We start from the raw sequence: 230,686 nt of genomic DNA on the forward strand, positions 1-230,686 counted from the left end.
GCCGGCGCGGGCCTGGTCCCGGCGGACAAGAAGCTCTACGCACTGCGCGACGTCACCGGAACGGTGGAAGCCATCCCGCTGATTGCCTCCTCCATCATGAGCAAGAAGATCGCCGAGGGAACCGGCTCGCTCATCCTGGACGTGAAGGTGGGCTCCGGAGCGTTCATGAAGGACGAGGAGAACGCCCGCGAGCTGGCCGAGACAATGGTGGCGCTGGGCAAGGACGCCGGCGTCAACACGGTGGCACTGCTGACAAACATGGCCACGCCGCTGGGCCTCACCGCCGGAAACGCCATTGAGGTGCAGGAATCCGTGGACGTCCTGGCCGGCGGCGGCCCGGAAGACGTCGTGGAACTGACCGTGCGGCTGGCGGAGGAAATGCTGGCCGCCGCCGGCCTGCCCGACGCCGATCCGGCAGCCGCCCTGAAGGACGGCCGTGCCATGGACGTGTGGAAGCGCATGATTTCCGCTCAGGGCGGCGACCCCGACGCCGCACTGCCGCAGGCACGTGAATCCGAGACCATCTATGCACCCGCTGACGGTGTGCTGCTGGAACTGGATGCCCTGTCCGTGGGTGTCGCCGCATGGCGGCTCGGAGCAGGACGGGCGCGGAAGGAAGACGCGGTCCAGGCAGGCGCCGGTGTCCGGATGCATGCCAAGCCGGGCGCCCAGGTCCGGGCCGGCCAGCCGCTCATGACCCTGCTGACGGATACGCCGGAGAAATTCGAGCGTGCCAAGGAAGCCTTGGAAAACGCCGTCGTCATCGGTCCCGAAGGGTCCCGTCCCGCGCAGAAGCTGATCATCGACCGCATCAGCTGACTGTCCCGGATACTTAACCGCCCGCCACCCCGCCGCCGGCGGGTTGGCGGGCACCAATGCGTTGGTGGCATCGTTGTAGGTACCAGAGACCGATTCCGAGGAGAGACGCCTGCACGTGCTGAGCGCCGCAATGGACAGTATTAACAACTTCATCCTGACGTCCGCCGACGCTTGGTGGGTCTACTTGGTGCTGTTTACCTTCTGCCTGATTGACGGATTCTTTCCGCCCGTGCCGAGCGAATCCATCGTGGTGGGACTGGCCGCGCTGGTGGCCACCGGCGCCGGCCCCAACCCTTGGCTGCTGATGGCGGCAGCCGCTGGCGGCGCTTTCCTGGGCGACAATCTCGCCTATCTGATGGGGCGGGGAATCGGTATTGAACGCTTCCGCTGGATGCGGGGACCACGGATGCAGCGCGGATTCGTCTGGGCCCGCAGGGAGCTGGACAAGCGTGCTGTCTCCCTCATTCTGGTGGCCCGTTTCATTCCCATCGGCCGTGTGGTCGTTAACCTCACCGCCGGAGCGACCGGTTTCCCGCGGCGGCTCTTTGTGGGCCTGACCGCGATGTCGGCGGTGCTGTGGGCGGCTTACAGTGTTGCCGTTGGAGCAGTGGCCGGCACCTGGTTCAAGGACAATCACCTGCTGGGTGTTGTGGTTGCCATTGCGGTTGCCATGGTGCTGGGCCTGATCATCGACCGGGTCATCACCAAGCTCCGCGGCCCCACACCGCTGCAGACCAACCGGGACGCGGCTCGTTTGCGTGTCCAAGCGGCTCGGGCAGCCCAGTCATCAACCGCATCCCAGTCTTCAACCACCCGCCGGACCGATGGCGGCACCGAGGGTGCCCGGCATGCCGATGACACCAAGCAGGACACTGAAAACCGGGCCGAAACACCCTGAACGCGGCCCGCCCCGAACAGTGCCGCAGCTCACGTAGAGTTGGAACCGTGACTGAGCCTATTCTTCTTCCTGCCTCTGACCAGACCCTCGACATCCGCAACCTGCCCAAGGTTTCACTGCACGACCATCTTGACGGCGGGCTGCGTCCCGCAACGATCATCGAGCTGGCCGCACAGGCCGGACACGATTTGCCCTCCACAGATCCGGTGGAGCTGGGGGAGTGGTTCCGCGAGTCCGCGGATTCGGGCTCCCTGGTCCGGTATCTGGAAACGTTTGACCACACGATTGCCGTAATGCAGACCCGTGAGGGCCTGGCGCGGGTGGCCCGTGAATTCGTTGAGGACCTCGCCGACGACGGCGTGGTCTACGCCGAAATCCGCTGGGCACCGGAGCAGCACCTCAAGGGCGGACTGAGCCTGGACGAGGCCGTGGAAGCGGTCCAGGACGGCCTGGACGCTGGAGTGGATGTCGTGGAAGCGCAGGGGCGCCTGATCCAGGTGGGCCAGCTCCTCACCGCCATGCGCCATGGCGACCGCGGCATGGAAATTGCAGAACTGGCCGTCCGGCACCGCCACAACGGAACCGTGGGCTTTGATATTGCCGGCGCAGAGGACGGCTTCCCGTCCTCCCGCTTCGCGGACGCTTTCACCTATCTGGCGGAGAACCAGTTCCCCGTTACTGTGCATGCCGGCGAGGCTGCCGGGGTGGACAGCATCAAGGATGCCCTGGTGCACGGGCGCGCACTGCGCCTGGGACACGGCGTGCGGATCGCCGAGGACATCGAGGTGGACTTCGACGACGATGCCGACGACGCCGGCAGCGCTTCAGAAGGCCTTGGAGATGACACCGCGGTGGGCATGGTGACCATTGGACAGGTGGCCGGCTGGGTCCGGGACCGCGGGATTCCGCTGGAAATCTGCCCCTCCTCGAACCTGCAGACCGGTGCCATCACCTCCTTCGGCGCGGATATCGAATCCCACCCGATCGACCTGCTGTACCAGACGGGTTTCCAGGTCACGGTGAACACCGACAACCGCCTGATGAGCGGTGTCACGCTGACCGGCGAATTCGAGCTGCTGGCCGAAGCCTTCGACTATGACCTGGATGACATTCTGGAACTCACCATGAACGCCGTGGACGCCGCGTTCCTTCCGCTGGAAGAACGCGACGCGCTGGCTGCCTATGTGACGGAAGGCTTCAACCAGGCCCGTGGCTGATTCAGCGCCCAACAGCGACAGCGATGACCTGGGCCGGCGGTTCACCCGCCTGGCCAGAATCATCGCCGTCCTGCGTGAACGCTGCCCGTGGACGGCCGCGCTGACGCACGAGTCCCTGCTGGAGTACCTCGTCGAGGAAGCCTACGAGGTTGTCGAGGCGGTGGAAGCAGGTCACACCGGTCCGCAGGATGCCGATGAGCTCTCCGGAGAGCTGGGCGACGTCCTGTTCCAGGTTCTGCTGCACGCCCGCCTGCAGGAAGAATCCGGTCATTTTGGCATCGGGGACGTGGTGGATGCCCTGACCGCCAAGATGATCCGCCGCAATCCCCATGTCTTTGCCCCGGACGGCTCCGTCAGAACGGAAACCACTGACGATCCCGAGGAAATTGAACGCGCCTGGGATGAGGTCAAGAAGAGGGAAAAACCCGGTCGGACCTCGCCGTTCGACGGTATCCCGGCAGGACTGCCGGCGCTTTTGCTGGCGGCTAAAACCCTGGACCGGGCCCGGCGCGCCGGGCGAGAGGTTCCGCCGGCCGCACCGGACCCAGCTCCGGAGCGTATGTGGCGGGGTTCCGACGAGCTGGGAGACCACCTGTTCGACGTCGTGCGCCAGGCGCAGGCGCAGGGTCTGGACGCGGAAGCCGCGCTGCGTGCCGCAGTGCGCCGCTTTACGGCCGGGCAATAGGGTGTTCAGCGTTTCAGTGCAACCGGGTATAAGTCGGATTGGCGCCCAAGGGCCTTACTAAGGCGCCGGTTTCAACTAGGCTGGAAGCAGACAGCGTGGCCCGTTTCATAGGCCGGGCTCAAGTTACCCCTAGCGTTCCAACGAACAGGAGCATTCCCATGGCAATCATTGATGCCATTCACGCCCGCGAAATCCTGGATTCCCGCGGAAACCCCACCGTTGAGGTAGAGGTTCTGCTCGATGATGACACGTTCGGCCGCGCGGCGGTCCCCTCCGGCGCTTCCACCGGTGCCTTCGAAGCCAATGAGCGCCGCGACGGCGAAAAGACCCGTTACCAGGGCAAGGGTGTCCTGCAGGCCGTTGAAGCGGTCATCGAGCAGATCCAGCCCGCACTGCTGGGCTTCGACGCCGCCGACCAGCGCGCCATCGACCAGGCCATGATCGACCTGGACGGAACCGAGAACAAGTCCAGCCTGGGCGCCAACGCCATCCTCGGCGTGTCCCTGGCCGTGGCCCGCGCCGCCGCCGAATCCGCAGCCCTGCCGCTGTACCGCTACCTCGGCGGCCCGAACGCGCACATCCTGCCCGTGCCGCTGATGAACATCCTCAACGGCGGCTCGCACGCGGACTCCGACGTCGACATCCAGGAATTCATGATTGTGCCCCTGGGCGCACAGACCTACTCCGAGGGCCTGCGCTGGGGCGTTGAGGTCTACCACAACCTCAAGTCCGTGCTGAAGGAAAAGAACCTCTCCACCGGCCTTGGTGACGAAGGTGGTTTTGCTCCGAACCTGCCCTCCAACCGTGCAGCCCTGGACCTGATCCTCGAGGCCATCACCCGCGCCGGCTACACTCCCGGAACGGACATCGCCCTGGCCCTGGACGTTGCCTCCTCGGAATTCTTCAAGGACGGCGCCTATGTCTTCGAAGGACAGAACCGCACCGCCGAAGAAATGTCCGCGTACTACGAGGAACTGGTCCGCGACTACCCGCTGGTTTCCATCGAAGATCCGCTGGATGAAAACGACTGGGACGGCTGGGCTGCTCTGACGGCACGCCTGGGTGACAAGGTCCAGCTGGTGGGAGATGACCTCTTCGTCACCAACCCCGCCCGCCTGGAGACCGGCATCAAGATGAACGCCGCCAACTCCCTGCTGGTCAAGGTGAACCAGATCGGCACCCTTTCCGAAACCCTGGACGCCATCACCATGGCCCAGCGTGCCGGTTACACCACCATCACCTCGCACCGCTCCGGCGAGACCGAGGACACCACGATCGCTGACATCTGCGTGGCCACCAACGCCGGCCAGATTAAGACGGGTGCCCCTGCCCGCTCCGAGCGCGTAGCCAAGTACAACCAGCTGCTGCGCATCGAAGAAGAGCTCGACGACGCCGCACGTTACGCAGGACGCAGCGCGTTCCCGCGTTTCACGGCAGAGTAAGCCTGCTGCTGGTGGGTACCCTCGTTAACGAGGGTGCCCGCCAGTTGTGTTTAAATGCCGTTGTTCACCGCCGCCGGGCAGCCCACGCCAGTTTCGCTTATCAAGGAGTTTCATGCCCACCCGACGTCCGAAAGTTCCCAAGGCAGGATCCGGCGCGGACGGCTCCAACGCCGGTGGGCGCACCGGCCGCACTGCGGATAAGCCGGCCCGGCGACGGAACGCCGCCGCGGATCCGGACACCATCAGTGCAGTGAAACCGGTGGACAGCACGTCGGGCTCACCCAAGACGGACCCGCCCGGGACCGGCTCAGCCAGGACGGCCAAGCCGCGTGCAGCGAACACCGCAGCGCAGGCTGCCAAGCCCCGGGCGAAGACCGCCAAGCAGCCGTCCGCACCGGGAACCGGCGAGGACCCGGTGCAGGGCAAAGCTGCTGCCGCTGCCGGAAGGCTCCGCCGCCGGTCCCGGATTTTGTCCGAAGGCTCCGCCGCCGGACCGTCCGCGGAGGAAACCTCCGATGACCTGCGCCCCGTTCCGGCGAAGGCTTTCTCCGGGCGGTTGCTGGTCCTGGCCATGGTGACACTGGTGGTTACGGTGCTGTTGGCTCCCTCGGTGAACACCTACCTGCACCAGCGCTCGGACATTGCGGCCCTGGAAGCTGAGATTGCCGAACAGAAGGAAACCGCCCAGGCGCTGGAGGCCCGGCTGGAGCGGTGGGAGGATCCCAACTACATCAAGCAGCAGGCACGGGAGAGAATTTTCCTGGTGATGCCGGGGGAGAGCCGGTACCTGGTCAAGGGTGAGCACGGGGTGGAGGACGTGGAGCAGGAGGCACAGGAGCAGGAAGATGACCTGCAGTGGGTTGACGCGCTGTGGGACTCCGTCAAGAGGTCCGCCAACGCTCCCTAGGGTGCCTCCGTGCCGCCGGAACCGGACCCTGCGGCGCCGGCGGCGTTCTGCGCACAGTAATCTTAGAAGCGCAGTTATCAATCGCCCGGGCCTCGTCCAGGCCCCCAGGAAGGAACCTCCGGCATGACCCAGGAGCAGCTCACCCCCACCTCCGCAGACTTGGAGACCCTGAGCCGGCAGCTCGGCAGGCCGGCCCGCGACGTCGTCGAAATCGGTGCCCGCTGTGTCTGCGGCAACCCCCTTGTTGCCACCACGGCTCCGCGTCTGAGCAACGGCATTCCCTTCCCCACGACGTACTACTTGGCGCACCCGGTCATCACGGCCGCCGTATCCCGCCTCGAAGCCTCCGGCCTCATGGCCGAAATGACCGAGCGGCTGGAACAGGATCCCGAGCTCGCTGCCCGTTACAGGTTGGCGCACGAGGCCTACCTTCAGGTGCGCGATGAGATTGGTGCCCGCACCGGCGTCGGCCCGGTTCCCGAAATCGACGGCGTCTCCGCCGGCGGCATGCCCACCCGCGTTAAGTGCCTGCATGTGCTGGTGGGCCACTCCCTGGCCGCAGGTCCCGGCGTGAACCCGCTGGGCGACGAGGCGCTGGATCGCATCTCCGAATGGTGGACCCGGGATCGCTGCTATTGTGAGGGCGCGTGGGACACCACGGGTCCGGCGCCCAGCCGTGACCTGAGCCGGCACACCAAGACCCAGGGGCTTTCTCCCGAGGAACTGGATGCCAAGCGTGCCGCCCGCCGCGAGGCCACGGAGGCCGCCAACGCCGAACATCAGGGGGATGCCGTGCAGGACGAAGCCAGCGCACCACAGCAGCCGGACGCTGAACACAGTGGCCGGCCTGCCGCCCGCCCGACAACCCGGGTTGCGGCCGTTGACTGCGGAACAAACTCCATCCGCCTGCTCATCGCCGACGTGACGCAGGACGGCGGCGTGCCCAAACTGACCGACGTCGTCCGCCTGATGCGGGTCAACCGGCTGGGACAGGGCGTGGACGCCACCGGCCGGCTGGCACCCGAGGCCTTGGAGCGCACCTTCGAAGCAGCGGACGAGTATGCTGCCCTGATCCGCGAGCACGGTGCCGAGCGCACCCGGTTCGTGGCCACCTCAGCCAGCCGCGACGCGGAAAACCGTGAAGAGTTCGTGGCGGGAATCCGCCAGCGCCTGGGCGTGGAGCCCGAAGTCATCACCGGAGACGAAGAAGCGGCACTCTCCTTCGCCGGAGCCACCAGCGTGCTGGGTGCCGGCAACGGCTCCAAGACCCTGGTCGTGGACCTCGGCGGCGGCAGCACGGAATTTGTCCTGGGCACCTCGGACGGTGTGTTGGCCGCGAAAAGCACCAACATGGGCTGCGTACGTTTCACCGAACGCCACCTCATCTCCAACCCGCCCACCGAAGCGCAGATCGCGGCGGCGCGCGGAGAGGTCCTGGACATGATTGCCCAGGTGCTTCCTACGGTCCCCCTTGCAGACGCCGACCGTCTGGTGGGAGTCGCCGGCACCATCACCACAGTCACGGCCCACGCACTGCACCTGCCGGAGTATTCCGCCGAGGCGATCCACGGCACTGAGCTGGACGTAGCCCGGATTGACCAGTCAGCCCGCGAGCTGCTGCACATGGACAGGAACGCACGCGAGGCGTTGCCGTACATGCATCCGGGCCGCGTGGACGTGATCGGCGCCGGCGCCCTGATCTGGCAGACCATTGTGGACCGGGTCTCGGAACTGACGGACGGAAGGGTTACCTCCGCGGTCACCAGCGAGCACGACATCTTGGACGGCATAGCACTGAGCGCTGCGCGGTGACCCGGGCGTCGGCGGTTTCCGGACCGCGGCAGCGAAGGGGACGGGGCGGGATGCTGGTGGCTGCGCTGCTGGCGCTGACCTTCGTTCCGGCCGCCCCCGCTTCCGCTGACGAATGGCGGGACAAGCAGTACTGGCTCGCGGACTACGGGTTTGACGAGGCCTGGGCCGTGAGCCAGGGTGAGGGCGTGAAGGTGGCGGTCATCGACACCGGCATCGACCCCACCCACCCGGATTTGACCGGTGCGGTCACCGGAGGCACCGACGTTTCCGGTGCCGGAAACCCCGCCGGCAGCACTGGACTGGGCAACAACCCAGCGCACGGAACGCTGGTGGCAACGCTCCTGGCGGGGCGGGGGCATGCCCCCGCCGAGCCGGAGCCCACCGCTGCGCCGGAGAAGGATGCGGGGAAGGACACTGAGAAGACCCCGGCACCCGCCAAGAAAAAGAAGAACTCCGAGGGGATCATTGGCGTGGCACCCAAGGCCGAGCTGCTGGCGGTTTCGGCTTGGATTGGTCCGGACAATCCGGCGGGCATTCCGATCGAGGACCAGATCCCGGCTGCCATCAGGTGGTCCGTGGACAACGGCGCCAAGGTCATCAACATGTCCCTGGGCAGCAGTTCCCCCTCGTGGCCGGAAAGCTGGGACGACGCCTTCCTGTATGCCGAGCAGCAGGATGTGGTGGTGGTGGTCGCCGCCGGCAACCGCGGCGTCGGCATGGTCCAGGTGGGGGCCCCGGCCACCATTCCCGGTGTGCTGACCGTGGCAGGCGTGGATCGCAACGGCGAAGCAAGCCAGGATTCCTCCTCCGAAGGGATCAGCATTGGCGTTGCCGCTCCGGCTGAAGACCTGGTGGGCGGCCTGCCGGGCGGACCGGCCCGGTATGCGGGCTGGAGCGGAACCTCCGGAGCAGCTCCGCTGGTGGCGGGCACCGCAGCCCTGATCCGTTCCGCCTATCCGGAGATGAGCGCAGCGGATGTCATCAACCGCATCATCACCACGTCCCGCGACGCCGGCGCACCCGGGCAGGACACCCTCTACGGTTACGGGATCCTCGACGCGGGGGCGGCACTGACCGCCGACGTTCCGTCAGTGACTGCCAATCCGCTGGGCAACATTGCGGACTGGATTCGCATCCACCGCCGGGACACGTCCACCGCTCCGGCGGCGGACGCTCCGGTGGCTGTTGAACCGACGTCGCCGAACCTGCCCGAACCCACCGTGCCGGTGGCGCTGGTGCCCGGGGACAAGCCCGATCTGTTGCCGGGAACCCTTGTCCTGGGCTTCGGCGGATTGACCCTGGCGGTCGCTGCCGCAGGAGCGGTTGCCGTCGTCCGGGCACGCCGCCGGGACGCGGAAATCCCGCCCCCGGAGGACACGGACACAGGCGAGTTTGAGTCTTCCAAGGTCTCGTGAAGGTTTTCACAAACTAGGGGTAGCATGGGGGTATGGCATCTAAGACTCAGTTTTCAGACCGTCCCCGCGTCCTGGTGGTTGGTGGTGGTTACGTTGGGCTCTACGTAGCGAAGAACCTCCAGAACAAGGTCAAGGCTGAGGGTGGCATCGTCACCGTTGTGGACCCGCTGCCCTACATGACCTACCAGCCGTTCCTCCCCGAGGTTGCCGCAGGCACGATCGAAGCGCGTGACGCCGTCGTGTCCCACCGCATGCACCTGAAGAACACCGAACTGATCACCGGCAAGGTTGTTTCCATCAACCACGCCGCCCGCACAGCCGTGGTTGAACCGGCTGACGGCGGCGAAGCCTTCGAGCTCCCTTACGAGGACGTCGTCCTCGCGGCCGGCTCGATCACCCGCACCTTCCCGATCCCGGGTCTCGCCGAGGCCGGCATTGGCATGAAGACCATTGAAGAAGCAGTGGCCACCCGCAACCACGTGCTGGAGCGGATCGAAACCGCATCCCTGATGCCCGCCGGCCCGGAGCGCGAGCGCGCCCTGACCTTCGTCGTCGTCGGCGGCGGCTTTGCCGGCATTGAAACCCTCACCGAAATTGAGGACATGGCGCGCGACGCCGCACGGCTCAACGACCGCCTGAAGCGTGAAGACCTCCGCTTTGTGCTGATCGAAGCCATGGGCCGCGTCATGCCCGAGGTCAAGCCCGACCAGGCTGAGTGGGTTGTCTCCAGCATGCGCGAGCGCGGCATCGAGGTTCTGCTGAACACCTCGCTGGCATCGGCTGAGGGCGGCGTCCTGAAGCTCATCAACATGGCGGACAAGTCCCCGGCCGGCGAGTTCGGCACCGACACCCTGATCTGGACCGCCGGCGTGCAGGCCAACCCGATGGTCCGCGCCACCGACTTCCCGATCGACGACCGCGGCCGCGTGCGTGCCAACGCTGAACTGCGCATCACCGGCGACGACGGCCCCCTCGAAGGTGCCTGGGCTGCCGGCGACGTCTCGGCCGTTCCGGATCTCTCCGGCGGCGGCGTGGGCGGTTTCTGCGTTCCGAACGCCCAGCACGCCGTGCGTCAGGCCAAGCTTCTTGCCAAGAACATCGTGGCCGCCCGCTACGGCGAGGGCAGCGTCGAAGAGTACAACCACAAGAGCCTTGGTGCCGTTGCAGGCCTGGGCCAGTACAAGGGCGTCGCCAACATCATGGGCTTCGGCATGAAGGGCTTCCCGGCCTGGCTGGCACACCGCGGCTACCACGGCATGGCCATGCCCATGTTCGAGCGCAAGTTCCGCGTGGTCTCCGGCTGGCTGCTGAACGTGACCTTCCGCCGCGACCTGACCGACCTGCGCAACCTGAAGACCCCGCGTGCAGCCTTCCAGGCGGCTGCCACACCAGCCAAGAAGAAGGAAACGGTCAGCAAGTAGGTCTGGCCCTCCAACAGCGCGTACGACGGCGGTTCCTCCTTCGGGAGGGGCCGCCGTCGTTTTTTCCGAGGTGTTGCGTCCATCCAGTAGGCTTGACCAGAAGCTTTTGCTTCAGCCCCAGTAGCCCAATGGCAGAGGCAACAGACTTAAAATCTGCGTGTTGTCGGTTCGAGTCCGACCTGGGGTACCGCTGCGCCTAGGCAGTTTCCTGCGTGCGGCCGGGAGGATTCACCACTCCCGCCTCATCTGGATGTGCAACCCGCAGATGCGCCGTGACCATGCGCACCCCCTCTTCCTCCGTGTCAACGTCATGTTCCCAGCTGCACGAGCAGCACCTGGCATGCGGAGTGCCGTCCGCTGCCACGGACACGCCCCAGGCGTCGTCCGGCAGCAGGTAGAAGCCGCCGTAGGTGCCGGACCACTCCCGAAGCGGGGGTTCCCTCTGACTGGTGCTGCGCTGCTCGATCATGCAGGTAATTCGGAGTTGCGCGGTGTAAGGATGGCCCGAGCTTGCTCCCGCGGGGGAGTGCCCCGCCGAAGGACCTCTGTGTCCGTTGGGACGGCGCCACGGGCTGGGGTGTTATCCCCGTCTGACCTGCTTCTTTGCCGGGAGCCGTCCCTCCGGTCTTCCTGCCCGTGATCCGGACTGCCGGCTGTTGCCGGAGTTGTCCGTGATGCCCGCCACCGCCGTGTGTTTGACGCGACACGTGATCTGCCCTCATACTTGGAATCGATTCCATGGAATCGATTCCACAACGGTGTAGGGAGCAGTGTGCGGTCAACGACGATCAAAGACGTGGCAGAAAGAGCCGGCGTCTCCGCGGCAACCGCCTCCCGCGTTCTCTCGGGTCATTCCGCGACCTCCGAGGACGCCCGCCTGGCCGTCCGCACGGCAGCCGAAGAACTGGGCTTCCGTCCCAACGCCCAGGCCCGGTCCCTGCGCAAGACCAGCACCCAGACCATCGGCCTGCTGCTGCCCGACATCCGCAATCCTTTCTTCGCTGACCTGGCCCACGCCGTCGAGCAGCGGGCCCGCGAGTTTGGCTACCTCACGCTGTTCGGCAACGCCAACGAGAGCCAGGAGCAGCAGGACAGCTACGTGGACGTCATGCTCTCGCAGCGCGTCGACGGCCTGATCGCCGCTCCGCAGGGCGAGGCCCGGGACCTGTCCGGCCTTCTCGCCGGAGAGGTGCCCACGGTGTTCGTGGACCGCGTGGTCGACGGCGCGGAGGTCCCCACCGTCACCGCGGACAATGCCGGCGGCATCACCGACGCCGTCCGCCACCTCGCAGCGCTGGGCCACACCCGGATCGGTTACATCGCCGGACCCCAGGCCACCTCCACCGGACGCGAACGGCTGGAGGCCTTCCGGGCCGCCGTCGTCGAAACCGGAAGCGACCAGGACGCCGATCTCGTGTACTTCGGTGATTTCCAGTCCGCCAGCGGTGCGGCAGGAGCACGCTTCCTCCTGGACCTGGAGGTTCCGCCCGCTGCCCTGCTCGCCGCGGACAGCCTGATGAGCATCGGTGCGGTGGGTGTCTGCAACGAGCGCATGCTCTCCATCGGCAGTGACCTGGCCTTTGTGGCCTACGACGACATTGAAGCCTTCACGCTGGTCAACCCGGCGCTGACGGTTATCGCCCACGACGTCCACGCCATGGGGCGTCTGGCCGTTGACCTGCTGATCGCGGAAATAGCCGGGGAATCACCCCCGTCCGTGGTGCTCCCCAGCAGGCTCATCATCCGCGGCTCGACACCGAGCCTTTCAGAAGGAAACCCAGTATGAGCGAGAAGTCCATCCTGACGCTGGAGGGCGTCACCAAGTCCTTTGGGCCGGTGACGGTGATCGACGGCGTCACGGTCCATGTGCGCCCGGGCAAGGTCCAGGTGCTCCTGGGTGAAAACGGCGCCGGAAAATCCACCCTGATCAAAATGATGTCCGGGGTGTACCAGCCCGACGGCGGCCGGATCCTCGTGGACGGCCAGCCGGTTTCGCTGCCGGATACCAAGGCGGCCGAAGCCCTGGGCATTGCCACCATTCACCAGGAACTCAACCTCGTGGGCTCCATGTCGGTGGCGGAGAACATCTGCCTGGGCCGGATGCCGCGAAAATACGGACTCGTGGACCGCCGTGCCATGAAGTCCCGTGCGCGTGCCGCCCTGGACCTGATTGGCCTGGACGTTGATCTGGACCAGCCGGTGGGGGAGCTGGGCATCGCCCGCCAGCAGCTGGTGGAAATCGCCAAGGCGTTGAGCCTGAACGCCCGGATGCTCATCCTTGACGAGCCGACGGCGGCACTGACCACCCGCGAAATCGCCTCCCTCTTCGCCGTGGTCGAAGACCTGCGGCGGAAGGGCGTGGGCATGGTGTTCATTTCCCACCACCTGGACGAAATTGCCACCATCGGAGACTCCGTTTCGGTGCTGCGTGACGGCAAGTTCGTTGCGGAAGTTCCGGCCGACACGCACGAAGACGAGCTGGTGCGCCTGATGGTGGGCCGCGAAATCAGCCAGCAGTTCCCCCGCCGCCGTGAGTACGACGGACCGGACCGGACCCTGCTCGAGGTGCAGGGACTCTCCACGAAGGGGCTGATCCACGACGTTTCCTTCTCGGTCCGTGCCGGCGAGGTCGTTTCGCTGGCAGGCCTGATGGGAGCGGGACGCACTGAGGTGGTGCGTGCCATTGCCGGGGCCGACTCCTATGCCTCCGGGACCGTGAAGGTCCGCGGCACCGTGCTGCCCAAGGGCGACATCGGCGCCGCGATCCGTGCCGGCATCGGACACGTGCCCGAGGACCGCAAGGTCCAAGGCCTGGTGCTCGGCGCAGCCGTCAACGACAACATCGGCTACGCCACTCTGGCCTCCACCTCCAAGGCGGGCGTAGTGGACTTCGCCGGCCAGCGCCGCCGCGCCCAGGAGGTGGCAGACCGGCTGCAGATCCGCATGCACAACTTGGATCAGGCAGTGGGCTCGCTGTCGGGCGGCAACCAGCAGAAAGCGGTGTTTGGCCGCTGGATCGTCGCGGAGTCAACCGTGCTGCTGCTGGACGAACCCACCCGCGGCGTTGATGTGGGCGCCAAGGTGGAGATCTACGAACTGATCAACGCCATCACCGCAGCCGGCGGCGCCGTCGTCATGGTGTCCAGCGAACTTCCCGAGGTTTTGGGAATGAGCGACCGGATCCTCGTGATGAGCGGCGGACACATTGCCGGTGAACTCGATGCCGACGGCGCCACGCAGGACGCCGTGATGTCACTGGCGGTGCGGGATATACAGCGTGACCTGGAAGACGAACTGATGAAGGACGGATCATGAACAAGGCAGCGGTGCAGACACCGGAAACGGGTGTGCGGAAGCAGGCACCGACAACGGGTGCACGAATCAAGAAGCTCCTCGCGGACAACGGAGCCCTGGTGGGACTCGTGGTCCTGGGGCTGGCGCTCTTCATTGCCACCCCGGACTTCCTGACGGGTCCGAACCTCCTGAACATCGGCATCCAGGCCTCCGTGATCGCGGTGCTGGCCTTCGGTATGACTTTCGTGATCGTGGCTGCCGGGATCGACCTCTCAGTGGGGTCGGTGGCGGCACTGTCCGCCATGGGATCGGCCTGGATGTTCACACAGGGCAACCTGCCCGGCTGGATGGCGCTGGTGGGCGGCCTGCTGATCGGTGCCCTGAGCGGTGCCGTGAGCGGCTTCGCCGTCGCCTATGGCCGGCTGCCCTCGTTCATCGCCACCCTGGCCATGCTGAGCGTCGCCCGCGGATTGACCCTGGTCCTGTCCGACGGACGGCCGATCGCCACTGCGGATGAGGTTTCCTTCCTCGGCAGCAATGTGGGACCGATTCCCATGCCCATTGTGGTTCTGATCATTGCCGGCGTTGTCGCCGCCCTGATCCTGAACTACACCGTGATTGGCCGCTACATGTACGCCGTCGGCGGCAACACCGAAGCCGCACGGCTTTCGGGCATCCCCGTGCGCCGCGTCCTGGTGACCGTCTTCGCCCTGTCCGGGCTCTTTGCAGCGCTGGCCGGGCTCCTCCTCTCCGGACGCCTGGACTCGGCGCAGCCGCAGGCCGCATCCGGCTATGAGCTGGACGCCATTGCCGCCGTCGTCATCGGCGGAGCCTCCCTGGCCGGCGGCATCGGACGGATCAGCGGCACCCTAATCGGTGCCCTTGTCCTGGTGGTGATCCGCAACGGCCTGAACCTCTTGAACGTCTCCTCGTTCTGGCAGCAGGTCGTGATCGGCCTGGTCATTGCCGTGGCCGTGGGCGCGGACGCACTGAGGCGCAAAAACTCCACCCATTGACCCTTTTTCTTACCTCCCCACCGTCCGGTGCTGAACCCTGCTCCGGACCGCTTTCCCTTCCCATTCAAAGGAAATAACAATGAAGTTCTCCTCCGCCCGCAAGACTGCGGCACTGACCGTATCCCTGGGCCTGCTGCTGACCGCCACCGCCTGCAACCGAGGTGACGACACTTCCGCCGAGGGCGGCAACATCACCCTCGCCGTCTCCACCCTGAACAATCCGTTCTTCGTCGAACTGCGCGACGGCGCCCAGTCCGCAGCCGAAGCCGCAGGCCTCGACCTCGATGTCCTGGATGCCCAGAACGACTCCGCGACCCAGACCAACCAGCTGGCCACGGCGGCCACTTCCGGAACCGACGGCGTGATCATCAACCCGGTGGACTCCGATGCAGCCGCCGCGTCCATCAGCCCGCTGCTGGCCGATGAAACCCCCATTGTTGCCGCGGACCGCACGGTCAACGGTGCCGAGGTGCGGTCCCTGGTCTCCAGCGACAATGTGGCTGGCGGACGCCAGGCAGCGGAAGAGCTGGCCAAGGCCATGGGCGGCGAAGGTGAAATCATCATCCTGCAGGGCGTGGCGGGAACCTCGGCCAGCCGCGACCGCGGAGCGGGCTTCGCCGAAGGACTCAAGGCATACCCGGGCATCAAGGTGGCAGCGCAGCAGACGGCCAACTTTGACCGCGCCGAAGCCCTGAACGTTGCCACCAACCTGCTGCAGGCACACCCCGGTGTCACCGGCGTCTTCGCCGAAAACGACGAAATGGCCCTGGGTGCCATTCAGGCGCTGGGCGACCGCGCAGGCACCGATGTCTCCGTGGTGGGCTTCGACGGCACCGAGGGCGGCTTCGCAGCCATCCAGGACGGCACGCTCACGGCCACCATCGCCCAGCAGCCTGCCGAACTGGGCAAGCGCTCAGTGGAGGTCCTCGCCCAGCTGCTCAACGGTGAGACCGTGGAAGCCACCATCCCCGTTCCCGTCACCACCGTGAACACCGAGAACGTGGCTGACTTCGCCTCATGAAAAAAACCGGCATCCTCAATGCGCCCCTGAACGCCGCAATCGCCGGACTCGGCCACGGCCACCTCGTGGTGGTGGCCGACTGCGGCCTGCCCATCCCGGACGGTGTGCCCGCAGTCGACCTGGCCCTGGTGAAGGGAATTCCGTCCTTTGCACAGGTGCTGGCTGCACTGCTCCAGGACATCGAGGTTGAGGGGGCGCTCATGGCAGAGGAGGCCGGCGGGACCGGCATCGAGCAGCTGCTCGTGTCGGCGGGGCTGACGCCCGAAACAGTGAGCCATGAGGAGTTCAAGGCTCTCCTCCCGTCCGTACGCTTGATCGTACGGACGGGGGAGGCCACTCCATTCGCCAACGTCATACTCCGTAGCGGGGTCACGTTCTAACCGGCTGACCCCCGGGAAGCAAGTGGTTCGGAGTGCTCCTGTGACGAGTGTTACAAGGACGTAACCCTAAACTCTTATTTTCGACTCATTATTCAACTAGCTTTTCTCCTAGATCAGGAACACCTGACAAGAGCATCAAAGGCCTCGCCTTTCGATCTGGGAGATTATCTATGACTGCACTACGCACCACGGGCCGCCCGGGCCTTCACGGTTACAGCCGGGCGGCCAAGATCGCGGCGCTGGGGCTCGGTTTCGCGCTGTTCGCTTCCGGCTGCGGCGGGGGAGACACTCCCGCTGACGAGTCCACCGCCTCCGAAGGGGCGACAGCAACAGGTGCCGCCGCCGCTTCCATCAGCTGCCCGGCCAACGAGGGCGGCAAGGGCACCGACCCCGGGGCCAAGGGCGACGTCACGGCGGTGCCCGCTTCGACCGGTACCACGGACAGTGCCTTGAAGATCGGTTCGCTGCTTCCCGCCACGGGAGCGCTTGCATTCCTCGGCCCGCCAGAGATTGCCGGCGTTGACCTGGCCATTCAGGAAATCAACGAGGCAGGGGGCGTTCTGGGCCAGCCGGTGGAGGTTGTTCACCGCGATTCCGGCGACACCACCACCGACATCGCCACCCAGTCGGTCACCGACCTGCTGAGCCAGGGCGTCAGCGCCATTGTTGGTGCCGCCTCCTCTGGTGTGTCCAAGACCGTCATCGGGCAGATCACCGGCGCAGGTGTCATCCAGTTCTCGCCCGCCAACACGTCCCCGGACTTTACCGACTGGGATGACAACGGGCTCTACTGGCGGACCGCCCCCTCGGACGTTCTGCAGGGACGGACCCTCGGCAACTACATCATGGGTTGCGGAGCTCAGACCGTGGGCATGATTGTCCTGAACGACGCATACGGAACGGGCCTGCAGAGCAACATCAAGAGCTCGGTGGAGGCAGCCGGCGGCCAGGTTGTTGCCGAAGAAATGTTCAACGAGGGTGAGTCCCAGTTCAGCAGCCAGGTGGACAAGGTGGCCGCCGCCAAGCCGGACGCCATCGTGGTCATCAGCTTTGAACAGGCCAAGAGCATTGTTCCGCTCCTGACTGCCAAGGGCATTGATCCCAGCCAGCTGTTCTTCGTGGACGGCAACACTTCCGATTACAGTGCAGACCTGGCAGCCGGAACGCTCGAAGGCGCACAGGGAACCATCCCGGGCCCGTTCGCCTCGGACAACTTCAAGGAGTCGCTGCTGGCAATCGACCCGGCCCTGAAGGACTGGGCCTACGCCGGTGAAAGCTACGACGCCGTGACCATGCTTGCTTTGGCAGCAGAGGCCGCCGGCAGCACCGACGGCAAGGCCATGGCCGCCGAGCTGCAGGGCGTTTCTGCGGAGGGCGAGAAGTGCTTCGACTTCGCCGGCTGCGTGACGATCATGCGCAACGGCGGGGATGTGGACTACGACGGTTACTCCGGACCGGTGACCTTCGATGAGAAGGGCGACCCGACCGAGGCCTACATCGGCATCTACCAGTTCGACGCCGACAACAAGCCCGTGCCGAGCCGCTCTGAAGAGGGCAAGCTCTAACGAATCACAGCTCCACAAAGCAGCCCCCGCCGGTAACCGGCGGGGGCTGCTTTCACTATTGGCTGAGTATGGCCCTCAGGCCGTGTCAGCCAGCGTTCCGAGATAGAGCTGGATGACTTTCGGGTCCTTCATCAGGTCACGCCCGGTGCCGGTGTAGGCATCGCGGCCCTGGTCCAGGACATAGGCGCGGTCGCAGATCTGCAGGCACCGGCGTGCGTTCTGTTCCACCATGATCACCGAGACACCGGCCCGGTTGATTTCATGCACCCGCAGGAAGGCCTCATCCTGCTTCACCGGGGACAGGCCGGCAGAGGGCTCGTCCAGGAGCAGCACCGCCGGCTCCATCATGAGTGCCCGTCCCATGGCAACCATCTGCCGCTCGCCGCCGGACAATGATCCCGCCCGCTGTGCGCGGCGCTTGCGCAGCTCCGGGAACAGGTCCGCCACGAAGTCGAACCGCTCCTTGAACCTCTTGGGAGCCTGGAACAGGCCCATCTGCAGGTTCTCTTCAATGGTCAGCGAAGGGAAGACATTGTTGTTCTGCGGGACGAACCCCACACCGCGGCTGACGAGCTTGTTGGCCTTCAGCCCGGTGATGTCCTGCCCGCGGACCACAACGGTTCCGGAGTGCACTTTCACGAGTCCGAACATTGCCTTGAGCAGGGTGGACTTGCCGGCTCCGTTGGGGCCGATGATTCCGATCAGCTCTCCGCGGCGGGCTTCGATGCTGCAGCCGTTAAGGATGTTTACGCCCGGAAGATAGCCGGCCACCAGGTCGGTTACCTTTACGACGGAATCGCCGTCGAATGCCTCCGCTGTCATGACTTTTCCTTCTGTTCATCAATTCGGCTGCCGACGATGCCGTCAGCTTCGGTGCCCACCGAGGACTCGGGGTCGTGCTCCAGTTCGGCCTCGAGCTTCTCGAAGCCCTCGGAGTCTGCGAGGTCCACATCGTGGTGCGCGCCCAGATAGGCGTCGATCACGGCCTGGTCCTTCATGACCACATCAGGCGGCCCCTCGGCCACCACTTTCCCCTCGGCCATGACGATGACCCAGTCGGCGATGTGGCGGACCATATGCATGTCGTGTTCAACGAACAGGACGGTCATGCCTTCGGCCTTGAGGTTCTTGATGTGATCCAGCAGGGACTGCGTCAGCGCCGGGTTAACCCCGGCCATCGGTTCATCCAGCATCACGAGCTTGGGCCGGACCATCAGGGCCCGGGCCATCTCCAGCAGCTTGCGCTGCCCGCCCGAGAGGGATGCCGCATAGTCGGTGCGCTTGGCATCCAGTTTGAACTTGGCCAGCAGCACATCGGCCTGCTTCGTGATTTCGCGTTCCCGGCCCCGCCACAGCGGCGGCAGGAACGCCTTCCACAGCGACTCGCCGGGCTGTGCCGTGGCGCCGAGCCGCATGTTTTCGATGACGGTGAGCTTGCCCATGACCTTGGTCAGCTGGAACGTGCGGACCATGCCCATCCGCGCCACTTTGTAGGCGGATACCCCGGCCAGATCACGGCCTTCAAACTGCCAGTCACCGGTCTGCGGGGTGTCGAACCCCGTGAGCAGATTGAACAGTGTCGTTTTGCCGGCACCGTTGGGGCCGATGAGGGCCGTGATCTTATTCCGCGGGATTTCCACATGGTCCACGTCGACGGCGTTGATTCCGCCGTAGGTGCGCGTCACGTTCCGGGCCACCAGTATGGGATCACGCTTGCGGCAGCCGGGTTCCGCGGGACCCTCGGCAATGGGGCGGGAGTCAGTCATGTACTCGGACGAGGCCGGATCCGCTGTTCCGACATCGACTGCTGCTGCATCTGTTGCTGCCGGATCTGTTGCTGCCGGGGGTTCGGCGGCGTGGGCGCCTCTGGGCCGGGTGCCGTTGTCCGGTTCATTTGCCTGGGAACTCATGCGAACGCCAGCTCCTTCTTATTGCCCAGGATGCCCTGGGGCCTGAAGATCATCAGCAGCATCAGTGCCACACCAACAAGGATGTAGCGGATCTGCGCCGCTTGGGAAGTGCTGATGAAAGTGATGATGTCGTTTTCAATCGCGCCGTAGAGCAGGCCCTGGGTTACGGAGAGCAGGACCCAGAAGATCATGGCGCCGATGACCGGACCCAGGACCGTGGACATGCCGCCAAGGAGCAGGGCGGTGTACAGGTAGAAGGTCAGCTCGGTGCCGTAGTTGGCCGGCTGCACAGCATCCCGGGGAAGGGTGAAGATGATGCCTGCGAGGGAGCCGAGGATGCCACCGATGACCAGCGACTGCATTTTGTAGGCGTAAACATTCTTGCCCAGGGCGCGGACGGCGTTTTCATCCTCGCGGATGCCCTTGACGACGCGGCCCCACGGGCTGCGGATCAGCATCCACACCAGCAGGCAGGCGACGATGACCAGGGTCCAGGCAACAATCCGAACCCAGACATCCCGCTCGTTCATGGCGAAGGGGCCGAGGTTGTAGTTGCCCGGCGGCACCGGGTTGATGCCGTAGAAGTCGCCGGTGAAGGCGGCCAGTCCGTTGGCCGAACCGGTCACGGACGTCATCCCGTTGGTGGTCACGATGTAGCGGATGATTTCCGCGGCCGCGATGGTCACGATGGCGAGGTAGTCAGCCCGCAGGCGCAGCGTCGGGATACCCAGGATGACGGCGAAGACCGCGGATGCCGCAAGCGCGATCAGCAGTGCCACCGGCAGGGGAGCGTTGAAGGACAGAATGGGGATGGCGAAACCGTAGGCACCCACGGCCATGAAGCCGGCCTGCCCAAAGTTCAGCAGCCCGGTGTAGCCGAAGTGCACGGCCAGGCCCAGGGCCGCCAGGGCATAGGCCGCCGTGGTGGGGCTGATGATCTCGTTGAGTGCACCGAGAAAGATATTTGCGAAGTCCATGTGAGCGAAGCCCCTAACCTATGCGCTCGCTGCGGCCGAGGATTCCCTGCGGCCGGACGAGGAGGACAAGAATCATGATGACCAGTGCGCCTACGTATTTGAGGTCCGCTTCCAGCCACAGGGTGGAGATCTCCACGAAGAGCCCCACGAGCACCGATCCGATCAGCGCCCCGAACACGGTGCCGAGGCCGCCGAGGGTGACGCCGGCGAAAATCAGCAGCAGGATCTGCTGGCCCATGTTGAAGGACACTCCGGGGCGGTAATAGGCCCACAGGATGCCGCCCATGGCGGCAAGAGCGCCGCCGAGAACCCAGACAATCCGGATCACGCGGTCCACATCGATGCCGGAGGCAGCCGCCAGTGACGGGTTGTCCGCAACGGCGCGGGTGGCCTTTCCAATGCGGGTCCTCAGCAGCAGCATGGCGACGAGCAGGATGACGGCCAGGCTCACCCCCAGGGAAATCAGGGTGTTCCGGGGGATGGAAACCGGTCCAAGTTCCAGGAGCGGGCTTTGCGAACCCGGCAGCTGCTGCGTGCCGCCGCCAAAGAAGAAGAGGACCGTGTAGCGCACCGCAACGGCCAACCCGATGCTGACGATCATCATGGGCACCAGGCCGGTGCCGCGGCGGCGGAGCGGTTTCCAGAGTCCGGCGTCCTGAACGTACCCGAAGGCTCCGCCGCCGATCACCGCCAGAGGCAGGGCGATCCAGGCGGGCATCCCCATCGCAGCGAATCCGAAGGCCAGGACGGCGCCCAGGGTGACCATCTCGCCGTGGGCGAAGTTTGTCAGGCCGGTGGTGCCGAAGATCAGGGAGAGCCCCACTGCGCTCAGCGCCAGCAGCAGGCCGAAACTCAGTCCGGCGACGGCGCGTTCAGTGAGGATGGAGGCGAAGCTGTCCTGCTGCAGGACAATGCCTTCGCCGAGCAGGAACAGCGTGGTGATGTTGGAGGTGCCGGCAAACGTAACGGTGCGCGGGTTCTGCTGGTTCTCCGCCAGCGCCACACCCTCCGGAAGCGTGGACTCGTCCAGTTCCACTTCAAACGCACCTTGTTCGGGGACGCCGATGGACCAGGACCCGTTGGCCGCGGTGAGTGTTTCGCCCTCGTATCCGTTTCCGGAAGCGGTGACTCGCACTCCTTCGAGCGGAACGCCCGCGTTGCGGATCACTCCGCTGATCCGGTCGCTGTATTCAGAACCGTCTGTGGCGGCGTCGGCATCTTGGCCTTCAGCGGGTGCGGACGTGCTCTCCGACGGCGACGGCGCCGGTGTGGCTGTTGTTGCGTGAACGGCAGGAGCAGAGAGCAGCAGGGCGGCGAACATCGCCGCCACCGCCGCCAGCATCCCCAGATACCTGGTCAGCGCCGATGTTCTTAGCAAATTCGAAAACCTCCACGCCAAGGCCGTGTGCACCGAGGAAATCGGCACTTAGGCGGATCTAATAGTGACGTCTGTCACGGACTGGGGATCATGCTACCTACAGAATGTTTCAGGGAGTGACGTATGACTCGGGTCGAATGTCGCGATCGGGTAACGACTTACGCCGCAGGGCCGAAAAAGCCAGTGCCATGGCCCCAGACCCGGCCGTGGATGCGCAACTGTTATCGCAGCTCACCCTGCAGCGGGGAATCTTCAATCCTCCGGGCCCGTTGACATTGGTAGGCTCTAGGTAAACAGCCCCCCAGATGGAGGACATTTCATGGCACTTGGCGGTAATCCGGTTTTTAACGGAAAGAATTTTAATTCCACGGTTCGCGGAGGCGGGATGAACCAGGGTTCCCTGGCCACCCAGCCCCAGGGGCAGATGACCCCGCAGCAGCTGCAGGAGCTCTACACCGCTCCGTCCGCTGGTCCCTCCCAGACGGGACGGATGACCTACGACGACGTCATCATGAAGACCCTCGCCTGCCTGGCCGTGGTGCTGGTTGGCGCTGCCATTCCCATGCTCATCATTCCCGGAGCAGCCGCGCCGCTGATGATCGTTGGCGCACTGGGCGGGTTCGTCCTGGGCCTGGTGAACTCGTTCAAGCGCGAACCCGCACCGGCCCTGATCCTGGCCTATGCCGCACTCGAGGGTCTGTTCCTTGGCGGCCTGACCCTGGTGCTGGACAACATGTTCCCCGGCATCGGCCTGCAGGCCGTCCTCGGCACGCTCTCCGTCTTTGCCGTGACCCTGGTGCTGTTCAAGAGCGGCAAGGTCCGCGCCACCCCCAAGGCCATGCGATTCTTCATGATCGCGATGATCGGCTACGCCGTGTTCTCTCTGGTCAACATGGGCCTCATGATGTTCGGCGCCGTGGATGACCCCTGGGGCGTGCGCGGCTTCGACATCGCCGGCATCCCGCTGGGCATTATCATTGGCCTGTTCGCCGTCGGCCTGGCCGCGTTCTCCCTGATCATGGACTTCACCTCCATCGAGCAGGGCGTGCAGGCCGGCGCGCCCCAGCGCTACTCCTGGACCGCTGCGTTTGGCCTGACCGTGACGCTGGTCTGGCTCTACGTGGAGATCATCCGCATCCTCGCCATTCTCCGCGGCGACGACTAACCCCTGAATGCTCCGGGTCCGCCCGGAGCATCGAACCGAAAGGCCAGCAGGCACATGTGCCTGCTGGCCTTTCGTCGTTTTTCGTCGGACGAAATCCGTGTCGATTGATAAAAAGCAGCGGGCACTCTGTGTTCCCCCGGCACCGGCCCGTATGCTCATCGGCCAGAGGGGCGGGAGTGCGCAGGAGCGGAAGGGGACAGGGTGACGGAGCGAACAGGTACCGAACTGTCCCCGGTGCGGCTCCAGGAGCTGCTGCTCGAGTACCCCGCACTCGACGATTTCCTGGCCGGGCTGGCGAATGAACTCTCCGATCAGCTCGCGGATCTGGACGTTACGGGGGCTTCCTTTACCGTGGTGCGGCCGCGCCGTCAGATGCTGCACGCGGGCAGCCATCCGGGATTCCCATCCGCCGGGACGGGACAGCACGGTGCCGGCCCCGCGTCCGGTGTGCTGGCCACCGGGCTGCCGGTGGTGGTGCGCCACCTGGACGGGGAAAGCCGTCGTCCGGAAACGCTGACCGTCCCGCCGGGGGAGGACGTGGCAGCCTTCGCCTCCGTTCCGGTCCCGGTTCAGGTTCCGTTCGCGGGACCGTGCGGAGCGGTGTTCACCGTGTATTCGGACCGCCCCGGAGCCTTCGGCCCGGAGGCCGTGCGGTCCGTCGAGCGTGCTGCGGCGGAGTCGGCAACCATGCTTGCCCTGGCCCTGCGCCTGGATGCCCAGACGCACCGCGCAGACAACCTCCAGGCGGCGTTGGAATCCAGGACCGTGGTGGATCTTGCGGCCGGAATCATCATGGCTCAGAACAATTGCAGCCAGCAAAGCGCCGTGGACATCCTGCGCAGCGTGTCCAACAGTCGCAACGTGAAGGTCCGGGACGTGGCTGCCGGCGTCGTAGCCGTGGTCTCGGACCGGGTAAGCACCCACTTCGAGGAGTGAGCGGTTGTACGCTGGAACAATGAGCGTTCCAGCCACGGCACCCGCAGTTATCCCGGCCACCGGCACCCAGTACGGCATTGTCCGAGAGACCCCGGCCGGACGCGCTGAAGCCCGCATCGCGGCACTGGCCGGTGCCCTGCGCAGCTATGCCGTCGCCGGCACAGACTACGTGGAGACGTATCCCGACAACTCGCTGCCGCCGTCGGCCTGCGGAATCCTCCTGGCACCCTGGCCCAACCGCGTGGCCGGCGGACAATGGACACTCCACGGCGAACCGCAGCAGCTGGACATCACTGAACCCTCCCGCGGCAACGCCAGCCACGGACTGCTCCGCAACACCGGCTACCAGCCCGTGGACGCCCCGGCCGGGCAGGACAGCAGCATCACCCTTTCGGCCGAAATTTTCCCGCAGCACGGATATCCGTTCCACCTCGTTCACGAGGGGACCTACAGCTTGGACGACGACGGCGGACTCCGCGTGCGCCAGGGCCTCACCAACGTGGGGGAGGACCCGGCCCCGTTCGCCCTGGGAGCGCATCCGTTCCTGCGGATCGGTTCGGTTCCGGTGGAAGACCTGACACTGACACTGTCCGCGGAGACCCGGCTGACCGCCAACGAGAACCTGATCCCCGAAGGCAGCGAACCGGCAGCAGGGAACTATGACTTCAGGGCCGGCCTTCGGATAGGGGACCGGGCGCTGGACAGTGCCTACACCGGGCTGGACCTGACGGACGGGGAGCACCGGCACCGCCTTGCCGCACCTGACGGCAGAAACGTCACGCTGTGGAGCGCTCCTGAGTTCGGTTACGTCCATGTGTTCCTCACCGACAAGTTTCCCGGCCGCTCCCGGGCGGTGGCTCTGGAACCCATGACTGCCCCGGCCAACGCCTTCAACTCCGGTGTTGGACTGCGCTGGCTGGAGCCCGGAAACACTTTTGCCGCAGAGTGGGGAATCCGACCCGGCCAGGGTGGCTGAAGGCCGGACGTAAAGGAGGGTATTACAACCCTTGAGTGTGGAAAGATGACCCCATGAGACCTCACGCACGCAGCATCGCCGCGCCCAAAGCGGTGCAGGCTGCGGCAGTCCGCTCCGGCCGGGGCAACGACGATGTTCCCTATGCGCTGCGCGTCAGCGCTGCCTGGTCCTGGCGCCTGGGCGTGGTGCTCATTGTCGCCGCAGGCCTCATTTGGGTCCTGCGGTCTTTCTCCCTGCTGATCATTCCCCTGATGGTCGCCGGCCTGCTGGCCGGCCTGCTCTCCCCGGTCAGCGGATGGCTGCGACGGAACAAGGTGCCCGGCGGCCTGGCCGTGGCGGTCACCATCGTCGCCTTCCTGGGCGTGATCGTGGCCGCGCTGACCCTGGTGGGGCGGCAGCTGGCCAGGGGCTTCCGGGACTTGTGGGACGAGACCCTGGCAGGGGTGTCACAGGTCCAGGAGTGGCTCGCCTCGGGACCTTTTCAGATCACCACCACCCAGATGGACACACTCCTGCAGGAAGCCACCAACGCCCTGCAATCGAACTCCGCCAACATTGTCTCCGGAGCCCTCTCCGTGGGCACGGGGGCCGGGCACTTCGCCGCGGGCGTGCTGCTAACACTGTTTGCCCTCGTCTTCTTCCTCCTCGACGGCCGCCGCATCTGGCGCTTCGTGACCGGGATGCTGCCGCGCCGCGCCCGCCCGGCGGGCTACGGGGCCGGCATCCACGGCTGGGATTCAATGGTCAACTACGTCCGGGTGCAGCTGCTCGTGGCCTTCATCGACGCCGTCGGAATCGGCGCCGGTGCCGCCATTATCGGAGTGCCGCTGGCGCTTCCACTCGCCGTCCTGGTGTTCCTTGGCTCCTTCGTTCCCCTGATCGGCGCCGTCCTCACCGGATTCGTGGCAGTGCTGCTCGCCCTTGTTGCCAACGGCTGGGTCAACGCCCTCATCATGCTGGGCATTGTGCTGCTGGTTCAACAGCTCGAATCCCATATCCTCCAGCCCTTGATCATGGGCCGCGCCGTCGCCCTGCATCCCCTTGCGGTGATCCTCGCCGTCACCGGCGGCACCCTGGCGGCAGGAATCCCCGGCGCCCTGTTCTCCGTTCCACTGCTGGCCATCCTGAACACCGTGGTGCGTTACATCGCCTCCCGCGGATGGGAACGGGACGCGGCGCTGGCACGGGACCCCGTTTTTGGCCCCGCCGGCGGACCGCCGCCGCGACCCGAAGAATCCGATGAGGCGTTGGCTGACGACGCGGAAGAAGAGAAACAGCTGTGACCGATTTGTCCCAACTGGCCGTGACACTGGATGACATCGAGGCGGCCGCCAAACTGCTGGACGGCGTCATTGCCCGGACGCCCATCGAGGTTTCCCGGGCCTTGGGGCGCCAGACCGGCTCCGACGTCTACTTCAAGTGTGAAAACCTGCAGCGTGCCGGATCGTTCAAGGTCCGCGGTGCCTATGTCCGGATGGCCAAACTGTCACCGTCCGAACGCGACAGAGGCGTGGTGGCTGCCTCTGCCGGCAACCACGCGCAGGGCGTGGCGGTTGCTGCCGCACGGCTGGGCATCAAGGCCCGGATTTTCATGCCCCTGGGCGTGGCCCTGCCGAAGCTGGCCGCCACACAAAGCCACGGGGCGGAGGTTGTGCTGCACGGCCACAACGTGGACGAAGCACTCGCGGAGGCGAAGCGGTATTCGGACGAGACCGGTGCGGTTTTCGTGCACCCCTTCGACAACGTGGACGTCGTCGCCGGCCAGGGGACCATCGGACTGGAGCTGCTTGAGCAGATTCCGGATCTGGACACGGTCCTGATGGGCGTGGGGGGCGGCGGGCTGCTGGCCGGCGTTGCCGTCGCCATCAAGGCACGGGCCAAGGAACTGGGCCGGGAGGTGCGCATCATCGGCGTCCAGGCCGAGAACGCCGCAGCGTACCCTCCCTCGCTGGCGGCTGATGCTTTGGTCCCGCTGACCAAGGTGTCCACGATTGCCGACGGCATCGCCGTCGGGCGTCCCGGACAGCTGCCCTTCTCCATCATCAAGGAACTGGTGGATGACGTGGTGACCGTCAGCGAGGACTCGCTGGCGCGGGCGCTGATCTTCCTGCTGGAACGGGCCAAGATGGTCGTGGAACCGGCCGGTGCGGTGGGCGTGGCCGCCCTGATGGACGGCAAGATCGAAAATCCCGGGAAGACCGCCGTCATCCTGTCAGGCGGCAACATTGATCCCATGCTGATGCTCAAGGTGATCCAGCGCGGGCTTGCCGCCGCCGGCCGGTACCTGGTGGTGCGGATCCTGCTGGATGACAGGCCCGGTTCGCTGGCCACCATTTCCCGGATCATCGCTGAATCCGATGCCAATGTCACCGGCGTCGACCACACCCGGGTGGGCGGCTCCATCTCCATGGGTGACGTAGCCATCACCATCAACATGGAGACCAAAGGGCATGAGCACTGCGAGCTGGTATTGAACAACCTGCGGGCCGAAGGCTTCCAGCCCATAGTGCTGCACGGGTAGGCGATGCTAGCCAAGCGGGCCAGGACGGCCCTGTACGTGTCGCTGGGCCTGGCTGCACTGATCTGGGCGTGCTATTTCATCGCCCTGCTCATTGGCCCGTCATCCCTGCGGGAGTTCGGGATCCTGCCGCGGCGGCTCGACGGGCTGGACGGTATCCTATTCGGCCCCCTGCTGCATGCGGGCGTGAACCACCTGCTGGGAAACACGCTGCCGCTGGTCGTCTTTTCCTTCCTGACGCTGCTGGAGGGCGCCCGGCGGTACGCCGTGGTGCTGGCGACGTCCTGGCTGGCGTCGGGGGTGGGCGTCTGGCTCTTCGGCGGCGGGCTGACCGTGGGGATTTCGGGCGTCGTCTTCGGATTGTTTGCCTACCTGATGGTCCGCGGAATCTACAACCGGGACATCGTGCAGCTGCTGCTGGCGGGAGTCCTGTTCCTGATTTACGGGTCCCTGCTCTGGGGCGTGCTGCCGGTGAACATCGGCGTCTCCTGGCAGGCGCACCTCTTTGGAGCCGTCGGAGGCGTGCTGGCGGCCGTGCTGCTCAGCCGGCACCGGCAGAACAGGCGCACAAGCAAAAGCGGGCCCTCCCGATGGGAAGGCCCGCAGTAATGCGGAAAAGCCTGGCAGTGCAGAAAAACTAGCCGGCGTAAGGCTTGGCCGAGATGATCTCCACCGAGATGTCCCTGCCGTTCGGGGCCGTGTAGGTGGCGGTGTCGCCGGCCTTCATGCCCTGGATCGCCGCGCCCAGGGGCGACTTCTCGCTGTATACGTTGATGTCTGAGTCACCGGCAATTTCGCGGCTTCCCAGCAGGAAGGTCTCCACGTCGCCGGCAACCTTGGCTTCCACCAGCATGCCGGGCTCAACGACGCCGTCATCCGCCGGGGCTTCGCCCACGTGCGCGGTTTCCAGGAGCTGTGTCAGCTGGCGGATGCGGGCCTCAGCCTTGCCCTGCTCTTCCTTGGCTGCGTGGTACCCGCCGTTTTCCTTCAAATCGCCCTCGGAACGCGCCTGCTCAATACGGGCAACGATTTCCGTGCGGCCGGGGCCGGACAGGTGATCCAGTTCCGCCTTCAGGCGGTCATAAGACTCCTGAGTGAGCCAAGCGGCGGGTGCGCTGTTGGTAGACACGGGTCTCTCCTTTAAGTGACGACCGGACCAAGACATCTGGTCCGGCAGGCTGATATTGCTCTGGGGCCGGAATGGCCTGACAAGCAAAGACCCCGCCGGGCGGTGACCGGTCACTGGGATGATCACCTGGCGGGGCATAACGTAGGGTCCATACTAGTCAGCCAAAGCGAATTACCCAAGAACCCCGCGGACGGAGTCCGGCGAAGCGGTTCCGCTCCTAGTCATCGAGGAGCCAGCAGGCGTTCACTCCGCCGGTTACGCCCAGGGAATCCGTGCGGACATCCACCCGGTGGCCGGTGGTGGCTTCTTCGCCCGGACCGATGGTGACCTGCTTCCATCCCACCACGGCGTAGCTCTGGCTCAGGACCTGGACGGCGCAGGACGCGCTGTCTTCAGGATCCTTGGTGACTTGGAAGTCGACTGTGGCATGGGTGGCGTCGGTAATGCTGAAGCCAACGTCCTTGAAGCTCACTTCGCCGTTGGGAGAAGGCATCGCCATGAGGGCGGCGGCGCCGCACGCCAGCAGGACGGCCGCGCTGCCGGCAATGATCTTGGTCCGCCGGGACAAGCCCGGCTTGGGTGCGCCGTAACGATTGGCTAATCTTGTTGCGGACGGAAAATCATCCGGGGTCTGCTCGGGGGCGGGCTGCTTGACAGGACCTTCCTCAGTGCTCACCGCTTCATTTTATCCGAGTTTCCCCGTCCGATTTTCGCCAACCTTCCCAGGAGCTGCTTCGTGCCGACCGCCCCGCTTGATAATTCCAGCCGCGAGGAACCGCTGCGGCTCCTCGCCGTGCATGCTCATCCCGACGACGAGGCCAGCAAAGGCGCGGCCATGATGGCCTTCTACGCCGCTCAGGGTGTGGATGTCATGGTTGCCACCTGCACGGGCGGTGAGCGCGGCAGCGTGCTCAATCCCGCAATGGATTCCAATGCGGCCGCGAAGCGGGACCTTGCCGGGCTGCGCCGGACCGAAATGGCCAATGCCCAGCGGGAGCTCAATGTGCAGCACCGCTGGCTGGGATTCATGGACTCCGGCCTTCCGGAAGGGGATCCGCTGCCTGACCTGCCCTTTGGCTGCTTCGCCCTGGAGCCGCTCGAGCAGGCCGCCGCACCCCTGGTCAAGCTCGTGCGCGAATTCCGCCCGCACGTCATCATCAGCTACGACGAGAACGGCGGCTACCCGCACCCGGACCACATCATGGCCCACAAAGTTGCCGTGGAAGCCTTCAACGCCGCCGGGGATCCGGACCGGTATCCGGGCACGGGTGAGCCGTGGGAACCGCTGAAGCTGTACTACGACCGCGCTTTCAATCCCGAACGTTTCACCGCGCTGCATCATGCGCTGGTGGAAGCGGGCGTGGACTCGCCCTACGCCGAGCGCATTGCCGCCTGGCAGGAAGCCGACGCCGAGGGGCACCAGCTGCCGGCGCCCACCCACCCGACCACCACCCAGATCCCGTGCGGAGACTTTTTCGAAGCCCGGGACCGGGCACTGAAAAGCCACCGCACCCAGGTGGACCCGGACGGCTTTTTCTTCGCCGTCGATGCGCCGACCCAGCGAAAGATCTGGCCCTGGGAGGATTATTCGCTGATCATGTCAAGAGTGGACACTGAGCTGCCTGAAACGGACCTGTTCGCTGGCCTACGATAGAGGGCAGGGACGGCGGAACGCCGCCTGCTGCCAAGAGAGAGAAACACCGTGAACTTCCTGTACAGCCTGCCCCTTACCGTTCCCCCCGGCTCCGAGGACGGCGAGCTGAAAACCGGCCTGAGCATCGCGGATGTCACTCCCGGCCTGTTCGGATTCCTGGCCACCCTTTTCCTTGCGCTGGCTGTGATTTTCCTCATTCGCGACATGGTGAAGCGTATCCGCCGGGTCCGCTACCGTGAACAGGCCCTCACCGGGGAAGGCACCGACGTGTTCATCCCCAGCACCGAGGACGTCCGGGCCCAAGAGGCACGCGCTTCCGGAGCCGTGTCCTCTGAAACCGGTGCTTCGAGGACCGAAGCTGACGGGGAAGGCAGCACCCCGGGTTACTACAAGCGCGGCTAGGAGGTCACCATGGCCGGCAGACTGCAGGGTGAGGCTTCGGCCTATCTGCGCCAGCATGCCGGCAACCCGGTGGACTGGTGGCCGTTTGGTGATGAAGCCTTCGCCGAGGCGAGGCGCCGGAACGTTCCCGTCTTCATTTCGGTGGGTTATGCGGCCTGCCACTGGTGCCATGTCATGGCCCACGAATCCTTCGAAGACCCCGCCACCGCGGCCTTTCTGAAGGAGAACTTCGTCTCCATTAAGGTGGACCGCGAGGAACGCCCGGACGTGGACGCCGTGTACATGGCGGCCACCCAGGCCATGACGGGCCAGGGCGGCTGGCCGATGAGCGTCTTCACCCTTCCGGACGGCCGGACGTTCTATGCCGGAACGTATTTCCCGCCGCGTCCGGTCCAGGGAATGCCGTCCTTCCGGGACGTCCTGGAGGCGGTTGCCTCCGCGTGGAAAGACCGTCCGGATGAGGTCCGGGAGAGTGCCGGGCAACTGGCGGCACACCTCGCCTCAGCCCAGCAGGGAAACCGGCGGTTGCTGGGCGCGGTCCTGGACACCGGCCTGGAATCGGATACCGGCGATGACGCGGCCGCGGCCGCGGAGGCGTCGCACCGTGTCCTGTCCGGCGCCGTCGAGACACTCGCCGGTCTTGAGGACCGGCAGTTCGGCGGGTTCGGGGGTGCGCCGAAGTTTCCGCCGTCCACGGTGCTGCGGTTCCTGCTGGCACACGCCGGCACCGGAGCATCCAGGGAAGCCTCCGCCGGGCCAGCCACTGCATCCGAAGCTGCGGAACTGGCGGACCGGACCCTGGGCGCGATGGCCCGCAGCGCCCTGTATGACCAGCTTGAGGGCGGCTTTGCCCGGTATACGGTGGACCGCCGCTGGGCCGTCCCGCATTTTGAAAAGATGCTTTATGACAACGTCCAGCTGCTGTCGCTCTACGCGCAGTGGGCGCGGACGGCCGGTGATCCCGGAGACCGGAGGCTTGCCCTGCGGGTGACCCGTGAGACGGCGGACTGGATGATCGGCCGGCTGCGGGTGGAGGGAGGCGGATTCGCTTCGTCCCTGGACGCTGACACTGTCATTGAGGGACACCGCGTGGAGGGCGGCACCTACACCTGGACGCCCGGGCAGCTGCGGGAGGCCCTGGATCCCGGGCACGCGCAGGAAGTGCTGGATTTGCTGGACCTGGAATCCGGGAACATGGCCGCCCACGGCGGAACGCCGGGTCCCGACGGCAGCATCGGCAGCACCCTGCACTTCGGCCGGGCGCTGAGTGCCTCCGAGGAAGAACTCTGGCTGCGGCACCGGCCGTCCCTGCTGGCCGCGCGAAACCGCCGACCGCAGCCGGAACGCGATGACAAAGTGGTGGCCGGGTGGAACGGGCTGGCCGTTGGTGCGCTGGCCTCCGCCGCCGTTGTCCTCGCTGATATGGGGGAGGGCACGGCGGAGAAGGAGGAGGCCGCCCGCGTTCTCCGCGCCGCCGAGGACGCTGCCTCCTACCTTCTGCACGTACACCGCGCCGGGCCCACGCTGCGCCGGGTGTCACACGACGGGCGGGCGCAGGGCATTGAAGGGCTGCTGGAGGACTATGCGGCTGTAGCGGAAGGCTTGTTCACGCTCTACGCCGCCACCGGGAACGAGCAGTGGTACACCGAGGCCGAAGCGCTGGTTCACGCCGCGGAACAGCGTTTCCTTGTTGCCGGGGTGCTGCAGGACACCGCTGTGCGGCCCAACCAGCTGGCCAATGCCCAGGGCGCGCAGGCCGCCGCCGATCCTCTGGACGGGCCAACCCCCAGCGGGGCAGCCCTGTTCGCCGGCGTGCTGCTGACCTACTCCGCGTATTCGGGATCGCTGCGGCACCGGGCGCTGGCGCAGGCGCTCCTGCGGCACGTGGAAGTGGTGGGCGCCCAGGCACCGCAGGCGGCCGGGTGGGCCATGTCGGTGCTGCAGTTCCTGCTGGACGGGCCGAGGGAACTGGCGGTGGCCGGTACGGATGCCGCGGCCGTTGCCGACCTGCTCCGGGCAGCGCGCGACGCCGGCGGGCCGGGCCTGGTGATTGCCTCGCGGATCGCGGCGCCCGCCGCTGGGGCCGGCACCGCCTTTGAAACACGCGTGCCGCTGATGGAAGGGCGGGATCCGGGTTCCGCAGCTGCGGTGGCCTACCTGTGCCGGGGGATGGTCTGCCGTCGGCCGGTCAGCTCAGCTGCCGAACTGAACGCGCTGATCACCGGGGAGTAAAGCTGATGCACCGGCGGCCCGGGATCAGGAAGCGCCCACCGACAGCACTGCCATCAGGATGGCTGCGTAGTGGCACGCGAATCCAAGCAGCGTGAAGGCGTGAAAAATCTCGTGGAAACCGAACCAGTCCAGTGAGGGGTTGGGTTTCTTCATCGCGTAGATGACGGCTCCGGCGATGTACAGCGCCCCGCCCACCAGAACCAGCACCGCTGCCGCGGGGTTGACCCTGAAGAAATCCGGGATGTAGAACAATGCCGCCAGGCCCAGGACAATGTAGGCCGGCGTATAGACCCAGCGCGGTGCGTGCAGCCAGAGCAGCCGGAACAGCACCCCTGCCGCGGCTCCGCACCAGATGAACCACAGCAGGACCTTGGCCTTTTCCGGCGGCAGCAGGGACCAGGCCAGGGGAGTGTAGGACCCGGCGATGACCAGCATGATGTTGGTGTGGTCCAGCCGCTTGAGGATGGTCTTGACCCTGGGCGACCAGTTGCCCCGGTGGTAGACGGCCGAAACGCCGAACAGCAGCACACCCGTGACTGCGTACACCGCGGAGGCTATCCGGGTTCCCGTGGTGGGGGCCAGGGAGATCAGGATGATCCCGGCGGCCAGGACAAACGGTGTTGCTCCGGCGTGGAGCCAGCCCCGGAATCGAGGTTTGATCTCCAGGATGTCCGCGGCACGTTCCACAGCGGATTCAACCGGTCCGGGAGCTTTCCGAGAGCTGGGATTGTGCTCCGGCGGAGCGGACGACGATGAAGATGTCATGCAGAAAATCCTAACCTACGAGTGGGTAGGTTTCGGTGTGTCCGGTGCTCAACCGGTGCCTCGAAGCTGCGGGTGCCGGCGGTGCCCCGCAAGCGGACGTGCAGGGGATGCGCGGGCGGGGAGCGCTCCCGGAGGTGTTTGGAGCTTTTTGGGAATACACTTTTTAAGCGCCTCCCACTTCCGCGGAGACGTTTTTCCCGCAGGACAGGACAGGCAGGTGCAGCTCCGCATGAGGTTCCCGGGCGTCGCGTATGCCTTCTACGAACGCAAGCTGCGCCGCAGCCTCAGCCCGGACCGCATTCCCGAGCACATAGGCGTCATGGTGGACGGCAACCGGCGGTGGGCAAAACTGGCCGGCGCCCCCACGAGTGACGGCCATCAGGCAGGCGCGGACAAGATTCTGGAATTCCTGGGCTGGTGCCAGGAACTGGGTGTGCACCGGGTGACGCTGTACATGCTCTCCACCGACAACTTGAACCGGGACCCGGATGAACTGGATCCGCTCCTGGACATCATCGGCAACACCTTGGACCGGCTGGGGGAGAGGGGAGACCTGAGGGTCAACGCCGTCGGCGCCCTGGACATCCTGCCCGCCAACCTCGCGGCCAAGCTCAATGCCCTCAAAGCCAGCACCAGCGGGGCCAGCGGACTGCACGTCAACGTTGCCATCGGCTACGGCGGCCGCCGGGAGATCGTGGACGCCGTCAAGGAACTGCTGAATGACGCCGCCGCGCACGGCAAAACGATCGAGGAGATCACCGAGGAACTGTGCGATACGCAGATCTCCGAGTATCTCTACACGCGCGGCCAGCCGGATCCGGAGCTGGTCATCCGCACCTCCGGCGAACAGCGGCTCTCCGGATTCCTGATGTGGCAAAGCGCTTACAGCGAGTTCTATTTCTGCGAAGCCCTCTGGCCGGACTTCCGCCGGGTGGACTTCCTGCGTGCCCTGCGTGACTACGCCGATCGGCAGCGCCGCTTCGGTTCCTGAGCCTGCCTCCGGCTTGGTTGCCGCGGGTTTCCTGTTCCCCGTGTGAACAGCAGGTTAACTCCGGTCCCGCGGACAAAAACCGGGCCGTGTCCTGCTGCGACACCGGGCACGTGCGGCGTACCTTGGTGCTATTGATCAGCGACCCGCTGATGGAACCGGAGACCGGATGCTCGCCGAGCGCGTGGTGCAGGAAGGCCGCAGTGCGGCCTTTCCCGGTCTGCGGCCCTCCCCGCCCAGCTATTCGGGGCCCTGCCCCTGACTGGAGTCTCCGTGGCTATTTCTTCCTCTCCGCGAACCTCTCCCGATGCCGAAGGCTATGTGCTGGACACCTCGGTCCTGCTCTCGGACCCCAAGGCGATCCTGCGCTTCGCTGAACATGAGGTGATTGTTCCGCTGGTCGTCATTACCGAACTGGAGAAAAAACGCCATGATCCGGAACTCGGATACTTTGCCCGGACTGCCCTGCGCCTGCTGGATGACCTGCGGATTGAACACGGCGGGCTGAGCGAACCCATCCCGCTGGGCGACTCCGGGGGCACCCTGCGGGTGGAACTGAACCATGTGTCGGTGGACGTCCTTCCGGCCGGTATCCGCGGAACCGACAATGACAGCCGCATCCTCGCCGTCGCCCGGAATCTCGCGGATGAGGGACGGAACATCACCGTGGTGTCCAAGGATCTGCCCATGCGGGTCAAGGCTTCGGCCGTGGGACTCAAAACCGACGAGTACCGCAGCGACCTGGTCCGGGACTCGGGCTGGACCGGCGTCGTCGAACTGGATGTTGCCGAAGCCGATGTTGACGGCCTGTATGAACACCGCCCCGTGTTTATTCCGGCAGCGGCGGAACTGCCGGTGAACACCGGGGTGGTCCTGCTCTCCGGCCGGGGCTCTGCGCTGGGGCGGGTCGGTGCGGACAAGCAGGTGCGGCTGGTCCGCGGGGACCGCGATGTGTTTGGCCTGCACGGGCGATCGGCGGAACAGCGGCTGGCGATCGATCTGCTGATGGATTCGGAGGTGGGGATCGTGTCCCTGGGCGGCCGGGCCGGCACCGGCAAGTCAGCCCTCGCGCTCTGCGCCGGGCTGGAAGCCGTGCTGGAGCGGCGGGAGCACCGCAAGGTGGTGGTTTTCCGGCCGCTGTATGCCGTCGGAGGCCAGGAACTGGGTTACCTGCCCGGCACGGAGGCCGAGAAAATGGGGCCGTGGGGCCAGGCAGTCTTCGACACGCTTGAGGCCCTGGTGTCCAAGGAGGTGCTGGAGGAGGTCCTGGACCGGGGCATGCTGGAGGTCCTTCCGCTGACGCATATCCGCGGACGGTCCCTGCATGACTCGTTCGTGATCGTGGATGAGGCGCAGTCGCTGGAGAAGAACGTGCTCCTGACGGTTTTGTCCAGGATTGGCCAGAACTCGCGCGTGGTCCTGACCCACGACGTCGCGCAGCGCGACAACCTGCGGGTGGGACGCCATGACGGGGTGGCCGCCGTCGTCGAGACGCTGAAGGGCCATCCGCTGTTTGGACACATCACCCTGACCCGATCGGAGCGCTCGCCGATCGCGGCCCTGGTGACGGAGCTGCTGGAGGAGGGGCAGATCGGCTGAGGACAGGCGGCCTTTTCCACAGACCGCGGCTGTTCCGAGCCTGGGGCAGCAGTGATGGCGTACGGTGAGGCCCATGGTGGGGATTCTGGGGGAATACCGGTCGCTGGGCGGCGCTGCGTTCTGGGTGCTGTGCGCGGCTGCTGTCTATTTTGTGGTCCTGGCGGTGCGGCTGGCCGCCATTGATGCGGCGACGCACCGCCTGCCGAACCGGATCGTGCTGCCGGCCTATCCGGCGTCGGCCGTCCTGCTGGGCGCGGCCGCACTTGCCGCCGGAGAGGCGTCCCGGATCCCCGGGATGGTGCTGGCCGGCGCCGTGCTGTGGAGCGCCTACTTCCTGCTGCGGTTCGGCAACCCCTCGGGCCTGGGCTTCGGCGATGTAAAACTGGCCGGCGTCCTGGGGCTCTGGTTGGGGTTTGTGGGGTGGGGGCACGTGCTGGCCGGCACCTTCGCCGCCTTCCTGCTGGGCGGGCTGTGGGGGTTGTGGCTGATCGTTTCCAAGCGTGGAACGGCCAAGACGTCGATCGCGTTCGGGCCGTTCATGCTGGCCGGAGCCGCGTTGGCCCTGGCTGTGCCTGGCCTACAGTAGAACAATGCCTACGCCAGATTTTGTCCTGTCCCTGCGCGAAAAAATCGGTCACGAACTGCTGTGGCTGCCCGGGATCACCGGGGTTGTCCTGAACGGGGACCAACAGGTGCTGCTGGTCCGGCGGGCCGACAACGGCCGCTGGACCCTGATCACCGGGATGCTGGAGCCGGGCGAGGAACCCGCCGCCGGAACCCTCCGCGAGGTCCAGGAGGAAACAGGGGTTACCGCTGAAATTGAGCACCTCATCCACGTCGGTTCCCACGGTCCCATCACCTTTCCCAACGGGGACCGGTGCACTTTCCTGAACGTGGGGTTCCGCTGCCGCTATGTCAGCGGCCAGGCGAGGGTCAATGACGACGAATCCACCGACGTCGGCTGGTTTGACCTGGATAATCTGCCGGAGCTGAGCGAACGGCACCTTATGTTGCTGGACCTGGCGTTGGAGGCCGACGGCGTCCCCGCCTTTGAGCGCTAGGCCGTAAACGCCATTGGCCCCTTCCGCCCGTCAGGGGCGGAAAGGGCCAACGCAGGGTACCGGCGATACAGCGGGGCTATCCGGCGTCAGGGTTCCGGGGTTCGGTGTCCTTCAGTCCGGCATCTGACCGTCCGGAGCGGCCCGGGCCTGAGTCCGACGGCGCGGTGGCCGCAGACTTTCCCTGCAGGGCGGCCAGGCGTTCGGCTTCGAGGCGGTTCGCCTCGTCGCCGCCCACGGCTTCGCCGCGGGCCACCATGCCGGCCACGTCGGAGAGCGGAATCTGCTTCAGGAACAGAGCCAGGACAAGCGCGAGGGCCAGGAACGGAATCAGGTACCAGAAGACCGGGGCCAGGGAATCGGCGTAGGCGGTGACAATGCCCTCGCGCAGCGGTTCGGGCAGCGTCTCGAGCACCGCGGGCTGCAGGGTGGCTGTGGCTTCTCCTGCCGCACTTGGGTCCAGTCCGGCAGCGGTGAAGACCTCATGCAGGTTCTCCGCCAGCCGGGAGGTGAACATGGCGCCGAAGATTGCCACACCCAGCGAGGCGCCCACCTCGCGGAAGTAATTGTTGCTGGACGTTGCCGTACCGATCTGGTCCACGGGCACGGAGTTCTGCACCACCAGGACCACCACCTGCATGATGTAACCCAGGCCGGCGCCAAAAACGAACAGCTGTGCGCAAATGACCCAGACCGGGGTGTCTGCGGACAACGAGGTCATCCACAGCATCGCAACGATGACGAGCGCGGCGCCCATGATGGGGTACTTCTTGTACTTGCCGGTCTTGGTGATGGCCAGCCCCGAGTAGATGGAGGTGCCCATCAGGCCCACCATCATGGGAAGCATCAGCAGGCCGGATACTGCGGCGGAGGTACCGGTGGACATTTGCAGGAACGTCGGCACGAAGGCCAGGGCGGCAAACATGCCCATGCCCAGGGTGAAACCAATGGCAGTGGCGTTCACGAAGATCGGGTTCTTGAACAGGCTCAGCGGAATGATCGGATCCTCGACCCGGCGCTCAATCATCACGAAGATGAAAGCGGCGGCCAGCATGCCGGCGCCGAAGGCGACGGTCAGCGGATCCGTCCAGCCGTGATCGTCGCGGCCGCCGAAGTCAGTGAAGAAAATCAGGCACGTGGTGGCGATGGACAGGAACACGACGCCGCCGATGTCGATGCGCTTGGTGGCCTTTTTGTTCGGCAGGGTGAGGGTGAAGAAGGCAACCAGGAAGGCGATGATGCCGATGGGGATGTTGATGTAGAACGCCCATTCCCAGGTCATGTGGTCCACGAAGAACCCGCCGAGCAGGGGACCGGCGACGGCGGAGAGACCAAAGATGCCGCCGAGCGGGCCGAGGTACTTGCCGCGCTGGTTGGCCGGCACGATGTCCGCGATGATGGCTTGGGACAGGATCATCAAACCGCCGCCGCCCAGGCCCTGGATGGCGCGGAAGATCACGAAGCCCCAGAAATCAGTGGCAAAGGCACAGCCGACGGACGCCGCCGTAAACAGGGCAATGGCGAAAAGGAAGAGATTGCGCCGCCCCAGCACGTCACCGAATTTGCCGTAGATCGGCATCACGATGGTGGTTGCCAGCAGGTAGGCGGTGGTGATCCAGGTCTGGTGCTCGACGCCGCCCAGTTCACCCACGATGGTGGGCATGGCGGTGGACACGATGGTCTGGTCGAGGCTGGAAAGCAGCATGCCTGCGATCAGGGCGGAGAAAATGATCCAGATGCGTTTCTGGGTCAACAGCAGCGGCGCTGAGCCCTGCGTGTCGGTGGCGGTCATGAAGGGTCCTTGGATGAGGGATCGGTCAGGGGAGTGGAAGAGGCAACCACTTCGTGCATGGCGTTGACGGCCTCGGTGAGGATCTGACGGTAGGGGCGGGTGTTTCCGGGATCGAAAAACGCCGCTCCGGCGCGCTGCGTCAAAGCGGTGAAAACCGCCAGGATGGCTTGGATCCTCGGGTCGGCGACTGCCAGGCCTTCACGTGCGGACAGGATGACCGCGAAGGCGGCCTCGGCTTCCCGGGACCCGTACAGGACTCGTTCCAGGAGCCGCGGCTCGGCGGCGACAGCCAGCTTGAGCGAGGCCATCTGGTCCCGGGACATAACCATCCGGTCCATCACTGCCGCGGCAAAGTCCACGAAGTCGGCCAGCAGCGAGGAAGATACCGCTCCCGGATTGGAACCGGCTCCCCGGGCAATAAACTCCTCGGCCAGGTCAGCGGGAATCTCGTCTGCCGGTGAGCCGAGGACGGCGTCTTCCTTGGCCGGGAAGTAATTGAAGAACGTACGCCGGGAAATGCCGACTTCCTCGCAGAGTTCCTCCACCGTGTACCCCGAAAAGCCGCGCTCTGCCGTCAGGATGCGGGCCGCGGTAATGATGGCGAGCTTGGTCGCGATGCGTTTGCGTTCGCGGAGGCCGTACCCGTCAGTCGATGCACTATCAGTCACAAAGTAAAGTTTTGCACCCTGTATCTAAAAGTGCAATTCCGTCCTGAGGGCCCGTACAACACAGCAGGGCACCCGGCCAACCGGCCGGATGCCCTTTTGTCGCCGTCGGCCGCCTGAGGGCGGCCGACCTGCGGTGTTACTGGCGGAAAGCTCCCGGACTAAGCCTGCGGCGGCTTCGTCATGGAGAGGACGTCGAGGGCAGCATCAAGCTGGTCCTCAGTAACCTCGCCGCGCTCGACAAAACCGAGTTCGACGACGGCCTGGCGGATGGTCTTGCCTTCCTTGACCGCGTACTTGGCGATCTTGGCGGCGTTCTCGTAGCCGATGTACTTGTTCAGCGGGGTGACGATGGACGGGGAAGCCTCGGCCAGGTAGCGGGCGCGCTCCACGTTGGCTTCGATCCCGTCAATCATCTTGTCCGCCATGATCCGCGAGGAGTTGGCGAGCAGGCGGATGGATTCGAGCAGGTTCGAGGCAATGACGGGGATGCCGACGTTGAGCTCGAAGTAACCGAAGGTGCCTGCCCAGGCGATGGCGGCGTCGTTGCCCACAACCTGGGCGGCAACCTGCATGACGGCCTCGGAAATGACGGGGTTGACCTTGCCCGGCATGATCGAGGAACCCGGCTGCAGATCGGGGATGGCGATTTCGCCCAGGCCGGTGTTGGGGCCGGAGCCCATCCAGCGCAGGTCGTTGGCGATCTTGGAGAAGGACACTGCGATGGTGCGCAGCATGCCGGAGACCTCAACCAGGGCGTCGCGGTTGGCCTGCGCCTCAAAGTGGTCGCGCGCTTCGGTCAGGGGCAGCCCGGTGTCCTCGGCAAGGAGGGCGATGACGCGCTGCGGGAAGCCGGCCGGGGTGTTGATGCCGGTGCCGACGGCGGTGCCGCCCAGCGGAACTTCGGCGACGCGGGGGAGGGAGGCCTGCACGCGCTCGATGCCGTAACGGACCTGGGCGGCGTAACCGCCGAATTCCTGGCCCATGGTCACCGGAGTGGCGTCCATGAGGTGGGTGCGGCCGGACTTCACGACGTCCTTGAATTCCTCGGCCTTGCGCTCCAGGGAAGCGGCCAGGTAATCCAATGCCGGCACCAGATCGTTGATCAGGGCCGAGGTGGCGGCAACGTGCACGGAGGTCGGGAAAACGTCATTGGAGGACTGCGAGGCGTTGACGTGGTCGTTGGGGTGAACCGTTGTCTCGCTGCCGGCGTCCTTCAGGGCGCGGGTTGCGAGCTCGGCCAGGACCTCATTGGTGTTCATGTTCGAGGACGTGCCGGAACCGGTCTGGAACACGTCGATCGGGAAGTGGCTGTCCAGGGTGCCGCCGGCCACCAGATCTGCTGCCTGTTCGATCGCCCGGGCGCGCTCGGCGTCGAGCACTCCCAACTCGGCGTTGGCCGTGGCGGCGGCCTTCTTGATCCGGGCCAGGGCGGCGATGTGGGCGCTGTCCAAGGGCTTGCCCGAGATGGGGAAGTTCTCGACGGCGCGCTGGGTCTGTGCGCGGTACAGGGCGTTGACCGGGACCCGGACCTCGCCCATGGTGTCATGTTCGATGCGGTATTCAGGAGTGTCAGAAGTCATGGTCCCAAGCCTAGTATCCGCAGCGCCGGGGCAGAAACGCGCGGTCGTCCGGTGACGCCGCCGTTCCGTCCCCGGCGCCGCGGGCCGGGACGCGCGGACGCTAGGACAGGGGTGAACGCACGACGGCGGGGTGGGAGAGGGCGCCGTACCCGGAGACCAGGTCCGCAGCACCTTCGGCCAGCCGGTAGGAAACACCGATGACCGCGGTCCGGCCTTCCTCGACGGCTGCGGAAATCATTGAGGAACTCTCCACCAGGCGTTCAGCCGTCTGCTTGGTGTGCTCCACGACCATGTCGTTGACCTCGGTAAGTCCGTTGCGCTGGGCCGCCAGGACTGACGGGGTGATCCGCTCCACCAGGTTGCGGATGTGGCCGCCGGGCATTTCACCGGTGTCCACGGTGCGTTTGGCTGCGGTCACCGCGCCGCAGCTGTCATGGCCCAGCACTACGATCAGCGGGACACCGAGCACCGCGACGCTGTATTCGAGGGAGCCGAGGACGGCGTCGTCAATGACCTGGCCGGCCGTGCGGATCACGAACGCGTCGCCGAGACCGAGGTCGAAGATGATTTCAGCCGCGAGCCGGGAGTCGGAACAGCCGAAGATAACGGCGAAAGGGTTCTGCTCGTGGACGAGGGAGCTGCGCCTGTTGGCGTCTTGGTTGGGATGCGAGGATTCTCCGGCGACGAAGCGGGCATTGCCTTCATGCAGCGTCTGCCATGCCTGGGCCGGGGTTATTGCTGATGCGCTGGGTTCATTCACAGGTCTTAGCTTAACCCCGGCGCCTTTCCGGGCAGTTATTCGTTACTAAGGTCGCTGACTACTGCTTCTGCGAGCACATCAAACTCGGCAAGATCTGCCTCGCCGGTCAGGACCACGGTCAAGCCGTTCAGCTCGAGCACCATGCTGGCCTTGCCGTCCGCTGAGTCCCTCAGCTCCCAGGTCTGTCCGCCGGCACTTCGTTCTCCGGCAACCACTGCGTCGCCGGAGGTCTGGGCAACCCACGTGGGGTTGCCGGCGTCGGTCTCGGAAAGGCGGATAAATTCCATGCCCGGGGTGACGTAACCCACTTCCCAAACGGGGACTCCGGCGCTGCCGGCCGCTTCCCAGCGGGCGTAATTGGCAGTCCAGCCCTCGGGCAGGTCCGGGGCGAGGGGCGCATAGCCGGCATCCCCGGCCGCCTGCGACGCGGTTGCCTGAACGTCAACATTGCGGGGAGGCATTTTGGGGGAAGGGTTCAGCAGCACCGGAACCAGGACCAGCAGCAGCGTAACGCCGGTGGCGATCAGCATGCCGATCACCGTGGCATTGGCACGCTTGGCCTGCTTCTGGGTCAGTACCGGGGTTACGGGCGTCTCTTGGTCCTGCTGCTGCTCACTCACCCTTCCATGATCGCTTATTGGGCCGTCCAACTCCTAGTCGGGCCGGAAAGCGCAAAAGGCTGAATATGGCGCAGTTGGCGGTGGTGCAGGCCACACAGACTATGATCGGAGCAAGGATCATCCGTTTTTGGTTATTCGCCAAGCGGTTCGCATCGAAATTTCGAAGATGAGGTTAGACGTGTCCAAAGGCGCTCAGTACTCCACACTTTCCCCCGCCCTGGCAGTAGGCGACGACGAGCCGGACCGGAACCTGGCCCTGGAACTTGTCCGGGTCACCGAGGCAGCCGCCATCGCCGGCGGCCACTGGGTGGGCTTCGGCGACAAGAACGCGGCGGACGGCGCCGCCGTCGACGCCATGCGTTCACTGATTTCCACCGTCCACTTCAACGGTGTCGTGGTCATCGGCGAGGGCGAAAAAGACGAAGCCCCCATGCTCTACAACGGTGAATACGTCGGCGACGGCACCGGCGCCCTGTGCGACGTCGCCGTGGACCCGATTGACGGCACCCGGCTGACCGCGTTGGGCCTCAACAACGCCGTGGCCGTGCTGGCCGTGGCCGAACGCGGCACCATGTTCGATCCCTCCGCCGTGTTCTACATGGAGAAGCTGATCACCGGCCCCGAGGCCGCCGACATGGTGGACCTGCGCCTGCCGGTCAAGCAGAACCTGCACCTGATCGCCAAGGCCAAGGGCAAGAAGATCAACCAGCTCAACGTGATGATCCTGGACCGGGACCGCCACAAGCCCCTGGTGCAGGAAATCCGCGACGCCGGTGCCCGCACCCGCATGCTGATGGACGGCGACGTTGCCGGCGGCATCGCTGCCGCCCGCGAGGGAACCGACGTCGACGCCCTGATGGGCATCGGCGGCACGCCGGAAGGCATCATCACCGCCTGCGCCATCAAGACCCTCGGCGGCGTCATCCAGGGCCGGCTGTGGCCGACCTCGGACGAGGAGAAGCAGAAGGCGATCGACGCCGGCCACGACCTGGACCGCGTGATGTCCACCAACGACCTGGTCACCAGCGACAACTGCTACTTCGCTGCCACCGGCATCACCGACGGCGACCTGGTCCGCGGCGTGCGTTACTCCAAAGACCGCGTGCTCACGCAGTCCATCGTGATGCGCTCCAAGTCCGGCACCATCCGCGTGGTGGACGGCGAGCACCAGTCGCACAAGTGGGAGTCCTACGCCCGCCTGAAGTAGGCGCAGCGTCCCAGCGAAACAAGGCCCCGGAATCTATCCGGGGCTTTTTGCTGCCCGGCGGGAGGCAGGAGGCGGGAGGCGGGAGCTAGGAGCTCGGTGGCTGGTTGGCTGCTGGGCGGCTGGTTACCGGTCTGCGGCGGACGCCGCCGCTGCTGCGGGAATCCGGTTGCGGCCGATGACCCGGTACACCACGGCGGCCAGGGCGACGACGGCGGCCGCGGCAATGGCAGCGACGGCGGTTCCGGTGGAGAGCAGTTCACCGTTGAGGCGGGACACGGCAATCCAGGAAAGACCCCACGACAGGGCGGCGGCGGGGGCCAGGCGTCCCCGGCCGTAGGCCGCCAGTGCCACGCCCAGGGCGGCGACGACGGCAAGAATGGCAACGGACCAAACCTCCGGAGCGAGTCCGAAGCCGTCGAAACCGGCGTCGGTGAGGGCTGCGGCAGTATTGGCGCAGGTGGCAACCGCCACCCAGCCCAGGTACAGGCCCAGGGTGCCGTCCACGGCGATGGCCTCGATCCAGTTGGCCGCCGGGGTGCGGGAGTACCGGGCGAAGCAGACGGCGAGGACCACGAGCAGTGCCACGATGACCAGGACGCTCACGGCCACCCAGCCGGCCTGGACGGTCAGGATCCACGCGGCGTTCAGGACCAGTGACGCCGCGACCAGCCAGCCCAGGGCACGCTGGCGTTCGGAGGACCGCTGGGACGGCAGCCACTGCCAGACGGTGTAGGCGCCAAGCCCGGTGTAAATCACCGACCAGATGGAGAAGGCGCCGCTGGCCGGGGCCAGGTAGGTGGCGTCGGCGTTGAGCGCGCCGCCGGCGGCTTCGGCGATGGGGGTGCCGCCAAACACGCCCACGCCGATGACGGAACCGACAATGCAGATGACGTAGCAGACGGTGACAGTCAGTTGCCGGGCCAGATCATTTCCCGGCGAGGCGGAGGCCGGGGAACGGGTGCCGGGAGTTGAAGTAGTCATAGTCGAGCGTAACAAGTGGCCGGGACCACAGGGGAGCCGCGCCGGCAGCCCCTTCCGACCCCGGTAGGCTGGAAAGCATGACACTGCGCGTTACATCCTGTTCCGATTCCGTCCGCTGGAACGAAGCCGTCAACGGCTTCAACGGACATCCGCAGCAATTGTGGGGCTGGGGCAAGACCAAGGCAGAGCACAACTGGAACGTGGACCGCCTGCTGGTTGAGGACGACGGCGGCAAGGTGGTGGGCGCCGCCCAGGTGCTGCTGCGCCGGCTGCCGTTCCCGTTCAAGGCGCTCGCCTACATTCCCCGCGGCCCGCAGTCCGTTCCCGGCCGCGAGCTGGAAATCCTAGGAGCCGTCAGCGACTACGTCTCGGGCGCCCACAGCCCCGTGGCACTGAGCATCGAACCGGACTGGGACGCCGACGGCGAGATCGCCGCAGGCCTGCCGGCCGCCGGCTTCCGCCCTTCGGCCAACACCATCCTGATCGGCCGCACCCTGATCCTGGATTTGTCCCGGACCGAAGACGAGCTGCTCGCGGACATGTCCAAGAAGAACCGCCAGTACATCCGCAAGTCAGGCCGCGAGGCGCTGGACTACCGCCGCGTCACCCGGGATGAAATCCCCAAGTGCCTGGCCGTGTACAAGCAGACCGCAGAGCGGGCCGGTTTCGGCATTCACGAAGACGGCTATTACCTGGACATCTTCGACAACCTGGGCGAGGATTCGCCGGTGTACGCGGCGTTCAGCGGGAACGACGTCGTCGCCTTCCTGTGGCTGTCCACCAGCGGCTACACCTCCTTTGAGCTCTACGGCGGCATGACCGAGGAGGGCGAGCATCTGCGCGCCAACTATGCGCTGAAGTGGCACGCCATTCAGGACATGAAGGAACGCGGGATCATCCGCTACGACTTCAACGGCCTGCTCAATGACGGCGTGTCCAAGTTCAAGATGGGCTGGGCCAAACACGAGGACCAGCTGGCCGGAACCTGGGACAAGCCGCTCTCTCCGCTGTATCCGGTTTTCACCACGGCGCTCCCGCTGGCCAAGAACGGCCTGCGGAAGCTGCGCGGACTGGCCGGAGCCGCCAAGGCCAGGATCCGCCGCTAGGGTTTCCCCGGCCCGCGGAATGTTGCCGACGCGAGGCTAGAGGTCCAGGCGGGGTGCCGCGGGGTCGGGAACGTCAGCCTCCGTGGAACCCACGGTCACCGCGAAGGCGAGGGCGCCGTCGTCGTGCTGCGCTGAATGGGCCGAGAGCTTCGCAATAACCGGTGCTTCCGCGGCCGGAATGAAGGCGCTTTGCCCGGTCTCCAGCACGAGGTCGCCCTTGGGGGAGTCCAAGACGACGGTGCCCCGCACCACGATCACCACCGTCGGCCCGTTCTGCAGCACCGACACATCGGATCCGGACATGGACGCGGCGGGGGAGTAGCCCTCTCCAGGGTCGGAGACGCGCTGTTCGAGCTCGATCCGCTGCAGCGCGAACTCGGCAAACGGCGGCCGGTAAAGCTCCTGGCCCATCTGCGTGAAGACCGGTTCCAGCGAGGGGATGCCCCGGGGACGGAAATCCACCGTCTTGAGCAGCTCCGGGACATCGACGTGCTTGGGCGTCAGTCCGCCGCGCAGCACGTTGTCCGAGGAGGCCATGACCTCAATGCCCAGGCCGCTGAGGTACGCGTGCACATTGCCTGCGGGCAGGTAGACCGCCTCGCCGGGCTGCAGGGATGCGCGGTTCAGCAGCAGGGACAGCAGCACCCCCGGGTCGCCGGGGTAGTAGGCGTTCAGCTCCACGGCCGTCGCCAGCTCCTTCGCGTACGGCGCTGCCCCTGATTTCCCGGCGTCGGCAGTGGCACCGCCGACGTCCCGGCCGGCAGCGAGGGCAGCGGCCGTCACCTGGACGGCGTCACGCACCTCATCGCCGCCCTCGATCAGGGCGCGGAAGACGCGTTGCAGCCGGTCCGGTGCGGGGTGGCCGCTGGAGAGTTCGGCGACCGCCCAGGTCAGCAGCTCCGGAACCTCCCGGCCCTGCCGGTCAACCGCACGGACGACAGCCCGGAAGATGTCCGCCGCTTCATCCGGTTCCCGAAAGCCGCACAGTGCCTCGAACGGAGTCAGCGCGAAAATCATTTCCGGCTTGTGATTCTGGTCCTTGTAGTTACGGTTCGCGGCACCGCGGTCCAGTCCGGCGGCCTCCTCGGCGGCAAAGCCTGCACGGGCCTGTTCCTGGGTGGGATGGACCTGCAGGGACAGCGGAGACCCGGCCGCCAGAACCTTGGCGAGGAAGGGCAGGACCCCGCCGTAGGCCCGCGCCGTCTCCCGGCCAAGCATTTGCTGCGGGTCGGCAGCGATCAGTTCATCCAGCGTCTGCGCGTCAGGCACCGGCGGCACCAGGGCCGACGGCGCACCCGGATGGGCGCCGATCCACAGTTCAGCCTCGGGCTCACCTGTTGGTTCCCGGCCAAAAAGTTCAGCCATGGCGGTAACCGAACCCCACGCATAGGGCCGAATGGTGTTGTTCAGCAGGTACATGGCTCTCTTCTCGGCGGTAGTCAGGTGCGGGCGGCCGGCTATCCGGGGCTGCAGTTTCCGTTGTTGTTGAGCAGGGCTCCCAGCGTTGCATCGTCCTGGATTTCAGCCAGGTACTGAAGATACTCCTGCGTGATCTCCGGCTCCTCGGCTGCCCCGGCGCCCGGGTCCGCAACTTCACCGGTCTCCGTGCCAATGTCGGTGCTGGTGTCCGTTCCGCCCTCGGGTTCGGCGGCCGCGCCCTCATCGGCGGGAGCTTCCTCGGCCGGCGCGGCAGGCTCCACGTCCTGGCCGGAGATCTTCTCGGCCACGCGGGCATGAATCTCGTCAAAGTCCGGGTACGTGACAAAGTTGTCCGCTGCGGTGCCGAAGTCCGGCGGGCCGATGGTGAGGCGCTCCATCGGCTGGCCCTTGGCCTTGAGCGCCAGGTCCAGGAAACTGCCGAGCTGGTCCTGCGGAAGGTCCGTCTCGACGATCTGCTCCCCGGCCGAGGCAATGGCCTGGAAGCGGGTCAGCAGTGTGGCCGGGTCCAACTGGGACACCATTGCCTGCTGCACACACTGCTGCCGGGCGATCCGGTGGTAGTCGGTGACAAACTCCCGTGACCGGGCATACCAGAGCGCCGTGTAGCCGTCCATCTTCTGGGTGCCCGGAGCAATCCAGCCGTCCGGCGGATAGTGCCGGTTGGTTCCGGGGATTTCCCCGGCGGTGATGGGAACCCAGCCGCCGACGTTGATGGTGATGCCGCCCATGGCATCGATCAGCTTGGAAAAACCCTCCATGTCCACAATGACGTAGGCCTGGACCTCCAGATCCAGGATGCCGGACGCGGCGTCCATCATGGCTTCGGCACCCGGATCGGCGGAGCCCGGGTACAGATCCGGATAGTTCTCCATCACTGTCTGGTAGAGGCTGTTGAGGATGCACTCGTCGCCGCAGTTGTAACCGTCCGGATAGACCTCCGCCAGCGGGGAGTCCGCCGGGAAGGGGGCGTTCTGGAAATTGCGGGGAAGGCTGAAAGTGATCGACTTGCCGGTTTTGGCATCAACGCTGATCACGGACATGCTGTCCGGGCGCAGACCCGTCCGGTCCTCACCGGCGTCGCCGCCCATCAGCATAAAGTTGTAGCGGCCGTCCACCGGATCAAGGGAGGGCCCGGAAGCGAAGATGCTGCCAACTGCATGGCGGCTGATGTTCAGCATGTAGGCGCCGTACGCCAGGCCGCCGCTGGTGCCGACCACGAGGACGGTGAGCAGCCCGGCGATCAAAGGGCGCATGCGGCGTTCCAACAGGGGCGGCCGGATGATGCGCAGCGTGTTCAGGAAAAGAAGCGCCCATCCCACCGCCAGCAGGATCAGGGCCACCATGAGGATAAAGGAGGTCCAACCGTTGGTGACAAGGTTCACCAGCATAATCCGGTTGGTAAGGGCCAGCACCAGCGCTGCGAGGACCAGCGCCCAGACGGTGAAGGTCACCTGCAGGGCGCGCCGGCCGAGCCGGCGGTTTCCGGCCACCACTTGAGCGGACCCGGGCAGCAGCAGCGTGAGCAGCAGCAGGATGAATGCCCGTTTGGTGCGGATATGCGGCGGTGCCGACTGTGGATTGCGGACGGGATCCGTCAGCAGGCCGGCGCCGTCGTTCTCTTTGTTCCTCGGGTCCATGCGCAGAAGTCCTAGTCGCTGCCGGTGACGGAGGTGCGCAGCTTGGCGCCCTTGGCCAGGGCTGTCTGGCGAAGTCCGGACGCGAACTCCAGCAGCTGCTGCTGCAGCTTGGAGGCCAGCGGGTCGGTGCCCGCAGCGAGCATCCGCACGGCCAGGAGGCCGGCGTTCCGGGCACCGCCGATGGAGACGGTTGCCACCGGCACACCGGCAGGCATCTGCACGATCGAGAGCAGGGAATCCATGCCGTCGAGATACTTCAGCGGCACCGGGACGCCGATCACCGGAAGCGGAGTGACGGCAGCCAGCATGCCGGGCAGGTGCGCGGCACCGCCGGCGCCGGCGATGATGATCCGCAGCCCGCGGCGGTGTGCCTGCTGGCCGTACTCGATCATTTCCGTGGGCATCCGGTGGGCGGAGACGACGTCGGCCTCGTACGGAATGCCGAACTCGGCCAGGGCGGCGGCCGCCGCGTCCATGACGGGCCAGTCGGAGTCCGAACCCATCACGAGTCCTACCAGTGGGGTGTCGCGGCTGCTCATGAGTTCTCCTTCGAAGAGTCGCGGCCGTCACGCAGGATGGCGGCCGCGTGTTCCGCGCTGCGCCGCACCCGGGGCAGATCCGCAGCACTGCGGCCCACCACGTTGACATGCCCGATCTTACGGCCGGGACGGACCGATTTGCCGTAGTTGTGAATTTTGGCTGCCGGCTCGGCGGCCAGTGCCTGAGCATAGCCGCTGAACAGATCCAAGTTGGCACCGCCAAGGTAGTTCTTCATGACAACGACGCCGCCAAGGACATCCGTGGCGCCCAGCGGGAGGTCCAGGACGGCCCGCAGATGCTGTTCAAACTGGCCGGTAACGGATCCGTCCATGGTCCAGTGACCGGAATTGTGCGGGCGCATCGCCAGTTCGTTGATCAGGAATCCGGCTCCGCGTCCGGGGGTTTCGAACAGCTCCACAGCCATCACGCCCGTGACGCCCAGCTCAGCGGCGATCCGCAGCGCGGCGTCCTGGGCGGCGGCTGCGACCTGGGGATCCAGGTCCTGGGCAGGGGCGATGACTTCGTCGCACACACCGTCCACCTGGATGGAGTGCACTACGGGCCAGGGCAGTGCACTGCCCCGCGGGGTCCGTGCCACCAAAGCAGAGAGTTCACGGCTGAACGGCACCATCTCTTCGGCGAGGAGCGGTTCGCCGGTGAACCAGTCCGCGGCGGCGGCTGCTGCATCGGCGTCGACAATGATCCGCACGCCCTTGCCGTCATAGCCTCCGCGCGGTGTCTTGAGCACAACGGGCCATCCGGCCGCTTTGCCGAAGTCCACCAGATCCAAGACGCCTGACACGGGAGCCCACCGCGGGTTGGGGAGGCCCAACCGGTCAATGGCAGCGCGCATGACCAATTTGTCCTGGGCATGGATGAGGGCTTCAGGGGAGGGCTGCACGTTGACGCCCGCTGCGGCGAGAGTGGTCAGATGCGCTCCCGGAACGTGTTCGTGATCGAAGGTCAGGACATCCACCCCGGAGGCAAACGCGGCCAGCGTGTCCAGATCGGTGTAATCTCCGACCGTGGTTCGGACGACGGCCGGCACGGCCGAAACATCGGGCCCTTCAGCCAGAACACGGAGTTCGAAACCAAGGGCAACTGCTGCCGGGGCCATCATCCGGGCCAGCTGGCCACCGCCGACGACGCCAATTATAGGAAAGCTCACGACATTAGGTTACCGAAAAGAGACCGTAATCCACTTTTGCCGGACGGCCTGGTGACCTCACCTTCAGGGAACTCCCACACTACGGGGGTAATATTGTGTCTTACCGTCTGCCTTTCCACGTGCGGCGGGTTACTGTGTCCAGCTTCGGCAATCCCGGCCGGCGGCGCACCAACGGCCTCGGAGGATCATGTTTTCATCACTGTCTGCGCGCATCAGAGGCCTGGCCTCGTTGTTTTGGCGCGAAGTAGCGAAGTTTGGAACAGTGGGCGCTTTCGCCTTCATTGTGGACAACGGGCTGTGGTGGCTGCTCTACCACGGCGTCCTGGAGGGCAGCGCCACCAAGGCACGGCTCATCAGCGCATCCGCGGCAACCCTGTTTTCCTGGGTGGCCAACCGTTTCTGGACCTTCCGCAGGCGCCGCCAAAACAACGTGACCCGTGAACTGGTGCTGTTTCTCATCATCAACGGCGTCGGCATTGTCATCTCCAGTGGATTTACCTGGGTTGCCCAGTATCCAATGGGCATCACCGACGCCAAGTGGCTCGGATTTGCCGGCATCGTAGGCATTGGCGTGGCCACCATTCTCCGGTTCTTCGCCTACCGGTTCTGGGTCTTCAATGCGGTACTGGATGAAGAGCCAGGCTTCCAGGACGATTACGAACTGCTCGACGACGGCACCAAGGGCCCCGCCCGCAAAACCGGCGACGGCACCGGAAACGGCTCCACCCCGGCGGGGGAGAGCGGCGGGTCCGGCACCTCCAGCCTCGAAGCGAAGCCTACGCCTCCAGCTGCGCCGTAATCTTTTCGGCGGCAATCAGCCGTTCGGTAATTTCCACCTCTGCAGCCGCGAGCACCACGCTTCCGCCGGCAGCCCAGGTGCGAAGCGAGGCCGCGAGGACTGCGGGTAGATCCTCGGACGCCGGAATGAGCAGCGTCTGCGCAGCACCGCCGTCAGTTGCTTCCGCCAGCTGCCCGTAGGTGAGGTTCGTGCCGGCGCCCAGTGAACTGTGCAGTGCGGTGTAGCCCTCTTCGGCAACATCCCCGCCCGTGTAGGTGTCCGCATAGCTGCGGACCTCTGCCGCGTAATCCACTGCGGCCGCAGGCAGGTCCCCGGACCACCGCAGCGCCAGTGCTCCAAGGTCCACCGCCACAACCATTCCGTCAGCCGCGTCCAGCGCCGCCTGCGATGCCGTGACGGCAATATCCGGGGCGGCGGTGGCCTCGGAAGGGTTTCCCAGGATCACCGTGCAGCCGGTCTGCCATGCCGCCAGCGCCCACACCAGAGTTTTCCAGTGCACCGGAAGGTCGAGCAGGAGACGGATTCCGGGTTCGGCGTCGAGCTCGTCCACCAAGAGGTTTGACGTCTTCGCAACCCAGTTGTCCAGCACCTTGCCCGAGAGCTCAATCCGTTCGGAGTTCGGCCCGTACCATGTCAGCGCCGGAGAGGTCGCCTGACGGGTGCGCAGGGTGGACAGTAGGGTGGGAACGGAAATCCTGGCTGGCATGTGGAACTCTTTCCTAAGGCGGGCAGCGCAAACGCGACGCGCCGATGATGAGGCCGAAAATCCGGGCGTGGCGTGCACGGGTTCTGAGGAGTCGACTCTATAGGATGCCGAAACAGCTTGACGTCTTCGTATTACACGCGTGTAATTAGGTATCGGATTTGTTCCAGCAATCCACCACCAAGATGCATTCCAAGCAGGCTGATTGTGCCGCGCAGGGCTCAGAGATCCGCTGCAGGGACAATAACACCGGGAGGACTTCCATGGGGCAGGCAGAATACACGCACGACCAGTCCATTGCCGCGCAGGCATCCGCTAGCTACGGCTCTCGGGGTGTGCCAGTGGACTGGTACGTGGACCCCGCGGACCCGGGAGCGGCTGAACGCTACCGCCAGGACGCCGCCGGGCTGGAGGACCAGGCCACAGCGTTCCTGGCGGCCCATGAAGCCCTCGCTCCGGACACCCGGGAAGCAGACCTCCTGGATCCTCCCGTCGCTCTGTTTTCGCCGCCCGCGGAGAAAGACACCCGGCCGGTCTGGATTGGCCTGCCCGGCCTCGGCGACTACGACGACGGTGAACTGGGCTGGCAGTCCGACGCCCTCTGTGCGCAGACTGACCCGGAAGCGTTTTTTCCGGAAAAGGGCGGTTCAACGCGCGACGCCAAGAAGGTGTGTGCCGCCTGCAACGTGAGGTCACAGTGCCTGGAGTACGCATTGGCCAACGATGAGCGGTTCGGTATCTGGGGCGGTCTGTCCGAGCGCGAACGCCGCCGGCTTCGGAAGCAGGCAGTCTAATTCCTTCGCATGTTCGCGTTTGTGCCGTTGTTGTTTCGCATAACGGCGCACAATACCTTCCCCAAACGCTCACCGCGCTGGCCGGTCAAACCCGGCCGGCTGATCTATATGTCGGCGTAGACACAGGCTCCACCGATAATTCCCTTTCTCTTTTGCGCAGTGGACTGCCCGCCGGAGCCGTGATTGCCGCTGTGCCGGCAAAATCCGGGTTTGGCGCTGCAGTGCAGGCCGGGCTGAACGAGCTTGCCGCACCGGTTTCTCCCGGCGGCACCGTGGACTGGCTGTGGCTGCTCCACGATGATTCGGCACCCGCGCCGGAAGCCCTCGAGGAGCTTCTCCTGGCTGTCGAGCGGGCGCCGTCGGTCACCATTGCCGGCGCCAAGCAGGTCGACTGGGACAACCAGCGGCTGCTGGTGGACGTTGGTGTCTCGATCAGCCGGTGGGCTGAACGCCTCACACTGATCGATGCCGACGAGCTGGACCAGGGTCAGTACAACGCGCGCAGCGACGTTTTCGCCGTGAACTCAGCCGGCATGCTGGTGCGGCGCGATGTCTGGGACGCCCTGGGCGGATTTGACCCCGCGCTTCCCGGCACCGGTGACGACGTTGACCTGTGCTGGCGCAACCGCCTGGCCGGACACCGCGTCGTCGTCGTTCCGGCCGCCAAGGTGCGCCACGCGGGACGCCGGCCCAACACCGCCGCGTCCGCCGGCGCCTCCCGGCGTGCGGAAATCTTCCTGAGACTCAAACACGCGCCGCTGTGGCAGGTTCCCTTCCTTGCATTGGGCGCGGTCCTGGGCGGATTCGGCCGGCTAATTCTGGGGATGCTCGCCAAAGACCCCGGTTATGCCTTTGGCTCCCTTGTCGCCAGCATCGGCGCCGTGCTGCGCCCCCTGGACCTTTACCGTTCCCGCCGTGCCGCTGCGGCCACCCGGACGCGGCCGCGCAGCGCGGTCCGCGCCCTTCGCACCCGCCGCCGCGAGGTGCGTGAACACCGCCGGTCACTCTTCGAAGCGGACCCGGCTCACGTCGACGCCGAGGATCCCCTCTCCCCGGCTCAGGCCGCCGGCACTGCAACACGTCCCGGAATGTCCCGGGACAGCGGCTCCCTGGAGCCCAGCGGTGATTCCAACAACGATTTTGCCGCTCTGGCTGCCCCCTCCCGCGCCTGGGTGGGCGCCGGCGCCGTCGCGGCAATGCTGGTGCTGCTCGCTGCGTCGCTGATCGGGCTGCACCGCTTCATCGGAGCACCCGCGCTGGCAGGCGGGTCACTGCTGCCGCTCTCCGGGAACCTTGGTGAAATCTGGGACAACGCCTCGTCCTGGTGGATTGACCTGGGCTCCGGCTACCCGGGTCACGGTGATCCCTTCGATTACGTGCTGTGGCTGCTCGGTGCGGCAGGTTTGGGCAACACCAACACCGCCGTTGTCACGCTGGTGCTCACTGCCATGCCGCTGGCCGGCCTCAGTGCATGGTTCGCTGCCGGTGCGCTGACCCGGCACCGCGGCCTGCGCTTCTGGGCCGCGGTCTTCTGGGGAGGCGCACCCGCACTGCAGGTGGCGCTGGGCGAAGGCCGTCTCGGGGCGCTGATTGCGCACATCCTGCTGCCGCTGCTGGTGCTTGCCATGCTGAGGGCTGTGGGCACCGCGCCGCGCAGCCTCAATGACCAACCGCTCCGCTCCGGAACGCCGGTTCAGCGTACGGGACAGGAATCCAGCTGGGCCGCAGCCGGCGCAGCCGGACTGCTGCTGGCCATCGTTACCGCCTCCGCGCCGATACTTTTTGTCCTGGCTGCGCTTGCCGTGCTGGTGGTTTCACTGCGGGTGGGACGCCGCGCCCGCACTCTGTGGTGGTCCCTGGTTCCGGCAGCAGCACTGCTGCTGCCCATGGTTGTTTCCACTCTGGAGCGTCCGCGGGCCCTGGCTGCAGACCCGGGAGTTCCCCTCGGCTTCGATCCGGCCGCCCTGTGGCAGCAGTTGCTGGGCTTCCCGCTGGCTTTTGATCTCTCCGGGGGACTGCCCCTGCTGGGCTTCCTGCCGGCCGGGCCCTGGCCGCTGGTACTGGCGCTGGTCATCGGCGGTCCCGTGCTGCTGCTGTCCGTCGCCGCACTCTTTGCCGGGCCCCGGACCGGCCTGGCCCGCTTGGCCTGGATCCTGAGCCTCAGCGCACTTGTCCTGAGCTGGCTCTCGGCGTTCATCGCTACGGGCGCCGCTCCGGACTCACTGGTGACGCCGTTCCCCGGCCCCCTGGTTTCAGCAGCGGTATTCCTGCAGCTGTGTGCCGCCCTGCTGGCTGGCAACACCCTGCTCAACGGAAGGGCAACCCCGGAGCGCGCAGCAGCAGGACGTTCCCTGCGGGCCGGGCGTCCGGTCGCCGTTCTGCTGGGAGTCCTCCTGGCGCTGGGACCGGCGGCCGGCCTGGCCCTGTGGAGCGTTCCGCTTGCCACCGATTCCACCACGGCCGAGGGAACCAATGGCGTGCACGGAGCGCAGCCGCTGGTTGCACCGGCTGCCGAACGCACCCTGCCCGCCACCGCCGCCGACAGGGGCGCCAGCGACGAGCGCACCCGTACCCTGCTGCTGCGCACCGACGCCAACGACGACGTCACGGCGGCGCTGATGCGCGGCGGCGGCACCACCATGGACAGCATGTCCGCCATCTATGCAGCCCGCACGATCACGGGGGCAGTCAACGCCGAGGAAATCGCGGCTGATGACGACGCCACGGCAGACGTGCGGCGTGCCGTCGCCATCATCACTGCCGGGACCGGCGTTGATCCCCGCGCGGAGCTGGCCCGTCTGGGCGTCGGCTACGTTGTCCTTCAGCAGTCCGACACCTCTGCCGAATTGCTGGCCGGGAAGATGGACTCCGTGCCGGGCCTTGCGCCGGTGGGACAGACCGGATCGGGCTGGCTGTGGCGGGTTGTCGGCCAGCTCGATGAACAGGGGACCGAGATGCTGTCCGAGGACACCGCCCGGGTCCGCATCATGGCGGAGGACGGCTCCGTGGAATCCGTGGTCCAGTCCGGGCACACCGGCGTCCTGGCCTCCATTCCGGCCGGTGCCGAAGGCCGCACGCTTGTCCTGGCCGAACGTGCCGATCCGGGCTGGCAGGCAACCCTGAACGGAGTGACGCTGGCAGCGACGGCCGACGGCTGGGCTCAGGCCTGGACACTTCCGGCCGACGGCGGAAACCTGGAAATCGGCTATGACACTGTTTGGGAACCCTGGCTGGGCGCGCTTCAGGTGCTGGTCATCGCCCTGACGGTGCTCCTTGCCCTGCCGACCCGTTCACGCAGCGGTGCGGTTCGGCTGCCGGGCCGTCAGCTTCCGCGGCGAAGCGAACCCGTCGGTGTTGCAGACGGCGGAAGCGCAGACGCCGGCAGCGCCTCTGCAGCCGCCGGTGCCGCAACTGCGCCGGGGGAACCGTCGAAGACGGCAGCAGTCCCCGGCGCGGCAGGCTCCGAGTCGGACGGCGAAGCCGGGGCCCGAACAGACAGAGTCAACGCCTCGGGGAAATCCGGCGCAACGGAAGGACAGCGCCGATGAGCCGCAAAGAGGAACCCCGGAACGGTCGGGCCGGAACAGACAACAACGGGACGGACAACGCCGGGAAGCCTCCGGCTGGCCGGGCTGAGGCCCGGGTCCGCCGCCAGCGTCGCCGCCGCCAGGCCGTCACGGCGGTGTCTGCCGTGCTCATTCTTGCTGCCGGCACGGCCGTGGTGGCCGGATCCGCTGTCATTGATTCCGGCAACGCGGGAAAAACCGTCGACAGCGCCGCGGCCGATGTGCCGGCGGGACCGCTCACCGCAGTCTGCCCCGAGCCGCTGCGGTTGCTGTCCGGTGCCGTTGCGGGGACCGATCCCCAGTTCAGTCCCGTGTCGGAATCCGCCAAAACGTCGCTCAGCGCGGCCGTGCTGAGCGGAGCCGGAAACCCGGTTCCGGCGTCGTCGCTGCTCAAAATCGACGGAAGTGTCCTGAAAACCATCGCCGATGAAGCCGTGGACGTGCAGCCGCTGGCCGGCGTAAGAAGCGCCGGTGTCCTGGTTGACGAGAACGTCACCGAGGCTACCGTCCTCAGCGCCGAGCCCTCCGGCACACTGCAGGCGACGGCAAACGCCGTGGTTGGCTTCTCCGCCGAGGACGGCGACCTCGCCGGTCTCGCTGCGGCGAACTGCCAGGCCCCGGGCAATGACATGTGGCTTCTCGGTGCACGCACCACGGTGGGGGCCACCGCGGTGCTGCGCCTCACCAATCCCTCGGAAAGTGCAGCCACGGTCGACCTTGAGCTGTACGGCTCCAAGGGACGTTTGGAGGGAACCGGCACCCGGGGGATCCTGGTGCCGCCGGGCGAAACCAAATCAATTGTCCTGGCCGGCGTGGCGGCGAACGAACCCGGATTGGCGGTCCGCGTACGCAGTTCCGGGGCACCGATTACCGCGATGGTGCAGCAGAGCATCCTGCGTGGGCTGACACCGGGCGGTGTGGAGTTCATCCAACCGTCTGCAGCCGCCTCGCCGCAGCAGATCATCAGCGGTGTCCGCATCCAGAGTGCTGGCGCGGCCAAGGAACTGGCCGGCGAGCGCGGTTACGAATCTGCGGCCCCGGCGGTACAGGTGGCCGTTCCCGGCAGCACCAATGGAGTGGTCTCCGTGCGGATCCTGGGCAAGGACGGCGACGTTTCCGTTCCCGGCGGGGGAGTCTTCACCGTTCCTGCCGGCAGCGTGGGCCAGCTTCCCCTGGACTCGCTGCCCGAGGGCACCTACTCAGTGGAGGTCACCGCCGATGTGTCGGTGGTTGCCGGCACCGTGTCCAGCCGAGGCAGCAAAGCCGATGCGCCCGTGGATCTGGCGGTTGCGCCGTCGGGTGAGCGCCTGGGCAACGAGCATTTGGCAGTGCTGCCCGGCGACGCCGCCTCGGTGCTGAGTTTTGCGGCTCCCGCCGGCGAGGCCGAAGTGCGCCTGACCGGTGTTGCGCGGGACGGCAAACTTGCGGATGAGCAGATTGTCACGGTGCCGGCGGGATCAACGATCAACGTTGCGGCAACCAGTGTCGGGTCCGATCTTGCGGCAGTGCTGATCAGCACCACCGGCGAACCCGTCTACGGTGCCCAGGTGCTCACGGCGGCAAAGGGCGACGGCGTTTCGGTGCTGCCGCTGCCCAAGGGGAACATTGGCGGCACCACTGTTCCGGTGAGCCTGGGTTACTGAGCCGGTACTGCCCCGCTGCTAGAGCGGCCGGAAACGGCCGTAGGTGGGGTCCACCGTTTCGGGATCCATGCCCATCAGGGTGGCCAGCTGTTCCACAACAACGTCGTGGATCAGTTCGCTCACCGGCACCAGCCCCCGGGCAGCGGATTCCACCGGATGCCGGTACACCGTGATCACGGCCGGCCTGGGCCCCGCCGCGGGAGCGCCTGCCCCGAACGGGATGTTCCCCGAGGTTGCCGCGAGTTCCTCGAGTCCGGGCGGAATGTCCTGCACCACAAACTGATAGGACTGGATGCTCTCGCCCCAGAGCCGTTCCAGCCGCTGGGCCGATTCCAGCACCCAGGCGTCGAAGCGCTCCGAACGGGAGCGGAAGCCTGCCAGATGAGCCGGAATGAGTTCACCGCGGAGCCCGCGTCCATGCCGGTTCCGGCGGCGCCGCCGGAACGGCCGTTGACCGGGCATCCGGTCACGGCCGGAGGGAGCCGGCTGGCCGTCGAGCCAGTCCTGCTCCTGCGCGTCCCCGAAAGGAACGGCATCTTCCGGCCCGTTGTCGGACGGCTCTTCGCCGGGGCCGAGATACACCCTGAGAGTTGGTCCGGTGGACATATAAGAACTGTAACCGCTGGACCCGTCCGCGGGCACTGCTTTTAGGTGGCCTGTCTTCCGGCGAGCCTGCCGACCGTGAATGCCGGCTGCAGGTAAAGTGATCCTCCGTGGAATCCTTACGACTGTGCTCAAGATCAGCGTGCCGAGAGGCAGCTGTAGCCACCCTGACGTATGTGTACGCAGATTCCACTGCGGTGCTGGGACCGCTGGCAACCTACGCCGAACCCCATTGTTACGATTTGTGCAACGCCCACGCTGCCCGGCTGACCGTGCCGCTGGGATGGGAAGTGGTCCGGCTGGATCTCGCCGGTCAGCCGCGGACCCCCAGCCGCGACGATCTGTCCGCACTCGTGGATGCCGTGCGGGAAGCGGCAGAACGGCCCGCTCCCGAGGCGCCCAAGCGCTCCGGCAAGCACGCCCTGGAGCCCCCGGCAGAGAATCCCGGCGCCCGCCGCTCCCACCTGCGTGTCCTGCGCGAAGAAGTCTGACTGCCGCACCACCGGTGTCAGAAAGGGATAGTCTGGGGGCCAGCGCCATGTTCTCCACGAGCACGGCATCGACGTATCCAAGGAAGTGCTGCAATCGATGGTTAGACTCACTGCCGACCTGATGGCGGTTTTGCGCTGTCCCGTGACCGGTTCCCCGTTGGAACAGGGCGACGCAGGGCTGGTCTCCACCGCACCTGATGCCAGCGGGCATCTGGTCCGCTATGTCCTGGACGAAGGCATTCCCGTTTTGTTGGCATCCTCTGCTGTGTCAGGCGAGTCCGCTTCCGACACATAACGCCTCCGCTTCCGACACCCAGAGTGAGGATTTCCCGCGTGAGCATTGATTTCAAAGTCGCTGACCTGTCCCTCGCCGAAGCCGGCCGCCACCAGATCCGCCTGGCCGAACATGAAATGCCCGGACTGATGGCACTGCGCCGCGAATACGGGCCCAGCCAGCCGCTCGCGGGAGCACGCATTGCAGGCTCCCTGCACATGACCGTGCAGACTGCTGTGCTGATCGAAACCCTCACCGCACTGGGTGCCGAGGTTCGCTGGGCCTCCTGCAACATTTTCTCCACCCAAGATGAAGCCGCTGCGGCCGTGGTGGTGGGAAACGGCAGCCCGGAGAACCCTGCAGGCGTTCCCGTCTTCGCATGGAAGAACGAGTCCCTGGAGGACTACTGGTGGACCGCCCAGCAGATCCTCACCTGGCCCGAGGGCTCCGGGGGACCGAACATGATCCTGGACGACGGCGGCGATGCCACCATGCTCCTGCACAAGGGCGTGGAGTTCGAAGCCGCAGGTGAGGTGCCGGAGAATCCGCAGGAGGGCGACGACGGCTACTCCTACGAATACACGGTCATCCTCGACGTGCTGCGCCGGTCCCTGGCTGAGACACCCGGCAAATGGACTGAGATTGCCAAGGGCGTCCGCGGAGTGACCGAGGAAACCACCACCGGTGTGCTCCGCCTGTACCAGCTGGCGGCCGAGGGCCGGCTCCTGTTCCCGGCCATCAACGTCAACGACTCGGTCACCAAGTCCAAGTTCGACAACAAGTACGGCATCCGGCACTCGCTGCCCGACGGCCTGAACCGGGCCACCGACACTCTGATCGGCGGCAAGGTTGCGGTGGTCTGCGGCTACGGCGACGTCGGCAAGGGTGCGGCGGAGGCGCTGCGCGGACAGGGCGCGCGCGTCATCGTGACGGAAATCGACCCCATCTGCGCACTGCAGGCGGCCATGGACGGCTACCAGGTGGCGAAGCTGGAATCCGTCCTCGGCCAGGGCGACCTTTTCATCACCGCCACGGGCAACAAGGACATCATCATGGCCGATCACATGGCCAAGATGAAGCATCAGGCGATTGTCGGAAACGTGGGCCACTTCGACAACGAAATCGACATGGCGGGTCTGGCCAGGGTTCCCGGGATCCGCAAGGTGGAAATCAAGCCGCAGGTGCACGAATGGGTGTTTGACGAGGGCACGGATTCACAGCGCAGCATCATCGTGCTGTCCGAGGGCCGCCTGTTGAACCTGGGCAACGCCACCGGCCACCCCTCCTTTGTCATGAGCAACTCCTTCGCAAACCAGACCATTGCCCAGATTGAGCTCTTCACCAAGCACGGCACTCCGGTGGAGGACGGCGGCTACGCCAACCAGGTGTACGTGCTGCCCAAGGTCCTGGACGAGAAGGTGGCGCGCCTGCACTTGGATGCCCTCGGGGTTGAGCTCACGGAACTGACCAAGAGCCAGGCAGAATACCTGGGCGTGGACGCGGCGGGGCCGTTCAAGCCCGAGCACTACCGCTACTAGCCCTCTTTCCGCACCAGCCATGGCGGCAACGATGTGGCATCTTTTGCGGCCGCCGTACCGTAAAATGACGCAGGGGGAGCTAGGGTCGCTCCATCATCTGTCGAGAGCACCAGGAAGCATTGGTTAGCAGTTATGGCACAGGACATAAGAAGGCGCAAGAGCAGGATCGCAGGTTCCGTGCTTGCAGGGGTGCTTCTTCTGGGCGGCGGCGGTGCGCTCACTGCGTGCTCCTTCGTCGCCGAAGAGGGATCAAACGCCGGATCGACCGCGTCTGCGCCGAACTCCAAGCCTTCAAAACCCGCCGTGCCCAAGCCGGTGGCCGTTGTCACCCCGGAAGCGGACGCCGTTGAGGTGAACCCCATCTCCGTACCGGCCATCACGGTGCAGCAGGGGACACTGGAATCGGCAAAGCTGGCCCCGGTGTCCGGCGGCGATCCCGTTCCCGGCGAACTCAGCGCCGACGGCACCACCTGGACGGCCACGGGAACCCTGGCGTTCAACACTCCGTATGCCCTCACCTTTTCCCTTGCCGACGCCAACGGCGACACCCGCACGGAAACCCGGAAGTTCACCACCGTCTCCACCGCCAATGAAGCCAATGCCGTGATGTATCCGCAGTCGGGGTCCGTAGTGGGCACCGGGCAGCCGCTGGAGCTGAGCTTCAGCGAACCGGTGCTGAACAAGCAGGCCGTGGAAGAGGCCATCACCGTCACCTCCACATCCGGCCAGGTGGGAGCCTTCTACTGGATCAGTGACACCAAGGTCCGGTACCGGGCCGAAGAGTTCTGGGCGCCGCAAAGCACCATCACGGTGGATATGAAGCTGCTTGGTGTGGACTTCGGCAACGGCATGATCGGCAACTTCAATGAGACGGCGAGCTTCAGCACCCACAACAACCGGCTGGCAGTGGTGGACAACGCCGACAAGATGATGCGCGTCTACATTGACGGGCAGCTCACCCGAACGTTCCCGGTCACGCTGGGAACGCAGGACTGGCCGTCCACCATCGGCTACCACGTGATCATGGACCAGCATGAGTCCATCCCGTTCCGTGCCGAATCCATCGGGCTGAAGCGCGGAGACGAGCACTACTATGAGCCCGTCACTGCACACAATGCCTCCCGCATCTCCAACGGCGGCGCCTTCATCCACGAAGCCCTGCCGTCGGCGCAACCCGTGCTGGGGGTATCCAACGTTTCACACGGCTGCATCGGTATGAGCCCCGAGGGCGCCAAATACATCTACGACAACTTCGACGCCGGAGACGTGGTCCAGGTGCTGAACACCGGTTACGGTCCCATGTATGTGTGGGATGGTTTCGGGGACTGGAACCTGCCCTGGGCGGAGTGGATCAGCCAGCCCAAGCAGTAGCGGGCAACCGGCCGCAGGAAAGTTGTTGCCCGAGCGGCTACTGCTCGAACGGCAGCCGGTGCAGGCGCCGGCCCACGCGTTCGGTCTGCTCCCGCTGTCTGGTCATCCTCGCGTAGTCGCGGTCCCGGCGTTCGGCCATGACCGCGCTCAGGAAGTCCTCTGCCGGAGTGCCGGCCGGCGGCTGGGGGGACACGAAGGCAGAGACTTCGGCGGCCAGTTCGGCGGCACGGGCCGCACGGGCCTGCGGCGAGAGCCGCGGCGCCTGTCCGAGGAAGCGGGAGACCCGGCGGGACAGTGAATCGGGGAACCGCCCCATGTCCGCCAGCTGCGCCCAGCCGTGCAGCCACGGAGGCATCTGGACCAAGTTCGGCGGGGGAGCGGTGACCCGTTCCCGCAGCGCATACGTTCCGGCCATCATGTCTCCGAGCCGCTTGGACTTCTCATTGAACATGGCCGCGATGAATGCCACTGATCCCGCGGACATGTAAATCTCAAGGACCGCCGCCATGCCGCGGATGAAGCAATGGCGGAATCGGACGGCCCCGCCGTCGTCGCGCACTATCCGCAGCCCCATGGCCAGGCGGCCCAGGGACTTGCCGCGGGTCAGGGTTTCCACCGCCACCGGCGCACCGATCATCACGAGGACCACGAGGGTCAGGATCAGGGCCTGGCCCAGCGCGGGATCGACGGACTCGCCCAGGGTTTGGGCGAAGAGCAGCAACAGCCCAATGAGGACCACAAGCTGGGCGCTGACGTCGATGATCGAGCTGAGGGCGCGCGCGGCGAAGGACGCCGGGCGCAGTTCCAGGACAACGGCTTCTCCGGTGACGATGGAACTCACGGGTGGTCCTCCTGGCCGGCAATTCGTGGTGGGAACTCCACTGTACCCAGCGCTAGGGTGTAACCGTGGATATGGATGCGTTCAGTGCAGTGCATGCCCCGGACTGGAAGCGGCTGGATGAACTCGCCGCCCGCCGCCGGCTCAGCGGGGAGGAAGCCGATGAATTGCTGCGCCTCTATCAGCGAGCCTCGGCCCACCTGTCCATGGTCCGTTCGGTGGCCCCGGAAGGGGCGCTCTCCGCTGCATTGTCCATGCGGCTGTCCCGCGCCCGGACCCGCTTTACCGGTGCCCGGTCCAACTTTGCCGAAGACCTGGTGCACTTTTTCGTCTTTGCGCTGCCTGCCGGCTTCTACCGTGTCCGCTGGCTTACGGTTGCCGTGGGTGCGGCCTTCATCGTGGCAGCATGGCTTTTTGGCCTGTGGGCAGCGAACACCCCCGGAGTCATCGCTGCGGCCCTTGGCTCCGATGCGGAAGTCCGGCAGTACGTTGAAGAGGATTTTGCCGCCTACTACTCGGAAAACCCCGCTGCCTCCTTTGCAGGCCAGGTCTGGACCAACAATGCCTGGATTGCTCTTCAGGCAGTTGCTTTTGGCATCACCGGCATCTGGGGGCCTTTTGTCCTGTACCAGAATGCCCTGAACGTTGGGGTAGCCGGGGGCACCATGGCCGCCTACGGCAAGCTGGACGTCTTTTTCAGCTACATCCTGCCCCACGGCCTCATGGAGTTGACGGCCGTGTTCATTGCCGTGGCAGCCGGTCTGAGGATCTTCTGGGCCTGGGTGGCTCCGGGCCGGCGCACGCGCGCGGTGTCCCTCGCCGCGGAAGGACGGTCGCTGTTCACCGTGGCGCTGGGGCTGGTGATCGTGCTGTTCCTTTCCGGCCTGGTGGAGGGATTTGTGACCGCGTCCCCGTTGCCCACCTGGCTGCGGATCGGCATCGGAGCCACCCTGTTCTGCGCCTATTGGGCCTACACGCTGATTCTGGGCGGCAGGGCGTACCGCGCCGGGCACCGCGGGGATTTGTCACGCCGCGACAGCGGCGACGTGCTGCGCACCGCTTAGAGCATCAGCGGGCTCAGAGGTAACAGTCCGTGCAGTCTTTTTCCGTCCGGGGTGGCGGCGCGGTTCCTGCCGTGTTCGCCCGGTAGGGTCGAAGGAGATTGGAACCGCAAAAGCCCATCGGTATCCGCAAACAGGCCAGGACCATCAGGCCAGGGAAGTGAAAGAGGAAGTAGTGGCAAGCCAGGACGATACCCCCCAGCAACACCCCGCGCCCGGAGGCCCCGCTGAACCCGAGAAGCGCCGCGCTGAGCAGGGCGCCGAAGAAAACGCACAGCTCAGTGACGCAAGCGAGACGATTGTGAGCGGCGACCACGCGGCCGGAACCGATAAGGCTGCTGCGGCCGACGCCGCCGCCGACCCTGCCGAATCTGCCGGGTCTGCACCTTCCGAGCCCGACCGGACCGACGACGGCCTCGACCACGATGATTGGGAGGCTGCCTTCGCCGAGGCTTCAGGTACTGCAAACGCCAACGTCGTCCCGGGCGGCCATCCTTCCCTTGCCCAGCGGAGCACGTTGCCGATGCGTCGTGCCAGCACCATGCCCAACGTCAGCCGCTACCAGGACCTCACCGCTGATGAGCGGGAGCAGGCCGGACACATTGACGCCGAAGTGCCGGCGTCCACCAGCGCAGCAAAGGCGCCGGAGCCTTCCGAAACAGCGGCGGACTCAGGATCCGGCTCCACGCCGACGGCTGCCGCAGCCGTTCTGACGGGTGCCGGCGCTACGGCAGTTGCTGTACCTTCTCATACCGCCGGCTCGGATGACTCCCCGAAAACCACACCCGTCAGCACCGGTGCAGCATCGACCCAGCACCGCGGTGCGGAGAATGAATCCGCGGAAACGGCAATTCCCGCGGAGACGGCATCCCTGGAACGCGTTTCCGGCAGCCACAGTGCCGCAGCGGACACTGCTGCGGCAGCGGACACTGCCGCGGCTGACACAGCAGCCGGCACCGGTCCTGAAATAAACGGTGCTGACGAATCTGCAGGACGCCCTGCCGATGACGACATCTCCGACGAGGAAATCCGCCGCCGGGCCCAGGAGCGCGAACGGGCTGGGGAAGCCAAGCCCGTGCTGGCCCGCATCCTGCAGGTCATGATTGCGGTGTTCTTCCCGGTCATGCTGCTGGCGGCAGCCATCCGGGCGGTGGCCACCCCGCTGTTCCTCTGGGTCGAGTACCACCGGCCGGGGTTCCCTGCCGATAGCTACGGTTTCTCCACGGATGACCGCATGACATATGGCTCCTATGCCGTGGATTATCTGCTGAACTTCTCCGGCGCCCGCTTTCTGGGTGACCTGGTGATGGCCAGCGGCGAACCGCTGTATCTGGAAAGCGAAGTCAGCCATATGGCGGACGTCAAAACCGTGCTGACCGTTGCCTTCGTGACGGCCCTCGCCATGGCGGTGCTGAGTCTTTTGGCCTGCATCTATTTGGCGAAGCGCAGCCCCGGCGGGATCCGGCGTGCACTGTTCTCCGGTTCAGTGGTGACGCTGGTCCTGGTCGGCGCGCTGATTGTGACGGCCGTGCTGGGCTGGGAAAGCTTCTTCACCCAGGTGCACACCATCTTCTTTGCCAACGGCAACTGGACGTTCCGCATGGACGACACACTGATTCGCCTCTTCCCCGCCCAGTTCTGGATGGACGCCGGCATCGCCATTGCCGGACTGGTGCTGCTGACCTGCATCGTGGTGCTGATCGCGGCCTGGCCCACCAAGGCCCGCCGGGAGCGCTCCCGCCGCAAGCAGGAGGAAGCGCGCCGCCGCTACCTTGATTCCCTGGAAGCGGTCTAGCCTGCGGGTTCCCGGACCCTGAATCCACAACAAAAAGCTGCACGCCCCCTGAACCGGGGGCGTGCAGCTTTTTTGTTAGCGGCGTGCAGGCTTACTTCTGGTAAAGCTTCTCCACCTCGGCGGAGTAATCCGCAATCACTGCGTTGCGCCGCAGTTTCAGGGTTGCCGTCAGGTGACCGGACTCAAGCGAGAAGTCCTGCGGCAAAACGGTGAACTTGCGGATCTGCTCGGCCTGGGACACCGTTGCATTGGCCGCATCCACGGCTTCCTGCAGCGAGGCACGGACCCGGGGGTTATCGGCAGCCGTAGCGGCAACCGCCGACACGCCGTTCTCGCGCCCCCAGGCTGCCAGCGCCTCGTCGTCCAGGGTCAGCAGCGCTGACACAAACGGCCGGCCTTCGCCCACCACGATTGCCTGTGACACCAAACGGTGCTCACGGATTTTCTCCTCCATCGGTCCGGGGGCAATGTTCTTGCCGCCGGCGGTTACGAGGATGTCCTTTTTCCGGCCGGTGATGGTCAGGAAACCGTCGTCGTCCAGGGAACCCGTGTCCCCGGAATGGAACCATTCGCCGCTGAAGGCGGCAGCGTTGGCCTCGGGGTTGTTGTGGTAGCCCTTGAAGACGCCGGCCCCGGCGATCAGGACCTCGCCGTCGTCCGCAATCCGGATCCTGCTGCCCGGCAGCGCCAGGCCCACCGAGCCGACCCGGGCCAGCGGGACGGTGTTCACGGTGGCCGGAGCCGTTGTTTCCGTCAGGCCGTAGCCCTCGAGGACCATGACCCCGGCGCCGCGGAAGAAGTGAGCCAGCTGCGGGCTCAGCGCGGACGCACCGCTGATGGCGTGGGTCAGCTTGCCGCCGAAGACGTTGCGGACCTTCGGGTAGAGGGTCTTGTCGAAGAACTTGTGGCGTGCCTTCAGTGCAAGGGAGGGTCCCTTGCCGCCGCGGGCTGCGGCATCCAGGGCGGTGGAATAGGCGACGGCGGTGTCCGCTGCGGCGGTGAACAGCTTGCCCTTGCCGGCGGCCTCCGCGGACTGCTGCGCTCCGGCATAGATCTTTTCGAAGATCCGGGGCACGGCGAGCAGGAAGGTCGGCTGGAAGGACTTCAAATCGCCCATGAGGTCCGCGGCGCTGCCGGAGTGGCCTACGCGCACCCCGGCGGCAAGGCAGCCCACCTGCACGGCGCGTGCCAGTACATGGGCCAGCGGCAGGAACATCAGCGTGCTGACGTCCTTGTGCTTGAGCATTTCCGGCAGGAACTCCACAATGTTGACGCCGAAAAGCGCAAAGTTGCCGTGCGTGATTTCGCAGCCCTTGGGACGGCCGGTGGTGCCGGAGGTGTAAACCATGGAGGCCACGGATTCCAGGTTTGCGGTGGTCCGGGCGGTTTCCAGCCGGTCATCGTCCACCGAAGCGCCCGCGGCGATGAGCTCCTCAAACGTTCCCTCGCCGCCGTCGGCCTTCATCTGCCACAGCGCAATATCGAGGTCTCCCGAGGCCACTGCGGCGGATACCACCGCTGCTTTCCGCGCATCTTCGACGAAGACGTGCGTGGCACCGGAATCCTGGATGATCCACTCCACCTGGGAGGGGGAGGACGTTTCGTAGATGGGCACCGTGACCGCGCCGGCAAACCACACAGCGAGGTCAACCAGGGTCCACTCGTAGCAGGTCTTGGACATGACGGCCACGCTGTCGCCGGGGCGCACGCCGAGACCGATCAGCCCCTTGGCCAGTCCGCTCACAGCTGTCAGGAATTCGTCGGCAGTGACGTCCTTCCAGCCGCCGTCACTCTTCAGCGAGAACAGGGGGTGGTTGGGGGTCTTCGCATGGAGTCCCACCAGGATGTCGGTGATGTTCGACTTCTCGGGGAGATGGACCAGTAAATCAGTGGCGGATTCGCGCACCGTTGGCCTCTCTTTCTGTGCTGTGCACATGGGTAAATGAGACTAAATCCAGCTGGGCATCCACATACGCAGCCGCCAGTCAGAATACGGGATAGTTTCGGCCGTCCAGACCGGCAGGAAGAATGCGGACGCCAGAACGGCGGCGAGGATGAAGACGGCAACCACCGCTGCCCCTATCTGCCTGCGTGCCGGCGGATCCGAACTCCGGCCCAGGATCAGCCCCAGCACGTAAACCAGTGCCAGGATCAGGAACGGTTCGAAGGACACCGAATAGAAGAAGAACGTGGTGCGTTCCGGATAGGCGAACCAGGGCAGGTAACCCGCCGCGATCCCGGCCAGGATGGCGCCGGCGCGCCAATCGCGGCGGCCCAGCCAGCAGAAAAGCAGGACCAGCAGGGACAGCGCCGCGGACCACCAGATCAGCGGGTTGCCGACGGAGGAGACGGCTGTGGAGCAGCTGTCGGCGGCACACCCGTCGACACCGAGGGTTGAGGATTCGTAGAAGAACGACGTTGGGCGTCCCATGAACAGCCAGGTCCAGGGACTGGATTCGTAGCCGTGTTCCGAGCTGAGATTGTTATGGAATGCGTACGCGCTGCGGTGATATTCCGCCAGCGACCGCAGCCAGTCCGGCAGCCAGCCCCAGGTTTCGGAGGGGTTGTCCTGTGCCCAGTTGCGGCCGTACGCATCGGTGGAGCGCAGCCAGCCCGTCCAGGAGGCCAAATAGGCCAGGGCCGCGGCCGGGATGACGGTGAAGAACGCCGGCACGCCGTCCTTGAGCAGTCCCGCCGCTGGCCAGGCCCGGATGCCGGCGACACGGCGTGCATTGACGTCCCAGAGCACGGTCATCAGGCCAAAGACGGCAACAAAGGCCAGCCCCGACCACTTGGTGCCCACAGCCAAACCCAGGCAGACCCCGGCTGCCAGCCGCCAGGGCCGCCAGAGCACCCAGGGGCCGTACAGCAGGGCCGCCGCGCCCGGGGAAGCCGCGCCGCCGGACGAGGCGGACAGGCGGGTGGCCAGCCGCTTCCGCCCGTCGTCACGGTCCAGCAGCAGGGCACCGAAGGCAGCCACCACCCAAAACGCCAGGAAAACGTCCAGGAGAGAGGTGCGGGAGAGCACCAGATGATGACCGTCAACGGCCAACAGGAGTCCGGCAACGCCTCCCAGCAGCGGCGAACGGAACAACCGGACGGCGATCAGACCCACCAGCAGCACCGTCAGCGTGCCGGTCAGGGCGGCGCCGAACCGCCAGCCAAAGCTGCTGTCCGCGCCGAAAAGCGCCATTCCCGCAGCGATCATCCATTTCCCGACCGGGGGATGCACCACGTATTCCGGTTCGGCGAGCAGGATTTCGGGAAGGCCGGCGTTGAAGGACTCGTTCGCGTTTTCGGGCCACTGCCGCTCGTACCCCGCCACGAGGTACGAATAGGCGTCCTTGACGTAGTACGTTTCGTCGAACACCAGCGAGTGCGGTTCTCCCAGCCGGACTAAGCGCAGCACCGCGCCGATGACGGCGGAGATCAGCGGCAGGACCCAGCCCCACACGCCCAGCGTGAAGGTGGTGTCCGGCGCCCAGCCCAGCAAGCGGTTCCGCAGCTGGGTGACGCTAAAGGCCGTGCGGGGATCCTGCACCAGCGGTGCTGTTCCGGGGGCTTTGGTCTTGCTCACAGTCGGGCTCACCCGCACCACTCTATAGGTGCACCGGGGCCGCGCCGGCGCCAACTCGCGTAGGGTTAGAAGGTGAATTCCAGCAAGCAGACCACCGGCCCCGGCACCTCCCAAAACACCCGGCACGACGGCGGTGCCGACGGCGCTGCCGCCCGCACCGGCGGCGGGCAGATTGTTTTGGCAGCCACCCCCATCGGCAACATGGGAGATGCCACCAACCGCCTGATCGGCCTCTTGGAGACTGCCGACGTCATCGCCGCCGAAGACACCCGCCGCCTGCACCGGCTGGTGTCCGCCCTGAAGATCACCACGAGCGGGCGGATCATCAGCTACCACGAGCACAACGAGGCCACCCGCACCGCGGACCTGCTGGAGATGGTGCGCGGAGGCGCCACGCTGCTGATGGTGACCGATGCCGGCATGCCTGCGGTCTCCGACCCGGGTTTCCGGCTGGTTGAGGCCGCGGCCAAGGAAGGCCTCACCGTAACCGCGGCCCCCGGCCCGTCGGCGGTCCTGACCGCGCTGGCGCTGTCCGGCCTGCCGACCGACCGGTTCTGCTTTGAAGGATTCCTTCCGCGCAAGGCCGGTGAACGCAGCGCACGCCTGTCCGAGCTGGCGGGGGAGCAGCGCACCATGGTGTTCTTCGAAGCGCCGCACCGGCTGGAACCGATGCTCCGCGCCCTGGACGCAGCCTTCGGCGGAGACCGGCGGGCCGCCGTCGCGCGCGAACTGACCAAGCTGCACGAGCAGGTGCTCCGCGCCCCGCTGCGCGAACTGCTGGAATGGGCTGAAACGTCCGAGATCCGCGGGGAAATCGCCGTCGTCGTCGCTGGAGCCGGCGTTGCTGCCCCCGAACAGCCTGAAGACCATGTTGCTGCGGTGAACGGGCTGGTGGCTCAGGGCGCCCGCCTCAAGGATGCCGTGGCCACCGTCGCGGAGGACGCACGGATCAGCAAGCGGGAGCTGTATTCGGCCGTGCTGGCTGCCCGCGCCTAACCCTTCGGCCCAAGCCTTTGGGCAAGTGCACAGCGTCACGATAGGCGCATGGTGCACTTCCGCATTTACAGTCGGAATGGCACCGGCATACGGTGAACACAGATGACGGGCTTTCCGGCCCGGGCAACGACGTCGAATTTTGGAGGCATTCCATGGGTATTACCGCTGACCGCGAAGCCGAACTGCTGGCTCAGGTCCCCACCGGCCTGTTGATCAACGGCGAGTGGAGGGATGCCGAGGGCGGCAAGACCTTCGACGTCGAGGATCCGGCCACCGGGAAGGTGCTGCTGAGCATCGCCGATGCCAGCGCCGGGGACGGCGCCCTCGCCATGGATGCGGCTGCGGCGGCGCAGGATGCCTGGGCCCGGACGGCACCGCGCGAGCGCGGAGAAATCCTGCGGCGTGCCTTTGAACTGGTGACGGAGCGGGCTGAGGATTTTGCCCTGCTGATGACCCTGGAAATGGGCAAGCCGCTGGCTGAAGCCCGCGGCGAGGTCACCTACGGCGCCGAGTTCCTGCGCTGGTTCTCCGAGGAGGCTGTCCGCATCTCGGGCCGCTACGGCACCTCGCCGGACGGCAAGTCCCGCCTGATGGTGAACAAGAAGCCGGTGGGCCCGTGCCTGCTGATCACCCCGTGGAACTTCCCGCTGGCGATGGCGACCCGCAAGATCGCCCCCGCGGTGGCCGCAGGCTGCACCATGGTACTCAAGCCCGCCAAGCTCACGCCGCTGACCTCCCAGCTCTTTGCCGCGGTGATGATGGAGGCCGGCCTGCCCGCCGGCGTCCTGAACGTCGTGTCCACGACCTCCGCCGGCGACGTCACCGGCCCGATCATGAAGGACGAGCGCCTGCGCAAGGTTTCCTTCACCGGCTCCACCCCCGTGGGCCAGGGCCTGATCCGCGACGCCGCTGAGCGGGTGCTGCGCACTTCCATGGAACTCGGCGGCAACGCTCCGTTTGTGGTCTTCGAGGACGCGGACATGGACAAGGCCGTGGCCGGTGCCATGGCCGCCAAGCTGCGCAACATGGGTGAGGCCTGCACTGCGGCGAACCGCTTCATTGTGCACGAGTCCGTTGCCGAAGAGTTCGCGGAGAAGTTTGCCGCCAAGGTGGGTGCCCTGACCCCCGGACGCGGCACCGAGGACGAGTCCAAGATTGGCCCGCTGATCGATGCCAAGTCCCGCGACAAGGTGCACTCTCTGGTGTCCGAAGCGGTCGACGGCGGCGCTGAGGCTGTTGTTGGCGGCGCACCCGTGGACGGTCCCGGTTACTTCTACCAGCCGACAGTGCTGAAGAACGTGGCTGCCGGCGCGCGCATTCTCCAGGAGGAAATCTTCGGTCCGGTGGCCCCCATCGTCACGTTCTCCACTGAGGATGAAGCCGTGGCGCTCGCGAACAACACGGAATACGGGCTGGTGGCCTACGTCTTCACCGAGGACCTGAACCGCGGGCTGCGGATCGGGGAGAAGCTGGAAACCGGCATGCTCGGCCTCAACGCGGGTGTGGTCTCCAACGCCGCGGCTCCCTTTGGCGGCGTCAAGCAGTCCGGGCTGGGCCGTGAAGGTGGTGCCGAGGGCATTGAGGAGTACCTCTACACGCAGTACATCGGCATCGCGGATCCCACCGCGGACTAACTGAAGGTGCGTGCCGGGCCGGCCTCCGGGCCAGCCCGGTCTCCGCGGACCCTGCCCGGTCAGTGGCGGAACCGGGAGGCCAGCGAGGCGGGGAAGAAGCGGGCCCGCAGCCTGGTGGCCCAGGTGGCGGAAGCCTCGAGTCCCTCCTGAACCGCGGTGGCATCGGACCAGAGTCCGGTGAAGGGATCCGGCGTCGGCCGGGAGCCGGCGCGTCCGCTGCCTCCGGCAAGCCCCGTGCCTCCGGCCGGTTCCTGCGTTCCTGCACCCGGTGCTGCATAGACTTCGCGTTCATACGCTGAGCGGAGCCGTTCCAGGGCGGCCGCGGAGTTTTCCGGCAGCCGTGCGTCGTGCGCAAGGCGCAGGGCGTAGGTGCGCGGGGATTCCGCCTTCTGCGGGACGTAGCCGTAGTCCACGCCGGTGTCCGAGGCTTCGTCCCAGGCCAAGGCGGCGGGTCCGCCCTGGCGGTGCCGGGACGATGCGGTGCCGGAAGGCCCTCCGGACCGCGGATCGCCCGCGCCGGCACTACCCGTGCGCCCTGATCCGAGCAGGTTCCGGCGGATGCTGCGCCTGCGCCGGCGCAGCGCCCAGGGGCTGAGGAGGGCGGCCGCGGCAGCCGCCACACCGAGTCCGACGCCGGCAAACCTCCCTGCCTGGGTTTCCGCCGGCTGCGCCGGCGCCGCAGCCGGCGGAGCCGGCGCACTGGGTGAGGCCGAAGGGGCGGGCTGCGGAGGCGTGGGGTTTCCTGCCTCCAGGTCCCGCTCATCGTCGCGGATTTGGCTAAGATCCGAGCGGGGCGCCACCGCGTAGGCCGGGACGGAACCGCGGGACGGGGTGGGCTCAAACCGAATCCAGCCCAGGCCGTCGAAATACAGTTCAGGCCACGCATGCGCATCGCGGGAGTCGACTTCGAACTCCCGCAGGTCCTGGCCGTTGTCTCCGGTCAGGGAATTTCCGGTGGACCTGCCCGGAGCGAAACCCAGGGCCATGCGGCTGGGAATCCCGGATTCCCGGGCCATGACGGCCATGGCAGCCGCAAAATGGATGCAGTAGCCGGACTTTTCCTGCAGGAAGAGGTCCAGGACCTCAATGCCGTTTCCGTCGTATCCGCCCTCCACCGGAGCATCCAGGGAGTAGGCGAACTGGGGGCTGCGCAGGTAGGCCTGGATGGCCATGGCCTGTTCGTAGGGGCCGTTGGCTCCCTCGGTGGCTGTCCGTGCAGCGTCCCGGATGCTTGCCGGCAGATCCTCGGGCAACGAGGTGAAAATGGGATCCACCGCGTCCTTCGGGGCAGGCCCCAGGTTCTGCAGATCGGCTTGGGTCAGATTGGGGGCAAGGCTTTGGACCTCGTAGTCCAGTTCCCCGGCAGCCGTATCGTCCCCGGAAATGATGGTCATGGTTTTCGGATCCCAGCTGTACGGGCCGAGGGCCCCGGACACGCGCACCGGCGCGTACGGTGCCAGCAGCCAGGGACTGGCGTAGGTTTCCGACATGACGCGGGTGGTGACCGGCTGCACGCTGGGCGCCTGCTGGTTGGACTCGCTCACCGACATCCCCTGCAGGCCGGCCCGGCGGCTGTCCTCCCTCAGATCCGGTGACCAGCGCCTGCCCGAGAAGTCTTCCAGGGTGGTCGATCGCAGATACAGCGACTGCGGGGAGTCCGTGGCATAGCGGATCCGGCCGGAGGCCGAAGGCTGCCGCAGGTCATTGCCGAGCGCCACCACCGGGTTCAGGCCGGACTGGCCGGTCCAGATGTTTAGCCGGGAGCCCTGCGGAAAGGTGCCCTGGGTGAATCCCGGCAGCGCCGCGGGCAGGCTCAGGGCGAGAACCAGGGCTGCGGCGCCGATTCCGGCCGCGGCGCCCACCTGGCTGCGCGGCGGCCGCCGCACTGTGTCGGCAACGCTGTGCGGCCGCTCCTGCCAGGACCCGGTGGCCAGGATGAGCAGGTATCCGGCACCGGCAAGGATGAAAGGAAACGCACCGATGCTCTCCGGTTTCAGGACAGCAGGAACGATCAGCAGAGAGAGCAATCCCAAGCCGCTGGCCGCCGGCATCCGCAGCGTGGTGGCAAGTGTGTCCACCAGCAATGCGATCAGCCCGGTGCCCAGACAGGCGATGAAGACGATGCCGGGATCGGCGAGCACCGGCGGAACCTGGTTCATGATCGTCGCCTGGGCTTCGGCCAGCAGTTGGCTGCCCCGCTCCAGGGTTGCTCCGCTGGGCACCAGCCCAAGCAGCGCCGTCGGGGCGGCAAACAACCAGGTCAGGGCGACGGCGAGGGCCGCCAGACCGGCCGCCGGCACCAGCGCGGTGGGGAAACGGAACCTGCGTGCCGCAGCCATGGCCGCGACCACAGCAGCGGTCGTCAAGGTCAGCGGCCGCAACCAGCTCCAGCCGTCCAGGACTCCGTGCAGGCTGAGGCTGCAGAGCAGGACGGCGACGGTGCTCGCTCCGGCGGCGGTCCAGTCCCACGGAGGGCGGGGCGTTGCCCGCGGCGGCGGGGGAGGACCTGCCGGGGTGTTTGCTGCGGGGCGGGACAGCACGTCAGTCATGAAGGGTTCTCCCGGCCGGCGGATGAAGTCAATGAAGTCATTGGCTGGGCGGCGGAAGCGAAAGCCGCCCAAGTGCGTGCAAGGTCGGATTCGGGGGTGGCAGCGACGGCCTGCCATCCGCCGGAGTGCAGGACGGCAAGTGCCGGGCCTGCCTCCTGCAGCCGGTCCGTGACCAGGATGGCACAGGCCCGGGTGGCATAGTCGGCCGCCGGAGCGAGCCTGGCGGCGTCGTCTGCGGAGAGCCGTCCCAGAACGGCAACCAGGGGGCCGCGGCGGCGTTGGGCCAAGGAGTCCAGCAGCGCGGACCCGATGGGGCTCCGGTTTTCCGGCGTTGTCAGGTCCGTGCCGGGAGGGCGGGCCGCACCGGCCTCTGCCAGCCGCTCATCTGCGCGGGTCTCCAGTTCCAGTGCCGCCAGGCCCTCGGCAATGTCCTGCAATCCTGCCGTGCCGCTGAAATCCTGCTGCTGGGGATTGGGTGCGGAAGGGGAGCGGGCAAGACCCGGCCGTGCGTAGACATCCAGCAGGTGCAGCGAGTATCCGTTCTCCACGAGGTGCGCGGCCGCGGAAACTGCAGCCGTTACCGCCCACTCAAAGGACTCGGACGTGGACAACCCGTTTCCGCCGGCAGGGTCCGTCCACAGCGGAGCTCCCATGCCGCCCGAAAAACAGGACTGCCGGGCGTCAAGCAGCAGCGTGGCGCCGGGTGAGGTGACAGGTTCCTCCTGCCGGACCATCAACTCCCCGTGCCGTGCGGTTGCGGCCCAGTGGACCCGCCGCATGGGGTCGCCGGCGCGGTACTCACGAGTGGAAACATCGTCTTCGCTGGGGCCGCCGCGGCGAGGGCTGTGGACGGATCCTTCAGTTCCCCGCGGCCCGCCCAATGCTGTGGCGGGGAGCTCCTGCGGCGCCGGGGCCACCACCAGCGGATCGGTGGCGCCGAGGACGTGCAACCGCCTGGCGAGGCCAAACAGATCGGAAAACTCGGCTGTCACCGGTCCGATGGGAAACATGCCCCGCCGGGCGGACCGCAGCTGGTACTCGTAGGTGCTGGCGCCGTCGGCATCCGGGAAACGCGCCGGAAAGCGGAACACTGGACTCTGTCCGAAGCGAAGCGGCAGTCCCTCCCGCATCGCAGCGCTCTGCCGGACCGGGCGGGGAGTGCGCAGCGAGAGCGCAACCCGTGCGGGGACGCCGGTCTCCACGGTGGCCGGGCTGAAGCTGCGTTCAACGACGAACACCGGCTTGATCAGCCGCAGCGCCAGGGCCGACAGCAGCGGCAGGGACACCAGGAACAGGCCAAGGATCAGCGCATCGCGGCGGCCCATGATTTGGGCGGTCAGGAGCGCGGCAATTCCGGCTGCAATCAGTCCCCAGCCGCGCGGTGTCAGCAGCCTGGCTGCGCTTGCGAATTCCATGGAGCCTTCCCGAGTGGTGGTGCCGGGTGGTTCTGCTGATCCGTGCCGGGGGGATTACCGGCGCAGGCGCTCGCCCGCGGGGCTGCGGGGAACGGGCACACGGGAGAGGATGTGTGCCAGCAGGCCGGACGGCGTTTCGCCGGAGGTGGTTGCCTTGCGGTCCAGGATAAGGCGGTGGGCCAGGACGGGGTCCGCAAGGTGGGAAATGTCGTCCGGCAGGACAAAGTCCCGTCCCGCCAGCGCTGCGTGCGCCTTGGCTGCCCGGAGCAGCTGCAGCAGGGCACGGGGGCTGGCTCCGAGGCGGAGATGCGGGTGTTCCCGGGTCGCCTGGCCAATGGCCACCGTGTATTCCTTCACCGCGGCGGAGACAAAAGTGTCCCGCACGCGCGCCGTCATGGCAGCAACTTCACCGACGTCGACGACGGCGGAGACAGCGTCCAGTGGAGAGGTGGACTGATGGCTTTCAAGCATTTCGATTTCGGAGCGGGTATCCGGGTAGCCCATGGAAATGCGGGCCATGAACCGGTCACGCTGCGCCTCGGGCAGGGGATAGGTCCCCTCCATTTCGATCGGGTTTTGGGTGGCCACCACCATGAAGGGCTCGGCCAGCCGGTAGGTCCCGCCGTCGACCGTTACCTGTCGTTCCTCCATGCATTCCAGGAGGGCGGACTGGGTTTTCGCCGAGGCGCGGTTGATTTCGTCCCCGATCACGATGTTCGCGAAAATGGGTCCCTGGCGGAACTCGAAACGGTGGGCGTCCTGGTTATAGATGGACACGCCCGTGACATCGGAAGGCAGCAGATCGGGAGTGAACTGGATCCGGGTGACGGAACAGTCGATGGTGCGTGCCAGCGTCTTGGCAAGGAGGGTTTTTCCGACCCCCGGGACGTCCTCCAGCAGGACGTGGCCCTGGGCGAGCAGCACGGTCAGGACCAGAGAGGCTGCTTCCTTTTTCCCGTCTATTACGGTGTTGACCGCGGCAAGGATGCTTGAGGCGGCTTCGGCGAATGCTTCGGCACTGTAGGGCGATCCTGGGGCGCGATTCCATGCAGCCGGTTGCGCGGGAACTGCCGTGCCCGGTGAATCACCGGCAAAGCGTGCGGCGGCTGCAGCTGGATTTCGAGCGTCCATGGATACCTTCCAAGCGTCGGGAATCGCAGTCGGAGCCCGAGGGGAAGGTTCCGGTGCTACAGGCCTTCCGCCGGTTCGGCGGCGGCCTCATGTGAATACAGGTTACAAGCTCACTTAAGGTTAAAGACATGTGCAATGACAGTGGTTATGTTCCGGGCGAAATCCCTGCGGCCTATCTGGACTTCGCGTCCGGCACGGGAAAATCGTATCCTCCCGCCCCGGAGCCCCTTCCGGTGCCCGTGATCGACAACCATACACATTTGGACTTTGCCCCGGGCAAGGCCGGCACCGCGGGAGTTCGGGCGGCCATGGATGCTGCCGGGGCGGCGGGGGTCCGGGCAGCGGTGCAGGTGGGCACGGATCTGGAATCCTCCCGTTTCACCGTCCGGGTGCTGGACGAGGAACCGCGGCTGCTGGGAGCGGTGGCAATCCATCCCAACGACGCTCCGGTGCTGGCTGCAGAAGGAACCCTGGACGCGGCGCTGGAAGAGATTGAAACGCTGGCCGGTCATCCGCGGGTCCGCGGCATCGGCGAAACCGGGCTGGATTACTTCCGCACCGGTGCCGACGGCGTGGAACGGCAGCAGTATTCCTTCCGCCGGCATATCGACATCGCCAAACGGCTCGGACTCGCACTGCAGATCCACGACCGGGACGCTCATGAGGACGTTGTCCGTGTCCTGCTGGAGGAAGGGGCCCCGGAGAACGTGGTCTTCCACTGTTTCTCCGGTGATGCCGAGCTGGCCAGGATCTGCAACGAGCACGGCTGGAACATGTCTTTTGCGGGAACCGTCACCTTCAAGAATGCCGGGAATCTGCGTGAGGCGCTGGCGGTGGCCGACCGCCGCCTGCTGCTGGTCGAAACCGATTCACCCTTCCTGACTCCGCATCCGTTCCGGGGCAGGCCCAATGCAAGTTATATGGTGCCCTACACGGTCCGGTTCATGGCCGCGGAGCTCGGAGCGGACGTCGCTGAACTGGGAACGGAGCTGGTGGAAAACACCGTCCGTGTTTACGGTTCATGGGATTAGCGGAGCTGTGATCGATTCCACAACCGGTGCGGGGACCACTTGGATCAGCCAAAACCCGGCTTGCCCTCAGATCACGGTTCGGTTACGGTGGGGACCTATTAGCCGGGGTCGGGGAAGGCGCCGGAACTGATATCGAACCACACACCGTCCTGTGAACGGGTGTGCGCCCGCTTCGTCTGAAGCAGTGCGCCACACCTGTGCCCTGGTGCGGCAGAGGTTCCTTGCCTGCGCACAAAGTCGCCCCGTGAGATCCGGGGACAACGGCTGAAACGCGCCCTGATCCCCGTGCCCGGAAACTATGAACGTTTGGGATTCCGTGGCACATGCACTCGTGAGGCGTGGGGTAAAACTCACCGGGCAGGCCGTTGTGATGGTCGCCCTGATTCTGGGACTGGTGGCGTTCGTCGGCACCAACAAATCTGTTGTATTAAGCGTCGACGGCCAGAGCAGTGACGTCAAGACGTTCGGTGGAACCGTCGCCGAAGTACTTTCCAAGGCAGACGTTCAGGTCACTACAGCAGACCGGGTGAGTCCGGACCTGGCCACCGAAGTCACCGATGGAACCCGGATTGAAGTCTTCAAGGCCAAGACCGTGGACGTGACGCTGGATGGCGAAGGCCACACCGTGAGCACCACCGGCCGGACCGTTGCGGACCTGGTCTCGGAACTGAGGGTCGCTTCCAATTCGGCCGTGTCGGCCTCGCTGGACACAGCGCTCGCCGGGCTGGAAGATCCGCTGTCGATCTCCACCCCGAAGACGGTCACCATGGTGATCGACGGCAAGTCCTACAACCGTCCCACCACGGCGGAGACCGTGGACGAGCTGCTCGATGAAGCGGGCATCACGCTCGCAGCTACGGACCGCCTCTCGGCTCCCGGAACCGCCGCACTGGTGGACGGCATGGCGCTGAAGATCACCCGCGTCACGGCCGGCGAAAAGGTTACCGTCACCGAACCCGTGCCGTTTGAGACCGCTGAAGTGCCGGACCCGAACCTCTACGAGGGCGAGGAGAAAGTGACGGTCAAGGGAACACCCGGCGAGAAGGCCACGGTGTTCGAGACCAAGCTTGTTGACGGCCGCGAGGTCAGCCGTACCCTGGTGAGCGAAACCGTCTCCGTGCAGCCGGTTGAAGCGAAGATTGCCGTAGGCACCAAAAAGAAGGAAGCCAAGCCTGCCCCCGCACCCGCTGCGTCTGCCTCGCCGGGCGGCTCCGCTCCTGCCGGCGGCGCCTGGGCCGCTTTGGCCCAGTGCGAGTCCGGGGGAAACTGGCACATCAACACCGGCAACGGGTATTCCGGCGGCCTGCAGTTCAGCGTCTCCAGCTGGCTCGGCGCCGGCGGCGGCCAGTACGCCCCCATCGCAGCCGGGGCCACCCCGGAGCAGCAGATTGCTGTGGCCGAGAAACTTCGGGCCAACGGCGGCTGGGGCCACTGGCCGGCCTGCGCATCCAAGCTGGGGCTGCTCTAGCCCCGGGCACAGTCATCATTCGTTCTTAGCTGGGTTGGCACGCGCTGACCAACGCAAGCAGCGGAACGAGAGGACCGGAACCTGTCATCAGGTTCCGGTCCTCTGCGATTAACGGGTCCTTCCTGCGCGCTTATCCGGTCCTGGCGCTTAACCCGACGGGCGTTCCCGCCCGTGCCTGATTGGCCAGCCGGGCGGCATGTCCGGCCCGGTCCAGGGCACCGGCCGCTGAAAACGCTCCGGCGCTGTCATCCAGCAACTGCACCGCCGTCCCCATGTCTCCCAACGCGGCGCGGCTCAAACCCAGGTGCAGCGCCACTTCTGCGGCACCCTGGGGGGACAGGGCGGTCCGGCGGCCGTACACGTCAGTGAGGACCTGTATGGCGGATTGGTGGTTGCCGGACAGCTGCAGCCACCTGCCCCTGCTGTGGAGGTTCTCCAACACGTCTTCTTCGGTGCCGCCCAGCACGGACAAGGCTGTTTCGGCGTGGTCCATGCACTGGCTCGTGGCGGCGTCGTGCAGTCCTTCGGCCAGGCGTACGGCAGCCGAAGCGCGGTTGAAGGCGGCCCAGGTCTCCAGATCCGCGTCGGGCGTCAGCAGGGACGCGGCTTTGGCATGATGCCTGAGTCCGGCAGCTGTGTCACCCCGGCGAAAGGCGACGTTGCCCACCGCCCAATATCCCTTTCCAGCCGTCTGCGGATCCGATGCTGCATCCAGCAGCGGAAGCAGCAGGGTCCGGCAATGCCCCCAGGCTTCGTCCTGCAGGCCGCTTTCCGAGAGTGCCGCGACCAATGCCTGGTACACCTCGATGAGTTGATCGATGTTCAATCTCTGGATCAACCCCAGTTCCAGGGCACGCCTGGCGTGGGTGACGGCGTCGGCCAGTCGTCCGGCCCCTTGGCATGCCGCGGCGAGCAGCGTCTCAACCTGCGGACGCAGCGGCTGCCCTCCGGCTGCCAGCGGGTGGTGTGCCAGCAACTCCGCTTCGGCCAGGCATGCCGTGTAGTCATGCAGCCGCCGCAGGCAGGCAGCGGCAAGAAGGGACATTTCCCACCACCCGGTGGGATCCCCTTCCGCCAGCGCCGCGTCCGCCGCCAACTGGGCTTGCCTGCGTGCCCCGGTGTAGTTCCGCTCGTCCCAGGCCTGAGCGGCGGAAAGTTCCAGGAACAGGCGGCTGTCCGAGCCCGCGGAAGGTTGAGGATACCCGGGCACCACGGTCAGCCGTTCCGCCAGGAAGCGGATGGCCCCGCCGCCGGGCTCCCGCCGTCCTTTTTCCAGCGTCGAAATCTCACGTGCCCGAAACACATTTCCGCCAAGCTCTTCTTGGGTCAGGAATCGTTCCGTGCGCACTGCTTGCAGTCGGTTTCCGAAGAATTTGCCCATTGCGATTACCACCGTTCCCGGCCTGAGGGAGACTTGAAGAGTGCCTCGGCAGGAATGCTACCGAGCGCCATTAAGGGGCGGCAGGGTGGTTGCCCATTCTGGAAGGGAAACACCATGAAGAGGAACATATGTGGTCTGAACTGGGCATTCCCCGTTGGCAACTGGCCTGACTGACGGCCCATCCTGTGCGCAGGTACGGCGACCCAAAGTCGTTCAAGCCCGCTAGAGCTGCGCACTCAGCCGGCGGGTCGCGGACGAACCCTCCAGAGCTGCGCACTCAAGTGGCAATTCCCGGACAAGTCCGCCAGAGCTGCACACTTAGCCGGCAATCCGCCTGAGTGTGCACCTATGGTGACATTGAACCGGTGCCAGCCCATCCTGTGCGCAGGTACGGCGACCTAAAGTCGTTCAAGCCCGCCAGAGCTGCGCACTCAGCCGGCGGTTCCCGGACGAACCCGCCACACCTGCGCACTCGTTGCCGGGTGCGCCGCCAAAGGGTGCATTTTTGCGCAGACCCGGGAACCGCCCGCTGAGCAGTCACCGCCTTCGCAGGCCCCCGGTTCGAAGCCTCCGCTCGGCTAGTATTGCTAAGTGACTGAATCCGCCTCCGCTTCCCGTCCTCCGGTCAAACCGCTGCTGGGTGCTACTGACATCCGCGCCCTGGCCGACGAGCTGGGAGTGCGCCCCACCAAGACCCTGGGCCAGAACTTCGTGATCGACGGCAACACCATCCGGCGCATCGTCGCCGCAGCCGCAGTCGGCCCCGAAGAAACCGTGCTGGAAGTCGGGCCCGGACTGGGATCGCTCACGCTGGGACTGCTGGACGCTGCCAAGTCCGTGGTCGCCGTCGAAATTGATCCCGTGCTGGCCAAGCGTCTGCCGGCAACCGTGGCGTCTTGGCGGCCCGAGAAGGCGGACCAGCTGCACGTGGTCCTCGGCGATGCCATGCGGATCACCGAGCTTCCCGTTGAGCCCACGGCCCTGGTGGCGAACCTGCCGTACAACGTGGCGGTGCCCGTGGTGCTGCACCTGCTGGAACGCTTCCCCTCCCTGCAGCACGGCCTGGTCATGGTCCAGGACGAAGTTGCCGACCGGCTGGCAGCGGTCCCCGGTTCCAAGGTCTACGGCGTTCCGTCCGTGAAGGCCGCCTGGTACACCACCATGCGCAAAGCCGGCGTGATCGGCATGAACGTTTTCTGGCCCGCGCCCAAAATCGCTTCCGGGCTGGTCGGCTTCACCCGCCACGACCCTCTGCCCACCACTGCCACCCGCGAAGAGGTCTTCGCCGTCATCGACGCCGCGTTTGCCCAGCGCCGCAAGACCCTGCGGGCAGCGCTGTCCGGCTGGGCCGGCAGCCCGGCCCAGGCGGAAAACGCGCTGGTTGCGGCCGGGGTTGACCCGCGCGCCCGCGGCGAAGTCATCGACATCCATGCCTTTGCCCGGATTGCAGAGGCCAAGGGTACGCCGGCGCCGGCGCACGCCGAGAATCCGTCCGGTCCGGAGACCGAAGCACTGCCCGACGGCGAAGCGTCCTAACGCTGGCTCCGGCGGCCGCATTAACGACGCGGCCCGCCCTTCCTCTAAGTTGGAAGATATGAGCGCAGCGAAGTTTTCATCCGCACAGCCCCCCACGGCAGCCCCTGCTTCCGTGTGCGTCCGCGCCCCGGGGAAGATCAACGTTTCCCTGCGCGTCGGCCCGCTCCGGCCCGACGGCTACCACGGCGTTGCCAGCGTTTACCTGGCGGTCTCGCTGTTCGAAGAGGTGCGGGCCACAGTCACTGAAGGTCCGGACATCACCGTGACGGTGGACAGTGACGGCGCCCTGCAGGTGCCGGTGAAGGACATTCCCCTCGGGCCGGACAACCTGGCTGTGCGCGCGGCCCGGGCACTGGCCGGGTACGCGAAGAATCCCACCGGAGTGCACCTGCACATCACCAAGCGGGTTCCGGTGGCCGGCGGCATGGGCGGCGGCTCGGCCGACGCCGCCGCGGCACTGGTTGCCTGCGACGCTCTGTGGAACACGCATCTTTCCCGTGAAGAGCTGGCCGGCATCGCCGCCGGACTCGGCGCCGACGTTCCCTTTTCGCTGCTCGGCGGCACCGCCGTCGGCCTGGGCGTGGGGGACCGGCTCACCCCGGCCATTTCCAAGACGCCCCTGCACTGGGTGCTCGTCGCCTCGGACGTCGGACTTTCCACTCCGGGTGTCTACGGCGCCCTTGACGCCCTCCGCGAGGAGGAACAGCTGCAGGCCGAGGAACCCGCGGAAGTGGATCCCGCGATCCTCGCCGCCATGCGTTCCGGGAACGCACGGGACCTCGCAGCCGTTATGACCAATGACCTGCAGGCCGCCGCGCTCCGGCTGGCTCCGGACCTGGCGGACCTGCTGGGCACCGGCAAACGCCTCGGGGCGCTGGCGGGCATGGTCTCCGGTTCCGGCCCCACCGTTGCGTTCCTGGCCGAGGACGCGCCCGCGGCAGCGGAGCTCGAAGCGGCACTGCGCGCCGAAGGGCACCGTGCCCTCGCCGTCGAGGGACCGGTGCACGGAGCCCGGCTGGCGACCGCCGCCGGCTGACTTTTCCATCTTCGAACCATTTTTGAACATCAGTTTTTTGAACATCAGAAGAAAGTAGTACCGATTGGCACACCTGCTTGGTGCTGAGAACCTCAGCATTTCCTTTGGCACCCGCACGATCCTGGACGGGGTTTCCCTGGGCCTGGAAGAAGGGGACCGGATTGGCGTTGTCGGCCGCAACGGGGACGGCAAGTCCACCCTGATGCGCCTGCTGGCCGAGCGGCAGACGCCCGACGACGGCCGGGTCACCCGCCGCCGCGACGTCACCGTGGGCTATCTGGACCAGTCCGACGTCCTCGACGGCGACCTCACCGTGGGCCAGGCCATCGTGGGCGACGCGGCGGACTACGAGTGGGCGTCCAACGCCCGCATCCGCGACGTGATGAGCGGCCTGATCCAGGAAGTGGACTGGAACGCCGCAGTTTCCTCGCTGTCCGGCGGGCAGAAGCGCCGCGTGGCACTGGCCAAGCTCCTGACCGGGGACGACGACGTCGTCATGCTGGATGAGCCCACCAACCACCTGGACGTGGAGGGTGTGGCCTGGCTGGCCCAGCACTTGAAGAACCGTTGGCGCGCCGACGCCGGCGGCCTGCTCGTGGTGACCCACGACCGGTGGTTCCTGGACGAAATCTGCACGCGTACCTGGGAAGTCCACGACGCCGTCATCGACCCGTTCGACGGCGGTTACGCCGCCTACGTGCTGGCCCGCGCCGAGCGTGACCGCATGGCCAACGTGGTGGAGGGCAAGCGCCAGCAGCTGGTCAAGAAGGAACTGGCCTGGCTGCGCCGCGGCGCCCCGGCCCGCACCGCCAAGCCCAAGTTCCGCATCGAAGCGGCCAACAACCTCATTGCCGACGTGCCCGAGCCCCGGGACACCCTGTCGCTGAACAAGATGGCCACCGCCCGCCTGGGCAAGGACGTGCTGGACCTCGAGGAAGTGTCCCTGACCCTGGGCGACACGGAGCTGTTCAAGAACATCACCCTGCGCCTGGCCCCGGGGGAGCGCCTGGGCCTGGTGGGTGTCAACGGCGCCGGCAAGACCACGCTGCTGCGCCTGCTCAACGGCGAAATTGAGCCGACCAAGGGCCGGCTGAAGCGCGGCACCACCGTGCAGACGGCGGTGCTGACGCAGGAAGTCAAGGAACTCGACGAGGTGGCGGACATGCGCGTCATCGAGGTCATCGAGAACGAGAAGCGGGTCTTCAGCGTGGGCGGCCGCGAACTCTCCGCCGGCCAGCTCGTGGAGCAGCTGGGCTTCAACGCCCAGCGCCAGTGGACTCCCGTGAAGGAACTGTCCGGCGGTGAGCGCCGCCGGCTGCAGCTGCTGCGCCTGCTGGTGGGAGAACCGAACGTGCTGATGCTCGATGAGCCCACCAATGACCTGGACACCGACACCCTGGCTGCCGTGGAAGACGTCCTTGACGGCTGGCCCGGCACGCTTGTTGTGGTGTCGCACGACAGGTACCTGCTGGAGCGCGTCACCGACCATCAGATGGCGCTGCTCGGCGACGGCAAGCTTCGGGGCCTGCCCGGCGGCGTGGACCAGTACCTGGAGCTGCGCAACGCGGCCCTGATGGCCAACTCTTCGGCATCCACGGCGGCCCGCGGATCCTCGCAGGCTGCCCGTGCCGCCGCGGCCGGGTCCTCACGCCCCGGTTCCGGCGGCGGAGTTGCGACGGCGGCGGCCTCCGGTTCCTCCGAGGCTGAGAAGCGGATCGCGAAGAAGGACCTGACCCGCATCGACCGTCAGATGACCAAGCTGAAACAGCAGGTGGAGAAGGTCAACGCCCAAATGACGGCCGCCACGGAGAAATCCGGCGGCGCCGACTTTGAGCAGCTGGCGGAGCTGAACAAGAAGCTGCAGTCACTGGCGGCGGACCAGGAGGACCTGGAAATGCAGTGGCTCGAGGCCTCGGAAAAGCTCGACTAGGGCTCGTCGTCGTTGTTGCCGTTGCGCTTACTGTGGTGCCGGGCCTAGATGCAGCTCGGCCAAGTGGTTGTTTTGGTATGAGATGAAAAGCCGCCCGCCGGACATCACGCCTATCTGGGTGCCGAAACCGGTTTTCCCCAGAACGGACCGGGTTCGCTCTTTGACATCGATGAGCAGGACGATGTCGCCGGAGCTGTGAACAATCTTGCTGGTGCCCGGAATGCGCAGGGCACGGGCACTCTGGTATCCGGGACGGGCAGTGCGGTTGCGCACCGCCAGGGTCTCCTGCAGCTTGCCCTTGGCTGGCTCCAGAGCCAGGAGCCCGTTGATGGTGGCGACGTAGAGAACGCCGGCAATCAGGATGGGGGAGTACAGGTCCCGGTGGCCTTTGATATACGAGGTCCAGACTGTTCGGCCGGTGCGGGCGTTGTAAGCGAAGACGCACGCATCGCCCGGATGGTCATCGACGCCGTAGCCGCCGCGGCCGGACGTGGTGCCGTAGGCGATGTCCCCGTAGCCGGTGAGGCCGACTATTGACTGCTCGGGGATGAATTTGTTCAGCACCGTTTCAAGCTCGTTTTTTACGGGATCAATGATGACCAGTGCTCCTCCGCGAAGTCCATACTCCGGAACTGTCCCGGCCAGCACTTTCCCTGCGGCCGCCGTCCACGCAAAGGGGCGGGATTGCATGTAGGGGTCCCGCAGGGTGGTGATGTGGTCAAACGCGGCATCGCCCTCGTTGATTTGGCGGCGGTCAAAGGAGTAAAGCTTCGCGGAGCCGTAGGAACCTGCATAGAGGCGGTTCCGGTCATACTGCATGAGGTGTTCAATCTGGGATATGCCCTCGGTGCCCGGGGACTGCCAGCGGGTGTCCGTGCCGGGATCGAGGGAAGCGAGTCCCTTGCCCTGGTAGCCGCCGAAATACAGCAGGCCATGGTCGGAGCCGATCAGGGATTGGATGGCGAAGGACCCCCTGCTGACCTTGGGACTGACGCGGCGGGTTTCTTTGGCGCTCTTCACGGAATATGCAGCGGTCACAGGTTTTCCGGCGTGGTTCCCGGCCACCATGATCCTGTCTCCCAGCACCAGGACAGAGCGTGTGAGGCCCATATCGACGGGGCAGAGGACCTGATCCTTCATGGTGGCGGTGTCCGTGAGTACCAGGGATGACTTCGCGATCCGCCAGGTTGTGGTGCCGGTGCCTTCCGCGAATGCGTAGGAAGCGGACCGCTGTTCCGTTCCCCATCGGCGTGTGACCGGGTCGTAAACGAAGCAGCGGGTCTCATTGTCGGTGTCCTCGGCGAAGACGAAGAGTTTGTCCCCCCGCACGATGATCCGATGGACAAAGCCGGTCCGTCCGGCACTGGGAAGCGGGATGACGGTCCGCTTCTGGGGGGTTGCCTGGGCGAAGGACACAATGTGGGGATTGCGTGACCCGGTGCCGGCGAAGACAGTGCCTTTCCAGATTCCGATGGCACGCACGTAGTCCGTCACCTCGTCAAAAGCAGTGAACGAAGTGAACCTTCGGGCGCCCGGATCCCACGTCCAGGTGATTCCGTTTGGGTAGGACCCTCCCCAGATCTTTCCTGCCGGGCCAAGGGCGAGGCCTGAAACGAAGGTGGCTTTCGGGGCAACCTGGCCGAGCGAGACCAACTTGCGGCCCGCAAACGTCCACCTGAGAAGTTCACCGCCGCACCCCGCATAGATGGCCCCCTTAGCCGGATCCCAGAGGAGCCTGGAGGAGATTTTCTCCCCCGCAGGTGTGTTGGCTACGAATTCCTGTTTGCCGGTGGCCGCGTCGCATACCTGGAACTGGTTGGTGTCACCGGCGGTTGCAGTGATCAGTTTGGGCACTCCGGCGGGATCCGTCACCAGGAGCATATCCAGGAAGGACAACGCCGTGAAGACGTCCTTGTACACCCGTTTGATCCCGGCGCCCGGAGCAATACTCCGCAGTCCAGAAAGAGCGGAATCCACTGTCGCCGGCATGGAAACCGGTCGTCCCGCGGCCGAAGCGGCTACCGGCGGTCCGGCTGCCGCCAGGAAACCGGCTGTGGCCGCCAGCGATAACGCTGAGCGTCGGGTGAGGCTGGCTGAGTTGCGCATGTCGTCCTTCGGGAAGGGTGTTCACGTTTAGTGTTCCTCCGAGTTGTCGAAGGCATATCAGACGCGCCGGGGGGACGAAAACAGAAAGGGGCCGGAACGGCATGGCCGGGGTGGCAATTCGATGTGGAAGCTGCCGGCCCTCCCGCAGCCGGCTCAGGTCCCCGCAAGCATTTGCGGCAGAATGTGATCGCGCAGCAGCGGTGAAATGTCGTCCCGGTCCAGCGCCTGCGCCGGATCCATCCAGAGCAGTTCCTCGATTTCGGCCGCGGCCGCCGGCTCGTTCGCCGAATCTCCGCTGAACACCGGCAGGGTATAGGCAAACAACCCTGCATCGATGAAGGTGTTCTCCTCATTGGCGGCCGGGCCGTACCAATCACCGAGGACTTCCAGATCCGTCTCCGAAATCTGCAGGCCGAGTTCTTCGCGCATCTCCCGGACCGCCGCGGCGCTGTAGGATTCCCCGGGCTCGAGCTTGCCGCCGGGCTGCATGAACTTGCTCGTTCCGCGTTTGCGGACCAGGAGGATCCGGCCCTCCGGGTCGCGCACCAGAACGGCGGACAACGTCAGGACCACCGGAGCTTCGGTGCGCATATGGCGGAGTTCGGGATCCTTCTGCAGCCCGGTCAGGCCGTTCCAGGACAGGTTGATCAGGTGAGCCGCCACCGTTGCCTTGTCCGGCGTGCGGGCGTCCAGCCACCACTGGCCGGTCATGGCGACCATGCCCACCAGCATCTGGGCGTACATGCCGCCCACCTCGGCGCTGAGCCCGCGGTTGCCGAACTCCTTGGAAAGGATGTGCTCCACATGGCTGGTGACGCGGGACAGCAGGGTGGCAAAGGTGCCTTCAGGCTGCGACGGCGGGGCGTCCCGGACCAGGATGCGGAAACCGTCGCTGTGAGATTCGATATAGTCCAGCATCGCGTAGGCAGCGCGTTCAATCAGGATGCGGGGACCGGCGTCGGCGCCGAGTGCGTCGGTAATGACGGCGAGCAGCCGGTTGAACTCGGCATCAACCACTTCGGTGTAAAGCGCCTCCTTTGACCCGAAGTGCTCATAGACCACCGGTTTGGAGACGCCCGCAGCGGCGGCGATGTCTTCGATGGTTGCTCCGTCGAGCCCGCGCTGGGCAAACAGGCCACGGGCAACCTCGATAAGCTGTGCGCGCCGTTGCACGCCTGTCATGCGCAGGCGTGCTCCGCCAGCCGGGTTTCTTGCCACCCCCACAGTCTAAGGCCTGTCCCCGGAACGGGTTTTGTGTGTCCCGGGGCGGGCGCGGCATGACACCCTCAGTGGCCCAAGTCGCGCCGACATCGGCAGGCATGGCAAACTAAACTCTTGTGTGCGGGGGAACCTGCGCATTTTCCGCCCTGGTGTAATGGCAGCACCCCGGCCTTTGGAGCCGTGGAGTATAGGTTCGAATCCTATGGGCGGAACGGCAGGAGCACCGGTGTTATCCGCTCGCCAGCCCCTCCCAAACCAGCGGCCGTACCACCCCAGGAGCGCTACTTCGTGACCACGCAGGATTCCAAATCCACCGAAAGCGCCCTGAGCGGCGGACCCGCAGCTGTCATAGTGCTTGCTGCCGGAGCCGGCACGCGGATGAAGTCCCGGACACCGAAAATCCTGCACCCGGTCGGGGGAACCTCCATGGTCGGCCACGCCCTGGCCGCGGCCCAGGCGCTGGCGCCCCGCGCCCTGGCCGTGGTGGTCCGGCACGAGCGGGACCGGGTGGCGGAGCACGTTGCCGCCGCCGCCCCCCAAGCCGTGATCGTGGACCAGGACGAGATTCCCGGCACCGGCCGCGCCGTCCAGGTGGCACTCGAGGCCCTGGACGCCTTTGCACAGCTGGAGGGCACCGTCGTCGTGACCTACGGGGACGTGCCGCTGCTGGAAGCGGACACTCTGCGGGAGCTCGTGGCCGTGCACCAAATTGACGCCAACGCCGTCACCGTGCTCACCGCCCGGCTCGATGATCCCACCGGCTACGGCCGGATCCTGCGCGCCGAAGACGGCACCGTCACCGCCATCGTGGAGCACAAGGACGCCGACGACGCCCAGCGCGCCATCACCGAAATCAACTCCGGCATCTACGCGTTCGACGCCGCCGTGCTGCGCACTGCGCTGGCCGAGGTCACGTCGGACAACTCCCAGGGCGAGATGTACCTCACGGACGTTCTTGGCCTGGCCCGGGCACGCGGCGGCCGCGTGGCCGCCGTCGTCACCGATGATTTCTGGCAGGTGGAAGGCGCCAATGACCGCGTCCAGCTGGCGGCCCTGAACGCCGAGCACAACCGCCGGAACCTCATCCGCTGGATGCGCGCCGGAGTCACCATTGTTGACCCCGCCACTACCTGGATCGACGCCGGCGTCACGCTCGCCGAAGACGTCACCATCCTGCCGGGCACCCAGCTGCACGGCACCACCGCGGTGGAGCGCGACGCCGTCGTCGGGCCGGACACCACCCTCACCAACGTGATCGTGGGGGAGGGCGCCAAGGTGGTGCGCACCCACGGTTCCGAAGCCCGCATTGGTGCCGGGTCCGACGTCGGGCCCTTCGCCTACCTGCGCCCCGGCACCGTGCTGGGTGCCAAGGGCAAGATCGGCACCTTCGTGGAAACCAAGAACGCCAACATCGGCGCCGGGTCCAAGGTTCCGCACCTGTCCTATGTGGGGGACGCCACCATTGGGGAGCAGTCCAACATTGGTGCGGCCTCCGTTTTCGTGAATTACGACGGTGTGAAGAAGCACCACACGACCATCGGTTCGCATGTCCGGATGGGCAGCGACAACATGTATGTGGCCCCCGTTACGGTGGGCGACGGAGCGTACAGTGGAGCTGGAACGGTGGTCCGCAAGGACGTTCCGGCCGGCTCCCTGGCCATCAACGTAGCGCCGCAGCGCAACCTCGACGGCTGGGTGCTGACCAACCGTCCGGGGACCGCCGCAGCCGATGCGGCGGCTGCAGCGGCCGCCTCTGTTCCGGACACTGATGTCACACCCTCTTCCTGAAAAAACTGATTCCCCCACGCGAGAAAGCGATCATTAATGAGCAGCGAGATCACCGCACAAGGTGAAAAGAAGCTTGTCCTTGCCACCGGCCGGGCACACCCGGAGCTGGCCGAGGAAATCGCACGCTGTCTCGACACGGACCTGCTGCCACTGGCGTCCTACGACTTCGCCAACGGCGAGATCTACGTCCGTCCCGGAGAGAGCGTCCGCGGCACCGATGCCTTCGTCATTCAGGCCCACCCGGCGCCCATGAACAACTGGCTGATGGAACAGCTGATCACGGTCGACGCGCTGAAGCGCGCGTCCGCCAAGCGCATCACCGTGGTGTCCCCGTTCTACCCGTACGCACGCCAGGACAAGAAGGGCCGCGGCCGCGAGCCGATCTCGGCCCGCCTGATCGCCGACCTCTACAAGACCGCCGGCGCGGACCGCATCATGAGCGTTGACCTGCACACCTCGCAGATCCAGGGCTTCTTTGACGGCCCGGTGGACCATCTGATGGCCATCCCGCTGCTGGCGGACTACATCCGCACCCGCGTGGACGTTTCCAACGTCACGGTGGTGTCCCCGGACACCGGCCGTGTCCGTGTTGCCGAGCAGTGGGCCGAACGCCTCGGCGGTTCCCCGCTGGCTTTCGTGCACAAGAGCCGCGACCTGACGGTGCCCAACCAGGCTGTGTCCAAGCAGGTTGTGGGCCAGGTTCAGGGACGCACCTGCGTGCTCATCGATGACATGATCGACACCGGCGGAACCATTGCCGGAGCCGTGCGCGTCCTGATGGAAGCAGGCGCCAAGGACGTCATTATCGCAGCCACGCACGCCGTGCTCTCGGAGCCGGCTTCCCGCACGCTGGCTGAGTCCGGTGCCCGCGAAGTAGTGGTCACCAACACGCTGCCGATCCCCGCGGCCAAGCGGTTCGAGCAGCTCACCGTGCTGTCCATCGCACCGCTGATCGCCCGTGCCATCAAAGAAGTCTTCGAAGACGGCTCCGTCACCAGCCTCTTCGACGGCAAGGCATAGTCTCTCTTCCGCTGCATTACCGCGCTGCCCGTTCAACCTTCGGCTCCCTTGGAGCCGCGGTTCGAACGGGCAGTGCTGTGCTGGTAGGATTGTCTGCGATGCCTAGGCGAGGGAGAGGCCCGGAAAGATTCGGGCAATACTCCGTTATCGACGGTGGCTGGCAACTTCTGACTGCATCTGCGGAATCTTTGATCCGCAGGATGCAGCACTGTTCCCATACCGGCGCCTTCGTCCCGGCAACCACGGAACATCCAATATCAGGAGTTTGAAATGTCTGAGCAGAAGCTCGCAGGAACCGTCCGCACCGAATTCGGCAAGGGCGCGGCCCGCAAGGCACGCGTTGCCAACATGATCCCCGCAGTTATCTACGGCCACGGCGAAGATGTCATGCACATCCTGCTGCCCGCCAAGGCAACCACCCTGGCAGTCCGCACGGCCAACGCCCTGCTGGAAATCGACGTCGACGGCGAATCCCACCTGGCCCTGGCCAAGGACATCCAGCGCGACCCGATCAAGCAGATCATCGAGCACATCGACCTGCTGACCGTCCGCAAGGGCGAAAAGGTTGAGGTTGAGGTCAACGTCCACGTTGACGGCGAACTGGCTCCGGGCACCGACGTCTACAACCAGGAAGCCAACACGGTTCTGGTGTCGGCCGACGCCACCAACCTGCCGGAAACCATCGTGGTCAGCATCGAAGGCCGCGTCGCCGGCGAGCACATCTACGCCAAGGATCTGGAACTGCCGGCCGGCGTTGAGCTGCTGCTGGATCCCGAAACCATGATCATCAACATCTCCGAAGCCGCCGTCCAGGACCTGGGCGCACCGTCGGATGAGCAGATCGCCGTTGCAGCTGCCGAAGTTGACGCAGAGGTCTAATTCACTTCCGGGGTCTGCTCCCGGTAACGGAGCCGTCCGGTTCTTGTCGAAGGAGCAGTACCTGCAGTGAACAGCAACACCTGGCTTGTAGTCGGGCTCGGGAATCCCGGGCCCGGCTACAGCCGTAACCGGCACAATGTTGGCCAGATGGTTCTCGATGAGCTGGCGTCCCGGGTGGGCGGAAATTTCAAGAGCCACAAGTCCAGGGCGCAGATCCTTGAGGGCCGCCTGGGCATCGGCGGGCCGCGCGTCATCCTGGCCAAACCCCAGACCTACATGAACCTTTCCGGCGGCCCCGTGTCGGCCCTGGCCAAGTTCTTCGATATTCCGGCAGACCACATAGTGGCCGTGCACGATGAGATCGACATCCCGTTCAACACCATCAAACTGAAGTCCGGCGGCGGCGAAGGCGGCCACAACGGGCTCCGCGACATGAGCCGCGCCCTGGGCACCAAGGACTACTGCCGTGTCCGTGTTGGTGTCGGCCGGCCGCCCGGACGCATGGAGACAGCGGATTACGTCCTGAAGGACTTTTCCTCCGTCGAAGCGAAGGAACTGCCCTTCCTGATCGGCGATGCGGCCGATGCTGTGGAGCTGCTGCTGACTGAGGGCCTCACGGCGGCGCAGCAGAAATTCCACTCCGCGGCCTGACCGAGGCGGGTTCGGGCCTCCGGAGGAGCGGTTACCGGCGCCCGCAGGTAGTGCGCCAGTAAAAGACGGGTACGGCTCCCGTCACGCCAAACGGCCCGGCACCCATTGTTGGGGGCATGCCCCGGGCCTAGAATCGAATCATGCCTTCGGGCACTAAAAGCTGGGGCCGGCGTCGGGAGGCCTCCGAGACTGGGCCACCCCCATCCCGGCGCCGGTCCCTTTTACACAATAACCGGGTGTCTGGCTGTTTTTTTGCCGGGCGCCCGGTTTTTTGCGTCTGCGGGCGTCCGGAGCGGAAGCCGCTGACAAGGATGTCCATGCGTTTGTATGTGGACGAAACCCGGCAGGGGGCGTACTCTCACTTGCAGTAACCGGCACTCTTACCGCAGTGATCTGACAATTCAGGCGCCCGACAGCATTTCCAGCTGCCGGGCCGGGTGAGCGGTGTGTGGGTGCAGAAGTCGCGGGGGGCCGCGGGGGGCGTGGACTAAAAATGTTGCCTGTTGTTACGCAAGAACCGTTGTGCCGCCTTGTCGGCCGGGAGACGGCGCTCAAGGTGCTGGCCGAGGCCCTTGAAGCGGGCCGCGGCGGTGCCGTGGTGGTGGGTCCCACGGGTAGCGGGAAAACAGTCCTGAGCCGCGCTGCAGCAGCAGACCCCGATTTTTACGCGATCACCATCCGAGGAAGCCACGAGTCGGGGAAAACGTCGTTCGGAGCGTTGGCCTGGCTGATCTCGGACCTGCCCGAAGGGCTCGCCTCCCGCCCCGCGCAGCTGCTGCAGGAGCTGGAGCGCCTGCTGCTGGAGCGGGCTGAAGGAAAACGGATTCTCCTGTTGCTGGACGGGGCCGATCTCCTGGATGGGCTCACCGTTATGGTGGTTTCACAACTGGTGCGGCGCTCCGTGGCCACCGTTCTGGCCACGGTGGAGAACCTGTATGGATCAGCACCCGAGTTTCAGGCGCTCTGGACTGAGGGGCTCCTCCACCGAGTGGACCTGACAGCCCTGGAACTGGAACAGACACGTGAACTGATGGAGGTCCTCCTGCAGGGACAGGTGTCCTCCGCCGCAGCGCATGCTTTGCAGCGGCATTCCGGGGGGAACCCCCACCTGATCACGCTCCTCACCCGGGAACAGGCCGGCGAGGGGGCCCTGGTGGAGCAGAACGGCGTTTGGGTTTTGGCCAAGCCGCTGGTGTTCTCCGGACAGGTTGCTGAAGTGATGACCGTGCGGCTGAAACGGCGGCTGCCCGCGGAGCGTGCCCTGATTCAGCTGCTGGCACTCTCCGGTGAACTGCCGCTGAACGCGGTTCTCCAGCTGGTTCCGGCGGAAACAGTGGACACGCTGGAAGAGGAACGGATGGCGGAAGTGACCGCGGCCGGAAACATCAGCCTGGGCGCTGAAACCTCCTCCGAAGCAATCGCCGCAAGCATCCCTCCGGGGAGGAGCCGGGAACTCTGGGAAGAAGTATCGGCCATCTTGGATCCCGCCAGCCTGGGGCCGTCCGCGCTGCTCGGTTTTGCCCGCTGGACCCTGGCATGCGGCGGCAAGCTGGATCCGCAAACCGCCCAGCGCGCAGCCGCATTGTCCACATCTTCCGGGAACCCCGACGAAGCACTCCGGTATGTCCTTTCCATTCATCGGGAGCAGCGCACTGAGGCGATGGTGTTGGAGGAGGTGCGCGCACTCTCTGCGTTGGGGGAATATCGCAGCGCCCTGGACTCGGTGGAGCGTCTCATGGAGATGGACGGCTCTGATCACCCGGACTCATGGGCGAAGCTTTTGTGGTACCGCGTTAGTCTGTTGAGGATCCTTGGATGCGGGGATCCTCTGGAGGTATTGGAGCAGGCACGTTCGGTGGTCCTTCCTCAGGAAGCGGACCGGAAGAAGAGAGCGGCGCTGGTGCAGCTGGTGCACGGCACCCTGGCCATTGACACCGGGTGCCTGTCGGATGTGCCGCCGGGGCTCGGGGACATCGCATCGGATCCGGCGCTCCCGGCCGCAACCCGTGCCCTCGCCGGTGCGCTGCAGGCACAGTTTCTGGCCTTGTCCGGCCGGGCCGATCAAGCGATGGAACTGCTCGACGCCCAGATGGGGGAGATGACCGGCGATTTCCCTCTCCCGATGAGCGAAGCCATCTCCATCCGTGTTTTTCAAGCCCTGATTGCGGCCGGAGAGTATGCCCGTGCCTCGGCACTGACGGACCAGCTGTCGGACGGCGGGAGCCCGCACACTTTTTGTGGAAGCTCCGCCGACGTGGCTGCCGGGATGGTGCATGCCCTCTCGGGGGAGGCGGACAAAGCCCTTAGGCCGCTGGCGTCGGCCATGGGTCAGCTGCAACTGGGTGATCCCTCGGATACATTGCCGACGGTCCTGTCGCTGGCGGCCTATGCGCAGCTTCTGCTGGAGCACCCGGAGGAGGCCGCACGCCTTTCCGGAAACGTCGCCGACTACCGGTGCCAGCCGCCGGCACAGTTTGAATTGGTGGCAGGGCTGCTCCGGGTACAGGTGGTTTTGGCCGGCAACCCGCAGCAGCTTTGCGGCGAATTGCGTTCCATGGCGCGCAGTCGCCTGGACCGCGGACTGGTGGCGCCGGCCCTCGAGTGCCTGGCCGCGGCGGCGCGGCACGGGGACGCCAAAGCAGCAATCGAACTGGCCGAGGCCGCTGCTCAAGCCAGCGGCCGGTGGGCCAGGGTGCTTTATTGTTTCGGTGCCGGGCTGGACCGGAGCGACTCCGCGCTGCTGGTGGAAGCGGCGGAGGAAGCGTTCCAGATGGGAAACGTCCTGCTGGCCAACACCGCCGCGCGGCAAGCGCTCGTGCATCTGACCGGCCGCACAGGCAAGGCAGCCCGGGTCCACGCCCGGAACGCCCTGAAGGTTGAACATCTGAGCTTCCGTGAACTCCGGGTTTCCAACACTGTTGAGGCTCGGATGAAGACCTTGACACCGTTCGAAGCTGAAATTGCCCGCCGAGCTGCAGGCCCTGCAACGCGGGCGGAAATCAGCAAGGCGCTGAACCTCTCACCCCGTACCATCGACTGGCATCTGGGTAAGATCTTCGACAAGCTGCACGTTTCGGGACGAACGGAGCTCGCAGAGGTTCTGGGATAGCGCTGAGTAGATACATAAGTCAGGGGGTGGCGGGTGTACAGGGGTTTTAGCGTGCGGCCGCTGGTGGGTCGGGATGAGGTCCTTGAGGCTGTGACGGCCAGTGTCCTTCGGCCCGGCGGCCACGGTGCAGTGGTGGTCGCGGACGCCGGTATGGGCAAGAGCGCGCTTGCAGCGGCTGTGGCGGGGAGCGTCAAAGGCCGGTTGGACGTGCACCGCATCCACACAAGCGCTTCCCTGTCTTCTGTTCCTTACGGCGCACTGGCGCCGCTCATTTCCGACTTGGATTCGCAGGAAACCGATTCCCACCTCGGCGTGATGCGCTCACTGGTGCGCCGGTTGTTTCCGGAGGGCCGCTACGAGTCTTCGGCCGCCCCCCTGCTGATCGTGGACGACGCAGACTCGCTCGACGAGGCAGCCGGTGACCTCCTGGTGCAGCTGGTTGCATCCGGCCGGATACGTGTTCTTCTCCTGGCCCGGAGGATGGCCGATATTCCCACCGGACTGTCCAACTTGGTGTGGGAAGGCTTGTTCTCCCGGCACGAACTGCCCCCGCTGACGGAAGGCCATGTCCATGAGCTCTGTGTCCAGGTGCTGGACGGACCGGTCCTGACCAGCACGAGCACGGATTTTGCCCGTGTCAGCGGTGGAAATCCCATGCTGGTCCTGGCACTGCTGTCCGAAACCGTTCGGGCCGAAAGCTTGGTGTTCCGGCACGGGGTATGGCTGCTGCATGAACAGATGCTTCCGCCGGAAGGGCGGCTGGGGGACTTGCTCCGGGCGCAGCTGGCGGTGTTGTCCACCGAGGAGCGGGATGCGCTGGAGATCATCGCGCTTGCTGAGCCGCTGCCGGCCGCTGCCGCCTTTGACCTGGGCTTGCACCGAGCGGTTGACTCGCTGACAGAAGCAAAGCTCGTGGTCATTTCCGGCGACCAGGTACGGCTTCTGCGGCTTCTGCACCCGTTGTACGGTGATGTGGTTCGCCAGCTGGTGCCCGCCGCCCGCAGCGCCCGTCTGCGCCGGCGCCTGCTCACCGTCTTTGATCCTGGATCCGAGGAGGGAGACAACCTGCTGCGCTGGGTGACGTGGTCCTTGGACTGCGGCGTCGAAGTGCCGGACTCAAGCCTTCTCGCTGCTGCTTACCGCGCCAACAACCTCTTCGACAGCCCGTCCGCGTTTCGACTGGCATCTGCCGTCAAGGGGCCGGCTCACGCCACCGCGGCCCGGGTCCAGGCCGCCCGCGCCTGTTATCAGGAAGGCAACACGGAGGCGGCCCGTGAAATGATCGCAGGGGCCACAGCTGCCGCCGCAGACCTGACCACTCTCAAAATGGCAGTTCTGATTCGTGTGCAGCTCCACCGGTGGAAGGAAGATGACGACGCCGGGATTGCAGCGATAGCGGCGGACTGGCTTGCCGGCGTGGACAGGATCGAGGAATCAGCGGGAGCAGACGCGGACAGTGAGCTGTTGGCTGACATTTCTTCTTCACGCCGCGGCGGACGGCTGCTGGCCCTGACGGGCCGGGTGGCCGAGGGCAGGTTTGCCTCCGCCGAGGACGACCTCCGAGACATCCTTGCGGCGGCGCTGGAGGCCGGCGACGACGAAGCGATCCTCATCTCCAAGACCCTGCTCGCCGAGCTTCTGGTGCAAACCGGGCGCAGCCGGGCTGCGTACAGTCTGTCGCGGGACGCCGTTGCGCTGCTGGATCTCGGCGGGCAGCGCTTCATGTCCTACTACCAGTTTGTGCTGTACCGCCATTTGGCGGTGCTCCTGTGGCTGGGGGAATGGGAGGAAATCCAATCCACCATCCAGCTCGGTGTCTCGGGAGTCTTCGGCGCGCTGGTCCATGTGGCAGGGGCCGTGGATCTAACCCTGGCCGTGATGCAACTGCGGCACAATGACAGAACCGGCGCTCTTGTTCATCTTTCCGCTTCCGTTGAAGGACTGCGCACCAGCGATTCGGAAGGCCTCCTCACCCTGGCCCTGGCGCTGGGCGCCTTCATTGCCGCCTCGGACGGGCAGCCGGCCCTCGCCGAGGAGCTGCTGGCCGACGGCGCTTCCCATGGACCCCGGGGTGCGGCACCATACCGTTTGTTGGCAAGGGGGTACGAGGCTGCGGCCCGTTTCGTGTCGTCAATGGGCCGGGAAATGCACGACGCCCTGCGCGAGGTCGCCGGTGAGGCTGAACGCGCCGGTTTCCTGGCAGCGGAATTGGAGCTGCGGTACCTGTCCCTGTCCCTCGGAGACATGGAGGGGCTCAACCGGCTGCGCAAGATCGCCGAGGATTTCGAGGGACCGCAGGCACAGGTCCTGAGCCGTTTTGCGCGGGCCGTGCTGGACGAGGACGCCGATGAACTGCTCCGCTTGGGATCGGACCCCGCGGAACCGGGCTGGGAGCGCCTGGCCGGGCAATGCACCGCGGAAGCGCACCGGCTCGCCAAGGCCAGCGGTGACCGTGCCCTGCTCCAGCGCGTCCAACGGGTCCTTGGCAAACAGAGCGGCACGGCCCCCAGGACCAAGGTGGGGGTACCACTGCTCACCCGCCGGGAACGGGATGTGGCCGCGCTGGTGATTCAGGGCTACCACAATGCGGAAATAGCCGAGCGGCTCTTCCTGTCAGTTCGGACGGTCGAAGGACACATCTACCGCACCTTCGAAAAGCTGGGAATCAGCAAGCGGGAAGAACTGAAGCAGGAACTCCTGGCGCGGGACGGCTCCGACTGACCCCAGTACCCCGTCCGCAGCCTGAAAGTAAATCCACGCGGTCGGGGGCTGCCAATCGGGTATTCCTTACCCGTGCATGGTTCTCCACCCGGAACCTAGGCTGGGGGTGATCCTTGGTGCGCACTTGTCGCCGAGGGCAAAAAAGGTCTCGGGAAAAATCGGCTGTGACCCACCAGCCGCACTACGCGCTCCACATTGAGGTCCCCGATGAGCACGCTCCAACAGTCCGTCCCGCCTGGCGACTCCATGACCACAGACGGTCGGGTACCTGCGCCGGCTCCATCAGGCAGCCGTTACACCGACACTCCCGCACAGCCGCGGGCCGTGGATTCCCGCGCCGCAGCCCGCCGTGCCGTGCTGGCTGCGTTGGAGGAATCCGGCGCAGTGATCCTGGGTCCGGCAGGTATCGGGAAAACCACGCTCGCGAGGGAAGCCGGCGATCTTTACGGTGACGGGTACAGGGTCCACCTCCGCGGCAGTGCCCTGTCGGCACAGACGCCCTACGGGGCCCTGGCCTGGCTGCTCAGTGACTTGCCGCCCAACGATCTCGTCAACCCGGTTCGGGTGGTGCGGGCACTGGAGTCGCTGCTGGTGCGGCTGGCCGGCGGCCGGCGAATCATCATGGTCATCGACAACGCCGAAGAGATTGATGATCTTGGTGTTCTCGTGACGGCGGAACTCTGCCGGCGCGGAACGGTGGTGCTGATCCTCATCTGCGGAGACCTGCTCCGCTGCCATCGGGACTACGTGCGTCTGTGGACTGACGGTCTCCTGAAACGGATCGATTTGGCGCCGCTGGATTTGCCGGAAACGGCCGAGCTGCTCGCTGCCGCAGCCGGAGGTCCGCTGACCACCCTTGCACAGCGGATGCTGTGGCAGCAGAGCAGGGGAAACCCTCTCCTGGCGGCGCTGTTGTGCCGGGACCACATAGCGGCCAAGGCGCTGGTGCTCCGCCGGGGCTTTTGGACCTGGGCCGGACCGCTGGTCTATTCCGGTGAGCTGCCGGAGCGTGTGGAAACAGTGTTGCGCCGCTTTACCGCGGGAGAACGGCGCGCCGTGGAGATACTTGCGCTCTGCCGCGAGCTGCCCCTGGAGATTCTCCTGCAGCTGGTGCCCGCTCACACCGTGGATTCCCTGGAAGAGGGATCCCTGGTGACGATCAGCGGCGGCCACGGCCAACCTGTCCGTCTTGCCTGGAACCTTCAACCCGCAACCATCGCTGCGAAGATTACCTTTGGCCGCAGCAGGGAGCTCTGGACCGAAGTGACGCGGGTGATTGATCCGCACGGCCTGAGCGGCGCCGCTGCTGCCGGCATGGCTTCCTGGTCACTCTCCGTGGGCATTGTCCTTGAGCCGGACCTGGCCCTGGCAGCAGCGCGCTGGTCCAACGAGACCGGAGATGCCGAGGCAGCCCTGCGGTACTCACGTGCGGTGGCAGCGCCGAGGCCGCTGCGTGTGGTGCTGGAAGAAGCGGCTGCGCTGCAGGCCGGGGGGAACCACGCGCAGCTGCACCGGATGGTCGCCTCAGTGGAAACCGGAAGCGGGGATCCGGAGGACTTGCGGATTCGGCTGCTCACGCTGCGCTTGCTGGCAGCTGCCCGGATTCGCGGTTGTCCTGACGATCCGTGGTCCCTGCTGGAACAGGCGGAGCAGCGGCTGCCCCACGAGGCAGGCGCCCGCCCCGGACCCAGCCTGCGGGTAACGCTGGCACGAGCCGAACTCCTGTCTCTGGATGGCAGGTTCACCGAATATCCGGCATCGCTGGCGGAAGATTTGGCGGATCCTGCCGCTCCTTCCGATCTGCGGCTCCTGGCCGCAATCCGGCTGGCCCAGCAGCATGCCGCTGCAGGACGTTTCGAAGAAACCCTGGAACTGGTCGCGCTGATCCGGTTCCGGCTGGCAGCAGGCATCCAGACGGACGTGCGGACCCGGGAACTGTTCTTCCATCATCTTTTCTTCCTGCTGATCCGCTGCGGTGAGTTGGGCCAGGCGCTGGCGATGACTGAATCGGCTGCGCCGCCGGACAACGGAACGGGACTGCGCACCGCCGGCGGCACGGAGCTTCCCACCGGTTTGGTGCATGCCTACGCGGGCCGGGGTGACCTCGCACTGGGCTTCCTGTATCCGGCCCTGGCGCAGCTGGAGTCCCATGACCCGGATGTCATGCTTCCCCTCGCGTCAGCAGCCTTCGGCTACGCGCACTTCCTGGCTCAGGAACCGGGCAGGATGCCTGGCCGCGAGCCGTCCCCGGATTCCCTGTACCGTCCGGACCCCAGTCTCGATGCGGCGGCAGGATACTTTCGCGTTCTGTCGGGGCCGGCCGCATCCGGCAGCCCGGATGGCTCGGACCACACCGCTGAGCTGCTTCGTGCCCGCGCCCAACGCGCGGGGGCAGCGGGGAACGCTCCGGACGCCCTTCTCTGCTACTCGGCCGCCGCCCTGCGCGGCAACCGGCAAGCAGCAGCGGAGCTTGGCGTTGCCGCAGCATCGGTGAACGGCACTCCGGGGATTGTGTTCCGCAACTTGGCCGAGGGGCTGCTGGAGAAGGACGTTCCGGCGCTGATCCAGGCCGGAACAGCCGCACTGGGACAAAGGAACAGCCGGCTCGCCCACGGTGCGGCGGTTGCCGCCAGAGGATTCGCAGCCGACGGCGGCAGCCGGACCGTTCTGCGGCAGGCCAGGCAACTCGAGTATGAATCCTTCCGCGCCCTGTCACCGATCAACAGCGTCCAGCACGGACTCGCGCAGCTTGGCGACTTCGAGCGGGAGCTGGCACTGCGGGCTGCAGCAGGTGAAACCAGCGCGGCCCTGGGGAAACGGTTCCACCTGTCCGCCCGGACCGTGGACTGGCACCTGGGACGGGTGTTTGCGCGTTTGCATGTCTCGGGCCGCAGTGATTTGCGGGAAGTTCTGTCACAGCCCGAAGCCGGGCACGGGCTACGGGCCCCCGGTAGGTAGTGGACTGGTTCCTCTTGTGCGGATTGTCCAGACCACTGAGGAAGCGCGTAGTGGATTACTCCGGAAACAAGTGTTTTTGGTGCCGACCGGTCGTCGAACCTGAGTAGTTGATGCGTCTGACTGGTGAGCTGTACTCGTGTTGCCGATCTTTTGCGCTTCTACGCTTGCCGCAGGTATTGAACACGAACCTCGCCCGCGGCGAATGCCGCACCGGCGACCTCACCGGCAGAAACGGGTCTCACCGTGCAGAACAGTATTTCCCAGTCCTATGTCGTCAATTCGTCCGCCTCCCTTTCCGAGCCGCCGACAGGTGTTTCGAAGTCCGGGCTGCTCCGGCCCGCAGGGATCGGATGGGATGACCATGCGCCCCCGCGGTTCGTCGGACGCCGGGAGGTGACACGCACCATCCTGGACCGCCTGGCATCGGGCGGAGGCGCCGGGTGCATCCTCGTGGGAGAGCCCGGCAGCGGCAAGACCGCCCTGATCCACCATGTCCTGCGCCAGCGCAGTTCCGACTCCTACGTGGTCCACGTCCGCGGATCCGCGTTTTCCGGGCGCACACCCTTCGGGGCTTTGACCTTTCTCCTGTCCGATCTTGAACCAGACGTTGCAACACATCCGGTGCTGATCCTGCGCGGCCTCAGCCGCCTCATCCAGGAACGCGCGCAGGGCAGGCCCGTGCTGCTGGCGGTGGACAACGGCGAAGATCTGGACGAATTCTCAGCCATGGCACTCAGCCAGATGGTTCTCAGCAGGACGGCGGGGCTGCTTGCGTGTTTCCGGGACTTCAGCCGGGCCCCTGCAGAATTCACCGGACTCTGGCGGGAAGGAATCCTGTCACGCGTGGACCTGGAACCGCTGGACATCAGCGAGACAGCCGAACTCCTGTCGCTCGAACTGGGGGGCCCCGTGTCCGGTTCAGCAGTCGCCAGCCTGCACCGGCATACGGGCGGGAACCCGCATCTGCTGACGCTGGGGTGCGCTGACTACCGCGATTCCGGCAGGCTCCGGCGCACCGGAGACGTGTGGGTCCTCGATCCCCACAAGCCCGTTCCCGCCGGGCAGCTGGCCAAGACCGTCCTGTCCCGTCTGGAATCGTTGACTGAACGGCAGCTGGCCCTGGTGCGCACCGTGGCACTGGCCGGCTCGCTGCCCCTGGCAACCGCGCTGCACGGTGTGGAACCCGGAGAAGTGGACACCCTGCAGGAGCACGGAATCCTTGCCGTGGAACAGCACAGCGTGCCGCGCGTCCTGCTCCGCGACCCGGTGCTGGCCGGCGCCGTGTCACTCTCCCTGGACGCAGCCACGCGCGGCACGCTTTTGCGGCAGCTTCGGGCCGCTTTGGCGGCGGGACCACGTTCCGGGGACTACCTGCCCGGCGAAATCCTTTCCGGAGAGTCATTGGCACGGGATGCTTCAACCGGCGAGTCCCCGTCCGGTGCGTCAGGACCAGTGGAGGCATCATTTCCCGGCGGCGGGGATGCGGTGGCGGCAATCCTTGACCCGGTGCGGCTGGCACAGTGGCAGTTGGACAGCGGCGAGTCCCTGGATCCCGGCACCGCATTGGCCGCGGCACGCGCAGCAAATGCCGCCGGCAACCCGGCATGCGCAGTGCGTTTCCTGACTTTGCGCAAGGACCGCAAGGACAAGGACAAGGCAAATTCCCCGGCAGCGGTCCTGGAGCTGGTGGCCGCCCGCATGGCGCTGGGGGAGTACGGCGCCGCCCTTGCAGTCCTGAGCGGCTGCCGAACCGGTGACGCCGGCGTTGCGCCGGTGGAGGAGATCCGGCTGCTGATCGCCGAGAACCGGCTTCTCTGTCTGGCGGCCACGGGAGCGCTGTCCGCAGAGGTCCCTGCTGCCGCATTGCCTCCGGGCGCCGCCAAGAAACACGAAGAGTTGCTGGCCAAGGCTGATCTGCGCCTGGCCGAGCTGTCCGGTGCGGGTGCCATCAGCCGGACGGACGCCGGAATGCTGAAGCGGGATCTGGTGCTGGCCCGGGCCGAGTGCAACTCGACGCACGGGCGTTTCCTCGAGAATGCTGCCTTCCTTGCGCCGCTGCAGGTGGAGGCCGCAGGCCAGGACAAGACCTCCCGGCTCCTGATCGGCTCCTGGCTGTGCGAAGCACTGGGCATGACCAACGGCCAGGACGAGGCCGCGGAATTGATCCAGGACATGCATCGGCTGCTCCGTGAACCCGGTATCAGCCGCAGCGACCGCACCAGGGCCTTCGCCCGGATCCTCCACGTCCATCTGGCCACGGGTTCGCTGGAAGCGGCGCGGCGCATGCTCGAGGAGCAGGCGGAGTACAGCCGGGAAACGCGCTTCCCGGGGTTGTTCGGAGAACTGGGCGAGGGGGTGCTCCATGCCTACGCCGGAGATCCGGAAGCGGCCCTGCGTTGCCTGGTGCCCGCCGTCGCGCAGTTGCGGCAGGCCGGACCGGATTCCCTGCTTCCGCTGGCCGCCTCGGCCACGGCATACTGCCTGGCCCTGCGGCAGAACCAGGCCGGGGCGGAGGCTTATCTGCGGGTTCGCGACAAAGCGGTCGACGGCGGTCCTTGGACGATGCGCCGCGCCGCACGGCATTTCGCCGCCCTCGCCCACGCGGCCCTGGGCTCGCAGGAGGCCGCCCGGCGGTTCGTGGAGCTGGCCGGGCACGACCACCGCCGCGGCGCGTATTCGTATGAGCTGCTGTCCCTGCTCAGCGCGGCACGGCTGGGAGACCAGGACAACCTTGAGCGGATCCTGACCGTTGCCGCCCACCAGCAGGGCCCCTTCGCCCGGATGTGTGAAACCTATGCCAAGGGTGTGGGAAGCTACGACGCGCAGCTGCTCATCCAGGCCGGTGAACTGGGGGAGTCCGCCGGCCATGTCGGCTTCGCCCGCGAAGCGTCGGAACGGGCACTGGCGGTTGCCTCCGGCGCCGGTGACCGTGCCACGGTTCGGTTTATCCACCGCAGCCGCCGCGGCACCGCCGTCTCGGTAACCGAGGGATCGGACGCTGCCACCGAGTACCTGAGCGCATTGACGTTCCGGGAGCGCTCCATCGCCCGCATGGCCGCCGCCGGAACAAGCAACAAAGCCATTGCCGCGGAGTTGAACATCTCGGTGCGGACGGTCGAAGGCCACCTCTACCAGGTCTATTCCAAACTGCATGTCGGCAGCCGCCGTGAGCTGGCCAAGGTCATTGCGGACAAATCGGAGGCAAGGAAATGAGCGGTTCGGGCACTCTTCGGGCAGGCGATGCACCTGTCCTGCTGTTCGGCCGGGAACGGGAAGCGCAGGAGATTACCTCGCGGCTGCTGGAACCAGGGCGGCGCGGAGCAGTCATCGTGGGAGACGGCGGCATGGGCAAGTCGGCGCTCGCGGACCACGTCCTGGAGCAGCTGGACGGGATCGTCACCGCAACCTTCATCCACGGCAGCCCGGTGCTGTCGCGCATGTCCTACGGTGTGCTCTCGCCCTATCTGGAGGCAGCCGGACCTGATGACATGGATTCTCCGCTGGCGGTGCTCCGCACCATCCGGCGCTACTTCCGCCGGCTCAGCGAGACCGGAAGCCCCCAGCCGCTGCTGGTGATTGATGACGCCCAGTGGCTGGATGAGGCCAGCTGCCATGTGCTGACGCAGCTGGCCATGTCGGGAGAGCTGAGACTGCTGGTGCTGACCCGTCCACGTGCGCAGAACATCCATGAGCTGCTGTCGCTGGCTCGTGACGGGCTGCTGGCGCGCATCGACCTCGGTGCCTTATCGCCGGAAGCCGTCCACGAAGTGTGTTCGGGAATCCTGGGCGGACCCGTGCTGCGGGCTTCCTCGGCGCTGCTGTCCAGGGCATCGGGCGGCAACCCGTTGTACCTCAAGGCCCTGCTGGCCCAGTCACGCAGGCTGGGCCGCTTGGTTGCAGGCAACGGTGCCTGGTTCCTGCGCGGGGAACCCGACGGATTGGATGCCTCGGTGGTGGACCTGGTCAAGGGCCAGCTGAGTGCGCGGACCGCCGAGGAGCGGGAAACCCTGGAAACCCTGGCTTTGGCCCAGCCGCTGCCCCGTCCCGTGCTGCTAGCCGTGTGCGGACCGGCCGCAGTCCATGCCCTTCTCGCCGACGGGCTCGTGCAGGCCGCGCCGGGTCCTTCCGAGCCGCTTTCCCTGGCCCAGCCGCTGCACGCCGAGGTCATTCGGTTCCTGGTCCCTGCCGTGCGCAGCGCAGCCATCCGCGCCAAGGTGCTGACCGCGCTGGCGGAGACACACCCGCCGGAGGAGTCCGAGTCCGCCGAAAAGGCAGCTTGGCTGCGTCGGTTGGAGTGGGCACTGGACTGCGGTGACGCCATCGCGGACGAGGAGCTGCTGCACGCAGCGAGGATGGCGAACGACGAGGGCCGGTCAGCCCTGGCACTCCGCTTTGGTTCCGCCGTCCGCCGTGCCGCCAACGTACTGCCTGCCCGGGTGGAAATTGCCGCCGCATCTGCGGAAACAGGCGAGTTTGCCCAGGCGCAGCTGCTGCTGGAGGGAATGCTGGAACCGGAAACACTCGCGCCGGATGAGGAAACCCTGGTCCGTGCCGGGTTGGCAGCGGCGCGGCTGTATCAGCGGACCGGCCGGAGCGGGGAGGAGCTGGACGCTCTTGCTGATGCGTGGTGCACGGCTTCGGCGAACCTGTCGGCGCGAAGCGGCGGGCCAGGGGAAGCAGCGGCCCACGTGTCCCGCGGCGCCGAACTCCTGCGTATCCGTTCCCTGATGATGGCCGGCGACTACCCGTTGGCCCAGGACCGGCTTACGGCGTTTACCCGCGGACCGTTGCCCGAGCAGGCGGATCCGGAGGGACTTTGGGCCATCGTCGCACACGGACTGCTGACGGAAATCCTGATTTCCAGCGGAAGGATCGGCAGCGCACTCGAACACTCAGGGGCGGCCATGAAACTGATCGAGCGGATCGGCGGACCACTGCACGCGTACTGCGGATCCGTGGTGGTGCAGCACGCCCAGGCCCTGCTGCACGGAGGACAGTTCAGCGAGTTGGAACGGCTCCTGGCGGCAAAGCTGGAAGCCCCGGCGCACCAGCTCATCGCTTACGGCGGCACCCTCGGCGTGTTCGAGGGGGCAGTGGAAATCCAGCAGGGCCGGCTGCGTGAGGGGCTGCAGCGCCTGCATCCCGCCGTGGAAGCGCTGCGATTTTCCGACCCGCAGCTGCTGCTGCCCTATGCCCTGGGCCTTGCAGGCTACGCCTCAACCGTGGTCGGGGACCAGAATCAGACGGTCCGCTACGCCAAGGAGCTGCGCGGACTAAGCCGCAGGGGGCCGCGGGCGCTGTGGCTCGTGGGACAGGCCTATGCTGCCGCGGCCCTGGCCTCACCCGAACCCGGCGGAACCATACCGGTGAAACTGGCCGAAATCGCCGCACAGGCACGGGACGAAGGATTCCTCGCGGCTGAAAAAGACATTCTGGAGCTGTGCCTCGCCGTCGGCGACCTCCGGCAGGCGTCCCGGCTGCAGGAAGTCAGCGCAGGCTTTGAAGGCGGCGCAGCGCAGGCGCTGCATGCGTATGCTGCCGCCGTTGCCTCCGGAAACCCGGACCTGATGGTCTCCGCAGCAGATGAAGCGGTGCGGCACCGCAAGTATCTCCTGGCGGTGGAATCCATCGGCCATGCCATCCGTTTCTACGGAAGCCACGGCAATCTTCGCCGTCAGCGCGCCCTCATTCAGCAGCTGCGGCGGCGCCGCGGTGAATTGGCCGGCGTCACTGTGTCCTATCTAAGCCCGTCGCTGCATCTGGTCCGGCTGACCCGCCGCGAACACGAGATCGTTGACCTGCTTCTCTCCGGTGCAAGCACCAAGGATGTGGCGGCGTACTTCACGCTGTCGCAGCGGACGGTGGAGGGCCATGTCTACCGGATTTATGTGAAACTGGGCATCAGCCGGCGTGCTGATCTGGAGGGCGCCTACCGGGCGCTCGAACCCGGTGCCAGCCCCGCTTCCCTGGAGTAACCGCCGGGTCCGCTGCTAAAAATGCTGCCCGGTCCCTGGACCGGGCAGTATTTTTTGATGGTGGACCAAACCCGAACATGTTCCGTACATGCGTGAACTTTTTCCGTTTGCAAGTAGTGGTAGGTATACCCCCGGCAAAGGAAGAGATTGGGCAGCGGACATGAGTACGCATTACTCGTGCAGGGCATTAGCGGCGCTCATAGAATTTATTTTGTTGATTGATGTTTCGGGAATTGATGCGACTGTCCGAGCAGGTTTCCTGCAAGCTTTGCACCGCGTTTCTTTGAGGGAATTGATTTCCTGGCGGAAATTGCGTCACTGCAAACGGACGGTTGCCCCGTATCCAATCATCCGGCGTCCCTGACGCCGGTCCCCCGAGCGGGGTCGACGGTGTCGAAGCCTCTTGAGACCAAGGCTTCCCCCCAGCCGCCGTCGGCCCCTTCGGTAACAGTTAGAGCTTTGAGGGGGCTCGCATGACTGAGGTTAAAGATCCGGAGATCCGGGAGGACTATCTTCCGCAGGCTTCGTTTTCCCATGCCAGGAGCTTCACACCGGCCCGGGCGCTGTCATCCAGTGACAGTGTGCGCTGGACCAACCGGTACCGCCGGATCCTGCTGGGATTCGATACGGCCGTGGTTGTCCAGGCCGTCATCCTGGCCCATGTGACACGTTTCGGTGTGGCCAATGAATCCATGACCGGTGAGAACATTTCCGTACCCTATTGGGCGGTATCCGGCATTGTTTGCGGAGCGTGGCTGGTGCTGCTGGCTGTTTACCGCTCCCGGGCCGTCGGAATTGCCGGGTCAGGAATCGATGAATACAAACGCGTCATCAGCGCCACGTTCGCCGTAATGGGCCTCTTCGCTGTATTGATGCTGGTATTCCACCTGGATTTCTCCCGCGGCTATTTCGCCGGTGCATTTGTATCCGGCTTGGTCTGGCTCATTGTCTGCCGGTGGCTGGTCCGCTGCTGGCTCGGCCGGCAGCGGCGCAACGGGCGGTATCTAACGAAAGTCATCATCCTTGGCAGGCCCAAGGATGTCCGGCATGTGGCGCACCAGCTTCAGGGCAGGGGAGGTGCGGCCTACCAGGTGGTGGGAGCGGCACTGACCAGGCCAACGCAGGGGGACCTCTGGGTGGGGAGGCAGCGGGTTCCGGTGGTCGCAGACCGCAGCACCCTGGTGGACGCCGTGCGGCGGCTCAGCGCGGACGCGGTGATAGTGGCGGGCCCGCTCAAGGGCTACGGCGCATCAGTGCAGGAACTGGGATGGCAATTGGAGGAATCGGCAACCCAGCTCATTCTGACCACCGGCCTCACCAACGTGGCCGGGCCCAGGATTCACTCCCGCCCGGTCGAGGGTCTTCCCCTGATGCATGTGGAGCTCCCGCAATACACCGGCGTAAAGCACGTGCTCAAGCGGGCTCTGGACATCGCCCTTTCAGCACTGGCCCTGTTGGTGCTCCTGCCCGTGTTTGCCGTGCTGGCGATGCTGATCCGGCGCGACAGTGACGGCCCGGCGATCTTCCGCCAGGAACGGGTGGGCCGCGGCGGCGAGGCTTTCACCATGTATAAGTTCCGCTCCATGGTCCTGTCGGCGGAGGAGGAACTGGAAAGCCTGCTGGACCGCAACGAGGGAGCGGGGGTGCTGTTCAAGATTCAGGGCGATCCGCGGGTGACCGGGGTGGGCCGCTGGCTGAGGAAGTACTCCCTGGATGAGCTGCCCCAATTCTGGAATGTCCTGTGCGGCCACATGTCCTTGGTTGGCCCCCGGCCTCCCCTGCCCGGCGAGGTGGCCAGATACGGCGACCGGGTGGGACGGCGCCTCTATATCAAGCCGGGGTTGACCGGCATGTGGCAGATCAACGGCCGTTCTGAACTGAACTGGAAGGACGGCGTCCGGCTGGACCTGTACTACGTCGAAAACTGGTCCCTGGCCGGAGACCTGATCATCCTGTGGCGCACCTTCAAGGTGCTGTGGAAACCGGTGGGTGCTTACTGATGACGCTTCGCATCGGATACGCGGCGGGTGCCTATGACCTGTTTCATGTGGGCCATGTGAACATCCTGCGCCAGGCGCGGGCACACTGCGACATCCTGGTTGCGGGCGTGGTGTCGGATGAACTGTGTCTGGCCACCAAGGGCCGGCTCCCAGCCGTTCCCCTGAATGAACGCATGGAGATCCTGCGCCACATATCGCTCGTGGACCGGGTGGTCAGCGAAACGTCGCCGGACCGGCTGGAGGTGTGGCGGGAGGTGGGTTTCAATGTCTTCTTCAAGGGCGACGACTGGAAGGGCACCGAAAAGGGCATCGCCCTGGAGGGGCGCTTCCGGGGCGTGGGGGTGGACGTGGTGTATTTCCCGTACACCGTGCACACCTCGTCCACGATTCTGCGCCGTGCCCTGGACGCACTGGGCACCCCTGACCGCAGCGTTCCGCACCGGCAGGCCTGACAGTCGGACGTCGTCAGCCGCCGTCGTACTTCCACACCCGCACATAATCGACCTGGAACACGGCTTTATCGACGGTGACGTCCGGATCCGCCGGATCCGGATATCCCCAGTCGGTGGAGCCGTACTGCAGGTTCAGCCGCATATGGAAGGGTGCGCCGGTGCCGAAGGCTGCGGCATAACCGGGGTGGTCCTCCCGGGCCACCGTCTTATAGGGCTGGCCGTTCACGAACCACGCCACGCCTGATGGCGTCCACTCCACCGCCCAGACGTGGAACTCCGTGTGCAGTCCGGTCAGCGGCGGGGTCCAGCCCATGGCCTTGTTCCCGCCGGACTGGTCAAAATGCAGCGACGCCTGAGACTTGTCCGCCGTGGACAGCCCAAAGGGTGCGGCCTCGTCGGTGCCGTAGGCCTCCATAATGTCGATCTCGCCCTCGGTGGCGCGCCCGTCCGGACGGAGCCAGAAAGCTGGCCAGATGCCCTGGGACCGGCCCGGCGGCAGCGGCAGTTTGGCCCGCATCTCCCAGCGGCCGTACTCCTGCGAGAAGGTGTCCGCACTGTCCAGGTATCCGGTGACAAAGTGCCGGTCCGAGGCCTCGCCGGCGGGCTGCGGCAGCCGCTCCCCGGTGATCGAGAGCAGCCCGTCGGCCACAGTGGCCTGGCGGCGGCTGATGACGGCCCGGTCATAGCTGAGGGAGCCGTGGGTGCCGTGGTCACGGACGGTCCACTGGGACAGCCCGCCGTCGAACTCGTCCCGAAAGACCGGCGTGCCCCAACCGGGGAGCCAGGCTTCGTCGGCCGGCATGTCCGGTGCCGGGTTCGGCCCCCGGCCGGTCACGGGGGACGAACCGACTGTCTGCCGGCTGGGGTAAGGAGCCTCCGGAACCGGTTGCAGTCCACTGCAGGCGCTCAGGGCAACCAGGGCCGGCGCCAGGAGGGTCCGGATGACAAGCGCCCGCCGGTGCCGGCGCCGGGGCAGGGGGCGGGGTGGCAGCTCAGGCAGCAGGAGCGGTGCCGCGGACCGGCCCGGAAGCAGCTGGGGCGTCACAGTGATGTCACCTCCTCACGGAATCGAATTTCAGAAAGTAATCGGGGTACCCAAGTAATTAAATAGCGGAAGCAAGTATTTAAACAATAAAGGTGAGCATTGTGTGCAGCATTTCGCATTGTTCTACCCGTGTGCAGTTCGACAGTTCACTTTAGGATTATTTGCAACGATGCGCCACCGTTAGCTGGGAGAATTAAAGTGAACTCGAACAAGCAACTTCCCGTTGTTGAAATGGGAGACTTTTTTAGTATTGTTTTCCGCCGCTGGAAAACGGTTCTGGGAGCCGCCGCGGTATGCGGTGCAGTGGGGGCAGGCCTGGGAGCCGCAGCCCCCGAAACCTACTCGGCCAGCGCCGCGCTGACCGTGGCCCCGCTGACCACGTCTCCTTTTGCGGCATCGCAGCAGCAGGTGAACATGGCCACCGAACGCGAAGTCATGGCGTCCCGGGAGGTCGCCGCCATTGCGGCCGACACCGTCGGCAACGCCAGCCCCGAGGACCTGATGGCGGAGACATCGGTGGCGGCGCCGTCGGGCTCGCAGGTATTGAAGGTGACGGTCAAGGGCGTCGACGCGGAGAACACCGCCGCCAATGCCAACGCCCTCGCCGAGGCCTACCTCTTGTTCCGGACCCAGGGGGCGGAGGATGTCGCCCACAGCCAGATTGCCGAGCTGGAGCGGAAGATCAGCGACCTGACGGCCAAGCGGACAACAGCCCCGGCGGACGAGGCTGCACTGTCCTCGCTGCAGGATCAGCTGGTGTCGCTGCGCCTGGTGGGGGAGGTGCCCGGCCGCGTGATCTCGCGGGCCACGGTTCCCGTGGACCCGGCGTCCCCCGGATTGCCGGTGGTCGTGGCCGGCACCGTGGCCTTCGGGCTGCTGGCCGGCTGCGGACTGGCTTTGGGCCGTGAACGAAGCCACCGCCTCAAGGGCGCCCGAGAGTAACCCGGCAGCGGCCGCCGGGTAAGCAGCGGCTGCAACGACGCACCGCAATCAAAGGAGACCGGATGAGAATCATGTTCGTGACATCGGGCGGCGGCCATCTCGCCCAATTGCTTCCCCTGCAGCCCTGGTGGAAGGACCACGGGCGGGAGTGGGTGACCTTTCGGCAGTCCGAGGTGGAAACCGCCCTGGCTGATGAGGACGTCACCTGGTGCTTTTTTCCCACCACCCGTCATCTGCCCAACGCGGTCCGCAACCTTTTCCTGTCCTGGCCGACGCTGCGGCGTTTCCGTCCGGACGTGGTGGTGTCCGCGGGGGCCGGCGTGAGCGTTCCCTTTTTCATCATGGCGCGCCTCATGGGAATACGCACGGTATACATCGAGTGCTTTGACCGGATTACCATGCCAACACTCAGCGGACGCATTTGTTACCCACTGTCAGACGCTTTTTGCATTCAATGGGAAGAGCAGCGGGAATTCTATCCCGAGGCCATTAACATAGGACAACTGCTGTGACTCAGGACTATCGGATCATCGTTTCCCTCGGCACCGATTTTCACCGCTTTGACCGGCTGGTGGATTGGGTGGACGAATGGTTGGAGTCCTTCGAGTCGCCGCCGTCCACCCTGGTGCAGTACGGCGCCAGCCGAAGTCCCCGGATGGCTCAGGGGATAGACCGCATGCCGCGGCAGGACCTGCTGGCGCTGTACCGGCAGGCGGACCTGGTGGTGGTGCAGGGCGGTCCCGGTTCCATCCTGGATGCCCGGGAAACCGGCCATCTTCCGGTGGCCGTGCCGCGGCTGCCGGAACTGCAGGAAGTGGTTGACAGCCATCAGGTGGCCTTCACCCAGGCCATGCACCGGCAGGGAGAAGCGGTCATGGCCTCATCGCTGGAAGAACTGATGCGGTTGGGATCCGCGGTGCTCGCTGACCCGGCGTCGGCACGGTCCCTGCCCCGCCAGGCCGGGGGAGCGGCGGCAGCCGAGCGACTGGAGCGCGTCGTGGCGGGGTTGGGTCCGGTTCCCCGGCCGCGGGTGTCCCTCCGCCGGCTTCGCCAGGTTTGGCTGTAACGCCACGCTTGTAACGCCAAGCTTGCAACCCTGAGCTGGTCAACCCTGAGCTTGGAACCCGCACGCCGCGCGAAAGACCCGCTGCCGGTGCGCTATTGCTGCACCCGGGACGGCTTCCGAAGGATCCCCGCAAGTCCCAGCGGACGGCGCAGCAGGACCAGCAGCGCCAGATAGGCGGCGCCGCCGGCCGCCAGCAGGATCAGCAGGCCGGCCAGAGTGGGGCCGGCAGCGAGCCGCACCGCCCATCCGCCGAGGCCAAATACGGCAAACGCGAGACCCGCCGGAAGCGCCATGGTCCGCAGCCGGGTGCCGATGCCCAGGAACCGGCGCACCTGGAACGCCGCCAGCCCCACGTCCACCAGCGCACCCGCCGCCCAGGCCAGCACCGCTCCCGTGAGTCCCAGGACCGGAATCAAGGTCACATAGAGGACGACGGCGGTGGCCAGGGCCGCTGCCTTGTTCAGCAGCTGCCACCGGCTGCGCCCCGACATCAGCAGGACGCTTTGCACGCCTCCCGCGGAGACCACCAGCAGCATGGCGGCGGCGATGACGGCGAAGGCCGAGGCGCCGTCGTCGAACCCGTCGCCGAAGAAGCCCAGCACGGGGGCGCTGAAGACGATGAACACCAGATACAGCGGCCACGCCCCCAGAATAAGGAGCCGGGTCACCGAGCTGAACAGCTTGTCCGCGGCCCGTGTGTCGCCCACCGCCAGTGCCTCGCTGAGCGTTGGCCCGGAGACGATCCGCGCGGTGTGGTCGAGCATGGTGCCGAGCCGGATGCAGCGGTTGACCACGCCGAACACGCCGGCCGCTGCCGGACCCAGCAGCACGGCCACCGCCAGCACGCCCGCCCATTCCAGCAGCACCTCAATCCCGGCGCTGATGCCGCGGGCACCGGAAAAGGACCAGAACTCCCGCCATTTCGGAGCCCTCGGGCGCAGCGAGGGGTGGCGGGCGGGAGCTGGAAGGGGAGTCGGAGCGGAAGTTGGACCGGAGGCAGCGGAGGCAGCGGAGGCAGCGGAGGCCGTTGAAGCCGGCTCCGGCGTCAGCGTCCGCCGCAGGGACAGGGCGGCCAGGACACAGATGAGCAGCACGGGCAGCACCCAGGCAGCGGTCAGCAGTTCGGTGGCGGCGCCGAGGAAGATCACCGCGCCCAGACCCGCCATCCGAAGCAGGGGCAGGACCAGGTTTTGCAGGGTGGCAAACCGGACCACCTGGCGGCTTCCGCGCAGCGCCCCGAAGAGCACCGTCATGACGGCGCCGCAGATCACAAACGGTGCGGCGATGCGGATGCTGGCTTCGGCCTCGAGGCCCCACCACTGCTGGAGCCGGGGCGCCGCCAGCCACAACGCCAGGGCAGCGCAGGCCGAACCGGCCGCCACCGGCAGCAGTGCCATCCGCAGCAGTGCGGGACCGTCGCCGGTCCTGCCGCGTGCCCGGGCGGCGGAGAGGAAGCGGACAAGTCCGGTGTCGGCGCCCGCGGTGCAGACGGTGACGGCAATGGCGAAGAACGCGGTGATCTGGAAGAGCGTCCCGGTGCCTTCCGCGCCCAGCAGGTTGCCGGCCAGCAGTGTGGTGCCGAACGCCAGCGCCGATCCGGTCAGGACCAGCAGAAAGGACACCGCGCCGGTGCGGGCCAGCGGTCCGGTACCCGTCCCGCCTCCAGAACCAGTCCCCGGCCGGGCTCCGGAACCGGCACCCGGCCCAGGACTACCCGGCCCAGGACCTGACCGCCCGGGATCTGCCGCGGCCAGAGTGCCCTGCGGGGCTGCGGCGCTCATGCCGGGTCCGGCAGATACCGCCGGCGCAGCAGCAGGGCCAGGACCAGCACCACGGAGGTCAGCTGCATGACGTCCAGGCCGTAGAAGGGAATGATGGCGAGCGCGGCCACCGGAACACTGTGCAGCCAGAGGTTGGCGGTGGAGGCCACCCGCCAGGTCCGGGCCGCTGCGGCCACCAGGAAGTAGAGGAACAGTCCCAGCCCCACCAGCCCGTAGGAAAACATCAGCATCCACACATAGCCCTGGGTGCCCATCGACACCCCGATGGTCTCCTCCATCTGGGGCGTGGCATGGCCCAGCAGCGGTTGTTCCAGAGTGGCTTTCCACGTCCGCTGGTACAGGTTCAGCCGCCCTCCGGTGCTGTCGCTGTAAAGCTGGCGGTCGAGGATGACCTGTACGGCACCGGAGGCGACCAGCACCGCCGTGCCGATCCCCAGCACGAGGACGCCGGCGGCCACGCTTTTCAGCCGTCCCTGGAAAAACAGCCGGGCCAGGACGTACAGCACCGCCGCGGCGAGCCCCACGAACATCCCGCGGTTGCTGGTTTCCAGCGCCGGCCACAGGGAGAGAACGGCGCCCAGGATCAGCGCCGCCTTCACCGCGCGGTGGCGGACCAGGCAGACGGCGGCGAACACCACCGGGGTCAGGAGGGCAAACATCACGCCCCAGCTGTTGGCGTAGGGGAAGGGGGCGGCAGGCCGGTTGAACGGCTCGGGAGAGCCCCAGGGCTGCTGCACTTCGGCCAGGGGCGGGAAGACCAGGTCATAGACGAGGGGGTTGCTGGTCAGGAAATTCGGCAGCAAGGTTCCCACCGGGGTGGTCAGCCGGACGTCCGGAAAGAAGATGGCCGCTGTGCCGAGCGTGATCAGGGTGACCCACACGGCCAGCAGTCCAAGGATGATCCGCCGGGCGGGCAGGGTTTTGCGGGCGTTGATGACGTACACCATGAACACCCCCACGGCCAGCAGGTTCCCGGCCCGCTGCAGGTAGGCAAGCACCGAGGTGGCTGAGTCCAGGTTGATGGCCGCCACGCCCACCCAGAGCAGGAAGGCGAACCAGGGCAGGACGCCGGGCACCAGCATGATGCGGCCGCGGGTCAGCATCAGGGCCGTCATGATGCCGGCCAGCAGCAGGGGCGCGAAGGGGGCCGCACCCAGCGCCCACCAGACGGGAAAACCCACCAGCAGGAGCATCATTGGCCAGGCCGGCAGGTGCTTCTGGACGCGGGTAGCGCCGGTGCCGGCTGCCGGCGCGTTCCCGGCTCCCGGCTCTGTCCCGGCTGCCGCGCCCGACGGCGGCGCGGAGGGCAGCGCGGCGGTCCGGACGGTCACAGGCCACGTCCCCGCTTCTGGGTGAAGGCCAACAGCGCCTCAGCCGACACGGCGCCGCTGGCCACCAGCACCGCGGCATGGGCGCGCAGCTGCAGCGGGTTCCGGCGCAGCGCACTGCGCGCCCACCGCCGGGAGGTCCGGCGCTGGCCCAGGGCAGCGTGGGCAAACGCCACCTGTCCGGCGATCCGTGCGGTGCCCGCCGGAGTGGACGCGAACTCGGGAAACTTCTGCAGCAGGTAGGTCAGTCCGGCGGCCAGGATCTCCCAGTGGCCGGCAAACATCGAATGCCCGCCCCAGCGCACGGTGACCAGCGGGCGGGGGACGGAGCGGACGTGGCCAAAGCGGGTGGCCCGCAGCAGCAGGTCATAATCCTCGCCGTAGGAGGCCGGCAGCTCCTCGTCCACGAGCCCCACCCGGCCGGTGAGGTCCGATGTCCGGTACAGCAGCGAGGAAGGATGGACCTCAGAGATCCGGGAGCGCAGGAAATCAGTGAATCCGACGGTGGGCGGAGGATTGCGGTCCGTCACCGCGCCGTCGGCCGTGATGCGGACACCGGTCGCCACAGCCACCGCACCGGGGTCCTGCTGCCAGGCGTCCATCTGCAGACGCAGCTTCGAAGGGTGCCAGGCGTCGTCGTCGTCGCAAAAACCCACCAGGGTTCCCTGCGCGGCGAGGATGCCGGTGTTGCGGGCGCCGGCCAGACCGGGGGTGCGCTGATTGGCCAGCGTGGTGAGCGTCCGGCCGGCCGGAACCTCGATGTCCGGCAGCGGCTGCGGCGGCACCCGGTCAAACACCACCACCACGTCCACCGGCCCGGCATAATCCTGGGCCAGGGCTGCCCGCACGGCCTGGCGCAGCAGCTCGGGGCGGTCCACTGTGGCGATGACCACGGTGACGGTCTCACCGGAAACGTGTGAGGACTCAGACATGGCGGGGTTCCTTTCGCAGCGAGGCCAGTGCGCGGTACTTGCGCCGCATGGAGGCGGCAACGGCCAGAAGGTTGAGCAGGAAGAGGCTGCCGTAGGCGGCCAGGAAGAGCGGACCGGATCCCCACAGCACAAAAACCCAGCACAGGGCTCCGGCATCGGTGGGCAGCAGCACGAAGGAACGCAGCGCTCCCGGCGCAGTTGAGGAAACGCCGGGGGCCGCAGCACCGGAAGGAGGGGAAGAGGCAGCGGCGGAGCGCAGCAGTTGCTCAGCGAGGATCTGGCTCATGAACTGTCCGCCGGACATCAGGCAGTACAGCAGCGGCAGCACCAGCACCCAGCCGGGAACATCGGCGTGCAGGGCCAGGGCCGCCAGCACGGTGAGGTGGATGGCGGGGGTCCGCACCGCGTCCACCACGTGGTCCAGCCATTCACCGGCGGGTCCGCCGCGGCCCGTCACCCGTGCCACCTGCCCGTCGGCCGAATCCAGCACGTACCCGCCGGCCAGCAGCACCGCGGCGCCTGCGGCCGTTCCCGGGCCGGGGGCAAAGACCAGCAGCACGGCCAGCCCGGCGAAGGACAGCACGGCGCTCGCCGCAGTGACGGCGTTGGGGGAGAGCCGCAGGGCGACGGCGCCGGCCGCGGCATAGCGGGCGAGCCGCCGGTTCACCCACCGGGTGTAGGCCGGAACTCCGGCGCCGGGCTTCTGCGCAGCATTCAGGTCCGCCAGGCAGCGGGTAAACGCCACCCGCACCCCGGACGTGCCGGATCCGCCGGATCTGCCGGCGACGCCGGGTTCTTTCACCTGTTCGGCGTGGACAACCATGCCTTACCCCCCTGGATGTTGGTTGCTGCTGTTAGTTGCGCAGACTCATGACTGCGCTGAGATCGAAACTGGAACTGGGCGTGCTGCGGTAATTCGAATGCACCTCCACGCTCACCACGTTGGTGCCGGTGACAAACGCGGAACCGGGCAGCGTAACCACCACGGGCGCAGCCAGGGCAACAGCGGTGGAAGGGGCCGTCAGCGCGTACGAATTATGCGTGAGAGTTCCGGCGGGCATGTTGCTGCGCGCCGCTTCCTTCCCGTTCACATAGACGACGACGCCGTCATCAGCCCGGGTGGTCAGGGTCACCGAGTCAACCTTGGCGGCATCGGCGATCTGGAAGCTCCTGCGGTAATGGCTGGAGAGCGGCTTGGTGCCCTCGGCGGTCAGGGTGGTGCCCAGCCCGGTGCTGCCCCAGCCCAGCGGCGCGTTGCCGGTGCTCCAGGCGGCGTCGGCGAAACCGGTTCCGGTCCACCCCGCCGGCGGAGCGTCGCTGCTGAACCGGTACTTCCAGGAGCTGCCCGCAGCGATGACCGTCTGCGCAGCGGGATTCTCCGGAACGTCCGGAGTGCCGGGGGCACTGGGAACACTGGGGGCACTGGGAACACTGGGGACAGTGCCGCCGGTCTTGACCGCCGTCGTCGCCGAGTAGTTCCCGGCGGCATCGGCCGCCCGGACAAAGTAGCGGGCTCCGCCGGTGGCCGGCAGTCCGCCGGTGGCCGGCAGCGAGAAGCTGGTGGCCGTGGTGGAGGCAATGACCCGGTCATTGCGCAGCACCTGGTAGGAGGCGGGCGTTCCCGCGGCGGCGGACCAGGTGAGTGTGTCGGTGCCGGCGCTGCTGGCCACGGCAAACCCGCCGGGCACCTCAGGGGCGGCGGCGTCAGCGGGGGCGAAGCGGGCGTAGCCGCCGGACCACTGGCTGGTTCCGCCGCTGGTGCTGGAGGAGACCAGGTCTCCGCCGGCCCAGAGGACGCCGCGGCTGTCCACGAGGGTGGCCCAGACGCCGTATCCGGCCCGGCCCTTCATGACCGGATTGAATTCCGGAATGTACTCTCCGGTGCCGGCGTTCCATGCGCCAACCAGGTTGATCTTGTCAGCCCTCGCGAAGTTCCTGCCCACTGACGGCCACGTGGAGGCGCCGCTGTAGTTCCAGTGCCCGCAGTGGCAGGAGCCGTAGACAATGCCGTTGGCCTCGGTCACATCTTGGAAGTCGCCTCCCTCCAGAGTGATGTTGGAGGACTGGCGGGTGAGGGTGGCGGTGTCGAAGCTGAAGAGTGAGTGCTCGGCGCCGCCCACCCACACCCGGTTGCCCACTTCCTTGATGCCCTGCTGGTAGCCGGCCCGCTCGCCGGAGCTGGGCACAAAGTTCCATTCGGCGGGGACTGCGCCCGGTGCGGTGCTCAGGGCCGCGGCCCGGTAGGTGGTGGCGGCGTTGGACGCGGTGAAGTAGCCGGCGGCATAGAGCCGCTGCCCGTCGGCGCTGGGATCCACGGCCACCACGGTGCCGTTGAAGGCCGGGTTCCAGCCGCTGTCCGGCTTCCCGTCCGCCACCGCCACGCGGGCGGCGTTCCGGGCGTAGACCGGGCTGGTGGCGGTGCCGCCGGTCAGGTGGGTGAAGGCTCCGCCCAGGTAGAGCCAGCCGTCCCTAACCTCGAGGGTGCGGATCTGCACCGCCCCGCCGGTGACCCGGTTTTCCACGCCCACCCGCCAGCCGGCGACGGCGGTTCCGGTATCCGGGTTCAGGACCGCCACCGGGCCGGTGGCGGCACCGTTCAGGGTGGTGAAGGTGCCGCCGATCGCCAGGGTGCCGTTGGGCAGCACGGCCAGCGCCTTGACCTGTCCGTTCAGCTTGGGTTGGAAGGTGGAGATCCACTCTCCGGTGGCGACGTCGAAACCGGCCAGGTAGGGCTGGTCCGCCCGGCCGGTGCCGGCGGCGTCCTTTTGCACGTAACGGAAGTTGCCGGCCACGTAGACCACGTTGCCGATCTGGGCGAAGGCCTGCACCTCGGTGTTAAGTTCACCGGTGCCGCTGGCCAGGCCGGTGACGCCCCACGCGGTGGCCGCCGCTCCGGTTTCCGGGCGGGCCTGCTGGGCGTAGGCCGGGGCTCCGGCGTCGGGCAGCGGCGTGAACCCGGCAGTGGCCTGCGTGATTTTGGGCCGCAGATACATCTGTGTGAACGGGCGGGGGTTTCCCGCCGTCGCCGTGCTGGACCAGACGTAGCTGTCGGCGGAGTTCACGCCGCGGGCCTGGCTGCCGTAGGCGAACCCCTGTGTCCACCCCTGTGCCTGCGCTTCCGTGGTGACCACCCGGTTGAAGGCCTGGTTGGTGCCGAAGCTGGAGGTGAGCCCGCCGGAGAAGACCGTGGAGTCGAAGCTGCCCGAGACCACCGGGGTGGCGGAACCGATGGTCCAGGTCCAGCGGGGCTGATTGGCGGTGCGGTAGCGGGTTTCCTGCCAGGTGCTGCCGGCGGTGTCCAGGGCGCGGCGCAGCCGGATGCCGTCCTCCAGCTGATCCGGTGCCTGCCCGTTGAGCAGCCCGTCAATCAGGGGAGCGGAGAGCTGGCGGGGTGAGAAGGCGCCGGAACCGGTCACGGTGCTGCGGACCTGTGCCGGGGTGCCGCGTCCTTCGTAGAGTTCTTTCCAGCCCTCGCGGCCGCGGCCCACCAGCACCCAGCCGCCGCCGTCGGTGGTCTGGTCGCAGTAGAACTGTTCGGGGGCGGCCATGGCCGGGGTGAGCAGCCAGTACACGCCAGACGGCAGCGCCGGATGGCCCTGCTTGATTTCCCAGCAGGAGGCTGCCGCGGCGTCGGCGGAGGATCCGTTCGGCGCCACCGGCTCCGCGGTGGAAGCGGGCAGCGCCGTGGTCAGGCCGGCGGCCACCACCAGTGCGGCCAGGGCAGCGCCCAGCCGGAGGGATCTGCGCTGGCCGAACCTGCGCTGGCGGAGCCGGTTGTTCATGGTCTGTCCTTCGGGCGTGTGGGCTGGGATGCGGGTTTGGGCGGGAAGTATGGGCGGGAGCACACGGTTAGCAGGCCGGATCGTCGGGGAAGCTGTGGGAGACCACCCGCCACGCGCCGTCGATTTCCTGCAGGTCGTAATAGTTCAGCGCGGTGCGGGTGCCCGGAGGCTCGGCGGCCAGCAGGATCTGCCCGTCCCGGTCCGTGAGCCGCACGGCGCTGGAGTCGATGCAGAGCGAGATCCGGCGAACCGCGGTGCCGTCCGCTTCCAGGTCCTCGATGCCGCGGACGGCCAGCTCGGGAGTGCCGTCGACGGTCCACTGGTTGGTCTGGAACTCTTCGAACTGGGCAGTGAGCTCGCCCAGGGCTGCTCCGGCGGCAATTCCCGAATAGTCCGGTGCCGGCAGTTTGCCGCCGTCAGCGGGCGGAGGTTCGGCGGCCATGGCGGCGGCCGTGTCGATGTAGCCGAGCACTGCGTCCCGGGCCGGCTCCGGCAGCTTCGGATCAGCCGGCAGCCGGTCCGAACCGGAGGCCCTCGGGGCCGGTGCAGGTTCCGTTCCGCCGGTGCCCGGGGCAGCGGGTGCGGGGGAGTCCGTGGCGGAGGCGGAGGCCGCGGGCGAAGCGGGGGGATCCGCCGCAGGTGCGGTCCCGTCTCCGCCGCCGTCCTCAGCCCCGTTACCGCCGTCGTTGGCCTGCGCCCGGGCATCCGAGCTGCCGCCGCCGTCCCAGCCCGCGACGGGCAGGACTCCCAGCCCGGCCAGGCTCAGCGCGCCTGCCGCCAGGAGGACGGCACCAACTGCCGCGAGCAGGGCGGGCCGGCGCACACGCCGAGGAGACGGCGGAGTGCCGTTGGAGTTTTGGGGCGGAGACTGGGACATGGGGTCCTTGCAATCGTTGGAGACCGATGCTTCGGACCCTAGACAGGGCCGGGAATCATAGGAAGCGTGTTTTTCCAGGTCAAGAGAAAAAGCACCAAGACTTGAGTGAAGGAGCACAGGTAAACCCACGTAGTTTCGAGCATTCGCCGGGTGCGGCGCCGCGGGTCAGCGAGTAGCAACCCAGTACTGTTGCTCCAGCCGCGAACTAAGGCCGGACTCAGGTGCGCTCGCCGCCGCACAGTGGGATGATTAGCACAGACTTGTGTTGCGTAATGGTGCAGATCACCCGCGCGCACCCCGACGGCCAGCCAAGGAGTTTTTCCCGTGCCTGTGGTTTCCACCCCCGATACCCTGAAGCCCGCTGACGGGCTGATGGACAACGCCGAGGTTCTGCGCATCCGCAACGACTTCCCGATCCTGCACCAGCAGGTCAACGGCCATCCGCTGGTGTACCTGGACTCCGGCGCCACCTCGCAGAACCCGCTCAGCGTGATCGAGGCCGAACAGGAGTTCTACGAACAGCGCAACTCCGCCGTGCACCGCGGCGCGCACACCCTCGCCGTCGCCGCCACCGACGTGTACGAGGACGCCCGCGCCAAAGTGGCCGCGTTCATCAACGCCCGGCCCAACGAGATCGTCTGGACCTCCAACGCCACCGAGGCGCTGAACCTGGTGGCCTACGCGTTCTCCAACGCCGCCGCCGGCCGCGGAGGAGAGGCGGCCCGCCGCTTCGCGCTGGGCGAGGGTGATGACATTGTGGTCACCGAAATGGAACACCACGCCAACCTGATTCCCTGGCAGGAGCTGGCCGCCCGCACCGGCGCCACGCTGAAGTTCATTCCGGTGGACGACGACGGCGCGCTGCGGCTGGAGGAGGCCGAACGGCTGATCACCGGGCGCACCAAAATCGTGGCGTTCACGCACGCCTCCAACGTGCTCGGCACCATCAACCCGGTGGAAACCCTGGTGAGCCTGGCACACAACGCTGGCGCGCTCGTCGTCCTCGATGCCTGCCAGTCCGTGCCGCACCTGCCGGTGGACGTGAAGGCGCTGGATGTGGATTTCGCCGCGTTCTCCGGGCACAAGATGCTCGGCCCCACCGGCATCGGCGTGCTCTACGGCAAGGCCGAACTGCTGGATGCCATGCCGCCGTTCCTCACCGGCGGCTCCATGATCACCACGGTGACCATGGAAAAGGCCGAGTATCTGCCCGCGCCGCAGCGCTTCGAGGCCGGCACCCAGCGCATTTCCCAGGCCATGGCACTGGGCACCGCGGTGGATTACCTGCGCGAGACCGGCATGGACCGCATCCACGCGTGGGAGGCCACACTGGGCCAGCGCCTGGTGTCCGGCCTGGAAGCAATTGAGGGCATCCGCGTGCTCGGTCCCCGCGCCGGAGTGGAGCGGATCGGGCTGGCGGCGTTCGACGTCGACGGCGTCCACTCCCACGACGTCGGCCAGTTCCTGGATGACCAGGGCATTGCCGTGCGCGTGGGCCACCACTGCGCGCAGCCGCTGCACCGGCGGCTCGGCCTGATCTCCACCACCCGTGCCAGCACCTATCTGTACAACACCACCGACGACGTCGACGCGTTCCTGAACGCGGTGGCCGGCGTGCGTCCGTTTTTTGGAGTGAAGTAAATGAGCGCCGAGCTGCAGCAGCTGTACCAGCAGATCATCCTGGACCATGCCAAGGCCCGGCACGGCGCCGGCCTGGTGGAGGTTCCGGCCGGAGCCAAGGCGGGGGAGAGCCACCAGCTGAACCCCACCTGCGGTGATGAGATTACGCTGCGTGCCGTGCTGGCCGGTTCCACGGGGGATCCCGCCGCGGGGCCCGACGGCGGAGCGTCCGTGGAGGGCATCAGCTGGGAGGGGCAGGGGTGTTCGATTTCCATGGCGTCGGCCTCGGTCCTGACCGATCTGGCCGCCGGCCTGCCCCGGGACGAGATCATGGCGCTGGTGGATAACTTCCGCGAGGTGATGCGCTCCCGCGGCACGGTGGAGGCCGATGAAGAGGTGCTCGGCGACGCTGCGGCGTTCTCCGGGGTTTCCCGTTATCCGGCGCGGGTCAAGTGCGCCATGCTCGCCTGGGTTGCGCTGGAAGAAGCACTCCTCGCCGCCAACTAGGCTGTCGAAAGGCGCAACGGCGTTGGCCGAAGAGCAGCGCGTGGTCGCTGGGATTCGAACCGCAGCCCGGCTAGCCCTTAGCCAGGATTGTCCGGCCGGCAGCGTCCATAGCGGTCACTCAGACAGACACCGTTTCCAGAGCAGCAGGCTGTTGAGAACCTGCGGATGAACCCAGATTTTCTGCGCGTTGCGCAGTGAAACCACGAGCAGTCAACCGACGATAGACGGCGCCATAAGCGTCGGATCCATCGGCAACTCCAATCGGAACGTCGTGCCGCTGCGAAGCTCCGACTCGAACGAAATTTTCCCGCCGTGTGCCTCCACAATGGACTTGGTGATGACCAGGCCGAGGCCCACACCGGGAATGGCGGCCTTCTTGACCTGTCCGGTGCGGAAGAACTTGGTGAAGACCTCCAGCTGATCCTCTGGGCTCATGCCCATCCCAGTGTCACTGACCTCCAGGATCAAGGAGGCGGGCTCAGCCCAGGCGCGCACGGTGACGGTGCCGCCGTCGGGGGAGTACTTGATGGCATTGGAGAGCAGATTGTCCAGCACCTGCAGGATCCGGCCGGCATCCACCCGAACCGGCAGCGTTCCCGCAATTTCGCTCTTCAGTTGCACCCCGGCTGCTTCGGCGCGGGGGTCGGCGGAATCCAGGGCTGCCCGCACGAGCTCGGCCAGATCTTCATCGGACCTGCTCAAAGCAATGATGCCCGAGGCGGTAGTCAGCAGGTCCGAGACCAGAGTGAGCAGCCGCTCGGCATTTCGCTGGGCCACCAGCAGCCCGGTGCGCACGGGGCCCTCCAGGTTCTGTTCCTCCACGTCGTCAAGCGCGAGGTCGAGGTAGCCGATGATCGAGGTCAGGGGGGTGCGCAGCTCGTGGGAGACGCTGGAGACAAAGTCCTCCTTGGCGTTCAGGGCGTTGACCACGTCGGTGACGTCGCTGAAGGCAAGCACCGAGCCGGCAAAGGTGCCGTTGTCGCGCAGGGCCCGCGCACAGACCGCCAGCGCACGCTGTACTTTTCCGGTCCCTACCCAGATGATCAGGTCAGAGAAGGACTCCTCCCGCATCGCCCGCTGCGTCGGACGCTGGGCCTGCGTCAGCCGCGTGACCTGATCCAGTCCAAAGATCAGGGCGTCATCGCCGGGATCGGTGCCACCGGCAAGGCCAGCCAATTCATGGTTGACCCGCTGCCGGCTGTTCATCAGGATGGTCCGGCCCGTGGCATCCAAGGCTGTCACTCCGACGTCCACCGTCTCCAGCACCCCGTTGAGCAGCTGTGAATGCACCCGGCTTTCCTGCAGGCTGCCCTTTAGCTTGTTTTCGGCCGCAATAAGCCGTCTGTTCTGGGCCGCGGTGTCCTGTTTCACCACGCCTACGGTGCAGAAGATTCCCAGCATGATCAACGGGATCAGCAGGGGACCGGCCAGATCCATGAGAGTGGAATTGCCGGCAACGATCAGCGGCGTCCAGACCACCAGCAGAGTACCGGCAAAGCTCAGCAGCCCTCCGAGCCAGCGTGCGGCTCCGGACCAGGCGAGCCAAAAAACGGGGAAAACGCACAGCAGGCTCAAACCGGTGACCGAGTTTCGCCCGCCGGTGTATAGCCCGGAAATCGCCGCGAAGTCCAGCAGGGGAATGAGCCAGTACGCGGGGATGAACAGGCGGTCCCAAGGCACGGCAGCGGCCGCCACCGAAGCAATGGCCAGCACACCCAAGCCCAGCTGGAACTGGTCCTGGCGGAACGTCTCCGGACTGACCACAGCCATCAGCGGCAACGCGATCAGGACTGAAAGCACCAGCGGCAGCTGGCTCAGGGCCACCCGCAGCCGCAGCGATAATTCATGGAATTCATGGTGAATGCCCAACAGCGCCAAGATGCGGCGCTCAAAATTCAACAAAAATGGACCCCCGGAATCCTTATAGCTATAGCAGTGATTATAGGGGCGAGCCTGTAGTATCACTGGTTAGGGGAGCGGGTTATCAGAAGGTCTCGCAGGACGGAAAATTACAGCCGTATGGAAACACAGCGCGTTGCAGTCATCATCGAGGACGACAAGGATATCCGCGACCTATTAAACGCGGTATTGGAGCAGTCCGGTTTTAAGGTATTCACCAGTCCCAATGGGGCTGAAGGTGTGGAAGCCGTCCGGACGCACAATCCCACCGTCGTTACGCTGGATCTCGGCCTGCCGGACATCGACGGCTTTGAAGTGATCCGCCAGGTGCGCCTGTTCTCCGACGCCTACATTGTCATGCTGACCGCCCGAGCCGAGGAACTCGACACCCTCATGGGCCTGGAGGCCGGGGCCGATGACTACATCACCAAGCCCTTCCGCCCGCGTGAACTGCGCGCCCGCATCTCCGCGATGCTGCGCCGCCCCCGCGGCAGCGAGGAAAACGCGACAACGGCTCCCCAGCCCGCCGTGCCCGACGCTGCCGGGGCCTCCGCAGAGTCGACGACCCCTACGGCTCCAGCAGCTGCCGCTCCCGTGCAAACCGAAATCACAGAGGCCGGCCATTTTCGGCACAACGGGCTGAGCCTGGACTTCGGTAGCCGGACCACAGAAGTGGACGGCACACCGGTGGAACTGACCCGCACCGAATTTGAACTGCTCCACGCCGTGCTGGAAAGCGGACGCCGGGTCCGCACCAAGACTGACCTGGTGCGCCGGCTACGCGGCGACGAGTACGACGCCGGCGGGTTCATCAGCGAGGCTGACGAACGCACCGTTGAAGTTCACGTGGGCAACGTCCGCCGCAAGCTCGGGGACGACTCCCGTTCTCCGCGTTGGCTGGAAACGGTCCGCGGCGTCGGCTATCGGTTGGCTCCGGCGCGCTAGGAACGCTTTTCCGGTCAGTTAGTCGGTGTCAGTGCCGCCGTCAGCCGTTCCAGTCCGTAGCTAAAGGCCCGCTCCAAATCGCCGTCGAGCCTGAAGGCTCCGGCCAACTCCATGCTGATGAAGCCCGTGGCCCACGCCGTGACAAGCCGCGCGGCGTCCAGCGCCTGCGCGCACCCCACCAGGTCCTCAGTTACCCGCAGCAGGGGTGCGCTGATCCGCTCCGGAGCCGCCGGATCGCCAACAGTGAAGAGGATCAGGCGGAAGCCCTCCGGGTTGTCCTGCGCAAATCCGCGGTAGGTGCGTGCCATTCCCGCGAGCGTGGGTTCCGCGGATGCCAGCCGGTCCGCGAGCTCATCCACAGTGGACTTAGCGATGAGTTCTATCAGCGTGTCCCGGTCCTTCACCCGCTTGTATAACGACGGCGCCCGCACCCCCACCCGCTGTGCCACCGCCTGCATGGTGACACGGGAGAGCCCTTCACTCTCCAGGATGGAACATCCCGCAGCTACAATCTCGGCCAGCGACGTGCGCTCAGGTGTCGGCACAGGTGTCCTTTCATCATGGCTATTGACATTAGCCATGATGGCTAAGTATCGTAGCTATTCCTATCACATTCTGATTCCTGAAGGAGTCTCCCCATGAAGCTCGGCCCCCACCTGCATCGCATCGGAAATGACATCGTGGCCGCCTACCTCGTGGACACCGCGGACGGCATCACGGTGATCGATGCCGGGTTGCCCGGGCACTGGAAGGAACTGCTGGCGGAGCTGGATGCCATGGGCCGCAGCCTCGCGGACATCCGCGGCGTGGTGCTGACCCACGGGGACAGCGACCACATCGGCTTTGCGGAGCGGCTGCGGCGAGACCACGGCGTTCCCGTCTACGTTCACGCCGCCGACGCCGAGAGGGCCCGCGGCGGAAAGAAGCCCAAACTGAGCATGGGGCCCTCGCGGCTGCGCGTCGTCGCCGGGTTCCTGCTGTATTCGATGGGCAAGAGCGGCTGGCGCACCAACTATCTCACCGTGGTGACCGAAGTGGCCGACGGCGACGTGCTGGCACTGCCCGGAGCTCCGAGGGTTCTCTCTCTGCCGGGGCACTCGCCCGGGAGTATCGCGGTGCACGTACCCGCCGCAAACGCCGTGTTTGTCGGTGACGCGCTGACCACTCGCAGCGTGCTGACCGGAAAGATCGGCCTGCAGCCGGCTCCCTTCACCGATGACCCGGAGCTGGCCCTGGAATCGCTGGGCGGGCTCTCCGGCGTCGACGCCGTGTGGGTGCTGCCCGGGCACGGTGCACCGTGGCGGGGAAACCCTGCCGGGGTGCAGGACGCCGTGCGGGCGGCCGCGGAGACAGAGGATGCCGGAAACTAAGCCTCGACGGTCTTACAGGGCGGTTATCGGCGTCAGCGACGGCGCATGCGGCAGGGACACTGTAAACGCGGATCCCACCCCGGGCTCGCTCACCAGGGTGATGGTGCCGCCGTGGGCCTCCACAATGTTCTTGGAAATGGCCAGGCCCAGGCCGGCGCCGGGAATGCCCGCCTGCCGCACGGCGCCGGTGCGGAAGAACTTGGTGAACAGCTCCTTCTGGTCCTGCTCGCTCATGCCCATTCCGGTGTCCCGGACCTCCAGGCAGGTGCAGGTGCCGTCGGTCCAGGCACTCACTGTGACGGTGCCGCCGTCGGGCGAGTATTTGATCGCGTTGGAGAGCAGGTTGTCCAGCACCTGGGCCAGCCGCACCGGATCCGCCTGCACCGCCAGCGCGGGAGCGCAGCTGGTGGTCAGCTCCACGCCGGCGGCGGCGGCCCGCGGGGCGGCAGCGCGCAGGCTCGTGGAGATCAGCTCGGCCACGGCCACCGGCTGGGCATCCACGGACACGCTGCCCGATGCGGCGGCGAGCAGGTCCGAGACCAGGAGCAGCAGCCGTTCACTGTTGCGCTGGGCCACTGAGATTGCATGCGGAATGGTGCCGGTCAGGCCCAGGTCCTCGGCCTCGTCCTGGGCCAGGTCCAGGTAGCCCATGATCGAGGTCAGGGGAGTGCGAAGCTCATGGGAGACACTGGAGACGAAGTCGTCCTTGGCCCGCAGCGCATCGGCGAGGGCGGTGATGTCATGGAAGGCGATCACTGCACCGTGGAACCCGTACTCGTTGCGCAGGATGCGCGCCGAGCAGGAGAGCGCCACCTGGTTTTCCGGCGGTCCGGCCCAGAGCAGCACGTCCTGAAAGGATTCGCCCTGCTTGGCGCGGGCAATGGGCCGCCGGTCCGGCGGCAGCGCAGTGGTGCGGTCCGCGGCGAAGAACAGCAGGTCCGCCTCCTGGGTATGCTTCCTGCCCGGCGGCCGGAGCCTGTCATCCAGGCCCTCCATGGCACTGTTCTTGTGCACGGCGGCACCGGTGGCACCCACCACCAGCACGCCGACGTCGATCGCGTTCAGGACACCGTCCAGCAGTTCGGAGCGCTCCGTGCTCTGGCGCAGGGCGTTTTCCAGCTGTTCATCCTTGGCTGCCAGTGCTGCCTGCTGGTCAGCCATGTCCCTGCGCATTACGGTGACCGTCACGGCCACGGCCAGGGTGACCAGCGGGCCGAGGATCGGTGCGGCGAGCCGCTGACCCGTGACAGGAAACTCCGAGGCGAACACTGGATTCCAGACAATCGCCAGCGGACCGATAAAACTGAGGATCCGGGCGCCGGCTGCGGATACCCGGGACCAGGACAGCCAGAACACCGGAAAGATGGCCAACAGGTAAATGCCCATGGCCAGCCCGATGCTGCCGGCGTAGAGGAACCCGATGGCGGCGAAGTCCAGGATCGGCAGGATCCAGTAGGAGGGATACCAGAGCCGGTCCCAGGGAACGACGGCGGTGGCCACCGTGATCACAGCCAGCAGCGCCAGCCCGGTCTGGAACAGCGGCCGGGTCAAGATTTCCGGCAGCAGCGTGGCAAAAATGAGGCAGAGCAGGGCAACCGTGATGACCAGCGGCGCCTGGCTGATCCGAACCCGCTGGGCCAGGGACAATTCGTGGAAATCCCGGCCGGAACGCAGCGAAGCGAGCATGCGTGCGGAGAGCCGTGACATGGTGATGAACTCTCCCCCTGGTAAGCGAACTGCTTGGCTTCCAGCGTACCCGGCTCCGACGTGGAGTTTCACCGGAGGACGGTGGTTCTGTCAGTCCAGGTCAGTCCAGGGACGCGAGCAGGCAGGGCATGGTTTCCTGGCCGCAGACGGCGATAATCCCCAGCATGGAGGACAGGTTCGCCGCCCCGGATTCCCGCAGGCGCTGCTGGGCGCAGTGGGCCAGGGCGGCGAGGCGCTGGGCTCCTGCCATTTCGCTGGCAATCTTGATGCTCAGCACCACATCCATGGCGGCGTCGTCGTCCGCGCTGATCACGGCCAGGCGCAGCCGCTCATACCGGTCCTGCCACAGGCCCACGTAGTTGTCGACGAACTCGCGGCAGGACGCCGCGCCCAGCAGATCAGTGAGGTCCACCAGGGTATCGCGGGTCACGAGATCCGGGGCGTGCTCGGCGGTGGCCATCATCGCCCGTGTCCGGTGCGGAGAGGCAGATTATTCAGGAAGGCTGCTTTCCTACCGGAACGCTGTCCGGCGCTGGGGGATTCAGCGGAAGATGCGGGAGCCATGGGGGTTCCTCCGCTCGTTGGGCCGCCACGGGGCGGCGGTGCTGGTCTGGTGCTTAAGACAATGCCAGCGCCACCTCAGGAAGTTCCCCCGGGTAGGCGCAAGATCGGGGAAAGATTCGAGGAGAGGGTTGAATACCCAAGTAACTAGCGTTCGACGTGCGCCGTTGCTCGGGGGCGGGTGCGCCAGGCGTAGATGATGATGCAGCCCAGGGTCGCTCCCAGTGAATTGGCGGTGACGTCATAAATAGTCGCAAAACGGTTGGGCAGCAGCGCCGCCTGCGCCGCTTCGATGGTGCAGGAGGCGGCAATGCCGACGACGGCGGCCAGCCAGGTGCGGTCCTTCTCCAGCCATGCGGCGCCGATCACCCCGAAGGGAACAAACATCAGCACATTGGCGACGGTCTCCACGAAGTTGTAGTTGATCCACCCGGGCACGCCGGCGCCGTGCAGCCTGCGCAGGATGAGCTTTAGCGTTCCGGCGGAGTTCTGGTCCACGGGGGAGGGCCAAAACACCACCAGCGCTAGTACCCCTATGTAGAGGAGGAAAAGCACCGCGAGGGTCCGCCGCTGCCGGACTCTCCGGGAAGGGATCTCAAGTACCGGTCCTGTCACCGGTACCTGCGTTCCCAGGCCAGCAGCGCGTTCACCGCGGGGGTGAGCTGGTGGACCATCCGGTCATACACGTTGTCGCTGCGGCGGTAGGGGTCCACGACGTCGTCCTCCTCCGGGCAGCCCCGGAGCCACTTCCACGATCTTGCTGCGGTGCGCCCAGCTCAATGCAAGCACCAGGTCCTGGCCAGCGGGGATGCCGGTGCAGACGGTCAGGATGCGGAACGGGGTATTGGTGCTCATGTCCTCGGGCTTCGGATTGCGCGTCTTGGGGACTGCTGGCGCGTGGTTTTCAGTTGTTTTGAACGGCTTAAACCGGCGTCGCGGGTTCTTCCGCGGCTCATTGCGCTGTTGTTGAGGTTACCTTGTGCCGGCCTTGAGCTTTGGCTAAACGTTGCATCAACCCTGCGGGAAGGACACGCCGTTTCTTGAGGACCGGGCGGCAAAGTAATACCCAGCGGCAAGGAAAACCTTCCTAGGCCGAAAAGCTTCAAGCACAACGAACAAGGGGAACACAATGAACAAGATGGCTAAAGGCGCACTGGCAATCGGTGTAGGCGCAGCACTCCTCCTCGGCGGCGGCGGCACCCTCGCCATCTGGAACGACTCCGAGACTACCGCTGCCGGCTCGATTACCGCCGGTGACCTGCAGCTGTCTCCGGTTGTTGGCGGCGATGGCAAATGGACCAACGCTGTTGGCACCGTGGTAGATCTGAACACTTACAAGGTGGTTCCGGGCGACGTCCTGACCTACACCCAGAAACTGAACGTCAAGCTGACCGGTGACCTGATGACAGCCAAGCTGTCGATGACGCAGCCGACCTTCGTCAACGGCGGATTCGCTGCCGCAGACGTGACCGTGGACGTACCCACCCTGAAGAAGGCCGACGGCACGGTAATCCCGTCCGTCCTGAAGCCTGCGGATTCCGGTGACGTCATCGCTTCGGCCAAGTTCACCTTCAACGACCGGATTGACCAGAAACAGAGCAGCGTCAACGCTGCCGCCACCTTCGGAGCCATCACCTTCAAGCTCGACCAGCAGGCGCCGGCTACCAAGCCGTAAAGGCCAAGCAGCACCGGCTAACGCCACCTTGTTCTAACCCCTGGTTGTGCGCGAAGCGCACGCTCCGCGCACAACCTGTTCCCTGGAGATGCAATCCCGTGAAGAGCCTTCGAGCACTGAAAGCGGCAGGACTCATCCTCACCGCCGTCGCGCTCGGGCTGATGACGGTCCAGGGAAGTTACGCACTGTGGAATGTCACAGTAAACACCGCCCCTTCAACCGTCCAGGCCGCGGACTTCAGCATTCTGGTAAACGGTAAGGACATGAGGGGCACGCAGGTGCCGCTCTCCATCGGTGAGCTAACCCCCGGAAAGACCGCCTACGCGGCAATCGAGATTAGAAACAACGTGAATGTCACAGCTGCTTCCCCGCTGCGGCTTGGTTTTGACCTCACCCTGGTGCCAGCGGATAAGTTCGGCGGAAACCTGGTGGTCAAGACTTTCGTGCCGGCTCCCGGCGGCAACTGCCAGGCCGTAGCTGCGGCGTCGTACAAGGAAGTCCCGAACGGCATCTCCCGGGCGTTGGCCCTAGGTGCCACGCAAAATGTCTGCGTTGCAGTGGAACTCAAAGCTGCCACGCCTACCGCACAACTCGGCAAAGCCATTCAGATCCCGGCAAACCTCACCGTGACGCAACTGGCACCCGGAACCCAAGTAACACCACGAGGATAGGAAGAATCATGAGCGGTCGCAGGAAAGCGGAAGTCAAAGCCAGCCCCCTGGGCTTCATCGGCACCGGCGTCAGCTATGTTGCCCTTTGTCTCGCCGCTCTCGCCGCCCTTGCTCTTGTGGTTGTTCCGATGCTCACCGGGTCCCAGACCTACAGCGTTCTCACCAGCTCCATGGCTCCGAAGTACGCCCCGGGCACCTTCCTGGTGGTCAAGCCCGTACCTTTCGAAGAGCTGAAGGTGGGCGACATCATTACGTACCAGATTGAGTCCGGCTCTCCGGCTGTGATCACCCACCGCATCACGTCCGTCCTGTCAGAACAGAGCGGCGAGATTGTGTTCATCACGAAGGGCGACAACAACGACGTTGAAGATGAACTGCCCGTGCGGGAAGTCCAGGTCAAGGGAAAGCTCTTCTATGCCGTACCGTTTGTGGGCTTTGTTGCCAACGGCCTCGGAAACTCTGACCGAGGTGCCATGGCCCAGTGGGGCGCCGTTGCCCTCATGGGATACGGCGTGATTGCCCTGGTCCGCGGGGCGCTCGCCAAGAAGCGCACCGACAGCGAGGCCCTCGACGACAACCACACGGCCGACGACGATCCGTTCGTTTTCCCGGACTTTGGCCCGGTTGACGGCCAGTCAGATCAACACGGTTTCGACGATCCCGTACTGACGGACTGCGACGGCTGCGACCACGACCATTCCCGCGATGAGCGGGATAGCCACCGGCACCGCTTTGAAACACGGAAGCACGCATCCGTCTAATGACTCGGTTCACGACCCCCAAGGCGGGATGGAGCCGGCGGCTGATCGCCGCCTCCGCCGTCGGTGCTGTGGCGGCAGCCGGTTCCCTGGCCGGAGCGCCCGCAGCCTTCGCGGCAAAGGACTATCTGGAATTCAGCCTCGACGGGACGACGTACGCGTCCTCAATCCCCGGGCCCCTTTTCAACGAAGCCCTTCAATACATTCCCGGTGCATCCTCCGGTACGACCATCTGGGTCCGCAACAGCAGCGGTGAACCTGCCCGGCTATCCTCGGCCGCCTTCATGTCACGGTCTGACCCCGAGCTGAGCCGGCTGCTCGGCCTGACTGCGGGGCTTAAATCTGAGCTGCCGTCCCGGACGACCCTCGGAGCCGAGGGCAGCTGCACCGACCTGTCCCAAGCATGGGATCTGGACGGGGGAGAGGAAGTTGAGCTGAGTCTGGTCGTAGACCTTTCGACGAACGCCCCCAATGACACGATGAACCGCTCGGCCGACTTCGACATGGTTTTTCTCCTGGAATCCGAGGACGCTGCGCCCCGCACCGCCTGTGCTGCACTGGCTGGTTCAAGCCAGCCTCCTGCGGGGTCGGAAAGTGCACCCGGCAACCCAGCTCCAACGGGAACAGTTGCGTCCGCCTCGGAATTGGCAACCCTGTCCGGTACAGGGATTCCCCGTCTGGCAGCAGAATCCAACAGCATCTTTCCGGCAACGCTCCCGGAACGTCCAGCTGACGCAGGTCCGTCGCAGGCCATGGGACCCGCGGAGCAGACTCCCCAGGCCGGAATCATCCCAGCGGGTTTCCAGAGCACCGTGGAACCAATCATCCGATCGCTTTCCGGTACGCTCCTGATAGGCATGTCGGTGCTTTTTACCGCCGCCGTGGTTCTTCGTTTACGGAATAGGTCAGCAAATGAGTAAGAAGCAGCTGGGGGCTGCGCAGGGCGGGGAAAATGAACCGGGCGAGGGCCAGCGCTCCGGATGGACGGAGCGCCTGCGGGCACTGCCGGGCTTCCGTATGGCTGCTGTTGCGTTCGTTTTGACGGTTGTTCTAGGGATCGGCAGCACGATCGCCTACGCGTACTGGAGCCAGTCGACCTCGGTGGCGATCACCGGCACCACCCGTTCGGACCTGCCGGCTGGAACCACTCTGGTGACTGCCAATCCCGTCTTGGCCAACCGGCCCGGGAATGCCACCGGCCTCACGTGCCAAGCCCTTGACACTCATAAAAACATGATCCCGAAGACCACTACCGATATGCGGTTTTCGTGGCAGAAGGCCACCAACGCAACCAGCTATGTGGTCACCATCAGGTCAAACTCGGGGGAATACAGCTACCAACAGTCCAAGACCGTCACGGCCGTGAGTGCAGATTTTCAGTTCACCCGCCAAAAATCCATTCCGAACGGGAATGCCGAGCCAGGTTCTACGCCTTTCTACGCCGACTACACCGTTCGGGTTATGCCGCTGAACGGCAATGTTCCGGGTGATCCTCTCTACTGGACGTTGCGGTACGCACACCAAAACAGTGCTAACTGCTACGACAACACGATAGTCACCGGTGCGTCGCCGTTAGGTGATATATCTCTGAATTGCGCGCTTCCAGCCTTTGCTCCAGGAGCCACCTACGTTGAGCCCAGATTTACCTGGACCAGTTCCTCTGGCGCGACAAGCTACGCGGTGACGATGACGGCTCAAAACGGGAACGGCTATGGCGGGGAACAGTCGGTGACGGGGGGCCACGCCGCCTTCCGTGTGATGCAGCCCAAACCCATACCCGGAAATCCACCCTATTTTGGCCGCTACACCATTAGGGTGCAGCCCATGAACGGAACCGTGGCGGGAGATCCGCGCTATCTGACCTATCAGCTGGGAGCCAACAGCCACGAGTGCTGGCCCGGCAAATAGCTAGCGTCCGCCGTCGTCGTCGTCGTCATACACATCCGGAATCCCGTCCCGGTCCGCGTCGGCCGTCTCTTCTTCCACCACCAGCCGGTAGTGCCGGTTGCGGATCCGCAGCAGGACGGCCGCCAGCAGCGCTGCCGTGACGGACGCCGCCAGAATGGCAACCTTCGCGTGGTCATTGTGCTCGCTGCCGGGGTCGAAGCTGAGGTCGTTGACCAGCAGGGACACGGTGAAACCGATCCCGGCGAGGATGCCGATCCCGAGCAGGTCGATCCATTTCACGCTGGAATCCAGCCGGGCCCGGGTGGCGGCGGTGACCACCCAGGTGGTGGCCAGGATGCCCAGTGGTTTGCCCAGCACCAGACCCGCCAGAATCCCGACCGCCACCGGATCGGTGAGCGCCGCGCCCAGCCCGTCAAACCCGCCGATCACGACACCGGCCGAGAAGAACGCAAACACGGGCACCGCAAAACCGGTGGAAACCGGACGGAAGCGGTGCTCGAAGATCTCAGCCAGGCCCGGTTTGCCCGGCTGCGGCTGCGCCGGTTTGCCGTCCGTGCCGCGGCGCAGCACCGGAACGCAGAAGCCCAGCAGCACGCCGGCCACGGTGGCGTGTACGCCCGAGGCATGCATCAGCGCCCACACCGCCACCCCCACGGGCAGCAGGATCAGCCAGGCGGCCGCGGGGCGGTCCGCGAAGAACCGCCGCTTGGTCTGCGCGAGATACAGGAACAGCGCCAGCGGGGCGAGCATGATCAGCAGGTAGATCGGATGCACGTCTTCGGAGTAGAAGAACGCAATGATGGTGATGGCAATCAGGTCATCCACTACGGCCAGGGTGAGCAGGAAGATCCGCAGCGCCGAGGGCAGGTGCGAACTGATCACCGCCAGCACGGCCAGCGCAAACGCGATGTCGGTGGCGGTGGGAATGGCCCAGCCGCGCAGCCCGTCGGAGCCGGTGGCGGCGTTGATCCCCGCATAGATCAGGGCGGGAACGACGACGCCGCCCGCCGCCGCGGCCACGGGCACAATCGCCTTGCTGATCTGGCGCAGGTCGCCGGCCACGAATTCGTACTTGAGTTCCAGCCCCACCAGGAAGAAGAAGAGGGCCAGCAGTCCGTCGGCGGCCCAGGCGCCCACGCTCAGTTTCAGGTGCCAGGGTTCGTAGCCGAACTCGAAGTCGCGCAGAGCAAAGTAGGAGTCCGACGCCGGGGAGTTGGCCCAGATGAGCGCCGCCACCGTGGCGATCAGCAGCAGCACCCCGCCGACGGTTTCCTTGCGCAGGACCGCTGCGATGCGCAGGAACTCCGGGTAGCTGGAGCGGGCCAGCACCGTGCCGCCCGGACGTTCGGGCGGCACGGGCCGGCCGGCGGGGTGGTTCTGCGGATCCGGTGCCATGGAACTCCTCAGCAGAGAGCTTCCCGGTCAGAAAAGACGGGATATCCGCATTCTGGCACCAACCGGGGGTGTTAACCCACGGGTGTCAGCCCATCAGGGCGCGGAAACCTACGATGATGGTGACCAGGCCAAAGACCATGGAGGTGGAGACCTTCATCAGGTTCACGGTCAGGTACCGGGTGGGTGCACCCTTTTCATCCCGTGCCTTGGGGCTCTTGTACGCCTCAATCAGGTACGGCGGCCAGACGATCAGGCTCCAGAGTCCGGCAATGATGAGGATGACCGCCAGCGCGGTGGGCAGGACGATGCCGTTATCCACGGATCAGGCCTTGCGGCTTTCGATCCACTTGCCGGCCTGGCCGGCCTGGATGGTCAGGGCCTTGCCGATCATCGGCTCGGCCTGCTTGGCAATCTTGTCGCCCAGGAACGGGATGGAGGAGCTGACCTTGCCATCCACGTCCACGCGGGTGCCTTCGCCGACGGCGACCAGGCGCTGCGTGGCGTTGACCTTCAGCGGAACGCCGCCCACGGAGAGCTCGATGCTGGCCTCGCGGGAGCCGTCGGCAGCCGGAGCTGCCCAGTTCTCCTTCTGCGTCACGGTCAGGGTGGCGCCGACAAACTTCTTGGCGATGTCCGGCAGCCGGTCGGTGGGCAGGGTGCGGACGGCGGTCAGGACAAACGCTCCGGCCGTGTCGCCGTCCACAGTGGCCGACACCAGGGACCCGCCCACGTGTGCGCTCACGCTGCGCAGGAAATCCTCGTTCGCAAACGTGTCGGTAACCGTGCGGACGTCGTGTGACAGGGTGGTCGAGGCGTTCAGGGCCATGGGTCCTCCAGATAAGGGATGTCAGGGTTGCCGGCGGGTCCGTGCGCAGATTCGCACAGTTCAACCGGCTCGGAATCATCCTAATCCGCACGGGCCTTCAGCTCCGAAACGGCCCGGCACCCCGGGCAGCGCTGGAGGGCGCCAGTACCGGAGCTCGACGGCGTGCGTACTACCTGAGTATGGAGCAGGGTCCGGCCTCCTCGGGGCATGAATCTGCTACCGTTTCGGACGGTTACTACCGGCCAAAGGAGGCCCCATGGAACGTCGAGTCCGATCCTTCTTACCCGCGGCCGTCCTGGGCCTGGCAGTTGCCCTCTGCTCGTGCGGCGGCCCAACCGCGTCCCAGCCTTCGGACACGGCACTTCCTGAAAGGTCTTCACCGTCGGCTACCGCAACGCCGGCCGCCTCGCTGCCGACCAGCGAGCCGTCGTCCGCCCCGCCGTCGACACCGGCACATGCAACCAACGAGCCGTCGTCCGCCCCGCGGTCGGGTGCGTCCTCCGCGGCGCTGAGTACCTTTTCCGGGTCGTGGGAGGACGTCCAGTACTCCTTCGACCATCCGTCGAACTGGACAGTGGAGGACACAACTGCCGAAGGACAGGGAGCCGGGGCGGTGTCGGTCCTGGGCCCGGACGGAACCCAGCTCGCTTCCCTGGGTGTGCTGATTGCGTGGGGCGCGGAGTGCGGGATGAACGACTGTGAAGGGAATCCTGTCGTTCACTTTGGCGATGTGCCAGGGCAAGCTCCGCTGACACGGTCCGGGCCCTTTGTCGTGCGGTCCCTGGCCATGGATCTGACCGAATCACCAGAGGACAGGTCAAGCTACAGCTGGCCCGACAACGTGCGGGTTGTTACTTCGCTGTCCTCCAACACCGAGGCGCCGCCCGCCAGCCTGATGCCGGGGGTGATGTATGGGCTGGGACTCGTTGAAACAGGCGTGGTTGCCGCCAACGGCGTCACCTACCGCACCGTCCTCTTTACCTCCACCCGGGACTTCGGGACGCTCGGGGAAGCGCAGGCCTATGCCGGGACGGAGGAACACGGCCAGATTCAGGCCATGATTGCTTCCTTCCGGGAGGGCTGGTAAGACTCCAGATCCGGCGGGCCGTTACCGTTCCAAACTCACGCAGGCCACGGCTTTGTCGTCGTCGGTCGCGTTCGGGCTCGCCGTCTCATCGTTGTCGAGTGTGATCAGCAGCGAACGGCCGATGCCGTCGTCGGGCAGCAGCCAGGGCACCGTGACGCTGGCGGTGGAGTTGCCGCCCTGATCAGTGGTGAAGTCCAGGTTCAGATCATCCGACTCCTGGCTCCGGGTGTCTTCGTATTCCTCCCCGGCGTCCGTGGGGGAGGCGCCGCACAGCTTTTCATGCAGCGAGACATTGAACTCGGTGTTGGGCGTGAAGCCGCGGGCGATCATTTCCAGCGTGGTGGCCGCGTCCGTCTCATTGATGGTGATGGTGGTGTCCGCGCCGTCCGGCACCGCAGACGTGTCATACGTGGTGGCGATGGCGTTCTCGCAGTAGGAGCCGAACGTACCCTGGATAATGCCGCTGGCAATGGGGCTGGGGGTGGTGCTTCCGCAGCGGTCCGGGCTTTCGGTGACGCCTGGGACGCCCTGCGCCTCGCAGCTTTCCTGTGCAGCGCTGCCGGGGGACGCGGAGGCGCAGGCCGCTGCCGTGTCCTGGCCGGAGGACTCCGGGCTGGAGGATGCCGTTGGGCTCGACTCCTCATTGTCGACCGAGAACGAGCCGCCTCCGGATTCGTTGTCGTTGTTGCATCCGGTCAGGGCCAGGAGCGAGAGGACAAATGCGGTGGCCAGGAGAAGGGCTTTGCGTGCCATGGGCCGATCCTTACGTCGCGGAAATCTGCTGCTTGATGTCGCCCGTGCCATTCCAGCGTGGCAGGGCCCCCGGCGAAAAACCAGAACCCGCCTCCGCTTTGGGTGCCCGAGGCATTGTCCGGGCGGCATGATCGCGCAAGTGCCAGCGAAGCTTGACCAGCAGCTGATCATTCGGTCTGCCCGCAGCGGACGAGGCCCGATCCGCACCCGCCCAGCGGGTAGTCTGGAAGAAAAGCCCCGGGGTTCCTCAGCGAACTTCGGGTTATTTGCGTTGCCTCACGTCAAGGAGCCCTCCCCATGAGCCTGAACGGACTGCGCGCCGCCCTGGCCGAAGACCCGTCCTACGCGCGGGTGCGAACCCTCGCCTCGCGCACCCCCGAGCGACGCAGCGAAGACCTGCAGATCGGTGCCCCGCAGGGCATGCGCGCGGCGCTGCTGGCGGAGATGGTGGACGGGCTCGCCGAAGCCGCCAAAGCAGCCGACGACGCCGGCACCGCCAACACTTCCGCCGCGCCACCGGTGGTGCTCGCTGTCACGGCCACCGGCCGCGAGGCCGAGGACCTGGCTGCCGCCCTGCGCTCCTACCTGCCGCTGGCCGGGATCGAGGAGTTTCCGTCCTGGGAGACCCTGCCGCATGAACGCCTCTCGCCGCGCTCGGACACCGTGGGCCGGCGCCTGTCGGTGCTCCGCCGGCTCGCCCATCCCGAAGGCCATCCCATCTCCGTGATCGTGGCCCCGGTGCGCGCCGTTGTCCAGCCGATGGTGGCCGGGCTGGGAGATCTGCAGCCGGTGTCACTGAAGGTGGGGGAGGAGCGGAAGTTCGACGACGTCGTCAGGGCACTGTCCGACGCCGCCTACGCCCGGGTGGACATGGTCTCGCACCGCGGCGAATTTGCCGTCCGGGGAGGCATCCTGGACGTCTTTCCGCCCACCGAGGACCATCCGATCCGGATCGACTTCTTCGGCGATGAGGTGGACTCCATGCGCTGGTTCGCGGTTGCCGACCAGCGCACCCTCACCGGACCGCACGTCACCCATCCCGCCGAGCTGTACGCTCCGCCCTGCCGGGAAATCCTGATCACCCCGTCGGTGATGAGCCGCGCCGCGAAGCTGCAGTCCCAGATGCCCGCTGCCGCGGACATGCTGGAAAAGATAGCCGGCGGCATCGCCGTCGAAGGCATGGAATCCCTGGCCCCGGTGCTGGTGGATGAAATGGTGCCGCTGATGGGCCAGCTGCCCGCCGGCTCGCTGTCCGTGATCATCGAACCCGAAAAGGTCCGCGCCCGCGCCCATGACCTGGCGGCCACCAACGAGGAATTCCTCGCCGCCGCGTGGGCCACGGCGTCCGACGGCGGTTCCGCACCGCTGGATCTGTCCGCCGGCATCAGCGCCGACCTGGAGGCCGCCAGCTTCCGGTCCCTGGCCGACACCCGCTCCGCTGCCCTGGCCAACTCGGTGGGCTGGTGGTCCATCACCTCGTTCAACCCGGACGATGAAACTGTCCTGGACATCGACACCCTGACCATCAACGCCCGCGAACCGCGCGGCTACCAGGGCGATGTGGCGGAAATGATGGAGTTCATCGGCTCCCGCGTCCGCGACGCGTGGCGCGTCGTCGTCGTCACCGAAGGCCCCGGCCCGGCCTCCCGCCTGGCGGAACTGTTCCGCGACAATGACATTCCCGCCTCGCTCACCGAATCCGTGGACACCGAACCGGTGCCGGGCATCATCTCCATCACCACGGCCAGCGCCGGCCGCGGCTACGTTGTTGACGGGCTGAAGACCGGGCTGCTGACCGAGGCCGACCTGCTGGGCCGGGCCAGCGCCTACTCCACCCGCGACATGCGCAAGATGCCCTCCAAGCGGCGCAACGCCGTCGACCCCCTGCAGCTGCACGAGGGCGACTATGTGGTGCATGAGCAGCACGGTGTGGGCCGGTTCGTGGAACTGATCCAGCGGGCCACCGGCGCCGGGCAGAACAAGACGGTGCGCGAATACCTGGTGCTCGAATACGCCCCCGCCAAGCGCGGCGGCCCCGGCGACCGGCTGTTTGTACCCACCGACCAGCTGGACCAGATCACCCGCTACGTGGGCGGGGAAACACCGGTGCTGTCCAAGATGGGCGGCTCGGACTGGGCAAAGACCAAGTCCCGTGCCCGCAAGGCGGTCAAGGAGATCGCCGGCGAGCTGATCCGGCTCTATTCCGCCCGGATGGCGTCCAAGGGGCACGCGTTCGCGAAGGACACCCCGTGGCAGCGCGAGCTGGAGGAAGCCTTCCCGTATGTGGAGACACCGGACCAGCTGACCACCATCAACGAGGTCAAGGCGGACATGGAGAAGGAAGTTCCCATGGACCGCCTGGTCTCCGGCGACGTGGGCTACGGCAAGACCGAGATTGCGGTGCGTGCCGCATTCAAGGCCGTGCAGGACGGCAAGCAGGTGGCGGTGCTGGTGCCCACCACGCTGCTGGCCCAGCAGCACATGGAAACCTTCGGCGAACGCTTCTCCGGCTTTCCGGTCCGGGTGGAATCCCTGTCCCGGTTCCAGACATCCAAGCAGGCCAAGGAAACCGTCGAGGGTGTGAAGAACGGTTCGGTGGACGTGGTGATCGGGACCCACCGGCTGCTCTCGCAGGAGGTGCAGTTCAAGGACCTGGGCCTGGTGATCGTGGACGAGGAGCAGCGCTTCGGCGTGGAACACAAGGAAGCGCTGAAGAAGATGCGCACCAACGTGGACGTGCTGGCCATGAGCGCCACACCGATTCCGCGCACCCTGGAAATGTCGCTGACCGGTATCCGGGAAACCTCCACCCTGGCCACCCCGCCGGAGGAACGGCATCCGGTGCTGACCTATGTCGGTCCGTACACCGACCGGCAGGCGTCGGCCGCGATCCGCCGCGAACTGATGCGCGAGGGCCAGGTGTTCTTCGTGCACAACCGGGTGTCCTCCATCGACCGCACCGCCGCGCACCTGCGTGAGCTGGTTCCGGAGGCGCGCATCGCCGTCGCGCACGGGCAGATGAGCGAATCCAAGCTGGAACAGATCATTGTGGACTTCTGGGAAAAGCGCTTTGACGTGCTGGTGTGCACCACCATCATTGAAACCGGCCTGGACATCTCCAACGCCAACACGCTGATCGTGGACCGCGCGGACCACTTCGGCCTGTCCCAGCTGCACCAGCTGCGCGGGCGTGTGGGCCGCGGCCGGGAACGCGCGTACGCGTACTTCCTGTACCCGTCCGAGAAGCCGCTGGGCGAGGTGGCACTGGAACGGCTCAAGGCCGTGGCCACGCACAACGAGCTTGGCGCGGGCATGCAGCTGGCCATGAAGGACCTGGAAATCCGCGGGGCGGGCAACCTGCTCGGCGGAGAGCAGTCAGGCCACATCGCCGGCGTCGGCTTTGACCTGTACATCCGGCTGGTGGGCGAGGCCGTGGCTGATTACCGCGGCGAGGCCGAGGAGAAAGCCGCCGAAATGAAAATCGAGCTGCCGGTCAACGCACACCTGCCGCACGACTACGTGCCGGGGGAGCGGCTGCGGCTGGAGGCCTACCGCAAGCTGGCTTCAGCCGTGACGTACGAGGCGATCGACGAGGTGCTGGCCGAGCTGGTGGACCGCTACGGCGAGCCGCCGCAGGCCGTGCAGAACCTCATTGACGTGGCCCGGTTCCGGGTTAACGCGCGTGAAGCCGGGTTGACGGACGTGGCGCTGCAGGGGAACTTCATCAAGTTTGCCCCGGCGGACCTGCCCGAATCCCGGACCATGCGCCTGCAGCGGATGTATCCCGGCGCGCAGGTGAAGCCGGCGCTGAACGCGGTGCTGGTGCCCAAGCCCAAGACCGCGCGGATCGGCGGGCGGGACCTGGTCGACGCCGAGATCCTGGCCTGGGCCCAGCAGGTGGTGGACGCGGTTTTCAAGGAGTGAATCGGGCCGCCGGATCGTCCGGACGGGGCGTTCCGGCGGCCCGTCCGGTCAGACCGGCTGGGTAAGCGCCACAATGAAGACGGCCACGCACATCAAGGCAGTGGCAATAACAATCCCGTAGCCGATGCGCGTGATGCGCTGCTGACGGGCTCGGTCCTGGCGCCATTCCCGGCGCGTCATGGTGGTGCTCATGAACTCGAATATAGGAGCCTGCGTTACTGGTTTCTTAGCGTAATCTCTACGTGCCTGACCGCCGTAAGTACGCGTAAATCACTTGGGCAGGTGCCACGGGCGCGCTGGTAGCCGGACATCCGGCACGTTAAGCACATCAGCACGCAGCCGATCGGGCTGCGTGCTGATGCTTCGTAAAAGTGGTGTTACAGGCCTGCGGCGCGGCCCTCGGCCAGTTCCTTCGCCGTGTCGGAACGGCCCATCATGAACGGGACGAAGTACGCCAGCGTACCCAGACCCAGGCAGATGGCCATCGGCCAAACGTTGTCCAGGGTCAGCCAGGTCAGCGAGTAAAGCCCGACCACGAAGATGGCCAGGTAGATGACAAAAGTGATGAGGTTGCTGACAAGGTGCCCTTCACCCGAGTGCGTGGGCTGCTTGGACCGTGTTCCTGCCATGGTGATTCTCCGTTTCAAAAAGATTTCAGTAGCCGGCGGATTAGTAGTCCGACGCGGCGTTCCCACCCTTAACAATAGCGATACCGGAGCTTGCTCCGATACGCGTGGCTCCGGCGTCGATCATTGCCTGCGCATCTTCGCGCGAGCGGACGCCTCCGGAGGCCTTCACGCCGAGGTCCGGTCCGACGGTGCGGCGCATCAGGGCAATGTCCTCAACGGTGGCTCCGCCGCCGTTGAAACCGGTGGAGGTTTTTACGAAATCCGCGCCGGCTTCGACTGCAGCCTCGCAGGCAAGGACCTTCTGCTCATCGGTGAGCTTGGAGGTTTCGATGATGACTTTCAGGATGCCGTTGCCGCTGTGGACCTCATCGGCCACGGCAGCGATGTCCCGGACGAGCGCGTCCCGGTCGCCGCGGCGGGCGGCGGCAATGTCGATCACCATGTCGATCTCGTCGGCACCGTCCTGCAGTGCACCCCTGGCTTCGAACACCTTAACCTCTGTGGTGGTGGCTCCCAGCGGGAAGCCGATCACCGAGCAGGTCAGCACGCCGCTGCCTTTGAGCGCGTTGCGCACGGTGCCAACCCACAGCGGGTTGACGCAAACGGACTTGAAGCCGTACTCGGCTGCTTCGGTGCAGACTTTCAGGATGTCCTCGCGGCTGGCCTCGGGCTTAAGGAGCGTGTGGTCAATGTAGGACGCAATGGGTGTAGACATGCCCACCATCTTGCCACAGGCGGGGGTGCTGTTTGGGCTTTAAAGGACTGTGGCCGGGTAAGCGTCTTTCGACGCCGACCCGGCCAGCCACAAGCGAATGATCGCTAGGTATTAGAAAATAATGGGAAACAACGTGGTAGCCGGCTTCACAATGGAAGGGGCAGCGCTGGGAGCGTCGGCTGAAGCCGGTCCCGCCACGCCCACAACTGTGATGGCTGCTGCAAGCAGAAGGGCTGATCCGAGCTTTTTCATATGGTTCCTCCAAGTGGCGAATGGCAACATAGTAATCATGGCGGAAAGTTGGGTTAAATACGAGGCTTTTGGCGGTGCAATCACAAATTCTTGATGACTTAATGCTGAAAACGGGTGTCTTCGTGACAGGTAACGTCCCGCGTGCCTAGTGAAGCGATGATGGTTGCGGAACTTCTGGAGTAGGGTGATCCTCGACACGTTAGTTTTTGAGTGCACAGTTAGGCAGCTGCAGTGGACGATTCCGTCGATCAAATTCTGAGCGAATACAAAGCTCTTCAGCACTGGGAGCGCAGGGAATACAAGGCTGCCTTGGAGCATGCAGCGGCCGCTGCCGAGAAAGCTCTCACCAAGGCCGACACCATCGGTTATTTGCGAATGGCCCTACTTCTAGCCGAATGCCAACTGGAACTTGGTCAAATGCAGGAATTCGCTGCCAGTGCCAAGGAACTCTCCGAGCATCCTGCGCTGCAGGATGACGCAAGAATTCTGGTGAGAGCAAAGGTGCTTTATTCGCGGGCTTTGGAAGCCTTGGGCCATATAAGCGAAGCCTTGGCACTTGCCGAAGAGGCTGCCGCTATGAATGTGGCTCCTACCCTGGATCCTGTGGCCAAATTGGGAATGCTCCATGGTCTCGTGGCAGCACTTACTGAAAGCAGCAGGGAAGTCGAGGCCTGGAAGTACGCGAAAGAGATGGCTCTGCTCGCTGCGGAACAGGACGATCAAGAGGTGGCAGGCAAAGCATATTGGGCCGTTGGCATTGTGGCCTTCTTATTGAACGATGCCGAAAACGGCATCTATTATCATCGGCTTGCGGCTGATAATCTTGCGCCCGGAAACGATGTTAATACGTGGGCAATGTTCAATAAGAGCTCTGCTTTAGCTCGCCTGTCTGCAGGAATAGTGGAACCTGAAACGCTTGCATGCATTGAGAGGGCAGAACTCGCGATGTCGGTAACCGGTGTCAGCCCCCTTCAGGAGTTGGAGATCTCTATCGCGCGGGCTCACTGGTTACTCCTTGCTGGAGGAGCGGACGAGTCGGTTGCAAGGCTTCAACGGATCCTCGAACAGCGCGAACTCTTGCCGGAACATACCCTTGCGGAAGTGGAATACGTTGCCGCCCTTGCTTTGCATGAGCTGGGGCGGAATGATGAAGCACTGGTTGCCGCGGTGCACTCTGAAAAAGTTTTCATCGGACACGGTTCGCGGCGGAGGGCGCTGGAGGCCCGCAGCGTCATAGACAGCATTGCTCGCAGCGGCCAGTGAACGTGTTGAGGCATCCGGGGACTAAGAAGCATCAATTTCGGGCGTAAGTGCGGAACGAAGTACTGCGGCAGCGCGCAGCGTCTTCGTGACGCTTCTGGGGGGAAGCATGGCACAGCAGGGATCGACTGAAACAGTAGTGCGCAATGACTGCTCGGGCGAGCGTTCTTCGGTCACGGAAGTGGGGGCCAACGTGCCCGGCCGGCTGACGTCGTCGGACAGAACACCGCAGGTGGACGTCTCCCTGGCGCCCGAAGGACACATGCTGCTGGTGTTGCCGCCGGGGGAAGTGGTCACCGGAACCATGGCGGCAACCGCAGCAGCAGAAGTGGACCGGCTGGCAGGCACGAGGAAGATGCCGATGCTGCTGGTGCTGACCGGGGTTGAAGCCCTCACCCGTGGAGCCCGCACCGTGTTCGGCAACGCTGAGTCGCTGGCTGCTGTTGCCGTGCTCGGCGTCTCACCCGTGGACCGCGTCATCGCCAACTTCCTGTTGGGTGGTGCCTCCCAACCCTGCCCCACCCGCTACTTTTCATCTGAACAGGAAGCACTGGCATGGCTCAGAAGGAAGAACATTGACTGATGCTCTGCCCGCTCCACAGACCTCACAGCCTTCCGGAGCGCAACAGCCTGAAAACGATGACCGTTTAAGCCAGGTTGTCGAAGGCATCATTCGCATTGCCGCCGGAAATCTTGATACCCACATCCCCGTGTCCAAAGCCCGGGACCAGGTGGATGCGGTCATCACGGGCATCAACCTGCTGGCCGGTGAGTTGAACGAGGTCTACGCTGACTTCGAAGAGCGGGTGGAGCGCCGAACCCGGGAGCTGCGCGAAGCGCACCTGACCATGCAGAAAATGGCGATGACCGATCCGCTCACCGGGGTAGGCAATCGCTCGTCCCTCCACGAGGCGCTAGACGTTGCCATCAGTGCCCGTATTCCCGGCGAGCCGGGGCCGGCAGTGCTGATGATTGATCTGGATGGCTTCAAAGACATCAATGACAGCTTCGGCCACCATGCCGGTGACCTGGTGCTGATTGAGATTGCCGCGCGGCTGGTGGCGGCAGCAGGCTCCGAAAGCGTCGTCGCACGCCTGGGCGGGGACGAATTTGCGGTGCTGCTGCAGGTCTCCACTTCTCAGCAGTCCCGCGGTGCAGCCCTCAGAATCATGGATGCCCTTAAGCGCCGCATTCCGATGGAGGACATGGATGTTTGGCCGCGGGCGAGCATCGGCATTCACCTGGCAAACGCGCATGAATCCGCAAGCGACATCCTGCTGCGCGCGGACACCGCCATGTACGCAGCCAAGGAAGACGTCCATCGGCGGATCAAGGTCTTCGAACCGGTGATGCTGTACAGCAGGCAGCTGCGCCGGGAAACGGCACGGGAGCTTCGCCGGGCGGTTCCGGACGAGGAACTGTTCCTGGAATACCAGCCGGTGGTCGACTTGGAGAGCGGCCGTCTGCAGGGCGTCGAGGCGCTGGTTCGGTGGAACCATCCCCGCCGCGGTGTGGTGATGCCTGATGATTTTATTCCGCTGGCGGAAGAGACCGGGCTGATCGTCGGGATTGGCCGCTGGGTGATGTGCGCTGCGTTGGAACAGCTGGAACGCTGGCGGCCGCTGCTCGTTTCCGAAGAGAACTTCCTGCTCCGGGTCAACCTTGCGGCGTTGGAGCTGCAAAGCCTGGATCTGGTGGACTTTGTCCGCGACTCCCTGCGCGCAACCCGAACAAAGCCCGGCGAACTGGTCCTGGAAATCACCGAAAGCGCTCTGCTTTCGGGCGGCGACGTGGAAACCTACTCGCTGCGATCCCTTCAGGCGCTGGGCGTCGGCCTGGAAATTGACGACTTCGGCACCGGATATTCCTCCATCAGCTACCTGCGTCGGCTCCCGGTGGACACCGTCAAGGTGGACCGGTCACTGATTGCTGACATTGCGGGCGACGACGGCCAGCTGCGGTTTGTTGATGCTGTCCACAACCTGATCCGCGCCGCCGGCTTGGAAGCGGTCTTTGAAGGTATTGAAACCGCCGAACAAGCCGAGCAGCTGCGGAAAATGGGGTGCTGCAGCGGACAGGGCTACTATTTCAGCCGGCCGATTCCTGCAGGCCAGATCACCGTTCTGCTGCAGGAAGGACGGACGCTTCCGGAAGCACCGGTGGTACTTCCGGAAGCCGCCGTCGTCCTGCGTTGACCCGGGGGAGCCCGGAGCGCGGAGCCTAGAGTCCGAGCGCCGCGTTCACATCCGCGAGAACCGCATCAAGGCGCGCCCGGCCCTGCTCGCGCGCGGCGGGAAGGTCCGCCGCGGCAGCGACCGGCACAATCACTTCGAGGTAGCACTTGAGCTTGGGCTCGGTGCCCGAGGGGCGGATGATCACACGGGTGCCGTCAGCGGTGAGGTACTTCAGCCCGTCGGTGGGCGGCAGCTCAGCGCTGCCCTCGGAGAGGTCGACGGCGGATTCCACCGGGGAGCCGGCAAAGGACGCGGGAGCCTGGGCGCGCAGCCGCTCCATCATGGCTCCCAGCAGACCCAGATCGGAAACCCGAACGGAGAGCTGGTCGGTCAGGTGCAGTCCGTGCTGCAGCGCCAAGTCGTCGAGCTCGTCAAAAAGCGTCCGTCCGGATGCCTTCAGCGCGGCAGCCATCTCGGCCACCAACAGGCCGGCGGAAATGCCGTCCTTGTCGCGGACCAGGCCCGGAGCCACGCAATAGCCCAGCGCTTCCTCGTAACCGTAGGTGAGGTGCGGAACCCGGGAGATCCACTTGAAACCGGTGAGGGTTTCGGTGTGGGCAAAGCCGGCAGCCTCGGCAACGCGCGCGAGCAGGCGCGAGGAGACGATCGAGTTGGCGAAAACGACGCCCTTGCGCGTCTTCTCTCCGCGGACCTTCCAATGGCCGGAGGTAATGCGCTGGGTCAGGTGCCGGCCCAGCAGGGCACCGACTTCATCTCCGCGCAGCATCCGCCACTCGCCGTCGGCCGGGTTCTGGGCCGCCACGGCAACGCGGTCGGCGTCGGGATCATTGGCGATGACCAGATCGGCATTGTGCTCGACGGCGGTTGCCAGGGCCATGTCCAGCGCGCCGGGTTCCTCCGGGTTGGGGAACGCCACGGTGGGGAAGTCCGGGTCGGGCTCGGCCTGGGCGGCCACCGGAATGACCTTGCGGAAACCGGCGTCCTTCAGCACGGACTTCATGGTTTCTCCGCCCACGCCGTGCAGCGAGGTGAGGACAATCTTCAGCTCCCGTTCCGGGAACCGTTCGCGCGAGGCCAACCGGTCCACGGCATTGATGTAGTCGGCAACGATGGACTCGGAAACATCCGTCCACCCTTCCGGAGCGGTCTCGATGCTCTTGAGCGGCACGCTGTAGTCGATGCGGGAGGCGATTTCGGCGTCGTACGGCGCGACAATCTGCGCACCCTTGCCCGGACCCTTTACCGTGCGCCCGCCGAGGTAGACCTTGTAGCCGTTGTCCGCCGCCGGGTTGTGGCTGGCGGTGACCATCACTCCGGCGTCGGTGTCCAGGGCGCGGACCGCGTAGGCGAGCACCGGCGTCGGGAGCGTGCATGGGAGCAGGAAGGTTTCGATGCCGGCGGCACTGAACACGGAGGCCGTTTCCAGTGCGAAGGCACGCGACTTGTGCCGTGCGTCGTAGCCGATCACGGCGCTGGGCGTGTACTTGTCACCGGCGGTGTCCTGCAGGAAGGACGCGATGCCGGCGGCGGTGCGGCGCACCACCACGCGGTTCATCCGGCGGGGTCCGGCGCCCAGTGCAGCGCGCAGGCCGGCGGTGCCGAACTCCAACGTGCCGGCGAAACGGTCTGCCAGCTCCTCCGCGGCGGATGCGGCGGCTGCCGCATCGGTGCTCAGGGCCGCAAGCAGGGTGCGGAGTTCTGCGGCCGTGCCGGAATCGGGGTCTTCATTTGCCCAGGTCTTGGCGGCGGTCACGAGCTCGTTCAGCTCGGTGGGGTTCAGCGTCATGAAATGTACCTGCGGATCGGGGATAGGAATGGACCGGCGGCCGTTAGAGCTTGCCGATGATGTCAGCGAGCAGGCGGGAAATGCGGGGGCCTGCAGCGGCTCCGGATTCCAGCACCTCGGCGTGGCTCAGGGGCTCGGCGCTGATGCCCGCGGCCAGATTGGTCACGAGGGAAATCCCGAAGACCTCCATGCCGGCGTGCCGGGCGGCAATGGCTTCGAGGGCGGTGGACATGCCCACGAGATCGGCGCCGATGGTCTTGGCGTACCGGACTTCGGCCGGCGTCTCGTAATGCGGGCCGGTGAACTGGGCGTAGACGCCTTCATCCAGGGTCGGGTCCACGGTGCGGGCGAGGTCACGCAGCCGGGACGAGTACAGGTCCGTCAGGTCCACAAACGTGGCGCCTTCCAGCGGGGACGCGGCGGTGAGGTTCAGGTGGTCGCTGATCAGCACCGGGGTGCCGGGCTTCCAATCCGGGTTCAGGCCACCGCAGCCGTTGGTGAGAACCATGACCTTTGCGCCGGCTGCCGCAGCGGTGCGCACACCGTGGACGACGGCCCGGACGCCCTTGCCCTCGTAGTAATGGGTGCGTGCACCCAGGACCAGGGCCCGCTTGCCCGAGGGGGTCAGCACGGAGCGGATGGTGCCCACATGGCCCTGGACGGCGGGGGCGGAGAAGCCCGGGATGTCAGTGGCGTCGAGCGTGGCGGTGGTCTCACCGATCAGTTCGGCGGCCTCCCCCCAGCCGCTGCCGAGGACCAGGGCAATGTCGTGGTTGGGCACGCCGGTTTGCTCGGCAATGTACTTGGCGGCCTGCTGGGCTAGTTCAAAAGGATCGTTGCTCACTGGTCCAACCTACCGCGAGTTCACCCTGTGGTGCATGGCGGGCAGCCTCCCGCCGGGGCTGCACGCGTTTGAGCGGGCGGCGGGGATGGGACAGAATGGACAACTGTGACGACCCAACTTGATTTTACTGCCCGAAAAATTGCAATCCTCGGCGGCGGCCCGGGAGGATATGAAGCCGCCATGGTAGCCGCGTCCCTCGGGGCGGACGTCACCATCGTGGAAAAGGACGGATTGGGCGGCTCTGCCGTGCTGACCGACGTCGTTCCCTCCAAAACCCTCATTGCCACCGCCGATGTGATGACCCGCTTCGCTTCCGCTTCTTCCCTGGGCGTGGACTTCGGCACCAGCGGGCAGCCCGCGGTGGCCGACCTGAAGATGGTCAACAACCGTCTCCTGGCCCTGGCCAAGGAACAGTCCAACGATATTCACCGGACCCTTGAGCGCGTGGGCGTGAAGGTCATTGCCGGAACAGGCCGGCTGCTGGACAACAAGACCCTCGAGGTGACCACGGCAACCGGCATCGAGACCGTGGAGGCTGAAGCGCTGCTGATCTCCGTGGGTGCGAGCCCGCGCGAGCTGGAGTCCTCCATGCCCGACGGCGAGCGCATCTTCACGTGGAAGCAGGTCTACAACCTCACCGAGATCCCCGAGCACCTGATTGTCATTGGGTCCGGCGTCACCGGTGCCGAATTTGCGTCCGCTTACAACGGCCTGGGCACCAAGGTCACGCTGATCTCCAGCCGCGACCGGGTCCTGCCCGGCGAAGACGCCGATGCCGCCGTCGTGCTGGAAGACGTTTTCCAGGCCCGCGGCATGACCGTGCTGAACCGCTCGCGCGCCGAGTCGGTGAAGAACACCGGCGACGGCGTGCTGGTCACGCTCGAGGACGGCCGCACCGTGGAGGGCAGCCACTGCCTCGTGGCCGTGGGCGCCATTCCCAACACCGCCGGGATTGGCTTGGAAGAGGCAGGGGTGGCGCTTGACGAGCGCGGACAGATCAAGGTCGACGGCGTCTCCCGCACCACAGCCTCCAACGTCTACGCCGCCGGTGACTGCACCGGGGTGTTCAACCTGGCGTCGGTGGCAGCGATGCAGGGCCGGATCGCCATTGCGCACCTGATGGGCGACGGCGTGAAGCCGCTGAAGCTCAAGAACGTTGCCTCCAACATCTTCACCTCGCCGGAGATTGCCTCCGTGGGCGTGTCCGAGCAGGACGTCGCCGAAGGGCGCTACCAGGGCGACGTCATCAAGCTCTCCCTGCACACCAACGCACGCGCCAAGATGATGGAGGTCAAGGAGGGCTTCGTGAAGATCATTTCGCGCAAGGGCTCCGGCACCGTCATTGGCGGCGTTGTGGTGGGCCCGCGCGCCTCGGAGCTGATCTTCCCGATCGCCATCGCCGTGACGCAGAAGCTGCACGTTGACGATCTGGCCAACACCTTCACGGTCTACCCGTCACTGACCGGTTCCATTTCCGAGGCTGCCCGGCGCCTGCACGTGCACATGTAGCGTTTCAGGGGCGCTGCTTTCCGGGTTGCCGGACTGTGCTTCGCCTGAAGATCGCGTTCTTGAGAGCCCGCATCCGCGGTGGATATTTGTCCACGGCGGATGCGGGCTTTTTTGCTGCCCGGATGCTGTCTTCGTTTCATCGAGTGTGCAAATCTGGTGGGTCGCGATGCCCGGAGGCCGCCAGACGTGCGCACCGGATTCCTTCGTGCAGTGCAACAGCCGGAGCGGACCGCTTCCAAATCGAAGGTGCAGGACTGGTCCGTTCTAGAGCGAGGAAAGCCATGCGTGTGCAGCTCTGGCGGGGTGGAGCGGCGGGAGGTCACCAGACCTGCGCACTCCTTGAGGCTGGCCCGCCATATCTGCGCACACGTTGAAAACAGGTCATCAGATCTGCATACCCGCGGAGCTATCCCTGCCTGCAGGGGGAGTGTAGGCTGCCGTCCAATCCGCGCATGCAGGTCCGGCGGGCTGGAGTGCGTGGAGGTCGCCAGACGTGCCCACACGTTCAGATGCCGGACCCGCGGACGTGCCGGCCGCCGTCGTCGGCCGCCACAAATGTCCATGGAGTGAGCTCGGTGTCCACATGTTGGACACGATGTCCGAATGGTGGGATGTGGCTCATAACATTGTGCGAATAACGTCACTCCCACTGAGAAAGACCTCCAATGTCTACTACCGATCCCACCGCGACACCGGCACCGGCGCCGGCAAAGGCCAACTCCAAGGGCCGGGTGATTGTTGCCAGCCTCGTCGGGACCTCCATCGAGTTTTATGACTTCTACGTCTATGCGACGGCTGCAGTCCTCGTTTTCCCGCGCCTGTTCTTTCCGAATGCGGAGGGCGTCACGGCCCTGCTGAGTTCGTTCGCGGTCTTCGGCGTGGCGTTCATTGCCCGCCCGCTGGGATCCATTGTTTTCGGGCACTTCGGCGACAAAGTGGGACGCAAGGGAACCCTGGTTGCCTCGCTGCTGACCATGGGAATCGCAACCTTCCTGATCGGCTGCCTCCCCACGGCCCTGACGCCGGGCTGGACCATCCTGGGTCCGGCACTGCTGGTGGTCCTGCGCTTCGCCCAGGGTCTGGCCCTCGGCGGGGAATGGTCCGGTGCAGCGCTGCTGGCAACGGAAAACGCGCCGGCCAACAAGCGCGCCGTGTGGGGAACCTTCCCGCAGCTGGGCGCGCCGATCGGCTTCATCTTGGCCAACGGCCTGTTCCTGCTGCTTAGCTTCCAGCTGGATGCGGACCAGTTCGACTCCTGGGGTTGGCGCGTGCCGTTCCTGGCCAGCGCCGTCATGGTGATCATCGGCCTGTATGTCCGGCTGAAACTGGTGGAGACCCCGGCCTTCCAGAAGGTCGTCGATTCCGGCGAAGTGAGCAAGATGCCGCTGAGCCGCGCGTTCAAGTACAGCTGGCGCGAGATGATTGCCGGCACGTTCATCATGCTGGCCACGTACGTGCTGTTCTACCTGATGACCACCTTCACGCTCTCCTACGGCACCGCCGCCAAGAGCGAGGAAGCCGCCCGTGCCACCGCCGAGAAGGCAGGCAAGGCCTTCGACCCGGAAACGTTCGCCGCCGGCCTGGGCTATGCCCGCAACGACTTCCTGATCATGCTGATCGTGGGCGTGGTGTTCTTCGGAATCTTCACGCTCGTCTCCGGTCCGCTGGCCGAGAAGTTCGGCCGCCGCAAGACGCTGCTGGTGGTAACCGCCGCGATCTTCCTGTTCGGCTTCACCTTCTCCCCGCTGTTCGCCGGCGGAACAGTAGGCGTCATGGCGCTGCTGATCATCGGCTTCACCCTGATGGGCCTGACCTTCGGGCCGATGGGCGCCATGCTGCCCGAGCTGTTCCCCACCAATGTGCGCTACACCGGGTCGGCAATCGCATACAACGTCTCCTCCATCCTCGGCGCCGCCGTGGCTCCGTTCATTGCGGTGGCACTGTGGCAGGCCGCCGATGGCAGCCCGTGGCTGGTGGGCGTGTACCTGTCCTCGATGGCGGTGCTGACGCTGATCGCGCTGTTCGTCACCAGGGACACCAAGGACGTGGACTACACCAACCACTCCAGCTAATCCCGCAGCCTTAACGACAACGGCTCGGTCCCCGATAAAGGGGGCCGAGCCGTTTCGTTGTTGCCGATGTTGGCGGGGTCAGTCCACGATCGAGGCGATCACGGCGCCGGCCGACACCGTGGCGCCGGGCAGTGCGCTGAGCCCGGACACAGTGCCGGACTTGTGCGCGGTGAGCGGCTGCTCCATCTTCATGGCTTCGAGTACGACGACGAGATCACCTTCAGCGACCACCGCACCGTCCTCGACGGCCACCTTCACGATGGTGCCCTGCATGGGGGATGTCAGGTCGTCGCCGGTGGCGGCCGGGTTGGCTCCGCCGCGGCTGCGCGAGGACTTGCGGGCCTTGCCGTTGGCGCCGGCTCCGCGGTTGCCCGTGCCGTTGGAAGCGCTGCCGTTGCCGCCGAGTCCGGCCGGGAGCACTACGTCGAGCCGCTTGCCGCCTACCTCCACCGTGACGCGCTGCCGGCCGCCGTCGTCGTTCCGTGAATTCTGCTCACCGGACCAGGCCGGGAGATTGTTGACGAAGTCCGTCTCGATCCAACGGGTGTGGACCTTGAACGGGCCGGCCGCCGGGGCGAAATCCGGATGCGCGACCACAGCGGCGTGGAACGGCAGCACAGTGGGCATGCCGGTGATTTCCATTTCGGCCAGGGCGCGGCGGGCGCGCTGGAGTGCCTGCTCGCGGGTGGCACCGGTGATGATCAGCTTGGCGAGCATGGAGTCGAAGTTGCCGCTCACGGTTTCACCGGCTTCGATGCCCGAATCCACGCGCACGCCGGGGCCGGTGGGCAGCTTGAGCGTGTCCACGGTGCCCGGAGCGGGCATGAAGCTGCGGCCCGGATCTTCGCCGTTGATGCGGAATTCGAAGGCGTGGCCGCGGATCTCGGGATCGTCGTAGCCGAGCTCCTCGCCGCGGGCCAGCCGGAACTGTTCACGGACCAGGTCCAAACCGGCGACTTCCTCGGACACCGGATGTTCCACCTGCAGGCGGGTGTTGACCTCAAGGAAGGAAATGGTGCCGTCGGTGCCGACCAGGAACTCGCAGGTGCCGGCGCCCTGGTAGCCGGCTTCGCGCAGGATGGCCTTGGAGGCGTTGTACAGGCGCTGGTTCTGATCTTCGGTCAGGAACGGAGCCGGGGCTTCCTCCACCAGCTTCTGGTTGCGGCGCTGCAGCGAGCAGTCGCGCGTGGACACGACGACGACGTTGCCGTGCGCATCGGCCAGGCACTGGGTTTCGACATGCCGCGGGGCGTCCAGGAAGCGCTCGATGAAGCACTCGCCGCGGCCGAACGCTGCGGTGGCTTCGCGGACGGCGGAGTCGAACATTTCGGGGATTTCTTCGCGGGTGCGGGCCACCTTGATGCCGCGGCCGCCGCCGCCGAAGGCTGCCTTGATGGCCAGGGGCAGGCCGTGTTCATCGGCGAAGTCCAGGACCTCCTGGGCGTTCTTCACCGGATCGGCGGTGCCCGGAACCAGGGGAGCGCCGACCTTCGCCGCGATGTGGCGGGCCTGCACCTTGTCGCCGAGCTGGGAAATGGCATGCGGGGACGGGCCGATCCAGGTCAGGCCGGCGTCGATGACGCGCTGGGCAAACTCCGCATTTTCGGAGAGGAAGCCGTAACCGGGGTGGATGGCGTCGGCGCCGGACTTGCGGGCGGCGTCGAGGATCTTGCCCATGTCCAGGTAGGACTCCGCGGCAGTGCTGCCGCCCAGGGAGTAGGCCTCGTCGGCGAGGCGTACGTGCAGGGCGTCCCGGTCGGGGTCGGCATAGACGGCGACCGATGCCAGGCCTTCATCGCGGGCGGCCCGGATGACCCGGACAGCAATTTCGCCGCGGTTGGCGATCAGGATCTTGGTGATGCTGCGGGTGCTGATCTGCGTGGTCTGTGTGGCGTCCTGCGGGTCCTGCGGGGTGGCCTGTGAGGTTTCCTGCAGGCTGCCGGCGGGTGCGGGGTTGAACTGGCTCATTGAATGCACTGGCTCCTTTTGATCTGTTCGGAGCCTAGCGCGATTTTGTGGTTTCCAGCCATATTGCGTGCTGTTTCTGCGTGGGACACCCGCTTTCGTTGTGGGGACCCTACAATCGGCTGCTGTTCGCCGGGTGGGTGGGGCACCGGACTCACGGATGTAAATCCGGGAACGGCGCTTTGTGGATAAGAGCAGGTTATGTGGGAAACGGCAGACGGCCTCGTGCCTGGCGGTACGAATGGGACATGACACGCGCCCAGCCGTTACCCGCAACTCTGCCCGACCCATCGTTCACTGTGGCTCGCGCCCGTGATCTTGGCGTTCGCCGATCCCGGCTTCGAGCGCAGGATCTGCAGACCCCGAGCAGGGAAGTCCGGGTTAGGAGGGGAGCGGGCATGGAGTTGGCGGACCGATGCCGTCCGTACGTTGAGCTGCTTCCGGGCGGATTTCTGTCCCATGGAACGGCCGCTCAACTCCACGGCATGCCGGTGCCACGAGTGATTCAAACGGATTCAACCATTCATATGGCCCGGACACGGCTGTTGGCGGCGCCGAGGAGGAAGGGCATCACCGGGCACCGTCTTGTGGTGACAGACTCCGAGCTGAGCACGGTATCCGGGTTGCCGGCCACGTCCCTGTCCCGGACGCTGCTTGATTTGGCGGCCGTGGTTTCGGTCCAAGACCTGGTTGTTGCCGGTGACTGGATGATCAGCGAACACCGTCGCAATTTTGGCCGGCGAAGAGTTGCGCTGCTGCCTCTTCCGGTGCTTCGCTCCTACCTGGAATCCAAGACGGGGGTTCCCGGTTTGCAAAGGATCCGCGCCGCCGTCGAACTGATGAGGGTGGGCGTGGATTCGCCGCCCGAAACACGGATAAGGCTCCTGCTTTCTCGGGAGGGACTGCCGGAATTCATCCCAGACGTTCCGGTGATGGATGAGACCCGAAACCCGGCGCTATGGGTCGATCTGGGTTGCACGAAGTACCGCACCTGCATCGAGTACGACGGTGAGCACCATCTGAAGCCGGGACAGCAGAGCCGAGACAACCATCGGGACCTGCTCACCCATGAATTGGGTTGGCATCAGGTCAAGCTCAATAAGCATGACGTCGCGCAGGGGCCGCTGTGGGTCGTTGCGAAAGTGCGCCGGGCGTTGGTGAAGGGTGGTTACGTCCCCTGAGTGCGCAGCTTTGGCGGGTTCCAAGACGTGTGGGGCTAACTGGTGCGCAGCTTTGGCGGGTCGGCAGGCGCTGAAGCCGCCAGAGCTGCACACCGGATGCTCGAGATGGAGCCCAACCAGCCACAGCTGCACACAGGATGCTCGGCGCCGGTGGTGAAACGCAGGATCTGCACTTGTGACCCGTCCGCGAGCCGGAAAAGAGGGGGGGCTCGGACTGTCGGGCTGTCGGGCTGTCAGGGGGGATTGTGAAGGTGCCCGTCCTCGCGGGTCCGGCATCGAAAAATGGAAGGTCCCCTGAGTGCGCAGCTTTGGCGGGTTCCAGACGTGTGGGGCTAACTGGTGCGCAGCTCTGGCGGGTTGGCAGGCGCTGAAGCCGCCAGAGCTGCACACAGGATGCTGGAGATCGAGCGTAAGCCGCCAGAGCTGCACACAGGATCAGGAATGAGCCCGTGATCTGCACGAAGGACGGCGAGGACCCGGGATAACCCCGTTATCTGTTCAACGGACCGGCAGGAACCGCCGAAACAGGCAAGGAGCCTACCGGTCCCAGAGGTCCGTGATCTTCACGCCGGCGCTGGCCAGCAGCTCGCGGAGCATCGACACGGACAAGCCGACGACGGCGTGAGGGTCGCCGTCGACCTTCTCGATGAACGCCCCGCCCAGAGAATCGATCGTGAAGGAACCGGCCACCTGCAGCGGTTCGCCGGTGGCGACATACGCGTCGATTTCTTCGTCGGTGAGCTTGGCGAAGTGCACCGAAGCCGAGCTGACGCCGCCGAGCGTGGCGCCCGAGCCGCCGTCGTCGTCGGTGTCCCGGCAGTCCACCAGCCAGTGTCCGGTGTGCAGCACGCCCACCTTGCCGCTCATCCGGCGGATGCGCTCGCGGGCCACTTCGGGTTCCCAGGGCTTGCCGTGGGCTTCGCCCTCGAATTCGAAGACCGAGTCGCAGCCGATCACCAGGGATCCCTCCGCCTCAGGCAATGCGGCAACGGCTTCGGCCTTGGCGCGGGCGAGCAGCAGGGAGGTGTCGTGCGGGTCCGGCGTGCCGTAGCGGGCGGTGACGGCGTCTTCGTCGACGTCGGACACGAGCACGGTGTGGGTGATGCCGGCGTTGGTCAGCAGCTTGGTGCGGGCGGGGGAAGCGGAAGCGAGGATGAGGTTCAGGTCAGTCACCCCTCAAGCCTAGCCGGGCCGGGTGTCCGCGGCCGGAACGCGGAAGGCCGTCCCGGAAATCCGGGACGGCCTTCGCAGCTGCAACAATCAGTGAATCAACGCGCCTGGGCGGTGGCGGGAACCGTGGCCTCGACGGCGTCGGTCACTTCGGCGGCGACCTCGTCGGAGTCATCGGCAAACGGATCACCGTTGCGCTTGGCGTTGTACAGGGGCAGGTCCAGCAGGCCGTTGCGCTTGGCGACGATGGCGGGGACAACGGTCTGCCCGGCCACATTCACGGCGGTGCGGCCCATGTCCAGGATCGGATCGATGGCCAGCAGCAGACCCACGCCGGCCAGCGGCAGGCCCAGGGTGGACAGGGTCAGGGTCAGCATGACGACGGCGCCGGTGGTTCCGGCGGTTGCGGCCGAACCCAGCACGGAAACCAGGGCGATCAGCAGGTAGTCGGTGAAGCCCAGGTCAATGCCGAAGAACTGCGCCACGAAGATGGCGGAGATGGCCGGGTAGATCGAGGCGCAGCCGTCCATCTTGGTGGTGGCGCCCAGCGGAACGGCGAAGGAGGCGTAGGCCCGGGGTACGCCCAGGTTCCGCTCGGTCACACGCTGCGTCAGCGGCAGGGTGCCCACGGAGGAGCGGGAAACGAAGGCCAGCTGGATGGCGGGCCAGGCGCCGGAGAACCACTGGCGGATGGACAGGCCGTGGGCCTTGATGAGCACCGGATAAACCACGAACAGAACAATGGCCAGGCCAACGTAGATGGCAATGGCGAACATGCCCAGCGAGCCGATGGTGTCCCAGCCGTAGGTGGCCACGGCGCGGCCGATCAGGCCCACGGTGCCCAGCGGAGCCAAGCGGATGATCCACCACAGGACCTTCTGGATGACGGCCAGCGCCGAGGCGTTCAGGGCCAGGAACGGGGCGGCCGGCTTGCCGACCTTCAGCGCGGCAATGCCGACGGCGATCGCGATGACCAGCACCTGAAGCACGTTGAAGTTCATGGCGGTGGAGGCAGCGCCGGACTCGGCGATCGAGGTGCTGGCAGTCAGGCCCATGAAGTTCGCGGGAATCAGACCGGTCAGGAAGCCCATCCAGCTTCCGGTGCCGCCCTCGTATTCGGCGGGCGGCTCAGCGTCGGCGTTGGCGCCGGGCTGCATGATCACGCCCAGCGCGATGCCGATCACCACGGCAATGAGTGCCGTAATGGCGAACCAGAGCAGCGTCTGCCAGGCCAGCCGGGCGGCGTTGGACACTTCGCGCAGGTTCGCAATGGAGCTGACGACGGCGGTGAAGATCAGGGGGACGACGGCGGCCTTCAGCAGCGAGACGTAGCTCGTGCCGATGGTGTTCAGCGTGGTCGTCAGCCAGTTGGGCTCACCGTCGCCGACGGTGCCCATGTTCTTGGCCAGCAGGCCCAGCAGCAGGCCCGCGATGAGGGCGATGATGATCTGCGGTCCGAAGGAGGTCATCCATCGGGGCAGCCTGCGGCCGGAGGAAGTCTTGGGGGAGGGGGTCTGTGTGGTCACCTAGAAGATGCTAGTGGGGAGTCTTTATCAGAGAGGATTGCTCGTTGCGAAATGTTACGGCGCAGGATTGGCGCGGTCCGCCCGGAGACAGGGAAAAACCCCCGGGATATGGCGGTGTGCTGCCCATCCCGGAGGTTATTCCGGTTTCTGCTGTGATGAATGTCGCTCTGAAAGAGGCGGGGGTTACGCCTCCAGCAGTGCCCGGCGCAGGGTGTCCAGCCCGACCGACCCTAGTTCCAGGGCCCGGGTGTGGAAGCGCTTCTGGTCGAAGTCATCGCCCTCGCGGGTGCGCACCTCGTCGCGGATCTGCTCCCAGAGCCGCTGGCCCAGCTTGTAGGCCGGAGCCTGTCCGGGCCAGCCCAGGTAGCGGGTGAACTCGAAGTTCAGCTGCCCCTCGGAGATGGCGATGTTCTGTTTGAGGAACTCGTAGCCCTTGTCTGCGGTCCAGGTTCCGGAGCCCCAGCGCTCGGGGATTTCCAGTTCCAGGTGCACGCCGATGTCGAAGACCACGCGGGCGGCCCGCATGCGCTGGGCGTCCAGCATGCCCATCTTGTCCCCGGGATCGCTGAGGTAGCCCAGCTCATCCATGAGCCGCTCGGCGTACAGGGCCCAGCCCTCACCGTGTCCGGAGACCCAGCAGATGTTGCGGCGCCAGTTGTTCAGCAGCCCGCGGGCCGCCGTCGCCGTCGCGATCTGGAGGTGATGGCCCGGCACGCCCTCGTGGTAGACGGTGGTGGTTTCCTTCCACGTGGTGAAGGTGTCCTCACCGGCGGGAACGGACCACCACATGCGGCCCGGGCGGGAAAAGTCGTCGCTGGGACCCGTGTAGTAGATGCCGCCTTCCTGGGTGGGGGCGATCATGCACTCGATCTCGCGCATGGGCCCGTCAATCTGGAAGTGGGTCCCGGCGAGGTCCTCCACAGCGCGGTCCGCCAGGCCCTGCATCCAGGCCTGCAGCTCATCGGTGCCGTGCAGCTGGCGGTCGGGGTCCTCATCCAAGAGGCGCATGGCCTCCTCAACGGTTGCCCCGGGCTTGATCTGTTCCGCGACGGCTTCCTGCTCGGCGATGATGCGGTCCAGTTCGGCGACGCCCCATGCGTAGGTTTCTTCCAGATCCACGGCGGAGCCCAGGAAGCGCCGGGACATCAGCGCGTAGCGATCCCGGCCGACGGCGTCCTTTTCCGGTGCTTTCGGCAGCAGTTCGTTTTCGAGGAACGCGGCCAGGTTGCGGTAGGCGGCGCGGGCGGAGTCGGCACCGGTGCGAAGAGCAGCGGTGAGGCTCTCGGGAAGGTCGCCGCCGTCGGCCAGCGCGGCACCGGTGACGTATTGGTCAAAGAAGCCGCCGTCGTCGGCGTACTTGGCGGTCTGTTCCATGACGATCAGGACCTGGCGGCGGGCCGGCAGCAGGCCGCGCTCGCTTCCGGTGCGCAGGGAGGTGATGTAGCCGGAGACAGCGTCAGCAACGTTGTGCAGGCGGCCGGCAATGTGCTGCCAGTCCTCAACCGTGGCAGCGGGCATGAGGTCGAAGATCGAGCGGATCTCCTGTGCCGGGGACGCGATGTTGTTCAGGTCCGAGAGGTTCCAGCCGGACTCGTGGATTTCCAGTTCCAGGCCCAGGCGCTCATGCATGGCGTCGAGGGTTACCCGGTCAACGTCGTCGCTGGGCTGCAGGCCGTCCAGGCGTTCCAGCGTCTCCCGGATGGCTTCAGCAACGGATTCCAGGCCGGCGGGCGAATAGTCCGCGTACTCGGTTTCGTGGCCGGGGATGCCCAGCGAAGTGGCCAGGGACGGATCCAGCTGCAGCAGCGTCTCAGTGAACGCATCGGCAACGGCGTCGATGGCGGTCGGCTGGCGGTTATGCGAGCCAGCGAAGGACAGGGGATCTGATGAAGGAGTCTGTTGGGTCACATCTGAAGCCTAACCGGTCCCTCGGACATCCCCGGATGAATGAAATCACAACGTAACGCAAACAGTTGCCCCGCGAGCCGCCGGCTAGCGGAAGCTGCGACGCCAGGAACCCGGGCCGGGCTTGGGTGCCAGGCTCAGCATCCGACGCCGGTGCCACGTGCGGCGGGCGGATTCCGGCGCGGGGCGGGACGCGCCGTCGTCGGCGCTCAGGCCCATCACGACGGCGGCCAGCGCCGCGAGTTCCTCCTCGGACGGGTTTCCCGCCAGCACGGAGAACAGGGGAGGCTGCGGCGGTGCGCTCAGCGGTTCCCGGCCCCAGGTGGTGTCAGGCATGTCCCAGGCGGTCACAGCGGGATGTTCCCGTGCTTCTTGGCGGGCAGCGACGCGCGCTTGTCCCGCAGGGCGCGCAGCCCGCGGATCAGCTGAAGGCGGGTCTCGGAAGGCGCGACGACGGCGTCAACGTACCCGAGCTCGGCGGCCTGGTACGGGTTGAGCAGTTCATCTTCATACTGGGTGATGTAATCCGCGCGTGCCTGCTCAACGCTTTCACCGGCGTCGGCCGCCTGCTTGAGCTGGCCGCGGTAGAGGATGTTCACCGCACCCTGGGCGCCCATGACGCCAATCTGGGCCGTGGGCCAGGCGAGGTTCAGGTCCGCGCCGAGCTTCTTGGAGCCCATCACGATGTACGCGCCGCCGTACGCCTTGCGGGTGATGACAGTGAGTTTGGGAACCGTAGCCTCGGCGTAGGCGTAGAGCAGCTTGGCGCCGCGGCGGATGATGCCCTGGAACTCCTGGTCCTTGCCCGGCAGGAAGCCCGGAACGTCCACGAAGGTGAGGATGGGGATGTTGAAGGCGTCGCAGTGGCGGACAAACCGGGCGGCCTTTTCGGAGGCTGCGATGTCCAGGGTGCCGGCGAACTGCATCGGCTGATTCGCCACGATGCCCACTGTGTGTCCTTCGACCCGGCCGTAGCCGATCATCACGTTGGGCGCGTAGAGGGCCTGCATCTCCAGGAAGTGGCCGTCGTCGAGCACCTGCTCAATGACGGCGCGCATGTCGTAGGGCTGGTTGGCGGAATCGGGGATCAGCTCATCCAGGGCAAGATCGCCGTCGTTCAGTTCCATGTCCGAAGCGAACGCTGCCAGCGGAGCCTCGGCAAGGTTGTTGGACGGCAGGAAGTCCAGCAGTTCGCGGACAAACTCGATGGCGTCCTCTTCGTCGGAGGCCAGGTACGCGGAGGTGCCGGTGTTCGCGTTGTGCTGCCGGGCGCCGCCGAGGGTTTCCATATCCACGTCCTCGCCGGTGACGGTCTTGATGACGTCCGGCCCGGTGATGAACATGTGGCTGGTCTTGTCCACCATGACCACAAAGTCGGTCAGTGCGGGGGAGTACGCGGCGCCGCCGGCGGAGGGGCCCATGATGAGGGAGATCTGCGGGACCACGCCGGAGGCATGGACGTTGTTGCGGAAGATGTCAGCGAACATGGCCAGCGAGGCAACGCCCTCCTGGATGCGGGCACCGCCGCCGTCCAGGATGCCGACGACGGGGCAGCCGTTGCGCAGCGCGTGTTCCTGGACCTTGACGATCTTCTCGCCGTTGACCTGGCTCAGCGATCCGCCGTACACGGTGAAGTCCTGGCTGTAGACGGCGATGGGCCGGCCGTCCACGGTGGCGTAACCCGACACCAGGCCGTCGCCCAGCGGCTTCTTCTTTTCCATGCCGAACGCGGTGGACCGGTGCACGGCGAGGGCATCGAATTCGACGAAGGACCCGGCATCAACGAGCATTTCGATGCGCTCGCGGGCGGTGTGTTTGCCCCTGGCGTGCTGCTTCTCGACGGCGGCCGGACCGGACGGCATTTCAGCCTGCGCCTGGCGGCGGCGGTACTCAGCGATCTTGCCGGCTGTGGTCTGCAGATCAAGGTCCTGGTCGATGCTCATCTGGTCTCCGGAATGCTGAGTGGTTGGGGCGTGTGCCGTGCGGTCTGGGTGCGGCAATTCTGCGTTAAGTAGGAAGTGCACAACGCGCACGGCGATTTATCCAGTCTAGTGAGGTCATTCACCGGCCCCCGGTGTAGGGATCCTACAATTTCGCGCCGCTGCCCTTGGCCTGGTGTCCGCGGGGCGGGCGTCTCTTGTTCGTCCTCTGATGACGGTGCAGCCGTAACAGTAGGGGCGCTGTGAAAGGATTTCTCCCGACCTGCAGGGGTTGCCGGTCCACTGGGGGAGGTGCTGGACGCCGTGATGGAAACGGACTTATGGGTGGTGCTGCAGACAACTGCTTTGGTGACTGCTGCTTTTGGTGTCTGGATCCTGGCGCGGGCCTGCTGGGACTACGCCGGGGTTCCGGCGGTCCGGGATGCTTATCTGGAGCTTGTCGCTGCCCGGATGCAGGAGCTTGGCTGGGGGACGGTGCCGGGGGAGCGCTCTTCGGGAGGGCATGGGAATCCGGCGGACGGGGCGGAAAACCCTGCCGGAGCCGGAGCCGGAGCCGGAGCCGGCGTCCTCGGTGGCAGGGGCAGAGGGTTTGCTCGGGCCGCTTGGTCTGTGCGTTCTGCGGCCGCCCGCGGTGGCACAGTGCCGGGCGGCCGTAAGCTGCGCGGCGGTCCAGCCGCACCGGCGGGCGGCCGTAAGCTGCGCGGCGGTCCAGCCGCACCGGCGGGCGGCCGTCCCGTCCGCCGTCGGGATGCCGAATTTCTCCGGCGAACCCGGCGCGCCCCCCTTTCCCGGCCGCTTGAATCCGAACGCGCGGCGTCGCAGAAGGCGCTGCTGCAGCTGATTAACCGGCCGGCTCTTTCGGCTGCACGGCGGATACCGGCAGCCGACCTGCTGCCGGAGTTGGCCCAAACGGTGGCCGCCGCAAACACCCTCCAGGATTTGGCCCGCACCGAGCGGTTGCAGGGGGCAGCCGTCCGGTGTCTCATCCGTCGGGAGGTCCCCCGCCGTTTCCGTGCTGTCTTTCTCCCGGGTATGGCCCGGTATCTGGATTTCGTGGGTCGGGGAAGTTCGCTCGGATTGGCTCTTGGTGTCCTGCTGGGCGGCGGATTGACCGGCAACGCGGATTTGGTCGGCGCATTGACCGCAGTGTGTGGCGTGGCTGGAGCAATTTTCTTTACTTTGACGGTCATCCGCTGCGAGTCTCGTTCCTGGCCCGTCGGCGAAACCGGCGTGTGGCTGCGCCTTGCCCGCAGGTATCCGCAGCCCTATTTCTTGCTGAGGCTGACGTTGACGACGGTGGTGGTGCTGTTTGCCCTGCACCTCGTCCAGGGGTGATTCCGAGCTACGAACGAGTGTTCATGGATGCCGTGTTCAGGCATCGCGGCGGGGTGGAGGTCCTTGCCGGCCGGAGTTGATGTCCGATCACCTGAGTTCAGGATCCTTCGTGCAGATGACGGGCGTAACCGGGTGTTGCTGGGACCTTTCGTGCAGTGATGGGCCTAAAGCAGGGTTTTTGGCCGATATGAGCCCGGACGTCAAAGGCTTTTCCCCTCGGCGGGTCACCGTGTGTGCAGATACGGCGGCCAACCTGGATTGTGTGTGCAGATAAGGTGACATGTCCGCGCCGGAGCCCGCCAGATCTGCACACAGGATGCTGGCCTATCGGTGGGACCCGCCAGATCTGCACACTGGATGCTGGCCTATCGGCGGAGCCCGCCAGAGCTGCACACAGGTCCCCAGCAGGGGCGGACTGGTGCCGGAGTCCGCAGAACCGACGCCGCCAGGCACGCCAACAACGGATGTTACTGGTGAGTAACATATTTCCGCAGGGTGTATTACCCTGTCCGTATGACCTCGAACACACCCTTCGTGAACACGCGCTCGCTGTCCGGGCGCACCATCCTGATGTCCGGCGGCAGCCGCGGCATCGGCCTGGCCATAGCCCTGCGCGCAGCGGCCGACGGCGCCAACATTGCCATCATGGCCAAAACGGCCGAGCCGCATCCGAAGCTGCAGGGCACCGTCTACACCGCTGCCGAGCAGCTGCAGGCGGCCGGCGGCAAGGCCCTGCCGATCATCGGCGACGTGCGCAACGACGATGACGTCGCCCGCGCCGTGGCCGAAACGGTGGAGACCTTCGGCGGCATCGACATCGTGGTCAACAACGCCTCCGCCATCGACCTGCGCTCCACCGACGATGTCACCATGAAAAGCTATGACCTGATGGCCGACATCAACACCCGCGGCACGTTCATGCTCTCCAAGTTCTCACTGGACGCCCTGCGCCGCTCGGAGAACCCCCACATCCTCACGCTCTCCCCGCCGCTGAATCTGGACCCGAAGTGGGCCGGATCCTATCTCGCCTACACGATGGCCAAGTACGGCATGTCCCTGACCACACTCGGCCTCGCGGAGGAACTCAAGGACGACGGCGTCGCGGTGAACTCGCTCTGGCCGGTCACCGCCATTGACACCGCCGCCATCCGCAACCTCGGCGGCGAGACCATGGCGGCGGCATCGCGCAGCTCCGACATCATGGCCGACGCAGCCCACGCCGTGCTGACCCGGCCCAGCCGCGAAGCCACCGGCAACTTCTACACGGATGAGCAGGTGCTGCGCGAAGAGGGCATCACCGATTTCCGTCCGTATTCACTCGGCGCGCCCGAGGACAAGCTGATGCAGGACTTCTTCCTCTAGGCTCCGAACCCTGCGGCCGGATCCGGCCGCAGGGCAATGCCGGCGGGCCCGCGTAAGATCGAAGGCATGCAATTGCGTTACTCCAGCATGGAAAGACCCGGGCTCGACCAGGAGCGGCTCCGGGCTGCCCTCGTGGCGCCGCAGGGACCCCTGGCCCAGCTGGATGTTGTCTCTGAAACCGGCTCCACGAACACGGACTTGGCGGACCATGCCCGGCTCCGCCCGTCGGAGGTGCCGGATCTTTCCGTCCTGACCGCGGAGATGCAGACGGCCGGCAAGGGGAGGCTGGGCCGGACCTGGATTGCTCCGCCGCGCTCATCGCTGTTTGTCAGTGTCCTGCTCCGTCCGGTCAATGCCGACGGCCGGCCGCTGCCCACGCAGTCCTACGGATGGCTGTCCCTGCTCGCGGCTCTGGCACTGGCCGAGTCCGTGGCCCGGCGCACCGGCGTCGAGGCCCGGCTGAAGTGGCCCAACGATGTCATGGTGGACGGGCGGAAACTCGCCGGTGTCCTGGCCCAGCTGGTGATGGACTCTTCCGGTGCCCCGCCCGCCGTCGTGGTGGGCGCCGGCATGAATGTCTCCCTCACTGACGAGGATCTTCCCGTGCCCACAGCGACGTCGCTGCTGATGGAGTATGCCTCCACCACGGACCGCAATATCCTGCTGGAGGATTACGTGCGGGAGCTGGCGGACAAATACGCCCAGTTCCGCGCGGTCGACGGCGATGCCTCCGCTCCGTGGGCTGACGGGACTTCGCTGCTGGAAAAGATCACTGCTCGGATGGCGACTCTGGGGCAGGAGGTCCGTGCCGAACTTCCCGGCGGCAAGTCCCTGACGGGACGCGCCGTGGCCCTGGACGCGTACGGATCGCTGATTCTGGTGGACGGAGCCGGTGAGCGGCATGCTGTCGTTGCCGGCGACGTGGTGCACCTGCGCGCCGTTCAGGCGTGAGTATCCGGCTGACACTGGCGCCGGGGGAGCGGATCATTGTGGCCAGCAGGCCGCATGCCCGCCAGCTGGTCTGGCCCGTGCTCTTCGCCGTCGTGGTGTGCGCTGCGGCGGGTTTCGGCTGCGGCTACCTTGACCGGGATGCCCTGCCCGGGCAGGTTGCTGACTGGCGCGGCTACCTGCAGTCCGCCGTCGTCGTAGTTGCCGCGGTCCTGCTGGCGCGGTTCAGCGTCCCGCCGGTGCTGCGCTGGGCGTTTTCGAGGTACATCGTGACCAGCCAGCGGCTGATCCACCGGCAGGGCGTGCTGCGCCGGCGCGAGCGTGAACTGGCGCTCGCCTCGGTATTTCAGCTGGAGGCCTGGCAGACCGTTGCGGACCGCATGCAGCGATCCGGAACGCTGGTGGCGGATGTCGGCTACGGCCAGACGGTGCATTACGAACACGTTCCCGAGGTGCATAAATTCAAGGCCATCGTGCTGGCAGCCATAGGCCAGCTGCCGATGACCGCCATGTTTGATGGTGTAGATATTGAAGGAGATGGGGACTACGACTACGAAGGGAGGGGCGATGAGTGAGGAAGGCCGCGACGCCGGAGCAGATCCCGAGCCGATGACCCTGTCCATGCCCGCTGTCCGACCCCGCATCCGTCCCGCGGACTCGGCGACTCCGCCCGCGGACCCGGCAGCCAACCCGGCAGGCAATCCGGCAGGAGAACCGGATGCGGAGTCCGGACCCGCCGAGGCCGCGCGCCCGGCGGATTCCGCTGAAATCGACCGCGAGGACGTGCGCAAGCTGGAAGCGCAGCTGATCGGCGGCCCGCGAACCCTCAAGCGGCGCGAGGCTGCCGCGGAAGCCGGCGTCTCGCTGCTGTCCGCCCGCAAGCTGTGGCGTGCAATGGGCTTCCCCAACCTCGACGACGACGCCGTGTTCTTCACGGAACGTGACCGCGAGGCGCTGACCACCGTCATCGAACTCGTCCGTGACGAGCAGCTCACCGAAGACGCTGCCATTTCGATCATGCGCTCCATCGGCCAAATGACGGACCGCATGGTGGTGTGGCAGATTGAGGCGCTGGTAGAGGAAATGGTGGTCCAGCGCGGCATCCCCGACGCCGAGGCGCGCAAAGCCCTGGTGGCCGCCCTGCCGGCACTGATCGAGCCGCTGGAAAAGACCATGGTTTACGCCTGGAAGCGGCAGATGAACTCGGCCGTGCAGCGCCTGGCCCTGCGCGCCGAAGCCGGACTGGCCAGCCATGACGGCTCGATGTCCGACGACAATCCGCTGCCGCTGGCCCGCGCGGTGGGCTTCGCGGACCTGGTGTCCTATACGTCCCTGTCCCGGCAGATGAATGAAAAGACGCTCGCCCAGATGGTCCAGCGCTTTGAGCATAAATGCGCCGAGATTATTTCGGTGGGCGGCGGACGGCTCGTGAAGACCATCGGCGACGAAGTGCTCTTCAACGCGGAAACCCCTGAAGCCGGAGCCGAGATTTCCCTGGCGCTGGCCAAGGCCTTCACCGAGGACGACCTGCTGCCGGCCGCGCGCGTGTCCCTGGTGTGGGGGAGGGTGCTGTCCCGGCTGGGCGACATTTACGGCCCCACCGTGAACCTGGCGTCGCGCCTTACCTCGCTGGCTGAGCCCGGAACGGTGCTGACGGATGCCTCCACCGCTGCCGCACTGCGCAACAATGAACGGTTTGTGCTCATTCCGCACCAGCCCCGCAACGTGCGCGGATTCGGCGAAATCCACCCGGTGACGCTCGCCCGCGGCACCGGCCCCGGGCTGGTCCTGGACTAGCCTGTACCCGGGTGCTGCACCGGAAAAGTCGCTGTTTCAGCGGTGACGGCACGGAGCATTGCCAGCCGGCATGGGGCGGACCCCCAGCAGATTCCGCTAGGGTAACCATGAGAAGGCGTAATTTGTGTCACTGCTGTGGTCCACACAGCGGGCAGCTTCCGGATAGGGCGTGAATGAACTCCGACGAAACGACATCCCCGGGTTTGGAACTCCGTGCAGTCTTTGGCTATGCCTCAGACCGCGGGCTGCGCCGGGAACAGAACGAGGATTCGCTGATTGCCGCGGACCCGGTGTTCGCCGTGGCCGACGGCATGGGCGGACACGAAGCCGGGGAAGTGGCCAGCAGCATCTGCGTCCGCACCCTGGGTGACGCGCCGTTTGTCGGTGAGCACCTGCCGGAAGTGGGCCCCGACGAACTGACTGCGCTTCTGCGGGAAGCCGATTCTCGAATCCGCGAGGCCACCGGGGGCCGTGCCGGCACCACGCTGACCGGAGCAGTCCTTGTGTCCGGGGCCGGAATCCCGTGTTGGCTGGTATTCAATGTGGGAGACTCCCGCACCTACCGGTTGACGGGCGGGCAGCTGCAACAGATCACCGTGGATCACAGCGAGGTCCAGGAGCTGGTCGACATGGGCCAGATTACGCCTGATGAAGCCCTCGTCCACCCGCGCCGCCACGTCGTGACCCGCGCCCTCGGAACAGGCACCGACACGGAGGCCGACTACTGGCTGATTCCGGTTGAGCCGGGAGACCGCCTGCTGGTCTGCTCCGACGGATTGACCGGGGAGGTCAGCGACGGACAGCTGCAGCAGATTCTGTCCACAGTGGCCAACCCGCAGGACGCGTGCGCCTCCATGGTGCAGGCAGCGCTGCGGTCCGGCGGGCGGGACAACATTACGGTCCTGGTGGTGGATATCGAAGCGGCAGACGACGGCAGCGAACCGGTGGCCGCAGGCGTTCCCGGTGCGGAACCGCAGCCGGCCGCCGTGCACCCCGAGCAGTAACGGTCCTCAGCCCGGAACCCGGCTGGTGTCCTCGTTCAAGAAGAGCTGAAGCACCTGGACGGGTCTGCCGGGCTGAATCAGCTGCGCGCGGCCCGGCGGAAGGGTCCGGGCGCGCACCCCGTTGATCAGGCTTCCTTCCGCGCGGTCGCCGGAGAGGATCAGCGCGGCGCTGCCTGAATCGCGCAGGGAAGTGAAGAAGGGTTCATACATTCCCCGGCTCGCCCCGCGCACCCGCCGCGACAGGACGGCGTGCAAGCCAATTTCAGGTGCCAGCGGCAGATACGGGGTCAGCCGGCTCAGCGGCGAGGAACCGCCCGCGGTCAGGACATCGTAGTCATCGATGACCAGGACGATGCGCGGCAGCCCTGCCAGCTCCGCCGGGGCAGCCGAGATCCGCTTCTCCAATTCACCGGCGACGGCGGCGGCGAGCTGCTCCGCCAGAGCTGCACTGGTGGCATAGCCGCCCAGCGATTCGGCGGGCACCTCTGACGCCAGGCTGCGGCGGGGATCGAAGACCGCGAACACGATGTTCTCCGGCAGATGCTGGCCGGTCAGCCTGCGGATGACTGACCGCAGGACGTTGGTCTTGCCGGAGCCGTCATCACCCATGATCAGCAAATGCCGTTCCCTGCCGTGCAGGTCAAGGATCTCGGCACCCAGATCTGTCTCCCGAAGGCCCAGCGGCACCGCTGCCGCTGCTTCAGGAGTGGGGAGAGTATCGGCGGCGACGATGCCGGGAAGAATCCGGACCTGCATGGCACGCTCCCGGGTGGCAGCCGCAACCGCCGTCACCAGATCCTGCAGCCCGGAGGCGGCGGACCCGTCGTCGCTCCCGGCATCGATGCGCGGCAGGGCAAAGTGCCCCTGAAGTTTCCGGTCCGTCAATGCCCGGCCGGGGCTTCCCGGGCTCACCGCTTCAGCCAGCTTGCGCCCGTGGGCGGATTCCCCCGGGTCGGCCAGGCGCATTTCAATCCGGTTGCCAAAGAAGCTCTGCTGCGAGATTCGTATCTCGTTCATCCGCGAACAGGTGGCGATCACATGGATGCCGTAACCGGCGCCCCTGCTGATTAGCGTATGGACCGCCTTTTCGATGTCCTCGAATTCGTCGCTGAGCTGTCCGTAGCCGTCCAGGACCAAGACGATGTCGGCGCTGGGCAGTTCCGGGATCCCGCCGTCGGCACACCGCCGGCGAAGTGTCGGCAGCGAGTCCACCTGGTACTTCTCAAACAGGTGTTCCCGGTGGGCAAGCATGGCCAGCAGTTCATCCACCGTGCGGCGGATGACCTCCCGGTTGGTGCGGACCGCCATCCCGCCCACGTGGGGGAGCCCCTCCAGCGGCAGCAGGGCGCTGCCGAGCAGGTCAATGCCGTAAATACCCACCTCGGCTGGACTGTGAGTCAGGGACAGGGCAGCGACAATGGTGCGCAGCGCGGTGCTCTTTCCCGTTTGCGGACCGCCCACGATGGCTGCGTTGCCGCCGTTGGCGGCCAGATCCAGCTCCCACACGCCCTGCCACTGTTTGGCAGGGTCGTCGAGCAGCCCCACCGGTATGCGCAGGGATCCGCCGCTGGCCAGGCGCAGTCCCTTTTCGGAGGAAAGCCCGCCGGCGGCGTGGTCCAGGGCGATTCCGCGGGGCAGCGGCGGCAGCCAGATGGGGTCCACGGCCCGGGGGAACGTGGAAAGGGTGTCCATGAGCGCGGACAGCACGGTGGGTCCGGTGGTGCGTTTGGAGGACGACGTCGATGCCGGGCGCGCCGCATCCGCCGCCGGCGGCGCCTGGAGCGACGCGGCATACCGGGGAACCGGCAGGACCCGGGGCGGGAGGCCGGCGTCGTCGGGCCCGCTGTCCTGCTGCGCGGCTTCCAGGGGACCGGACACATATCCGGCCTTGAACCGGGTGTAGGTGGTGGTGTCTACCTTCAGATATCCGAAGCCGGGCACCGGAGGCAGGTGGAAGGCATCGGGCGTGTCCAGTACCGTGCGCGATTCTCCCTCGGAGAGTGTCCGCAGCCCGATCCGGTACGAGAGGTAGGTGTCCAGGCCGCGGAGTTTCCCGGCCTCGATCCGCTGGCTGGAGAGCAGCAGGTGCACCCCGATGGAGCGGCCGATGCGGCCGATGGACAGGAACAGTTCAATAAAATCCGGCCGGGCGGTGAGCAGCTCCCCGAATTCGTCGATGATGACCACCAGGTGCGGCAGCGGGGCCGGTTCCCGTCCCTGCAGCTTCAGTTCCTGCCGATACAACTGATAGTCGGTGATGTTGGCGAGGTTGCCGGCTGCCTTGAGGACTTCCTGCCGGCGCTGGATTTCCCCCGCCAGGCTGGCGTACACGCGCTCAATCAGGCTGACGTCGTCGGAGAGGTTGGTAATGACTCCGGCCACCTGGGGTGCACCGGCGAACGGGGCAAACGTGGCCCCGCCTTTGTAGTCGACGAGCACCATGGCCAGGACCTCGGGCGAGTGGGTCGCCAGCAGGCCCACTACCATGCTGCGCAGCATTTCGGACTTGCCGGAACCTGTGGCTCCGACACACAGGCCGTGCGGACCGTGGCCGAACTGTGCGGATTCCTTCAGATCCAGCAGGGCCGGCCTGCCGCGGTCATCCGGTCCCAGCGGAACCCGCAGGAAGTCCACCTCGCCGCGGGGCTTCCACAACCGCCGGATGTCCGCTTCATCCAGGCGCGGTGAGAGTCCCAGCATTTCCAGGAATCCCTGCGCCGTTTCGCTGCTGTCATGCTCCAAGGAGTCCGGCGACAGCCGCAGCGGTGCCAGTTCCCGTGCCAGGGCCTCCGCCAGGGGCAGCGGAAGATCGTCCAGCGTGCCCCGTTCGACGGCGGGAAGCACCGCATTGTCCCGGTAGTTTTCCACGATGAAGGACCCCTCCGCCCCGCTCCGGTCCTCGCTGATCCGCACGGCGACCTCGCCGGGCTCCTGATGGCGCTCCGCGACCAGGAAGAGCGTCGTGATGCCCAGGGAACCGGTTGAGGCCTCCTGGTCCGGCACCTGAAGTTCGGCCGGGAGCTGGCCGTAGGAGTCGCTGAGCACCAGGAGCCGGGGCAGCGCCGTGCCCACAGAGCCGCGCAGGAAGTTCTTGCGCGATTCAGCAGCCAGGGTGGAACGCCGGTGCAGGTCCTCACTGAGGACCTCGCTTAAAGCATCCGCCGTGGGGGCGAGCCGGCGGACCGGCCCGGTGGCATGAGTGGAACCCTGGTCCGCCAGGTGGGGAAGCCAGGTGGCCCACTCCCAATCGTCCCGCCGCCCCGCTGGAGCGATGAGGGCGAGGTGCAGGTCTTCGGGTGAATGGAACGCCGCACCTTCCGTGAGCAGGAGCCGGGCCACCCGCGTCACGAAGCCGCGGGACCCCACCACTGAGACGTTGCCGGCGCAGTCCAGCGGCACGGTCAGCGGCAGTTCGGGGCTGGATTCGTAGCGTTGCTTGAGGATTTCCACTTCGGTGGTCATGAAAGTGTCGGTCTGGGCCAGAGCCGAGCCGGCGCTTTGAATAATGACGTCACGGTTGCGGCGGGATCCCGTGCCGATCCGCACCCGCAGGAAATCCTCGTTGTGGCGGCGGCGCTCCCAGATCCGTTTGGTGTCCCGGATGATGTCGAACAGGGCGTCAGGGGGCGGGCTGGAGATCCGGGCAACGGTAAGTGCGGCTTGTTCATCAGTGCGCAGGGTGGTGCGTGAACGTTCCAGATACTCCAAATAGTTCTCCCGCTGTTCCCGGCGCTGTTTTCCCTGCCGGCCGCGCTGGCTGAGCATCATGAGGACAGACGCAATGATCGTGACGATCATCATCAGGGCTCCCACGGCTGCCAGAGGCGACCCGCGGAAAAGCATCATGACGGTCATCGAGACGCCTGCGCCCAGCAACGGGACCAGGGACATCATGTTCATGCCGCTCCTGCCCCCTTCAACGGGAGGCGGGGCGTCGAGGGTGAAAGCTTCCATGGTGCGTGCCGGGGCGGTGGTCCGCGCGGGCCGGTGCAGGATCCTGGTGCTCATGACGGAATGTTCCTTGCCGGGGCGGTGTGGACGGAGACGGCGGTGGACAGGACGCGCGATGCCAGGGAAACCGCTTCAAGGCGGGTGCGGCGGGCGAGCAGGGAGGGAATCGCTTCGACCCCTGCCGCGAGGTGCCGGTCATACCCCAGATGCAAGGCATCGACGCCGGCACGGCGAAGGCTTCCGGCCTGCCGCGACGCGGACAACGCGGCGTCCTTGGCGCACTGGACCACCAGCACGAGCAGGGGAACGGAGCCAAGCAGGGGATCCCGGCGCCAGGCGGCGGCGTATTCGACGGCGTCCTCGAACCCGGAAGCGGTGGCCGGGGTGACGAACACGGCCAGGTGGGAGTTTCCCACGGCCCACCGGGCTTCCGGCGCCCCGAGCCCGGGGCTGCAGTCGAACACAGCGATGGGGCAGAAGCGGGAGACAATCCGGGACAGCAGCAGCCGGTTGCTGCCGGCCACGCCGTTGGCCCCGCTGCCGTCCAAAACGCTGTCGACACTGTCCGGAGGACGTCCGGTGACGGGGCCGGCGGGCGTCCATGCCGGTGCCGGTGCCGGTGCCGGTGTCATCGTCCCGACCCCGACCCCAGTCCCGACCCCGACCCCAGTCGCGGGGCTGCCCGCTGCCGGACCCCAAGGATCGGCAGCGCCCCGGGCATGAGGGCGACGCCGGCCGGTGACCAGAAGGTTGGCCGGCCCCGCAACCGCCAGCAGGCCCGCCAGTTGCTGCAGCGACGCAGGAGGCTCAAATTCGAGCCGGGCAGCAACGGCGTCCAGAGCGGGCGCGTCCGGCACGCCCAGACGGAGCCCGAGCGTTCCCGCTTCCGGTGCAAGGTCCACGGCGGCAACGGCGTCGGCGCGCATGGCGGCGTAGATCCTGGCCAGCAGCGCGGCCACCGTGGTTCTGCCCGACCCGCCCCGCGAGCCCACCACGGCGATGCGGCGGCCCGTCGTAACCGGCAGCTGGGTTCCGGCCGCAGCTTCCGCCAGAAGGCGGGGATAGTCATCGCCGCGGAAGAGGTCGGCGGAACCGCCCAGCACCCGGCGCAGGACGGACTCTGCCGGGAGGGGCTGGTTCATGAAAAGCTCCCTGCCAGCTGCCCGAACAAACCGAACATTCCTGCCGCCAGCGGGACGGATGCCAGGATCGCCGCAGTTTCCAGGCGCTTGGCCAGCAGGCGGAACCATGCCTGCGTGTGGTCGGGGAACGTGGTCATCAGGGAGACGGCGGCGGCTGCTGCAATCAGGAGCACGCCGAGCCCCACCGCCCAGGGAAGATCGGCCAGGATTCGCAGGCCGGCCGGCACTGCTGCGCCCAGCCCGACGGCGACGGTGAGGTAAAGCGCGAATCGCTGCGTCGCCAGGGGAAAGGAGCGGGTGCGCAGGAACACCGCCAGGGTAAGGGCCAGCAGCAGCGGAAGCGTCCACTTCTGCTGTGCAGTGTCCGTGCCCAGCAGCCACAGGCCCGGAGCGATGCACACCGCCGTAATGACTGTTCCCAGGGCCAGCCCTCGGTGGGCGGCGGCCACCGCATCCATGGCGTCAGTGCGCGCGATGGAACCGCCCTTGGCCCGCTGGTCATCCAGCGTGGCCAGTCCGGAGGACACCAGTGCCAGTTTGGGCAACAGCCCCAGGAACACGGTGCCCGCCAGCGCCGCCAGGGCCGCGGTCCGCACGGCATCCCCGGTAACGGCACCGGCGGCGGTCCACACCCCGGCGGCCACCGCCAGCGTTGCCGCACCGCTGAAAAGGGCGCGGGGCTGGGCGGAGATGGTTCCCAGAGCTGCCAGCGCCAAGACTGACAAGACGGCCAGGAGCAGGGCCGCGGCGGGAAGACGGTCCCGGGCGCCGTCGTACACATGGAGTGCGCCGCCCAGCCCCGTGAGCCATCCGATCCCGATCAGCGTGGGTCCCAGGGCACTGCGCCGGGGCAGCCGCCCGGCGGCTGCGCCGGCGGCCAGCCCCAGCAGCGACAGGGACGGCAGCAGCCACCAGGCCGTGTTCGGCGCCAGCGCGGCCAGGAGAATCTCAGCGCCGACCCAAATGCCCGCTGCCATGAACAGCCCGGCGGTGAGGGCACTGAAACCGCGGTTCCACTGTCCGCCGACCGCACTGGTTTCACTCACCACCAGATCCGTGACGTCATAGACGACGGCGGCGGGCGGAGCTTCGGCGGCATTGCACAGCAACAGTGAGGAGCCGTCCAGGATCCGGGCCTGGTCCAGGGACTGGCCGGCCTGGAGCTCCGTGCCGTCAGCGGCAACGAGCACCTTGGCTGCCACCTGTCCGGCGGGGGCATCATCCAGCAGGTTCAGGACCTGGGGGAGCAGCAGCCCCACCGGCTGATCGGAGGGCAGGAGCAAATCCACGTGTTTCCGCGAGCCAATCAGAGTGACGCGGGTAAAGGTGTGAGCCATAGCGCTCAGACCCCGAACCGGTGGTATTCGGGAAACGGCTGGGACAGGGCATTCTGCTGGCGTTGCAGTTGGTCCTCCTGCTTGGCACGGTTTTCGGCAAGCAGGTTGCTGACAAAGGAATACCCCACACAGGCCGCGGCAATGACAGTGGCCGCGGCGACGCTGAGGAGAAACAGCCTGACGCTGTCCATCCACCGGCGCTCATTCGGGTTCTCCCCGAAGAGCAGCGCCGTCAGCAGCCGCTGCCGGCGCACGGTGACGGACTCGATGAGCTGATTGTCGTAGTCGCTGGCCATGAAGGTCCCCTCGCCCTTTTGGACACGTTGGCTACATCCTTGCACCGCGGCGGGAATCTCGGGGCTGAAGCGGCGAAGCTGGGGACAACCCTGTGGACGTCGGCCGAAGACTAACGTTGTGCAATCCTGTGCCCGGTGCTAAGTCTTGTTGGACTATCCCGCACCGAAGGAGATCTCATGAGCACCAACCCCGGCCCTGAAGAGCGCAACCTCAGCGAATGGAGCCGCCGCCTGACGCAGGCGCTGCAAATCCTGGACCTGGAAGTGGATCACAAAATGCTGGTGGATCTGGCCGAGGAATCGTCGGAGAACGTGGGCCCGCACGCCGGTCTCATCAGCACCTTCCTCGTGGGATACGCCGCAGGCCTGTCCAAGACCAGCGGTCGAAAGGCAGCGGAGGAAGCAGTCCAAACAGCCGCTGACACTGCCTTCCAGCTCGCGGCCACAGGTTTGGAAGGGCCGGACGGGCAGGGATGGAAGGACTCCGCCCAGTAACAGGCGGGAAGAGGAAAAGGCGGGAGCTTCTCCGATGGAGGAGCTCCCGCCTTTTTGTCGGAGCGGTTCCGGACGTGGTCCGAAGACCGGTGGTTTAGGCCGGAGCCCGGGTCTTGAAGTCTTCGACCTGCTCGTGTGCCGGGTCGAGGTTGGGCTCAACACGCACCAGGACGGTCTTGGACACGGGTGTGTTGCTGCCTTCGGCCACATGGTCCATGGGGACCAGGACGTTGGCTTCGGGGTAGTAGGCGGCGACGCAGCCCTGGGGCGTGGGGTACGAGACCACACGGAACTTCCGCAGGACCCGCTCCACGCCGTCGTGATGCACTCCATGGATATCGACGTACTGGCCGTCCGCCAAGCCAAGGTCCGTGATGTCCTGAGCGTTCATGAACAGCACATGCCGGCCGCCGCGGATGCCCCGGTAACGGTCATTGTGCCCGTAGATGGTGGTGTTCCACTGATCATGGGAGCGCAGTGACTGCAGGATCAGCGTGCCCTCGGGACGTTCAACGGCCAGGAGGTCGTTGACCGTGAGGACCGCTTTGCCGGTGGGCGTGTGGAAGGTGCGTGAGTCCCTCGGACCGTTGGGCAGAACGAAGCCGCCGTCGTGGCGGATCCGCTCGTTGTAGTTGTCACAGCCCTCGACGACACGGCCGATGTGATCACGGATCAGGTCGTAGTTCTTCTCGTACCCGGCCCAGTCGGCATCGATCCGATCACCGACCACCAGCGCCCCCAGGCGGGAAACGATGGCAGGTTCGGAGAGCAGGTTGTCCGACACCGGGGACAGGTTGCCCCGTGAAGCGTGCACCACGCACACGGTGTCCTCCACCGACACGAACTGCGGGCCGCTTTCCTGGATGTCCAGTTCCGTACGTCCCTTGGTGGGCAGGATGAGCGCTTCCTCGCCGGTAATCAGATGGGAGCGGTTCAGCTTGATGGAGATCTGCACCGTCATCTCGGTCTTCTGCATGGCAGCCTCGGCAAATTGCGTGTCGGAGATTGCCGAGATGAGGTTTCCGCCCAGGGCCACGAAGACCTTGATGTGTCCCTCCTGCATCTTGTAGAAAGTTTCGACGGCGTCCACACCATGGTCGCGCGGAGGATCGAAGTTGAACTCCTTGCCGAGGGCGTCGAGGAAGGCCGGGGGCATCTGCTCCCAGATGCCCATGGTGCGGTCGCCCTGGACATTGCTGTGCCCGCGGATGGGGGCAGCGCCTGCTCCGGGTTTGCCGATGTTTCCGCGCAGCAGCAGGAGGTTGATGATCTCCTTGATGGTGGGCACTGCCTTCTTTTGCTGGGTGATGCCCATGGCCCAGCAGATGATGACCTTTTCGGCCTTCAGGTACCGCTCCGCCAGCTCGTTGATTTCCTCGATGGGCAGACCGGTCGCCTCCACAACGGTCTGGTCATCCAGGTGCACCAAGTGCTCCTTGAGGTCTGCCAGGCCTTCGCAGTGCTTTTCCAGGAAGTCGTGGTCCAGGACCGTGCCGGGGTTTTTCTCCTCGGCTTCCAGGACCCGCTTGGAGATGGCCTGCAGCAGGGCCATGTCACCGCCCAAGCGGACCTGGAGGAACTGATCGGCCAGTTCCGTTCCCTTGCCGGCAATGCCGCGCACTTTCTGCGGGTTCTTGTACCGCCGCATGCCGGCCTCGGGGAGGGGATTGACAGCCACGATGCTGCCGCCGTTGCGCTTGCACTCTTCCAGCGCAGTCAGCATGCGCGGATGGTTGGTGCCCGGATTCTGCCCCATCAGGATGATGAGTTCCGATTTGCCGAAGTCATCGTAGGTGACGGTCGCCTTGCCGATCCCGATGGTTTGGCCCATGGCCCAGCCGGAGGACTCGTGACACATGTTGGAGCAGTCGGGCAGGTTGTTGGTGCCAAAGCCGCGCACCAGCAGCTGGTACAGGAAGGCTGCCTCGTTGGAGGTGCGGCCGCTGGTGTAGAAGGCAGCCTCGTGCGGCGACTCCAAGCTGTTGAGCTTGTCCGCCACGATCCGGAAGGCCTCGTCCCAGCTGATCGGACGGTAGTGGTCTTCGCCGGCCGGTTTGTAGACCGGCTCCGTCAACCGGCCCTGCATGCCCAGCCAGTATTCCGTCCGGCCGCGGAGTTCAGTGATGCTGTGCTCGGCCCAGAAATCCGAGGAGATGACTACCGGAGAGGCCTCCCAGGTGACTGCCTTGACGCCTTCTTCGCAGTATTCGAACTTGCTGCGGTGGGAGGGGTCCGGCCAGGCACAACTGGGGCAGTCGAAACCGTCCTTCTGGTTCATCTTGAAGGTGGCTTCGAGCGCCCGCTTCGCGCCCATGTGCTGTATTGCAGGCTTCAACGAGTGATAGACGGCGGGAATACCTGCTGCCCATTCTTTGGGAGACGAGACCTCTATGTCCTTTTCATCCACGTTTTCAACGCGCGGTTCCTTCCGAGCCATTCTGTACTTCCCTTCGCCGTCCCGCGTTATGCAGTTCCGAACCCCGAAGCTTCCCGGGTGAAATGCCACATCCGTACGAATAGGCCTAACAGGTGATGCATCTCATGGCAAGGTTTGCGCCGACGCGCCGCCTGGGTGTTGCTCCCCGGATCCCCTGCTCGGGGTTGGAAAACGGGGCCCGGGCCGGCCGTCCAGCGGTTATCCACAGGAACGGATCCCCGCATGGCGTTTCGGGAAGCGCCCGCGTTGGATGGTGCCACAGGCAGGCGGAACAGGCAGACCCGGAAGGGGACGGTTTGGATCCGGCGCCGGACAAACCGGACAAGGGCGCGGCACGCGCTGAAAGTGGGCAGTGATGAAATTTGATATGGGTTCACAAACGCTGGGAACGCTGACGCAGCATACAAGTTCTTCCAATGAAGACCTGGGTCAGCTGGTGCGTTCCTTGGTGCAGGCGGTGGCTCCGCTGGAGGGCAAATTCAACGGTTCGGGCCGGGTGAAGTTTGACGAGTTCAAGGCCCGCACGGATGAAGTAGCCAATGAACTGAACGGGTCCCTGGCCGCCATCCTGATGGGGCAGTCTGAAATGGACAGGTCCTTCCTGATGGGAGATCAGGAAGCCGCGGACAACGCCCAGCAGCAGCAGGGAGCAGCAAGTTTTGACGCTGCCCGCTTCGGTTCCTCCCGTTGACCGCTCTTTAGCCTTTTATCTTCTGTCCCTGCACTTCCCTGCACTTATCCGCTGATTTTCGAAAGGGTTTGCCATGTCCCAGGATCGTTTGAGCTATGACACCGATACCTCCTCCGCCGTACAGGGGGACATCCAGTCCATCGTCGGGCGCCTCGAGTCACTGATCGGTGAGCGCGAGAAGGCGGTCAACTCGGCCATGTCCGATTTCTCCGCGGACGGCGTCTCGGAGGAGTACCAGGCCGTGGAAAACCGCTTCCGCAATGCCGCCAATGAAACCCGGACCATCATCGCGCTGGTGAAGCAGACCCTGAACCTGAACGATCAGACGGCGTCCAGCGCCGGTGCCCGGGCCAAGGGAGCCGTGCAGAACATCGGCTGAGCGCGCAGCGCGGGCTGACGGGCGGGGCGGTGCGGACGGCGGAGGGAAGGCGGGGCTGCCCGGCGGGGGTGGAATGGGGCAAGATTGGTTAGGTGAGCATAGCCAAGACATCCCCGGAAAAATCAGGCCGAGAAGAATCAGGCCCGGACAATTCGGCCACCGCAGCAGCCGTGGCTTCCGTGAGCACGGACACTCCGCCCAGTGACAATCTGCGCGGGGAATACCAGAGCCTAGCGGACCAGGTGCGGAAGTACCGTTTTGCGTACTACAACGAAGATGCCCCGCTCGTCTCTGATGCGGAGTTCGACCAGCTGTACCGCCGGCTCGAAGAACTCGAAGCCCTGCATCCGGAACTGGTCAGCAACGATTCACCCACGCAGGAAGTGGGCGGGGAGATCTCCGCAGCGTTCACACCGGTGGAGCATCTTCAGCGCATGTACAGCCTGGAGGATGTCTTTTCGCTGGATGAGCTGGACGCCTGGGTCCGCAAGGCCGAAGCCTCCGTGGCCAACATAGCTCCGGGGGAGAAGATCAAGTGGCTGACCGAACTGAAGATTGACGGGCTGGCGGTCAACCTCCTCTACCGCAACGGCGAGCTGGTCCGGGCGGCCACCCGCGGCGACGGCACCACGGGTGAGGACATCACCCACAATGTGCTCACCATCAAGTCCATCCCGCGGGTCCTTACGGGCGAGAACATCCCCGCAGAAATGGAAATCCGCGGGGAGGTCTTCATCCCCTCCAAGGAGTTTGCCCGCCTGAACGAGTCCATGGTCGAAGCCGGAAAGGCGCCGTTTGCGAACCCCCGCAACGCCGCAGCCGGATCGCTGAGGCAGAAGGATCCCGAAGTTACTGCCCGGCGCCCGCTGAGCATGTATGTTCACGGCATCGGCGCCCGTGAGGGATTGTCGGCAGCCAGCCAATCCGAAACGTACGAGCTGCTAAAAGAGTGGGGCCTGCCGACGTCGCCGTATTACAAGGTCCTCGACAGCTATGACGAGGTGCTCAACTACATCGCCGTGAACGGGGAGCACCGCCACGATCTGTCGCACGAGATCGACGGCATTGTGGTCAAGGTCGATGATTTTGCCCTGCAGCGCGCCCTCGGGCACACGTCGCGGGTGCCGCGCTGGTCGGTTGCCTACAAGTACCCGCCGGAGGAAGTGAACACCAAACTGCTGGACATCCGGGTCAATGTGGGCCGCACCGGCCGCGTCACGCCCTACGGGATGATGACGCCGGTCTCCGTCTCCGGCTCCACCGTGGAAATGGCGACGCTGCACAACCAGGACGTGGTCAAGGCCAAGGGCGTCAAGATCGGCGACACCGTGGTGCTGCGCAAGGCCGGTGACGTGATCCCGGAAATCGTGGGCCCCGTCGTCGCCCTCCGTGACGGCAGCGAACGGGACTTCGTAATGCCCACCCACTGTCCCTCCTGCGGCACGGAACTGAAACCGGCCAAGGAAGGGGACGTGGATATCCGCTGCCCCAACGCGAAATCCTGCCCGTCGCAGCTGCGCGAGCGTGTGTTCCATCTGGCCGGCCGCGGTGCCTTCGATATTGAGGCGCTCGGCTGGGAGGCGGCGATTGCCCTGACGCAGCCCACTGAGCCGGAAACCCCGCCGCTGACCAGTGAGGCCGGCCTGTTTGACCTCAAGGTCGAGGATCTCGCCGACGTGCGGATCGAACGGCCCAAGCGCGTGAAGGGGGTGGTGGACGGCACCGAATTGGTTCCCTACTTCTACTCCAAGGGCACGGCCAAGAAGCCCTCCGAACCCACCGCCACCACCCGCAAGCTCTTTACCGAACTCGAGAAGGCCAAGACCCAGCCGTTGTGGCGGGTGCTGGTGGCGCTGTCCATCCGGCATGTGGGCCCGACGGCGGCCCGCGCGCTGGCCACCGCGTTTGGCTCCATGGACGCCATCCGCGCTGCATCGGAAGAGCAGCTGGCCCATGTCGACGGCGTGGGCCCCACGATTGCGGCCGCCCTGACGGAATGGTTTGCCGAGGACTGGCACCGCGAGATCGTGGACCGCTGGGCCGCCGCCGGCGTGCGGATGGCCGACGAGCGCGACGAAACGATGCCCCGCACCCTTGAAGGCATGACCATTGTGGTGACCGGAACCCTGCCGAACTTCAGCCGCGACGAGGCCAAGGAAGCCATCATCACCCGCGGCGGAAAAGCTTCCGGATCAATCTCCAAGAAAACCGACTACCTGGTGGCGGGGGAGAACGCCGGCACCAAGCTGGACAAGGCGGAGTCCCTCGGAGTTCCCGTGCTGGATGAAGACGGATTCCGCAGGCTGCTGGACGGCACGCTCCTGGAAGAAGAAACAGCTCAGGAAGAAGGCCAGCTGCAGGAAGAAGGCACGCTGCAGGAAGAAGGCACGGCATGACGCCGCCGCTGCCGGATCCCGTCGCCGTTCCCGCGGATGATCCGCTGGAGCTGTTGGACGTGGCGCGGGAGGCTGCTGCGGCCGGTGCAGCCGTGCTGGCCCGCCGGACCACCGAGGGGCTGAACGCCGTCAACAAGAGTGCGGCCGGGGACTGGGTCACGGAATTCGATACCGCCGCCGAGCGTGCCGTCCGCGACGTCATTGCCCGCCGCCGCCCGCAGGACACGGTCACAGGTGAAGAGCTGGACGCCAGCGTTCCGGACAACGCCTCGGGCATCCGCTGGTCCATCGATCCGCTCGACGGCACCACCAACTTCATCCGCAACATCGTCTATTACGCCACCTCGGTGGCCGCAGTGAACGACGACGGCGTCTGGCTGGCCGGCGTTGTCCACGCCCCGGCGCTGGTGCGGGTCTATTCGGCCGCCCGCGGGCATGGCGCCTGGCTGGCCGAGCACGGCAGCGTCCGCCGGCTGACGGGCCCGGATCCGGAGCGGGTGGGCAAGCTGCTGGGCACCGGATTCTCCTATGACGGGGGAGTGCGCGACGAGCAGTATGCGGCGCTCGCGGAGTTGGCGGCGGGGTACGCCGATGTCCGCCGACTGGGATCTGCCGCCCTGGACCTGTGCATGGTGGCGGACGGCACCCTGGATGCCTATCTGGAGCGCGGGCTCAACGAATACGACTATGCCGCCGGCGCGCTGGTTGCCGAAGAAGCCGGGGTTCCGGTGCGGCGGCCGGGAACACCGGGCAGTGACGCCGAGCGGCTGCAGGCCGTGACGGCGGCTGGTGCCGCCGCAGGGGCGTAAACCCAGGCTGACCGGTCACCCGCGCGTCCGGGCATCCGGTGGAACCGGGCACAACCGGCATTCGGCCGGATGTCAGGCGGGCGTGCGTGCCGCCACGATGATTTCCCGGCTGGACGCGGGCTCCAGCACCCCGCCGTTCCAATCGCCGTACCAGTCCACGTCGCTGAAGCCGGCTTTCGCCAGCAGCCGGGCCAGCACATCCGCGGAAGAGAACTTCAGGGTGCTGCGGCTGGTGAAGCGCTCGTCATCGGACAGGAAACGCGTGCGGTCCTCGAAGGTGACCAAGACGCCGTCGGGCTCCTCCACAGCGGTTATCAGTTCCCATTCAACTTCCAGGGTCCCTGCCGACGATTCCTGCAGCTCCGGTCCGGCGCTGCTGCTGTCCCACTCCAGCCACGCCTTTACCGCTGGATTCCGGGACTCGAAAAAGAAGGTCCCGCCGGGCGTCAGCCGGGAGCTCACCGCCTCCAGAGTCGAGAGGATTTCCGCTTCGGTGAGCAGGCATTGAAAAGCATGGCCGGTCATGACCACGGCGTCGAAGGGGCCTTCCGGCAGATCTGCTGCAATGCCGTCCAGCCAGGTGACCAGTTCGGCGCCGTCGCGCGAGCGTGCCGCGGCCAGCATTCCCGGCGCCGGATCAATGCCGGTGACGGTGTGGCCCGCCTGCGCCAGCCGCACGCCAAAGCTGCCCGTGCCGCAGCCGACGTCGGCGATCCGCAGCGGTCCGTGCCCTTCGCCGAGCCTCCCCAGCAGGCCGGCATAAAAGTCTGTGTCCCACCGGCCGGAGTTGTCCTCGTCGTAAAGCGCCACCAGCCGTGGCTCGCTGTAGTGCGTATCAACCACTGTTATTCCCCGGTTCCGTTCTGTGCCCGCCTCATGCGGCGGTCCGTGCCGCACCTCGGTCTTTAGCAATATCAGTGCGCATGCGGGGCGCCGATGGTGTGGAGCAGGGTGTGCAGGGATTCGTCCACCAGCCGGTAGCGGTGCTCACGGCCAACTTTCTCCACCACCGCCCACTCCCGGTCCCGCAGCGGGCGCAGTGATTGGCTGACCACTGTCTGCGGCACCCCGGCGGCGGCGGCCAGCCGGGTCACTGAGATGCCCGGACTAAAGTGCAGGCACAGCAGCAGCTTGAGCCGCGTCGGATCGGAAATCAGGTCAAAACGGGCGGCCCATCCCTGTACATCCACGGTGCCGGGCACGTCAGCTACAGCCATCGATGATGGCACCGGGCGGCAAGGTCTTCATACCTCGAAATCCTCGCATACCTCGCATACCTCTGAATCCTTGCAGGGCGCCGCCACGCCGCACAACGGGGTCCACGCCTTGGGGGAAGGTAACGCAACGACAAGTTTCGGAGTGTTTTTGGGCGGAAGGGATGGTGCCGGGGTAGGTATTGATTCATCGTTATGTGCACAGGCATGCATACGTCGGCAGGAGCCCACATGTCAGAAATCAGGTGTCGGGACCTGTCCCGGGCGGCAGCGGCAGCACTGCTGCTGGGCGTACTGGCCGGATGCGTAGCCGCCCCGGAGGAGTCCCCGGACAGTGCAGCCCTGGTGCTTGCAGAGGCAAATGAACTTGGCCGGTTCAATCCTGTGGGAGGCCACGGAGACAGTGGACAGTCGCAGATCTTTGACGGGCTTCTGCGGCTCGCGCCCAGGGACGGTTCCTCATCCCTGCCGGACCTCGTTCCGTGGCTGGCGACAGAGATGCCGCAGAGCAACGCCGAGGGCACCCAATGGACGGTCCGTGTCCGCGACGGCGTGGAGTTCACCGACGGCACCGCCCTGGACGCCGAAGATGTTGCTGCCACGTACAAGGCTGTCATCGACCCTGCCTCGGCCTCCGAACTGGCCCCTTCCTACGACATGCTCCAGGACGCCACCGCCGGACCGGACGGGACCGTCACCTTCAGCCTGAAGTATCCGTATGCGGGGTTTGCCAGCCGGCTGCTGCTGGGCATTGCGCCGTCGGATCGGCTGACGCCGGGGCTCGCCGCCGAATCGTCCCTGAACACCGATCCGGTGGGAACAGGTCCCTATACGGTCACATCGCTGCGTCCTGATGAGCTGGTCCTGAGCGCCAACGAGGACTACTGGAACGGTGCCCCGGAAGTGAAAACGGTGACGATCATCCACGTGCCCGATGACAACTCGCGGGCCCAGCGGCTTCAGTCCGGGGAGATCGACGGAACCGTCCTGCCGCCGCGGCTGGCCGCCGGCTACGAGGATAAGCCCGGGTACTCCCACGAGGCCGTGGGAACAGCTGATTGGCGGGGACTGTCCCTGCCATCCGGCAACGTCTTCGCCAGCGACCCTCAGGCGGTCAAGGCCATGAACCTGGCTGTTGACCGTCAGGGCATGGTGGACCACGTATTGGACGGCCGCGGCGTTCCGGCCCACACCCCGGTGGCAGCCGTCTACGGGGACGCGCACAATCCGGAGGCCGTCTTTCCGTACGACCCCGAGGCGGCCAAGGCAGTTCTCGACGAGGCCGGCTGGCTGGCGGGTGAGGACGGAGTGCGGACGAAGGGCGGTGTGCGGGCGGCCTTCGAATTGGCGTACAACGCAAGTGACACCCTCCGCCGGGACCTGTCGCTGGCGTTTGCCTCGGACATGTCCAAGCTCGGGGTGGACGTCACGCTTCTCGGCACAGACTGGAACGTCATCGAGGAACGGCGCAACGACGTCGGAATCCTCCTGGGCGGCGGGGACAAACCCTACGATCTGGACTCGCAGCTGTTCGAGACCCTCCATACGGCAGTCCCAGGCTCCGGCTCGCCCTTTGCCAATCCGGGCAACACCGGCAGCGCTGAAATGGACGCCCACCTGGAGGCAGCCCGGACAAGCGCGGATCCCGCCGAACGTACAGCCCACTACCGGGCCGTCCAGGACCTGTACATCCAAGAGCCCGGCTACGTCATGCTGGCCTTCATCAACCACAACTACATACAGCGGGATATGGGCTGGGAAAACGTCCAGACCGTCCTGGAGCCGCACGCCCACGACGTCGGGTGGGGCTTCTGGTGGAGCCTGCGCGACTGGACCAAGGGCTAGGCCGTGGCTGTGCAAGCGCCGCTGCTGCCCAGCCGGCGGGCGCGCCGGAGACACCGGCGCGCGGATCTGCGGACCATTGTCTTCCGCCGCTTTGTCCTTACGGTGCCCGTCGTTCTGGGCGTCAGCCTGCTGGTCTTCCTGCTGGCCGGAATCTCGCCGTTCGATCCCCTTGCCGCCTACATGGGGGACCGATATGTGCAGACCTCGATTGAACAGCGGCGGCAGCTCGCCGAAGCCCTCAACCTGGAAACATCCTGGTTCTCCGCCTGGTGGCAGTGGATCGGTTCTGCGCTGACCGGTGACTTGGGCTATTCACGGGTCTTTCGGCAGCCGGTGACGGCGGTGCTGTCCGAGCGCCTGCCCTGGACCCTGCTGGTCGCCGGCACAGGATTGTTCCTCGCGGTGCTCTCGTCGCTTCTGATGGCAGTGCGGTGCGCCCACCGTCCAGGCGGATTGCTGGACCGGTCCGTGGGTGCCGCGGCCACCGTCCTGCAGGGGCTGCCCCCGTTTGTCATTTCACTGGGACTGCTGGGGGTCTTTGCCGTTGCCGCAGGCTGGCTGCCCGGTGGAGGACTGACGGATCCCGGCGCCGAGCTCAGTGCGGGGCAGGTCTCCCGGCACATGGTGCTGCCCGTGCTGGCCACAGCGCTGTCGCAGGTGCCGTGGCTGCTGCTCTCCCTGCGTGCCTCCGTGGCAGGGATTCTGGGGTCCGATGCCGTGCGCGGGGCCCGGCTCCGTGGGCTGAGGGAGAGGACCGTGGTGCGCAAACATGTGCTGCCCGCGGCGCTGGCGCCGTTCATCGCCGTGCTCGGATCGCGGCTTCCGGAAGTGATTGTTGGCGCCGTGCTGATCGAGACGGTGTTCTCCTGGCCGGGACTGGCTGCGGCCGTGGTGTCTTCAGCCCAGGCCCTGGATTTTGCCCTGTTGGCTGCCCTCACGGTCCTGACCACCGCCGCCGTCCTGGCTGCATCCCTGCTCGCCGACCTCCTGTACGTGCTGCTCGATCCGAGGGTGACTGCCGATGTCTAGCTCCCAAACCTTTAGTTCCACCGCGGCAGGCACGCCGGGTCTGCGCCAGGTGGTTCCCCTGGAACGCAGCCGTGCCGGCAAACGCACCGGCGCAATCATCGGCGCGTCCGTGCTGGCCGCAATTGTCGCCTATGCAGTGTTTGTTCCCCTGCTGGCCGGCACCGACCAGAAGCTGACCGATTTCAGCTCTGCCCGCCTGCCGCCGTCGTCCGCCCATCTGTTCGGAACAGACCATGCCGGCCGCGACCTGTTTGTCCGCTTGGCGTCCGGGCTGCGGATCTCCCTCATCATCGCTTCACTCTGCGCCGTGCTGGCGATGGTCCTGGGACTGCTGGTGGGAGCGGTGTCGGCGGCGCTGGGCGGCCGGGCGGACCGGATCATCATGCGGTGCATCGACGGGGTTAATGCTGTACCGCACCTGCTGCTGGGGGTGGTGATCGTGGCAATGTTCAGGGGCTCGGTCACCGCCATCATTGCCTCCATCGCGCTGACGCACTGGACGCAGGTTGCAAGAATCGTCCGCTCCGAAGTTTTGTCCCTGCGCAGCCTCGAGTATGTGGAAGCGTCCTACCTTCTGGGCGCAACGCGTGGCCAGGTGCTGTGGAGGCATTTCCTGCCCGGTGCCCTGGGGCAGGGAATTGTGGCTACCGTGATGCTCCTGCCGCACGCCATCTGGCATGAATCCACCCTTTCCTTCCTGGGACTTGGCCTTTCTCCGGACCGGGCATCCCTGGGCACGCTGCTGCAGGAGGCCCAGGCCGAAGTGATGCTCGGCGGCTGGTGGGCCCTGCTGTTCCCCGCGCTGCTCCTCGTCTGCACCACTCTGGCGATCGCCGCCTGCGGGGCCGGGCTCGTGTCCAGAACGGGAGGCCGGTCATGAGTGTTGCCATTCGGGCCGAAGGGCACACCGTCCGGATACCGGTAAGGATTCGCGGGAAGGCTGCATGGGTGCACGCCGCAACCGACGTTGCGTTTACGGCGTGCCGCGGTCAGGTGCATGCCGTCGTGGGGGAGTCGGGCTGCGGTAAAACAACTCTGGCCACGGCCATCCTCGGCATGCTGCCGGCGGGTACACAGGCCGGCGGTGAACTGGAATATGTGGACCGTGATGGAAAGGCAACAGCCCTGACCGGTGCAGGGCGAGCCGCGGCCGCCCGGACCGCAGGGCTTCGGGGGCGGAGGATCGGCTACGTTCCGCAGTCCGCAGCCACCTATCTCACTCCGGTCCGACGGGTGGGGGCACAGCTGCGGGAGACGATTCGCGAACTTCGGGGAAAAGCCACGGCGGAGGAGCTGCTTGCCGGGGTCAACCTGGACCCGGAGGCTCTGGACGCCTTTCCGCATGAGCTGAGCGGCGGCATGCTGCAGCGGGCGGCCCTCGCCTTCGCCCTCGCCGGAGACCCCGACGTACTGGTGGCGGACGAACCGATCTCCGGCTTGGACCCGCGCCTGGCGCAGCTCACCCTGGGACTGCTGCGCAGCACAGCGGACTCCGGCGCCGCCGTCGTGCTGATAACGCATGACCTGCAGGCGCTCGCCGAGTCCCGCACCGCGGATCAGGTCTCCGTGATGTACGCGGGGCGGATCGTCGAGACCGGGCCCGCGGCGCTGATCCTGACAGCGCCGGCCGAGCCCTACACCATGGATCTGCTCGCGGCCCTTCCCGCCAACGGACTGTACCCAATGCCGGGACTGCCCCCGGAACTGACCAACCTGCCGTCGGACTATACCTACGCGGACCGGCTGCGGGCCGCCGTAGAACTGGAGGCGGAGCATGTCCGGTGAGCTGACTGCCGTGAACGTGGGATTCTCCTACGGCGGAAGCACGGTCCTGCAGGATGTGAGCCTGAGCATCCCGGCGGGCAGCCAAATAGGCCTGACGGGGCCCTCGGGCAGCGGTAAGACAACAATCGCCCGGGTGCTGGCCGGCCTGAGGCCGCCGTCGACGGGGTATGTGACCTGCAACGGCGCGGCCGTTCGGATGCCGGGCGACGGCAGAATCGCCATGCTGTTCCAGTCTCCGCGCCGGTCCTGCAGTCCTCGGATGACGCTGCGCGCCGTCATCGCTGAGGGACTCCGTGGTGTCCGCAGTTCCGGGCGGCGCAAGGACGTGAACGCAGGCGTACAACACTTCGCCGCCAGGGTCCAGCTGACCGCCGACCTGTTGGACAGGTATCCGCACGAGGTGTCCGACGGCCAGCTCCAGCGCGCCTGCCTCGCCCGTGCCTTGGCCGCCGGACCCGATTACCTCATCTGCGATGAGGCGACGGCCATGCTTGATGCTGCCACCACTGCCGCAGTGGTCCGGACAATCGGCGAGGAGGTCAACGGCCGCGGCCTCGGAGTCTTGGCACTGAGTCATGACCGTGAGCTGCTGGATGCATGGTGCGGGACCATCCGCGCCTTCGAAGGGAACATGGCCTCGTCCGCCGGTTCGGCGCGGGTTTAAGCCCTGAGGGAAGAGGCCGTCGCAGGGGCGGGACTTTCAGGACGAGGCGCGGATAATTGGGAACACTTGCTTGGCTTTTCCAGACCAGGAGGAACCCATGACCCGTAAGACGACTGCCGCCCCACGGAAGACCTCCACTGCCGCAGCTGCGCGGGTCCCGGCGCCCAAGCAGTCCACCCCGGCTGATCTGGATACGGGGCATTTCGCGGAGCTCCTGGACGAACGCATCGGCCAGGCACGGGAAAAGATCAATGCCGTGGTGGCAGACATCCGCGAAGTGACACTGGCAGCCAAGGACACCCCGGCCGACGACGAACATGACCCCGAGGGATCCACGGTTTCGGTTGAGCGCAACAATGAGATGGCACTGCTCGCCTCTGCGGAGGCGTCGCTCATTGAGTTGCTGGACGCGCAGGTGCGGTTGGAGGAAGGCACGTACGGGGTGTGTGAGATGTGCGGCAATCCCATTCCCGCGGAGCGCCTGGAAGTCCGTCCCGAAGCCCGGTATTGCGTTACCTGCGCGGCGGCTGCCCGGCGGCGTTGATCGGTGGCCGCAGGAGCAGCGGTTGCCGGGGTCACTGCCGGTGATTCGCTCGTGGGTTGCGGGTCTACAATCTACGTTGGAAATCAAGAACCACGTAAGGATCCGTAACGCGCATGAGTATCACCGTCCGGCAGGCCACCGAGGCAGACTTTGACGACATCCGCCGGATCACCCGCGATGCCTACGTGAGCGGCGGGTTCCTAGAAGCAGACAACCCCTACGTCAAGGAGTTGGAGAACGTTGAGGACCGCGCGGCCAACGCGCTGGTCTGGGTGGCAGAACTGGACGGCAAGGTAGCGGCGTCCACCGCGATCACCTTCGCCGGGCAGCCGTACACCGACATCGCGATTGAGGGCGAGCTGGAATTCCGCATGCTTGCAGTGGACCCGGCCCTGCAGCGCGGCGGAGTCGGCCGCGCCCTGGTGGCCGCCGTCATCGAGTATGCCCGCAGCCTCGAGGGGATCCACGCCGTCAGCCTGACCAGCATGACGCCGATGACAAACGCCCACGCCCTGTACAAGTCCATGGGGTTTGAGCGCGTGCCCGAGCGTGACTGGACCGTGCCCGAGGAGGACATCCTTCTCTGGGTCTTCCGCCTGGCGCTCTGACGCCGGCTGCGGACGCCCGGCGGGAGAAAACCGGTTGAGTATTGGTGAGCCCCCGTTCGCGGGCCAGCGGATGGGGGCTTTTCCGTGCCGGCGCGATACGTCGCACATGATGATGCCTCACGGCAGCGAAGGAAACGCGCGTGGACGTCGGGGCGCGACGCTCTGAATCGTCAGATGCAGATTTGGTGTGCAGGTATGGCGGCTCGGCGGAATTCGGCATCGTCGTGTGTGCAGGTATGGCGGCCTTCGCGCGGCGGAGCCCACCATACCTGCACACCAGATACGGTCCCTGCCCGGGAAGCCCGCCTCATCTGCACACTCGATGTGAACCGCGGAATCCTTCGTGCAGATAACGGGTCTTCGGGAAATCCTTTGTGCAGATCAGGGCCCCAAAGTGGTCAAAAACGTCGGTTTGAGCCCGTTGTCTGCACGAAGGATTGGCTGGAGGCGAGTTTGAGCCCCTCAACTGCACGAAGGATTGGCTGGAGGGGAGTTTGAGCCCCTCAACTGCACGAAGGATTGGCTGGCGGCACTCTGCAGCGTCGTGTGTGCAGGTATGGCGGCCTTCGCGCGGCGGAGCCCGCCATATCTGCACACCAGATGTGGATCCGGGACAGGAGCCCGCCAGATCTGCACACTAGATGCGGTCCCTACACGGGAACCAGCCCGAGCCGTGCACTCGATGTGGTTAGGACCGGCCGCATCGGAAGTGACACACGGAAAACCGCGCCAGCAAACGCCGTAGACTGGAACGGATACTTTCTTATCCGAAAAAAGACGCATGGGAGACTCATGTCTGAGATCAATCGTGAGGCTGTGGCGCATCTGGCGCATCTGGCCCACATTGAGATGACCGAGGAAGAACTGGCCAAAATGGCCGGCGAACTGGATGTCATTGTTGATTCGATCAAATCCGTAAGCGAAGTTGCCGGTGAGGACATCCCGGCCACCTCCCACCCCATCCCGCTGTTCAATGTGTTCCGCGAGGATGTTGTCGGGCAGACGCTGACCAACGAAGAGGCGCTCTCCGGTGCTCCCGATAATGCGGCCGGCCGCTTCAAGGTCCCTGCCATCCTGGATGAGGAGTAAAGACTTCCATGAATGAACTGATTACTGCGAGTGCTGCCGTCCTGGCAGACAAGCTCGCCGCCGGCGAGGTATCCGCCGTCGAGGTCACGCAGGCCCATCTGGACCGCATCGCCGAGGTGGACGGCGCCGTCAACGCCTTCCTCCACGTGAACACCGACGAAGCGCTGCAGGTTGCGGCCGACGTCGACAAGGCCCGCGCCGCCGGCGAAACGCTGCACACCCTGGCCGGCGTGCCGATCGCCATCAAGGACCTCATTGTCACCAAGGGCCAGCCCACCACGGCCGGTTCCAAGATGCTTGAGGGCTGGATGAGCCCGTACGACGCCACGGTCATCTCCAAGATCCGCGCCGCACGCATGCCGATGCTGGGCAAGACCAACCTGGACGAATTCGCCATGGGTTCCTCCACGGAGCACTCCGCGTATGGCCCCACCCGCAACCCATGGGACCTGGACCGGATTCCCGGCGGCTCCGGCGGCGGTTCCGCTGCGGCCGTGGCAGCCTTCGAGGCTCCGCTGGCGCTGGGCACCGACACCGGCGGCTCCATCCGCCAGCCCGCCGCCGTCACCGGATCCGTGGGCGTGAAGCCGACCTACGGCGGGGTGTCCCGCTACGGCGCCATTGCCATGGCCTCCTCGCTGGACCAGATCGGCCCGGTGTCCCGCACGGTGCTTGATGCCGCGCTGCTGCAGGAAGTCATCGGCGGCCACGATCCCCGCGACTCCACCTCGCTGCCCGATCCCGTAGGCAACCTCGTGGAAGCTGCCCGCAACGGCAACGTGGCCGGCATGCGCATCGGCGTCATCAAGGAACTGCAGGGCGAAGGCTACGAAGCCGGCGTCCTGGCCCGCTTCTCCGAATCCCTGGAACTTCTCAAGGATGCCGGCGCGGAAATCGTTGAGGTTTCCTGCCCCAACTTCAAATACGCCCTGGGCGCCTACTACCTGATCATGCCGTCCGAGGCTTCCTCGAACCTGGCCAAGTACGACGGTGTCCGGTACGGACTGCGTGCCCTGCCCGCCGACGGTCCCATGACCATCGAACGCGTCATGGGCGCCACCCGCGCCGCCGGATTCGGTGAAGAGGTCAAGCGCCGCATCATCCTGGGCACCTACGCACTGTCCGCCGGTTACTACGACGCCTACTACGGTTCGGCCCAGAAGGTGCGCACCCTGATCCAGCGCGACTTCAACGCCGCCTTCGCCCAGGCCGACGTCCTGATCTCCCCGACCTCGCCCAACACGGCGTTCAAGCTGGGGGAGAAGCTGGACGATCCGCTGGCGATGTACCTGAACGACGTCGCAACCATTCCGGCGAACCTGGCCGGCGTCCCGGGCATCTCGATCCCCGGCGGCCTGGCCGACGGACTGCCCGTGGGCATCCAGTTCCTGGCTCCGGTCCGGGAAGACGCCCGCCTGTACCGCGCCGGTGCGGCCCTGGAAGGCATGCTGGAACAGAAGTGGGGCGGCCCGCTGCTGGCCTCCGCACCCGTACTCGGAGGAGTGAAGTAATGTCTGTGCACATCCAGGACGACACCCTGTCCTTCGAAGAGGCAATGGAGAAGTACGATCCGGTGCTCGGCTTTGAGGTCCACGTGGAGCTCAACACCAACACCAAGATGTTCTCCGATGCGCCCAACGTTTTCGGCGACGAGCCGAACACGAACGTCACCCCGGTATGCCTGGGCATGCCCGGCGTGCTGCCGGTGGTCAACAAGACCGCCGTGGAGTACTCGATCCTGATCGGCCTGGCGCTGAACTGCAAGATCGCCGAATCCTGCACCTTTGCCCGGAAGCAGTACTTCTACCCGGACACCCCGAAGAACTTCCAGACGTCCCAGTACGAAGATCCCATTGCGTACGACGGCTACCTGGACATCGAACTCGAAGACGGCACCATGTTCCGCGTCGAGATCGAGCGCGCCCACATGGAAGAGGACGCCGGCAAGCTCACCCACATGGGCGGGGCCACCGGCCGCATCCAGGGCGCCGACTTCTCGCTGGTGGACTACAACCGTTCCGGCGTTCCGCTGGTGGAAATTGTCACCAAGCCCATCGAGGGTGCCGGTTCCCGCGCTCCCGAGCTGGCCAAGGCCTACGTGGCCGCGGTCCGCGAGATCGTGAAGAACCTGGGTGTCTCCGACGCCAAGATGGAACGCGGCAACGTCCGCTGCGACGCCAACGTTTCGCTGCGCCCGTACGGCCAGGAAAAGTTCGGCACGCGCTCGGAAACCAAGAACGTGAACTCGCTGCGCGCCGTCGAACGCGCCGTCCGCTTTGAGATCCAGCGCCATGCCGCTGTCCTGGAATCCGGCAACAAGATTGTCCAGGAAACCCGGCACTGGCACGAGGACACGCGCTCGACGACGTCGGGCCGGCCCAAGTCCGACGCCGATGACTACCGTTACTTCCCGGAGCCCGACCTGGTTCCCGTGGTTACCACCACGGAATGGATCGAGGAGCTGCGTTCCCGCCTGCCCGAGCCGCCCGCCGAGCGCCGCAAGCGCCTGCAGGCCGACTGGGGTTACTCGGACGCTGAGTTCCGCGACGTGGTCAACGCCGGTGTCATGGACTCCATCGAGGAAACCATTGCTGCCGGTGCCTCCGCACAGGTCGCCCGCAAGTGGTGGATGGGCGAGGTGTCCCGCCGCGCCAAGGAAGCCGAAGTCGACCCCACCGAGGTTGGCGTGTCGCCTGAGCTGATCGTGGAACTGGACCGCCTGATCCAGGCCGGCAAGATCAACGACAAGCTGGCCCGCCAGGTGCTCGACGGCGTCCTCGCCGGCGAAGGCACTCCGGAGGAAGTCATCGAAGCCCGCGGCCTGGCCGTGGTGTCCGACGACGGCCCCCTGCTCGAAGCCATCGACGCTGCACTGGCAGCCCAGCCCGACGTTGCGGACAAGATCCGCGGCGGCAAGGTTCAGGCTGTCGGCGCGATCGTTGGCGGCGTCATGAAGGCCACCCGCGGACAGGCCGACGCCGGCCGCGTGCGTGAGCTGATCCTGGAACGCCTCGGCGTGCAGGGCTAACCAGCGCCACCGCAACACCACTGCCGGCCCCGGGACATCCCGGGGCCGGCAGCGTTTAGCGGCGCTGCAGTTTTTACCGGCGAAGCATTTTGGCAGCGAAGCGTTCAATAAGCGGCGGTGTTAGGGGTGCTGGTGTATGCGGCGGCTTTGTGACGCAGCGGTGCGCACCGGGCAGACGCGGGACTTGCCTGACGGTAGGGTTCTGGCATGGCCAATCATCCCGCAGCAGAAATCCAGGTGGATGCGGACCTCGTGCGCCAGCTGCTGCGGCAACAGCAACCCGCGGTGGCGGATCAGCCGCTGCAGCTGGTCGCCAACGGCTGGGACAACTACATCTTTCGGCTCGGCTCTGACTATGCTGTTCGCCTTCCACGGCGCCAGGTGGCGGTGCAGCTGGCGGCCAACGAGCAGCAGTGGCTTCCCGGGCTCACGGCGGACCTTCCCGTTGCAACGTCAGCCCCGATCTTTGCCGGCAGCCCTTCCGAGGTGTTTCCCTGGCCGTGGAGCATCACGCTGTGGTTTGACGGGGCCGAGGTTTCGCTGCAGCCACGGGACCAGAATGTTGCGCTGGCGGCTCCGCTGGCGGGCTTCCTGAATGCCTTCCACCGGCCCGCCCCGCCGGACTATCCGCGAAACCCGGTGCGCGGCGTGCCGCTGGCCACCCGCAACGATGCGGTTCTCGACCGCCTCGCCAGCGGCATGGTTCCCCACGCCGCGCGTGTTAGGGAATTGTGGGAAGCCGGCATCATCCTGCCCCCGTGGCCCGGACCGAACCTGTGGCTGCACGGTGACCTGCATCCGGCCAATCTGGTGGGCGCACCCGGCGGCGGCCTGCAGGCGGTCATTGACTTTGGAGACCTGACCGCGGGAGATCCGGCCACCGACCTCGCCGCTGCCTGGCTGGTGTTTGACCAACACGGGCGCAGCGCTTTCCGCGACGCCCTGGGAAATCAATACGACGCCGATCCGCACGTTTGGGGCAGGGCGCAGGGGTGGGCGGTGTGCATGGCCTCCGCGCTTCTCGCCAATTCCGACGACCATCCGGGAATGTACCTCATGGGGTCGGAAACCCTGATGGAAATCCTGACCGATGTGCGGGATTGGGTTTGATGGTGGCCATAAAAGAGCAACGAAATTTGGGGGAGACATTGGTGGACTGCGACATTTTGGTGGTCGGCGGCGGAATTGCCGGGCTGTCCCTGGCTTCGGCGCTGGCCGGCCGGACCGGCGTGCTGGTGGCGGAGGCCGAACCGACGCTGGGGTTCCATACATCCTCCCGGTCCGCCCGCCAGCTCATTCCGAGCTACGGGCCGGCGGTCGTTCAGGACCTGACCGTGAGAACCCTGGCGCTCATCCGGGCGCTGGAGGTCCATCTGCCGGATCCTGTCCTCAAGGCCCGCAGTTTCCTGCTTGTCGGCAGCGAGGAAACGGTGAGGGACCGCGCCAGCGGCCACATGCATCCCATTCCACCGGCACAGATGATGGCCCTCGCTCCTGAGCTGAAACCGGAGTGCTTTCCGGCGGCGGGGCTGGACACTACATCTGTTGGCTGCGACACCGATGTGTTGATGGAATACCACCGCCGGCGGATCCTGGACCGGGGCGGGCGCATCCTCACCGGCTCCCCGGTCCGCAGTGCACGCTTCGAATCCGGAGCGGACAACGCCGGCCGCTGGATCACGGAGGCAGGGGAAGAAAGCATCGCTTCCCGCGTGGTGGTCAACGCGGCCGGTGCCTGGGCCGACCAGCTGGCCGCCCTCTACTCCGCCCGGGCGCGCGGCCTTCAGCCATACCGCCGCACGGCGGCCGTCGTCGACGTCGAACACCCGCTGTCCGAGGACGCACCGATGGTGGCCGATGCGGACGAAACCTTCTACTACCGCGCGGAGGGGCGCCAGGTCTTGATCTCCCCGTCGGAGAGCGTTCCCAGTGAGCCGATGGACGCCCGTCCGCGCTCCGGGGACGTCGAAGCCCTCGTTGAACTCGTAAACTCGGTAACCACGCTGGGCATCACGGGCGTTGACCGATCCTGGACCGGGCTGCGCACCCAGACGGCTGACGGCCTTCCCGTAGTGGGGTACGACGACGTCGTTCCCGGGTTCTTTTGGCTGGCCGGACAGGGCGGTTACGGCTTTCAAACGTCTTCCGGAATTGCGGAACTCGCGGCCGCCATGCTGCTGGACGGAACACCGGATTCCTCCGCTGCCGAGGCACTGAGTCCGGCCCGCCCGGGACTGTGACCAAAGTCTCATCCTTCTTGGGTAACGAATCAGTGCATGTGAGTGTGTATGGTCATTTTCGTGTGGTCGGGTGCCTAGAGTTGAAGGACAAAGCCAAGTCGGCTTTTCTCTTCTTTTAGATCCACCTTTTTGCTTGAAAGGTCTGTCCCAGTGTCAGATATTTTGCCGCCACAGCTGGTTGGCGTGCAGCAGAGTTCGCTCTATGTAAAAGTCCGGACAGTAGCGACCGTTATTGCCGGAGTATGGCTAATAATGGCTGTCACCGGGCTGGGATTCTTTTCCGGCGGGACAACGTCTCTGGCGTTTTCCCTGATCCTTATGTACGGAACGGGTACCGCCCTCATTGTGGTGATCGCGGCCATCTACCGCGGCATCAAGAAGTCGGCCATTCGCCGGGCCGAAACTGCGCCCGCCGACACAGCCGCCCTGGCGTTCATCGACGCCACCCGCTCAGCATCCGAGGAGCTCAAGGCCGCGCTGCGTCCGGCGCCTCCGACCGGCCGCGCTTATGCTCCGGCGGGCCGCACCTTTGGTCCGGCGGTATCAATGACCGAAGCCGTGGCTGCAGCGCGTGAAGCTTCCACTGCAGCAGCATTAGCTTTGGCAGGGACTGCAGCCAAGACTCCCGCCAAGGCAGCAGTGAAGACGGGGGCCCAGAAGTCGCCCGCCAAGACCGCCGCGCCTAAGGTGGCCGTCAAGCCGACCGCCTCGAAGGCACCCGCCAAGACAGCCGCTCCGAAGGCACCCGCCAAGACAGCCGCTCCGAAGGCACCCGCCAAGACAGCCGCTCCGACGGCACCCGCCAAGACGACAGCGAAGACGCCGGCAAAAACCGGGGCTAAGGCACCCGCAAAGTCCACAGCAGCCAAGGCGGCCGCTAAGCCCGCCGTGGCCAGGCCCGCTGCCAAGGCGCCGGTGAAGTCCGCTGCAGCCAAGCCTGCGGCTAAGGCATCCGCGAAGCCTGCCGCTGCCAAGCCGTCCAAGCGGCCGGTCAGTTCGACTCGGACGTCAGGCAAGAATGACTCCGGCAGCAGCAACCAGGGCACTGCACAGAAGAGCGCTGCACAGAAGAGCTCCCCGTCGCAGAAGAGCGCCCCCGCGGCCCCGGCGGCCGCAGGCTCTCCGTCGTGCACCCAGCCGGCCAAGGGCTCGCGGCCCGCACTGGTGCTGGCTTCCAGCAACCCGGCCGTTCCGCAGGCGGTACGGAAAATGCACGAGGCACTGACGCGGCAGAAGGCCTCCTGACCTGCTGTTCCAGCGTTCAGGGAGTTGCCAGCTTTCCTACAGTTCCTGCACAGCCAGGAGGGCTAACGTAGTTAATACCTCATAAGGGTGCGAGTGATGAATGGATAGAGTAGTGACCTATCCGGCGCCGGCAGACTCGGGTTGTTCCCCCCAAACAACCCACGGTCTGCCGGCGTTTTCTTTTGCCCGGATGTTGAGCTGTCGAGCCGGCTCCCAGCCCTTTCCCGAAGACCTCAGTCGGCGTCGCTGGTTACTCTGTGCTGAAACTCCCGAATTTTCCTGTCGCGTCCGACCAGGACTCCTGCACGGCGTCGACCGTTCCGGGAGCAGCGGGCGAGTTCAGCCAGTGCAGCAGTTCCTGCAACGCGGGCTCCGGTCCCTCGGCGACCACCAGGACGGAACCGTCGCTGTGGTTGGAGACCACACCGGTGAGGCCGAGCCGGTTGGCCTGCTGCAGGGTCCGGTATCTGAATCCCACCGCCTGCACTTCACCGGTAACCCTGGCGGTCAGGCGGCGGGCTGGGTTGGCAGCGTCCGTTGGCGTCATGGGCCTAGAGTAGCGGCTCGGCCAGCGCGGAGTCAGCAGCCGCCAGCAGTGAACCGTCGGCCAGGGCAATCCTGCAGGCCTCGATCTCCGGTGCCAGATACCGGTCCGGTCCCGGCCCGGGCACCACTGCCCGCAGCGCAGTGCGCACAGCCGTCACGGCCGGGGCGCTGCGGGAGGTGGACACGCCGCCGTCGCGCATGTCCAGCGCCCGGGCGGCGGTCAGCACCTCGATGGCCAGGACTCGGGTGAGGCCGTCGATGGCGCGGCGGAGTTTGAGCCCCGCGGCCCAGCCCATGGAAACGTGGTCCTCCTGCATGGCCGAGGAGGGAATGGAATCAACGGAGGCCGGTACAGCCAGCCGCTTGAGTTCAGACACGATTCCAGCCTGTGTGTACTGGGCAATCATGTGCCCTGAATCCACTCCCGGGTCGAAGGCCAGGAACGCATTGAGGCCGTGGCTGCGGGCACGGTCCAGGAAGCGGTCGGTCCGGCGTTCGCTCATGGAAGCAACATCAGCGACGGCGATGGCCAGGAAGTCCAGCACGTAGCCAACGGGAGCGCCGTGGAAGTTTCCGTTGGATTCGAGGCGTCCGTCCAGGGTCACCACCGGGTTGTCGATGGCCGAAGCCCGCTCGCAGGCCGCAACGGTCTCGGCGTGCTGGAGCGTGGAACGGGCGGCACCGTGGACCTGCGGTGCGCAGCGCAGCGAATAGGCGTCCTGCACCCGGGTAAAGCCGCCGGTTTTCTGTTCCTCGATCAGCGCCGATCCGGCCAGGACGGCACGGATGTTGGCGGCGGATTCGCCCTGCCCCGGTTGCGGCCGCAGGGCCTGCAGGTCCGCGGCAAAGACTGCGTCGCTGCCGAGCAGACCCTCCACGCTCATGGCAGCGGCGAGGTCCGCGGTGGACAGCAGCAGGTGCAGGTCAGCGATTGCCAGCGTGAGCATGCCCAGCATTCCGTCGGTGCCGTTGATCAGGGCCAAGCCTTCTTTTTCCTGCAGCTCAATCGGTTCCAGCCCGGCGGCAGCCAGCGCAGCCGCGGCGTCCATGTGTCCGCCGTCGGGCGTGCGGACCTCTCCTTCACCCATCAGCGCCAGCGCGCAGTGGGAGAGGGGAGCGAGATCACCGGAGCAGCCGAGCGAGCCGTACTCCCCGACAACCGGAGTGATGCCGGCGTTGAGCAGCCCGGCATAGGCGAGGGCCACCTCCGGACGGACGCCGGTGCGTCCGGTGGCGAGGGTGGACAGCCGGTTCAGCATCAGGGCCCGCACCACTTCGGTGTCGACTTCCGCGCCCGACGACGCCGCGTGGCTGCGGATGAGTGAGCGCTGCAGCTGGCGGCGCTGTTCGGGAACGATCTGCTTCACCGCGAGGGCACCGAATCCGGTGGAGACACCGTAGTGCGGCTTGTCGTCGGCGGCGAGTTCCTCGATGACGGCGCGGGAAGAACGCATGGCGGTGAGTGCTTGGGGCGTCAGGGCCACGGGGGCGCAGTGCCGGGCGACGGCGACGATGTCCTCCGCCGTCAGGGAGCCTGTTCCAAGTTCAACGGTCATGAGGGGGTTGTGCAGGATTTCCATCCTCTTATCTGAGCACGGGAACGGCAGGGGGCCTAGCAGGCGGTGGATTCGGTTTCTGGGATCCCAGACGCTGCACTAAGCTCCGGACATGTCGATGAGCTATTCCCGGGTTCAGGTTCCGGCCGCTGCACAGGTCCTGTCCATCCTGCGGTATTTGGGGACGCAGGCCGGACCGGTTAGCGCCGCCGTCGTTGCCCGGGACCTCGCGCTGCCGCGCTCCACCACGTATCACCTGCTCGCAGCGCTGGTCGCCGACGGGTTTGCCGTTCATCTGCCGGAGGAACGCAAGTACGCCCTCGGAGCAACGGCGCATGAACTCGGCACCGGTTATGCCCGGCAGGCCCCGTTGCAACGCATTGGCCGGTTTCCGCTCCGGAAGCTGGTGGCTCGGACCCGCCTAACCGCGCACCTGGCCGTCCTGCAGGGCACCGACGCGATCTACGTCATCGAGGAGCGGGCGCCGAGGCAAAAGCCGCTGGTGACCGACGCCGGGGTCCGGCTGCCTGCGCACCGCACCGCCAGCGGGCGGGCCATGTTGGCGCAGATGACCGATGCGCAGCTGCGGGCGCTCTACCCGGACCCGGATAACATGCGCTCCGGCCGCGCCGCCGGACCCGCTCTCGCCGGGCTGCTGGCTGAGGTGCGCGAGCGTGGTTATGCCTGGGAGGAAGACGAAGTCACCGAGGGCTTTTCCTCCATTGCCGTACCCGTGCTGGACCGCTCCGGGCACGCCGTCGCCAGCGTCACCCTGACCACGCCGAACAGCACGCCGCAGGATGTCGACACAGGTCGGCGGATCGATGACTTGGCGTCCAAGTGGCTGCCGGACGTGTCCAGGTGCGCTGCGGAAATCTCCCGCCGGCTCGGAGCCCCGCTCGGTGCCCCGCCGGGTGCTCGGCACCCCTGACGAGCCGGGCCGCCCATCCAAGCGTGCCGGGTGTGGCAGCCCGCGTTGGTGTCTGTAATCCCAGACACTGCCCGAAGCGGGGAAGCAGCCGGAGGCTCCTCGGTTACGGTCTGTTCATGGCTCCCACAACAGATCCTTCCCGCGACATCCGGGCACCCCGCGGCACCTCCCTGACAGCTCGGAGCTGGCAGACCGAGGCGCCCCTTCGCATGCTCATGAACAACTTGGACCCGGAAGTCGCCGAGCGTCCGAAAGACCTTGTGGTCTACGGCGGCACCGGCCGGGCCGCGCGCAGCTGGGAGGCCTACGACGCGATCGTCCGCACGCTGTCCACCCTGGCCGACGACGAGACCCTGCTGGTCCAGTCCGGCAAACCCGTGGGTGTGTTCCGGACCAACGAGTGGGCGCCTCGCGTGCTGCTCGCCAACTCCAACCTGGTGGGGGATTGGGCCAACTGGCCCGAGTTCCGCCGGCTGGAGGCCGAGGGCCTGATGATGTACGGACAGATGACCGCAGGATCCTGGATTTACATCGGCACCCAGGGCATCCTCCAGGGCACGTACGAGACCTTCGGCGCCGTCGCACGCAAGCTCTTCCACGACGACAATGCCACGCTCGCCGGCACCTTGACCCTGACCGGCGGCTGCGGCGGCATGGGCGGAGCTCAGCCGCTGGCCGTGACGCTGAATGGAGGAGCGGTGCTGATTGTCGACGTCGACGAGGCACGCCTGCGCCGCCGCGAGGGCAAACGCTACCTGGACGAGGTGGCACCGGATCTGGACACCGCCGTCGCCAGGGTCATGGCCGCCAGGGCGGAAAAACGTGCCCTCTCGGTGGGGCTGGTGGGCAACGCGGCCGAGGTGTTCGAAGAGCTGCTGCGCCGCCAGCTCGCCGGGGACATCAGGGTGGACATCGTCACGGACCAGACCTCCGCGCACGATCCGCTGAGCTACCTGCCGGCCGGGATTCCCCTGGAGCAGTGGGCTGCCGAATCTGAGGCCGATCCCGAAGGGTTTACCAAGAAAGCCCGCGAATCCATGGCCCGCCAGGTCGCAGCCATGGTGGGCTTCCAGGACACCGGTGCCGAGGTGTTCGACTACGGAAATTCCATCCGCGACGAAGCCCGCCAGGGCGGCTATGACCGGGCCTTCGATTTCCCCGGCTTTGTGCCTGCTTATATTCGCCCGCTTTTCTGCGAAGGCATGGGTCCGTTCCGCTGGGTGGCGCTGTCCGGGGATCCGGAGGACATCGCGGTCACGGACGCGGCGATGAAGGAGCTCTTTCCGGAGAATGCCCGCCTGCACCGGTGGCTCGACGCCGCAGCGGAGCACGTGCAGTTTGAAGGGTTACCGGCGCGCATTTGTTGGCTGGGCTACGGGGACCGGGCCAAGGCCGGGCTCCTGTTCAACCGGCTCGTCGCCGAGGGCAAAGTCAGCGCACCCATTGTCATCGGCCGCGACCATCTGGACTCCGGGTCCGTGGCCTCGCCCTACCGCGAGACCGAAGGCATGGCGGACGGCTCCGACGCCGTCGCGGACTGGCCCCTGCTCAACGCCATGCTGAACACCGCCTCCGGTGCCACCTGGGTCTCCATCCACCACGGCGGCGGGGTGGGCATCGGCCGCTCGATCCACGCCGGACAGGTGTCGGTCGCGGACGGCACCGAGTTGGCCGCCCGGAAACTGGAGCGGCTCCTCACCAACGATCCGGGCACGGGGGTGATCCGCCACGCCGACGCCGGATATGAGCGCGCCTCCGACGTTGCCGCCGAGCGCGGCATCCGCATTCCGATGGCAGAGTAGGGTCCATGGATAGAACACCTGCTTCGCCCGTTAATGCCCTGATGGCCGCCATCGAGGGCACCGGCCGCGATGAACGCCGCGGCGGATACTCCCGCCCGGTGTTCTCGACCGCGGAGCTGGATCTGCGAGAGTGGTTCACGGCCGAGGCGCTCCGGCGCGGACTCGCCGTTGAGACGGACCGCAACGGCATCCTCTGGGCCTGGTGGGATTTGCCGGGGGCATCCTCCGCGGGGACAACCGGCGTATCCTCCGCAGAACCGGAGCGCCGCGGTGCGCTGGTCACCGGATCCCATCTGGACTCCGTACCCGGCGGCGGCGCCTTCGACGGACCGCTTGGCGTGGCCAGCGCACTGGCTGCCGTGGATCTCCTGCAGGCGCGCGAAAAGGACGGCGGCCTGACCCGGAACCGTGCCCTCGCCGTCGCGGTCTTTCCGGAAGAGGAAGGCTCGCGCTTCGGGGTGGCCTGCCTCGGCTCCCGGCTGCTGACCGGCGCGATTGATCAGGCCAGGGCACTGTCCCTGCGCGACGCCGACGGCAACACCTTCGCCGACGTCGCCCGCGCCCACGGACTGGATCCGGACCTGATGGGCCGGGATGATGCGGCGCTGAGCCGCATCGGGGACTTTGTCGAACTGCATGTGGAGCAGGGCCGCGGCCTGAACACCGAGGAGTTTACTGATGCCGCCGGACGGGGTCCGGCTGTTGCGGTGGGAGGGTCCGTGCTCGGGCACGGGCGGTGGCGGTTTGGCATCACGGGGCAGGGCAACCACGCAGGCACCACTCTGATGGCGGACCGTGCCGATCCCATGGTCGCGGCTGCGCAGCTGATCGTGGCTGTGCGCCAGGCAGCCGCTGCCCAGCCCGGCGCCCGTGGCACAGTGGGCCGGCTGGAACCGATCCCCGGCGGCACCAACGTCATTGCCTCCCGGGTGGACCTCTGGCTGGATGTCCGCCACCCCGAAGACGCCGTGACCGCCGCCCTGGTGGAGAAAATCCACGGCCAGGCACAGCGGATTGCGGCCATGGAAGGCTGCACCGTGCGGCTGACCGAGGAATCCTTTTCCGGGACGGTTTCCTTCGATGCCGCTCTGCAGCGCTCACTCTCACACTCCGTGGCTCTGACCGTGCCCGGCGCGCCCGTCCTGGCGACCGGGGCCGGGCACGACGCCGGGGTGCTGGCGTCCCGCGTGCCCACCGGTATGCTGTTCGTCCGCAACCCCTCCGGGTTCAGCCACTCGCCGGAAGAGTATGTGGAGGACTCCGACGCCGAGGCCGGCGTGACCGCGCTCGCCGACGCCCTGCAGGACCTGCTGTGAGTGCGCCGGAACGGCAGGGTTCCTTCTGGTGCGAACAGGGCTGGGTCAACGGCGCGGTTGTTGCCGGCGTCCGGCTGGAAATCGATGCCGCAGGCACTGTAACGGGGACTGAGACCGGCGTCCCGGCGCGGTCAGGGGACTGCCTGCTGGCCGGCGTCACCTTTCCTGCGGCATCGAACGCGCACTCCCACGCCTTCCACCGGGTGCTGCGCGGACGCACGCACGCCGCCGGGCCCGGCAGCTTCTGGACCTGGCGGGAGCACATGTACGAGACTGCCGGGGCGCTGACTCCGGAGCTGTATGAGCAGCTCGCCACCGCGGTGTTCACGGAAATGGTGGTCACCGGATGGACCTCGGTCGCCGAGTTCCACTATGTCCACCATCAGCCGGACGGCAGCGCCTACGTGCAGGAGCATGCCATGGAACGGGCGCTGGCGCGGGCCGCCGTCGCCGCCGGTATCCGATTGACCCTGCTGGACACCTGCTATCTGGCCGGCGGTTTCGACGCGCCGCTCAGTGCCGCTCAGCTGCGCTTCGGAGACCGCGACGGCGCCGCCTGGCTTCAGCGGCTGGCCTCCCTGCGCGCTGCGATTGCCGCGGAGTTCGATCCGGCCCAGGTCAGCGTGGGCGCTGCCCTGCATTCCGTGCGCGGGGTACCTGAGGAAGAGCTGGAACTGATTTCCCGGAAGCTCCCCGCCGACCTGCCGCTGCACATCCACCTCTCCGAACAGCCTGCGGAAAACGATGCCTGCCGGGAGGCCACCGGACTTACCCCGGCACTGCTGTTGGCCAAGCACGGACTGGTCACCCGGCGTCTCTCCGCCGTCCATGCCACCCACCTGAGCGAGGAAGACATGACGGCTCTCGGGAACGCCGGCGCGACAGTGGTGATGTGCCCCAGCACAGAGGCGGACCTGGCCGACGGCATCGGCCCCGCCGCCGAGCTGCAGGCGGCCGGTGCACGGATTGCGCTGGGCACCGACCAGCACGCCGTCGTCGACCCCTGGCTGGAAATGCGGGCGCTGGAACACGGCGAACGCCTCCGCTCCGGGGAACGCGGCCGCTTTGCCCCGGCTGATCTGCACGCCGCCGTTTCCCGCGCCGGAGCAGAATCGCAGGGGCGGCGGGCCCCGGGGCTGGCCGCCGGAGACACCTGCGACCTCATGTCAGTGGATCCCGGAAGCATCCGCACCGCCGGTTCGGATCCCGGCCAGCTGGCACTCACCGCCACGGCCGCGGATGTTCACACCGTCGTCGTCGGCGGCCGTATCCTTGCCCGCCACGGCCGGCACACCGTCCTGGGCGATCCGGCGGCTCTGCTGTCAGCCGCCGTCGCCGCCTTGGACGCGTCCCGGCGCAGCCCGACACCCGCCGCAACCACGGAAGATCCATGAGCACACCTCCAGCAGGCCCGGCCTCAACACTGATCACCAACATTGGCGAACTCTCCACCCAGAATGAGGCCCAAGGTCCGGAGAGTTCCGTGCTGCGGGACGCCGCAGTGGTGTTCGAGGGGGAACGGATCAGCTGGATCGGCGCTGCGTCCGCTGCACCGGCCGCGGATGCCATGATCGACGCCGGCGGACGGTGCGGGCTGCCCGGGTGGGTGGACTCGCACACGCACCTGGTGTTTGCGGGAGACCGCAGTGCGGAGTTTGAGGCCCGGATGGCGGGGGAGTCCTACGCGGCCGGCGGCATCGCCGTCACCACCGACGCCACGCGTTCCGCCTCGGACTATGACCTGACCCGGCTCCTGCTGGCACGTGCCGCCGAAGCGGCAGCAGGCGGCACCACCTACCTGGAAACCAAGACCGGCTACGGGCTGAACGTGGAGGAGGAGCGACGGCACGCGCGCATCGCCTCCACCGTGGCGAACCAGGTGACCTATCTGGGCGCGCATCTGGTCCCGGCCGGCGCAGATGCCGAGGAGTACACGGACCTGGTGTGCACCGACATGCTCGAAGCGGTGCGGCCGTATGTGCAGTGGGCAGACGTCTTCTGCGAAAAGGGAGCCTTCACCGAGGAACAGTCCCGGCGGGTGCTGCAGGCCTGCCGCGATGCGGGCCTGGGACTGCGGGTGCACGGCAACCAGCTCGGCTACGGTGCCGGCGTGCGCCTGGCTGTGGAGTTCGGCGCAGCCAGTGTGGATCACGTGAACTATCTGACGGACGACGACGTTGCCGCCCTCTCGGGTACGTGGACTAAGTGGAACGCGGCCGGACCGGATGCCGGCGGAACGGATGCTTCCGGAGCCCGCACCCCCGGGACGGTGGCCACCTGCCTGCCCGCCTGCGATCTCTCCACCCGGGCACCGCTCGCGCCGGCCAGGAAACTCCTCGATGCCGGGGTGCAGGTGGCGCTGGCCTCCAACTGCAATCCCGGCACCTCCTTCACCAGTTCCATGAACTTCTGCGTGGCCACGGCGGTGCTGCAAATGGGCCTGACAGTCTCTGAAGCCGTCCGGGCCGCGACCTTCGGCGGCGCACTGGCCCTGCGCGCGCACACCGGGGAGGACCGGGACGGAAAGCGGGCGGTGGGCTCACTCGCCGTTGGGCACCGTGCTGACCTGCAGCTGCTCAACGCCCCCTCGGCCGCGCATCTGGCCTACCGGCCGGGGATGCCGCTCACGGGTGCTGTGTGGCGAGCCGGGCAGCAACTGGGTTTGCCGCCCCGGTAGCCGATCGGCCGCCGGGGAACGTGTGGTCCCTCCCATATCCTGCACAATGGAAACCATGCGTGCTGCCTTCCCCTCCGCCCCCGCCGAGTCACTGGACCCGCGGGCACGGAAGATGCTGGTCTTCGAGATCCTGATTGTGTTGGGACTGTCCCTGGGGCGCTCCGGAGTGTACGCCGTCGTCGAGCTCCTGGAAAAGGCCACGGAGGGTCCCCTGGGCGGGCAGACCACCACGCTGAACCCGGTGCTGGACGAGAACTCCTGGTTTGACCTCACCTATCAGCTGCTGGGCATCTTCTTTTCCCTGCTCCCGGTGGCGCTGGTGCTGTTCCTGCTCACCGAACCGGGAAAGTCGGCGTTCCGCCGGATCGGGTTCACCTTCGAGAAACCCGTGCGCGACTTTGGGCTGGGCGCGGGACTGGCCGCGGTCATCTGCCTCGGGACACTGGGCGTGTATGCCGGCGGCCGGGCGCTGGGCATCACCACGGCACTGGTGCCGGCGGCGCTGGACACCTACTGGTGGACGCTGCCGGTGCTGATCCTCTCCGCCGTGCGGCACGCCGTGCTCGAGGAAGTCATTGTGGTTGGCTACCTGTTCCTGCGGCTGCGGCAGCTGGGCTGGGGAACCCCGGCGATCATCCTCACCTCGGCGCTGATCCGTGCCAGCTACCACCTCTACCAGGGCATTGGGCCCGGCATCGGAAACTTCCTGATGGGACTGATCTTCGGTTACGTCTACGTCAAAACCCGGCGGGTCATGCCGCTGGTGATTGCCCATGCGCTGGTGGACATCACCGGCTTTGTCGGCTTCGCCCTGTTCGGACCCGCCATCGGCATCGGCAACTGATTGAGGCGCCCGGCCTGCCTTTCGTGCTGCTCGCCGCCGCTCAACCGTGCCGGACGGACCCGCCGCCCAGCTGCTCGGACAGTCCGGAAAGCAGGATGCCCAATCCCTGATCCAACTCAACTTCGCCGTCATAGTCAGCAAGAATCGGTGCAAGGGACCTGAGCCGGGGGAATTCCTTCGGCGGCAGCCGGTGCAGGCCAAGACGCAGAATGGCTTCATCTTCTTCGGGATCGGCGATGAGCTCCTGCAGCTCGTTCAGGATGTGTCCGTAGAGGAACGAGTAAAAGGCACGATAGATGTGCAGGGCATCCTCGGGGGAAAAACCGGCTTTCATGAGGAGCGCCAAAATCCGCTCAAGCGGCCGCAGCGTTCCCCGGGGGCGCAGGCCCAGGGGAGTGGACAAGGGCCTGGTGACCAGCAGCGGGACCGTGTTGGGGTGCTGCAGGGCCAGCACCCGGAGGTCATGGGCGATGCGTCGCAGCTGAGCCTGCCAGTCCAAGTCATCCGGACAAATCGTCAGTTTATTGAAGACCAGTTCTTCGACCCCTGCCAGCAGGGCTGCACGGTTTTCCGCGTAACGGTAGAGGCTCATTGGATCGCAGTGAAGTTCCTGCGCCAGCCGACGCATGGTGAGAGCTTCCAGCCCGTTGGCATCCACCAGGTCCAGTGCCGTTCCCAGGACAAGTTCCCTGCTCAGACGGCCCCGTTGTGAACCCGCTGGGGCTGGGGTTTCCGGGGTCTTGGCCATGATGCGGTCCGTCCTGTTCGTCTTGAGGGAGCGAGTATCACTCGCTCTGCGTTAATGATAACGGTTGCTTTTATGTAGGCCTACGGCTACCGTCTACAGTGTAGAGCAGCCGACATGGTTTTCGGAGAGATCAGAGTTTGCACGGCCGGTAGTGGCCACTCGCACCGATCGATCAGGAGAAGCGCATGAGTGCAATGACAGGCACAACCTCCGCTGCCCGCACCGGGAACGCCAAGACAGCCGAGGACCGGGTCCGTCAGTTCCTCGCTGTATGCACCGTACGGGACCTCGATGACAGTGCAGTTCTTCCTGTTGCCGACCTCTACGGCATGTACATCATCTGGTGTGAACAAAACAGTACAGATCCGCTGTCCATCCAGCTCTTCTCGAAGGTCCTGCGGGACGAAGGAATCGAGGCCGGGCTGCAGCGCAGGGAAAAAGTGGTCAAAGGCATCATGGTCACAGGCCAAATCCCCATCCAGTACATTCTGGAGACTGATAAGGCTCCGGGTCCCAACAGTGTGCTGGGGACACTTCCGGCGTGATGCCCGCTAAGCCCGTACCCGTGGAGAGACACTGCAGCACTCTCGTTGAGGCACTGAAGATGGCCGTGCACGACGTAGCTGAAGAAGCTACGCTGATCGATGTCGAACTTGACGCCGGGCAATAGGACCTGGGCATCCAGCGGCGTTGGGGCACGGATCACGGTATCGGTTCCGATGATCTTTGCGCGACCGCACGGGACATCATCGCGGTGAAGCAGCATTCAGGCCGCGCCCGCTGAGGCCGGCCGCAGCAGTTCGACAACGCCGCCGGTGATGCCCGCCCGGAACGCCGACCAAGGAGTACACCCGCCTGTGACACTGACGACCCCGTGGGGAGCGGACCTGGAACCCGAATCCGTGCTGCAGGAATATCCCCGTCCGCAGCTTGTCCGCGACAGTTACCTGAACCTCAACGGGTATTGGCAGTGCGCCATCACCTCGGTGCGCCGGGAGCAGCCGCCGGCCGATGGTGAATGGGACGGGCAGATCCTCGTCCCGTTCTCGCCCGAGGCTCCGCTGTCCGGTGTCGGCCGCCAACTCCAGCCCCAGCAGGTCCTGTGGTACCGGCGGACTGTCCGGCTGCCGGTTGAGTTTGCCCAAGAGCGGGTGCTGCTGCACTTCGGTGCGGTGGACCAAAGCTGCACGGTCACAGTCAACGGCACACAGGTGGGCGGGCACGACGGCGGCTATCTGCCCTTCTCCCTGGACGTCACGGACGCGCTGGTGCCCGGTGCCGAGCAGGAAATCGTGGTGCGGGTGCGCGACATCAGCGACACGGGCTACCACAGCCGCGGCAAGCAGACCCTGGACCGCGGCGGCATTTGGTACACCGCTCAGTCCGGCATCTGGCAGACGGTGTGGCTGGAATCGGTGCCGCGGACAAGCATCTCGCAGCTGGTTCTGGTGCCGGATCTGGAATCCGTCTCGGTGACTGTGCTGCTGGACGCGGAGAACGACGACGGCGGCGACCTGTCAGCGGCGATCACAATGTCCGACGGCGGGCGCACTGTGGCGGCCGCCGTCGTCGTGCCCGGGGAAGCCGTGAAGATTCCGGTGCCGGACCCGCACCTGTGGACCCCTGAGGACCCGTTTCTCTACGACGTGGAGGTGCGGCTGGTGTCCGGCGGCCGGGAGATCGACAGTGTCCGCAGCTATACCGGGCTGCGGACCTTCGGAACGGGACCGGATGAATCCGGTCATACCCGGCTCCTGCTCAACGGCACACCGTACTTCCACGCCGGATTGCTGGACCAGGGGTACTGGCCGGACGGGCTGTACACGGCGCCGTCGGATGCCGCTCTGGTTTATGACATCCAGACCGCCAAGGATCTGGGCTTCACGATGCTGCGCAAGCACATCAAGGTGGAACCGCTGCGGTGGTATTACCACTGCGACCGGCTCGGCATGCTGGTGTGGCAGGACCTGGTCAGCGGCGGCCGCACCTACCGGCACTCGGTGGTGACCGCCCCTGCCGTGGGCGTACCGCACCGTGCTGACAGCGACTATGCCGCCTTTGGGCGCGCTGATGAATCGGGCCGGACGGCGTTCCTGGCTGAGCTCCGCGGCACCGTTGACCTGCTGCGCAACAGTACCTCGCTGGCAGTGTGGGTTCCCTTCAATGAAGGCTGGGGCCAGTTTGACGCGAACGCCGTCACCGACCAGGTGCGGTCATTGGATGCGACCCGAAGCATCGACCATGCCAGCGGCTGGCATGACCAGGGCGGGGGAGACCTCAAGAGCGTGCACGTGTACTTCGTTCCTTTTGTGCTCCGGAAGGGCTGGCTGCGGGACGGGCGCGCCGTCGTCCTGTCCGAGTACGGCGGCTACAGTTTGCGCATTCCGGGCCACACCTTCAACGAGAAGGAGTTCGGTTACCGCAAATTCAAGACACCGGACGCGCTGCGCCGGGCCTGGATCAAGCTGCACCGTCAGCAGATCGAGCCGGCGGTGGCTCAGGGCCTCGCTGCGACCGTGTACACGCAGTTGACCGATGTGGAGGACGAAGTGAACGGGCTGCTCACCTACGACCGTCGTGTGGTGAAGATCGACGCCGACACGGTGCGGGAGACCAATGCCCGGCTGGCCCGTGCGGCGTCGCGTTCCTGATCGTTTCAGCCGCGCCGCCCTTGCTTGGGCAGCCCTGCGGTCAGCAGCATCCTTACCAGCCCGTCCGGATCGCTCTTAGCCTTGTGGATGTCTGACCAGCTCCAGCGGACAAAGCCAACGCCGGTGGCCCGGATCGCATCTTCCCGCCGTTTCTCGAGGATGAGGGTTTCCCGGGAAGCTGTGCCCACCTGTCGGGTGGCGCCGGGGCTTCGGCCGGCGGTCACGGGGCCGTACTTCACCGCTCCGTCAAACTCACCGACCAACGCGTAGTCCTTCCAGAAAAAGTCGGTTCTTCCCAGGAATTGTCCGCCCGTAGACCTGAACTCATACTGGAGCTCGGGCTTCGGAAACCCGTGCAGATACAGAACGGCACGTGAGTAGGATTCACCTGGGGATTCCGAACGGCCATCGGCGAAGGAGATCACCCTCCTCGCCCTGGTGCGCTTGGCTTCGTCCGGGAGCTTTCCGCTGAGGATCAGCAGGCCATCCTTCTCCAGCGCGGGAAGGCTTCGGGCCGCATCGGGACGCAGCACGTGGTCCATGGCAGGAACGGCACGCTCGAAGGGAAGGCGGGCCGCCATGTCGAGGACTGTTTGGGCGCGTGAAGTTAGGGTCAGGCCGTGCCGTGTCGTCGCCGGCTCGAGTAACGTTCGCGGAGTCCAGCAGAGGTTGCCCCGGCGCCTTCCATGCGAAGAACCCGGTGCCAGCAGCAGGACCTCAGAGGTCCTGCCAATGACAGGCAAGCCCCAGATGACGGCAGCGGATTGCTGTATCAGTATCCTTGGCGCTTGTCCTTGATCCACAGCAGCGGTAATCACGGCCCGGTCCCGGTCCCACTGCGGCATTTTTTCCCACTGCGAAGCTTCGACATAGACCCCCGCCCGCACCCGGACCAGTTCGCCTGCCCGACACCTCCGGGCCAGGGATCGTCTGCCGGAGCCGTCGCGGTCGGCGTCGGCTGCATAAAGAAACTCCGGATCCATGAGACAAGCGTGGATCCTGGGCTTGCTTCACTAGATGAACCGGGAGCGATCTGTGGATAAACATCCCGCCCGGGGGAAGACCGCCACTTTGGGCAGGCGCATCCGGATTGGGATTCTGCTGCCGGTGCGGACCGGCAGTGATTTCCCGAAAGGTGCGCGGATGCCCAAAGAGGCAGCGGTTCAGGGGTCCAGTCCGCCCAAAAGGTTGCTCGGATGCCCAAAGCGGCAGCGGATCAGGGGCACGGCCCGCGCAAAGGGCGCCCGGATGCCCAAAGCGGCAGCATTTTCCCAACTGGTTCCGCCGCCAGCGGGAAAGACCGCCACTTTGGGCAGGCGCATCCGGATTGGGATTCTGCTGCCGGTGCGGACCGGCAGTGATTTCCCGAAAGGTGCGCGGATGCCCAAAGAGGCAGCGGATCAGGGGTCCGGCCCGCCCGAAAGGTGCGCGGATGCCCAAACCAGCAGGACTCCCGGAAGCCGAGCTAGATTTCGACGAGACCCTTGGCCGTGTTGAATGTGACAGACATGATGCCGGGAGTTCCCTTGGGGGAAATCCACGTGACGCCCACGTTCTCCAGCGGTTCCTCAGCGGGCGTGCCCAGCCACTGGGCCACACGGTCAGCGGAGCCGGCAATGGTCAGCGAGTCCAGCTTCACGGCACCGGGCATGCCGGGCAGGGCCGCTGACGGATGCAGTGCATCGGTTCCGTCATCCCAGCGCAGCATGTACGGCACCTGAGGGTCGGCGATCAGGCCGTTGATGCCGATCTGCTGCCAGGTCAGTTCCTGGCCGTCCGGAAACTTCCGGTTGCCCGGAACGGAGAGCCGTCCGAGCCGTTCTTCGAAGGGGGCGAGATCATCCACGGCCACGCACCAGCCCATCCAGCCGCCGCCGCACTCCGAGCGCTGGCGCACTGCCTGGCCGAAGGGGGCCTTGTCTGAGGCCGGGTGGTTCAGGGCTTCCACCACCTCGACGTACTGGTGGTTGGCCAGGGGCAGAATCATGTTGCGCGTTCCAAAACGCGGGTGCACACCGCCCTTGACGAAGTCCGCTCCCAAGGCGGCAGCGATCCTCTCAGTTGTGGCCAAAAGACCGTCGGATTCACTGGCATAAGAAACATGGTCCAAACGCATGCGGCCCAGTTTGGCACGTTGTGACGTGGCTCTCGACTAAGGACGTCCTAAGTTGGAATAATCGGGCATTCCGGCTCTGCCGGCTGGCCCCCGGCACGGACCCCCGGCAGCAACCGACATCGCGGGAAATGATCCGTCACAGACCTTGCAGGCACCGGGGTTATCCGTTTTCATAGGGGATAGGTCATGAGTGCCAGCAGATAGCCCCGGCTTGCTGGCCGGCAACCCTCCAACCGCGGTGGGGTGCCCCGGGTGAAGACCTGGCCCTGCGTCACCGGATGCAGGGCAAGCGCGGGTCACACGTGGCTGTCGGTTATTTCCGGCCAGAAGTCTCGGTGCGGCCCCTTGGTCAAGGGAGCTAAGCAATGTCAGGAAACTGGTCCTTCGAAACCCGTTCTATCCATGCCGGCCAGGAGCCCGACGCCGTGACCGGCGCCCGCGCCCTGCCCATTTATCAGACCTCATCCTTCGTCTTTCCCAGCGCCGAAGCAGCAGCCAACCGGTTTGCGCTGGCGGAGTTGGCGCCGATCTATACGCGCATCGGCAATCCCACCCAGGAAGCGGTGGAAAACCGGATCGCCTCCCTTGAGGGCGGACTCGGTGCTCTAATGCTTGCCTCCGGCCAAGCCGCGGAAACCTTCGCGATCCTGAACGTGGCCGAGGCCGGCGACCACATCGTGGCCAGCCCCAGCCTCTACGGCGGCACCTACAACCTGTTCAAGCACACGCTCAAGAAGTTCGGCATCACCACAACCTTTGTGTCCGATCCGGACAACCTGGATCAGTGGCGCGCAGCTGTGCAGCCCAACACCAAGGCGTTCTTCGGCGAGGTGGTCTCGAACCCGCGCCAGGACGTGCTGGACATCGAGGGCATTAGCGCGGTGGCCCATGAGGCAGGCGTACCGCTCATCGTGGACAACACGCTGTCCACCCCGTACCTGATCCGGCCCATCGAGTGGGGCGCGGACATCGTGGTGCACTCGGCCACCAAGTATCTGGGCGGGCACGGCACGTCCATTGCCGGCGTCATCGTGGATTCGGGCAACTTCGACTTCGGCGCCGACCCGGAGAAATTCCCCGGCTTCAACACTCCCGACGAGAGCTACAACGGGCTGGTTTACGCCCGAGACCTGGGCGCCGACGGGATCCTGGGTGCCAACCTCGCATACATCCTCAAAGCCCGGGTCCAGCTGCTGCGCGACCTCGGCTCCTCCGTGTCGCCGTTCAATGCGTTCCTGATTGCCCAGGGCGTGGAAACCCTGAGCCTGCGGATGGAACGGCACGTGAGCAACGCCGTCGCGGTGGCCAACTGGCTGGAAGGGCACGACGACGTCGTCTCCGTCGCCTATGCGGGGTTGGAATCCAGCCCGTGGTTCAAGCGCGGCCGCAAGTACGGGCCGCGCGGCACCGGCGCCATTGTCTCCTTCGAGATCAACGGCGGCATCGATGCCGGCAAGCGCTTCGTTGATGCCCTGGACCTGCACTCCCACGTGGCGAACGTGGGTGACGTGCGCTCCCTGGTCATCCATCCGGCGTCGACCACGCACAGCCAGCTGGGAGCCGAGGCGCAGCTGGCGGCCGGGGTCAGCCCCGGGCTGGTCCGGCTCTCCGTGGGTATCGAACACATTGATGACATCATTGCGGACCTCGACGCCGGGTTCCGGGCAGCCAAGGGAGCGTAGCGGCCAGCGTGACAGTTCCTTTTGCCTCAAGCGTTGCCGTGACCGCTTACGGCCGTCCCCAGGCCCAGCCTGCGCCCCAGCACTCCGTCCCTTCCCGGGACGGAGTGCTGCGGCACGCCCGGATCGGCAGCCTCGACCTGGAAACCGGCGGGCACCTGCCCGACGTTTCCCTTGCCTATGAAGCGTGGGGGACGCTCAACGAGGACGCCACCAACGCCGTCCTGGTGGCGCATGCCCTCACCGGCAGCACGCATGTGGCCCGGGGGAGCAGCGAAGAGGACGGCTGGTGGGACGCCCTGGTGGGTCCGGGCAAGACGGTGGACACCGATCGGTTCTTTGTCGTGGCGGTCAACATGCTCGGCGGCTGCTATGGATCCACCGGCCCCTCGTCTTTGGATGTGCAGGGCCGGCCGTGGGGATCAAGATTCCCGTTTGTGACCATCCGCGACTCGGTCCGGGCTGAAGCCCGGCTGGCTGATCTGCTGGGAATCCAAGCCTGGCACACCGTGCTGGGCGGGTCTCTGGGCGGTGCGCGGGCGCTGGAATGGGCCGTCACCGAGCCCGGCCGGGTGAACCGCTGCGCGGTCATTGCCTGCACGGCGGCCAGCTCCGCAGAACAGATAGCGTTTGGCCAGGCGCAGCTGGATGCGATCCGCCTGGACCCGGACTTCAACGGTGGCGACTATTACAACGGCAGGGCGCCGGTGGCCGGACTGGGCCTGGCCCGCCGGATTGCACACATCACGTACCGCTCCGAAGCGGAATTGGAATACCGCTTCGGACGTCAGCCGCAGGCGCAGGAGGAGCCGCTGGGGTCGGTGCTGCCAGGGGCGCGGGGGCGCTATGCGGTGGAGAGCTATCTGGACCATCAGGGCCGGAAGCTGGCCGGGCGGTTCGACGCGAACAGCTACCTGCTGCTGACCGAGGCTCTGATGAGCCACGACGTGGCCCGCGGGCGCGGAACGGTGCGGCAGGCACTGGCGGATGTGGACGCCGAATTCTTCATCGCCGCCGTGGATTCGGACCGGCTCTACCTTCCCCAGCAGTCCAGCGATCTGGCCGCGGCGTTGCCCCGGACGACCGATGTGCACATGATCAGCGCCCCGATCGGCCACGACGGCTTCCTCACCGACGTTGAACAGATCGGCGTGCCGCTGCGGGAACGGTTCTTCGGGGAACCCTAGCCGGACGGCGGACGCCCTACCCTTGCGAAGACTGCCGGAACGTGGCAGAAACAAACGCATGGGTGATTCGATTCGTGTGGCTGCACAGGCACAGTGTTCCCCGGCGCAGCTTTGGCACACGCTCGTGGACAACCGGGCTGCGTGGTGGCCGGAAATGGAGTTCACCGCCAGCCCCGGGTCGCCGTTGGCGGAACGGGCAGCCGGCGGCGACGGCGGGGGCCAGCAGCGTGCCTCGGGCACCGTGCTGGCGGTGGCGCGGGACCGGCTGCTGTCCTTCCGGTGGACCATGCCCGAGTGGAATGCGCATACGGTGGTGAGCATTTCTCTGGCTGCCTTGCCGGGACCGGACCCGGAAACGGACTACACCGACGTCGTCGTCACCGAAAGCGGGCTGGGCGGCCTGGCCGAGGGCGCCGACGTGGCCCGCACCCACACTGAGGAATGGGCGGACCATTTGGCGAGCCTGATTTCGCTGGCCGAAAACGCTTCCCATGCCTGACCAGCCCGCAGAACGGCGGTGCTAGCGTGGCGCCATGACATCCGATGACAGTCTCCAGCCGCCGGCAGCGTCCGGCGGCGTCAGGCGCCTACTGCAACTTTCAGTGCCGCTCGCCGGCGCGGTTCTCCTGATCGCAGGAATCGTACTCCTGGTGCGTGGCGCCGGCGTCGGAACCGTGAACTTCGGCTTTGTGGGGTACATCCCGGTGACGGAGGCGGACGGGGTTTTTGACGGGCTGGTGCTTGTCAGCCGCAGCATGCAGGTGGGCGCACTGCTGGTGCTCGCCGGTGCAGTGGTGCTCGCGTTTTGGGTCGGATTGCAGGCCGGCCGCAGGCATCGTCCTCCGGTAACGCCTGCTTCAGCAGCGTCCGGCGGCGACGGACAACCTGCCTAAGCGCTGAGTCGGGAAAGGCCGCTTAGCCCGCCGATCCGGGAGGCATGCCCGGACCTCCAAACATGGGTCCGGCGTCGGGACGTTTGGCCGCGATGCCGTCCCCCGAGGACTGGTGGCGCACCCGCCGCATGACCCACGGCATCAGGTGCTCCCGAGCCCAGGTCAGGTCCTCGGTGCGGGCGGTCCGCCAATTCTTAGCCAGCATGGGCTTTGGCTCCAGAGGTTCCAGCGTGTGGGGAACGGCGAGAGTCTCCAGCACCATCGCCGCGATGGTGTGATGGCCCAGCGGCGAGAAATGCAGCCGGTCCGAAGCCCACATCTCCCGGTTGCTCAGCTGGCGCAGCGCCCACATGTCCGCTATCACGGCGTCGTGCCGGGCTGCAACGGTCCGGAGATTCTCGTTGTAAACCGCCACGCGGCCGCGAACACTGCCGATCACCGGCGTGGCACCAAGATCCGGGCCGGTGAAGAGCACCACGGTGGCACCGCTGTCGGTGAGCCGGGCGACTGCAGCATCCATCTTTTCTGCAAGTTTGTCGGGATCGCCGCCGGGACGGATGACGTCATTGCCGCCGGCGCAGATGGTGATCAGGTCCGGATGCAGTTCCAGCGCCGGCTCCAGCTGTTCCTCAATGATCTTGTTGAGCAGCCGGCCCCGGATGGCCAGGTTGGCGTAGGCGAAGCCGTCGCGGCTGCGGGCCAGTTCCTCGGCCACCCGATCCGCCCAGCCGCGGTGTCCGCCCGGGCTCTGAGGATCGGGGTCGCCGATTCCCTCGGTAAAGGAGTCACCAATGGCCACATAACGCGTCCAGGGATGAACCGCGGATTCCCCGCCTGCAGCGGGTTCCGGGGCTGGGGCGGACGTTCCGGCCGCCGGCGTGGACGAGGTTTCGGGGATCGAAGGAGAAGTCACCAGTTCATCCTGTCAAGGAGGGGCCGGGCTACGCGACCGTAGGTTCGCGAACCGGTCGTGCCAGAATGATTATCATGCCTAAAACTGCCCCCTGGAACCCCACTGTCCTTTGGTCCAAGCCGGAAGCCGAGCGGGCCGGAACCCCGCTGCTGGTCCTCTTCCACGGTTACCTCGCCAACGAGGAAGACCTGATGGGCCTGGCGGATTACCTGCCCTCGGAGTTCACCATCGCATCGGTCCGCGCACCCCAGGCCCTCGGCCCCGGCTACACCTGGTTCCCGCTGATGAACGACGCCGCTTTCTCGGTGGAGCGTGTGGTGGACGCGGTCGACGACGTTGCCGGCTGGCTGGACAGCGTCAAGGACATTCACAGCAGTGTTTCCCTGCTCGGCTTTTCGATGGGCATGGCCGTGGCCAGCACGCTGCTGCGCCACCGGCCCGCGGACTTTGCCGCCGTCGTCGGGCTCTCCGGCTTTGTGGTTCCTGCGGAGGGCAATCCGTTCTTCCACGACGACGAGCTCGCTGCCGGCGGCGTGCCGTTCTTCTGGGGCCGTGACCAGGCGGATCCGGTGATTGACGCGCCGCGCATCGAATTCACCCATGCCTGGCTGAACGAGCACACGGCGCTGACCAAGATCCTGTATTCGAACATGGGGCACGGCATCAACATGCAGGAACTGGGACATGTGAAGGAATTCCTCACCCACTTGGTGCTCAAGGGCTGATCCGCGTCCCGGTGAGGAGCCGGCTGCTCGGGGAGGGTTAGTCCTCTTTCACGATTCGAATGGCTTCGCCGTTGACGGAGATGATGTCGCCGGGGTGCAACTGCCGGCCCCGGCGCTCCTCGATCTCGCCGTTGACCTTCACCAGGCCGTCTTCGATCAATTGCTTGGCCTGGATGCCGTCTTCGGCGAGGCTGGCAAGCTTGAGCAGCTGGCCCAGGCGGATCATTTCGTCGCGGATGGGAAGGTCTTGGGGATCGGTATTACTCATGTGTCCATTCTGCCGGATATTGTCCGGGGCTGATTCCGGCCTTCCCTCGGCCCTGCCGTAGGGTAGGTCCGTGCCAAATGCTGTGCGAATAAATCCGCTGATCGGTCTTCCCCTTGCCGTCCTGGCCGGGACGGCCATTCCTGCGCAGGCCCGCGTCAACGGCGCCCTGCGCGAACGGATCGATGACGGGCTGGCTGCAGCCCTCATCAGCTTCTCCGTGGGGCTGGTGGTCATGATCCTGATTTCGGCGCTGCTGCCGCGCGGGCGCGCCGGAGCCGCCCAGTTGCTCCCGGCCCTGCGGGAACGCCGTTTTCCGCGGTACTACGTCCTGGCCGGAGCCATTGGCGGCTACTTTGTGCTCTCGCAAACCCTCACCGTGGCGGTGCTGGGCGTCGCCGTGTTCACGGTGGCCGCCGTCGCCGGCCAAACCATGACCGGGCTGGTGGTGGACCGCCTGGGCATTGGACCGGCGGGCAAGAAGGCCCTGACATTGATGCGCGTGGTGGGTGCCGTGCTGACCATTGCCGCCGTCGCATGGGCAGTGAGTCCCAAGCTCAGCGGAACGTCCTCGGCCTCGGATCTGCTGTTGCCGGTGCTGCTGCCCCTGACCGCAGGCATGCTGATGAGTTTCCAGCAGGCCATGAACGGCACCACGGGCATGCACTACGGAACACCGATAACGGCAACCCTGGTGAACTTCATCTCCGGTGCCGCGGTCCTGCTGGTCTGCTGGCTGGTGAAGGTGGCCGTGTCCGGATTCGGGAACCCGCTGCCGGGGGAGTGGTACCTGTATCTGGGCGGACCGCTTGGCTGCGTCTTCATTGGGCTCAGTGCCCTGCTGGTGCGGAGCCTCGGTGTGCTGCTGACCAGCCTGGGCATGATCGGCGGACAGCTGGTGGGCTCGCTGCTGCTGGACATTTTCCTGCCCGCGCCGGGCTCCGTCGTCGTCGCCGCCACGGTGCTGGGTACCGCATTGACCCTGGCCGCCATCGTGGTGGCCACGCTGCCGTGGAACATGCCAGGACTGCTGCGCCGGCGGTGACAGCCCGGCATAGTGCCGGCCGGGTTGTTCCGGCCCCACGTGCCGAGTGCGGGGCTTTGGGCGCAGTGACCTTAAGCTGGTAGTTGTAGCTTTTTGCCCTTTGCAGTTCCTCGCCGCGCAACCTGCCGGTGCACACTGCGGACGGGACCATAAGCGGACCGCACCCAGCGGCCTGCGCAGACACGAAAGAACGGCGGTACCATTCCATGGCTTCGACCAAATCCAAACTGGATCCGATCATCTCCCTCGCCAAGCGCCGGGGGTTCGTCTTCCAGTCGGGTGAGATTTACGGCGGGTCCCGCTCTGCATGGGATTACGGCCCCCTGGGTGTCGAACTCAAGGAAAACATCAAGAAGCAGTGGTGGCAGCACATGGTCCGCGGGCGCGACGACGTCGTCGGGCTGGATTCCGCTGTTATCCTCCCGCGCCAGGTCTGGGAGGCTTCCGGCCACGTTGAGGTCTTCTCCGATCCGCTGGTTGAGTGCCTGAGCTGCCACAAGCGCTACCGCGCCGACCACCTCGAGGAAGCCTACGAGGAAAAGAAGGGCCACGCCCCCGAGAACGGCCTGGCCGACATTGCCTGCGCCAACTGCGGCACCAAGGGCCAGTGGACCGAACCGCAGGAATTCTCCGGCCTGCTGAAGACCTTCCTCGGCCCGGTGGCCAATGAAGAAGGCATGCACTACCTGCGCCCCGAAACCGCCCAGGGCATCTTCGTGAACTTCAACAACGTGCTCACCACGTCGCGGAAGAAGCCGCCGTTCGGCATCGGCCAGATCGGCAAGAGCTTCCGCAACGAGATCACGCCGGGAAACTTCATCTTCCGCACCCGTGAATTCGAGCAGATGGAAATGGAGTTCTTCGTCGAGCCGGGCACGGACGAGGAATGGCACAAGTACTGGATCGAAAACCGGTTCAACTGGTACGTGAACCTGGGCATCGACCCGGAGAACCTGCGCCTCTTCGAGCACCCGCTGGAAAAGCTGAGCCACTACTCCAAGGGCACCACCGACGTCGAATACCGCTTCGGCTTCCAGGGCTCCGAGTGGGGGGAGCTGGAGGGCATTGCCAACCGCACCGACTTTGACCTCGGCACGCACTCCAAGCACTCCGGCACGGACCTGAGCTACTTCAACCAGGCCACCAACGAGCGCTTCACTCCGTACGTGATTGAGCCCGCCGCCGGTTTGACCCGTTCCTTCATGGCGTTCCTCGTAGACTCCTACACGGAGGACGAAGCCCCCAACGCCAAGGGCGGCGTCGACAAGCGCACCGTGCTGAAGCTGGATCCGCGCCTGGCACCGGTCAAGGCCGCCGTGCTGCCGCTGAGCCGCAACGAGGACCTGTCTCCCAAGGCCAAGGACCTTGCCGCGCAGCTGCGCCGGAACTGGAACATCGACTTTGACGACGCCGGGGCCATTGGCCGCCGCTACCGCCGCCAGGACGAAATCGGCACCCCGTTCTGCATCACCGTGGACTTCGACACCCTCGAAGACCAGGCCGTCACCGTGCGCGAACGCGACTCGATGGCCCAGGAACGCGTAAGCCTGGACAAGGTCGAGGGCTACCTCGCCTCAAGGCTGATCGGAGCGTAATGGCACTGACTTTCCGCGAATGGCGCGAAGATGACGACCTGGCCCTGAATCAGCTGTGGGGCGATCCGGAAACGGTGCAGTCCGGCCAGTTCCGGGCAGTCCTGCGGCCGTCCTCCAACGAGCCGTGGAGCCGCTGCATCGTGGCCGAGGATGACGGAATTCCGGTGGCTGCCGGCGTCGTCTACGAAACCTCGCTGCATCCGGACCGGCTGTGGATCTACGTGGAGGTGGCCCGGGAAAACCGGCGCGCCGGCCTCGGATCCACCCTGCTGGGCATGCTGCGCAAGGAAGCCGAGACGGCGCCGTCGGGCGTCACCGCCCTGCGGGCGAAGGTAGAGCCGGGCACTTCCGGTGCCGCGTTTGCCGAAGCCGCCGGATTCTCGCGGATCCAGCGTTCGCGGGTTGTCGTGGTGGAACCGGGCCGGATCAGCCTGCCCGTGTTCTCCGACGACGCCGGTCCCCAGCTGGAGGAAGCCGCCACCGGTTCGGTGGAGCTGACGCAGGCTGTGGCCGAGTTCTACAACAGCGTGCACGGCTGGGACCGGGCGGACATGACGCTGGGCCGCGCCCAGCAGATGCTGCTCAACGACGCCACCGGTGCCGCGGGGGCCGTGGTGCTGCGGGATGCGCCGAAGGCAAAGGGCGGAAAGATCGCTGCGTTTGCCGTGAGCTACACGCACAACCGCACCGACGAGCCCGCCGATGTGTTCCTGGGATATGACACGAAGCTGGAACGGTCCGAGCAGGAAGCGGCACTGGAATCGCTGCTGGCCATGCTGACCTACCAGTACCCGGTGCAGCTGGAGGTGGACGAATCCATGGCTCCCGTCGCTCGGATCATCCAGGCTCTGCTGGAGAAGGGCGCGGCCCGCGAGGTCGGCCCGGCCACGGAGATCGTCAGCGGCTAGACCCTTTGCGGCCTTTTGCGGCTGCCAGTGCATTACGACGACGGCGGGTGCCGGTTCCTTGGGGAGCCGGCACCCGCCGTCGTTATGCGGAGCGGTGCCGGCGCCATCGAGTGTGCAGTTCTGGTGGGTCTCACGGGCCGGCTTCATACCGAGTGTGCAGGTCTGGTGGGTTGCACCGCACGCAGGTCACCGTATCTGCACACACAGTCGACGCAGCTCACCAGATGTGCACACTCGTGGCGAGAATATGCAGACCTGAAGCGCCCACCAGTCTGTCCGTGGAGATTAGGCCCGGGAAGCCAGCTGGCCGGAGATCGCGTACAGCACCGACTCGGTGACTTCATCCAGCGAACGCTCCGGACTGAACACCAGCCATTCAAGTCCGCCGATCAGAGCCGCACCAAACACGCTGCCGGCCACCACCTCCAGCCGGCCGTCCATCTCCGCCGGGGGAGAGGTCTCGCGGATGGGGATGATGAACTCGCCCAGGACTTCGCGGCGAAGCAGTTCCAGCGAGTGCTGCCAGGCGCGGTCGGTCCGAAAGATCTCTGCGGCCAGCAGCCGGGCCAGGGCGCGGTTGTCGGCGACCGTTTCCAGCAGGGCGCGGACCATGGACTGCAGGGCAGGCCATCCGGTCTGCGAGGAGCGGGCGTTGCGCACCGTTTCCGCAAGCACCCCCACGCCCTCCAGCAGCAGCTCCTCGAACAAGCCGTCCTTGGACGTGAAGTTGTAGTAGACACTGCCTTTGGCGACGCCGGCCCGCTCGGCAACGTTCTCCATGGTGGTTCCGGTGATACCGTTGTCCGCCGCCAGCTCCAACGCGGCATCGAGGATCGCGCGCTTGGTACCTGACTGGCGTGGCATGGAAACGTTCCTTCTTCTTTGTGATGGGCCTGCTTCGATCTTAGAGGTCCGGTCCGGGTCCGGCAGATTCAGAGGTCCGGCCGGTAGCCGCCCGGTAGCTCCCCGGTAGCCGCCCGGCAGCCCGGGGAAGCCCAACTTGGGAGAAAACGTCCGGACTTGGGACAATGATGCCGATCCGTGTTTCCTGCGCCCGTCCTCCGGGCTGCAACCCCGCGCCACCTCCGTTGCAACTCCGTGCCAAAGCCGAAGGACCCTCCCATGGGACACAGCCATTCCCCGCACTCCGATGAGCCGCCGTCCCCGGCAGCGCTGGCCGCCCGGCGCCGCGCCAACCTCCTGCTGACCTGGATCCTGGTTCCGCTGGGGCTGCTGGCCGTTATCGGCATGGTCCTGCTCTGGCCTTCCGGGGACCGCACCGGCATCACGGTGTCCGATCCCTACGCCACCGCCGACGGCGTCACTTTCGAAACCGGCAAGGTCCAGCGCGTCAGCGAGGAGGACTGTCCGTCGTCGCAGGCGCTGGTCGATGCCGGCGGGACCGCCCAGCAGTGCCTGGTGGCGTACACGGTCCCGAACTCCGGGGGCACCACCATTCAGGTGGAAGTTCCGCCTGAGGTCGCCAAGGGAGGCGCCGTCGAGGCAGGCGACACCATCCGCTACCTGAATCTTGAAGCCATCATGCAGCAGGGCGGCGGCGCACCGCCCTACGTCTTCGTGGACTTTGTCCGCTCCATTCCCATGGCCGCGTTGACCGTGCTGTACGCGGGCGTGGTGATCGCCGTCGCGCGCTGGCGGGGGCTGCGTGCCCTGGTCGGGCTCGCGGGCGCCTACGCGGTGTTGGCCGGGTTCATCCTGCCCGGGCTGGTGGAGGGCAAGCCGCCGCTGCTGCTGGGGCTGATCGGTTCGAGCGTGATCATGTTCGGCGTCCTGTATTTTGCCCACGGCTTTACGGCGCGCACCTCGACGGCGCTGCTGGGGACGCTGTTCGGGCTGTCCATCACGGCTTGTCTGGCCGCATGGGCGACCGATGCCGCCCACCTGGTGGGGGTTGACGATGAGAACGCGTACACGCTCATCAACTCCTCGGACAACATCTCGGTATCCGGCATTATCCTGTGCGGGCTGATCATTTCCGGTCTCGGCGTGCTGAACGACGTGACCATCACGCAGTCCTCCGCCGTGTGGGAGATGTACGAGCTGGCGCCCGGGGCGAGCGCCAAGCGGCTGTTCTCCGGGGCCATGCGGGTGGGGCGGGACCACATTGCCTCCACCGTCTACACCATTGCCTTCGCCTACGCCGGGGCGGCGCTGCCGGTGTTGATCCTCGTCTCGCTCTACGACCGGGCCTTCCTCGACAGCATTACCAGCGGTGAACTGGCCGAGGAAGTGATCCGCACGCTCGTGGGCTCGGTGGGCCTGGTGCTGGCCATCCCGGTCACCACGGCCATCGCCGTCCTGGTGGTCAAGGCGGTGGGCATCAAAGGGATTCCGCGCAGCGCGGACGGAGCACACGCGAAGCACGACGACGGCGGGACGCCTCCGGCGCACGCAACACCCGCTGTCGGCGGGGTGCTCGACCACGCAGCGCCCGGCGTCGTCGGCGGGACGCCTGCCCATCCCGCCGACGACGCACCGCCGACCCGGCGTTCGCTGCGCAACCGGCCCTAGAGGCCCGCTGCGCAGCGAACGCACGGCCTCGAAGGGCACACGTCCTACGGCGCGCACGTCCTACGGCGCCGCCGGAGCCGGGGCGGGAATAACCGGCGGCTCGAAAGTGAACGTCATGCCGAGCAGCCAGACCAGCAGCAGGACCACAGGCAAATGGATGATGAACTGCAGGAAGGTGAACCCCACCAGGTCCCTTGCCCGCAGCTTCAGCACCGCCAGCAGGGGCAGCATGAAGAACGGATTGATCAGGTTGGGCAGCGCCTCGGCAATGTTGTAAATCTGCACCGTCCAGCCAAGGTTCATCTCCACATCGGTGGCGGACTGCATCACATAGGGAGCTTCCACCAGCCACTTGCCGCCGCCGGAGGGCACAAAGATGCCCAAGATGACGGTATAGATGGCTATTACGACGGCGAACGCCCCGCCGGCGCCGATGTTGGTAAAGAACGTGGCCAGATGCTCGGAAAGGGTGGTCCCGCCGCCGCCTTCGGCTTTGGTGAGGATCGCGGCCATTGCGGCGTAGAGCGGAAACTGGACCAGGATGCCGGCGGTGGCGGGCACTGCCTTGGTGACGGCCTGCAGGAAGTTGCGCGGCGTGCGGTGCAGCACCAGCCCCAGGATGAGGAAGACCAGCAGATAGCCGTTGAGGCTGGAGATCACGCTGAGGAACGGTTTGGTCACGAACTGCGAGACCAGCCACCCGGCGGTCAGCAAGCCCATGAGCATCGGCAGGATGGGGCTGTACTCCAGCCATTCTCCGGGACGCTCCCGGGTGGAGGCAGGCTCAGGCGTGTCATCCAGGTCCACGCCCAGTTCCGTAGCGGTGCGGATGGCTTCGCCCTTGGGTGCTGAGAGATGCGCGATCACGGTGGTCAGGGCAATCAGGATGGCGCACGTGAGCAGCGACTGCCAGGTGAAAATGGTCTTGCCGAAGTCCAGGACCCCGGTGACTTCCAGCAGAGCCGGCGGCAGCGACGCCGCCGTGGCCTGCAGCTGCGCGGCGGAGGACGACAAGCCCAAGGCCCAGACCGCACCAAGGCCCATGAATGCGGCCGCGCCGAGCGCACGGTAATCCACGCGCAGATCGGAGCGCCTGGCTATTGCCCGTGCGAGCAGCCCGCCGAAGACAATGCTCAGTCCCCAGTTCAGGAAGGACACGGACATCGACAGGAACGCCACAAAGCTGACGGCGGTGGTGGCGGTCTGCGGAACCCGTGCCAGCCGGGCGATAAGCTTCGCCACCGGGGGAGAGGTGGCCACGACATAGCCGGTCAGGACCACCATCGACATCTGCAGGGTGAAAGCGGTCAGGTCCCAAAAGCCGTTGCCGAAGGCATCCGCCACGTCCTGCGGTGAGGACCCGTTGAGCAGCGCGGCCAGGGCAATGATGACCACACCGGCCAGGGCAAAGATGTAAGCGTCGGGAAACCACTTTTCGGTCCAGCGGGCCAGAGCTTGGGCAACTCTTGCCAGGCCTTTCTCGGAGCCGGCCGAGCGGGTGGTGGCGGTAGACATGGCGGGACCTCATTCTGGTTGCGGCAGTGAAACCGAAGGGGTACGGATGGATGGCCTGCCCAGTACTGAAAAACCATCATTGTGATGCAGGCCACCTGCACGCTAGGGGGTGTTCCCCGGGCCTGTCAATCGGCGTCCGGGGCCGGTCTGCAGCGGTGTCCGCACGACACGCTGCCGGAAGGTTCCCCACAACCCGCAGCAGGATTTGCACCGGCTTGCGAGAATGGGGGTGTGACTGTTTCATCTCCAGAACTCAAGCTCGAGCTGCCGCCGCTGCAGCTGGGCCCCATTACCGTGGACACGCCGGTGATCCTGGCTCCCATGGCCGGCATTACCAACAAGGCGTTCCGGCGGCTCTGCCGCGAATACGGCGGCGGCCTGTACGTCTCCGAAATGGTCACCTCGCGTGCCCTCGTGGAGCGCTCGCCGGAGTCCCTGCGCATCATTGAGCACGACGACGACGAAAAGGTCCGCTCCGTCCAGCTCTACGGCGTGGACCCGGTGACCGTCGGCGCAGCCGTCCGGATCCTGGTGGAGGAAGACCGCGCCGACCACATTGACCTGAACTTCGGCTGCCCGGTGCCTAAGGTCACCCGCAAGGGCGGCGGCTCGGCCCTGCCCTGGAAGCTGGACCTGTTCACCGCCATCGTGCAGACCGCCGTGAAGGAAGCCTCCCGCGGCAACGTTCCGCTGACCATCAAGATGCGCAAGGGCATCGACGAGGACCACCTGACCTTCCTCGAGGCAGGCCGCATCGCCCGCGACTCCGGGGTTGCCGCCGTCGCGCTGCACGGCCGCACGGCGTCGCAGTTCTATTCCGGCAAGGCCGACTGGAACGCCATCGCCGAACTGCGCGAAGCCCTGCCGGACGTTCCCGTGTTGGGCAACGGCGACATCTGGTCCGCTGAAGACGCCATCGCCATGGTGCGCCAGACCGGCGTCGACGGCGTCGTCATCGGCCGCGGCTGCCAGGGCCGGCCGTGGCTCTTCGGGGACCTGCAGGCGGCGTTCGAGGGCAGCGACACCCGGCACCGCCCGGGCTTGAAGGAAGTCTCCGACAGCGTCTACCGGCACGCCGAACTGCTGGTGGAAACCTTCGGCGGGGAAATGATGGCGCTGCGGGACATCCGCAAGCACATGGCCTGG

Annotated in this window: 192 protein-coding genes, 2 tRNA genes, 3 pseudogenes and 1 riboswitch (2 of these 198 only partly in view); of the genes and pseudogenes, 124 read left to right on the forward strand and 73 right to left on the reverse strand. The window is 66.1% G+C overall.

Features of this window, described 5'->3' with window-relative positions; translation table 11 throughout:
* The 11 genes and pseudogenes from MUG94_RS04440 to MUG94_RS04490 all read left to right on the forward strand — a co-directional run.
* Positions 1 to 819 carry the 3' portion of a thymidine phosphorylase gene (locus tag MUG94_RS04440; RefSeq protein WP_227907967.1) on the forward strand. The gene continues 471 nt to the left of window position 1, outside the view, so the window shows 819 of its 1,290 coding nt (coding positions 472-1,290); the start codon falls outside the window, past its left edge; its stop codon occupies positions 817 to 819.
* A gap of 130 nt (positions 820 to 949) precedes the next feature.
* A pseudogene (locus MUG94_RS04445) lies at positions 950 to 1,549 on the forward strand (DedA family protein); the annotation flags it as partial.
* Positions 1,550 to 1,764: 215 nt separating this feature from the next.
* The gene (locus MUG94_RS04450) at positions 1,765 to 2,934 is read left to right on the forward strand and encodes an adenosine deaminase (protein WP_227907968.1); all 1,170 of its coding nucleotides are present in this window, start codon (positions 1,765 to 1,767) and stop codon (positions 2,932 to 2,934) included.
* Positions 2,927 to 3,619 carry a MazG nucleotide pyrophosphohydrolase domain-containing protein gene (locus MUG94_RS04455; protein WP_227907969.1) on the forward strand — a complete coding sequence of 231 codons (693 nt, stop codon included), beginning with the start codon at positions 2,927 to 2,929 and terminating at the stop codon, positions 3,617 to 3,619. Before MUG94_RS04450 ends, MUG94_RS04455 begins: the two co-directional genes overlap by 8 nt.
* Before the next feature lie 158 nt (positions 3,620 to 3,777).
* On the forward strand, positions 3,778 to 5,061 hold the full coding sequence (eno, locus tag MUG94_RS04460; RefSeq protein ID WP_227891488.1) for a phosphopyruvate hydratase: 1,284 nt from the start codon (positions 3,778 to 3,780) through the stop codon (positions 5,059 to 5,061).
* 112 nt (positions 5,062 to 5,173) lie between these two features.
* Complete coding sequence (locus MUG94_RS04465) at positions 5,174 to 5,968, forward strand: FtsB family cell division protein (RefSeq protein WP_227907970.1); 795 nt, start codon at positions 5,174 to 5,176, stop codon at positions 5,966 to 5,968.
* Between the two features lie 123 nt (positions 5,969 to 6,091).
* Positions 6,092 to 6,686, forward strand: a pseudogene (locus tag MUG94_RS17270) (DUF501 domain-containing protein); the annotation flags it as partial.
* Between the two features lie 5 nt (positions 6,687 to 6,691).
* Positions 6,692 to 7,780, forward strand: a complete 1,089-nt coding sequence (locus MUG94_RS17275) for a Ppx/GppA phosphatase family protein (RefSeq protein WP_432418093.1) — start codon at positions 6,692 to 6,694, stop codon at positions 7,778 to 7,780.
* Positions 7,781 to 7,830: 50 nt separating this feature from the next.
* Positions 7,831 to 9,195, forward strand: a complete 1,365-nt coding sequence (locus MUG94_RS04480) for a S8 family serine peptidase (RefSeq protein ID WP_227907971.1) — start codon at positions 7,831 to 7,833, stop codon at positions 9,193 to 9,195.
* A 32-nt stretch (positions 9,196 to 9,227) separates the two neighbouring features.
* Entirely contained in the window at positions 9,228 to 10,616 is a 1,389-nt protein-coding gene (locus MUG94_RS04485; RefSeq protein WP_227891485.1) for an NAD(P)/FAD-dependent oxidoreductase, read from the forward strand.
* A gap of 114 nt (positions 10,617 to 10,730) precedes the next feature.
* Positions 10,731 to 10,803 (forward strand) — tRNA-Leu (locus MUG94_RS04490).
* Positions 10,804 to 10,812: 9 nt separating this feature from the next.
* Here the strand turns inward: MUG94_RS04490 and MUG94_RS04495 are convergent.
* Positions 10,813 to 11,085: a DUF1059 domain-containing protein gene (locus MUG94_RS04495; protein ID WP_227907972.1), complete on the reverse strand. Its 273-nt coding sequence runs from the start codon at positions 11,083 to 11,085 to the stop codon at positions 10,813 to 10,815.
* A 327-nt stretch (positions 11,086 to 11,412) separates the two neighbouring features.
* Here MUG94_RS04495 and MUG94_RS04500 point away from each other — a divergent pair, with 327 nt between their 5' ends.
* The 6 genes from MUG94_RS04500 (at position 11,413) to MUG94_RS04525 (ending at position 17,892) form a co-directional block, all read left to right on the forward strand.
* A complete protein-coding gene (locus MUG94_RS04500) occupies positions 11,413 to 12,402 on the forward strand; it encodes a LacI family DNA-binding transcriptional regulator (RefSeq protein ID WP_227907973.1) in 990 nt (329 codons plus the stop codon).
* Positions 12,399 to 13,931, forward strand: a complete 1,533-nt coding sequence (locus tag MUG94_RS04505; RefSeq protein ID WP_227891473.1) for a sugar ABC transporter ATP-binding protein — start codon at positions 12,399 to 12,401, stop codon at positions 13,929 to 13,931. Before MUG94_RS04500 ends, MUG94_RS04505 begins: the two co-directional genes overlap by 4 nt.
* Positions 13,928 to 14,926: an ABC transporter permease gene (locus MUG94_RS04510; RefSeq protein ID WP_227907974.1), complete on the forward strand. Its 999-nt coding sequence runs from the start codon at positions 13,928 to 13,930 to the stop codon at positions 14,924 to 14,926. The genes MUG94_RS04505 and MUG94_RS04510 overlap by 4 nt, the downstream gene beginning before the upstream one ends.
* 79 nt (positions 14,927 to 15,005) lie before the next feature.
* Positions 15,006 to 15,947 (forward strand): substrate-binding domain-containing protein, encoded by a 942-nt coding sequence (locus MUG94_RS04515; RefSeq protein ID WP_227907975.1) that lies wholly within the window; start codon positions 15,006 to 15,008, stop codon positions 15,945 to 15,947.
* Positions 15,944 to 16,327, forward strand: coding sequence for a D-ribose pyranase (gene rbsD, locus MUG94_RS04520; protein ID WP_227907976.1), 384 nt, complete (start codon positions 15,944 to 15,946; stop codon positions 16,325 to 16,327). The genes MUG94_RS04515 and rbsD overlap by 4 nt, the downstream gene beginning before the upstream one ends.
* 170 nt (positions 16,328 to 16,497) lie before the next feature.
* Positions 16,498 to 17,892 carry an ABC transporter substrate-binding protein gene (locus MUG94_RS04525; protein ID WP_227891469.1) on the forward strand — a complete coding sequence of 465 codons (1,395 nt, stop codon included), beginning with the start codon at positions 16,498 to 16,500 and terminating at the stop codon, positions 17,890 to 17,892.
* A gap of 75 nt (positions 17,893 to 17,967) precedes the next feature.
* On the opposite strand, the gene MUG94_RS04530 is transcribed toward MUG94_RS04525, so the two are convergent.
* The 4 genes from MUG94_RS04530 to MUG94_RS04545 all read right to left on the reverse strand — a co-directional run bounded on the left by MUG94_RS04530 (position 17,968) and on the right by MUG94_RS04545 (position 22,121).
* Positions 17,968 to 18,714 carry an ABC transporter ATP-binding protein gene (locus MUG94_RS04530; RefSeq protein ID WP_227907977.1) on the reverse strand — a complete coding sequence of 249 codons (747 nt, stop codon included), beginning with the start codon at positions 18,712 to 18,714 and terminating at the stop codon, positions 17,968 to 17,970.
* Complete coding sequence (locus MUG94_RS04535) at positions 18,711 to 19,658, reverse strand: ABC transporter ATP-binding protein (RefSeq protein WP_227908116.1); 948 nt, start codon at positions 19,656 to 19,658, stop codon at positions 18,711 to 18,713. Before MUG94_RS04535 ends, MUG94_RS04530 begins: the two co-directional genes overlap by 4 nt.
* Positions 19,659 to 19,798: 140 nt before the next feature.
* The gene (locus MUG94_RS04540; protein ID WP_227907978.1) at positions 19,799 to 20,779 is read right to left on the reverse strand and encodes a branched-chain amino acid ABC transporter permease; all 981 of its coding nucleotides are present in this window, start codon (positions 20,777 to 20,779) and stop codon (positions 19,799 to 19,801) included.
* Between the two features lie 13 nt (positions 20,780 to 20,792).
* Entirely contained in the window at positions 20,793 to 22,121 is a 1,329-nt protein-coding gene (locus MUG94_RS04545) for a branched-chain amino acid ABC transporter permease (protein ID WP_227891820.1), read from the reverse strand.
* A 355-nt stretch (positions 22,122 to 22,476) separates the two neighbouring features.
* Between MUG94_RS04545 and MUG94_RS04550 the strand changes: the two genes are divergently transcribed.
* From MUG94_RS04550 to MUG94_RS04575, 6 genes are all read left to right on the forward strand, one after another.
* Positions 22,477 to 23,322 carry a Bax inhibitor-1/YccA family protein gene (locus tag MUG94_RS04550; RefSeq protein ID WP_227907979.1) on the forward strand — a complete coding sequence of 282 codons (846 nt, stop codon included), beginning with the start codon at positions 22,477 to 22,479 and terminating at the stop codon, positions 23,320 to 23,322.
* A gap of 201 nt (positions 23,323 to 23,523) precedes the next feature.
* The gene (locus MUG94_RS04555) at positions 23,524 to 24,258 is read left to right on the forward strand and encodes a GAF and ANTAR domain-containing protein (protein ID WP_227907980.1); all 735 of its coding nucleotides are present in this window, start codon (positions 23,524 to 23,526) and stop codon (positions 24,256 to 24,258) included.
* A gap of 19 nt (positions 24,259 to 24,277) precedes the next feature.
* Positions 24,278 to 25,234, forward strand: a complete 957-nt coding sequence (locus MUG94_RS04560) for an aldose 1-epimerase family protein (RefSeq protein WP_227907981.1) — start codon at positions 24,278 to 24,280, stop codon at positions 25,232 to 25,234.
* 53 nt (positions 25,235 to 25,287) lie between these two features.
* Positions 25,288 to 26,517: an AI-2E family transporter gene (locus MUG94_RS04565; protein WP_227891463.1), complete on the forward strand. Its 1,230-nt coding sequence runs from the start codon at positions 25,288 to 25,290 to the stop codon at positions 26,515 to 26,517.
* Positions 26,514 to 27,755 carry a threonine ammonia-lyase gene (gene ilvA, locus MUG94_RS04570; RefSeq protein WP_227891462.1) on the forward strand — a complete coding sequence of 414 codons (1,242 nt, stop codon included), beginning with the start codon at positions 26,514 to 26,516 and terminating at the stop codon, positions 27,753 to 27,755. Before MUG94_RS04565 ends, ilvA begins: the two co-directional genes overlap by 4 nt.
* Positions 27,756 to 27,758: 3 nt before the next feature.
* Positions 27,759 to 28,361: a rhomboid family intramembrane serine protease gene (locus MUG94_RS04575; protein WP_227907982.1), complete on the forward strand. Its 603-nt coding sequence runs from the start codon at positions 27,759 to 27,761 to the stop codon at positions 28,359 to 28,361.
* Positions 28,362 to 28,389: 28 nt separating this feature from the next.
* Here MUG94_RS04575 and greA read toward each other — a convergent pair whose 3' ends face one another.
* Both greA and MUG94_RS04585 read right to left on the reverse strand, forming a co-directional pair.
* Positions 28,390 to 28,881 (reverse strand): transcription elongation factor GreA, encoded by a 492-nt coding sequence (gene greA, locus MUG94_RS04580; protein ID WP_227907983.1) that lies wholly within the window; start codon positions 28,879 to 28,881, stop codon positions 28,390 to 28,392.
* 217 nt (positions 28,882 to 29,098) lie between these two features.
* Positions 29,099 to 29,557 (reverse strand): DUF4307 domain-containing protein, encoded by a 459-nt coding sequence (locus MUG94_RS04585; RefSeq protein WP_227907984.1) that lies wholly within the window; start codon positions 29,555 to 29,557, stop codon positions 29,099 to 29,101.
* A gap of 60 nt (positions 29,558 to 29,617) precedes the next feature.
* Between MUG94_RS04585 and mca the strand changes: the two genes are divergently transcribed.
* Genes mca through MUG94_RS04600 form a run of 3 tightly spaced genes read left to right on the forward strand, consistent with a single transcriptional unit; the run spans position 29,618 to position 33,169 of the window.
* A complete protein-coding gene (gene mca / locus MUG94_RS04590) occupies positions 29,618 to 30,535 on the forward strand; it encodes a mycothiol conjugate amidase Mca (RefSeq protein ID WP_227907985.1) in 918 nt (305 codons plus the stop codon).
* 48 nt (positions 30,536 to 30,583) lie between these two features.
* Positions 30,584 to 30,937 (forward strand): hypothetical protein, encoded by a 354-nt coding sequence (locus MUG94_RS04595; protein ID WP_227891457.1) that lies wholly within the window; start codon positions 30,584 to 30,586, stop codon positions 30,935 to 30,937.
* Between the two features lie 9 nt (positions 30,938 to 30,946).
* The gene (locus tag MUG94_RS04600) at positions 30,947 to 33,169 is read left to right on the forward strand and encodes a thioredoxin domain-containing protein (RefSeq protein WP_227907986.1); all 2,223 of its coding nucleotides are present in this window, start codon (positions 30,947 to 30,949) and stop codon (positions 33,167 to 33,169) included.
* 24 nt (positions 33,170 to 33,193) lie between these two features.
* On the opposite strand, the gene trhA is transcribed toward MUG94_RS04600, so the two are convergent.
* A complete protein-coding gene (trhA, locus tag MUG94_RS04605; protein ID WP_227891455.1) occupies positions 33,194 to 33,934 on the reverse strand; it encodes a PAQR family membrane homeostasis protein TrhA in 741 nt (246 codons plus the stop codon).
* 229 nt (positions 33,935 to 34,163) lie between these two features.
* Here trhA and MUG94_RS04610 point away from each other — a divergent pair, with 229 nt between their 5' ends.
* From MUG94_RS04610 to MUG94_RS04625, 4 genes are all read left to right on the forward strand, one after another.
* Positions 34,164 to 34,925, forward strand: coding sequence for an isoprenyl transferase (locus MUG94_RS04610; RefSeq protein ID WP_227891454.1), 762 nt, complete (start codon positions 34,164 to 34,166; stop codon positions 34,923 to 34,925).
* Between the two features lie 270 nt (positions 34,926 to 35,195).
* A complete protein-coding gene (phoH2, locus tag MUG94_RS04615) occupies positions 35,196 to 36,521 on the forward strand; it encodes an RNA 5'-3' helicase PhoH2 (protein ID WP_227907987.1) in 1,326 nt (441 codons plus the stop codon).
* A gap of 73 nt (positions 36,522 to 36,594) precedes the next feature.
* Positions 36,595 to 37,107, forward strand: coding sequence for a prepilin peptidase (locus MUG94_RS04620; protein ID WP_227907988.1), 513 nt, complete (start codon positions 36,595 to 36,597; stop codon positions 37,105 to 37,107).
* 4 nt (positions 37,108 to 37,111) lie between these two features.
* Positions 37,112 to 37,582, forward strand: coding sequence for an NUDIX hydrolase (locus MUG94_RS04625; RefSeq protein ID WP_227907989.1), 471 nt, complete (start codon positions 37,112 to 37,114; stop codon positions 37,580 to 37,582).
* A 76-nt stretch (positions 37,583 to 37,658) separates the two neighbouring features.
* Here MUG94_RS04625 and MUG94_RS04630 read toward each other — a convergent pair whose 3' ends face one another.
* The 5 genes from MUG94_RS04630 to MUG94_RS04650 all read right to left on the reverse strand — a co-directional run bounded on the left by MUG94_RS04630 (position 37,659) and on the right by MUG94_RS04650 (position 42,999).
* Entirely contained in the window at positions 37,659 to 39,371 is a 1,713-nt protein-coding gene (locus MUG94_RS04630) for an MDR family MFS transporter (protein WP_227907990.1), read from the reverse strand.
* On the reverse strand, positions 39,368 to 40,039 hold the full coding sequence (locus MUG94_RS04635) for a TetR/AcrR family transcriptional regulator (RefSeq protein ID WP_227907991.1): 672 nt from the start codon (positions 40,037 to 40,039) through the stop codon (positions 39,368 to 39,370). Before MUG94_RS04635 ends, MUG94_RS04630 begins: the two co-directional genes overlap by 4 nt.
* Before the next feature lie 158 nt (positions 40,040 to 40,197).
* Positions 40,198 to 41,619: a class II fumarate hydratase gene (locus MUG94_RS04640; protein WP_227907992.1), complete on the reverse strand. Its 1,422-nt coding sequence runs from the start codon at positions 41,617 to 41,619 to the stop codon at positions 40,198 to 40,200.
* Positions 41,620 to 41,719: 100 nt separating this feature from the next.
* Positions 41,720 to 42,379: a carbonic anhydrase gene (locus MUG94_RS04645; protein WP_227907993.1), complete on the reverse strand. Its 660-nt coding sequence runs from the start codon at positions 42,377 to 42,379 to the stop codon at positions 41,720 to 41,722.
* Between the two features lie 35 nt (positions 42,380 to 42,414).
* Complete coding sequence (locus MUG94_RS04650; protein WP_227907994.1) at positions 42,415 to 42,999, reverse strand: DUF4245 domain-containing protein; 585 nt, start codon at positions 42,997 to 42,999, stop codon at positions 42,415 to 42,417.
* A gap of 166 nt (positions 43,000 to 43,165) precedes the next feature.
* Here MUG94_RS04650 and glpX point away from each other — a divergent pair, with 166 nt between their 5' ends.
* The gene (glpX, locus tag MUG94_RS04655) at positions 43,166 to 44,206 is read left to right on the forward strand and encodes a class II fructose-bisphosphatase (RefSeq protein WP_227891445.1); all 1,041 of its coding nucleotides are present in this window, start codon (positions 43,166 to 43,168) and stop codon (positions 44,204 to 44,206) included.
* 123 nt (positions 44,207 to 44,329) lie between these two features.
* On the opposite strand, the gene MUG94_RS04660 is transcribed toward glpX, so the two are convergent.
* Positions 44,330 to 45,187 (reverse strand): tryptophan-rich sensory protein, encoded by an 858-nt coding sequence (locus MUG94_RS04660; protein ID WP_227891444.1) that lies wholly within the window; start codon positions 45,185 to 45,187, stop codon positions 44,330 to 44,332.
* 77 nt (positions 45,188 to 45,264) lie between these two features.
* On the opposite strand from MUG94_RS04660, the gene MUG94_RS04665 reads away from it, so the two are divergent.
* Positions 45,265 to 46,293 (forward strand): lipid II:glycine glycyltransferase FemX, encoded by a 1,029-nt coding sequence (locus tag MUG94_RS04665; protein ID WP_227907995.1) that lies wholly within the window; start codon positions 45,265 to 45,267, stop codon positions 46,291 to 46,293.
* 36 nt (positions 46,294 to 46,329) lie between these two features.
* Here the strand turns inward: MUG94_RS04665 and manA are convergent, their stop codons facing one another.
* From manA to MUG94_RS04685, 4 genes are read right to left on the reverse strand one after another with little or no spacing between them, the layout of a single operon-like run.
* Entirely contained in the window at positions 46,330 to 47,712 is a 1,383-nt protein-coding gene (manA, locus tag MUG94_RS04670; RefSeq protein WP_227907996.1) for a mannose-6-phosphate isomerase, class I, read from the reverse strand.
* A gap of 38 nt (positions 47,713 to 47,750) precedes the next feature.
* Positions 47,751 to 49,370, reverse strand: a complete 1,620-nt coding sequence (locus tag MUG94_RS04675; RefSeq protein ID WP_227907997.1) for an LCP family protein — start codon at positions 49,368 to 49,370, stop codon at positions 47,751 to 47,753.
* A gap of 11 nt (positions 49,371 to 49,381) precedes the next feature.
* Positions 49,382 to 49,909: a 5-(carboxyamino)imidazole ribonucleotide mutase gene (gene purE, locus MUG94_RS04680; protein ID WP_227891440.1), complete on the reverse strand. Its 528-nt coding sequence runs from the start codon at positions 49,907 to 49,909 to the stop codon at positions 49,382 to 49,384.
* Positions 49,906 to 51,078, reverse strand: coding sequence for a 5-(carboxyamino)imidazole ribonucleotide synthase (locus MUG94_RS04685; protein ID WP_227907998.1), 1,173 nt, complete (start codon positions 51,076 to 51,078; stop codon positions 49,906 to 49,908). The genes purE and MUG94_RS04685 overlap by 4 nt, the downstream gene beginning before the upstream one ends.
* A gap of 187 nt (positions 51,079 to 51,265) precedes the next feature.
* Between MUG94_RS04685 and MUG94_RS04690 the strand changes: the two genes are divergently transcribed.
* Positions 51,266 to 51,877 (forward strand): GtrA family protein, encoded by a 612-nt coding sequence (locus tag MUG94_RS04690; RefSeq protein ID WP_227907999.1) that lies wholly within the window; start codon positions 51,266 to 51,268, stop codon positions 51,875 to 51,877.
* Here MUG94_RS04690 and MUG94_RS04695 read toward each other — a convergent pair.
* Positions 51,855 to 52,583 carry a TIGR03089 family protein gene (locus tag MUG94_RS04695; protein ID WP_227908000.1) on the reverse strand — a complete coding sequence of 243 codons (729 nt, stop codon included), beginning with the start codon at positions 52,581 to 52,583 and terminating at the stop codon, positions 51,855 to 51,857. The genes MUG94_RS04690 and MUG94_RS04695 overlap by 23 nt on opposite strands.
* Before the next feature lie 260 nt (positions 52,584 to 52,843).
* Here MUG94_RS04695 and MUG94_RS04700 point away from each other — a divergent pair, with 260 nt between their 5' ends.
* From MUG94_RS04700 to MUG94_RS04710, 3 genes are read left to right on the forward strand one after another with little or no spacing between them, the layout of a single operon-like run.
* The gene (locus MUG94_RS04700; protein ID WP_231705096.1) at positions 52,844 to 53,374 is read left to right on the forward strand and encodes a WhiB family transcriptional regulator; all 531 of its coding nucleotides are present in this window, start codon (positions 52,844 to 52,846) and stop codon (positions 53,372 to 53,374) included.
* On the forward strand, positions 53,374 to 56,922 hold the full coding sequence (locus MUG94_RS04705) for a glycosyltransferase (RefSeq protein ID WP_227908117.1): 3,549 nt from the start codon (positions 53,374 to 53,376) through the stop codon (positions 56,920 to 56,922). Before MUG94_RS04700 ends, MUG94_RS04705 begins: the two co-directional genes overlap by 1 nt.
* On the forward strand, positions 56,919 to 58,583 hold the full coding sequence (locus MUG94_RS04710; RefSeq protein WP_227908001.1) for a DUF5719 family protein: 1,665 nt from the start codon (positions 56,919 to 56,921) through the stop codon (positions 58,581 to 58,583). The genes MUG94_RS04705 and MUG94_RS04710 overlap by 4 nt, the downstream gene beginning before the upstream one ends.
* A gap of 18 nt (positions 58,584 to 58,601) precedes the next feature.
* Here the strand turns inward: MUG94_RS04710 and MUG94_RS04715 are convergent, their stop codons facing one another.
* Positions 58,602 to 59,189: a metallopeptidase family protein gene (locus MUG94_RS04715; RefSeq protein ID WP_227908002.1), complete on the reverse strand. Its 588-nt coding sequence runs from the start codon at positions 59,187 to 59,189 to the stop codon at positions 58,602 to 58,604.
* Positions 59,190 to 59,362: 173 nt separating this feature from the next.
* On the opposite strand from MUG94_RS04715, the gene MUG94_RS04720 reads away from it, so the two are divergent.
* The 4 genes from MUG94_RS04720 (at position 59,363) to MUG94_RS04735 (ending at position 62,860) form a co-directional block, all read left to right on the forward strand.
* Positions 59,363 to 59,677, forward strand: a complete 315-nt coding sequence (locus MUG94_RS04720; protein ID WP_432418092.1) for a DUF3499 domain-containing protein — start codon at positions 59,363 to 59,365, stop codon at positions 59,675 to 59,677.
* Positions 59,678 to 59,774: 97 nt separating this feature from the next.
* Positions 59,775 to 59,972, forward strand: coding sequence for a Trm112 family protein (locus MUG94_RS04725; protein ID WP_227891433.1), 198 nt, complete (start codon positions 59,775 to 59,777; stop codon positions 59,970 to 59,972).
* Between the two features lie 38 nt (positions 59,973 to 60,010).
* Positions 60,011 to 61,489 (forward strand): adenosylhomocysteinase, encoded by a 1,479-nt coding sequence (gene ahcY / locus MUG94_RS04730; RefSeq protein WP_227908004.1) that lies wholly within the window; start codon positions 60,011 to 60,013, stop codon positions 61,487 to 61,489.
* 132 nt (positions 61,490 to 61,621) lie between these two features.
* Positions 61,622 to 62,860 carry a L,D-transpeptidase gene (locus MUG94_RS04735; protein WP_227908005.1) on the forward strand — a complete coding sequence of 413 codons (1,239 nt, stop codon included), beginning with the start codon at positions 61,622 to 61,624 and terminating at the stop codon, positions 62,858 to 62,860.
* Between the two features lie 37 nt (positions 62,861 to 62,897).
* Here the strand turns inward: MUG94_RS04735 and MUG94_RS04740 are convergent, their stop codons facing one another.
* Positions 62,898 to 63,701: an RDD family protein gene (locus MUG94_RS04740; protein ID WP_227908006.1), complete on the reverse strand. Its 804-nt coding sequence runs from the start codon at positions 63,699 to 63,701 to the stop codon at positions 62,898 to 62,900.
* 65 nt (positions 63,702 to 63,766) lie between these two features.
* On the opposite strand from MUG94_RS04740, the gene MUG94_RS04745 reads away from it, so the two are divergent.
* A complete protein-coding gene (locus MUG94_RS04745; protein WP_227908007.1) occupies positions 63,767 to 64,762 on the forward strand; it encodes a stage II sporulation protein M in 996 nt (331 codons plus the stop codon).
* Between the two features lie 172 nt (positions 64,763 to 64,934).
* A complete protein-coding gene (locus tag MUG94_RS04750; protein ID WP_227908008.1) occupies positions 64,935 to 66,554 on the forward strand; it encodes a TIGR01906 family membrane protein in 1,620 nt (539 codons plus the stop codon).
* Positions 66,555 to 66,645: 91 nt separating this feature from the next.
* Here MUG94_RS04750 and MUG94_RS04755 read toward each other — a convergent pair whose 3' ends face one another.
* Together MUG94_RS04755 and MUG94_RS04760 are read right to left on the reverse strand one after the other, a co-directional pair.
* Positions 66,646 to 68,490 (reverse strand): AMP-dependent synthetase/ligase, encoded by a 1,845-nt coding sequence (locus tag MUG94_RS04755; RefSeq protein ID WP_227908009.1) that lies wholly within the window; start codon positions 68,488 to 68,490, stop codon positions 66,646 to 66,648.
* A 12-nt stretch (positions 68,491 to 68,502) separates the two neighbouring features.
* A complete protein-coding gene (locus MUG94_RS04760) occupies positions 68,503 to 70,143 on the reverse strand; it encodes a dolichyl-phosphate-mannose--protein mannosyltransferase (RefSeq protein ID WP_227908010.1) in 1,641 nt (546 codons plus the stop codon).
* 159 nt (positions 70,144 to 70,302) lie between these two features.
* On the opposite strand from MUG94_RS04760, the gene rsmI reads away from it, so the two are divergent.
* Complete coding sequence (rsmI, locus tag MUG94_RS04765) at positions 70,303 to 71,127, forward strand: 16S rRNA (cytidine(1402)-2'-O)-methyltransferase (RefSeq protein WP_279324706.1); 825 nt, start codon at positions 70,303 to 70,305, stop codon at positions 71,125 to 71,127.
* A 152-nt stretch (positions 71,128 to 71,279) separates the two neighbouring features.
* On the forward strand, positions 71,280 to 72,761 hold the full coding sequence (locus tag MUG94_RS04770; RefSeq protein ID WP_227908012.1) for an NAD-dependent succinate-semialdehyde dehydrogenase: 1,482 nt from the start codon (positions 71,280 to 71,282) through the stop codon (positions 72,759 to 72,761).
* A gap of 59 nt (positions 72,762 to 72,820) precedes the next feature.
* On the opposite strand, the gene MUG94_RS04775 is transcribed toward MUG94_RS04770, so the two are convergent.
* From MUG94_RS04775 to MUG94_RS04785, 3 genes are read right to left on the reverse strand one after another with little or no spacing between them, the layout of a single operon-like run.
* Positions 72,821 to 75,310 carry a transglutaminase TgpA family protein gene (locus tag MUG94_RS04775; RefSeq protein WP_227908013.1) on the reverse strand — a complete coding sequence of 830 codons (2,490 nt, stop codon included), beginning with the start codon at positions 75,308 to 75,310 and terminating at the stop codon, positions 72,821 to 72,823.
* Positions 75,307 to 76,725 carry a DUF58 domain-containing protein gene (locus MUG94_RS04780; RefSeq protein ID WP_227908014.1) on the reverse strand — a complete coding sequence of 473 codons (1,419 nt, stop codon included), beginning with the start codon at positions 76,723 to 76,725 and terminating at the stop codon, positions 75,307 to 75,309. Before MUG94_RS04780 ends, MUG94_RS04775 begins: the two co-directional genes overlap by 4 nt.
* Positions 76,726 to 76,779: 54 nt before the next feature.
* Entirely contained in the window at positions 76,780 to 77,856 is a 1,077-nt protein-coding gene (locus MUG94_RS04785; protein ID WP_227908015.1) for an AAA family ATPase, read from the reverse strand.
* A gap of 128 nt (positions 77,857 to 77,984) precedes the next feature.
* On the opposite strand from MUG94_RS04785, the gene MUG94_RS04790 reads away from it, so the two are divergent.
* Together MUG94_RS04790 and MUG94_RS04795 are read left to right on the forward strand one after the other, a co-directional pair.
* Positions 77,985 to 78,887, forward strand: coding sequence for a TatD family hydrolase (locus MUG94_RS04790; protein WP_227908016.1), 903 nt, complete (start codon positions 77,985 to 77,987; stop codon positions 78,885 to 78,887).
* A gap of 370 nt (positions 78,888 to 79,257) precedes the next feature.
* Positions 79,258 to 80,355, forward strand: coding sequence for a resuscitation-promoting factor (locus MUG94_RS04795; RefSeq protein WP_227908017.1), 1,098 nt, complete (start codon positions 79,258 to 79,260; stop codon positions 80,353 to 80,355).
* 130 nt (positions 80,356 to 80,485) lie between these two features.
* Here MUG94_RS04795 and MUG94_RS04800 read toward each other — a convergent pair whose 3' ends face one another.
* Positions 80,486 to 81,703, reverse strand: a complete 1,218-nt coding sequence (locus MUG94_RS04800) for a helix-turn-helix domain-containing protein (protein ID WP_227908018.1) — start codon at positions 81,701 to 81,703, stop codon at positions 80,486 to 80,488.
* 624 nt (positions 81,704 to 82,327) lie between these two features.
* Between MUG94_RS04800 and rsmA the strand changes: the two genes are divergently transcribed.
* The 3 genes from rsmA to MUG94_RS04815 all read left to right on the forward strand — a co-directional run bounded on the left by rsmA (position 82,328) and on the right by MUG94_RS04815 (position 86,238).
* Entirely contained in the window at positions 82,328 to 83,272 is a 945-nt protein-coding gene (gene rsmA / locus MUG94_RS04805; RefSeq protein ID WP_227908019.1) for a 16S rRNA (adenine(1518)-N(6)/adenine(1519)-N(6))-dimethyltransferase RsmA, read from the forward strand.
* 58 nt (positions 83,273 to 83,330) lie between these two features.
* Entirely contained in the window at positions 83,331 to 84,308 is a 978-nt protein-coding gene (locus MUG94_RS04810; protein ID WP_227908020.1) for a 4-(cytidine 5'-diphospho)-2-C-methyl-D-erythritol kinase, read from the forward strand.
* A 64-nt stretch (positions 84,309 to 84,372) separates the two neighbouring features.
* Entirely contained in the window at positions 84,373 to 86,238 is a 1,866-nt protein-coding gene (locus MUG94_RS04815) for an ABC-F family ATP-binding cassette domain-containing protein (protein WP_227908021.1), read from the forward strand.
* A gap of 27 nt (positions 86,239 to 86,265) precedes the next feature.
* Here MUG94_RS04815 and MUG94_RS04820 read toward each other — a convergent pair whose 3' ends face one another.
* The 3 genes and pseudogenes from MUG94_RS04820 to MUG94_RS04830 form a co-directional block, all read right to left on the reverse strand.
* A complete protein-coding gene (locus MUG94_RS04820; RefSeq protein ID WP_227908022.1) occupies positions 86,266 to 88,344 on the reverse strand; it encodes a ligand-binding sensor domain-containing protein in 2,079 nt (692 codons plus the stop codon).
* A gap of 153 nt (positions 88,345 to 88,497) precedes the next feature.
* Positions 88,498 to 88,935 (reverse strand): NUDIX hydrolase, encoded by a 438-nt coding sequence (locus tag MUG94_RS04825; protein WP_227908118.1) that lies wholly within the window; start codon positions 88,933 to 88,935, stop codon positions 88,498 to 88,500.
* 3 nt (positions 88,936 to 88,938) lie between these two features.
* Positions 88,939 to 89,526, reverse strand: a pseudogene (locus MUG94_RS04830) (TetR/AcrR family transcriptional regulator); the annotation flags it as partial.
* A 179-nt stretch (positions 89,527 to 89,705) separates the two neighbouring features.
* Here MUG94_RS04830 and MUG94_RS04835 point away from each other — a divergent pair.
* The 12 genes from MUG94_RS04835 (at position 89,706) to MUG94_RS04890 (ending at position 111,118) form a co-directional block, all read left to right on the forward strand.
* Positions 89,706 to 89,777: transfer RNA gene (locus MUG94_RS04835), tRNA-Gln, on the forward strand.
* 76 nt (positions 89,778 to 89,853) lie between these two features.
* Positions 89,854 to 91,353, forward strand: a complete 1,500-nt coding sequence (glmU, locus tag MUG94_RS04840) for a bifunctional UDP-N-acetylglucosamine diphosphorylase/glucosamine-1-phosphate N-acetyltransferase GlmU (protein ID WP_227908023.1) — start codon at positions 89,854 to 89,856, stop codon at positions 91,351 to 91,353.
* A gap of 36 nt (positions 91,354 to 91,389) precedes the next feature.
* A complete protein-coding gene (locus MUG94_RS04845; protein ID WP_227891416.1) occupies positions 91,390 to 92,373 on the forward strand; it encodes a ribose-phosphate diphosphokinase in 984 nt (327 codons plus the stop codon).
* Between the two features lie 270 nt (positions 92,374 to 92,643).
* On the forward strand, positions 92,644 to 93,252 hold the full coding sequence (locus MUG94_RS04850; protein WP_227908024.1) for a 50S ribosomal protein L25/general stress protein Ctc: 609 nt from the start codon (positions 92,644 to 92,646) through the stop codon (positions 93,250 to 93,252).
* Positions 93,253 to 93,318: 66 nt separating this feature from the next.
* The gene (gene pth, locus MUG94_RS04855; protein ID WP_227908025.1) at positions 93,319 to 93,903 is read left to right on the forward strand and encodes an aminoacyl-tRNA hydrolase; all 585 of its coding nucleotides are present in this window, start codon (positions 93,319 to 93,321) and stop codon (positions 93,901 to 93,903) included.
* A gap of 520 nt (positions 93,904 to 94,423) precedes the next feature.
* A complete protein-coding gene (locus tag MUG94_RS04860) occupies positions 94,424 to 97,012 on the forward strand; it encodes a helix-turn-helix transcriptional regulator (protein WP_227908026.1) in 2,589 nt (862 codons plus the stop codon).
* Positions 97,013 to 97,045: 33 nt separating this feature from the next.
* A complete protein-coding gene (locus tag MUG94_RS04865) occupies positions 97,046 to 99,733 on the forward strand; it encodes a LuxR C-terminal-related transcriptional regulator (protein WP_227908027.1) in 2,688 nt (895 codons plus the stop codon).
* 246 nt (positions 99,734 to 99,979) lie between these two features.
* Positions 99,980 to 102,691: a hypothetical protein gene (locus tag MUG94_RS04870; protein ID WP_227908028.1), complete on the forward strand. Its 2,712-nt coding sequence runs from the start codon at positions 99,980 to 99,982 to the stop codon at positions 102,689 to 102,691.
* Positions 102,692 to 102,934: 243 nt separating this feature from the next.
* The gene (locus MUG94_RS04875; RefSeq protein ID WP_227908029.1) at positions 102,935 to 105,904 is read left to right on the forward strand and encodes a LuxR C-terminal-related transcriptional regulator; all 2,970 of its coding nucleotides are present in this window, start codon (positions 102,935 to 102,937) and stop codon (positions 105,902 to 105,904) included.
* The gene (locus MUG94_RS04880) at positions 105,901 to 108,666 is read left to right on the forward strand and encodes a helix-turn-helix transcriptional regulator (RefSeq protein ID WP_227908030.1); all 2,766 of its coding nucleotides are present in this window, start codon (positions 105,901 to 105,903) and stop codon (positions 108,664 to 108,666) included. The genes MUG94_RS04875 and MUG94_RS04880 overlap by 4 nt, the downstream gene beginning before the upstream one ends.
* A gap of 473 nt (positions 108,667 to 109,139) precedes the next feature.
* Positions 109,140 to 110,666, forward strand: a complete 1,527-nt coding sequence (locus tag MUG94_RS04885; protein WP_227908031.1) for a sugar transferase — start codon at positions 109,140 to 109,142, stop codon at positions 110,664 to 110,666.
* Positions 110,666 to 111,118 (forward strand): FAD synthase family protein, encoded by a 453-nt coding sequence (locus tag MUG94_RS04890; protein WP_227908032.1) that lies wholly within the window; start codon positions 110,666 to 110,668, stop codon positions 111,116 to 111,118. The genes MUG94_RS04885 and MUG94_RS04890 overlap by 1 nt, the downstream gene beginning before the upstream one ends.
* A 13-nt stretch (positions 111,119 to 111,131) precedes the next feature.
* Here MUG94_RS04890 and MUG94_RS04895 read toward each other — a convergent pair whose 3' ends face one another.
* Positions 111,132 to 112,163, reverse strand: coding sequence for a glycoside hydrolase family 16 protein (locus tag MUG94_RS04895; protein ID WP_227908033.1), 1,032 nt, complete (start codon positions 112,161 to 112,163; stop codon positions 111,132 to 111,134).
* 198 nt (positions 112,164 to 112,361) lie between these two features.
* Between MUG94_RS04895 and MUG94_RS04900 the strand changes: the two genes are divergently transcribed.
* The 3 genes from MUG94_RS04900 to MUG94_RS04910 all read left to right on the forward strand — a co-directional run bounded on the left by MUG94_RS04900 (position 112,362) and on the right by MUG94_RS04910 (position 114,171).
* The gene (locus MUG94_RS04900) at positions 112,362 to 113,105 is read left to right on the forward strand and encodes a Wzz/FepE/Etk N-terminal domain-containing protein (protein ID WP_227908034.1); all 744 of its coding nucleotides are present in this window, start codon (positions 112,362 to 112,364) and stop codon (positions 113,103 to 113,105) included.
* Positions 113,106 to 113,167: 62 nt separating this feature from the next.
* On the forward strand, positions 113,168 to 113,617 hold the full coding sequence (pssD, locus tag MUG94_RS04905; RefSeq protein ID WP_227908035.1) for a PssD/Cps14F family polysaccharide biosynthesis glycosyltransferase: 450 nt from the start codon (positions 113,168 to 113,170) through the stop codon (positions 113,615 to 113,617).
* Positions 113,614 to 114,171, forward strand: coding sequence for a glycosyltransferase (locus tag MUG94_RS04910; protein WP_227908036.1), 558 nt, complete (start codon positions 113,614 to 113,616; stop codon positions 114,169 to 114,171). The genes pssD and MUG94_RS04910 overlap by 4 nt, the downstream gene beginning before the upstream one ends.
* A 92-nt stretch (positions 114,172 to 114,263) precedes the next feature.
* Here the strand turns inward: MUG94_RS04910 and MUG94_RS04915 are convergent, their stop codons facing one another.
* From MUG94_RS04915 to MUG94_RS04940, 6 genes are all read right to left on the reverse strand, one after another.
* Positions 114,264 to 115,793 (reverse strand): lipopolysaccharide biosynthesis protein, encoded by a 1,530-nt coding sequence (locus tag MUG94_RS04915; RefSeq protein ID WP_247098835.1) that lies wholly within the window; start codon positions 115,791 to 115,793, stop codon positions 114,264 to 114,266.
* 155 nt (positions 115,794 to 115,948) lie between these two features.
* Positions 115,949 to 117,283, reverse strand: a complete 1,335-nt coding sequence (locus MUG94_RS04920) for an O-antigen ligase family protein (RefSeq protein WP_227908038.1) — start codon at positions 117,281 to 117,283, stop codon at positions 115,949 to 115,951.
* Complete coding sequence (locus MUG94_RS04925; RefSeq protein WP_227908039.1) at positions 117,280 to 118,212, reverse strand: glycosyltransferase family 2 protein; 933 nt, start codon at positions 118,210 to 118,212, stop codon at positions 117,280 to 117,282. Before MUG94_RS04925 ends, MUG94_RS04920 begins: the two co-directional genes overlap by 4 nt.
* Positions 118,205 to 119,035, reverse strand: a complete 831-nt coding sequence (locus MUG94_RS04930) for a CDP-alcohol phosphatidyltransferase family protein (protein WP_227908040.1) — start codon at positions 119,033 to 119,035, stop codon at positions 118,205 to 118,207. The genes MUG94_RS04925 and MUG94_RS04930 overlap by 8 nt, the downstream gene beginning before the upstream one ends.
* Before the next feature lie 31 nt (positions 119,036 to 119,066).
* The gene (locus MUG94_RS04935) at positions 119,067 to 121,994 is read right to left on the reverse strand and encodes a fibrinogen-like YCDxxxxGGGW domain-containing protein (RefSeq protein ID WP_227908041.1); all 2,928 of its coding nucleotides are present in this window, start codon (positions 121,992 to 121,994) and stop codon (positions 119,067 to 119,069) included.
* A gap of 67 nt (positions 121,995 to 122,061) precedes the next feature.
* Positions 122,062 to 122,871 (reverse strand): hypothetical protein, encoded by an 810-nt coding sequence (locus MUG94_RS04940; protein WP_227908042.1) that lies wholly within the window; start codon positions 122,869 to 122,871, stop codon positions 122,062 to 122,064.
* 324 nt (positions 122,872 to 123,195) lie between these two features.
* On the opposite strand from MUG94_RS04940, the gene MUG94_RS04945 reads away from it, so the two are divergent.
* Complete coding sequence (locus MUG94_RS04945) at positions 123,196 to 124,512, forward strand: cysteine desulfurase (RefSeq protein ID WP_279324699.1); 1,317 nt, start codon at positions 123,196 to 123,198, stop codon at positions 124,510 to 124,512.
* A complete protein-coding gene (sufU, locus tag MUG94_RS04950) occupies positions 124,513 to 124,998 on the forward strand; it encodes a Fe-S cluster assembly sulfur transfer protein SufU (RefSeq protein ID WP_227908043.1) in 486 nt (161 codons plus the stop codon).
* Positions 124,999 to 125,208: 210 nt separating this feature from the next.
* Here sufU and MUG94_RS04955 read toward each other — a convergent pair whose 3' ends face one another.
* A complete protein-coding gene (locus MUG94_RS04955) occupies positions 125,209 to 126,900 on the reverse strand; it encodes a sensor histidine kinase (RefSeq protein ID WP_247098836.1) in 1,692 nt (563 codons plus the stop codon).
* A 117-nt stretch (positions 126,901 to 127,017) separates the two neighbouring features.
* Between MUG94_RS04955 and MUG94_RS04960 the strand changes: the two genes are divergently transcribed.
* Positions 127,018 to 127,842, forward strand: coding sequence for a response regulator transcription factor (locus MUG94_RS04960; protein WP_227908045.1), 825 nt, complete (start codon positions 127,018 to 127,020; stop codon positions 127,840 to 127,842).
* Positions 127,843 to 127,856: 14 nt separating this feature from the next.
* Here the strand turns inward: MUG94_RS04960 and MUG94_RS04965 are convergent, their stop codons facing one another.
* On the reverse strand, positions 127,857 to 128,423 hold the full coding sequence (locus MUG94_RS04965; RefSeq protein ID WP_227908046.1) for a TetR/AcrR family transcriptional regulator: 567 nt from the start codon (positions 128,421 to 128,423) through the stop codon (positions 127,857 to 127,859).
* Between the two features lie 57 nt (positions 128,424 to 128,480).
* On the opposite strand from MUG94_RS04965, the gene MUG94_RS04970 reads away from it, so the two are divergent.
* Entirely contained in the window at positions 128,481 to 129,212 is a 732-nt protein-coding gene (locus MUG94_RS04970) for an MBL fold metallo-hydrolase (RefSeq protein WP_227908047.1), read from the forward strand.
* Positions 129,213 to 129,224: 12 nt separating this feature from the next.
* On the opposite strand, the gene MUG94_RS04975 is transcribed toward MUG94_RS04970, so the two are convergent.
* From MUG94_RS04975 to MUG94_RS04985, 3 genes are all read right to left on the reverse strand, one after another.
* Complete coding sequence (locus tag MUG94_RS04975; protein ID WP_227908048.1) at positions 129,225 to 130,919, reverse strand: sensor histidine kinase; 1,695 nt, start codon at positions 130,917 to 130,919, stop codon at positions 129,225 to 129,227.
* 100 nt (positions 130,920 to 131,019) lie between these two features.
* Positions 131,020 to 131,382, reverse strand: coding sequence for a hypothetical protein (locus MUG94_RS04980; RefSeq protein ID WP_227908049.1), 363 nt, complete (start codon positions 131,380 to 131,382; stop codon positions 131,020 to 131,022).
* 245 nt (positions 131,383 to 131,627) lie between these two features.
* Positions 131,628 to 132,095, reverse strand: coding sequence for a VanZ family protein (locus tag MUG94_RS04985; protein ID WP_341482158.1), 468 nt, complete (start codon positions 132,093 to 132,095; stop codon positions 131,628 to 131,630).
* A 523-nt stretch (positions 132,096 to 132,618) separates the two neighbouring features.
* Between MUG94_RS04985 and MUG94_RS04990 the strand changes: the two genes are divergently transcribed.
* The 5 genes from MUG94_RS04990 to MUG94_RS05010 all read left to right on the forward strand — a co-directional run bounded on the left by MUG94_RS04990 (position 132,619) and on the right by MUG94_RS05010 (position 136,492).
* A complete protein-coding gene (locus MUG94_RS04990) occupies positions 132,619 to 133,155 on the forward strand; it encodes an alternate-type signal peptide domain-containing protein (RefSeq protein WP_227908050.1) in 537 nt (178 codons plus the stop codon).
* Between the two features lie 98 nt (positions 133,156 to 133,253).
* On the forward strand, positions 133,254 to 133,826 hold the full coding sequence (locus tag MUG94_RS04995; protein ID WP_227908051.1) for a hypothetical protein: 573 nt from the start codon (positions 133,254 to 133,256) through the stop codon (positions 133,824 to 133,826).
* Between the two features lie 8 nt (positions 133,827 to 133,834).
* Positions 133,835 to 134,587, forward strand: coding sequence for a signal peptidase I (locus MUG94_RS05000; RefSeq protein WP_227908052.1), 753 nt, complete (start codon positions 133,835 to 133,837; stop codon positions 134,585 to 134,587).
* On the forward strand, positions 134,587 to 135,504 hold the full coding sequence (locus MUG94_RS05005) for a hypothetical protein (RefSeq protein WP_227908053.1): 918 nt from the start codon (positions 134,587 to 134,589) through the stop codon (positions 135,502 to 135,504). The genes MUG94_RS05000 and MUG94_RS05005 overlap by 1 nt, the downstream gene beginning before the upstream one ends.
* Positions 135,497 to 136,492 (forward strand): hypothetical protein, encoded by a 996-nt coding sequence (locus MUG94_RS05010; protein WP_227908054.1) that lies wholly within the window; start codon positions 135,497 to 135,499, stop codon positions 136,490 to 136,492. The genes MUG94_RS05005 and MUG94_RS05010 overlap by 8 nt, the downstream gene beginning before the upstream one ends.
* Here MUG94_RS05010 and nhaA read toward each other — a convergent pair whose 3' ends face one another.
* From nhaA to MUG94_RS05025, 3 genes are all read right to left on the reverse strand, one after another.
* Positions 136,493 to 137,887, reverse strand: coding sequence for a Na+/H+ antiporter NhaA (gene nhaA / locus MUG94_RS05015; RefSeq protein WP_227908055.1), 1,395 nt, complete (start codon positions 137,885 to 137,887; stop codon positions 136,493 to 136,495). It lies immediately after the preceding gene.
* Positions 137,888 to 137,972: 85 nt separating this feature from the next.
* Positions 137,973 to 138,206 (reverse strand): SCO4848 family membrane protein, encoded by a 234-nt coding sequence (locus MUG94_RS05020; RefSeq protein WP_341481649.1) that lies wholly within the window; start codon positions 138,204 to 138,206, stop codon positions 137,973 to 137,975.
* A 3-nt stretch (positions 138,207 to 138,209) separates the two neighbouring features.
* Entirely contained in the window at positions 138,210 to 138,713 is a 504-nt protein-coding gene (locus MUG94_RS05025; protein ID WP_227908056.1) for a DUF2505 domain-containing protein, read from the reverse strand.
* A gap of 256 nt (positions 138,714 to 138,969) precedes the next feature.
* Here MUG94_RS05025 and MUG94_RS05030 point away from each other — a divergent pair, with 256 nt between their 5' ends.
* A complete protein-coding gene (locus MUG94_RS05030; protein WP_227908057.1) occupies positions 138,970 to 139,800 on the forward strand; it encodes a hypothetical protein in 831 nt (276 codons plus the stop codon).
* Between the two features lie 21 nt (positions 139,801 to 139,821).
* Here MUG94_RS05030 and MUG94_RS05035 read toward each other — a convergent pair whose 3' ends face one another.
* Positions 139,822 to 140,553, reverse strand: a complete 732-nt coding sequence (locus MUG94_RS05035; RefSeq protein ID WP_227908058.1) for a hypothetical protein — start codon at positions 140,551 to 140,553, stop codon at positions 139,822 to 139,824.
* Positions 140,554 to 140,850: 297 nt separating this feature from the next.
* Between MUG94_RS05035 and mfd the strand changes: the two genes are divergently transcribed.
* Positions 140,851 to 144,477 carry a transcription-repair coupling factor gene (gene mfd / locus MUG94_RS05040; RefSeq protein ID WP_227908059.1) on the forward strand — a complete coding sequence of 1,209 codons (3,627 nt, stop codon included), beginning with the start codon at positions 140,851 to 140,853 and terminating at the stop codon, positions 144,475 to 144,477.
* Positions 144,478 to 144,525: 48 nt separating this feature from the next.
* Here the strand turns inward: mfd and MUG94_RS05045 are convergent, their stop codons facing one another.
* The 3 genes from MUG94_RS05045 to deoC all read right to left on the reverse strand — a co-directional run bounded on the left by MUG94_RS05045 (position 144,526) and on the right by deoC (position 145,821).
* Positions 144,526 to 144,669 (reverse strand): hypothetical protein, encoded by a 144-nt coding sequence (locus MUG94_RS05045; RefSeq protein WP_227908060.1) that lies wholly within the window; start codon positions 144,667 to 144,669, stop codon positions 144,526 to 144,528.
* 185 nt (positions 144,670 to 144,854) lie between these two features.
* On the reverse strand, positions 144,855 to 145,106 hold the full coding sequence (locus MUG94_RS05050; RefSeq protein ID WP_227891365.1) for a hypothetical protein: 252 nt from the start codon (positions 145,104 to 145,106) through the stop codon (positions 144,855 to 144,857).
* Positions 145,107 to 145,146: 40 nt separating this feature from the next.
* A complete protein-coding gene (deoC, locus tag MUG94_RS05055) occupies positions 145,147 to 145,821 on the reverse strand; it encodes a deoxyribose-phosphate aldolase (protein ID WP_227908061.1) in 675 nt (224 codons plus the stop codon).
* A 483-nt stretch (positions 145,822 to 146,304) separates the two neighbouring features.
* Between deoC and MUG94_RS05060 the strand changes: the two genes are divergently transcribed.
* From MUG94_RS05060 to MUG94_RS05070, 3 genes are all read left to right on the forward strand, one after another.
* Entirely contained in the window at positions 146,305 to 147,336 is a 1,032-nt protein-coding gene (locus MUG94_RS05060; RefSeq protein ID WP_227908062.1) for a hypothetical protein, read from the forward strand.
* Between the two features lie 106 nt (positions 147,337 to 147,442).
* Entirely contained in the window at positions 147,443 to 147,916 is a 474-nt protein-coding gene (locus tag MUG94_RS05065) for a DUF7793 family protein (RefSeq protein ID WP_227908063.1), read from the forward strand.
* Positions 147,909 to 149,528 (forward strand): putative bifunctional diguanylate cyclase/phosphodiesterase, encoded by a 1,620-nt coding sequence (locus tag MUG94_RS05070; protein WP_227908064.1) that lies wholly within the window; start codon positions 147,909 to 147,911, stop codon positions 149,526 to 149,528. Before MUG94_RS05065 ends, MUG94_RS05070 begins: the two co-directional genes overlap by 8 nt.
* 25 nt (positions 149,529 to 149,553) lie before the next feature.
* On the opposite strand, the gene MUG94_RS05075 is transcribed toward MUG94_RS05070, so the two are convergent.
* Both MUG94_RS05075 and MUG94_RS05080 read right to left on the reverse strand, forming a co-directional pair.
* Positions 149,554 to 151,314: a phospho-sugar mutase gene (locus MUG94_RS05075; protein ID WP_227908065.1), complete on the reverse strand. Its 1,761-nt coding sequence runs from the start codon at positions 151,312 to 151,314 to the stop codon at positions 149,554 to 149,556.
* Positions 151,315 to 151,357: 43 nt separating this feature from the next.
* Positions 151,358 to 152,158, reverse strand: a complete 801-nt coding sequence (locus MUG94_RS05080) for a purine-nucleoside phosphorylase (RefSeq protein WP_227891358.1) — start codon at positions 152,156 to 152,158, stop codon at positions 151,358 to 151,360.
* 105 nt (positions 152,159 to 152,263) lie between these two features.
* Here MUG94_RS05080 and MUG94_RS05085 point away from each other — a divergent pair, with 105 nt between their 5' ends.
* Entirely contained in the window at positions 152,264 to 153,667 is a 1,404-nt protein-coding gene (locus MUG94_RS05085) for an NAD(P)H-quinone dehydrogenase (RefSeq protein ID WP_227891357.1), read from the forward strand.
* 665 nt (positions 153,668 to 154,332) lie between these two features.
* Entirely contained in the window at positions 154,333 to 155,739 is a 1,407-nt protein-coding gene (locus tag MUG94_RS05090; protein WP_227891356.1) for an MFS transporter, read from the forward strand.
* Positions 155,740 to 155,817: 78 nt separating this feature from the next.
* Here MUG94_RS05090 and MUG94_RS05095 read toward each other — a convergent pair whose 3' ends face one another.
* Entirely contained in the window at positions 155,818 to 157,707 is a 1,890-nt protein-coding gene (locus MUG94_RS05095) for an acetyl/propionyl/methylcrotonyl-CoA carboxylase subunit alpha (RefSeq protein ID WP_227908066.1), read from the reverse strand.
* A gap of 587 nt (positions 157,708 to 158,294) precedes the next feature.
* On the opposite strand from MUG94_RS05095, the gene MUG94_RS05100 reads away from it, so the two are divergent.
* Positions 158,295 to 158,885, forward strand: coding sequence for an endonuclease domain-containing protein (locus MUG94_RS05100; RefSeq protein ID WP_227908067.1), 591 nt, complete (start codon positions 158,295 to 158,297; stop codon positions 158,883 to 158,885).
* A 537-nt stretch (positions 158,886 to 159,422) separates the two neighbouring features.
* On the opposite strand, the gene MUG94_RS05105 is transcribed toward MUG94_RS05100, so the two are convergent.
* The 5 genes from MUG94_RS05105 to MUG94_RS05125 all read right to left on the reverse strand — a co-directional run bounded on the left by MUG94_RS05105 (position 159,423) and on the right by MUG94_RS05125 (position 165,429).
* Positions 159,423 to 160,058 carry a Maf family protein gene (locus MUG94_RS05105; protein WP_227908068.1) on the reverse strand — a complete coding sequence of 212 codons (636 nt, stop codon included), beginning with the start codon at positions 160,056 to 160,058 and terminating at the stop codon, positions 159,423 to 159,425.
* 95 nt (positions 160,059 to 160,153) lie between these two features.
* Positions 160,154 to 161,524, reverse strand: coding sequence for a dicarboxylate/amino acid:cation symporter (locus tag MUG94_RS05110; RefSeq protein WP_227908121.1), 1,371 nt, complete (start codon positions 161,522 to 161,524; stop codon positions 160,154 to 160,156).
* 240 nt (positions 161,525 to 161,764) lie between these two features.
* Positions 161,765 to 163,459 (reverse strand): DUF885 domain-containing protein, encoded by a 1,695-nt coding sequence (locus tag MUG94_RS05115; RefSeq protein ID WP_227908122.1) that lies wholly within the window; start codon positions 163,457 to 163,459, stop codon positions 161,765 to 161,767.
* Positions 163,460 to 163,573: 114 nt separating this feature from the next.
* Positions 163,574 to 163,837, reverse strand: coding sequence for an acyl-CoA carboxylase subunit epsilon (locus MUG94_RS05120; protein ID WP_227908069.1), 264 nt, complete (start codon positions 163,835 to 163,837; stop codon positions 163,574 to 163,576).
* Positions 163,834 to 165,429, reverse strand: coding sequence for an acyl-CoA carboxylase subunit beta (locus MUG94_RS05125; protein WP_227891351.1), 1,596 nt, complete (start codon positions 165,427 to 165,429; stop codon positions 163,834 to 163,836). Before MUG94_RS05125 ends, MUG94_RS05120 begins: the two co-directional genes overlap by 4 nt.
* 303 nt (positions 165,430 to 165,732) lie before the next feature.
* Here MUG94_RS05125 and MUG94_RS05130 point away from each other — a divergent pair, with 303 nt between their 5' ends.
* The 6 genes from MUG94_RS05130 to MUG94_RS05155 all read left to right on the forward strand — a co-directional run bounded on the left by MUG94_RS05130 (position 165,733) and on the right by MUG94_RS05155 (position 171,872).
* Positions 165,733 to 166,761 carry a hypothetical protein gene (locus MUG94_RS05130; protein ID WP_227908070.1) on the forward strand — a complete coding sequence of 343 codons (1,029 nt, stop codon included), beginning with the start codon at positions 165,733 to 165,735 and terminating at the stop codon, positions 166,759 to 166,761.
* 513 nt (positions 166,762 to 167,274) lie between these two features.
* Positions 167,275 to 168,123: an SDR family oxidoreductase gene (locus MUG94_RS05135; protein ID WP_227908071.1), complete on the forward strand. Its 849-nt coding sequence runs from the start codon at positions 167,275 to 167,277 to the stop codon at positions 168,121 to 168,123.
* A 66-nt stretch (positions 168,124 to 168,189) separates the two neighbouring features.
* Positions 168,190 to 169,074 carry a biotin--[acetyl-CoA-carboxylase] ligase gene (locus MUG94_RS05140; protein WP_227908072.1) on the forward strand — a complete coding sequence of 295 codons (885 nt, stop codon included), beginning with the start codon at positions 168,190 to 168,192 and terminating at the stop codon, positions 169,072 to 169,074.
* Positions 169,071 to 169,646 carry a PH domain-containing protein gene (locus MUG94_RS05145; protein WP_227908073.1) on the forward strand — a complete coding sequence of 192 codons (576 nt, stop codon included), beginning with the start codon at positions 169,071 to 169,073 and terminating at the stop codon, positions 169,644 to 169,646. The genes MUG94_RS05140 and MUG94_RS05145 overlap by 4 nt, the downstream gene beginning before the upstream one ends.
* Positions 169,639 to 170,868, forward strand: a complete 1,230-nt coding sequence (locus MUG94_RS05150) for an adenylate/guanylate cyclase domain-containing protein (protein ID WP_227891346.1) — start codon at positions 169,639 to 169,641, stop codon at positions 170,866 to 170,868. Before MUG94_RS05145 ends, MUG94_RS05150 begins: the two co-directional genes overlap by 8 nt.
* A gap of 173 nt (positions 170,869 to 171,041) precedes the next feature.
* Complete coding sequence (locus MUG94_RS05155) at positions 171,042 to 171,872, forward strand: PP2C family protein-serine/threonine phosphatase (protein WP_227908074.1); 831 nt, start codon at positions 171,042 to 171,044, stop codon at positions 171,870 to 171,872.
* A gap of 6 nt (positions 171,873 to 171,878) precedes the next feature.
* Here MUG94_RS05155 and eccCa read toward each other — a convergent pair whose 3' ends face one another.
* Genes eccCa through MUG94_RS05175 form a run of 4 tightly spaced genes read right to left on the reverse strand, consistent with a single transcriptional unit; the run spans position 171,879 to position 178,598 of the window.
* Entirely contained in the window at positions 171,879 to 175,880 is a 4,002-nt protein-coding gene (eccCa, locus tag MUG94_RS05160; RefSeq protein ID WP_227908075.1) for a type VII secretion protein EccCa, read from the reverse strand.
* A complete protein-coding gene (locus MUG94_RS05165) occupies positions 175,877 to 176,965 on the reverse strand; it encodes a hypothetical protein (protein WP_227908076.1) in 1,089 nt (362 codons plus the stop codon). The genes eccCa and MUG94_RS05165 overlap by 4 nt, the downstream gene beginning before the upstream one ends.
* Positions 176,962 to 178,302, reverse strand: coding sequence for an EsaB/YukD family protein (locus tag MUG94_RS05170; RefSeq protein WP_227908077.1), 1,341 nt, complete (start codon positions 178,300 to 178,302; stop codon positions 176,962 to 176,964). The genes MUG94_RS05165 and MUG94_RS05170 overlap by 4 nt, the downstream gene beginning before the upstream one ends.
* Before the next feature lie 5 nt (positions 178,303 to 178,307).
* Positions 178,308 to 178,598, reverse strand: coding sequence for a hypothetical protein (locus MUG94_RS05175; protein WP_227908078.1), 291 nt, complete (start codon positions 178,596 to 178,598; stop codon positions 178,308 to 178,310).
* Between the two features lie 177 nt (positions 178,599 to 178,775).
* On the opposite strand from MUG94_RS05175, the gene MUG94_RS05180 reads away from it, so the two are divergent.
* Positions 178,776 to 179,093, forward strand: a complete 318-nt coding sequence (locus MUG94_RS05180; protein WP_227891340.1) for a DUF6457 domain-containing protein — start codon at positions 178,776 to 178,778, stop codon at positions 179,091 to 179,093.
* Between the two features lie 94 nt (positions 179,094 to 179,187).
* Here MUG94_RS05180 and MUG94_RS05185 read toward each other — a convergent pair whose 3' ends face one another.
* On the reverse strand, positions 179,188 to 181,530 hold the full coding sequence (locus MUG94_RS05185; protein WP_227908079.1) for an FdhF/YdeP family oxidoreductase: 2,343 nt from the start codon (positions 181,528 to 181,530) through the stop codon (positions 179,188 to 179,190).
* A gap of 367 nt (positions 181,531 to 181,897) precedes the next feature.
* Here MUG94_RS05185 and MUG94_RS05190 point away from each other — a divergent pair, with 367 nt between their 5' ends.
* The 4 genes from MUG94_RS05190 to MUG94_RS05205 all read left to right on the forward strand — a co-directional run bounded on the left by MUG94_RS05190 (position 181,898) and on the right by MUG94_RS05205 (position 185,805).
* Complete coding sequence (locus MUG94_RS05190) at positions 181,898 to 182,221, forward strand: hypothetical protein (RefSeq protein WP_227891338.1); 324 nt, start codon at positions 181,898 to 181,900, stop codon at positions 182,219 to 182,221.
* 73 nt (positions 182,222 to 182,294) lie between these two features.
* The gene (locus tag MUG94_RS05195; protein WP_227891337.1) at positions 182,295 to 182,600 is read left to right on the forward strand and encodes a pore-forming ESAT-6 family protein; all 306 of its coding nucleotides are present in this window, start codon (positions 182,295 to 182,297) and stop codon (positions 182,598 to 182,600) included.
* Between the two features lie 92 nt (positions 182,601 to 182,692).
* On the forward strand, positions 182,693 to 184,996 hold the full coding sequence (gene ligA / locus MUG94_RS05200; protein ID WP_423724375.1) for an NAD-dependent DNA ligase LigA: 2,304 nt from the start codon (positions 182,693 to 182,695) through the stop codon (positions 184,994 to 184,996).
* Positions 184,993 to 185,805 (forward strand): inositol monophosphatase family protein, encoded by an 813-nt coding sequence (locus MUG94_RS05205; protein ID WP_227908080.1) that lies wholly within the window; start codon positions 184,993 to 184,995, stop codon positions 185,803 to 185,805. The genes ligA and MUG94_RS05205 overlap by 4 nt, the downstream gene beginning before the upstream one ends.
* A 72-nt stretch (positions 185,806 to 185,877) precedes the next feature.
* On the opposite strand, the gene MUG94_RS05210 is transcribed toward MUG94_RS05205, so the two are convergent.
* Complete coding sequence (locus MUG94_RS05210) at positions 185,878 to 186,648, reverse strand: class I SAM-dependent methyltransferase (protein WP_227908081.1); 771 nt, start codon at positions 186,646 to 186,648, stop codon at positions 185,878 to 185,880.
* A 71-nt stretch (positions 186,649 to 186,719) separates the two neighbouring features.
* Positions 186,720 to 187,022 carry an ArsR/SmtB family transcription factor gene (locus MUG94_RS05215; protein ID WP_227908082.1) on the reverse strand — a complete coding sequence of 101 codons (303 nt, stop codon included), beginning with the start codon at positions 187,020 to 187,022 and terminating at the stop codon, positions 186,720 to 186,722.
* Between the two features lie 228 nt (positions 187,023 to 187,250).
* On the opposite strand from MUG94_RS05215, the gene MUG94_RS05220 reads away from it, so the two are divergent.
* The 13 genes from MUG94_RS05220 to MUG94_RS05280 all read left to right on the forward strand — a co-directional run bounded on the left by MUG94_RS05220 (position 187,251) and on the right by MUG94_RS05280 (position 201,096).
* Complete coding sequence (locus MUG94_RS05220) at positions 187,251 to 188,864, forward strand: ABC transporter substrate-binding protein (protein WP_227908083.1); 1,614 nt, start codon at positions 187,251 to 187,253, stop codon at positions 188,862 to 188,864.
* A gap of 3 nt (positions 188,865 to 188,867) precedes the next feature.
* Positions 188,868 to 189,893: an ABC transporter permease gene (locus MUG94_RS05225; protein ID WP_227908084.1), complete on the forward strand. Its 1,026-nt coding sequence runs from the start codon at positions 188,868 to 188,870 to the stop codon at positions 189,891 to 189,893.
* The gene (locus MUG94_RS05230; protein WP_227908085.1) at positions 189,886 to 190,773 is read left to right on the forward strand and encodes an ABC transporter permease; all 888 of its coding nucleotides are present in this window, start codon (positions 189,886 to 189,888) and stop codon (positions 190,771 to 190,773) included. Before MUG94_RS05225 ends, MUG94_RS05230 begins: the two co-directional genes overlap by 8 nt.
* A complete protein-coding gene (locus MUG94_RS05235; RefSeq protein WP_227908086.1) occupies positions 190,770 to 191,678 on the forward strand; it encodes an ATP-binding cassette domain-containing protein in 909 nt (302 codons plus the stop codon). The genes MUG94_RS05230 and MUG94_RS05235 overlap by 4 nt, the downstream gene beginning before the upstream one ends.
* On the forward strand, positions 191,668 to 192,342 hold the full coding sequence (locus tag MUG94_RS05240) for an ABC transporter ATP-binding protein (RefSeq protein ID WP_227908087.1): 675 nt from the start codon (positions 191,668 to 191,670) through the stop codon (positions 192,340 to 192,342). The genes MUG94_RS05235 and MUG94_RS05240 overlap by 11 nt, the downstream gene beginning before the upstream one ends.
* A gap of 97 nt (positions 192,343 to 192,439) precedes the next feature.
* Positions 192,440 to 192,886: a TraR/DksA family transcriptional regulator gene (locus MUG94_RS05245; RefSeq protein WP_227908088.1), complete on the forward strand. Its 447-nt coding sequence runs from the start codon at positions 192,440 to 192,442 to the stop codon at positions 192,884 to 192,886.
* A gap of 113 nt (positions 192,887 to 192,999) precedes the next feature.
* Positions 193,000 to 193,494 (forward strand): GNAT family N-acetyltransferase, encoded by a 495-nt coding sequence (locus MUG94_RS05250; protein ID WP_227908089.1) that lies wholly within the window; start codon positions 193,000 to 193,002, stop codon positions 193,492 to 193,494.
* 792 nt (positions 193,495 to 194,286) lie between these two features.
* Entirely contained in the window at positions 194,287 to 194,583 is a 297-nt protein-coding gene (gene gatC / locus MUG94_RS05255) for an Asp-tRNA(Asn)/Glu-tRNA(Gln) amidotransferase subunit GatC (protein ID WP_227891325.1), read from the forward strand.
* Between the two features lie 8 nt (positions 194,584 to 194,591).
* Positions 194,592 to 196,094, forward strand: a complete 1,503-nt coding sequence (gene gatA, locus MUG94_RS05260; protein WP_227908090.1) for an Asp-tRNA(Asn)/Glu-tRNA(Gln) amidotransferase subunit GatA — start codon at positions 194,592 to 194,594, stop codon at positions 196,092 to 196,094.
* On the forward strand, positions 196,094 to 197,611 hold the full coding sequence (gene gatB / locus MUG94_RS05265; protein ID WP_227908091.1) for an Asp-tRNA(Asn)/Glu-tRNA(Gln) amidotransferase subunit GatB: 1,518 nt from the start codon (positions 196,094 to 196,096) through the stop codon (positions 197,609 to 197,611). Before gatA ends, gatB begins: the two co-directional genes overlap by 1 nt.
* Positions 197,612 to 197,818: 207 nt before the next feature.
* Positions 197,819 to 198,721, forward strand: a complete 903-nt coding sequence (locus MUG94_RS05270) for an aminoglycoside phosphotransferase family protein (RefSeq protein WP_227908092.1) — start codon at positions 197,819 to 197,821, stop codon at positions 198,719 to 198,721.
* A gap of 26 nt (positions 198,722 to 198,747) precedes the next feature.
* Positions 198,748 to 199,851, forward strand: coding sequence for an NAD(P)/FAD-dependent oxidoreductase (locus MUG94_RS05275; RefSeq protein ID WP_227908093.1), 1,104 nt, complete (start codon positions 198,748 to 198,750; stop codon positions 199,849 to 199,851).
* Between the two features lie 252 nt (positions 199,852 to 200,103).
* Positions 200,104 to 201,096: a hypothetical protein gene (locus MUG94_RS05280; protein WP_227908094.1), complete on the forward strand. Its 993-nt coding sequence runs from the start codon at positions 200,104 to 200,106 to the stop codon at positions 201,094 to 201,096.
* Positions 201,097 to 201,346: 250 nt separating this feature from the next.
* On the opposite strand, the gene MUG94_RS05285 is transcribed toward MUG94_RS05280, so the two are convergent.
* Both MUG94_RS05285 and hutH read right to left on the reverse strand, forming a co-directional pair.
* A complete protein-coding gene (locus tag MUG94_RS05285) occupies positions 201,347 to 201,643 on the reverse strand; it encodes an acylphosphatase (protein ID WP_227908095.1) in 297 nt (98 codons plus the stop codon).
* Between the two features lie 4 nt (positions 201,644 to 201,647).
* A complete protein-coding gene (hutH, locus tag MUG94_RS05290; RefSeq protein ID WP_227908096.1) occupies positions 201,648 to 203,198 on the reverse strand; it encodes a histidine ammonia-lyase in 1,551 nt (516 codons plus the stop codon).
* Positions 203,199 to 203,310: 112 nt separating this feature from the next.
* Here hutH and MUG94_RS05295 point away from each other — a divergent pair, with 112 nt between their 5' ends.
* The 6 genes from MUG94_RS05295 to MUG94_RS05320 all read left to right on the forward strand — a co-directional run bounded on the left by MUG94_RS05295 (position 203,311) and on the right by MUG94_RS05320 (position 210,768).
* Positions 203,311 to 204,129 carry an IclR family transcriptional regulator gene (locus MUG94_RS05295; protein ID WP_227908097.1) on the forward strand — a complete coding sequence of 273 codons (819 nt, stop codon included), beginning with the start codon at positions 203,311 to 203,313 and terminating at the stop codon, positions 204,127 to 204,129.
* Between the two features lie 116 nt (positions 204,130 to 204,245).
* Positions 204,246 to 205,931 carry a urocanate hydratase gene (gene hutU / locus MUG94_RS05300; RefSeq protein WP_227908098.1) on the forward strand — a complete coding sequence of 562 codons (1,686 nt, stop codon included), beginning with the start codon at positions 204,246 to 204,248 and terminating at the stop codon, positions 205,929 to 205,931.
* A gap of 5 nt (positions 205,932 to 205,936) precedes the next feature.
* Positions 205,937 to 207,247, forward strand: a complete 1,311-nt coding sequence (locus MUG94_RS05305) for an allantoate amidohydrolase (RefSeq protein ID WP_227908099.1) — start codon at positions 205,937 to 205,939, stop codon at positions 207,245 to 207,247.
* Positions 207,244 to 208,641 (forward strand): formimidoylglutamate deiminase, encoded by a 1,398-nt coding sequence (locus MUG94_RS05310; protein ID WP_227908100.1) that lies wholly within the window; start codon positions 207,244 to 207,246, stop codon positions 208,639 to 208,641. The genes MUG94_RS05305 and MUG94_RS05310 overlap by 4 nt, the downstream gene beginning before the upstream one ends.
* Positions 208,638 to 209,924, forward strand: a complete 1,287-nt coding sequence (locus tag MUG94_RS05315) for an amidohydrolase family protein (RefSeq protein ID WP_227908101.1) — start codon at positions 208,638 to 208,640, stop codon at positions 209,922 to 209,924. Before MUG94_RS05310 ends, MUG94_RS05315 begins: the two co-directional genes overlap by 4 nt.
* 55 nt (positions 209,925 to 209,979) lie before the next feature.
* Positions 209,980 to 210,768: a CPBP family intramembrane glutamic endopeptidase gene (locus MUG94_RS05320; RefSeq protein ID WP_227908102.1), complete on the forward strand. Its 789-nt coding sequence runs from the start codon at positions 209,980 to 209,982 to the stop codon at positions 210,766 to 210,768.
* 40 nt (positions 210,769 to 210,808) lie between these two features.
* Here MUG94_RS05320 and MUG94_RS05325 read toward each other — a convergent pair whose 3' ends face one another.
* Positions 210,809 to 211,516 (reverse strand): TetR/AcrR family transcriptional regulator C-terminal domain-containing protein, encoded by a 708-nt coding sequence (locus MUG94_RS05325; protein WP_227891311.1) that lies wholly within the window; start codon positions 211,514 to 211,516, stop codon positions 210,809 to 210,811.
* 185 nt (positions 211,517 to 211,701) lie between these two features.
* Between MUG94_RS05325 and MUG94_RS05330 the strand changes: the two genes are divergently transcribed.
* From MUG94_RS05330 to MUG94_RS05335, 3 genes are all read left to right on the forward strand, one after another.
* A complete protein-coding gene (locus MUG94_RS05330) occupies positions 211,702 to 212,061 on the forward strand; it encodes a primase-like DNA-binding domain-containing protein (RefSeq protein ID WP_227908103.1) in 360 nt (119 codons plus the stop codon).
* Positions 212,058 to 212,186 (forward strand): hypothetical protein, encoded by a 129-nt coding sequence (locus MUG94_RS17195; protein WP_269438462.1) that lies wholly within the window; start codon positions 212,058 to 212,060, stop codon positions 212,184 to 212,186. The genes MUG94_RS05330 and MUG94_RS17195 overlap by 4 nt, the downstream gene beginning before the upstream one ends.
* A gap of 187 nt (positions 212,187 to 212,373) precedes the next feature.
* Positions 212,374 to 214,167: a glycoside hydrolase family 2 protein gene (locus tag MUG94_RS05335; protein WP_247098838.1), complete on the forward strand. Its 1,794-nt coding sequence runs from the start codon at positions 212,374 to 212,376 to the stop codon at positions 214,165 to 214,167.
* A 5-nt stretch (positions 214,168 to 214,172) separates the two neighbouring features.
* On the opposite strand, the gene MUG94_RS05340 is transcribed toward MUG94_RS05335, so the two are convergent.
* Entirely contained in the window at positions 214,173 to 215,150 is a 978-nt protein-coding gene (locus MUG94_RS05340) for a type IV toxin-antitoxin system AbiEi family antitoxin domain-containing protein (RefSeq protein WP_227908104.1), read from the reverse strand.
* Between the two features lie 482 nt (positions 215,151 to 215,632).
* A complete protein-coding gene (locus MUG94_RS05345; RefSeq protein ID WP_227891306.1) occupies positions 215,633 to 216,283 on the reverse strand; it encodes a VOC family protein in 651 nt (216 codons plus the stop codon).
* A 182-nt stretch (positions 216,284 to 216,465) separates the two neighbouring features.
* Positions 216,466 to 216,581, forward strand: a riboswitch (SAM riboswitch).
* 67 nt (positions 216,582 to 216,648) lie between these two features.
* Here MUG94_RS05345 and MUG94_RS05350 point away from each other — a divergent pair.
* The 4 genes from MUG94_RS05350 to MUG94_RS05365 all read left to right on the forward strand — a co-directional run bounded on the left by MUG94_RS05350 (position 216,649) and on the right by MUG94_RS05365 (position 220,042).
* Positions 216,649 to 217,965, forward strand: a complete 1,317-nt coding sequence (locus tag MUG94_RS05350) for a bifunctional o-acetylhomoserine/o-acetylserine sulfhydrylase (RefSeq protein ID WP_227908105.1) — start codon at positions 216,649 to 216,651, stop codon at positions 217,963 to 217,965.
* Between the two features lie 104 nt (positions 217,966 to 218,069).
* On the forward strand, positions 218,070 to 219,149 hold the full coding sequence (metX, locus tag MUG94_RS05355) for a homoserine O-acetyltransferase MetX (protein WP_227908124.1): 1,080 nt from the start codon (positions 218,070 to 218,072) through the stop codon (positions 219,147 to 219,149).
* Positions 219,150 to 219,207: 58 nt separating this feature from the next.
* On the forward strand, positions 219,208 to 219,648 hold the full coding sequence (locus tag MUG94_RS05360) for an SRPBCC domain-containing protein (protein WP_227908106.1): 441 nt from the start codon (positions 219,208 to 219,210) through the stop codon (positions 219,646 to 219,648).
* Between the two features lie 34 nt (positions 219,649 to 219,682).
* Positions 219,683 to 220,042, forward strand: coding sequence for a hypothetical protein (locus MUG94_RS05365; protein WP_227908107.1), 360 nt, complete (start codon positions 219,683 to 219,685; stop codon positions 220,040 to 220,042).
* 22 nt (positions 220,043 to 220,064) lie between these two features.
* Here the strand turns inward: MUG94_RS05365 and MUG94_RS05370 are convergent, their stop codons facing one another.
* The gene (locus MUG94_RS05370; protein WP_227908108.1) at positions 220,065 to 220,955 is read right to left on the reverse strand and encodes an SGNH/GDSL hydrolase family protein; all 891 of its coding nucleotides are present in this window, start codon (positions 220,953 to 220,955) and stop codon (positions 220,065 to 220,067) included.
* A 74-nt stretch (positions 220,956 to 221,029) separates the two neighbouring features.
* Here MUG94_RS05370 and MUG94_RS05375 point away from each other — a divergent pair, with 74 nt between their 5' ends.
* Positions 221,030 to 221,680 (forward strand): alpha/beta hydrolase, encoded by a 651-nt coding sequence (locus MUG94_RS05375; RefSeq protein WP_227891300.1) that lies wholly within the window; start codon positions 221,030 to 221,032, stop codon positions 221,678 to 221,680.
* A 37-nt stretch (positions 221,681 to 221,717) separates the two neighbouring features.
* Here the strand turns inward: MUG94_RS05375 and MUG94_RS05380 are convergent, their stop codons facing one another.
* Positions 221,718 to 221,948 (reverse strand): RNA-binding S4 domain-containing protein, encoded by a 231-nt coding sequence (locus tag MUG94_RS05380; protein WP_227891298.1) that lies wholly within the window; start codon positions 221,946 to 221,948, stop codon positions 221,718 to 221,720.
* A gap of 70 nt (positions 221,949 to 222,018) precedes the next feature.
* On the opposite strand from MUG94_RS05380, the gene MUG94_RS05385 reads away from it, so the two are divergent.
* From MUG94_RS05385 to MUG94_RS05395, 3 genes are all read left to right on the forward strand, one after another.
* Complete coding sequence (locus tag MUG94_RS05385; RefSeq protein ID WP_227891296.1) at positions 222,019 to 222,990, forward strand: DMT family transporter; 972 nt, start codon at positions 222,019 to 222,021, stop codon at positions 222,988 to 222,990.
* 206 nt (positions 222,991 to 223,196) lie between these two features.
* The gene (locus MUG94_RS05390) at positions 223,197 to 224,585 is read left to right on the forward strand and encodes a glycine--tRNA ligase (RefSeq protein ID WP_227891294.1); all 1,389 of its coding nucleotides are present in this window, start codon (positions 223,197 to 223,199) and stop codon (positions 224,583 to 224,585) included.
* On the forward strand, positions 224,585 to 225,493 hold the full coding sequence (locus MUG94_RS05395; RefSeq protein ID WP_227891290.1) for a GNAT family N-acetyltransferase: 909 nt from the start codon (positions 224,585 to 224,587) through the stop codon (positions 225,491 to 225,493). Before MUG94_RS05390 ends, MUG94_RS05395 begins: the two co-directional genes overlap by 1 nt.
* Before the next feature lie 285 nt (positions 225,494 to 225,778).
* Here the strand turns inward: MUG94_RS05395 and MUG94_RS05400 are convergent, their stop codons facing one another.
* Positions 225,779 to 226,357 (reverse strand): TetR/AcrR family transcriptional regulator, encoded by a 579-nt coding sequence (locus tag MUG94_RS05400; RefSeq protein ID WP_227908109.1) that lies wholly within the window; start codon positions 226,355 to 226,357, stop codon positions 225,779 to 225,781.
* Between the two features lie 258 nt (positions 226,358 to 226,615).
* Between MUG94_RS05400 and MUG94_RS05405 the strand changes: the two genes are divergently transcribed.
* Positions 226,616 to 228,025 (forward strand): YibE/F family protein, encoded by a 1,410-nt coding sequence (locus MUG94_RS05405; RefSeq protein WP_247098839.1) that lies wholly within the window; start codon positions 226,616 to 226,618, stop codon positions 228,023 to 228,025.
* Positions 228,026 to 228,085: 60 nt separating this feature from the next.
* Here the strand turns inward: MUG94_RS05405 and MUG94_RS05410 are convergent, their stop codons facing one another.
* A complete protein-coding gene (locus MUG94_RS05410; RefSeq protein ID WP_227908125.1) occupies positions 228,086 to 229,540 on the reverse strand; it encodes a short-chain fatty acid transporter in 1,455 nt (484 codons plus the stop codon).
* 231 nt (positions 229,541 to 229,771) lie between these two features.
* Between MUG94_RS05410 and dusB the strand changes: the two genes are divergently transcribed.
* On the forward strand, positions 229,772 to 230,686 hold the 5' portion of the coding sequence (dusB, locus tag MUG94_RS05415) for a tRNA dihydrouridine synthase DusB (protein ID WP_227908126.1). The gene runs 258 nt beyond the window's last position; only the first 915 of its 1,173 coding nucleotides appear in the window; it begins with the start codon at positions 229,772 to 229,774; the stop codon falls past the right edge of the window.

Origin of the sequence: Arthrobacter gengyunqii, assembly GCF_023022985.1 — a bacterium.
In the GTDB taxonomy this organism is placed as follows: domain Bacteria; phylum Actinomycetota; class Actinomycetes; order Actinomycetales; family Micrococcaceae; genus Arthrobacter_B; species Arthrobacter_B gengyunqii.

What these genes read in the sequence shown, in the direction of transcription:
- eno (WP_227891488.1), top strand. Translation starts at nt 3,778, where the DNA reads ATGGCAATCATTGATGCCATTCACGCCCGCGAAATCCTGGATTCCCGC.
- MUG94_RS04465 (WP_227907970.1), top strand. Translation starts at nt 5,174, where the DNA reads ATGCCCACCCGACGTCCGAAAGTTCCCAAGGCAGGATCCGGCGCGGAC.
- MUG94_RS04480 (WP_227907971.1), top strand. Translation starts at nt 7,831, where the DNA reads ATGCTGGTGGCTGCGCTGCTGGCGCTGACCTTCGTTCCGGCCGCCCCC.
- MUG94_RS04485 (WP_227891485.1), top strand. Translation starts at nt 9,228, where the DNA reads ATGGCATCTAAGACTCAGTTTTCAGACCGTCCCCGCGTCCTGGTGGTT.
- MUG94_RS04495 (WP_227907972.1), bottom strand. Translation starts at nt 11,085, where the DNA reads ATGATCGAGCAGCGCAGCACCAGTCAGAGGGAACCCCCGCTTCGGGAG.
- MUG94_RS04505 (WP_227891473.1), top strand. Translation starts at nt 12,399, where the DNA reads ATGAGCGAGAAGTCCATCCTGACGCTGGAGGGCGTCACCAAGTCCTTT.
- MUG94_RS04510 (WP_227907974.1), top strand. Translation starts at nt 13,928, where the DNA reads ATGAACAAGGCAGCGGTGCAGACACCGGAAACGGGTGTGCGGAAGCAG.
- MUG94_RS04515 (WP_227907975.1), top strand. Translation starts at nt 15,006, where the DNA reads ATGAAGTTCTCCTCCGCCCGCAAGACTGCGGCACTGACCGTATCCCTG.
- rbsD (WP_227907976.1), top strand. Translation starts at nt 15,944, where the DNA reads ATGAAAAAAACCGGCATCCTCAATGCGCCCCTGAACGCCGCAATCGCC.
- MUG94_RS04525 (WP_227891469.1), top strand. Translation starts at nt 16,498, where the DNA reads ATGACTGCACTACGCACCACGGGCCGCCCGGGCCTTCACGGTTACAGC.
- MUG94_RS04530 (WP_227907977.1), bottom strand. Translation starts at nt 18,714, where the DNA reads ATGACAGCGGAGGCATTCGACGGCGATTCCGTCGTAAAGGTAACCGAC.
- MUG94_RS04535 (WP_227908116.1), bottom strand. Translation starts at nt 19,658, where the DNA reads ATGACTGACTCCCGCCCCATTGCCGAGGGTCCCGCGGAACCCGGCTGC.
- MUG94_RS04540 (WP_227907978.1), bottom strand. Translation starts at nt 20,779, where the DNA reads ATGGACTTCGCAAATATCTTTCTCGGTGCACTCAACGAGATCATCAGC.
- MUG94_RS04545 (WP_227891820.1), bottom strand. Translation starts at nt 22,121, where the DNA reads ATGCTGGCGGCGGTGGCGGCGATGTTCGCCGCCCTGCTGCTCTCTGCT.
- MUG94_RS04550 (WP_227907979.1), top strand. Translation starts at nt 22,477, where the DNA reads ATGGCACTTGGCGGTAATCCGGTTTTTAACGGAAAGAATTTTAATTCC.
- MUG94_RS04560 (WP_227907981.1), top strand. Translation starts at nt 24,278, where the DNA reads ATGAGCGTTCCAGCCACGGCACCCGCAGTTATCCCGGCCACCGGCACC.
- MUG94_RS04565 (WP_227891463.1), top strand. Translation starts at nt 25,288, where the DNA reads ATGAGACCTCACGCACGCAGCATCGCCGCGCCCAAAGCGGTGCAGGCT.
- MUG94_RS04575 (WP_227907982.1), top strand. Translation starts at nt 27,759, where the DNA reads ATGCTAGCCAAGCGGGCCAGGACGGCCCTGTACGTGTCGCTGGGCCTG.
- MUG94_RS04600 (WP_227907986.1), top strand. Translation starts at nt 30,947, where the DNA reads ATGGCCGGCAGACTGCAGGGTGAGGCTTCGGCCTATCTGCGCCAGCAT.
- trhA (WP_227891455.1), bottom strand. Translation starts at nt 33,934, where the DNA reads ATGACATCTTCATCGTCGTCCGCTCCGCCGGAGCACAATCCCAGCTCT.
- MUG94_RS04610 (WP_227891454.1), top strand. Translation starts at nt 34,164, where the DNA reads ATGAGGTTCCCGGGCGTCGCGTATGCCTTCTACGAACGCAAGCTGCGC.
- MUG94_RS04620 (WP_227907988.1), top strand. Translation starts at nt 36,595, where the DNA reads ATGGTGGGGATTCTGGGGGAATACCGGTCGCTGGGCGGCGCTGCGTTC.
- MUG94_RS04625 (WP_227907989.1), top strand. Translation starts at nt 37,112, where the DNA reads ATGCCTACGCCAGATTTTGTCCTGTCCCTGCGCGAAAAAATCGGTCAC.
- MUG94_RS04630 (WP_227907990.1), bottom strand. Translation starts at nt 39,371, where the DNA reads ATGACCGCCACCGACACGCAGGGCTCAGCGCCGCTGCTGTTGACCCAG.
- MUG94_RS04640 (WP_227907992.1), bottom strand. Translation starts at nt 41,619, where the DNA reads ATGACTTCTGACACTCCTGAATACCGCATCGAACATGACACCATGGGC.
- glpX (WP_227891445.1), top strand. Translation starts at nt 43,166, where the DNA reads ATGAGGTTAGACGTGTCCAAAGGCGCTCAGTACTCCACACTTTCCCCC.
- MUG94_RS04660 (WP_227891444.1), bottom strand. Translation starts at nt 45,187, where the DNA reads ATGACTACTTCAACTCCCGGCACCCGTTCCCCGGCCTCCGCCTCGCCG.
- MUG94_RS04665 (WP_227907995.1), top strand. Translation starts at nt 45,265, where the DNA reads ATGACACTGCGCGTTACATCCTGTTCCGATTCCGTCCGCTGGAACGAA.
- manA (WP_227907996.1), bottom strand. Translation starts at nt 47,712, where the DNA reads ATGTACCTGCTGAACAACACCATTCGGCCCTATGCGTGGGGTTCGGTT.
- MUG94_RS04675 (WP_227907997.1), bottom strand. Translation starts at nt 49,370, where the DNA reads ATGGACCCGAGGAACAAAGAGAACGACGGCGCCGGCCTGCTGACGGAT.
- purE (WP_227891440.1), bottom strand. Translation starts at nt 49,909, where the DNA reads ATGAGCAGCCGCGACACCCCACTGGTAGGACTCGTGATGGGTTCGGAC.
- MUG94_RS04690 (WP_227907999.1), top strand. Translation starts at nt 51,266, where the DNA reads ATGTTTTCATCACTGTCTGCGCGCATCAGAGGCCTGGCCTCGTTGTTT.
- MUG94_RS04695 (WP_227908000.1), bottom strand. Translation starts at nt 52,583, where the DNA reads ATGCCAGCCAGGATTTCCGTTCCCACCCTACTGTCCACCCTGCGCACC.
- MUG94_RS04700 (WP_231705096.1), top strand. Translation starts at nt 52,844, where the DNA reads ATGGGGCAGGCAGAATACACGCACGACCAGTCCATTGCCGCGCAGGCA.
- MUG94_RS04710 (WP_227908001.1), top strand. Translation starts at nt 56,919, where the DNA reads ATGAGCCGCAAAGAGGAACCCCGGAACGGTCGGGCCGGAACAGACAAC.
- MUG94_RS04715 (WP_227908002.1), bottom strand. Translation starts at nt 59,189, where the DNA reads ATGTCCACCGGACCAACTCTCAGGGTGTATCTCGGCCCCGGCGAAGAG.
- MUG94_RS04725 (WP_227891433.1), top strand. Translation starts at nt 59,775, where the DNA reads ATGGTTAGACTCACTGCCGACCTGATGGCGGTTTTGCGCTGTCCCGTG.
- MUG94_RS04735 (WP_227908005.1), top strand. Translation starts at nt 61,622, where the DNA reads ATGGCACAGGACATAAGAAGGCGCAAGAGCAGGATCGCAGGTTCCGTG.
- MUG94_RS04755 (WP_227908009.1), bottom strand. Translation starts at nt 68,490, where the DNA reads ATGTGCACAGCACAGAAAGAGAGGCCAACGGTGCGCGAATCCGCCACT.
- MUG94_RS04770 (WP_227908012.1), top strand. Translation starts at nt 71,280, where the DNA reads ATGGGTATTACCGCTGACCGCGAAGCCGAACTGCTGGCTCAGGTCCCC.
- MUG94_RS04775 (WP_227908013.1), bottom strand. Translation starts at nt 75,310, where the DNA reads ATGACTGACGTGCTGTCCCGCCCCGCAGCAAACACCCCGGCAGGTCCT.
- MUG94_RS04780 (WP_227908014.1), bottom strand. Translation starts at nt 76,725, where the DNA reads ATGGAATTCGCAAGCGCAGCCAGGCTGCTGACACCGCGCGGCTGGGGA.
- MUG94_RS04785 (WP_227908015.1), bottom strand. Translation starts at nt 77,856, where the DNA reads ATGGACGCTCGAAATCCAGCTGCAGCCGCCGCACGCTTTGCCGGTGAT.
- MUG94_RS04790 (WP_227908016.1), top strand. Translation starts at nt 77,985, where the DNA reads ATGTGCAATGACAGTGGTTATGTTCCGGGCGAAATCCCTGCGGCCTAT.
- MUG94_RS04795 (WP_227908017.1), top strand. Translation starts at nt 79,258, where the DNA reads ATGGTCGCCCTGATTCTGGGACTGGTGGCGTTCGTCGGCACCAACAAA.
- MUG94_RS04810 (WP_227908020.1), top strand. Translation starts at nt 83,331, where the DNA reads ATGAGCGCAGCGAAGTTTTCATCCGCACAGCCCCCCACGGCAGCCCCT.
- MUG94_RS04820 (WP_227908022.1), bottom strand. Translation starts at nt 88,344, where the DNA reads ATGCGCAACTCAGCCAGCCTCACCCGACGCTCAGCGTTATCGCTGGCG.
- MUG94_RS04825 (WP_227908118.1), bottom strand. Translation starts at nt 88,935, where the DNA reads ATGCGCACCGAAGCTCCGGTGGTCCTGACGTTGTCCGCCGTTCTGGTG.
- MUG94_RS04845 (WP_227891416.1), top strand. Translation starts at nt 91,390, where the DNA reads ATGAGCAGCGAGATCACCGCACAAGGTGAAAAGAAGCTTGTCCTTGCC.
- MUG94_RS04850 (WP_227908024.1), top strand. Translation starts at nt 92,644, where the DNA reads ATGTCTGAGCAGAAGCTCGCAGGAACCGTCCGCACCGAATTCGGCAAG.
- MUG94_RS04870 (WP_227908028.1), top strand. Translation starts at nt 99,980, where the DNA reads ATGACCACAGACGGTCGGGTACCTGCGCCGGCTCCATCAGGCAGCCGT.
- MUG94_RS04880 (WP_227908030.1), top strand. Translation starts at nt 105,901, where the DNA reads ATGAGCGGTTCGGGCACTCTTCGGGCAGGCGATGCACCTGTCCTGCTG.
- MUG94_RS04885 (WP_227908031.1), top strand. Translation starts at nt 109,140, where the DNA reads ATGACTGAGGTTAAAGATCCGGAGATCCGGGAGGACTATCTTCCGCAG.
- MUG94_RS04890 (WP_227908032.1), top strand. Translation starts at nt 110,666, where the DNA reads ATGACGCTTCGCATCGGATACGCGGCGGGTGCCTATGACCTGTTTCAT.
- pssD (WP_227908035.1), top strand. Translation starts at nt 113,168, where the DNA reads ATGAGAATCATGTTCGTGACATCGGGCGGCGGCCATCTCGCCCAATTG.
- MUG94_RS04925 (WP_227908039.1), bottom strand. Translation starts at nt 118,212, where the DNA reads ATGTCTGAGTCCTCACACGTTTCCGGTGAGACCGTCACCGTGGTCATC.
- MUG94_RS04930 (WP_227908040.1), bottom strand. Translation starts at nt 119,035, where the DNA reads ATGGTTGTCCACGCCGAACAGGTGAAAGAACCCGGCGTCGCCGGCAGA.
- MUG94_RS04935 (WP_227908041.1), bottom strand. Translation starts at nt 121,994, where the DNA reads ATGAACAACCGGCTCCGCCAGCGCAGGTTCGGCCAGCGCAGATCCCTC.
- MUG94_RS04940 (WP_227908042.1), bottom strand. Translation starts at nt 122,871, where the DNA reads ATGTCCCAGTCTCCGCCCCAAAACTCCAACGGCACTCCGCCGTCTCCT.
- sufU (WP_227908043.1), top strand. Translation starts at nt 124,513, where the DNA reads ATGAGCGCCGAGCTGCAGCAGCTGTACCAGCAGATCATCCTGGACCAT.
- MUG94_RS04960 (WP_227908045.1), top strand. Translation starts at nt 127,018, where the DNA reads ATGGAAACACAGCGCGTTGCAGTCATCATCGAGGACGACAAGGATATC.
- MUG94_RS04965 (WP_227908046.1), bottom strand. Translation starts at nt 128,423, where the DNA reads ATGGCTAATGTCAATAGCCATGATGAAAGGACACCTGTGCCGACACCT.
- MUG94_RS04970 (WP_227908047.1), top strand. Translation starts at nt 128,481, where the DNA reads ATGAAGCTCGGCCCCCACCTGCATCGCATCGGAAATGACATCGTGGCC.
- MUG94_RS04975 (WP_227908048.1), bottom strand. Translation starts at nt 130,919, where the DNA reads ATGTCACGGCTCTCCGCACGCATGCTCGCTTCGCTGCGTTCCGGCCGG.
- MUG94_RS04980 (WP_227908049.1), bottom strand. Translation starts at nt 131,382, where the DNA reads ATGATGGCCACCGCCGAGCACGCCCCGGATCTCGTGACCCGCGATACC.
- MUG94_RS04990 (WP_227908050.1), top strand. Translation starts at nt 132,619, where the DNA reads ATGGCTAAAGGCGCACTGGCAATCGGTGTAGGCGCAGCACTCCTCCTC.
- MUG94_RS05000 (WP_227908052.1), top strand. Translation starts at nt 133,835, where the DNA reads ATGAGCGGTCGCAGGAAAGCGGAAGTCAAAGCCAGCCCCCTGGGCTTC.
- MUG94_RS05005 (WP_227908053.1), top strand. Translation starts at nt 134,587, where the DNA reads ATGACTCGGTTCACGACCCCCAAGGCGGGATGGAGCCGGCGGCTGATC.
- MUG94_RS05010 (WP_227908054.1), top strand. Translation starts at nt 135,497, where the DNA reads ATGAGTAAGAAGCAGCTGGGGGCTGCGCAGGGCGGGGAAAATGAACCG.
- nhaA (WP_227908055.1), bottom strand. Translation starts at nt 137,887, where the DNA reads ATGGCACCGGATCCGCAGAACCACCCCGCCGGCCGGCCCGTGCCGCCC.
- MUG94_RS05025 (WP_227908056.1), bottom strand. Translation starts at nt 138,713, where the DNA reads ATGGCCCTGAACGCCTCGACCACCCTGTCACACGACGTCCGCACGGTT.
- MUG94_RS05030 (WP_227908057.1), top strand. Translation starts at nt 138,970, where the DNA reads ATGGAACGTCGAGTCCGATCCTTCTTACCCGCGGCCGTCCTGGGCCTG.
- MUG94_RS05035 (WP_227908058.1), bottom strand. Translation starts at nt 140,553, where the DNA reads ATGGCACGCAAAGCCCTTCTCCTGGCCACCGCATTTGTCCTCTCGCTC.
- mfd (WP_227908059.1), top strand. Translation starts at nt 140,851, where the DNA reads ATGAGCCTGAACGGACTGCGCGCCGCCCTGGCCGAAGACCCGTCCTAC.
- MUG94_RS05045 (WP_227908060.1), bottom strand. Translation starts at nt 144,669, where the DNA reads ATGAGCACCACCATGACGCGCCGGGAATGGCGCCAGGACCGAGCCCGT.
- MUG94_RS05050 (WP_227891365.1), bottom strand. Translation starts at nt 145,106, where the DNA reads ATGGCAGGAACACGGTCCAAGCAGCCCACGCACTCGGGTGAAGGGCAC.
- deoC (WP_227908061.1), bottom strand. Translation starts at nt 145,821, where the DNA reads ATGTCTACACCCATTGCGTCCTACATTGACCACACGCTCCTTAAGCCC.
- MUG94_RS05065 (WP_227908063.1), top strand. Translation starts at nt 147,443, where the DNA reads ATGGCACAGCAGGGATCGACTGAAACAGTAGTGCGCAATGACTGCTCG.
- MUG94_RS05075 (WP_227908065.1), bottom strand. Translation starts at nt 151,314, where the DNA reads ATGACGCTGAACCCCACCGAGCTGAACGAGCTCGTGACCGCCGCCAAG.
- MUG94_RS05090 (WP_227891356.1), top strand. Translation starts at nt 154,333, where the DNA reads ATGTCTACTACCGATCCCACCGCGACACCGGCACCGGCGCCGGCAAAG.
- MUG94_RS05095 (WP_227908066.1), bottom strand. Translation starts at nt 157,707, where the DNA reads ATGAGCCAGTTCAACCCCGCACCCGCCGGCAGCCTGCAGGAAACCTCA.
- MUG94_RS05110 (WP_227908121.1), bottom strand. Translation starts at nt 161,524, where the DNA reads ATGACCTCCTTCGGACCGCAGATCATCATCGCCCTCATCGCGGGCCTG.
- MUG94_RS05125 (WP_227891351.1), bottom strand. Translation starts at nt 165,429, where the DNA reads ATGAGCATCGACCAGGACCTTGATCTGCAGACCACAGCCGGCAAGATC.
- MUG94_RS05130 (WP_227908070.1), top strand. Translation starts at nt 165,733, where the DNA reads ATGGAAACGGACTTATGGGTGGTGCTGCAGACAACTGCTTTGGTGACT.
- MUG94_RS05135 (WP_227908071.1), top strand. Translation starts at nt 167,275, where the DNA reads ATGACCTCGAACACACCCTTCGTGAACACGCGCTCGCTGTCCGGGCGC.
- MUG94_RS05140 (WP_227908072.1), top strand. Translation starts at nt 168,190, where the DNA reads ATGCAATTGCGTTACTCCAGCATGGAAAGACCCGGGCTCGACCAGGAG.
- MUG94_RS05150 (WP_227891346.1), top strand. Translation starts at nt 169,639, where the DNA reads ATGAGTGAGGAAGGCCGCGACGCCGGAGCAGATCCCGAGCCGATGACC.
- MUG94_RS05155 (WP_227908074.1), top strand. Translation starts at nt 171,042, where the DNA reads ATGAACTCCGACGAAACGACATCCCCGGGTTTGGAACTCCGTGCAGTC.
- eccCa (WP_227908075.1), bottom strand. Translation starts at nt 175,880, where the DNA reads ATGAGCACCAGGATCCTGCACCGGCCCGCGCGGACCACCGCCCCGGCA.
- MUG94_RS05165 (WP_227908076.1), bottom strand. Translation starts at nt 176,965, where the DNA reads ATGAACCAGCCCCTCCCGGCAGAGTCCGTCCTGCGCCGGGTGCTGGGC.
- MUG94_RS05170 (WP_227908077.1), bottom strand. Translation starts at nt 178,302, where the DNA reads ATGGCTCACACCTTTACCCGCGTCACTCTGATTGGCTCGCGGAAACAC.
- MUG94_RS05175 (WP_227908078.1), bottom strand. Translation starts at nt 178,598, where the DNA reads ATGGCCAGCGACTACGACAATCAGCTCATCGAGTCCGTCACCGTGCGC.
- MUG94_RS05180 (WP_227891340.1), top strand. Translation starts at nt 178,776, where the DNA reads ATGAGCACCAACCCCGGCCCTGAAGAGCGCAACCTCAGCGAATGGAGC.
- MUG94_RS05185 (WP_227908079.1), bottom strand. Translation starts at nt 181,530, where the DNA reads ATGGCTCGGAAGGAACCGCGCGTTGAAAACGTGGATGAAAAGGACATA.
- MUG94_RS05190 (WP_227891338.1), top strand. Translation starts at nt 181,898, where the DNA reads ATGGGTTCACAAACGCTGGGAACGCTGACGCAGCATACAAGTTCTTCC.
- MUG94_RS05195 (WP_227891337.1), top strand. Translation starts at nt 182,295, where the DNA reads ATGTCCCAGGATCGTTTGAGCTATGACACCGATACCTCCTCCGCCGTA.
- MUG94_RS05205 (WP_227908080.1), top strand. Translation starts at nt 184,993, where the DNA reads ATGACGCCGCCGCTGCCGGATCCCGTCGCCGTTCCCGCGGATGATCCG.
- MUG94_RS05215 (WP_227908082.1), bottom strand. Translation starts at nt 187,022, where the DNA reads ATGGCTGTAGCTGACGTGCCCGGCACCGTGGATGTACAGGGATGGGCC.
- MUG94_RS05220 (WP_227908083.1), top strand. Translation starts at nt 187,251, where the DNA reads ATGTCAGAAATCAGGTGTCGGGACCTGTCCCGGGCGGCAGCGGCAGCA.
- MUG94_RS05230 (WP_227908085.1), top strand. Translation starts at nt 189,886, where the DNA reads ATGTCTAGCTCCCAAACCTTTAGTTCCACCGCGGCAGGCACGCCGGGT.
- MUG94_RS05235 (WP_227908086.1), top strand. Translation starts at nt 190,770, where the DNA reads ATGAGTGTTGCCATTCGGGCCGAAGGGCACACCGTCCGGATACCGGTA.
- MUG94_RS05240 (WP_227908087.1), top strand. Translation starts at nt 191,668, where the DNA reads ATGTCCGGTGAGCTGACTGCCGTGAACGTGGGATTCTCCTACGGCGGA.
- MUG94_RS05245 (WP_227908088.1), top strand. Translation starts at nt 192,440, where the DNA reads ATGACCCGTAAGACGACTGCCGCCCCACGGAAGACCTCCACTGCCGCA.
- MUG94_RS05250 (WP_227908089.1), top strand. Translation starts at nt 193,000, where the DNA reads ATGAGTATCACCGTCCGGCAGGCCACCGAGGCAGACTTTGACGACATC.
- gatC (WP_227891325.1), top strand. Translation starts at nt 194,287, where the DNA reads ATGTCTGAGATCAATCGTGAGGCTGTGGCGCATCTGGCGCATCTGGCC.
- gatA (WP_227908090.1), top strand. Translation starts at nt 194,592, where the DNA reads ATGAATGAACTGATTACTGCGAGTGCTGCCGTCCTGGCAGACAAGCTC.
- gatB (WP_227908091.1), top strand. Translation starts at nt 196,094, where the DNA reads ATGTCTGTGCACATCCAGGACGACACCCTGTCCTTCGAAGAGGCAATG.
- MUG94_RS05270 (WP_227908092.1), top strand. Translation starts at nt 197,819, where the DNA reads ATGGCCAATCATCCCGCAGCAGAAATCCAGGTGGATGCGGACCTCGTG.
- MUG94_RS05280 (WP_227908094.1), top strand. Translation starts at nt 200,104, where the DNA reads ATGGCTGTCACCGGGCTGGGATTCTTTTCCGGCGGGACAACGTCTCTG.
- MUG94_RS05285 (WP_227908095.1), bottom strand. Translation starts at nt 201,643, where the DNA reads ATGACGCCAACGGACGCTGCCAACCCAGCCCGCCGCCTGACCGCCAGG.
- hutH (WP_227908096.1), bottom strand. Translation starts at nt 203,198, where the DNA reads ATGACCGTTGAACTTGGAACAGGCTCCCTGACGGCGGAGGACATCGTC.
- MUG94_RS05295 (WP_227908097.1), top strand. Translation starts at nt 203,311, where the DNA reads ATGTCGATGAGCTATTCCCGGGTTCAGGTTCCGGCCGCTGCACAGGTC.
- hutU (WP_227908098.1), top strand. Translation starts at nt 204,246, where the DNA reads ATGGCTCCCACAACAGATCCTTCCCGCGACATCCGGGCACCCCGCGGC.
- MUG94_RS05305 (WP_227908099.1), top strand. Translation starts at nt 205,937, where the DNA reads ATGGATAGAACACCTGCTTCGCCCGTTAATGCCCTGATGGCCGCCATC.
- MUG94_RS05315 (WP_227908101.1), top strand. Translation starts at nt 208,638, where the DNA reads ATGAGCACACCTCCAGCAGGCCCGGCCTCAACACTGATCACCAACATT.
- MUG94_RS05320 (WP_227908102.1), top strand. Translation starts at nt 209,980, where the DNA reads ATGCGTGCTGCCTTCCCCTCCGCCCCCGCCGAGTCACTGGACCCGCGG.
- MUG94_RS05325 (WP_227891311.1), bottom strand. Translation starts at nt 211,516, where the DNA reads ATGGCCAAGACCCCGGAAACCCCAGCCCCAGCGGGTTCACAACGGGGC.
- MUG94_RS05330 (WP_227908103.1), top strand. Translation starts at nt 211,702, where the DNA reads ATGAGTGCAATGACAGGCACAACCTCCGCTGCCCGCACCGGGAACGCC.
- MUG94_RS05340 (WP_227908104.1), bottom strand. Translation starts at nt 215,150, where the DNA reads ATGGATCCGGAGTTTCTTTATGCAGCCGACGCCGACCGCGACGGCTCC.
- MUG94_RS05345 (WP_227891306.1), bottom strand. Translation starts at nt 216,283, where the DNA reads ATGCGTTTGGACCATGTTTCTTATGCCAGTGAATCCGACGGTCTTTTG.
- MUG94_RS05350 (WP_227908105.1), top strand. Translation starts at nt 216,649, where the DNA reads ATGTCAGGAAACTGGTCCTTCGAAACCCGTTCTATCCATGCCGGCCAG.
- MUG94_RS05360 (WP_227908106.1), top strand. Translation starts at nt 219,208, where the DNA reads ATGGGTGATTCGATTCGTGTGGCTGCACAGGCACAGTGTTCCCCGGCG.
- MUG94_RS05365 (WP_227908107.1), top strand. Translation starts at nt 219,683, where the DNA reads ATGACATCCGATGACAGTCTCCAGCCGCCGGCAGCGTCCGGCGGCGTC.
- MUG94_RS05375 (WP_227891300.1), top strand. Translation starts at nt 221,030, where the DNA reads ATGCCTAAAACTGCCCCCTGGAACCCCACTGTCCTTTGGTCCAAGCCG.
- MUG94_RS05380 (WP_227891298.1), bottom strand. Translation starts at nt 221,948, where the DNA reads ATGAGTAATACCGATCCCCAAGACCTTCCCATCCGCGACGAAATGATC.
- MUG94_RS05390 (WP_227891294.1), top strand. Translation starts at nt 223,197, where the DNA reads ATGGCTTCGACCAAATCCAAACTGGATCCGATCATCTCCCTCGCCAAG.
- MUG94_RS05395 (WP_227891290.1), top strand. Translation starts at nt 224,585, where the DNA reads ATGGCACTGACTTTCCGCGAATGGCGCGAAGATGACGACCTGGCCCTG.
- MUG94_RS05400 (WP_227908109.1), bottom strand. Translation starts at nt 226,357, where the DNA reads ATGCCACGCCAGTCAGGTACCAAGCGCGCGATCCTCGATGCCGCGTTG.
- MUG94_RS05405 (WP_247098839.1), top strand. Translation starts at nt 226,616, where the DNA reads ATGGGACACAGCCATTCCCCGCACTCCGATGAGCCGCCGTCCCCGGCA.
- MUG94_RS05410 (WP_227908125.1), bottom strand. Translation starts at nt 229,540, where the DNA reads ATGTCTACCGCCACCACCCGCTCGGCCGGCTCCGAGAAAGGCCTGGCA.